Below are 230,686 nucleotides of genomic sequence, written 5' to 3' on the forward strand. Positions count from 1 at the left end.
ACTTCGCACTGAGCTCGGAATCCGACTCTAAGCGCAAAACCCCACTCACGCCATTCTCAACTTGACAGACATGATTATAAGATGGAGCTGGTCGCATAATACGCGCCATTAGTGTCGAGCGGCACTTCGGCACACCAACTTCCTCGTTGACATCACATCACTTAAGAGATATACCGGACTAAATCGGTGGGCATAGTCATACTAACCGATCGAACATTCAATTGATAATTGACAAAATAGTATCTATTTCGTATTATTAATTAGTATACCTACCCCGCACCACCCGGGGATAGTCATCTGAAGTAGTACCTCGTATTGGAAACCCTGTGCTTCAATGTACATACGCAGGCTCCGGAGATTCTTTCTGATCTGACAATTTGTCATAAAAATAATTACAGTTCCGCAAGGAATAAGTTGGGAACCAATTTACTCTTGAAAGGAGCCATGAATGTTTAGGAGATTCACAACAATTGCCGTTGTCTCCGCCTTGATGATTGCATTCCTGGCGGCGCTAACCTTTGCCGCCCAAAACAAAGGTGATGTCAACAAGGCCTCACGCCTCGGCCAGACTGACTATATGGCCCAGGCCTACTCTTTTGGCGAACAAAAAAAAACCGGCCTTGAAGCTACCGGCAAAAAAGGCGTGATATCGCTGGGCGATGTTTCTTACTCCGCTTCCAGCGCCTCACCCGGACAAACGGTCGGCACCAGCTACTATGACTACCAGCACAACTGCTCCATGGGCCGCATGATCGAAACCGGCCCGCACTCGGGTGTCACCGGCCCGGCGGTGGTCCATTTCAGCTGGATGTACATGGCTTCTGCCGACGACCTCGGCCAGGCGCGATCCTACGCCTACAACGCCTATAGCACGGCTACCCACCAATACGCCGGTGCACACATTCTCCACGACGACGAATACTCCGGCTACGTCAACATCGACGTCACTCCGGACAACCGCGGTATCGTCGGCGGTCACACCGATGTTCACGGCCCGGTAAAATACCAGGCCCAGATGCACTTCGATGACTGCTCGACATGCGAAGACTTCGCGGCCTTCTCCCGCATCCCCGACAGTCTGGCTGCCTACGATCAGGAAGGCGACCTGGAAGCCATGTGGCCCAAGTTCCTCTTCCAGTTCGGTACCGACACCGTACTTCACGTCATTACCCACAACTGGGATTACTACGGCGCTCAGATGTATTTCCGATGCGTAGGCTACGAAGGTCAGGGCGTGTGGGATTACCCGCCGTATGTCGTGGATACCAACCAGTGTATGGCCCACGACCTCACCGGCCCGCGCGTCGGTGACAAGGTCGGCCTGGCCTGGCTGGCCAGTCCCCCTTATCAGGAACCATGGTGTGATACCTGCTCCGGACTGACCGTCTACGATGGTCTCCTCGCCGGTCAGTATGACAACGATGTCTACATCCAGATATCCGACGACCAGGGTGTTACCTGGCAACCCAAGAAAAATCTCACACAGCTGCAAATCGGAGAACCCGGATACAGAGCCTACTGCGATCTCTCAGTCGTGTTTGACAGCGACGAAAACCTGCACGTCGTCTGGAACGGCACCCCCTGGCCCGCCGACACCTGTATCGACGCCGGCGGCCTGTGCTTCACCGAAGACTGGTGGCTGGATCCGGCAAGAATCTTCCACTGGTCCGAGAATATGCCCTACGTCCGCACCGTGCACGATGCCACTTGGCTGCCAAGCGATAGTTGCGGCCCACCGCACTTCTGGTCGGTCCAGGTTGCCAAAATGTCCATCTCCGAATGTAATGGCCGTCTCTACTGCCTCTTCACTCAGTTCAACGATGTCCCTGGCGGCGTCGATGACGACTGCGCCCAGTGGGGATATGACCAGAATAGATGGCCCGGTCCGGCTAACGGCGACTTGTGGATGTGCATCTCGGCCGATGGCGGCATGACTTGGGACGCCGCCCGTAACCTGACCAACTCCTACACCCCACACTGCGACCCGCTCCTCGGCGAAGTCTGTCAGAGCGATTACTGGGCCTCCATGACACGCTGGGGACGGCAGGTACAAACCGGTGAAGATTGGTCCGCCGCTGAAATCGTCGACCCCTCGGGCGGTACCTCCCCCACCGATTACTACCTCGACGTCCAATACGTCAATGACCTCGACGCCGGCACACCCATCTGGGGTGACCCTGACGCCGAAGGCTCATGGACCAACAATCCCATCAAGTGGTTCCGCGTACCATGCGTCGAAGAAATCCGCCTCTGTAACCCGGTCTTCTCCCCGCGTCAAATTGATGATCCGGCCTGGACCAAACCCGGCGTGCAATTCGATACCGCTATCGTAGTTGAGAACATCGGTAACGCCGACTATACCTACTCCATCAGCGTCGAAGAAGACAACGGTACTCCCGGATGGCTGGGCGTGGGCAGTTATTCCGGAAGCATCCCCTCCGGACTCGGCAACACCGAAACCGTGGAGATATCTCTCAACAACGGCGGTGTTCAAACCGAACAGATCGAGTTGATCGGAAGAGTTCTCTTCAACGGTAATCATCCCAGTTCACCGCATATCATCCCTATCAACTTCTTCGTCGTCGACACCATGATCTGGCCGAGTTTCGACACCGTCCACACCAACTGTCTCGCGTTGATCTGCGGCAACAACGGCAATATCGGTCACGATGGCACCCCCGGTGTCACCATGGATTACATCCGTTCGGCTGACTGTGATCCCGAGGCGGTCAACTATATGTATGATGGCTCAGCCCTGGTCGGCTGGATTGACGGTACCGACACCATCTTCAATTATGCCATCTGGGGCGCTTTCTTCACTTCTGATGACTGCTTCCGTCCTCAGGGCGGCCGCATCAACACCACCGAGTGTCTACCCCTGAACGCCGAGGTCTACCACTCCGGCGTTTTCAGCACTCAGGACTCGACCATTGCCCTTGAGAAGGTAGTCGTGGCTCCTCTGGATAATTGCCCGTTCATCATCGAGTACCTGCGGGTTTATTCTTTCGACGGTCTGGCCCACACCGGTCTCATGATCGGAGAAGCCATCGACTGGGATATTCCGTATGACTACCGAGATGACGACACAGCCGCAGCCACCTGGGATGTCTGCAACTACGGTGGAGCCGACCCCGTCAGGGCTCTGCTTTACCAGCAGGGCTACGAGGCTACCTGGGATGATGGAGTCGAGGGTGAGGATTGTCAGGAGAACTCGGATCGCTTCGGCGGCAGTGCCTTTATCGAGTCCTATTTCAACGGCAGTTTCGCTGCCGGCGGACCTTACAGCGGCTTCGTCGGTGAAAACGATTCTCTTCAGACGGCGACCGGATTCTACGCCGGCAGGCTGTATTATGATCTGGCCCAGTCCGGTTTCACGGCCACCGACTCAATCGAGGACTTGCACACGGCCATGTGTTTCACCCCCTCGCTCGATCTCGGCGCCACCGATTACTACGAGGTGGTGACGGTCCTGGCTACGGTTCACGAGGGTACCCTGGCTGACCTGCAGGCAAACATCGATGCCGGCAAGGCCTGGTACACCGCCAACGGCGGCATGACCATATTTGCCGATGTCAACCGCGACGGCGGTATTGACCTTTGCGAAAGCTGCTGTCAGATTATGGGTGACCTCAATGACGACGGCTACCTTGACCCGCTGGATATCACCTTCTTCGTGAACTGGCTGTGGAAGGGTGGTCCGTCACCGATATGCGAAGACGTAGTTGATGTCAACTGTGATCTGGCTGCTGATCCGCTGGATCTGACTTATCTGGTCAACTATGTCTGGAAGGGCGGCCCGCCACCTTGCGGCTGCCATTGACCATAAACATCGTTTGAACGAAAATCCCGGGTGTCTGACACCCGGGATCCAAATACACAGCAGAAAGCCACCCAAAAATCTAATCAGGAGTGGCTTTCTCTCTCTTCGCCATCACAAAAAAATCATGATATCGTAAAGAAACTTTTCTATTTAATAGCACCTTAATTGTCCACTTTGTCCCCTCTTCGAAACTCAACCATCCACACCACAATGATTTAACACACATTATCGCAAATTAACCGGCCGCAAAAAATTTTAACTCTTTTCTGCGAGGTGCGATTGCTCTCTTCACAAATTCTGATTTCATGCGTTCATGTAATATACCTTTCTCGCACCGCGTTCAATTCGGGGAAATAGTAAGAAGCAGTTCTTTGCTCTTTGCGCTTTGACCTTCCTATCGCTTCTACACCAACCGCCACCCCTAGAGAGTTCTTTTATTCTGGCACTCGCTTGCCATTAATATAAACAGTTCCGCGAGGAGCTCGTTGCGAACACTTTTACTCTCGAAAGGAGCGATGAATGTTAGGTAGAGTTACAACCATCCTGGTTGTCTCCGTGCTCGTAGTTGCCGTTATGGCAATGACAGCATTTGCGGCCCAGACAGCGGCCAAAGGCAAAGCATTCAAGAAAATGAGAGGCGCTCAGGCTTATTCCTTCGACGATGGTCATGGGATGAGCCAACCTAACGGCGAACAGAGAGGTCATAGTACCCTCGGAACAGTCCAGTATTTCTCCTCGTCCGCATCGCCAGGGAGAATCGTTGGCGGTACCGTCTATGAGTACCAGCACAACTGTTCCATGGGACGAATGATCGAGACCGGACCGCATTCCGGAATCACCGGCCCGGCAACAGTGCACTTCGGCTGGATGTACATGGCTACAGCCGAAGACTTCAACCACTACCGATCCTACGCCTACAACGCCTACAGCACCGCCAACCACCAGTACGCCGGGGAATATGTCCTACATGAAGACCCCTATTCAGGCTACGTCAACGTGGATGTAACGCCCGATAACCGTGGTATCGTCGGTGGCCATACCGATCTCCACAGTTCCATACCGTATCAGCCGCAGATTCACTTTGACGCCTGTTCGGCTTGCGAAGACTTCGCCGCCTTCGTGCGTGTCCCCGATTCTGTCGCGGGTTACCCGGCAGAAGCAGCTGAAACCTCCTGGCCGAAATTCTTCTTCCAGTTCGGATCCGATACCGTACTTCACATAGCTGCTATGGAAGACGCCGGACGCCTCTATATGAAGTATTTCAGGTGCGTTGGCTATGAGGGCGTGGGCACATGGGACTATCCCCCCTATGTCATCGACACGGTCGAAGATATCGCTCAAGATATCACCGGTGAGAGACTCGGTGACCGCGTCTGTATGTCGTGGTTCGCCTGCCCGCCATATCAAGAACCATGGTGCGATACCTGCTCCGGACTGCCTACCCCCGGATACGATGGTACCGGATGGGCTCAGATGGACAACGATATATACATCCAGACTTCCGATGATCAGGGCGTAACGTGGAATCCCCGACAGAACATAACCAACGTGGGGCCCTATGGCGAACCCGCCTGGAAAGCCTATTGTGATGCTTCCATCCTGTTTGACCAATCCGGTTATCTCCACCTCATTTGGCACGGATGCCCGTGGCCGGCTGACCCGGAACTCGACGCCATATTCGAGGAAGATTGGGACCAGGTCGAAGCCCGTCTGTTCCACTGGTCCGAAAACGTACCGTACATCCGTACTATCGCGGACCACAACTACTCGTCCGGCGATAGCTGCGGACCTCCGATCTGGGGTATTAACGTCGCCAAGATGACTCTATCTGAATGTGACGGTAAACTCTATGCCCTCTTCACCCAATTTAACGACATCCCGAACAATGTCGAAAACGACTGCGCCGAATGGGGTTATCCCGATGTCTACTGGGGCGCCGCTAATGGCGACCTCTGGGTGTCCATATCCTCCGACGGCGGTATGACGTGGGATGCCCAACGTAACCTGACCAACTCCTACAGCCCCCATTGCGACCCCGTAGCTGGCGAAGACTGCCAGAACGACTACTGGGCCTCAATGGTACGCTGGGGACGTCAGGTGCAAACCGGTGAGGACTGGTCCGCCGCCGAAATCGTCGACCCGTCCGGCGGGGCATCTCCGACCGACTTTTACCTCGACATCCAGTATGTAAACGATATCGACGCTGGCGGTGCCGTACAGGACGAAGGCACCTGGCAGTACTGCCCGATCAAATGGTTCCGCATGCCGTGTGTTGAGCCCGTCGCCGCGCCGCTGGCTATTTTCACTCCTACCAGGTACGGCGATCCGGCCTGGGGTCACCCCGGTGAGCAGGTCGACTCGTTCATCACAATCGAAAACGCCGGTAACATGGAACTCAACTGGACCGCCACGGTCGAAGAATACAACGGCGCTGCCGGTTGGCTGCGAATGGGAAGCTACGCCGGCACCATCCCCTCGGGCATGGGCAACGTTGCCACGGCCGAAGTCATCTTCAACTATGGTGGCGCCCAGACCGAACACATCGTGCTCGAAGGTGCTCTGGTTTTCAACGGTAACGATCCGAAATTACCTAAGACCATACCGGTTAGTTTCATAGTCACCGACACCGTCCAACCTCCCGTTTTCGACACCGTTCACACCGATTGTCTGGCCCTGATGGTGTCGTCGACCGGGAATATGGGTAACAGCGGCCGGGCCGGAGTTACAATGGACTACATCAGATCCGGTGACTGCGATCCCAACGCTACCAATTACCTGTACGACGGTTCTCCCGTCATTGGGTGGATTAACGATGGCGACACGGCCTTCAACTGGGCCATTTGGGACGCCACCTGGCTTAACGACAAAGGCTTCCGCCCACAGTACGGCGAACTGCCGACCAAAACTTGTGAGCCCCTCAATGCCGAGGTGTTCCACTCCGGTATATTCACAACACACGACACCACGATCGCATTCGAGAAAATCTCCGTCGCTCCGCTGGATGACTGTCCATTCGTCCTGCAGTATATGAAAGTATACTCGTTTGACGGCAATGCTCATTCCGGCCTCATGATCGGCGAAGGAATCGACTGGGATATCCCGTGGGATTACCACGACGATGATCCCGAAGGCGATGTCTGGACCGTGTGCAACTATGGCGGCTTTGATGTCACCAGAAGCCTCGTGTACCAACAGGGATATGAGGCATCCTGGGATAACGGCGATCCTGATGCCGACTGTCAGAGAAACGATGCTCGCTTTGGCGGCAACGCCTTTGTTGAATCATACTTCAACGGCGCTCACGCCGCCAGCGTCCCCTACAGCGGTTTTGTCCAGGAAAACGAACTGCTGCAGAGTGTCGATGGCTTCATAGCTGGTCTCTTTTACCAGGAGATGATGAATCCGGGCTTGTCCGCCACCGACTCTATTGAAGACCTGCACTCGGCCATGTGCTTCACACCCTCGCTGGACCTCGGCGCCACCGACTACTACGAGGTTGTGACGGTTCTGGCCACAGTACATGAAGGCGATCTTGGGGATCTGCTGGCCGCCGTTGACGCCGGCAAGGCCTGGTACACCGCCAACGGCGGCATGACCATGTTTGCCGATGTCGATGGCGAAAACGGAATCGACGTATGCGGGTTCTGCTGCGAAATCATGGGCGACCTCAACGACGATAAGTATCTCGACCCGCTGGATATCACCTTCTTCGTGAACTGGCTGTGGAAGGGTGGCCCGCCACCGCCTTGCGAAGACCAGGTCGATGTTAACGGCGATGGAGCCGATGACCCGCTCGATCTTACCCATCTTGTAAACTATGTTTGGAAAGGCGGCCCACCACCGGTGCCATGTCAATGATCTTGGCGCCTGGGCAAACGACTTTATTGGAGTAAAAACACAGAAATAGCGCGATTGCTTGAGCAGGCCTTACCAAAAAGGCCTGCTCAATTCAAAACCTCGGGATTTGGACGGTCCTGAGATTTAGAAAAAACAACAAAGCCACTTCGACACAAACCGAAGTGGCTTTCTTTTTACTGAACATTCTATTCCACTGAATTTCTTGTTCTACTGGACTTTCTACCTCACTGGATTCATTTCCCTGCTGGACTTACCCCCTCATCGTATCCACTGCCCGCTGAACTTACTTCCTCGGCTGGTCTACAGCAGCCGCAGGGCAGAACCCTCTTCCACAAAAGATCATAATCGTAAGCGGTTCTGCCAATCTCGGATATTAACGCTTTCAACACCTCGATACGATTGAAGGGTCTTTTCACCACTTATGAATCGTCTACTTGACAGGGAAGTTCATGCGCCCTCCAGCCAAGTTCCATCGCCCGTCCAGGAGAATTCCACGTAGGCTCCAGTAGTGTCGCCTGACCCGGCCAGCGGTTTTCCGCACTAAATCATTCGCCTAATGGCTTTTTGGGCGTAAATTTACGTCGAACAGCTATAACTAGAAAAGAGAGCAGTACGACATTTGTAGCTGTTTCAAAGATGAGAACTACCTTCTGCAAGCTGTCTGACGCTGGCGACAACTCATGCTTTCGGTCGATTGTTGAAAGAGATAGGTTGGACCCAACCGTTGACCAATAATCACTCCAGAAGTGAGAAGGGTAGCCGCTCAAAGTAATATCGTAATTCACGTGCTTTATCACTTCCTGTCCGTTCACTTCCCTATGCACGTTAATACCCAGACTGAGCAACCAGAGCGGAAAAAGCGCCCATACAATACATAACCATAAAACGGGGCGCCAGACCGATGCACCGAAGTTGGATACCAATTGATAACATCTGCTTAGGAATCTTGATACCCGACCATAATCAGAAACTCTGCGTCTTAATACAAGCTGCCCGACATAGAAGTGATTCGCCAGGTCGAAATCCGAATGGTCATAGAAATACTTTTCGAGATATCGATAACAGTCGATTACCTTGATCGGATCACTTTTGTGCTGGATCTCGTCTCTTATCATTTTTCTTGGCCAGGGTCGCCACCACTTTTTATCTTCGTACCACTTTTGGATATTGGAGAACTCTATTCTAACCTGGTCTCTGGGGAGACTAGATATCTTCAGTCCCTGGAGATTGGCCGCGCTAAGTCGCATTCCCGCAATCTCTCCGGCGAATCGAAACTCAAGATTGGCTAGTCCGTGAAATTCGCATTGGTGAAAGTTGAGCCACTCATTAGGTGAATCGAATGCCAGAGTAGCCCAGGCGAAAATCGCTACATCTTTAAACTTCGTTGCAATGAACTCCGGCATGGCGTGAAAGTGGCAGGCCCGAAATCTCACTTCCTTGTGAAAAATCGCACTCGTGAAAATCACTCTATCTTGAAAGTGTACCTGCTTCTGCCGGTCATAGGGGTTGTTGTCGTCGCTAAAATCAGCCGTTCCCAGGAACTCCGACCCGAAAAAGGTCGTATAGCTCGGAAAGTGAATACCACGAAACGAGACATCCCCGTAGAATTTGCATTGCGGCGCATAGAAAGGCTTGCGTACAGCTGCCGGATACTTGAATTCCACCTTTGGAAACACAAATCCCGCGAGATCAATATCTTTGCACTCTTGAGCGGAACTCTGGCGTCTGATCTCCTCTAAAATTGGCTCTAGAGGTTTGTCAGGATCATCCAGGTGAAAGATGCAATACCCATCCTTGACGGCCTCCCGCCCGCACCGACGATCCAATGGGCTGAAGTTGACGCCCTGCCGTATTGCTATCTGATATCTTATACTACAGGTTTCTGGCATTCATTCCTCTCTAGGCGACAACTATTCGTCCTAAATATAATCCAGCAGCCGTAGGGCAGAACCCTCTTCCACAAAAGATCATAATCGTCAGCGGTTCTGCCAAGAGCCTTGCCTGAACTAGGAATCGGCATTATTCGACCTCCCTCACACTAACGGTATTTCAGGGTAATAAACAGGTGCCTTCTTGCTCAGTCTACCTTGTTATCTCCGCTACCAATTATTCTATCCCAGGCTTCACAATACTCGTCTGAATCGTAAAACTTCGCACTCAGCCACCAAGACACTTGACCGTCTTTTTCATTGTGGACCGCATTGCTTCGGACTTCCTGGGCGGTCAAAACAAACGCGCTGGGTTCATCGTGGACGTTGTACAAGACCACCCAAAAGTCTCCCATGATCTTCTCAACCGAATTACCCAAGGGCACGTCCATTCGCCGACTGAGAGATTTCACCTGCACTCCAACATAATTGGAGCCGGTAGAGTCATAAGCGACCAAGTCAATACCTCGCGCATTCCTGGCTGTTGGCATGACATTCCAACCCAACTGCGACAGCCTAAAACAGACGTAGTGCAATCCGACGTTTCCCGTAATTTGGGGACTTCTCTTGGTTTTCTCTGGCACCCTATTATCTCCCCTTCTTGCCGCGCAACTTATCCAACTTCACCCATTCACCGTTCATGTCTTTGTACGTCCAAAATCGCCAGCCATTGGTTATACCTTAATGCCATAATTCCAGCTTCTGTGGTTTCTTGAGGTACCACCGAATTTAAGCTCGTCGGCAACCAACTTATCGACTGCGCTGTTTACTAAACCTTACGATAGCAGTTGATTCCAGAATGCCTGGTTGACTGAGAAGTAGTGCCGGTTCCGACTTGATCCGGTCGCAGGGTTCAGACCTGCGAAAAGTGTCAAGACCCGTTCTCAAGAACGGCACTAGATTCGACTCTTCCATTGGAGGATCCTCCCAGATTATATGTCACAATCCCGTCACATGGTCGTTTTAAGTAGGATACTGAAGTTGTAAGTGATTTTCAAGTAAAAGGATAAATAATAGCGGTGCAGGGACTTGAACCCCGGACACGCGGATTATGATTCCGCTGCTCTAACCAGCTGAGCTACACCGCCATTATCAACCAAACTCGTAGCCAGTCAATTTATCAAAAATCGCGGCTTAGTCAAGAAATTACTACCAACACAAAAAAAATCCACACCGCATCTCACATCGACTCACAGCGTGGATATAGCCTATCAAAAAAGGGCCGGAACAAGCTCTACTCAATCGAAAAAGGAGTTCCCCCTCACTAGGAACTCCTTTCTCTCCACCTCTTAAATACCCTTCACCGCCATACTAATATTTAAGAGCAACTAACTTCGTCCCAATATGAAACAACTTGCGTGCCAAAAGAACAATCAGGACTCAAAAGGACCGTAACTCGTTAGAACATACGAATCTTCCGGCACGAACCTTGCCTCGATATTCACACCATTAACGACAAAACGCACCTAATGCGCCATCCCGGTACGTCCCATACGGTACGGCGACTACGTATCCCATTGAATTACATGCGAATAGCTGCCCAAAAATTAGACAGACAAACACGATTGGCCGAAAAGCAGATTTTCCCACCCCGTTAAGTTCTGCGCCCTATTTCTTCTTCGCCAGATGTACCGACATCCCATGAAGGTCGTGTGATGCCTCCATTATCGACTCCGAAATCACGGGATGACCAAAGATCAATGATCCAAGCTCCGTGACCGTTAAACCCCGATTAATGGCAAGCGCCGCCGCGTGTATAATCTCCGTAGCGTGAACTCCCACTATATGCACACCTAATAGCTTGTCAGTCTTGCGATCACCTATCACCTTCACCTCCCCGGCAATTTCATTCTCAGCATGCGCTTTGCCCAATACCCTGAGCGGAAAACGACCAACCGCCACCTCATATTTCTCAGCCGCCTCGGCCTCACGCATACCCACCGAGGCTACCTCGGGATGAGTGAAGATCACCGATGGCACCCCCAGATAATTCACCTCCGCCTTCTCCCCCAGCGCATTATCAACCGCCACCGACCCATCGTGTACCGCCGTATAAGCCAGAAGTATCTTGCCCCGCACGTCACCAATGGCAAATATGTTGTCGACGCTCGTCCGCATGTCAGCCGATGTCTTGATCGAACGGTTCTTCTCCAATTCCACCCCGACTTCCTCAAGACCGAGACCTTCAGTATTAAACGACCGGCCAACAGCCACCAGCACCTGGTTACAGTCGACAGATTTACCATTAGATAGAACAGCGAGAACCCCGGCCTCACCGGGCTTAACAGACTCCACCTTGGTCGAGGTGTGCACCGCAACCTTCATCTTCTTAAGTTCCCGCTCCATGACCTTCGAGGTATCCGCATCCTCCATCGGGAGCACCCGCTCCAGCATCTCCACCACCGTCACCTCGACATCCAGAAGCGATAGCATGCACGCCCACTCGCAACCAATGACGCCCGCGCCTATTATCAGCATGGACTTCGGAAGGTTCCCCAGCTCCAGAAGATGATCCGATGTTAAAATACGTTTGCCGTCCACCGGAAACCCGGGAATGTTCGCGCTGCGAGAACCGGTCGCTATTATGATGTTATCCGTCTGAAGCTCGGTTTCCCTATCGTTCTCGTCAGTGACAATCACCGAATTTTTTCCGCCGATTCTGCCATAACCGGCGAAATGCTCCACTCCATGCGATTTGAAAAGCTGCCCGATCCCCCCAACCAGCATGCCCACAATCTTGTCTTTGCGAGCGCGCATGGCCACCCAGTCGTAAACCGGCGGCGAAGAAAGCGTTATACCGAATGTCGATGCTTCCTTCATCCGCTTATACTGCTCGGCCGATGCTATCAGGGCCTTCGACGGAATACACCCCTTATTCAGACACACTCCGCCCAGCTTGTCCCCCTCCACCACCGCAACTTTAGCTCCCTTCAAGGCAGCCCTGATTCCAGCCGTGTAACCACCCGGGCCGCCGCCAATAATTACTATATTGTACTTGTCTATCGCTAAACTCCTTTTTCAGTATCGCCTCTGTCTGCCACTAAACTTACTACGATTCCACCGCGCAGGCAAGCTGTGAGATAATAAAAAAGCCGGCCTCTTTTCATTCGAAGCCGGCTCAATACTGTATTCTGGCGTAATTACGATGAAGCGCTGACCATCAACCAGATAATTACCCGGCCCGAGTCAACACTGAAATTCACCGAGGATCCTCCGGTGCTCACGCCATAAAAATTGAACTGGCCGGTCAGCGCCAGAGCCTTCATTACATCAATATTCTCGATATAATCAAAAGACTCACCCACGGTAATGTGCCGCGACGACCCGGCCGGTATCGTTATATCCTTCAAAATCCGCGTCGGTGTCGTGAGAGCATCAAAACACGCCCTGGTCGGGCAAATACCCAGGTCGTCATACTCATCAACATACCCGTCAAAAGTAACAGCCGTTTCTTCATTGTTGGTCAGATAGATATCAAAGGCCACCAGTTCGACAAACTCAATATCGTCCTGATGATCCTCCCAATCGGGATTCGTGGTCACGTCAATTGCCCGATAATAAAAATCACCCGCGCCCGATACATCAAAATCCTCGTCGATCATGTACGTTATCGAGACAATCCCGCATCCGGCGAGTAGGATGAGGACCGTCAGGCTGAGAACGAAGTATTTGCTTAAAGACTTCATCATGACCTCCTCCTACATTCCGAAGTTATAGTTTACGCCAATAGTGGCCGTGACTGACTTCTTGGAGCCGCCGTCGTCATATGGTATGACATGAGCAACTCCCCTGACATCAGCTGAAATCAACGGTGTGAAACCGATGTTGAACCCCAGGCCGGCCGACCAGCCGAGATTGGTTTCATCCTGATCCGTCTGGTCGCGCTTGACATTATAAAACCCGGCGCCGACCACCGCGAACATCGAAAAGCCCTTGCCGCCAAATGGCGCGCCCAACGTCGCGTCGATTCCATAAGCCGTGACCTTGGAACCATCCAGATTGAGCGTCAGAATGTCACTCTCCGGCTCCCCAAAACTGGTGAACGCAATCTTCGGCTCGAGCGTGATGATCGGCAAGGCCTTTAACCTTCCCCTGAAACCAAAAACCGTCCCCTGCGCCTGGTCGTCCTGACCTACCGGTGCGTCAAGACCACCAAACACGCCGACTCCGAGCTTAACGCCCGTTTGCGCTGTCGCCAATGGACATACCAGCAACAGCAGGACAATCAACACTACCGCTTTCTTCATTAACCCTCCTTGTGGAGTTATGTTGAGCGAAATTACCCGGCGAGTCAGACACTGTTGACATTGATTCCCGCCACACCCCGACAGCCCTGCAAATGCGCGTCAGGATAGCTAATAGAAAATACGACAATTGTTTGTCACTGTGAACAAAAAAAATAAAGACAACCGTTAAAAATTGCTTGACATCTCCCGCTGATCAGTTATTTTTGGTCGCTTTTACTAAACAAAATGGACGCTTATATTAAACCATTTTGAGGATACGTATAAAGGTTATAGAAGCCAAAGATTCGAAATGGAACTGAACATCGGAAGTAAAATCAAGGCGCTCCGGCTGGCCTCGGACCTGACCCAGGAAGAACTGGCCAACCGCGCCGGGCTGACCAAAGGGTTCATCTCCCAGCTGGAGAATGAGAAGTTTCAGACTTCCATCTCCCTGGATTCGCTGGCCGATATTCTCGAGGCCCTCGGCATCGGCCTGGCAGAGTTCTTTGGCGAGGAAACCGAAGAACAGGCCATCTTCAGAGTCGAAGATCGTGTCCAGGTCGAGGGTACCGGCGCCAGCTCGTTCGAGCTTTTGATACCCGGGTCCACTAACAACCTGATGGACCCCATTCTGGTGACCCTGGGCGCCGGCGAGAAGCTCGAAAAGCGCGACCCGCACCCGGGCGAGCAGTTCGGTTTTGTTTTGAAAGGCACCATAACGCTGATTCTGAGCAAGAAGAGCTACAAGGTTGGCCGCAACAATTGCTTTTACTTCACCTCGAATCAGCCGCACCAGATAGTGAATAAGAGCGATGGCGAGGCATCATTTTTGTGGATTACCTCGCCACCGCAGATGTAGTATATAATCGTTAACACGCAACTCTAACCGTATGGAAGGAGGGATCGAAAAATGAAGATTCTCGGACGTCATTTAATCGCCGAGCTTGCCGAGTGCGACCATCAGGTCCTCGACAATCTACCTCAACTCGAACAGTACCTGAACGAATCCGTTCGCCGCTCGGGCGCAACCATAGTTAAGTCCGTGTTTCACAGATACAATCCCCAGGGTGTCTCCGGTGTGGTAGTCATCGCCGAGTCTCACATTTCGATCCACACCTGGCCGGAATACGGATACGCCGCGGTGGATTTCTTCACCTGCGGCGACTCAGTCGACCCCTACAAGGCCTACGACTATCTGAAAGGCATGCTGCGCTCGAAAAGCGGCTCGCTGACCGAACTCAACCGTGGCTTACCATCGGCAAGCGATGAAGTAATCAGCCACAAGCCAACCGGTCACCTGAAAACCGCCGCGGCGGTCAAATAGACAGGGGGTCAATCATGACTCACTCGGTACAATTCTCTGTCATTGAACAGAGCGCCCGCTCGCGTGGTGTCAACACCGACCCGATGCGGGAGATGCTCTCCAGAACCGACCTGGATACGCCGGTTCTGCTGATGTCGCGTTCGCAGATTGCCCGCAACTTCGACCGCCTCCAGATGGCCATGCCGCGCGTAAAACTCCATTACGCCGTCAAGCCCAACAGCCACGAGGCTATCGTCAGCGAGGTTTACAACCGGGGCGGGAATTTCGATGTCTGCTCGGCGGGCGAAATCAAAACCGTCGGCAAAACCGGCATCGACCCGGCGTCACTGATACATTCGCACCCGATCAAATCCATCCCCGAGTTCGACTATGCCGTCAACAGCGGGCTGGAGATGTTCGTGGTGGACAACCCCGATGAAGTCAAAAAGCTGGCGCGTTACGAAAAGAAACTGAAAATACTGGTCCGCTTCCGGATCAACACCAATACCAGCGCGGTGGTCAACCTGCAGTACAAGTACGGCTGCCACGTGAAGGAAGTCCTGCCGCTGGCCCGCATGATCAAAGACGCCGGGCACGAATTCTACGGCCTGTGCTTTCACATCGGCTCGCAGTGCGTCTACAGCGAAAACTACACCAAAGCCATCCGGGCCGCGCACAGCCTTATCCAGCAGCTCGACATGGAAGGTTTCGACACCCGCCTTCTGGATATCGGCGGCGGTTTTCCGGTTGAATACGACGAACCCGTGCCCGAAATCGAGGACTTCTGCAAACCGATAGTCCGCGCCCTCGACAAGCACATCCGCCCCGGCATCAAAGTCATCAGCGAACCGGGACGATACATCGCCGCCACACCCACAACCCTGATCTGCTCCGTTATCGGCAAATCGGTCCGCGACGGTAAAATCTGGTACTATATGGACGATGGTCTCTACTCCACTTTCTCCGGCATCCTCTACGACCATTGCCAGTACCCAGTCGTGACCGACAAGGAAGGCGAGCACAAACTGTCCGTTCTCGCCGGACCAACCTGCGACTCGTTCGATGTCATGTACGATGGCCTGATGATCCCCGAGCACAATGTCGGTGACCGGCTGATGTTCATGGCGACCGGCGCGTATTGCGAGGTTTCCGGCTCGAATTTCAACGCCCTGCGCCGTCCGGAGTACCTCGTCTTAGAATAAGGAGTTCTTATATGACTAAAGGAAAAGACACTGGCGAAACATACATCACCGAAACCGGCATGGCCGACCTGTGGAATGTCTGGTATAAAGAGCTTCACGATGGTCAGTCCGGCCTGACGCTGAAGATCGATCGGATTATCGAGTCGAAAAAATCGCCGTTCCAGCGTATCGATGTTATCGAAAATAAAGATTTCGGCAAACTCCTCGTGCTGTATGGTTCGCTGATGGTCTGTGACAACGACAACAACGCCTACAACGAGATGATCTCCCATGTCCCGCTGTTCGTGCATCCCTCGCCGAAGGAAGTCCTGATTATCGGCGGCGGCGACTGCGGCGCGCTCACCGAAGTGCTCAAACACCCGGAGGTCGGCAGATGCACCATGTGCGAGATCGACAAAATGGTTGTAGAGATCTCCGAGAAACATTTCCCTTACCTGACCCGCGGCATCACCGATGGCCGCGCGAAACTGGTTTTCGAGGACGGTAAGAGCTATATCGAGCGCGGACGCAACCAGTACGATATTATCATGCTCGATCTTTCGGACCCGGTCGGGCCGGCCGCCGATCTTTTCCAGAAGTCGTTCCATCAGAAGGTGTACAATCAACTTCACGATGACGGCATTTTGATTGCGCAGTCCGAATCGCCGTTTTACAACAAAGCCACGGTGAAGCAGATGTACAAGAATCTGCGCGAGATTTTCCCGATTGTTAAGATGTACACCTGTTTCATGCCGATATATCCATCGACTTACTGGTCGTTCGCGTTTTGTTCGAAGAAGTATGATCCGCTGGAGAATTTCGACCAGGCGCGTTATGACAAAATCAAGGCGAAGCTGAAGACGAAGTATTACAACGACGATGTTCATCGTGCTTCGTTCGCATTGCCGCAGTTTGTCCGCGCGCTGATCGGGTAATCGCGACACAAATTCTTCCGTGTTCTTCGCAGGGGTTCAAAATTTTGAACCCCTACAGCGACGGGTGCCCCATAGCTTGCTATGGGAATTGATTATCCGGGTGCCCCATCCGCATGCGGTGGGTTGAGATTCTCCTGTAGGTCAAAACCCCCGCCCGACAGGGTTCATCGTCAGATGAAGGTTTTGACATATTTCTCCTGTCATTTCGGGCATAATAGCCAGAAATGACAATTCGGCGATACCGTTGTCAATGGCGGGTTCGAAGACGGACCCGCCCTACGAAAAAATCCTCCTCATACACCCCTCACAATCCCTCCCCGCCTTATCGTTACACTGATTTGGCTTCGTTTCGATATTTTCATCATCCCCCTCACCCCAACCCTCCCCCGAAGGGCGAGGGAGAAAGAGGCGTGATGTCGCGTTTCGTGCTGTCAGGTGTCCCCACCTGACAGCCGCAGGGAGAAAGAGGTGTGATGTTGCGTTTGATGAATCAAACGCCTACCATCCACGCAACGATTCTTGTAGGGAAGGATCCCTGCCCGGCAAAAGCCGGGGCGCTGTTTAGCTGCGCGATCCTGCCATCTTCTCCCCGGTGCCCCATCCGCTTGCGGTGGGAATTGACTCCTCAAAACACCCCTCACAATCCCCTCCCACCGTTATCGTTACACGCATTTGGCTTAGTTTCGATATTTTCATCATCCCCCTCACCCCAACCCTCTCCCGAAGGGCGAGGGAGGAAGAGGTGTTTCGTGCTGTCAGGTGCCTGCCCGCCGATGGAGGGTCCCCACCTGACGGCTACCTCTCGTTTGATAGTACAATTGGCTTTGTTTTGTTATTTTTATGGGTTCCCGAAAACGCGCTTTTCCCTTCCAACTGATTTTGATTTAACCGCTTGACGCTCTTTTTTGGTGCAATTTAGTGTCATCATTTTCGTGCTGTCAGACGTCCTCGTCTGACGGCTACCTTTCACCCGTGCGCGGGGTGCCCCGCAGCTTGCTGTGGGAACGGTGGCTCCACCTGCAACCTTCGATTTCGTGCTGTCGGGTGTCCCCACCTGACAGCTACCTTTGGTTTGTGCGCGGTCCCGCGCTTCGCGGGATCCCCCATCTGCCCGTCCTGACGTTTTCTTTTTAGAAGACATAATCCCTCCTGTAATGTGACGTTCCACCGGGCACCTCGTCATTCCTCCTCCTAGCCACCCCCGCCTTTTACAGTCCCCCCGCCCTCTTAGTCACCCCCGCGAAAGCGGGGGCCCAGTCAGACGCGGACCACAGGTCGCGTCATTCCGTCGAAGGACGGAATCCAGAAACCCGACGGACCACACAAACTCGTTCCGTTGGGTCTTGATTTCCGCTTGCGGAAATTGTGACCCGACGGACCACCTTTGTTATGATTGCTCTATTACAGGAAGCCCGGATGCATTTTGCTATGATGTTGTAGGGAAAATGTGGGGGGGAATAGATTTTGTCCTCTCATGGTGTGGCTAGGGAACCAGGCACAAGCATCGAGGAACTGAAATCACATCGGTGGTATGCGCAATGGAGTAATCACAAGCTCACGGGCTCTTCTCTGCGCATTTGAATTGACCGAGTATGGCATTGAGACATTGACTTTCACACAGTTGCCAGTATACATCCGCCTAATCTGCGGGGCATCATCGTAGCTTAGCAGCCAAGGATGTTTAAGTTTACTTACGGCCTTGTACAACGCTCTGTGCTCCTGCTCCCGAAACCAGAAACGGTACAAGCTCTCGGCTTTGTCAAAGAACGGAGGGTCCAAATAGAAGAACATGGACTCTGCCTTCTTCTTCGCCTTACATAATGACAAGACGTAACTCAATGTGTCTCTCCAACCCAATGGGAGCACTGTTACCTTCTCTGATAGCGCAGCTACTGTCTTGATCCGAGAGATCAATTTTTCGCGATTAAAGCGGCAGTCTATTTTGTACTCACTTTTTTGTTCCTTGCCGCCAATAGGGCCTGCTTTGTCTGTAAGTAGGCCGGAGAAGCTCGTCCTATTCAGGAACAGGCAGGCTTTCGCCAATTCAACTTCGCAGACATCACCGGTGCTCCGGGCAATCTCTTTGAATCTGTAAAAGTTATCTTCGTCTATCCTGACACGCCCAATAAACCGTGTCAGTTTTTGGTGTTGAGTGAAAACGACATTCCAGAAAGAGTAAATTAGCGGGTCAATATCTGCAAGAATTACACGGCTGACGGCCTTGTTTGCTAGAAGGTGCAATGATACGTTCGCGCTTCCTGCAAACGGTTCGACTAACACCGGTCGCAACAGCCCGTTGTGCGACAGCAGCCGATAAACAAAGGGCACAAGGCTCTTCTTTGATCCTGGATATCTTAGCGGGCTCAGGTCCGTAAGCTTAATCGCGCGTTCCATTTAACCTATGCCGACAACTCGAGCGGAATAATAAATGTAACACCGTTCATCTCGAAGAAAGATAAGGCACCGCTCAATTCTTTCAAAAGTCTTTTTTTGACCGAAGCGCTGAGCCCTTGATCGGAGAGTTGGGCGCGGATACCACCATCGCTTACCACAACACCAGCAAAAATGTCGGGTCTATCGAATATGGCGGATTTCGTACGCCTGTCCTCTTGAATGATGTCCACATATGTTAACAGAAGCGAGAAACCGAAATGCTGTGCCTTGACCGGATTGATTTGATTCTCTATCATGTGCGACCTAACCTGGTAATCGTGCAGCAAGATCGATACCCCGGCCAGCAGTACATGTCGGTAAAGAAATTCGCGGTCATCGTCCTCATCGATTTGTTTCAATAGATGTCTGACAAGTTGTGCCATCTTGATGGCCCCCGCTGCGCCATGTGAGCCGAGTTCAACAAACGCTGTCTTCAACGTCGCTCTGAAAGGCGTCAAACCATCCGGACTAGAGTATTTCTCAAGCTTGAATGCATCCCAACGCCATCGACCGGTCTTGCCACTATAAAGGTGACCAAACAAGTCCTCTATCACAGTAGTAGCGAGGCCGGTCGTCTCCTCTTCCCAAAAATACTGCCTTAGCGCTTTGGTTTGTTGGGCGAGGGTATCGCTGACGTCTTCTTGCGCCATCGCGAATACTTTTTCGGTTATCTTCTCAAAGTTGGCCACAGGATATCCGATGTCGTGATATAGGGAAATTAGTAGCCACAAGAATTCGATGTCGATATCCTCACCGAGAGTCCCGCCCAACGATAGAAAGCGATCATACGCACTATCAATAACTAAATAGCCGATAAGCATTGTGTTGAAGGCATGGTAGTAGTGATCTCTTATTTCGATACCAGACCCACTTAGAAGAGACTCAATTTCTCCCATAAAATCAATCGGACTGCACTGCAGCTGAAATCGGGGGTCACAATTCAACAGATCCTTGATGAATTGCTTGATAGTTTTATCCTCCTCCTGTTTGTCCAAGTGTTCCAAATACTCTGTGCAGAACTTGCGAATCAAGTCCCCGATGGGGCCGCGCAAGCGCTTCGCTTCACTCAGAGCAAGAACGACGGCCGGCAACAATCTTCGATCCTTGTTAAGTGCCTCAGCAACCGTTGAAAAGACCCTAGCAGAACCGCCGTCCAATCGATGCAGAACTCCGGACTTCGCAGTCTCCGGATGACTTTTAAGGAACTCCAAATCTTCATCTGCATCTGTAAGAAAGTACAGAATGGGCTGCTTTTTCCCTTTTTTCAGAATCTCTATAGTGGCTGTGATTCTTTCCGCCAACTCATTCAGCTCGGAGAGATCAGCATAATCCTCCCTGCGGAACCGCTCGAAGATAAACACGTGTTTGTCGGATTCGGCCGCATATGTGGGACACCACGCCAGAGTTGGTTTACTATGCATGCCCGAGAGTGTGTCGCGCAGGTATGAATAGGCATCTGCCTCCAGCATAGCTCCGTCGAACTCGACACCAGACATGGCCTGTATAATTTCTCTAAATGATTTCATATTTCTCACTTCTCAAGCAACGGGCGGAGCTCTCTTTCAAGTCTTTGAAGTACCTCAAGTAGCTGGCTGAAAGCCGCGATAAATTCCTTCTTTTCAGCTGCCGTTGTAGACTCGAATAACGAGAAGTCGTAGTCGCCCAAAGCAACGGAGGTACGAAGCATTCTGTTTATGAGGCTTTTTCGGGTATGTCTTGGACTCTTTTCGGCTTCTGGAAAACGCGCCAAGAATTCGTCCCTCGCATCGTCAAAGGAGTACGTCTTCTCTTTCACCAATTTTTCCAAGACCTGTCGAGCGAATTTGTATTGTCTGGGGTCATCATCGGTGGTGTTCACAATAGCCTTCATCTTTCTGGCATCTGTACCGGCGTGCACTACACCCTCCTGGTATTTTTCAAAGAGAAACTCTCTGACAGCGTCGCTTGACACCTTATCGAAGTAGTCCGGAAAGTTCTTGGAGGCTGGCTGTATTATGCCCTTTTCAATTTCAACTATTGTCCAGTAGAAATCCTGATTACCATCATATACATGCTTCTTTATGTCCTTTGGCCATTTGAGAAAGAGCAATCGATCATTCATAGTTCGGATGTGTGTGCCTGTAAGTTCGGCAAGTCTCTTAGCAATTGCTTTGTAATCGCCCCCAAGCTCTCGGTTCAAGTCTTCATACGCTTCTTCAACGGCATGGCACTGTTGAACAGCTCCCCATTGGACGCGATTTGTATGAATGTGGAACATAAGATTTTTCGCCTCTGCCAAACTCGATTCGTGTGGCAATACGTGAGCGGGAGCTTCATTTACTCCGGCTCGCTTGAGAGCCCAGTATCGGCGCTCGCCATCCAAGAGCACGAACTTGATTCTTCCTTTAGGCTTGGGTTTTTTCATGACGATAAGTGGAACCAAAAGTCCGTACTTCCTAATCGACTTTTCCAACTGTGATAAATCGGGGTCATCTTCTAGGATATTGATCCCACGCGGGTTTTCGGGATTAGGTTCTATCGAAGAGACTTCAATAACGCTGAGGCTTTTGGGTTCTTTCATATACCACTCCCCTGCAGATTATTCGGCGGAGTTTTCGGTTGAGTCCAGTTAAATGACCCAGAAAAAGAGTCACTCAACAAATGCGACTACTAACATGTTATCAGCCGAGAAGCCGTAACTGTTTTCTTCACCCAGCTACTGATGTCACCATGTCCACATCGGAAGCAATAATAGCAGCCGGGCTATTCATTTGCTTAAGCGCTAAAGATACCAATCTGCCAAGTACTTGTCAAAGACAATATGGACGACAGTGTCTACTGGCGGTTTTCATACAAGATCAATGGTGATTGGTTGGGGGTGGGGGGAAGAGAGGCCCCCGCTTTCGCGGGGGTGACTAATAAAAGGGGGGTGACTAAGAAAGGGGTCCTTCCCTACAAAAGAGGAGTCCGTCAGGTCACAATTCCGCGCTGCGAAATCAAGACCCGACGGAACATTGTGTGAAAATATCGAAACGAAGCCAAATCCTGGTAAGGGGATGAAGGGTATGGGGTTGGGGGGATTTTTTACGGGCAGACGAGGGCGTCTGCCGCGCACAAAGTCAAATCCCACCGCAAGCGGATGGGGCACCGAAGAGGAATCAATGACAGGAAAAACTACTCGAACAGTTCGAAGACATCAGGCAGGGCGTCGATGAGGTCGCTGGCAATCAAAGCGCGGTCGGTGAGAGACCAGGCGGCGATATCACCGGCAAAACCATGAACATAAACACCACACAAGGCCGCATCCAAAGGCTCCAGCCCCTGCGCCATAAAAGACCCTATCAGCCCCGAAAGAACATCACCCGACCCGCCCGTAGCCATCCCGTTGTTGCCGGTCTGGTTCACGTAGCAGATCCCCTCCTCATCGGCCACAATCGTAGGACTCCCCTTGAGCACCAGCACCGCCTTGTACTCCGTGGCGAACTCGCGTGCGACAGCAATGCGCATGTGAATATCATCGGGCACAGCGATACCGGTCAATCTCTTAAACTCGCCCGGATGCGGCGTGAGCACGATCGGCCCGCCCGCCTCGTGGAAAAGGTCCAGATGCCCCTCCAGCGCATTGACACCATCAGCATCGATAATCATCGGCCTCTCCACAGACACCACCAGCCTTCGCACCAGCTCGAAAGTCTCCCGGTGCCGTCCGATACCGGGGCCGATAATGACAGCATCGTGCTCGACGGCCGCCTGGCGAATCTCCCCCAGTCCGCGAAGAGCCAGCGCGCCCTTCTTGGCGACATCGGGAAGCGGCATGGTGGTAGCCTCGATAACCGACGACGCTATAATCGGAAGGACAGTCCGCGGGCAGCCAACCCTGGCGAGTCCACATCCACCCCTCAGGGCGCTCTTAGCGGCCAGCGCTGCCGCGCCGGTCAATCCTGTCGATCCGGCGATTATGAACACCGTGCCGAAATCCCCCTTGTGGCCATCGGGCTTGCGATACGGCAGAGCCTCGGTAACATACTCGTGGGTGATAAGCTCGTTTTGGATATCGAATTTTTCGACAACGTTATCGGGCACGCCAATCGGCACGACTTGCACCTGTCCGGCCAGTTCGCGCCCCGGCGAGACATAAAGCCCGTACTTGGGCAGCGCCAGCGTGTAAGTGAAATCGGCCACGACCGCCGCCCCCTCGCAGCTTCCGTTGTCGGCGTTGAGGCCCGACGGCAAATCGACCGCGATAATGGGATGCTCCTGATAGTTCATGTACTCGATAACATCCGACGCGATCCCCTTCGGCGCTCCCTCGAAACCGGTGCCGAAGACAGCATCGACTATATAATCGCACTCGAGTTCATCGGGAAAGTCCTCGGTGGTCTTCAGCTCCACAAACTCCAGCTTGAGTTTGCGGGCGCGTTCGTAGTTGAGTTTGGCGTCGTCCGAAAGTTTTTCGACAGGCCCGAGGAAATAAAAAGCAACATCGTGCCCGGCTTCGTGAAGATACCGCCCGACCACGTAGCCATCGCCGCCGTTGTTGCCTTTGCCGCAGAAGATGGCGAAGCTGAGTTTGGCGTCATCATCGTGCTGGGAGGCGATGTCGGTGAGAATGCCGAAGGCGATGCCGCGGCCGGCGTTTTCCATCAGGTCAGGGCCCGCGATGCCGACAATATCGATCGTTTCGCGGTCGATAGAACGCATCAGGTCGGAGGTGACCAGTTTCACGGTGTGAACCTCCAGTTGCTACGATTTACGTCGCGCGGTCGTTTTGCCTGTGGTTTTGGTTTTCCTGCTGTTGCCATCTAAAGCGAATTTAACAGCCGGTAAAACTTCGGAAAAGAATTTTAATTTTATATTTTTTTTGATTTCCAGCGGCAACTCGACCGAATCCTTGCGGTTTTCCTCGGGCAGAATGACGGTGTCGATGCCCGCCCGGTAGGCCGCCAGCAGCTTCTCTTTGAGGCCGCCGATAGGCAAAAGCTGGCCGCGCAGGGTGATTTCGCCGGTCATGGCCAGGCACGATTGAGGCGGACGCTGCGTGAGAAGCGACGCCAGCGCGACCACCATAGTGATACCGGCCGAGGGACCATCTTTGGGCGTCGCGCCCGATGGTACATGGATGTGGATATCGGTGTTTTCGAATTTGTCGGGGTCGATTTTCAGTTCGGCCGCGTTCGAGCGAATGAACGACAACGCCGCCTGGGCGGATTCTTTCATGATATCGCCCAGATGGCCGGTGAGCATCAGGTTGTTCTTGCCCTTCATCGTGGTTGCCTCGATGAACAAAATTTCGCCGCCGACCGCGGTGTAGGCCAGTCCCGGCACGACGCCGATACTCGCCTGGCGGCTGAGACCTTCGCGGATAAATTTGGTCGGACCGAGCATCTTGGGAATCTCTTTGGCGCCGATAGTGAGCTTTTTCTTGTAGCCCGATGCCACTTTCCGCGCCGCTTTGCGGATGACCGAGGCTATCTCGCGCTCGAGATTGCGAAGCCCCGCCTCGCGGGTGTAGCCATCGATGATCACCTTCACGGCGCTGTCTTCGATAGCGATGTTGGTGGTGCTCAGGCCGTGATTCTCGAGCTGTTTGGGAATCAAATGACGGCGCGCGATGGCCATCTTCTCGATATCGGTGTAGCCGGGAAGATTGATGATCTCCATGCGGTCGCGAAGCACCGCCGGGATGGGTTCCATCCAGTTGGCCGTGGTAATAAACATGACTTTGGACAAATCGAACGGCACCTCGAGATAGTGATCGGAGAACGAATCGTTCTGCTCCGGATCGAGGACCTCGAGTAGGGCCGCCGATGGATCGCCGCGGAAATCGGAGCCGAGTTTATCGACCTCATCGAGCATGATAACCGGGTTATTCGAGCCGCATCGTTTCATGGATTGGATGATGCGCCCCGGCATGGCGCCTATGTAGGTGCGGCGATGGCCGCGGATTTCGGCTTCATCGCGCATGCCGCCCAGCGACACGCGGGCGAACTCGCGCCCCATCGCGCGGGCGATAGATTTGCCCAGCGAGGTCTTCCCCACTCCGGGAGGGCCGACAAAACAAAGGATAGGGCCTTTGATATCGGATTTGAGTTTGCGCACGGCAAGATATTCTAAAATGCGGTCTTTGACTTTTTCGAGATTGTAGTGGTCCTCATCGAGCACTTTCTTGGCGCGCTTGAGATCGAGCTTGTCCTGCGTGGTGACGCTCCACGGCAGCGAGACGAGCCAGTCGAGATAGGTGCGCGTGACGGTGTATTCGGCCGATGATGGCGACATGTGCGACATGCGGTCAAGCTCTTTGTAGGCCGCCTGCTCGACCGTTTCGGGCATTTTGGCCTGTTCGATTTTGGCCTCGAACTCGTCGACATCGGACTTGTCGTCAGCGTCGCCAAGCTCTTTCTTGATCGCCTTGAGTTGTTCGCGAAGAATATAATCGCGCTGCGATTTGCCCAACTCGCTGGCCGCTTTGGCCTGTATCTGCTGCGACAACTCGAGCACCTCGATCTCTTTCTTGAGCAGGTGGAACAGCCTGTCCATCCGCTTGTAAACGTTGGTCTCTTCGAGCAGCCGCTGCTTGTGCTCGATAGGGACATTGAGACTCGAGGCGATATAGTCGGTGAGTTTCGATGGGGTGTCCTGGTTGTGGGCCGAGACTTGAAATTCTTCTGAGAGATAGGGCGCCAGTTCGACCAGCTTGCGCACGGCTTCCATGAGGCTGCGCTGAAGCGCCTCCATTTTGACGGCCTCAGCGGTGGTCTCGCGAACTTCCTCCACCTCGGCCGACATATACGGCGCGCTGGTGATGATTTTCTTGATGCGGATTCGGGCCAGCCCCTGGATGAGAAAACGGACGGATCCATCGGGGAAACGAAGCATCTTGAGGATATTGCCCGAGGCGCCGATTTCGTAAAGGTCCTCGGGTTTGGGATGTTCCACGGCGGTATCGCGCTGCAAAAACAGCCCGATACGTGAGCCGCGCATGAGGGCGTCATCGACCAGCCTCGTCTGCTCGGCATCCTGGATCATCAGCGGCACTATCAGGTAGGGGTATACGATTGTCCCTTTGAGCGGGAGAATCGGCAGCACCGGGGGTGTACCGTTGGAGTTATCTATTTCGTTATCAGCTACTTTGTCTTTAACTTCGGACACTTTTACCTCATGAGATTAAGCACGTTGCTATTGTCGATATATCGGCAGTTGTGCTCACTTTTTGAACAGTTAAATAGCCCCATTTTTCTATGTCTATCGTCTTATACACCTTAGACATTGAATCGAAACAGGATCACGTCGCCATCCCCGACTATATACTCCTTGCCCTCCAGATGGGCTTTGCCCGCCGACCGCGCGTTGGCCAGGGTCTCATACTGGATATAGTCATCGTATTTGACCACTTCGGCGCGAATAAACCCGCGCTCCATATCGGTGTGGACCGCGCCGGCGGCTTTCTGGGCGTTGGTGCCTTTGCGGATTGTCCACGCGCGAACATCGGGCGGCCCGGCCGTAATAAAGGAGATCAGCCCCAGAAGATCATAGGACATTTGAATCACTTTTTCCACCGCGGGGCTTTTTATCCCGAGTTCTTCCATAAACATCCGCCGTTCCTCGCTATCGAGCGGCACGAGCTCCATCTCGATTTTGCCGCACAGCGCGGCGATATCGCGCTTGCCTGCCGACACAAACTCCGACAACTCCTGTCTGAACTGCTGCCCTTTGCCGATATCCGCTTCACTCACGTTAAGAACAATCAAAAGCGGCTTTTGTGTCAGAAAGGTGTACCCGCGGAGCATTTTTTCATCATCGCCCGCCAGATCCAGATCAATAAGCAGTTTGCCCTCATCGAGCGCGGCGCGGCATTGCTCGAGAAGCTCGATTTCTCTTTGTCCGGCCTTGTCACCGGTGAGTCTTATTTTGCGGGATTTTTTATCGATGTTGTTCTCGACGACAACCTGGTCGGCGAGAATCATTTCATCGAGCAAATCTCTTATATCGCGTATCGGATCACTGTCATTGGAGAATTTATCGATAACGAGAATCAGCGCGTCCATAAGCCGCAATTCGGAGCTTATTTCCGGCGCTCCGGATTCTTTGCCTTTGCCGGTGAACCCGGGAGCATCGAGAAACTCTATCTCGGCGTAAGTTTTCTTTTGCGGCTTGATTATAGCGGCGATTTTGTCTATGCGTTCGTCGGGAACTTTTATAACGGCGCGGTGAAGCGCCTGGCTGAAATCGCCGACTGTTTCCTGATGTCCCGAGGCGGCGTTGAACACGGTCGTCTTGCCGCTTTGTGGTTTTCCTATAATGCCCAGTTTCATATTTCGTAAGTGTAAGCCAAAGTCCTATTCATGGCAAGGGAATGTTGAGTGATTTGAGAGGCTTTGTATCGTAAAGAGTGTAAATGAAAAAGCAGGCTAATCGCTTAGCCTGCTTTCTATCCTTAAAGCAGCTTCGGTCAATCGACCGCAAGGCTACTCTTGTGTCTCTTTTGATTCGCCTTTCGAAGCTTTTCCTTCAGCAGTCTCCGCTGAAGCTTTTATAGGCTGGGTGTCTTCGGCCGAATAGCCTTCTTCCACGCGCGCCTGCTTCAGTTCATCGGGCATGGCATCGGCCAAGGCCGTGCTGCTGCCCACCGGATGCTTCGTAAGGAACTCATCGAGCTCAGCCCGTTCCCGCTTGCGGTAGTAAGCCGACACCGAGAGCACGATTTTGTGCTGATGGCGTTCGAACTCGATCACCTGAAGCGGAATCTGCTCGCCTTCTTTGAACACGCCGGTCGGGTCGGTCATGTCCTTGTTGCCCAGCTGGGCGGTCGGGACAAAACCTTCGACCGTGTTGTCGAGATCCACCACCACGCCGCGATCCATCACTTTAGTAATGGTACCGAGACATTCGGTGCCGACAGCGTATTTGCGGGCAATCTCGTTCCACGGGTCTTCGCTGAGCTGTTTCAGACCGAGCGAGATGCGACGGTTTTCGTGGTCAATCTTGATAACCTTGACGTCGACCCGGTCACCCTTCTTCATGACTTCCGAAGGATGCTGGATGCGTTTGGTCCAGGACATATCGGAGATATGAACCAGTCCGTCGATCCCCTCTTCGAGCTCAACGAAGGCGCCGAAGGCGGTCAGGTTGCGGACTTTTCCGGAGATGATTTTGCCGATCGGGTATTTGTGGTCGATGGTTTCCCACGGATCGGGCTCCATCTGTTTGATACCCAGCGAAATCTTCTCGTTTTCCTTGTCGACAGACAGCACCACCGCCTCGACAGCATCATTGACATTCATGATCTTCGACGGGTGTTTGATGTGCTGGGTCCAGGACATTTCGGAAATATGAATCAATCCCTCGATGCCTTTTTCGAGTTCGACAAAGGCGCCGTAATCGGTGATAGAGACTACCCGTCCGGTCACCTTGGTGCCAATGGGATATTTCTCGGTGATGTTTTCCCACGGGTACGGCGTCATCTGTTTGAGACCGAGCGAAATTCGGGAGGTCTTATCATCGATATCCAGAATCTTAACATCGATCTTGTCGCCCAGGTTGACCATCTCGGAAGGATGGCGGATGCGGCCCCATGACATATCGGTGATATGGAGAAGGCCGTCGACACCGCCCAGATCGATAAAGACGCCGAAATCGGTGATATTTTTGACGATACCCTGGCGAACCTGATCGACCGCGATTTCATCGAGAAGCCTTTCGCGCATGCTGTCGCGTTCCTCTTCGAGGACAACGCGGCGGGAGACGACGATATTGCGGCGGGCCTTGTTGATTTTGATGATCTTGAGAGTCATTTCCGCGTTGATAAGAGCGTCAAAATCCGGCACCTGCCGCAGGGCCACCTGTGAACCGGGCAGGAAGGCATCGACGCCCATGACATCGACAACGAGTCCGCCCTTGATGCGACGCATGACCGTTCCGGTAACTTCTTCACCGGAGTCATGGATGTCGCGAATTCTATCCCACACGCGCATGAAGTCGGCCTTCTGCTTGGACAGGATGAGCTGACCGTTGCTGTCCTCGATCTGCTCGAGATAGACATCGATAGGATCGCCTACCTTGATGTTGAGAGGCATGGGGAATTCGTTGATCGGGATAATCCCCTCGGACTTGAACCCGACATCGACGATGACGTCATCGCGGTTCACACCGAGAATGGTTCCGGACACGATTTCACCTTCGCGGATAGCCTTTATGGTCGAGTCGTACATATCGACCATCTTCTTGTATTCGGGGTCATCATAGATGACGCCGGATACATCGGTAATCCGCATTCTCTGAACTTCGGGTTCACCGGTTTCCGGTACCTCCGAGCGCTCTTTGGCTTTCTCGGCAACGCGCCGGTGACGATCGGTAACAACGCGTTCGTCTTGCCGATCCCGTTCGACTACAGCGGTAACCTGTTCGTTCTGGGAGTCGGTCTTGGTGATTTTGGTTTTGGTTTTTTTGGTTTTTCGAGCTGTGCCGGCTTTGCGTTTTGAAACTTTAGCAGACGCAGCTGTGGGTCTGGTTTTTTTGGCTTCTGCCATTAACGGTAGAGAACCTCCTTAAGACTTTCCCCGATGGTTTTGGATTTTTCCTTTCGGAAAACCATCGGAGCCGCCAGAGCCTGGAGATATGACCCGTAGCGGTTTTGCTATATAACAAAATCTCAGCAATTTACAAGCGCTTTTTTAGCCCGTATGCTAAAATCTATCATCGGCTTGTCGGACGGATTACTTAGCGGGGCGCATTTGGCTCTGGATCTCTTTGATCCGGCTCATGACCAGCTCGGCCAGTTGAAAATAGCCTTCTTTGTTGGCGGGAAAAGAAGCCACCTGTTCCGCGGGAATGGGCGGACCGATAAACATCCCCATGCGTTCCCGCAAGCCCAGGAAACAACTCTTAAGTCTGTTGGAGCCATGGATATAGGCCGGCACAATGGGAACTTTGGTCTGGGTGGCTATGATGCCGATACCGGGTTTAGGCGACAGGAAGTCGACCCCCCGGGCCCGGGTTCCTTCGGGAAAAACCGTCAGTCCGTAACCCTTCTCTATCACCTCGACACACAGCTTAACGGCATTTCGGTCTATCGTGCCGCGTTTTACCGGCAAAGCGTTGGTGCGAGTGATAACCCAGCCGAAGAGCTTATTCTTGAACAGCTCGGCCTTGCCCAGAAAATATACCTGGCGGCGCAGCCAACTTCCGGCGAGAAGAGGATCGAAATATGATCGGTGATTGGTGGCTATTATGAAGCCTCCCGTGGGCGGGATATTTTCCGTACCGGTAATCTCGATGCGAAAAAGCAATTTGGACACCAGCCGGGTCAATGACCAGCCGGCATAGTAGAGAATCTTCATGACTTATTTGAGTACCTGACGGATAAGCGAGATTATGTAATCGACCTGTCCCTCGACAGTCATATCGGTGGTATCGACCGTGAAGGCATCGCGGGCCTTCGTAAGCGGCGAGTGTTTGCGACTAGAGTCGTAATCGTCGCGTCTCTGGATATCGGCCATCTGCTCTTCAAGCGTGGTGCTGACGCCCATCTTGGTCAAATCGATCAATCGGCGGCTGGCGCGTTCTTTCACCGAGGCTGACAGATATACTTTGAGGTCGGCGCGCGGGAAAACCACCGTTGTGGTATCGCGACCTTCGGCCACAATGGAACCATTCTCGGCCAGTTTCTGCTGAAGCGCCACCATCGCCTTCCGGACACCTTTGTGGGCGGAGACTTCGGAGACGTGTCTGGTCACCTCCGGGGAGCGAATTTCCTCGGTAACATCCTGCCCGTTTATGAACACCTTGTTGACCTCCTCGCCGGTCTCAAACTCAATCGGGACTTTCTCGGCCAGGGCGGTAAGTTTGGCGCAGTCGGAGGGAGAAATGTTCGTTTGCAGGGCAAAGTAAGTCAGCGCCCGGTACATGGCGCCGGTATCAAGGTAAGTGAAGCCGAGGCGGGCCGCCAGTTTGCGCGCGGTGGTGGATTTGCCGGAGCCGGCGGGACCATCAATGGCGATTATTTTTCCTTTGAGCCTCGGAAGGTTAAGCTTCAGGTCGTTCATCGTGATTAACTCTACAAAAAGGTGTTCTATCGGCCACCGGCAGAACTCACTGTGACTCGCCACCCGACAGTGTATCGAGCGACAGCCCATCAGGCGGAGGCACCCCGAACCATTTCACATGAAGCTCCGCGTAGCCATCCCCGGCCTTGAATTCCTCAAGAGCCTTGTTCAACTGACCGAGTAATTCGTTATCGGATTTTCTCACGGCTATACCGTAGTATTCTGTCGAGAGTTTTTCACCCACCGTTTTGGCGGTACCGTGTTTGGAAATATAAGCCTGTGTGGTAGGAAAGTCATTCAGTACGGCATCGAGATTACCGTTGGACATGTCGATGAAGGCGGCGCCGATGTTGTCATAGGAAAAAACCTGCAGACCATCGATCCGCTTCGCCATCAACTCGCCCGTGGTGCCGAGTTGGACGCCTACTCTTTTGCTAACCAAGTTTTCCACGCCGAGAATCACGGTATCGTCGAGGGGAACCGCTATAGTTTGACCGGCCAGATAGTACGGGTTGGTGAAATCGACCACCGCGGCGCGTTCGGGAGTTATGGTCACAGCTGAAATGACGGCATCGTACTTCTTGCTCCGCAGTCCGGGGATAATGCCGTCGAATGGCGTGACGATGAACTCCGGTTTCCATCCGTTCAGTTCACACAAGGCGGTCATCAGGTCTATATCAAATCCGGCTGGTTGCCCGGTTTCGGTGTCGACAGATTCGAAGGGTGGATAGGTGGCATCGGTGCCAACCCGCAGTACCTCTCTTTCGGAAGTTTCTGTTTTGTCGCCGGAGCAACTGAGAGTGATTGCCAGCCCGATAATCAGGACCAGTGTCCGTTTCATGTTTATCCCCTGCTTTTGTTTAAGTAATAACTTCTGTGACCTGATGACTGAAAGTAACAAATTTGCGTCGCTCATACAATTAAAAAAGCGACGTTGCCGCCGCTTTTGAATCAGCTATCAGTGACCCGGGATTTTAGAAATAGTCAAGAACGAACGACTGAAGACGCTCGTCGACATTGATTTCCACTTTCGTGGCGACCGTGTCGTACCCCGCCGAAATGAAGGAACCGTCATCGGCCTCGATCATACCGATCGTTGTGAGATACGACTCATAATTACGTCCCAGAATTTTCAGTCCGACATCCTCGGGAACGCGCAATTTGAGCTCGGAATCCGCGCCGCTGATATTAACCGTGACCAGCGGCTCGAGGGTACCGATTTTGACATATATCCTGGCGTCATCGGCCTCGACCTTAAGTCTCTCCAGGCGCGAGGTTGACATATTCAGGTGCATATCGGACTCGTCGCCGATACACTCCAGATCAAGCGGGACATTGTCGGCAAAGCGAAGGTACCAATCCTGCGGATCGCCGGTATCGAATTCGACCGATCCGATGAGGAATTTGCCGGAGCGTCCTCTCAATTCGACCTGAGCGATATCATCAACAACTTCGAAGTTTATCTTCGGTTTTTGCGTGAACCGGTCGAAACGTCCATATACCATGTCTGTGCCGGCATCGCGAATAGTAAGATCGGTGCCATCGCAGTCGAGAACGGCCCTGATTTTCTTCACCTGTGGATCAAAATCCGCGCGGTACGTGGTTTCTGACAGATAGCTCCCTGACTGGCCGCCATAGCTGCTGTTGAACGCCAACGCCAGCCCGACCACGAAAATTCCGACCGAAGTCAGGTAGGATATGAGCTGCAGTTTGGTTTTGGTGAAGATTTTCTCGATACCGACGAAGATCAGAACGATGGCGAAGAAGACGAGAAAATCGAACAGGAAGTTGAAGTTAATCACATCCAGATTCGCCAGCATAATCAACACGCCAATCTGGATAAGGAGAATTCCCCATCTGAAGCGCGCCGGACTCATGAGATCGACCCTCCGTTTTCTGTTTTAGGCTCGTGATTGTTGGCAAATGACGTCATATTGGAGTTATCCACCTGCTTCCTCTTGCGATTGCGCCGAAGGATAAGATACAGTCCTGCTCCTATGAGAATTATGGGCCACAGTTCGTCCCAGTGAAACCAGTACCAGGTTTCTCTCATGACGAGCAGCAAGCCAATGCTGATGAGAATAATTCCCGGCCAGAATCCTTTCCACGAAGATATCGAGTTGGATTGGTTGGAGACGGGTTGGTCGGACGTAGCCTGATGGAGCATCGATTCCTCCTCCGCTTTGGGTACTATGAGCCAGGCGATAAAATAGACCAGAATGGCCACTCCGCCGGTGGCAAAGATAAGTATTACGGAAATCAATCGGAGTATTACCGGATCGATGTCCATGTATTGGCCGAGACCGCCGCAGAGACCGGCGATGATCTTATTGGTCGATGACCTGTAAAGCCGCTTTTCCATTGAAGCCTCCGTTTCTACCACGCACTGTTGAGTTCTGGTATAGTATACGAAAGCCGAAGCGGAAAGTTTTCGAAAGGTGGAATGGCTGCGTCGTGACCGGCGCCGTGGTCTGAGGATAATCTACTCATTGGCAATCGGTTAGTAGTGATCGCTGGCCTCCTACCACTTTCTTTGCTCTAGTTGCTGAATATACCAGGCGGCGTTTAACTTATACACCGAATCATCTTTATCCAGATACTCCCGCAGGGCATCGATAGAGCGCTCATACTCTTTCTTGTCGTCTGTCAACAGACCCACCTGATAGTGGCTTTCCAGCAGAAGGAACTGCGGGTCGTGTTGGGCGAATTCCGTTGAGAGAGAATCGACCAGAGCCGCTTGAGCTTTTTTGTCGAGGTCTTTGGCTTTGGCCGTCAACAGCATTTCGTTCTCCATGAGTATCCCTATGTCGGTAGAGGACACCACCGCCGCGAGCGAGTCCCGTTTGGCTCGCCACTCTTCGAGAGTTGGCTGTGAGGTATCGGTTTCGGCTATTTTCGACGCGGCAGCAGCCTTGCGGCCGGCATCAGTTTTCGAAACATACCCGGAGACAGCATCGGAGTCCATTATGCTAACCGCCGGAGGCGGAGTCTTGGTTTCGCTCTCCTTCTTGAGGATATCGTGAGAAGTGGCTATCCTGCCGGCCTCTTTTGTCGCCAGATTTCCGGGACTCTGGGTATATGGAAACGGTTCAGCAGGAGATTCATCGGGCACTTCGAGTACTTTCAAATCGTCCTTGGCCTCGACCTTCACAACCGTTTTTTCTTTCGATACGACAGCAGAGGGTTCATCGGCGATCGCTCCGGTTTCGTCATAGGGTTGCTCATGTCTCATCTGCAAAAGTTCTTCCCTGGTGGCAACGAGGGTATCGGCGCCAAGGTCGGCCTCGAGTTCCGGCTGGGTTTGAGCCGCCTCGGTATCACCCATCACTACCGAGGAATCGCCCAGAGGGGCCAGTTCTATGCTCTGAGACCTGGCTCGCGGCTTGATTTCTATGTTCACGTTGTCGGTGATATCGGTCTCGTAGAGGGCAATGAAGGCGATAATAGCAACAGTGGCGGCCACGCTCGCGAGTTTCCATCCAAGCCCGTACCACGACGACTTTTTCACATCCACAACTTCGGTCTTCACCTGCTGCGCTCCGAGAGCCTGTTCGATCTTCCGCGCGGAACGTTCCCAGTAGTCATCGTCTTTGAGACCCGAATGTTTTTCCACCATCCGATCGAAAGCCTCGAGTTCGCGCAGGAGCTGCTGGCATTCTTCGCAGGTCTTGATATGCTCGGCAATCAGGTGCTCTTCTTCGTGCTTTAGTTCACCATCGTGGTACGCCGAGATTTTATCTTTGAAATATGAGTGTTCCATATATTAAACCTACTGATCCAATAAATCCTTTAGCTTCTCCATAAGCAACATCCTTGCTCGATAAAGGCGCGAATCCACCGTTCCGGGAGGTATTTTCAGGTAGCTGGCGATAGCGGCATAATCCATCTGCTCGAAATGCCTCAGCACGAACACCGAGCGGAATTTTACCGGCAGAGTCATCAGAGCCTGGTAAAACCGCTTGTGCCCTTCGTCGTTAAGCAGCTTCTCCAGCGGGCCGAGTTCGGTGCTTTCGGGGTTGAAGCCTTTGTCGCTGAGTTCATCGAGCGACTCTTTCTTCTCTTCGCGGTGAATCTGGTTGTAGGCCAGATTGCGAGCGATAGTGGACAGCCAGGGGTAGAACGCGTATTCGGTGCGGAATGTCTTTATGTTATCAAAAGCTTTCACAAATGCTTCCTGTACTATGTCTTCGGTAGCGTCGAAAGACTTGAGCAAACCATAGATATACCTGAAAAGCCGTTTCTGGTGGAGCCTTATAAGTTGACCGTAAGCCTTCTTGTCGCCATTCTGGGCCGCCTCGACCAGTTTCTTTTCAGAAACCTTGCCTCCTTCTGTATTTACAGAAGTGATGTCGCTTTCTTCCCGAATAATATCACCCGTTTTGCGGTTTATTTTCGCCAGCCAGCGTCATGGCCAGCATTTCCAGCGTGGTTTCCGGCTTGATGCCCTTGTGGCGGAGCATTTTATCGGCGTCGGCGATTTCGATTATGATATCCTCAAGGCGCTCATTGGAGTAGCGATCGGCCTGACGCTTCAGTTTGTAGACGATGCGGTCGCGATTTCCAATAGGGTTTTTGCCGTGCTTGACAAGGTATAGCGAGCTGAAATGCTGCTGCATCAGGGTAGTCAGCGTGGCCGGGGAGTTGCCCTCGGAAAGAAGCGTACGCACCATCTGGAGGACTTTTCTGGTATTTCCGGCGACGACATAATCGGCCAGATCGAAGATACCGAAAACCTCGTAGCCGGCGGAGATCTTTTTGATATCTTCGATTTCGACCGTCTCGCCGCTTGATTTGAAATTTATCAGCTTGCCGATCTCCACTTCCATAGCTCCGCGACTTCCGCCGAGAAGCTCGGCCAGCATTCGCAGGGCATCGGGGTTGATGGCTATCCCTTCCTTCTGGAGCCTGCCGCGGATCTGGCCGGCGGTATCCTCGAAGGTGAGTCGCTTGAATTCGATAACCTCGGCCACTTTTGACATCGAATTGAGGAAAGCGGAATTTCGTTTGGGGGTGCGGGTCGATGGGCTGGAGAATATTATAATCCGGTTCGGGTCGGGCGGCGACAGCAGTTCGAGCACGCGGGTGATTTCGGTGGGTTTGTAGCTCTGGAAATCGCGCACGAAAAAGACCTGCTTCTCCCCCAGCATGGGCAGGTTGGCAAGCTTCGCCATCAAATCCGGCGCTTTGGTCTGACGTCCGTCGATTTTGTAAAGATTGGTGGCTGCCTGGCGGTCGGGAAGAAACTGCGAGGCCACGAATTTTTCCGCCTCGCGCATGCGATAGTCCTCTTCACCAAAAAAGTAATAAGCCTGCTTAAAGCGGCCGGCGGTGATATCTTTGTGTAATGTCAGGGGAGTCGGCATACACCCATTATACGGTCATGCCGAAGGGAGCGTCAATCAAAAAGCGAGCGGTAGACCGGGTTGTCATCCGGCTTGATCCACGACAGCGAAAAGCGGTATTTCTTGCGGTAGTCCTTGGCTTTCTGCATCAGGGGAGTAAAGATCAGCGGAGGTTGTTCGTGATTGTTGACCTGGTTGATGATCTTTTTGTTGTTGCCAAAAATCTGGTAGGTGTGGTTCGCGAAATATTTCTGGTTGCTGTCGATAAACTCCAGCAGGGCCAAAAGCGACGCGAAATCGTTGTGATCGTTATTGACGCCATCGAACGGCGCCTTGAACTTTATGCCAAGGTCCGGGATGGAGAAAATGACCACGGCTGATTTATCGAGCTGGTTGCCCTCGGGCAGTTCGTATGAGCCGAAATAACAGTCCATACCGGCAGTAAATGCAACGGCTGTGCCGGACAGAAAGCTAATGCTTCGTTGTTGTATTTCAATAGGTTACGGAAGCGCGGGCGTAAAGAAGGGAGCGATAAATGCAAACGGGTTCATAAAAATTCTTACTAGAGTGCACTTCGGAATTACTCGGCGACACGGTCGATGTTGCGTTTTACAGTAATAGACCTTATCTTATCCCAGTTCGCAAAAACCACAGGGAGGAATTTGTATGAGATGCACGTTATTGGGAGTTTTTTCGATATGTCTGTTGGTTTGTGCGGCCTGCGGGGATAAATCTGTCGACCCGGACACCTTTACGCTTCCACTAACCGCTTTTCCACATTCAATCGGAACCTCGTGGACGTACGAATTGACTGATTCAACTTCTGATGGTTCGGTAGCCCGCTGCACTGTCGTAGTTATGATTGCAGATAGTGTAGCCTATGACTGCGGACAGGAGGACTGTACCGGAACCTTTCAGCAAATATGGGAGCTGCAATGCGACGACATGCTCGACACAGTAACAGTGTTATACCAACACGACTCTCTGCACCTGCGGTATCCATTTGTTGCGATTTCTTTGTTTTTCCCGCTCGAACTAGGTAAGACTTGGACCGCGCTCTATCCGACTGGCACCACTGAAACGAGGGCAGGCGTGGTAGAGATTACAACACTTGAGCTTAACAATGACGCGACCCCCAAATGTATGATAGTCGCCGGCACGGTTTCATACGACAGCGGTATGGGCTACCTTTCCATAGTAAAGGTGGCTCCCAATATTGGAATCGCTGGCATGGATTTTATGCTATGGATCGACTCTACGATCTACGAGATAGGGGCCATTGATATACACCAAAAATGGGAATTAATTGACTGGGATGTGGACTGACGGGCAGGGTACTTCTCAGCACAGCTCTTCGTACATTTTGATGGCGAAGCGGTCGGTCATGCCGGCGATATAATCCGCGATGACAATCTCGGCGTCCTCGGTGAGAAGCATCTCCTGAAAACGCGGCGGCATAAGCGTTGTCTCCCCTTTGATTCTCGCGAAAATGCACTCGATTATCTTGCGCGCCCACTCGGACATCCCCACCAGATTGGAGTGCTTGTACAAACTGCGATTGAGAAAATCTTTCAGTTCGGACACGGTCCTTGCGGTCGACTCAGAGTAGGCGCACAACTTCTCTTTGGCCGAACGAACATCGGACAAACTGCCAATGCTGTTGCGATCAATGCGCCGCTGCGTCTCATTGGCGACATCGGTGACCATCAAATCCAGAAGTCTCCGGACCAGCGCATAGCGGCTCTTGTCATCGGATGGTGATGCTTTCGCGAGCGTTTGTTTCAGGCCGAGCTGGTCCATAAACACGGTACGATCGAGGTCCTCGAACGTGAGAATCCCCGATGACAACCCGTCATCGATATCGTGCGCGTTGTAGGCGATTTCATCGGCGATATCCACCAGCGATGCCTCCAGCGTGGGCTTCTCCTGCGGGTTGAATTCGGGGAGCCTTATCTGCACTTTGGTCTCGTGCTTGACAATCCCCTCGCGGACCTCATAAGTAAGATTCAGTCCGGGATGTTCATCGTAGCGTTGTTCGAGAATATCGACTACTCGAAGCGACTGACGGTTGTGGTTGAACCCGCCGTTGTCTTTCAGCAGGTCATTGAGGACATCCTCGCCCGAATGCCCGAAAGGGGTGTGCCCCAGATCGTGCACCAGCGCGATAGCCTCGGCGAGGTCTTCGTTCAAACGAAGAATGCGCGCCATCGTGCGGCTAATCTGCGCGACCTCGATAGTGTGTGTCAGGCGGGTGCGGAAATGATCCCGGTCGTGCGGAATAAACACCTGCGTTTTGTATTCCATGCGGCGGAAGGCGGAGGAATGGATAATCCGGTCGCGGTCGCGCTGGAATGCCGTGCGCAGGGGGTGTTCGTCGAGCGGATAGGCCCGCCCGCGTGAACGCGATGACAACGCGGCGTAGGGAGCCAGCATCTGCTGCTCTCTGGTTTCGATATCTTTTCTGGTCAGGCCGGCCATGCGCACGCCTTGCTAAGGTTGTTCTGAGTCCTCTCTGCCAAAGGCAAAGGATAGCGACAGGGTGTGTGAAAACCCGAGAGTCGGATGATACGATGTCGCGTAGGTAATAAAACTTCTTTTATAGATTAATTCAAGCCCGGCGCCGTAAATAAACGGCTCGGTCGAAAGCCCCCAGAAAACGGCGGCGATCGATGAAATATCGATCTTCTGCCCCGCCCCCAACTGCGGTTTCTCGCGCTTCTGAGCACTGATTCGCCCGGTGATAGAATATGAACCGGGGCCGATCAATTCGGTGTACAGCGTGTACCTCGGAAGAATACTCTCGCTGTGGTCATACAGTCCGGGGGAGTTGATGTCTTCCGCTACAAACGCCGCAAAAACTTTCTTCGTTCGATAAGATGCTCCCAGTCCGACTGAGAAAGCGTTCAGGTCCGGATAGTGCCCGCCGAAGCCGACTTGCATATACGAGCAATTTACGCCGACACTCACCGAATCATATTGGTAGGCTACCGACAATCTGCCTGTCCTCTCGGCATAGAGATCATCGTCGCCGAACGATATAAACCCGCCGGCGCAGGTAACCGACCCGCGGCGATAGGCGGCGGACATGAACGCCCGATCAAGCTCTTTTAGATCGAATGTTCGGATAGCTCCGAGATCGACTTTCCACTGACGGTCGATAAGTCCGCCGGAGGGAGCCAGAAGGAGTGTCGATGCCGATGAGTTCGAAAGGATGACAGTCTGACCCATACCGTTGCCATCGGCAGTGACAAAATCGAAAGCTCCCGCCGGATGCCCAAGCGACAGCAAAATAACCGCGATTGTGATGGTTGCTCTTTTCATAGCTCACCTCGCCACCACTATCGGTTTCTTGACCGCGCCCACTCCGGCTGCCTCAACATAGATGATGTACATCCCGATCGGTAATCTCTGTCCGGCATCGGAGAGACCATCCCATTGGATTGGCGGCGGAAGATATCTCTCCTTCACGCACAGCCATTTTACCAGTCTCCCCTGACGGTCATAAATCCTCGCGGTGTAGTATTCCGCTTCAGGACCTTCTATGGTGATATCAACCACATCTTCAAAACCGTCGCCGTCGGGCGAAATATACGATGATGACAGCTCGACTTTCACGGATGACCCGACTGCATTAATCACCACCTCGTTGGGCGCACCCGGTGTGCCTCCTGCCGCAAGAGACCTTCCCCATCCTCCGGTATCGGCCCCCTCAATCATCCTGCTCCATGTGAAATTGTTTTCGAAGGCGGTGGTATATTGGAAACGGTCAGCTTCGACGCCATAGCTGTCGACGAGCCTGACTATATCACCTTCGTTATTGAGCGATGCCCAGCTTGATGGCTCCACGCACGTACCATCGAAATCCGGGTTGTAAAGGCGGAAGTACTCTTCGGACTCGACGAGAACGACATACTCGCCCGGCCCGATACCGAGGCAGTCATCGCACAGGCCGTGCACACTTACGGAGTCCCCGATCTGCCAGCCGCTCATATCTACTGTCTCATTCGAATGATTATATATTTCCACCCATTCGTAGTAGATGTTAACTTGCGGGTTGGGCAGAAACTCGCTCAAGACGATCGGCGGATAATCACCTCCCACCGCTACGAACGCACGGCTGTTGTTGCGATCGCGATCGTCGGGCGACAGGGCGGCGGCGAGCGGAGTGTATATCCGATCAAATAAGTACTCCCCTGTCAGGTCAAACGTATCCTCAGGTTTCAGCGTCTCGACTGGTATGACATCGATTGTATCCACTCCATTTGTGTCGGTAACACACAACTGTGCTCCGCTGACCTCATTGAGGCCCATGTTGGCAATCGTGAAAGTTACTATCGACCCGCCATCGTGCGGAGTAACATGTATGTCCGCGATGGCCAGGTCGTGTCCGGCGGGTGTCAATGAATTCAGAAGGCCGGGAGTACTTCCTGTCGGATGAACCGATTGGCCCGTACTATCCGATAGCGGAAACACTCTTTCCCACGAAACACCATCGCCACCGGAGCGGCTCCACGAGAGCGATGAAACCTCCGAAAAGTTGTGCCAGAGCGACACGCTGCCGGACTCGTTCGTCAGCGAGAACGATGCCTCAAGGGGAGTCTGAGAGGCGCTTTCATATTCGGTATCCCCCCAGACGCCGGAGCTGTCGCCCCAGAATGACTCGAAACCCTGCGATGCAGCCGTGGCAAAAAGTCTTCTGCAGATGATGAAGTACTCGCCCTGTCCGAGTGTTACATCGGACGGAAAGGTTATAATATCATCATCGCTGTGAAGCTCGTAGCCATCGAGCGATACCGCCTCGCCGAAATTATACAGCTCGATCCACTCCAGCGAGGTGATCGAACCCGGCTCGTTGGCCAGAACCTCGTTGACAATTATCTGAGCCGACACCGGCGCGGCTACAAGTATCGCCGCAGCAACAAAGACGGCTGCTATCAGCCCCAGAGATAAACCAGGTCGAGCAATATCTGCGTTCGATGTCGGTCGAGGTAGTTTCGGTAGTATCGGTGCATCACTTTCGCTCCGACCGACAACCCCCCCGCGACCCGAAAACTGTTTTTTACATATGCGTACCAATTATTCGTTCTCCCCTCACTGAGATCGATTCTGGTAAGATTGGTCCAGAGTTCAACCCGGATGTATGATTTAAATTCGTATTTCAACATAGTGAAAAGTGACACGTAGCCGGGCTCGCCGGTCTCGGTGTCGTAGCCAATGTGCGACCTGAAATATAACCGGTCTGTCTTGTACCGGGCCACAAGTCTCGTCTGCCTGTGGGTGACATCCGTGCCGCTCGACGAACCGACCCGGTGTTGTGTCTTGGTCAGAAAGTTGCCGCTCAAGGTGAGCCGGTTGAGCTTGAGATTCAGCTCACTCAGCCACTGGGTATTGATCGTGTCGCTGTTAAACGACGCATACAGGGCGGAGTTGGCGAATTCCAGTCTGCTGCTCAAGTCAACAACTGTCTTAACCATCGCGCCTTCCTGACCCGAGCGTTTCGTATTGTATTGGAAAGCGACCTCGTCGAGAGTATCCCTGTGCCGCAAACCTGCGGCCTTGCTACCGGACGAGAGATCGATAAACTCATCGCTGTACGCCCAGAGCGCGTATTTGATTTCCGCCTGATGCAACCTGTGGCGACCCTCTATCACGAACGCTCCCGGTGATGACCGCGCACCATCCTGCCACACGAATTCGGCGCCGACTCTCCCCCGCTTGTATCTGTGCGCAACATTCAGGCCATACTTGAGGTCGTCTATCGACTCCCCGGTTTCCCGATTCTTGAGATTGTTGACTCCGAACAGCAACGATGGTTTCAGTGGCAGTTGTTCGAATTGAACAATCGATGCTCCACTGCTCAGGCGGAACAAATCGTCACGGACGACCGATGCTACTGTTTGAACGTCCACTCCTCCGGCTGCAACACGCACCAGGCCGCCGTTGGAGCCGCCGTAGTCGGGGAACATCAAAGACTCCCTGTCGATCCCATCGGAGGACGAAAGCAGTCTGCCGCGATAGCCATACACGGTACCCATGCCAAACCGTCTCGAGAAGGATCCTACGAGAATTTCCCTGACCGTACTTTTTGGATTACGGTAAGAGAGTGAGCGCGACAGCAATATCTCTTCTTCGTCGTAATAGTCGCGACGGAAGGCCAAATCCGCGTATATGCGGTCGCGCAATCGCAGGTCAAGTTTCGTTTGAGAATTATAGCCGCTGAATTCCTCGATATAGCGGTAGTAGGAGTGCCGGAGTCTGCCGATGACGATGCCCGGTTCTCGGGCGGTTGAAGCGCTGTCGGTCGCGAAGGCGATCTGCTGTTCCTGTTCTAATTGCGACGCGAGTGAATTGGAGTCGAGGCCGAAGAAGCCGAGGTTGGGGATTTGATCGAGCAGGTGGATATTCGACGAGTCCAGCCCGTTGACGGCTATTTCCAGAAGGATTACATATTGCTCGTAGGTGATTTCGCCTGAGCGAAGGGCCTGGATGATTTCGTCTTCGGACGGCAGAATCGTGGTTGAGAGGTCTTGTGTCCGAAGGCTCCCTCCCCCCAGCAATACCACCAGCGCCATTGCTGTCAGTAGTGCCGTTTTCACGCTGGTTAATTATAGACAAATCCGTCGCTGAAGGCAAGCGGGGAATTTTGTATCTATGTTCCGTCAGGTCCTGATTTCGCGTAGCGGAATTGTGACCTGACGGCTCGCAATTCTGTGCGCGGCAGATGTCCCCATCTGCCCGATTCTGTGCGCGGCAGATGTCCCCATCTGCCCGATTCCGGGTGGCAGGCTCAAACTTGCTTTGGGCCTGATGAAAGCAACGGAATTGGTAGGCTCACGCCGCGGCGTGAGCCTACCAACGTGCCTGCATCCGATAGAAGATAGTCTGAGTAGCGATTTTGACAGGATTTGTGCGGAAAATGTAGACCCACCTGACGCTGACGCTTTAGGTGGGGTACCGTACCGGTGCTGTTTTCACGCTGGTTAATTATAGACAAATCCGTCGCTGAAGGCAAGTGGGGATTTGGGGGGCTGTTGGAGCTGGATCACATGGTCGGCGTCGTTGTTGGTCGTAAGCGCATGATATTTCACGCGATACAGGGGCGGGAATCGCCCGGATCACGCAAGGCGGTATTGCCACGGTACTGAAACCTCGAACATCTGCCGATAGAACATTAATGGGAGGATTTGTGGTCCGACCGCATCTGGGAGCAAGCAGCAATTCACATAATTTTCGATTATTTACACTGGAGTTGAGATGAAATACAAAGATGAAGTAACCACGCTGCCGGCGATACTCTGCGCGGTCGGCATCGTGCTCACCCTGGCTATCGGGCGGTTTCCAAGTGCCATGACAGGTTTTGTGAATTCCGCTATCCTGTGGATACTCGGCATAGTCTGGGGCGCGGCGGCCGTTCTGACCTGCGTCAGATGTTTCCGGCAGAAGTGGCCGTTTAAGAAAGCATTCCTCGGTTCGTTTCTCTATCTGGTGGTGCCGGTGTTCTGGTTCTGGTTCACCTATGCCTATTTCTGGAAAACGCCGCCGACAACGATCGGTGAATTTGGAGAGATCGTGCTGGTAGCCCTCGCGTGGACGCTCACCATGACCCTGCCGGCGTCGCTGTTTCTATCATTGTCTTATGTCTTGATTCGCAAAGACTCAACCGGCGAGGTTGAATCGGCCTGAGATAATATGGGAATCGGCAGATGGGGACATCTGCCGGGCACGGATTGGCGGGCGGACATCTGCCGGCCACGGAATCGGCTTGAGACAAATATGGCGGGTTCTAAGAAGGACCCGCCCTACGAACGCGGTACGATAATATCTAGCTCAGCCCGTACTTCTTCAACTTGCGATACAATGTTCGCTCGCCGATACCGAGGCGGCGGGCGGTCTCCTTGCGGTTGCCCTTGGTCTCGTCGAGGATCTGCTCAATCATCATCTTCTCCATCTGCTCCATGTTCATCCCCCTGGTGGCCTCGGCGGCATCGGAAGAATAATCCCCGGGCGGCGTTTCCGACGGAAGATGCGATGTGATCAAATCGCGGAGCATCCGGATTTCGTTGCCCATAGACAGGATGGCGTGATAGATAAGCTCGTGACCGGCCTCTTCGACAGTCTTGCCGGTGGTAACTGGTAGATTCAGCGCGGTGCTGTACTGCTCTTCGATAAAGCGCTCAACATCCTCAACCTCGACCATCCCGCCTTTCTTGAGCGCGCCCATCCGGTCGGCGAAATTTTTGAGCTGGCGAACATTGCCCGGCCAGTCATACTTGACCAGCAGTTCGATAGCGGCATCGGAATAACTCAGCTTAGGGTAGCCGCGCGAGAAATGCTGAAGCAGCGGATAGATATCGCAGGTGCGCTCGAACAGCGGCGGCAGGACAACTTTGACCACGCCGATTCGGAAATATAAGTCTTCGCGGAAGGCCCGCTCGCTGATAGCCTCGGTGAGATCGCGGTTGGTGGCGGAGACGACGCGAACATCGGCGCGCTGCGCTGCCGACGATCCGACCGGGTAGTAAGTGCCGTCTTCGAGCACCCGAAGCAGCTTGACTTGCATGTCGGGTTTGGTTTCGCCGATTTCATCGAGGAAAATCGTGCCGCCATCGGCCTTGTGAAACAGCCCCTCACGTTTGGATACCGAACCGGTGAAAGCCCCTTTTTCGTGGCCGAACAGTTCGGACTCGAGCACTCCTTCGGCGATAGCTCCGCAGTTGATAGCGACAAACGGTTTTTCGCTGCGTTCGGAGTTATCGTGGATAGCGCGCGCCACCAGTTCCTTGCCGGAGCCTGATGGTCCGACAATCATCACGGGAACATCGGTGGGCGCGATACGGTCGATAGTTTCGGCGACGATTTTCATCTTGGCCGACCGGCCGATGATTTTGAAATTGCTCAGCAACTCTTTCTGATAGAGGATCTGCTTTACTTTCTTGATTATGCCTTCCTGGCCGAGGTCCGCCGAGATGTGACCATCGATAAAATCATCCTCCGGTTCGATATCATGGCTGTCCGCCACGACATGCCAGATTTCGGTCAGGCCGTTGTAACGCCGTATGCGAGCCGCCACGGGGTACTTGAAAGTGCCGCGGGCGTCATCGACAAGTACGATATCGATCTGTTTCTCCCTGACGGTCTGATACAGTTCGGGGATTTCGTGAACGACGATGCCGATTTGTTGCCAGTCGATTTGTTGACTGACCGATGACTGGGAATCTGCTAAAACAACAACTCTGGATAACATGGCTCAGATGCTTTTATTGTTTTCTTTTCTTTTTTATCTGCTTCTGTTTGGGCTGACGTTCTTTTTCTTTTTTGTTTTTCTTTTGGCCGGTCTTTTTAGCCGCTTTCTTTGGCTCTTCTATCACGAAGAGGTCCATCTCCTGCGCCACGGTATCGACTCTCGTCACGCCAACCTTGACGCGCCCGCCGAGACGGAAAGTCCGGCCGGTGCGACGGCCGACCATGCGGTAGTTCTTCTCGTCGAAATGGTAGTAATCGTCATCGATAGTCGACACCCGGACCATGCCTTCGACGGCGACGTTATCGAGACGCACGAAGAAGCCGTAGGAGGTTACGCCGGAGATGGTGCCTTCGAAATGGTCGCCGACGTGTTTGCTCATGAACTGCATCTGTTTGACCTTGACAGCATCGCGCTCGGCCGATTCGGCGGTGCGTTCGGTATCGGAGCAGTGGCGTCCGACGCTGTCGATGAAAGTGGTCACTTTACGCGCATAGGCGACCGGATATTTTCCGCCAGCAAGTTTGCGAAGCAGGCGGTGCACGACGAGATCCGGGTAGCGCCGGATCGGCGACGTGAAGTGGGTGTAGTGGGTAAAGGCCAGTCCGAAATGCCCTATATTCTCGCGCTGGTAGACCGCTTTTTTCATCGAACGCAGCATCAGTTCGTTTATGAAGTCTTCCTCGGGGGCATCTTTGATGTTATCCAGAAAGCGCGCGAAAGCCAACGGTTTCATATCCGGCGAAACCGGGAAATTGTACCCGAGGCGTTTCATCAGGTGCGAGAATTCGTTGATGCGTTCAAGGTCCGGTTTATCGTGGACGCGATAAAGAAACGGCTGAGCCTTTCGAAAGACTTCGAGCGCGACCGCCCTGTTGGCGGCCAGCATAAATTCCTCGACAAGGCGATGCGACTCAAGGCGTATTTTGTGGCCGAGTTCGATAACCTCGCCTTTCTTATTGAGGATGATTTTGGTTTCGGGCAAATCGAAATCGAGGGAGCCTTCGGCAAACCGCCATTTATTCAAAAGCAGCGCCAGTTGCCGGGCGGTTTTGAGGTTGGAGGCTACTTTTTTGACGGCGGGAGTTTCTTCGCCGGTGTCAAAAAACTGCTGAACATCTTCATAACTCAACTTGGCTTGCGATTTTATGATGGTATCGGCGAAGGTCCACCGGAGCATCTTGCCATTCTTATCGAAGTCGATAAAGACCGAATGCGCCAGTCTCTTGCGGTTAACCTTGAGCGAGCAGACATCGTTGGACAATATCTCCGGCAGCATGGGGATCACCATGCCGGGCAGGTAAACCGAGTTGCCGCGCAGGAAAGCTTCTTTGTCGAGCGCGGTACCTTCTTCGACAAAGTGGGAGACATCGGCGATGTGAACCGATAGACGGTAGCCATCGACCGTCTTCTCTACACTGACAGCGTCGTCGTGGTCTTTCGCGTCAGCCGGGTCTATCGTGTAAACGCAGTGTTGGGTGCAATCAAGGCGGTGGGACAGATCATCATCGGTGAGTCTTGCCGAGGCCAGTTCCGCCTGCGAGAGGACTTCATCGGGGAATGTTTCCGGGAAGTCGTAATTCTTGATCACGGTGAGCATGTCGACACCCGGCTGGCCGGGAAATCCGATCCGCTCGGTGATTTTGCCTTCGGGATTAAGATGGGGATCGTCCCAGGCTGTGAGAACCGCCACCACCTTCTCCCCTTCTTTGGCGCTCTTCGTTTCATTGGAGGGGATGTACAAATCGCGATGGAAACGTTTGTTATCGGGAGTCACGAATGAGAAATTGCGTCCCCGGTGGAAGACGCCGACGATGTTGCGCTTGGCGCGCTGGACTATTTTTATCACCGTGCCGGCCTGGCGGCCGCTGATTATTCCGGCGAGACGGACCATCACCGTGTCGCCATCGAGAGCCGTACCCAGCCTGACGGCGGGAATGAAGATGTCTTCATCTTGTCCCTCGACCACCAGAAAGCCCGCTCCGCCGCGGGTGACCACGATAGTCCCGACGCGGACATCAAGCTCGGAGGCAAGACCGAGGCGGTTGCGTTTTAGTTTGACCAGTTCACCGGAGTCGATCAGGTCTTTGATTGTCTTCCTGAAGGCGTTGTATTCGGACGATGGTATCGCGAGGGCTTTGGCCAGTTCTTTGGTCTTCATCGGGTGCGCCGATTTCTGCCTGATGAAGTCGATTATTTTTCGGGTATCTTGTTTCATATTATAGAAATATCGACTTATCATCATGCCGAGTCAAGCAATTTTGGCAGAAATCGGCCAATTTGGCAGCACACTACGTGTGTTTTAGCGCATTTTGGAAGGGTTGGCAGTATTCGGGGGCACCCCGGAGGGATGGTGTGCTCGGGGCAATAAAAGAAGCCCGCCGGTGCGGGCTTTCTTAGAGTAGTGAGAATAGAAGGAGGAACTGAAGTTAGGTTCAGTCGTGCTCTTTATATAAGGGGTCAACCACCCTGCGGGCCGAAACCCATGCCTTGGCCGGGGCCCTGGCCCTGTCCGGGTCCGGGACAGTTCGGGTTTTGGCCGCGCATGCGGGCGGTTTTTTTGCGGAATTGTTTAAGCTGATCGACCTGCTCGGCGGTCAAAACTCCCTTGGCCTGTTGGAAGTGCGTGTAGTGCATTTTCTTCATGTCGGCTTTGAGTTTTGCCACCTGGTCGATAGCGGCGAAGATCTGGCCCTGGTCGGCATCATCACGCATGAGGGCGCGCAGATTGATCTCGGCTTTTTCGAGGGCGGCTTTTTTGTCGACGCGCTCGGTCTGGAAAGTGGTCATCATCTTTTCCAGTTTATCCTGTTGCTCGTCGGTGAGTTTGAGTTCATCGGCGTGAGCCAGGATAGCGCGCAGGCCGGGCATACCGTCATGTTGCCCCATGTGTTTGCCCATACCGCGGTGCATTCCCTGCGGGCCGAATCCGGGTCCGTCGCAATCGCCGCCGCCCTGGCCGGGCTGCGCCATGGCCACAGGTGCGGCCAGCGCCAGAATCAGGGTTAGTACGAGTAGTTTCTTCATTGGTGTCTCCTTTCAGTTATTACTTACAGTGAATCTTCATCGTCAATGCTGTCGGGGTCGAAAGGCTCCATACCGGGAGGACCCGGATGAGGTCCCATGCCCCGTCCACGACGCTGCATCATACGCTCGAATACTTCTTTTTCGAATCGTTGTTCGAACACCAGCAGCAGGGCATACTGTTTAAGAGTGAGAAGATCGCGGGCCTGCTGGTGAAAAGTCGCGATCGAATTCGCCCGTTCGGATTCCATATCTTCGAGCCTGCTTACGAGTCTTTCTATTTCAGCATCTGAGAGATTTTTCTCCCGAAGGCCGGTGGCGAGAGTATCCTGAATGGCGGTCAGCTCGCGCACGGAGGTCATCATTCGGAAGCGAAAGTCTTTCGCTATTTCACGAAGGCGCTCTTGTTTATCGTCGTCGAGCTGAAGCAGTTCAAACAGTTTTTTCATGCGAAGGCGCTCGAACTCCTGCGGTACGGGTCCGAAACCGGGGGCGCCCTGACGATGCATCCCCTGGTGCATCGGCTGACCGGACATCATCATGGAAGAATCATCAGGTTTGGCCTGCGCCTTGATTTCTACGGCCGTGAGACCGATAGCCAGGGCGGCTACCAGGGAGATTGTAAATATCAGACGCTTCATAATATGTCCTTCACGTCAAAGTTTTCATCGAGATATTTGAGGTCTTCCTCGGTCATTTCTTCCACGAGCATGTTACTGGTGGTTTGGTAATCACCGGCAGTGGAGCCGTAGAAGAGGTAATCCGTATCTTCATCGCCGGCCTCAGCAATCAACTGGGGGCTGACGTCTACAATAGTCGAGTCGGGGTGGATCCAGGCGGTCTGTTGGCCGTTGCCGCTGAACCAACCCAGCATGTATGCCATGAATGACATGCCGACTACAAGTATGACTGCGGCGGCGGCCGGGACGTATGACGCAAAAATGGAGCTGACGTTGGTGACTCTGGTCAGTTCGAGCTGATCGATCCGCTCGTCGACACGCTCTACCATCCGCTGCACAGTGACTTCATCAGCGTAGAAGTCCCGGTCGGTTCCGAGTTGTCCCACCGCAGAAAGCAGCTCGCTGTAGAAAGCGCCGCATTCAGCGCACTCATGGAGATGTTTTTGAAGTTCATCGGGAATCTGTTCTACGCCGACATATAAAAGCAATTCATCTTGTATTTGCTGGCAGTTCATTGACTCCATCCTTCGCTAACGGCCACCTGGCGAAGCTTTTTGACAGCCTCGCGATAGAGTGTTTTAACGGTTCCCACGGCGCGGCCGCTGACGTTTGCGACCTCGTCAAAGGGAAGTTCTTTATAAAACCGAAGTTCGAATATTTTTCTTTGTTGCGCCGGCAGTTGTCCCATGAAAGCCAGGATTCGTTCGCGGAGTTCTTTGCGCTGCAGATCGCGTCCGGGGTCATCGACCGCCGAGATCGCCTGCAGAGCTTCATCGCCCGCCGACCGACTCTCTCTTTTAACGAAGTTGATTGCTTTGTTAGTGGCGATGCGGTAGATCCAGCTTTCGAATTTGGAGTCGCCCTTGAAGCTGTCGAGGTTCTGCCAGGCGGCGACAAAAGTGTCCTGGGCAAGATCCATGGCGCTGTCTTTGTCGCGAGTCATCTTGTATGTCAGAGCAATCACGGGATTCATCATAATCCTTACAATTTCGGAGAAGGCCTTGCGTTCACCGAGCCGGGCCAGCTCCACCAGTCTGCTTATTCGTTCGGTGTCTATCTTGTTCATCCGTTTTTTTTCTGCTTTTAAGACAATCAGGCTCAGAAAAGGATTAATGGCTATTTCTGACAAGCAAAAAAAAGCCGGGAGTGTTCCCGGCTTTGTAAGCTCATGTTTCGTAGCGGTTTAATCCTTGCGGCTCTTCTCTAAAACCTTGGCGTATGAGGTGAAATCGGTCAGGACTTTACCGGTCCCCCTGACCACGCAGGTCAGCGGATCTTCGGCCACGTTTACCGGCAGATTGGTTTCCTGACGGAGGCGTTTGTCAAGGCCGCGCAGCAGCGCGCCGCCGCCGGTCAGGATTATTCCGCGCTCGAGGATATCGGAAGCGAGTTCAGGCGGGGTTCTTTCGAGCGCCTGCCTCACCGCTTCGACAATTATATCAATCGTCTCGGACAACGCTTCCCTGACCTGCACCGATGAGAGTTTGAGATTCTTCGGCACGCCGGCGACGAGATCGCGTCCTTTGATTTCCATCGAGAGTTCTTTATCGAGAGGAAACGCCGAGCCGATTCTTATTTTGATCTCTTCGGCGGTGAGTTCACCGATGAGCAGATTATAATTCTTTTTCAGATACATGATGATAGCGTCGTTGAGTTCATCACCGGCGACGCGAATCGAGGTATCGTTGACGATGCCATTGAGGGCGATGACAGCGATTTCCGAGGTCCCGCCGCCAATGTCGATGATCATGCTGCCGGAAGGTTGTTCGACGGGCAGGCCGACACCGATTGCGGCCGCCATTGGTTCCTGAATCAGGTAAACTTCGCGCGCGCCGGCGTTTTCGGCGGAGTCGCGAACGGCCCTTTTTTCGACCTCGGTAATACCGGATGGTACTGACACGACCACTCGCGGTTTCATGAGGAATTTGTGTTTAACGACTCGCCTGATAAAGTCGGCGATGAGTTTTTCGGAGATTTCGAAATCAGCGATGACGCCATCTTTGAGCGGTCGGATGGCAGCGATTCCGCCGGGAGTGCGTCCGGTCATCTCTTTCGCGGCTGAGCCAATGGCGAGAACTCTGCCGCTGGTTTTTTCGACCGCGACGACAGAGGGTTCATTCAGGACGATTCCCTGTCCTCGAACATAAACCAGAGTGTTGGCGGTTCCGAGATCGATTCCGATGTCATTGGAAAGTGAGTCGAAGACTCCCAAGGTAAAATCCCTTTATTGTTTATCCCTGTTTCGTAAGCCGTTGGGTTGTTGCTTCTTTTATCGATTATCGATACAAATTGCCAATAGTTTATCGCCTAAAGTCAAAAAGAGCAATAAAAAAGTGGCTTCGCGGCACTTTTGAATGTGACAGCTGATGCTCCGGTCTATCCGGCCAGCAGGGTCAAAAACACGCCCGCGGCCACTGCCGAACCGATAACCCCGGCCACATTTGGTCCCATCGCCGGCATCAGGGGGTTGACCTTGTTGTCGGTGCTATCGGCCACAAACCGCTGTACGACGCGGGCGGACATTGGGACCGCAGAAACGCCGGCTGCGCCAATACACGGATTAATCTTTTTGCCTTCCGGTAGAATCAGATTAAGGACTTTGGCGAATAGCACCCCGCCGGCCGTGCTGAACGAGAAGGCCACCGCTCCGAGAATCAGAATCAGGATGGTCCGGTAAGTCAGGAAATGGGGGCCATCCATGGTAGCGCCCACCGCCAGACCGAGGAACATGGTGACGATGTCGATGAGCGAGCCGCCGGCGGTTTTGCGCAGACGTTCGGTCACGCCGCACTCCCGCAGCAGGTTGCCGAACATGAGCATCCCGATAAGCGGGGCGCTGGACGGTATGGCCAGAGAGGCCAGGATACCGGTCACAATCGGGAACAGGATGGCTGCCGTTTTGGAGACCGGCAGGGCCTGAGGCATATCAATCGCCCGTTCGTTGTGGGTGGTGAGCAGCCGCATGATGGGCGGCTGGATAATCGGAACCAGCGACATGTAACTGTACGCCGCGACCGCGATTGGTCCGAGAAGTTCCGGCGCCAGTTTGCTTGTCAGAAATATCGATGTGGGCCCATCGGCGCCACCGATAATGCCGATACAGGCTGCTTCTTTGGGATCGAATCCGAGCAGGTAAGCCGCTCCGAGAGCGGCCACGAAGATGCCCAACTGGGCGGCCGCACCGAGCAAGAAAGTAAGCGGCCTTGCCAGAAGGGGCCTGAAATCAATCAGCACGCCGATACCGAGGAAGATGACCGGCGGAAGGAGTTCGGTTCTGATGCCGCTGTTGTAAATGAGAGCCATTATACCTTCGCCATAAGAACCCATATCGGCCAGCGGAAGATTGGCCAAGATGGTGCCGAAACCAATGGGAATGAGAAGCAGCGGTTCATAGTATTTGACGATGGCAAGGTAGATCAAGGTGCCGGCGACGGCAAACATGACCCAGTTGCTCCAGCTAAGGTGCGCGAAGCCGGACTGTTGTGCCAGTTCAAGAATCGCATTCATAATGTCCGGCCCTTTATGAAATTGTCATTATCGGTTTCGACGCATCGATTTCATCGCCAATTCTAACGTATATGGCGGAGATTCTTCCATCGCACGGGGCTTTGATTTCGTGCTTGGCTTTCATCGCCTCGACAGCGGCGATCACATGTCCTTTTACTACCGATTCACCTTCCTTCACGAGAATGTCGACGACCTCGACAAATCCGGCAAAGGTGGAGTACACCTTAATACCGCCCGAGGCTGCCGGCGCCGGGGCTGCCGCCGGAGCCGGAGCGACAGCGGCAGTGGCAGCGCCGCTGGCGGGCTCGACCGTTATCATAAAACTGCGCCGGACGCCATCTTCTTCCACCGTGCACCGCGTGGTGACCGGGCCGGTAATGCCGGCAGGTGCGGACGACGGCACGGCGGATGGGGCAGCAGCAGGAGCCGCTTCAGCTTTCTTTTTCAGCGGGAGATCAATCTTGCCGTTGCCGGTAAGCAGACGGATACCCTCGTTAAGCTCCATCTTCTTGCCCGGAACCATAGCCGCCAGGACCAGGAAAATATTGTGGTCGTTGACCGGCAGACCGCGCTCTTCGAGAGCTTTGCGAGCCGGCTCGATGTTTTTCGGCGCGGCTTCCAGCGGGTCGCCGTCAAACACCGGGAGTTCACGTTGCTCGGACGCAGCCTTGACAACCTGAGGATCGGGCGGAAGAGGAGTTTTTCCGAAGTAGCCGAGAACGGCTTTTCCGTATCCGGCATCGATTTTTTTCCAGCGGCCGTAGAGAACGTTGTTAAACGCCTGCAGCCAGTACTGCTGGCTTCCGGGGGTAACGCTTGTCCACGCGCCACCGGCTTCGACCACCACCGGGAACTCGGCCAGCACATCGCTGTACTTGTCGAGAATGCCTGCCTTAACCATCATGTGGACGTTCGGGCCGATAGCTCCACCGGGCATCGGGAAGCCCAGGACGCGAGCGTCGGCGGTGGTGGTGGCAGGATTGAAGTCGTATTCTTTCAGAGCTTCATCGAGCATCTTTTCGAGCTCGTTCATTTTGGAAACATCGATATCCAGCGAATATCCGGTTCCCTTGAGGCCGTGCGCGAGCGAGCGAACATCGGGCTGCACCGTCCCCGAGGCCATCGGCCGCAAAGACAGGTCAACACCATCGACACCCGCGGCGATACCGGCCATATAACAAGCGACAGCCGTGCTGGCGGTATCGTGAGTATGAAGCCAGAGAATCATTTCCGGCGGCATGAGTTTTTTGAGACCTTTGGCGGTTTCGTAGATCGTCTTGGGATCGGTGGTGCCGCTGGCGTCTTTGAGACAGATCGAGTCGATCTTCATACCGCTGTCGAGAAGGCGTTTGCCGATATTTATATAAAATTCCGGAGTGTGGACTTTGTCGGACTCAAATGGGAGCCCCATGAGAGCGATACAGACCTGGTGGTGCATGCCCGCGTCGATAATGGGCTTGCCGGTTTTTATCAGATTGTCGACATCGTTCATGTAGTCGAAATTGCGGTCCCAGGTGGTGCCGTATTCTTTCATCAGTTTGGCCTGAAGCGTGAGGCCTTCAAGCGACTGGGTGGTGAGCGTCACACCTGAGACAGAGCGGGTGAGAATCTGCAAGTCGACCTTTGGACCCACAGCCTCGCGCATCTTTTTCATATCGTCGAAAGGATCCTCACCGAGATAGAAATATGGAGCCTGGTAACGAGCGCCGCCTCCGAATTCGAAATGTTTTATTCCCATTTCGGCGCTGGCCTGCATCACGGGTAGAATATCATTGAGACGGACCTTGCCGCCGAAGGAGCTTTGAAGACCGTCGCGGAACGGGGTGAACATCACCCTGATTTCCTTAGGTGTACTGGTGAAAATCATTTTATCTCCTCAACCTTGGTAATTTTTGTTCCAGGGTAAATGGTCGAAATGACCGAGGCAATGGCCGCCAGATAGGCGCTGTCGGTTTTGAGTTTGACGACTTTCTCCGGAAATACGGCCATGATGGTCCGCATGACCAACGCCAAAAAAGTCAGGACCAGAAATACCACAAAAAAGGCAGAAATGCAGATGACCAGCAGATCCGTCGATCCCATAAGGTATTCTCCTGTTTCACAGGTTTCGAGCTAACGATGTATTCAAAAAGAACCGCAATTACGAACGATGGGTTTTCCCGCGACCGCATGCAGCGGAAAAACAATAAAACAGTATATATAAATGCCATTTCAGATTCAAGAGGCAAAATCAACGAATTCTTGTACCAACGGATGATATTGTATTTGTTGCTAGTACAGCCGCCCTATTTTGGAGTATTTTGTCGACATCGGCCGAAAAACCCGCCGTCGGCCGGTTGTCTGTAAGGCGTTCGGGCGGGAATGCTTTGTGACAACGGATTTAGTTGTCATTGTTGCTTGTACCACGACTCACGAGCGAGACAGTAACCATCATAACTCATTTGGAAAACGGGCGGCATGGTGCCGTAAACCAGCCTGCAAAAAGAAGGGCCGGGACAGAGCCCCGGCCTCCTTATAGCGAAATATAAGAGAACCTACTTCTGAGCATCAACCACGGCAATGGCTGCCATGTCAACAATATCGTTGACGTCCAGAGTAGGATGGAGGACATGTACAGGTTTGGCCAAACCCATGAGGATCGGCCCAACAGCCTCGAGACCACCCATGCGCTGGGCAATCTTGTAGGCGATGTTTCCGGAGTTCAGATCCGGGAAGATAAATACGTTGGCCGTATCTTTGAGTGTGGAGAACGGATAACGCTGTTTCAGGTACTCGGGCATGAGAGCCGCGTCGGCCTGCATCTCACCATCGACAATGAGTTCCGGAGCCATCTTTTTGACCAGTTCCGTAGCCTTCGCGACTTTCATCGATTCCGGTGAACGGGCCGAGCCGAAGTTGGAAAATGACAGCATCGCGACTCTGGGCACGAGGTTGAACCGTTTGGCCACCCGTGAAGCGCAGATAGCGATTTCGGCGAGTTCTTCGGCCGATGGGTTGATGTTGACGGTGGTGTCGGCGAAGATGTAGATCTTGCCCTTCTGAATCATGACGAACATACCGGAGACGCGACTGATACCATCGGCGAGATCGATAATCTCGAGGGCGGGTCGGATCGTGGTCGGGTAGTCGACCGTCACGCCGGCCAATACGGCATCGCATTCTCCCATTTCGAGCATCATGTAACCGAAATAGGTTCTGTCGCGCATGAGCCAGACCGCTTTTTCCATGGTCATGCCTTTACGACGGCGCTTTTCGTAGTAGTATCGAGCGTATTCCTGGCGTCTTTCCGAGGCGACATGATTGACGACTTTGATGCCGGTCAGGTCGATTTCATGTTCGGCGGCAAGTTTCTTGATCGATTCGGGATTACCCAGGACAATCGGTTCGGCGATGCCATCCTGCTGGGCGATGTGGGCGGCGCGGAGAATCTTGACCGAGTCGCCTTCGGGAAAGACCACTTTTTTCGGGTTGCGCTTGGCCTTGTCGCCGATAACACGCATGATAGTGCGGCCGTGTCCGATGCGTTCATCCAGTTCGAGCCGATATTTCTCGATGTCGACCGGGCTTTGAGCGACGCCGGTTTCGATGGCGGCCTGCGCGACAGCGGAGGCTTCCCACACGAGGATACGGTGGTCGAACGGTTTGGGAATCAGATAACCGCGGCCGAACTTGAAGTGATCGACGCCGTAGGCTTTCGCGACTTCTTCAGGGACATCCTGCTTCGCGAGATTAGCCAGGGCGTTCACGGCGGCGATTTTCATTTGTTCGTTGATGGCGGTAGCGTGAACGTCAAGAGCTCCGCGGAAAATGAACGGGAACCCCAGCACGTTGTTAACCTGGTTGGGGTAGTCCGAGCGTCCGGTCGCCATGATAACATCCTTGCGGGCATCGATAGCGTCGGGATAGGTGATTTCCGGATCCGGGTTGGCCATGGCGAAAATGATGGGATCCTTGGCCATCGATTTGACCATTTCTTTGGTGACCATGTCTTTGACCGAGACTCCAACGAAAACGTCGGCATCTTTCATGGCATCAGCCAGAGTGTGGGCATCGGTCTTGCGGACGAATTCCTGTTTGTACTTATTAAAGGAGTCACCGCGTCCTTCGTACATAACGCCCTTGGAGTCAACCATCAGCAGATTTTCATGCTTCACGCCAAGCGAGCAGTACAATTTGGCGCAGGCGATTCCGGCGGCGCCGGCTCCGGAAAATACCACGCGGATTTTACCGATGTCTTTCTTGACGATTTCGAGGGCGTTAAGCAGGGCGGCGGCGGATATGATCGCGGTGCCGTGCTGGTCATCGTGAAAGACCGGGATGTTCATTGTCTTTTTGAGAGTTTCTTCGATGTAGAAGCATTCCGGGGCCTTGATATCTTCTAGATTGATGCCGCCGAAGGTCGGTTCGAGAAGTTGGCAGCACTTGATTATTTCATCGGGGTCCTCGGTGTTCAATTCGATGTCGAAGACATCGATATCGGCGAAGCGTTTAAAGAGTACACCCTTCCCTTCCATCACCGGTTTGCCGGCCGCGGCGCCGATATTCCCCAGACCGAGTACGGCGGTACCGTTGCTGACGACAGCGACGAGATTGCCCTTGGTGGTATATTTGTAAACATCAGCCGGATTCTTTTCGATTTCAAGACACGGGATAGCCACACCGGGAGTGTAAGCCAGTGACAGGTCGAGTTGGGTGCGGCACGGTTTAGTGGACGAAACTTCAATTTTACCACGCCTTCCTCGGGAGTGATAATCCAGAGCTTCCTGTTTGGTAATCATCTTTACTTAGCTCCTAACAATTATTAAAACTAGCGCGGCCAGCCTGCCCTATGCGGGTGGACAGAGGGTCGAGATAGTTATTTTTTTCACAAGCGATATATAAGAGTTACTGCGAAAATGTCAAGTGCTTTTGGTCGAAATACGGGTTTTTCTGGCCAAAACGCAACCAAATCCCTCCGGCTTATTTCGTTTGATGATATCGCAAATATCCGGGGGCGGGCTTGCTGACCCGATTGACCGGGCTGCTTTTGGACTTGGGATGGGGCCAACGCTGTTTGGGGTTTCGACGTAGTTTTTAATAGAGAGCCGAACTCTATAGTAGTCGAGCGCCTAAGTTTTGTGGATGGTTGCTCTGGCAGGGGGCTAACAGGAATTTCCTGGCTTCAACAGCTAAACACTAGGCAAACTTCCCTATTGATGCTCGTCGAGTTCGGCTCGTGTTTTTGGGGCAATTTTTACCAGTCCATTTTGAAGACGCGTTGTCCGTCCGAGGGAGGGCTGATTCCCCGGTTTTTCGCAAATAACCTCAGGAGAAGATAACCGAAAGCGAAGCCTCCAACGTGGGCCATCCAGGCCACTCCCCCGCCCGTGGAACTTCCCATGAACGACATCAAAAGCTGGTATGCGAACCAGATTCCGAGAACAACTTTCGCGGGAAGAACCATAAATTGGATAAAGACGAATATCATCAGGACAGTGATTCTTGCCCTTGGGTGGAGTACCATGTAGCCTCCCATCACGCCCGCGATAGCTCCGGATGCGCCCACGAGAGGAATTTCGCTGTTGGGTCCAAAAAGCGTATAGAGGCCTATTGCGGCCAGCCCGGATAGCAGATAGAAAAAGATGAATTTTATCGGCCCGAAATAATCTTCGATATTGTTGCCGTAAATCCACAGAAAGAGCATGTTGCCGATGAGGTGCATCCACCCGCCGTGCATGAACATGGAAGTGAAAGCGGTCAGGTAAACCGGAGCGGGAAGTTGCGGGGTCAATTCGGTGGCATGGATCAGCTCGAAGGGAATATAGCCGAACTGGTACGTAATCATCTGGAAGCCCCTTGCTCCCTGGACGATTGAGAACAGGAAGATCAGCGTGTTTGCCGCGATGAGAGACACCGTTATGACCGGTTTTCGCCTAATCGGAGCATCATCTTTTATCGGTATAAACATTATTTAAGTGTATGATCCTTAATTATTTTGCGCCTTCACGAAAAAATGCAGCGTTTTTTCAGTTTTATTGCCGGCTTTGTCGGTGACTGATATTTTCAGGTCGTGACGACCATCCGCCAGTGTCTCCAACGGTCTTGTTTTACATACTTTGGTAAACGGATCATATTCAGGTATCATCCACTGGCCATCGAGTTCAATAAGGATATGGCGGTCATCGGCAAATTTAGACAGATTATCGCTGAGCAGGAAATCGATGCTCAGCTGGGGATTGAAATAGGTCAGGCCGTTTTTCACGCTGAGCCTGCTGATCACCGGTGGCTGGTTATCGGTAAGAAGGGCATAGAGACCGCCTCCGGTGGCGGATGTTTTGAGCCGGTTGGCATCGAGAATGTTGTCGAGCCATACCCATTCGTTTTCTTTTTTATCCCACCAGCAGATACCATCGCTGGTTGCCTCGGACGATGATTTTTGGGGCGGCATCAGAACGGCAAAATCGCTCCGGCAGGCGAAGGCCTCCGGTTCGATGGTATACCGGTTGGGGTTGTTCTTGTCCGCGCCCACATCGATAAACCGCGGGGCAAAGAAATTCTGTCGTCCGGTCGAAACGGCGAAATTACCATCAACTTCAATTGTTTCTTTATCTTCAAGGCCAACCAAATAGATATTGGCCGGTATGAGACGCTCGGCTGGAATGCTTTCTGACAGAGTGTAACCGATGCGTCTGATGCGGCGGTATTTTTGCTGTGGGGGGATGAAGCACGCGTAACGGCCGGCGGCTATAAGGCGGGAGCTCTCCACGCCGAGCAGGGAGTCGCCATCGTAAAGTTCAACGCGCGGCGCGAGTTCTGAACCAACATTAGTGTTGATGTACACGATGAGACCATCATCGACGACAGTATACGCCAAAGGACCATCACTGACAGCCCTCTGAACCACAACACCGGAGTCGGGAGGTAGAATCACTTCCGGTGATTCCCAGACGAAATCGAAAGTGAGGCGGGAGATATTACCGGCTATATCCTCGGCAACGACCAGTCCGCGGTGAGGTCCGGGCAACGTCCAGGCATCAAATCCGAATAAGCCACGGTCATTGTTGGCGGGTTTGCTTCCGGAGAATTCGTTGCCGGTGTGGTGGAAAAGTCGTCTTACCCGCTTCTCCCCTTCCGCGGCTTCGACAAGATCGTATTCAAGATTAACCGAGCGCTGAATGTCGAAATCGAGCGTGTCCATTGTGACCTGATAGTAGAGGGTATCATCGATATACAGCGATAGTCTGCGCGGTGTGTGTCTCATGCCGCCGACTCGGTTCTGGTCGTAGCAGTCGACCAGCACACCGAAGGGGCTGTTGAAGTGCAGAACTTTTTCGACAACGTAATCGGTGCCGGTCTTTTGCCTGACGGCATCGAGGATGAGTTTCCTCGAGCCATTATCGAAAAGAGAATGGTCGTCGGTAAGTTTGAATCCGATTCGGTTGAACACCGGTCTGACGGCATCGTGCAAGCTGAAGCCGTGGTTCAGCGGGTTTATCGGATAGTTGTCGGGGGTACGGATCTCGAAATGGAGATGCGGAGCGTTGGAGCCGGTGCGGCCGGAGAACGCTATCAACTCGCCTTGCTTGATTGGAATCTCCGCTTTCTCGAAGGTGAGGTCGAGGTAATACCGTCGAGATTTGAGTTGGGCCTGCTTGACGAATTTGTCTATTTTTGATGAGAAGTTGTCGAGATGCCCGTAGACATAGATGTGGCCGTCGTCGCCGATGACGTACAGTCCTTTTCCGTAACCCAAGTAAGACATTTTTATGCGCCACACGTAGCCGTTGACGGGTGAATAGATTTTCGTGCCGATTTGTCCGCCGGTGCGGATATCTACACCGGCGTGAAAGCGATTGGGACGCAGGTCGCCGAAACCGCTGGAGAGGTCGATTTCTCTTTTGACGGGCCAGGGTCGCTGTTTTTGGTCTGCCGCTGTAACATTAAGAGCGACAATTAGAAACAAAGGCCACAGGATATTCAGTGATCTATGCATAAAGTATATTCCGTGCTGTCACAAAGTTTTAACAATGTAGATATGCAATTGATTCAAAAAAGCAATCTTTTTGTAAAATTGTAAATAAAGGTTTGTTGCCAAATTGTCATTTTGGGTTATATTCATAGCTCATCTAACCCGCGGAAAACGGGTTAGTCGAAGTCGGAATGATTCTTTTTAATACTTTAGGAGAGACAAAGCATGTTTCAGTTCTTACGTAGAATGATTTTTCCCATAATCATCATAGCTCTGGTGGGATTTCTGGCGACGATTGTTTTTCAGTGGGGTATGGATATCAGCAGTCGGAGCGAATACCTGAGCGCCAACACGGCTGCCCGCATTAACGGTGAGGATATCAGTTGGCAGGATTTCAATGTCATCTACGACCGTCTTTACCAAAACGAGTTGGGCAACGAGGACCTCGATCTCTCCGAGTACCAGAAGAAGGAATTGCGCACGGCAGCCTGGCAGCAACTTCTTCATGACAAGCTGGTGATGCAGGAAGTCGCCAAGCATGAGCTCACTGTTTCCGATGAGGAGCTTTACGCTTATTTGAGGTTTTCTCCGCCTGCGGATCTTCAGCGCATGGAGCCGTTCCAGACAAACGGGCAGTTCGATTATCAGAAATACATGTCGGCGATGGCCGACCCCAATGCCGCGTCTTTCTGGTCGTCGATCGAGCCGTTTGTGAGGCAGGAGATCCAAAAGCAGAAACTCCAGGCGATGGTCATTCAGACGGCGCAGGTGACGGATGATGAGCTTAAGAGAACGTATATTTCTGATAACGAGAAGGTGAAGCTCGGGGTGGTCAATGTACCGTTCGGACGTTTTAGCGGAACGGTACAGCCGGCGGAAGAAGAGCTTCTCGCCTATTATAATCAGCACGCCACGGATTACACGGTCGACGAGCGGGTGGTGCTGAACATGGTAATGATTCCCAAGCAGCCGACCGCTTATGACTGGGAGGTCGACAGCACCCGGGCGGCGTGGCTTTACGATTCGCTTCAGACGGGAGCCAATTTCGCGGAACTGGCTCAGTATTATTCCGAGGATGTTACGGCACAGAGCGGCGGTGACCTGGGATGGTTCAGGCAGGGACAGATGGTGGGGCCGTTCGACTCAACCGTCTTCAGTATGAAACGGGGAGAGATTTCCAAACCGGTCAAGACTGAGTTTGGCTGGCACATCATCAAGTTGCTCGAAACCAGAGACACGGGTACGGGGAAAGACAAGGTCAAAGAGGCGCATGCCGCGCATATTCTCGTGAAGGTGACGCCGTCGGCTGAGACGCTCGATGCGATCCACAAGCGTTTGAGCGATTTCCGGACGGCTGCCGTTGAGCGTGGGTTTGAACAGGCCGCCAGTGACTTCAATCTCGAAATAATAAAGACGAAACCTTTCGCCAAAGGGCAGGCGATAGATAACCTCGGTGCTGACCGTGTCGCCAACGATTTCGCTTTCGCGGCTGAGCTCAATGATATGTCGCTGGTACAGGAGAACCGCGATGAGGCTTATATTCTGCAGCTGGCCGAGAAGCTTCCCGCCGGACAGGCCTCTTTCGATGAGGTCCGTGACCAGGTGAGAATAGCCTATGAAGATCAAGTGCTGCGGACAATGTGTCGGGACACAGCTTCAGCCATTTACGCGGAAACTCAGCAAGGGACCGACCTGAATAAGGCTGCCGAGAAACATGGCGCCGAGTATAAGATCTCCGATAACATTACGAGGAATTCTTACATCAGCGGTCTCGGTGTCGGCAATGAAGCGGTGGGCGTGGCTTTCGCCATGACAGAAAAGGGACAGATTTCCGAGCCGGTGGATTACTCCCGCGGCAGCGCGGTGCTGCAGCTTCTGGAACGCACCTATGCCGACATGACCCAGTTCGAAGCCAAGCGTGATTCGCTTTATCAGGTTGTGCTGCAAAACAAGCAGCGGGAGCTGTACAGTCGCTGGTTCGATCATCTGGTGGAGACATCGGATATCGTCAATAATATCGAAGAAGCTTTCGAGCAGCAGACCGAGTCGTAAGCGAAAGATATATCGCAGATACGAGGGCTCTCCCCTATGCCGGAGAGCCCTTTTTTATGACGATAAGCAGGCGCACGAGCGCGGTGGTCGCCCACACGAGTTCCAGAATCACAAACGGTATTATGCCTCCGTCCAGGGCGTACCAGGCAGCCATCAGCGCTCCAACGCCGTTCATGGCGAGATAAACGGGGCTGGACTCGGACAGCTTTCTAAGAAGGTTTAATCCGAACGCCACCAAAAGCAGCCCGACGCCAATCGAACCAATCAACATTGCCGACACATCTTCCCTCTATCTCAAATAAGTTTCGTGTTCCAATCAAGCCATGTGGCAAACCCACAGGCGGCGGCAGTCACAAAAAAAGGAGGATGAATTTTTCCTCCTGAGATAAATGGCGCTGATCGATAGGTTAGAGATTCTCGTAGTTCGGTCCTTCCCCGCCCTGCGGTGTGACCCATCTTATTACCTGGTACGGGTCGGCGATATCGCACGTTTTGCAGTGAACGCAGTTGGACGGTGTGAGCTGGAGTTTCGTTTTGCCCGGACGCGACGGATCATCGACCATCTCATAGACCTGAGCCGGACAGAAATGCTGGCAGGGGTTGCCGTATTCTTCGGTGCACCGGTTGTTACAAATATCGTAGTCGGAGATAACCAGGTGGGCCGGCTGCTCTTCTTCGTGCATCGTGCCCGACTTGTATACATCGGTCAATTTATCGTAACTGTATTCGTTGTTGAATTTGATTTTCTCTTTTTCGGGAGCATTGCCAAAACGCTTTCTGTAGTTTTCGATGGTAAGCATGTATTCGTGGTCGGGCTTTTTCTCCCGACGGTCAAACAGGCCGCGTCCGCCGGTAATCATCTGCATCACGCCGTTAAACATACCGGCCATCAGGCCGCCGTGGGACCCGGCGTGGAAATTACGGGTTTTGTAGAGTTCCTGTTTCGCCCAACTGTTATCGAAGCGGTTCTGGTAGCCCTTGAGGGTCGCGGCGGAGAAATCATCGGCTTTGAGGCAATCGACGACAGTTTCGGCCGCCATGATACCGGATTTGATAGCCAGATGGATTCCCTTGAGTTTTTGGGGGTTGAGAAATCCGGCCGAATCGCCGCACAGCATGAGACCATCGTGATATAATTTCGGCAATGAATAGTAGCCGTTGTCCGGAATGGTTTTGGCGCCGTAGTGAAGCATCTTGCCGCCCTCGAGAATTTTCTTCACCAGCGGATGCGCTTTATAGCGCTGGAATTTCATATGGGGGTCATTGGTCGGATCGGGGGAGTTCAGCCCTACGGCATATCCCACCGAAACCATGGTGTCACTCATGCCATATATCCATCCACCGCCATACTCGTTGTTCGGCTGGGGATATCCGATAGTGTGGATGACCTGTCCGGCTTTGATTCGTCCCGGCGGCACTTCCCAGACTTCTTTAACTCCGGTCAGATAGGCCTGCGGGATTGTATTTTCGACCAGTTGCGGGATTTTCTCGAAGGCGTGGCGCGTGAGCGAGCCGTGAACGCCCTCGCAAAGAATCGTCACGCGTGCTTTAACGATTGAGCCGGGTTCGAAATTCGATCTCGGGTGACCTTCCTTGTCCAACCCCATATCAACCGTCTGAACGCCGGTGACTTTTCCATCTTCAACAATCAGCTCATACCCGGCCAGTCCGGCATAGGTGTCGATGCCGGCGGCTTCAACCTGTTCACCCAGCCAGGTGGTAAACTTGTTGAGCGAGATTACGTAGTTGCCGTGGTTATTGAGCGACGGTGGGATAAAGGGGAATTTGATAGAGCCGTCGCGGCTGAGATAATACATCGCGTCGGCGGAGACTTCAGCGGAGAGCGGACATCCTTTTTCTTTAAAGTCGGGAATGAGTTCAGCTATGCCGCGCGGATCCATGACCGCGCCCGACAGGGCGTGGGCGCCGACATAGGAGCCTTTCTCCATCAGCAGGACTTCGGGCATATCCAACTGGGAGTCCTGCTCGACGAGCCGGGCCAGTTTATAAGCGAGCGCCAACCCGGCCGGACCGGCGCCAACGATCAGGATATCGGTTTCGAGAATTTCGCGCTGAACATCCATAGTCGGTTAGTCAGGATTTTACTCTGCCGAAAAAATAGCGAGTATGCTCTGAGAACGCAACAAAGAAAAGTACTGTTTACTTGCCCGCTGTCGAGGCAGCTTCCTGATTGTTGCGATGCTGCCGGTTGCCGACGTTGGTGGGCTCTTCTTTTGAGCCGGCGCCGTTCAGGCTGATCTGCAGCATCTCGGAAATCTTTTTTCGGTCGCAACCGACTGTCAGCAGACGCGAGGCCTGAATGATGGGCCTGCGAATCAGGGTATGATCCTGCGCCATCAATTCGATGACCTTTTCACGCGGGGGCATGACATGGTCGAGCCGGTACTTGCTGTAGGCCTCCGAAAAGGTGTTCAGGAAGTGCTTGATGTTGATAAATCTGAACAGGTGGTTCAATTCGTCCAATGTCAGCGGGTTTTTTTCGATATCGCGTACTTCAAGAATCACTCCGGCATTCTCGATGAATTCTTGTGTTTCTACGCATACAGCGTCCTCACCATAGGTGTAGAATTTCGCGCGCTTGGGAGCCATATATCCTCCGAAAAATCACAAGGTTTTCAAAAATCGCATACTAAAGACGCGTTAGAACAAATTATACTTTCCGAGAATTCTTAATCGACGGGCCCTGGGTGATTAGCCGGTATGGCCTCACGCCGGCCCATTCTCAGACATCAAAAAACGAAATTTGAAGCAACCTTTTAAAATAAATTTGTACCGATTTGTCAATAATAAATTTTTTGTGTTTCAAGAAATCTCAAATCTCATTCGATTACCAACCCCTCCCGCAGCCGAATCGAAACCGATGAGCACTGTGTGACCGCGGAATATCAACCTTGTCGAGATAAAGACTTAAGATAGACCTAAAACGTTTATCGGTACAACGCACCGGTTGCTTTATAGGCCGTTCGCATATTTAACGCACACGGGCGGTTTTTTGTTTCATGCTTTCGTAAACAAAATTCACGCCACAGCTTTTGCGCTCGTAAGCTATTGACCTGACTCTACATTTCTCCTCTAAGTGACCTGCGTTACCGACGGACACGTGTAATAAGTCGTCACATTTCAACTCACCGATTAGCCCTCTCCCCCGAGGCCGGCGGTCAACTTCGACGCACTTCACGGTCGAAGTACAGTTCAACGTTGAGCACAAACTTGAACTATTACAAGGGAAGCGTGCTGCTATGTCTACCGATCGGGAGCCGATTTACCGGCGCAGCAGCTGGACACTTCTGGTAAAGCCGGATGATGTTATCAGCCCGCTTGAGTAATTAAGATAATAAAAAAAACGGAAAAATCAATTTTTTTTAAGAGGCGACACTTTTTTTCTGCCGGCTTAAGGCGACCTCCTGGGCCGCGACAACAAACTGTTTTGCTTTTCTGCGCTTTCGCATCGAAAGGGCTCCCGAAAGAAAACAGATGGTTGTCCCGAGCCAAAAGAGATTGATAAGCGGTTTCTTCGAGATTTCGATCACCAGCGACGCCCCGGATGGCTCAGAAGCGGGCACGAAACCACCCTGGACGTGGAGCATAACGGCACCCTCTTCGGGTTGAATGCCCGCAATCGAAATACTTCCCCGTCCGTTGGCGAAAGTGGCCGGAAGGGCCACCACGGATGTCGAGTCCACACTGAGAGACGGCGCCAACTGTTCGGAGTAATCATCATATCTGACGGTGAGGGTGGCAGCTACCGACGCGGGACCGGCATTCCCGTGACTGTCCAGCTCGAAGTCGTGGAAGGTAATTTCGTATTCGTCTATCCGCGCCGATTGGTCTTTGTGCAGTGTGAGGACAGACCGGTCAATCGCGGTCGAGGGTTCAAATGCCACGGGAGAAATGTAGACATCGAGAAGCAGAAACTTCTCGACGTGCGGTCTGCGCATGACGCCCTGGGCGTTTCGAGGAAATTCGTGGGGCAGGATCGCCGTAAACTGGCTGCCTTCGGCATCGACCTGAACATGGCAATCGAAGCCGTCCTGTTTATCCACAACCCGGGCAAACCGCAGGTTATAGCCCATTTCGTTTACGTCGTGATTTTCCAACAGGGTAACAGTCTTTTTGGATTCAAAACCGGCAGAGACAGCCGCTCCCACCAGCGCCACAGCCAGTCCGACATGCGCCAGATATCCGGGCGCGAATTTTCCCTCTCGCCACGAGACAGCCAGCACCCAGCTGTTGCTGACAAAAGCCATTGCGGCGGCGGCGAAAAAGAGCAGGTAAATAATTTGATGCGTGAAACCGGTAAACAGCAGAGCGGCGATGGTGACGGCTGCCGCGATTAATCCCGCGCCCAAGAGACGCGGTTTCGAGAGACCTTTGTTCCAGCGAAAAGCCGGAAACAATCCGATAAGAACAAGCACCGCCACCGCCACCGGTGTCATGGTGGTGAAATAGTAGTTCAATCCGACATTGGAAGGGTTATCGGTCACACGCGTAAGCAGCGGCGCCGAGGTGCCGAGCAGAGTCAGCATGCCTCCCATAAAGAGCATGACAACACCGAGGGCGACTATATAGGCGCGCGAGTTGACGGCGGAGAAAGATGGGTTGGGCTTGATATCCTGCCATCGCCAGACTATCAGGAAGAGACCGGCGCCAATGAAGAAAAACAGGCTTGAAATCAAAAACCCGTTAATACCGAGATCGACAAAAGAGTGCACGGAGAAATCGGCCAGCACACCGGAGCGGGTCAGAAATGTTCCGTATAGAACCGACCAGAATGACAGACAGACCATCAGCAGCGAGAATCGCATCAAGCCTCTGCGCTTGCGCTGGATGAATAAAACGTGTATCTGGGTGGTGAGAAAGATCCACGGGATGAACGACGAATTCTCAACCGGGTCCCAGGCCCAGAAGCCGCCCCAGCCCAACGTGACATAAGCCCAGTAGCCGCCCATAACCAGCGATGTCCCGAGCGAAGCCCAGGCAAACACGGTCCAACGTCGGGCCGATTCGGCCCATGTGTCGTATTTGCGTTGAATCAGACCGGTGACGGCAAACGCGAAAGGAAACAGCGTGGCGGCGAAACCGACGAACATTATGGGCGGATGAATCTGCATCCAGAAATTCTGCAGCAGCGGATTCAGACCGGCGCCTTCAACCTGCGCAACCGAAAGCAGCTCGAACGGTGATTTCTTTACCAGAATCATCAGTAACGATAACACAAACAGGTTCACCACTACCATGTTGCCCTCCTCGAACTTCCCCGCTGTCTTTATCATCACCAACCCCATCAACGTCACATAGGTCAACCACAAAAGGAAAGTGCCTTCCTGTCCCGCCCAGAGGGTGGAAATCAGGTATCCGAGGGGAAGGTCGGAGGAGGAATAAGCGAAGACGTAAGCCACTGAGAAATCGTGCGCGAGGATGAGATAAAGCAGGACAAGCGCGGCGGCGATGACCAGAGCGGCGGTGCTCTTGAACAGCATGCGCCCTGCGATCAGATTGGCGTCTTTGCCGCGAAGTGTCAAAAGATAGAACGCCAGAGAGCCGAGCGCACAGGCCGTCGCGGCATAGATGAGAAAATCACCGAAGTGAGGCATATAGTTCTCCCGTTATCCCGCCCCCGTGGATTCAGGTTACTTTGCCTGACGCTGGATCTTTCGGATTCTGTTTTTTCTTTCCGGAAAAATGACCTCGGCCGTCCCGCCCGAGATTTCCACCAGTTTTTCGATGACTTGCTCGACGAGGAAATCAGGGGTGGAAGCTCCGGCGGAGATGCCGACTGATTGTACATTCTGGTCTTCGGCGAACCATTCTTCATCGATATCCACGGCGGACCCGATGAGAATGCCCCTGCCGCAAATTGCTTCGGAGATGCGCGCCAGACGCCGGGAGTTGGCCGATGATTCGGAGCCCACTACGAGCACCATGTTGACTTTCGGAGCCAGATCCATTATTGCGTTCTGACGCTGGGTGGTAGCGTTACAAATGGTATTGAATACTTCTATGTGAGGCCATTTCTCTTTGGCCAGTTTTTCAACTTCGGCGAAATGCTCCAGATGGGCGGTTGTCTGGACTGTCAGACCCAGTTTACGATCCGTCCAGTCGGGAAGACTCAACAGTTCCTCGCGGCTCGACACTACCGTGATATGCTCCGGCGCGTGCCCGACAATGCCGTGGGTTTCGTCGTGGTTGGGGTCACCATAGTGAATGACATAGAAACCGCGTTCGACGATCTTGTTTATGATCTCATAGATTCTCGACACCAGCGGACAGGTGGCATCGACAACCTTCAGGCCCTTATTCCGCGCGGCCCGGATAACCGACGGCGCGATACCGTGCGCCGAGATGATGAGCGTGCCTTCATCGACATCATCAACCGAGAACGCCTGTCCGACACCCTGCCGGTTGAATTTTTCGACGACAGCCTCGTTGTGAACGATCTCGTTCAGAATAGTAACCCTGCCGGTTTCCTTTTCAGCCGTTTCTTCGGCAATACTGATAGCGCGCTTCACACCCATGCAGAACCCGTGATGATCGGCGATGATAATCTTTTTCAGCATGCCTTCTCCAGCAGTCTGTTTGACTGATTGAAAGCTCTATATGAGCTTCGAACCAAAGGACCGGCCTCGACATAGCCGAATCCAATCTCCCGCCCGACTTCGGCCAGGTATTTGAACTCATCGGGATGATAATATCTTTCTACCGGTAAATGCAACGGTGAAGGCCGTAAATATTGACCGATGGTCAAAATATCGCAGCCGGTAGAGCGAATCTGACGCATTAATTCGATAAGTTCGTCGATCGTCTCCCCAAGACCGACCATAAAGCCGGTTTTGACGATGGGCCGGAGATCATATTGAGACGCCCGGCGAAGCAGTTCCAATGAGCGGTCGAGTTTGGCCACACCGCGCACCCGTTTGTGGAGGCGGCCGACTGTCTCGACATTATGACCGAGGACATCGACACCGGAATCGAGGACTATTTTGAGAGAATCGAACGAGCCACCGAGGTCGGGGATCAGAAATTCGACTTTGACGTCCTTATCCTGCCTTCGGAGGAGCTCTATAGTCCGGGCAAAAATAGAAGCTCCCCCATCCGGCAGGTCATCTCGCGTGACCGAGGTGATCACGACTTGTCTCAATTTCAGCTCGGCGACGACATCGGCAACCCGCTTGGGTTCATCCTCGTCGAGGCCGAGCGGTTGACCGTGCAGTACGTCGCAGAAGTTGCAATCGCGGGTGCAGTATTTGCCGAGGATCATGAAGGTCGCTGTGCCCTCGTCCCAACACTCTCTGATATTCGGACAGGCCGCTTCCTGACAAACGGTATGGAGGTGGTGTTCTCCCAGGATTGACCTGATACGGGCGTAATTGGGACCGTGTTTTACGGTGGTTTTCATCCACGGCGGCAAAATCGCGCCGGGTACCTGCGCCCGCTCACTTTTTTTGGGCGCCCGGGGACGCACTCCGTGCGCCGAGTTTTCACCCACGGATTGTGTATATAGGACTTTATACATCCAATTTCTATACGATTGTAACGGCTCAGAGTTGAAAAAACTTTTGCAGAAAATACCGAAGAAGGGTGGTGTCATCATCGAGTTCCGTATGGAACGAGCTGGCCATGAGGTTTTTCTCAGTCACCAAAACCGGTACGCCGTCGTACTCGGCGAGTGTCTTAACGCTGTGGCCGACACGGGTAATCATGGGGGCGCGAATGAAGGTTGCTTTAAGGTTAGCAACAGTACCGTTAAGGTTGGCCTTGAGGTTATCCTCGAATGAAAACACCTGTCTGCCGTAGCCCATCCGGACGACATCGATATCCATCAGGCCCAGCGGCTCTACCCCGGCCTGGTTGTCTTTTATGTCCTTCGCCAGCATGATCATACCGGCGCAGGTTCCCCAGACAGGTTTAGCCTTTCCGAAATCGGTCAGAGGAGTTCTCAAATTGAACCGGTCGATGAGGTTATCCATGGTAGTCGATTCGCCGCCGGGGATTATCAGGCCGTGGATGTGTTCTAAATCTATCGGCAGGCGTACGAGGGTGACATCAACGCCCAGCGAAACCAGCTGATGGTGGTGGCGCTCGAAATCACCCTGGAGGGCGAGAACACCGATTTTGATGTTGGCGTAGTTTTTCATCGCAGTCGGGAAAATACACAAAAAATGGCGGGAAGTATATGGGAAATTCCGTTTGTGAGCGATTATAGCGATGTAACCGGCCGGTGCACCGAAGGTGCTACGGACACCTCATTTGCCTAGGCAACATTTGTCACGTTACGATTTTCTCTCTGCCAGTCTTCGCGGGAAAGCTCGTGTTGCGCGGCCAGCCAGTTTTTGGCTTCCTGATAGCCGGTAAAGATTCTCAGCCTGGGAGCCAGCTCGTTGAAGGCGGTATCGAACCAGGAGTATGTCTCGCTGTGAGATTGGACGACGAGAGCCAGCTTGTAGAATCCCGATTCGCAGATGTGCTCGAGGGCTGCCGGAAGACAGCCTGCCAGTGGAGCCGAGGCAGGAGGCGTTGCCTCGCGCAGATCGATCAGAAGTCCTCTTGAGTGATATATTCCCGCAAGCGCCAGCGTCTTACAAAAGACGTATGGCCACGATTTTTGTTCCAGTATCCCTTTGATGCCCGCGTGGACGATTCCTTCGTCGCAATAGTAGCATTCCCGTGTCACAACCAACGGCTCCTTCCTTGAAGCATTCAAAGGGGGCGGCGGCAAATGGTCCTTCACTTGCCAGCCCCCTTTGCTAACAGGCGTTAATTCGCGGCATGGCAACCGCCTGTCTGCTTTAAAAATCGGCAGTTAAAGCATTTTAGTCAATGATAACAAAATGCGAGTTTATTGCGTATATGTGTGATTTCACCTACTGAATTCAGGCGCCGATAGCCGTTTTCGAGGATTTCTATATGATTTAACGGGTTGTGTCGGTCGGAAAATGATGTTGCGGGCTTAAAAAAGCGATACCTGGCCTGATTGGAACTGGGGGCAATCTGGCATTTCTTCGTATAGTCTGCCCTGGAGTCTGCGTCCTGTTTTCTTCTTGTTCACGCCTCCCCACTGCTTGAAGAAAAAGGCTGTGCCGGCTTTCCGGCACTGGTCTTTGATATCGAGCGCCCATTCTTCGCGCATCGGCCTGGCACCGGAGCCGGATTCGCCGCCCACCACGATCCAGGCTATATCTTCGAGGTTCGGGTTTGGCAGGGGGCTTAACAGAGGCTCGCAGGATAGCCATTTTATGTAGGCATCGGTGGCGCGGAGGTCATCGATACGGTGCTTGTATCTTTCGCTTTCGACCGTGACGCCCATCCAGATATTGTTCGGCCAGGGGAGTTCGTTGCGGAGTCTTTTGAGACGGTCGGAGCGCTTGGTCAGCACTTGAAAGATGTGGTGCTGACATCTTTGCATTACTTCGAAGACCTGTTTTATATAGGCGGTTGGTACTTTTTCGTGGAAAAGATCGCCCATGGAGTTTGTGAAAATGATGTGCGGTTTCCTGAGCCGTACGGGGATATCGAGGGTCCGGGGGTGAAGCGTGACTTCAAACCCGTTTTCGTATTTGGCCACGCCCATGGCTTGCAGTCTGTGAGCCATACGGGCGGCGTAACAATGGTCACAGGCGGCGCTGATTTTGTTGCACCCTGTGACCGGGTTCCAGGTGGCGCAGGTCCACTCTATTTCGGAGCGCGAGGACATATCTCTTATGGAAGTTATACTTCAATAATCCTCCCAACAAATCACAAAGTTGTAGACAAAGGGGGCAGAATCTACGGCGAAACAGCGGTAATTGTCTTTTGGAGCCCTTCAGTACGAACCGCAGTTAATCTATTGTCAGGCTGCTAGTTTAGAGTCTGAAGCTATAGATTTTCAGGATATTCGGTGAACAAAGGTATTGACAAAAATGTTGACAATTTAGCTTATTGTCCGATAATTATGATAGCTCATCTGCCATGTGTAGAAAGAGTAACGAGGCCGTCCTTCTAGTAAGGGCGGCCTCAGCTATTTTGTCGCCTCTTCAAACTCTTTTTGAAATTTCCTTTTTTGGTGGTCACGAGTGACTTGATATGCGGTCCAAAGCAAGACGTAGTTTCGCCGCTTGGCAAGGATTACAGCATATTCGCAGCATTCCAACCAGATCACGACTCGGCGCTCTCCGCTGCGTTTATTTTCCCAAATCTTCAGACTGGTCGATTTTTCGTTGTCTATGACAGCCCGAGGCCATCTGATTCTCTCGCACCGCCTCAGATCAGGAAGCCGTTCCAACTCGCAGTCCCCTTCGCTAATGAGGTGCCAAAATGTAGCCTCCTTTCCCTTGAGCATAGGTAACCGCTTTGGCGATACGCGCTGACCTCTAAAGTTGGGGCGATTATATATAAAGTCTCGTTTGAAGTAGCGGTAAATCTCTTCAAGATACTTCTTCCAATCACCACCGTAGTCCGACAATGGGACGAGATCGGGTAACCAATCGGGATTATTCGTCATCTGGATTCGAGGGGGTCCATTTAAATAGGTTGACTTTGTTTTCTCGGAGAAGCGTCTTTTGCACTAAACTGAATCCCGACCGCTCCCTCATCCTATTCACCACCGCGATCTTTGACTTGCTCTCAGTCAATTTTCTATTGGCATAAGCTACAGCACCAATCAGCAAGTCCGCAAGCTGTAGCATCTCAACCTCGTTTGATCTAATTATCTGAAGACGTTGGACTATACGTCGGTCGAAGTCGTAAAGTGAATTTGAAAGCACGTCGTGTAACTTGGCAACTTTGGCCGAGCCTCTTGTATCCTTGATATCCAAATAAATGTAAAAAATGTCGTTTTGCCCCAGTATGGCTTTCAGCATACTAAAATACATTTTATAATACCATGTGTCGTGATCCTGAGCGAAACGCGGGTGATCAAGTTTGTTTTTGCCATCAGCTATAATTGCACGAAAATGCAGGTCATCGTCATCAAAGAAGTAGTCTAATAAATCGAGATAGAATCTTTCCTTCCCTGACGAAACTTTTGTCCATTTTATCTCAAACGAACTCGGTAGATTGTGTTTCAATTTGATTTCACGTATCCGAACCGAGATCTCTCGTGATTTCTCGGCAGGACACCAAACTGCTCCCAAAACCATTATGGGCTGGCCATCGTTTTCCAGATGACAGCTCTCATCACAATAAACATTGTATTCCATGCTGTACGATTACGCTATCGAGAGTCACTTGTCAATCATATTAAATAAGAAGCCCACTTCGTTATGGAAGTGGGCCGTAAATCTGAACAGAGAAGATGGTGACTACCGCGTGTGCAGTATCTCATCCTCGGGGATGTCGGTCACCTGGATGCCTTTCATGGCCTGTCCCAACCCGCGGGAGGCATCGGCAATGATGCCGGCGTCCATGTAGTGCGTGGTAGCGGCGACAATTGCCTTGGCGCGTTTTGCGGGGTTGTCGGACTTGAAAATACCCGACCCGACAAAGACCGCCTCGGCACCCAGCTGCATGCACAGCGAAGCATCGGCCGGAGTGGCAATACCGCCGGCGGCGAAATTCGGAACGGGAAGTTTACCCGTCTTGGCCACCATGCGGACAATATCGATCGGCACGCGGTGTTCTTTGGCGACGCCGTAGAGTTCTTCATCGCTCATCACGGTAAGCTGTTTCATCACGAGGCCTATCTCGCGCAGATGTTTCACCGCTTCGGATACATCGCCCGTGCCGGCCTCACCCTTGGTGCGGATCATCGCGGCGCCTTCGGAAATGCGCCTGAGCGCCTCGCCCAGATTACGGCAACCGCACACGAACGGGACTTTGAACGGCCACTTGTTGATGTGATACATGTTGTCCGCCGGAGTGAGCACTTCGGACTCATCGATAAAGTCTATCTCCAGAGACTGGAGCACCTGTGCTTCGGCAAAATGCCCGATGCGGCACTTGGCCATGACCGGAATGGTCACGATGCGTTTGATGCCTTCGATAATATCGGGGTCGGCCATCCGGGCCACACCGCCTTCGGCTCTGATATCGGATGGAACCCTTTCGAGAGCCATTACGGCGGCGGCGCCGGCATCTTCGGCGATTTTCGCCTGCTCGGGAGTGGTGACGTCCATAATAACGCCGCCTTTAAGCATCTCGGCCAGGCCGACTTTGATTTTGTGCTGTTTATCGTTAAAATCTATCACTGTATGGCTCCTTTGAATCGCTTCCATTAACTTGAACGCCGCCGGTGTCAGGAAGTTTCGCTTTCGCGGGCGGTCTTTCGCGCCCGAGGCCAACCACAATCACCTGGCGTCAATTAGCCAGCCAAATATAATAAAAAATGGGGCTCTGGCACAAGCCCCAAAATGTCACTTAGACGGCCAACCACAATGGATGGTGAACCGAACCGTCGGTTGTGGGCCGAGATGCTAAACGATCCTGTCTCCAACTCGACTGCGGTCAGCCATTATAACATTGTCCTATGACTATTATTTCTTGGTCTTTTTGTATTTGGCGAAGTGTTCCTTGCTCAGAGCTTTCTTGAAGATCTTTTCATGGGCCAGCCAGAATTCTTTCATCTGGCACTTGCTGTACTGCTCGCAACGGCAGTTGGGTGTCTCCGTACACAGATTCAGGTGAATCGGACCATCGATAGCCTCAATAACATCAAGAAACGTAATGTCCTTCGGCATACGCGAAAGGCGATAGCCGCCGGTAACTCCCTGATACGAAACCAGTATGCCGCTGCGCGTGAGATCCTTGAGGATCTTGGCCAGAAATTCTCTCGGTATATTCTCGGCCTCGCTGACCGAGTTGATCGACCCCAACTTCCCCTTGGGCAGTGAGGATATATGTCGCACAGCCCTCAATGCATAGTCTGATTTACGTGACAGTCTCATGATGCAATCCCTATTTTAGACTTTTTGGGTTTATGATTATTTCCTTGTCAATCCATTCTCTCCCCATTTATATACGAAAAAAGATTTTCTTAGTCCATAAAAATATTGACTTAAAGGTAATTTTTTGTCGGTATTTTTTCTCTCGCAGAAATCTCCTTATTACCGCGCCAAAAGCGCAAGAACCGGCCCGTATTATAAGAGGTGAAAACCAAATGTCAAAAAGATTTTGCGACCCCGGAACCAAAGCCTTTCTGACCTGTTAAGGGAATGCAACCGGGTGATTGCGGTATCGAAATTGACAGCAAGGAGATACTAAATAATGGACCATTTGATTTCTTCGGATAAAAACCAGACTGTAACCATTACCCCTGCCGCTATCGCGGAGATAAAGAGACTGATTGAGCAGGAAAAAGCCCAGGACCTTTTTCTTCGCATAGGCGTCGCCGCCGGAGGTTGTTCCGGGATGTCTTATATGATGGCCTTTGACAATCAGCTTGGCGAGCACGACCGCCAGTTCGACTTTGACAATCTCAAGGTAGTCATGGATTCACGGGCGATGCCCTACCTGGCCGGTTCGGTGCTGGACTACAAAGGCGGCATGCTGGGCGGCGGTTTCCAGTTCGAAAATCCCAACGCCAAGCGCTCCTGCGGCTGCGGCAGTTCATTTACCTGCTGACGGCCATGGCTTTTGCGGTAGTTGATCCGTCGGAATTCCTTTCCGGTAGCGTCTTCAAGGAGGATATCTTCCTCAGCAAAGCCAACGCTACGGATTGGAGTTTGTTTAAGCAAAAAAAAGTGCTGATTCGCGGATGCAGCGGCACGGTCATACCCCCGTGGGCTTTTATGTTCCTCACCGGAAAGCTGGCGCCGCACGCGAAAACAGTCCTGTACGGCAACGAGCACGACAACGTCGTGGTCTATCGTCAGGGGGAATCTTCTTGAAATTATGGATGGCGACTTCTATCTTATGAAAGAACAATTGACACCGGTTAGCGAGGTTGGCCTGATGCCGAAAGTAAGATTCCTGCCGTCGGACAGAGAGGTTGTTGTAGAAGAGGGGAAAATTCTTCTCGATGCCGCTTTAGACAACAATATCAAGATAAACCACAACTGCGGCGGCAACTGTGCCTGTTCCACCTGCCATGTCTTCATTGAGGAGGGCTACGATACCTTAAATGAGATGTCAGAGGATGAGGCGGATATGCTCGAGGACGCCGAGAATTTACAGGAAAACTCACGTCTTGCCTGCCAGTGTAAGGTAACTTCGGACCTGATTGTCCGAATTCCGGAGAAGACGGATATTTTCGGCGACGACGATATATAGCCGTAACTTACGGTCTGCCAACCCTCTTTTCATATTTCCCCCGGCGCCCTATCCAAAAGGGGCGTTTTTTGTTTTAGCCCAAAGACTTAAGGCCGGTAAAGAACCTGCCGATAATCCCCAATAATGGTAATTTCCGAGGTAAAATGCGCTACCGCAGGTTGATACACGGTTACGGGTACTCCCTGTTTGAGCTTCTGGCGGTAATCATCATAGTGGGGATTATCGCGACTGTCTCAATGAGGTCGATGAGAAACACGGTTGATGTTTCCAAGGCGGAGGAGACCAAGCAGGAGATGAATCAACTGGCCTGGGCTATCTGCGGAAACCCGAATCTGGTGTCGGGCGGAGTACGGACCGACTTTGGGTACGTGGGTGATATCGGGGCACTGCCGGCGTCGCTTGATAACCTGGTTACCAACCCGGGTTATGGCACCTGGGATGGACCGTATATTCGCGACGATTTTTACTCGTCGACCGGCGGCTCGGAATCCGAGTTTAAGTATGACGGTTGGGGAGCGGCTTATACTTACACCGGTGACAGCATCATATCCACCGGCGGCGGGACGACACTGGCGCGAGAAATCGCCTACGCAACTTCGGACCTGCTCGCCAACACCGTCGAGGTGCTGGTAACGGATATAAACAACACGCCTCCGGGGGCAAGGCGTACGGATGTTTCGCTGGAGCTGATTTATCCCGATGGCGCGGGATCGACAACCACGACCGTTGCCAACCCGCGCGCCAACGGGTTGGCGTCTTTCAGTTCCATACCGATCGGGCATCACGACCTGATTGTCGTGTATGCCTATGATACGGTAAGCGACACGCTCTACCGTAAGGTAGTGGTGTATCCGGGCGAGTCATTTTATACAGAGATGGCCTTTGCGCAAAATTACTGGTAAGAGCTTTGATGGGATAACAGCAGGAGTGGCATCGATCGCTTATCGAAGCAGTATTAGGAGGCTGCCGGCGTGGGCTGGCCGGCGGGTAACAATAACGTGGAGCAATAACTGAGATGCAAAAAGCAGTGATGCATCAGGGGGTTATGTATGGTGGGGCTGCGCGTGTTAAGTCGCGTCGGGGGCGATCGAGGCATTAGTTTAATTGAAGTAGTGGCATTGATTGTCATCGTCGCCATAGTGGCGGCGACAGCACTTAAGTCGATGAGACCGGGTATGGAAAATGCCCGCAAAAGAAAAACCGAGCGCGAGATGGAAATGATCATGAAAGGCATTATCGGCGATCCTTCGGTGATGTCCGTAGCCGGAGGCGTACGCTCCGACTTCGGGTACGTGGGCGACGTGGGCGCGTTCCCGCCCAATCTTGACGCGCTTGTTGAGAACCCCGGCGGCTATACCACCTGGAACGGGCCTTATATCCCGTCTCAATATATGGACGGGTACAAAATCGACGAGTGGGGTCAAGAGTATATCTACGATGGTGCACTAAGCCTGACCACCGGCGGTTCGAGCAGTCAATTTCGCAGGCACGGCAGTCTGGACACAACCGACATTCTGCATAACACCTTGGCCGGGTTCGTAGTTGACGCCAACGATAACCCGCCCGGATCCGATTATGCCGATTCTATCGAAGTGACGATAACGTATCCGAACGGCAGCGGCGGACTGGCCGCAAATACTGCCAACCCCGATTCCACCGGACACTTCAGTTTCAGCTCCATTGTCATGGGGCAACATCTCGTCGAAGCGGTCTACCTTCCGGAGGTTGATACGCTCGTGCGCTATGTAACCGTACTGCCGAGGCATAATGAGGATGAACATATAAGGATGAATTTCGGTTCGGTGTATTTTGCTGAGGATACCTCGGGGGGCGGCGGCGAAGGTCATCTGACGCTGGTTGATGGAACTCCGCTGGCGAGTGGTACCGGTTGCCGGGATGTATCGTTCGACATTATCAACAATACCGGCAGTGATGTCACCGTTACCACCATTTACGCGGCATGGAGCGGATCGGCGGCCTATTATGAGATAATTCGATGGAACTCCACTCAGGTGTTTTCGAGCGGCTCAACCAGAATCGGCACCGAGCAAACGGTCGATATAAGCGATCAGACAATCGCCAACGGAGCGACAGCCACCGTGACGATCCAGGGATTTAAAGACCGCGCCACCGGTAGCGGCAATAGCGTAAACATGGGCGGAAAAGAATTTCAAATCGCGTTCTCCGACGGCTCCCAGGTGGAGTTTACGACGCCGAGTTGCCCGTAACGATGGGAAGTGCTAAGCAGGTATGAAACACAGGCTCCTTAACAGTAGATTCGTCGATGCGCGGGGCATGAGCCTTATTGAGGTGGTCATAATCATTGTCGTTATCGGCGTGCTGACATCGCTGGCGATGCAATCCATGACTGCCCTTATGGGGGATGCCAGAGCACGAGAAACCGAGCGCGAGATGGACCTTCTGGCAAAGGCCATCGCCGGGGATCCATCGATCATGTGCGTCGCCGGCGGAGTACGTTCGAGTTTCGGCTACGTTGGCGATATTGGGGCGCTACCGGAAGATCTTGAAGATCTCGTGACCGATCCGGGATTGGGTACATGGAACGGACCTTACCTGATACCAAGTTTCAACCGCCAGCAGGATGATTTCAAGAAAGATGGTTGGGGAGTAGCATATGCTTATACCGGTGGGGTTACGATAACCTCCACCGGCTCCGGCGAAGATATCGTCAAGCGAATAGCTGACAGCGAAAACGACCTGCTGTTAAACCAGGTGGCCGGGGTTGTCAGAGATTGCCTGGACTCGCTACCGACCGCCGATGACACCGGCGATGTTGATATCGTGGTGATCATCCCCAACGGCAGCGGTTCGACCGTTACGAAATATTACGACATCGACGTTGGCGGTGAATTCCTGCTGGATTCCATACCAATCGGCCGGCATCCGGTCAAAGCGATATATACGCCCGAAAGCGATACTTTGATGCGGTATGTGACCGTGATGCCCCGCAACAGTATTGGCGAGGCTGTGCCCTTCAATTTCGACTCGTCGTATTTCTCCACTTTGGATACTTCCGGCGGTTCAGAACCCACCGGATTAACACTCGTTGCGGGTAGCCAAACCGTATACGGAGCGTCCCCGGGAGACTGCAACTATGTCAGCTTTGACGTGGAGAATCTGACCGGCTCTCCGGTTCAGGTGAATAGCATCACGGTTTCATATGCCGTGACGGCCTATTATCAGATATTGACATTCGAGGGCACTGAATATTTTGACAGCAATTCTCCCCGTAACGGATCCGGCGCCACCGTTTCTTTCGGTTTACCTCAGACCATTCCCGTGAGTGGTTCGGCTACCGTCACGATTGAGAATTTTCGAAGCACCGCCACTGGGGTGGGTGTCAAGGTGGATATGTCGTTCTCGACTCTGAGCATAGAGTTTTCTGATGGCTCGGCCTTTGATGTGGAGTTTAGCGCCTGTGAATAGCTGTTTCCAACATCTTGCTGCCCGAAGGGGTATCACCATGATAGAAGTGGTGATGGTGATTGTGATCACGGCTATCATTTTGACTGTGGCTATGAGATCTGTCGTGACGGTGACCGAGACCGGGCGGATCGAAGAAACCAAGCAGGAGATGGAACAACTGGCGATGGCGATTGTCGGCAATCCGGAACTCGAGAACAACGGCGTCCGCACGGACTTTGGTTATGTCGGTGACGTCGGCTCGCTCCCGGCCGGCCTCGATAGTCTATACAACCGACCTTCGGGATACACCACATGGAACGGCCCGTATATTCAGCGACGGTTCGCGCAGATAACGAACGATTTCAAAGAAGATGCCTGGGGTGAGGCCTACACATACGCCGGCGGCGTGGATATTGTTTCATCCGGCTCGGGCTCAGACATCGTGCGCAAGCTGGCCAATGCTACCGATGACCTGGTATCCAATGAGGTGACCGGGATCATCCTGGACCGCAACGGAGCGCCGCCGGGACCCATAGAAGTCGATTCGGTGGAGCTCCATCTGGTTATACCCGACGGCACCGGCGGCACGACCACGCTGTCGATGCACCCGGAGGCATCGGGCTATTTCAGTTTCAGCGGCATTCCGATCGGCAATCACGATCTGGAAATTATCTACGAACCCTTGCACGATACGCTCAAGCGATTCGTTTCCGTGCTGCCCAATTCGGTGCTTTATCAGGAGTATTTCCTGACATTCAGTCCGTGGTCGGAGATTCCTCCCTCGGAAGACTGTTTCGAGTATATCGAGGGCAGTGCGTCGCTGATAATGGGCAGTAGTGTATGTGACCGTATCGAGTTCGATATTATCAACAACTGCAGCGAGTATATTTCCATTACAAGCATCATGCTGGAGTGGGACAGTCCGGAGGCGTATTTCCAGAACGTTCAGTGGGACAACCAGGCCGCCTACAACCAGTCCACTAACGGCGTTGGCTCTGGCGAGGTAGCCGAATTTCAGGCACCAAATGATACGAAATGGGCAGCGAGCGGGGAAACAATTACAGTCCACGTGGAGATCTTTAAGACCGGCAGACAACCGTCAAGCACCAGTGTTGACATGAGCAATGTTGATATTACCATAACGCTTTCGGACGGCACCACTTTCTCATTCAATACCGGCCCGTGCCTGTAGGAGTTCTAATGAGAATTGTCACATCAAAAAGCGGTTTTACGCTGGTTGAGCTGGCGATTGTGATAGTGATTATCGGGATCATAGCGGCGGTAGCGACAAAGAACATGTCGAGCGCTATCGATACGGCCAAGTACGAGCACACCAAGAAGGAACTCGATCAGCTCGCGTATGCTATCGTGGGAAACCCCGATGTCTATGCCAACGGCACCAGGACGGATTTCGGCTATGTGGGGGATGTGGGCGCGCTGCCGGCGAATCTCGATGCTCTTGTCAGCAACCCGGGTGGGCTGGCGACCTGGGACGGCCCCTATATGGGTAGCGGGCTCAATGCCGACGATTTCAAAAAGGATGGTTGGGGAGTCGAATATGCTCTCACTGGCACGCAGATAACCTCGACCGGTTCCGGGTCGGACATAGACAAAGTGTTCGCGAGCAGCAGCGACGAATTGTTGTCGAACGCAGTGCGGGGGGTTGTGGTGGACGCGAACCACGATGTCCCCGGCGCTATCGATACAACATCGATTGTGATATCGCTGACATATCCGGACGGCGCGGGAAGCAGTACGACTGCCGAAACTTATCCGGGGCCGAGCGGCAATTTCGCTTTTACGGGAGTACCTATTGGAGCTCACCAGTTGCGGGTGGTCTACACCGCCCAGCACGATACAGCGACCTACAACATATCGGTCGAACCGAACACCACGGTCAAGCTGAGCATCACCTTTCCCGCCGACCTCTGGTAGGACGTTCTAAGATTCTTTTACGACCAGATTTATCCCGCGCTTTTTCAGTTGCGGCAGAAACAGCGATGGTTTAACAGCTATTTCCTGCGGTTTACATCCGCGCTCACTGATTTGCCCCGCCGCGGCCATCCAGGTGATTATCGCCGCCGGGAACGAGGTGGTCCGCATCATGGCCGTAAGCCCGGTTTTGGTGTCCTGGCGATCGACTATTTCGTAGACGATGGTCTTATCCTGACCATCTTTCTCACCTTCCAGTGTCAGCCTCACCAAAACGAGATCCAGCCCGCCGAGGGTAAGGTTTTTGTCGAGAACAGCCTTGAAAACCGCTCTTGGCTCGACCATCTGGCCATCAACCTCGATTTTCTGACGGGAGGCCAGCCCTATTTCAAGCATAGTCTTGAAGAGTTTGCAGTGGCCGGGATAGCGGATAGTCTTGTAGTCGAGAAAATCGATTTTGCCTTTGTAGGTTTCGGGCAGAGTTGAGGTTCCGCCCGAAGTATAGAAAGCCTCAAGCTCGCCGATGCCGTCAAACTCCAGCGACTCGACAGCGGTCATGGGATTAACCGTCTTCTTCTTGCCGTCTTCGAGAATCACGCACGGTTCCCAGTACTCGTTAATCAAACCCTCGGCGGAGAAAACCATCTGGTAATTAAGCGGCGGACGGGGTGATTGCGGCAAGCCGCCTACTCTTATTTTCAGGGAGCGGACATGGTCCAGTTTTGAGATACCGTCAGCGGCGATAACAGCGACCATACCGGGCGCGAGTCCGCAGTCGGGGATGATTATTACGCCGGCCTTTTCGGCCTCATCGTTCATATCAAGCTGGGTATTGACAGCATCGTTGTTGCCGCCAAGGTCGACCATGTGACATCCGGCGGCAATGGCGGCCCGGGTTAGACCGGGGTTGTATTTGTAAGTGACGCACGATACGGCTGCGTCGTATTGTTTCAGACATTCCAGGGCGGCCTTTTCATCGCCGGCATCCAAAAACCCTGATTCGGCTTTGCCGTCTCCATATCCATCGGCTATTTCCTTCGCGAGCCGGGCGTCGATATCGTACACCCCGACCTTTTCGACTCCCTCGGCCCGGGCCAAATCATAAACCGCCGCCCTTCCCATCAAACCAGCGCCAATTACCGCTATTTTCATAGATGAAATCTCCCTGCGTATAAAATTTCTGGAAATATACAGCAGAAGACGCTACGAGCAACTTAAATCTTTTTGATGTGATATGTCAGAGCAGCTGGTGGATTTTTCGCAGCAGCCATTCGACTGACAGCGCCGCCAGAAAGATTATCAGCAGCCAGAATTTGTTAAAGATGGCTATGTCGCCGGATGAACTGACTGTCACCGGTGCCATGTTGATCGCGTCGATGGCTTTATCGAAACTGTCGAACCGGAAATACTGTCCGCCCGTCAGGCTTGCCATTGCCGCAAGGGTTGCGGGGTCGCCGGACTGATTGGCCTGCTCGAGAGAAAACGGCTCCACCAGAATCTTACCTTCGGCCCGCTTCAGTTGCCTCCCCTCCGCCTCGAATCGGGCGATGAACCGGTATTGGCCGGGGACGACATCATAAAGCTCGGCCGTGTGTTTACCCTCTCCCCTGTCTATCAAATCCGCCTCGTAACTCAGGTTTTGCGAGGGGTCTTCGAGCCTGACAGTTCCGGTGACGCCGGGAATGGGACGAAAACCGAGATCGAACGCGAAGCCCTCGAAGCGGATAGTCTCGCCACGGTGGTAAACATCTTTGTCCGGTTTGATACGCACCGGATCGAGGTCATCGCTGACAGTCAGCCAGCTGATAGTTCCTTCGACAAACTTCCGGTAGCTCGCGTCGTCCTCGCCGAAACCGAGATTGACGAATCCCCAGGTCCAGAATGGTGATGCCGCCGAAGCCATCAATTTGCCGGGGCCGAATCTCCGGTAGCCGAGTATCGGCAACCGGTTTTCATCGCGGCCGGTCAGGGCTGCCCACGCCAGAACGGTTGACTGAGGGTTTATGCTGTCACAAGGGGCTATTGCCTGAAACGGCGGAAGGTCGGCCCAGAGCTTGCGGATTTCGGTCTGGGTGTCCGCGAGTCTCACCGAAGGATGAAAGAGCTGGCCTTCAGATGGTGAGCCGTGGAAAGAACGGTACTCGATCGGTTGACGTTGCGATTGTGAGAATGGCAGAAGCCGGTTGAACCAGTCGACCGGACCGCGCGCGCAAAACTGCTCGCCCATCAGCGCCAAGATTGAACCGCCCTTCTCGGAGAGATATGAACTCAGCAGGTCTTGCCTGCTTTCCAATTTGCGCGGGTCAGGGTCGTGGAGGACGACAAGGTCGTACCGGTTAAGCTCGCTCTGGGTTGCGGGGAACTGTCCCGCCAGGTTGCCGGCTTTGGAACCGGTAGCGATGAGATCAACTTCGTACTTGTCCGATTGTTCGAGCAGTCTTTTAAGAAAACCAACTTCGTAGTCCGGACGCTCGGTAGCTATCAGGACCATCAAACGGCTCTTCAGGACTTTTACCGAGAATGATTTCTGGTTATTGGCGCTGTTTTGCTCGGCGCCGGAAGCGCTGACGGAGACTTTCAATATTTTTTGCCCCGGCTCCATCGGCGTGTACTTGAGGGTTGTTTCTCCGAGACCATCGGGCTGGTCGGGATTGAATTCGGTCTGGAAAACCACTCTGTTTGAGTCGAGAAGTCTTATGGCGAAGTTTTTGTCATCGGCTCCCTGCCAGCTGAGTTTCAGTTTCATCTCGGCCGGTTGACCCGCGAACAGGATCGGGTTGTACTCGATATCATCGATGCCGACATCAAAGCTCCCCACCTCCGATGCCAGGTCAACCGCAATCACCGGATCGCCGATACCAGCCGCCGCTTTGCGCGGGTCGACGCCTGAGTTCGAGCGACCATCGGTAAGCACGAGCCAGTAGTCGTAGGGCTGGGCTGTTTCAGTCTGTCTGACAGCGTCGAGAGCATCGCCAAGAGCAGTCCGATCCGGCTGGATTTTGTCCGACTCGCTGGTGAGGTTGCCGGCAAAATAGAAACTGTGGATATCGGCAGAGCTTTGAAGACGGTCGAAATCGTTCGATGACAGCAACGAATCGCGGCGGGCGTTTCGGGAGAGGTTGGATTCTACTTTATCCATGCTTCCGGATTCATCGAGAAGCAGCGCCACCGATGGCTTTCGCTGGTAGTCGCGGGTGTAGCTGATAACCGGCTCCAACAGCACCGTTATGAGGGCGAGGATGGCTATCGCGCGAAGTGCTCCGAGGATTATTCTGAGATAACGCGGCAGCGGCGGGTTGGTGCGAAGGTAGAGATAGACGGCCAGCGCCAGAAGAATGACCAGCGACGACCAGACGAAAAACCCTGACCCGGTCTGAAAATCTATCGAAATGTTTTCCAGCCCAAACATGTGTTACCTTATACTCTCTGGCGATAAGTAAGTTTGAAAGGTCAAAGCAGCCAACTTAAAAAGCAACCGGGCGGTCTTACGACTGACGGGCTGTGGTGAAATTGACCATGTCCTGCAGACGCTCAAAATAAATCGAATCGCTCACCGAAGATATCGATTCCAGGCCGCGCTGGCTCAGGTCGTGCGCCTTGCGGTAGGTGTAGTCGATCCCGCCGGTTTCGGTCACGAACTTGAAAATCTTTTCGAACGAATTATCCCCCCGGTCTTTCAGGTGCTTGAGAACTTCGTTGCGACTGGCCTTCCCCGCTTTCTTCAGCGAATAAATAAGCGGCAGGGTTACTTTGCCGGTGAGAACATCGTTGCCCGGTTGTTTGCCGGTCGTCTCGGCGTCGCCAACGAAATCCAAAAGGTCATCGGCCATCTGAAAGGCGGTGCCTATTTTTTCACCGAAATCGGCGAATCTCGCGCGCTCTTTGGAGACGCGGTTTTTCAGGATCGGCCCGGTCTCGCAGGAGACTGAAAACAGCGAGGCGGTTTTGTCGGCGATGATCGATATATATTCATCTTCGGATAAATCGTAATTCCCGGTTTCTTCGATCTGGCGAAGCTCCCCAACTGCCACGCGTTCGGTGGCGGTCGAGATCGCCTTCATAAGATCCAGCGAGTCAGCATCGACCATAATCTTGAATGCCTTGGCGAACAGATAGTCACCCATCAGCACCGATATCAGGTTGGTCCACTGGGCGTTGACAGTCTGGCGACCGCGACGAAGTTCCGACTCATCGACTACATCATCGTGAAGCAAAGTTGCCGTGTGAATCAGTTCAATCGCCAGCGAGGCATCGACCGAGTGATCCGTGAAATTGTCCGAGGCCCGCGAGGATAGAAACAGAAAGACGGGGCGGATGCGTTTGCCTCGGGTTTTTAAAAGATGCCGCGCTATTGAGGTTATAAGCGGGGAATCCCCCTGAAGGTGGTCGTTGAGTTTGGTTTCGAACTGGTCCAGATCGCTTTGGATGGGACCGGTGTATTCGTTCATTTTACTTAAGTCGAGCATTTGTAACCATATAGACTTGTCTGGAACGAAAAAATATGCTGTTTTGGCCCGGATGTCAACCGAATTAAACCCGGCGTTTTGGGTGCGTCAATTGTCTCTCTGGCCTAATTAACAGCGGGAGAAGGCTTTTGTTCCGGCATACGACTCCTACTCCTTCGTGTTCTTTCAGAATGAGAGCCAAAGTTGCCCGCGCAAAATCATTGCGCCTGACCAAAATTTGTGATATAGTATTTTCGATGTTCGGCGGGGAAAGCATCACAGGATCTCAAGACATCGAGGGGCTGGATATCAGGCGTGCACCAGTAGCACCACTTTATTTCGTCAGGATCGAATAGCAGGCTCACAAGGTGGGGCGCTGAGTCGCATCGACGAAATTATGGGAGATTCCAGTCGTGGGCCAGATGTTGCTTACAGTGACTGACCATAAATCCTTACAAAAGATACAGTCAATAAATGCTCTCAATTCAATCGTGTCGAAAGGAGACAAGCGATGAAGCAGTATGGAGCTGAGTTCATCGGTACCTTCTGGCTGGTGTTTGGCGGTTGCGGCAGCGCTGTTTTGGCGGCCGCGTTTCCGGATGTTGGCATCGGGCTGTTGGGTGTTTCTCTGGCATTTGGCCTGACTCTTCTGACGATGGCTTTCGCGATCGGTCATATTTCCGGATGCCACATAAATCCGGCCGTGTCGGTCGGGCTGTGGGCCGGCGGGCGCTTTCCGGCCAACAAGTTACTGCCCTACATAATAGCCCAGGTCCTCGGCGGAATAGTCGCCGGCGCGATACTTTATCTTATAGCTTCGGGAAAAGCGGGCTTCGATCTCTCCGCCGGTTTCGCGTCGAACGGTTATGGCGCCCATTCGCCCGGCGGTTACTCATTGTTGGCCGCCCTGATAACAGAGGTGGTTATGACCATGATGTTCATCCTCGTCATTCTCGGCGCCACCGATAAACGAGCACCTCAGGGTTTTGCTCCCATAGCTATCGGCCTGTGCCTGACTCTCATCCATCTGGTCAGCATACCGGTCACCAACACCTCGGTTAACCCGGCTCGAAGCACCGGCGTGGCTCTGTTTTCGGGCGGCTGGGCAATCGGACAGTTGTGGCTGTTCTGGGTGGCTCCTATAGTCGGCGGTATACTGGGAGCTTTAGTCTATCGCGTCATCGGCAAAAACAATACGTAGTCCCGAAGTTTGGGACAAAAAGAAAGGATGCATTCTTGGCTCGGTCATGGAAGACGGATGGGTGTTCGGCAGGACAATCCCGGTGTGTCTTTCAATTTCAAATAGTAACATTCAACTAACTTTAACACAACCCGGAAGGAGTGTTTCTTATGTGCTCAAAGAGAATGCTTGTTGTGCTGCTGCTGCTCCTTGTCGCTGCATCGGGGTCTGCAGCGGACCTGAAGGGAAAGACCAGTGTGGGGGTCAGATTCCCGGTTTTCATGCCGCTTTTCAACGGCGATAATTTCACCAGTTCAACCGGTTCCCGGCAGCCTTTCATGATGGGCTGGGACTTCGGCATCGAAGTCAAACGCGGGTTTTCGGATCAGTGGATGCTCGGATTCACCGCGAATTATCTCACGACGTATGACGATACAACCAGCATAGACAATTCGGGCGATGAGCTTAACAACAGTGACAATGCCACCGCCAAACTGACCGGCATGGTGTTTGGCGCGCAGGCGTATTGGTTCTACGAACCCGACTGGCGATTCCAACCATATCTTCTGGCCGGAGTGGGAGCTGATCTCTGGAAGGTCAAGGACGTTGTAACCGACGATTCGTACGGTTCAACCGATCTCAATGTCAAGATAGGAACCGGCCTTCTGTTTCCGGTGAACGAGAATTTCACCATCGACGCGCAGGTGAAGCTTACGCGCGATTTCGCCAATTTATCTGAAGACTTTCCGGCCGGATTCTACGGACCGGATACATGGGAAAAATACAGCGACCGGCCGTTTAAGGGATACCTTGAGGTGTCGGTCGGCCTCGCCTACTTGTTCGGCGGCGAGCCTGACACTGATGGCGACGGGGTGCCGGATAAGAAAGATCAGTGCCCCGGCACTCCCGAGGGCGTGACGGTGGACGCGTCAGGTTGTCCGATAGACACCGATGGCGACGGGGTAGCCGATTATCTGGATAAGTGCCCCGACACTCCCAAGGCCGCGCCGGTAGACGCCCAGGGATGCCCGCTCGATAGCGATGGCGACGGCGTCTTTGATTATCTCGATAACTGTCCGAACACTCCGAAGGGATGGAAGGTCGACGCCGCCGGATGCCCGTTCGACGACGACGGTGACGGTGTTGTCAACGAATCCGATAAGTGTCCGGATACTCCCGATGGCGCCGAGGTAGATGCCAACGGCTGTCCGCTGGATTCCGATAAAGACGGCGTGCTGGACTATCTCGACAAATGCCCCGGTACTCCGGCTGGTATCGAGGTGGATGAGACCGGTTGTCCCAAGATCCTGAAGAAGGGCGAGAAGATAACGCTGCACATCAACTTCCCGTCCAACTCTTACGAGATTGACGATGAGTCAAAGGTTATTCTCGACGGGGTCGCGCAGACTATGCAGTCGTTCCCGGAAATCAAGATTCGGGTAAGCGGCTTCACCGACAACACCGGCAGCGCCGGTCATAATCAGCAGTTGTCTGAAAACCGCGCTAAGGCCGTGGTTACATACCTTGAGAGCAAAGGCGTCGAAGGAAGTCGGATGTCATCGGTGGGTTACGGCGAGACGCCGGAATATTTTGTCGGAGACAACACTACCGAGGAAGGCCGGGCGTTAAATCGCCGCGTCGAGCTTGAATCGGTTGAATAACTTTTGGTCCGAGTAACTCAAATCGGGGGTGATCGTGTGATCACCCCTGTTTTATATTTGGACAACGATCACTGCGTTGTTTGAAATAGTAGGTAATTGCGCGGGCAGATGGAGACATCTGCCGTTCACAACAGGATCCCACCGCAAGCGGATGGGTTACCGGATTTTTGACTTGGCTTTTTTTGATTTTCTTGCTTTGAAAGATCGCTGCTTTGGCCCGAGGCGCTTCATGGCGAATTTCCCAAAACCACCCTTTTTGAAATTCCGGCGTTCTGATGAACGCTTGCTTGAAGACGACTGGCTCAAATTCGATTGATCGGCCACTTTTGAAAGAAGCGTTTCCGATGGCAACGTCGGCAAAGCGGAAATTGCCATCTTGGTCTTCATGAATCTTTCAAGACTCCTGATTGACCCTCTTTGCTCGGTGGTGGCGAAAGAAACAGCGTGACCGGTCTTTCCGGCACGACCGGTGCGCCCGATACGGTGTACGTAATCTTCCGAATTAGCCGGCATGTCATAGTTGATCACCAGCTCGATGCCGCAGACATCGATTCCACGCGCCGCTATATCGGTGGCTATGAGAACCCGATACCTGCCCCGTTTGAATCCCTCCAGAGCGTTTTGCCTCTGTCCCAGGCTCCGGTTGGAATGAATTTCGGCCGCGGCAAATCCCATACTATTCATCTTATCGGTCAATTTGCTCGCCATCCGTTTTGTGCGGGTGAAGACCAGCACCGGACCGGTACAGCGCTGAAGCTGCAGAGCCAAAAGCCGACTCTTGTCCTGATTGCGGATGAAGAACGTTTCGTGACTGACCTCCGATGGTGTCGCACCGGAACGATCGACCTCGATACGGACCGGATTTTCCATCAACTTTTCGGCAATAACCTCAATCTCTTTCGGCATGGTCGCGGAGAACAACATCGTCTGGCGTTTATCGGGAATTGACTTCATTATTTTCTTGATAGCCGGCAGAAATCCCATGTCCAGCATCCGGTCAGCCTCATCCAATATGAAAACCGCGATGTCGGCGAGATTGACGGTCTTTCTTTCAATGTGATCCATCAGCCGTCCGGGCGTAGCGATAATAATGCGAGGATTCTTCCTGAGCGCATTCAACTGCGCGGACATCGAGGCTCCCCCGATCAAAACCACCGACCGCAGATGCGTGGTGCGTCCGATAGACTGAAGCGCCTGTTCCACCTGAACCGCAAGTTCACGGGTCGGGACCAAAACAAGCCCGGTGCTTCTTTTCATCTTTGACAAACGCTGAAGCATCGGAATGCCGAATGCCAGGGTCTTGCCCGATCCGGTCTGGGCCAGGGCTATAATATCCGTGCCCGTAATACCCGCCGGTATGGCTTCTTTTTGAATCGGCGTAGGCTTCGTAAAGCCAAGCCGTTTTATTTCCTTTATCAGGTTCGGGGTAATATCCAGATCATAGAATCCGTCAACGGATTGTCCGGTTATATCATCATTGCTTTTGTTGTAGTCTTCCAGGGAAGTATCATGTAATCGTTGGTTCAAACTCAAGTAATCCTCTTTCGAAAATAGTAATAGGGCGCTCAGGCGGACAGCCTCGATGGCAGCACACCGGAGCTTTCATCCAGGGCGAGCTGCTTTTTCTCGGCCCGTCTGCGCTCTTCAACATCCAATATCGTTTTTCTGACCCGGATGGATTTGGGAGTCACCTCGACCAGTTCATCATCGCGAATCCATTCCATCGCCTGTTCCAGCGTCATCTTGCGGGGAACATCGAGTTTGACAGCGATGTCTTTCGTTGATGACCGATGGTTGGTCAGGTTTTTCCGTTTGGTCGGATTGCAGGTCATGTCCATATTTCTTGAATTTTCCCCGACAATCTGACCCCGGTAGATTTTATCCGTCGGCTCGATAAAAATAACCGACCGCTCCTGAAGTCCTTCCAGAGCATAAGCTGTGGCCGTGCCCGTTTCGATACTCACCACAGAACCCTTGCTTCTCGATACAATCTCGCCGCGCCACAAGCCATAACCGATAAAGCGGGAAGCCATCACTCCCAGACCACGGGTGTCGGTCAAAAATTCCGACCGGTATCCGATCAAGCCGCGGGTGGGGATTTCGAGTTCGATGCGGACAGTGTTGGTACCGGCATTCTCAACCGATAACAACTCTCCCTTGCGCCGGGCGAGTTTTTCGATGATGATCCCCTGATATTCTTCCGGTACATCGATTATAAGCTGTTCGACCGGCTCCAAAACATTGCCGTTTTCATCAAGACGCGTGATTACTTCCGGCCGGGAAATACAGAACTCAAGCCCCTCGCGCCTCATTTCTTCTATCAGGATAGCCAGGTGAAGCTCGCCGCGCCCCGATACTTTCACGCCATCCGGACGACCGATATCTTCCATCCTCAGCGCGACATTCACGCGAAGTTCCCTTTCGAGACGCTCTTTTAGCTGACGGAGCATAATCGCGGTGCCATCCTGTCCCGAGAACGGCCCATTGTTGACGATGAAAAACATCGAAAGAGTCGGCTCTTCGATCTCAAGCGGTTTGAGGGCTTCTTTCGTATCCTCATTTTTGGAAAAAGTGTCGCCGATGCCGATTTCGGGAGGTCCCGCTATCCAAACAATATCGCCGGCCGAGACTTCATCGGTCTCCACCCGGGTCAGACCCCGGGTAATCCACATGTGGACACCTTTGGTTTTCGAACAAGAATGCAAAAACCAATCCTTGTCTCGCGACGACGGATCTTTCAGCCTGGTGACCATGCGGGTAAAACTGTCACCTTTTTTCAGCGTACCTCTCAGAACCCGCCCGCAACCGATTTGGCCGATATAATCACTCCAGTCAAGAGAACTGACCTGCATAAGAAAATCACCATCCTGATTGACCTGCGGCGGGGGAACCTCGTCAATGATTGTCTGGAAAAGGGCGTCCATCCCCTCATGCTCTTCGGTGTCCAGATCCCTGACAAACCATCCATCAAGGCCGCTGCCATACAGGACCGGAAAATGAGCCTGTTCGTCGGTAGCGCCCAATTCTATGAAAAGATCAAATGTCTTGTTCAGGGTATGACCCGCCCGGGCGTTGGGACGGTCGACTTTATTGACAATCACAATCGGCCTGAGTCCGAGCTTGAGGGCGCGCATAAGTACATAGCGGGTTTGCGGCATCGGTCCCTCGTTGGCGTCGACCAACAGCAGCACCGAGTCAACCATTGAAAGCACCCGCTCCACCTCGCCGGAGAAATCGGCGTGACCGGGAGTATCGATGATATTTATCAGGTAATGATTCCATGACACGGTGCAGTGCTTTGAGCGAATGGTGATGCCCCGTTCGCGTTCCAGCGGGTTGTTGTCCATGAGCCGCTCTGCTACTTCCTGGTTTTCACGGAATGTCCTTGTAGCCTTGAATACCGAGTCTATGAGTGTCGTTTTGCCGTGGTCGATATGAGCAACGATAGCAAGGTTTCGAATGTGAGCGATATCAGCCATAAATCAATTCATCTTTCGTCAGCAGAAACATCTGCCAGGTAACACTTTCCAAATAATCTACAGATTAGACTTTATGGGAATAATCACGCAGAAAAAAACCGAACAGCTTCTTAACTGTCCGGGTAGACATAAAGACCCGACAATTATACCGTTTATTCCTGTTTTGTCAACAAAAAGTTACGCGTCGCAGGCGGTTATCAAATTCAATAGACTACAACAGCCTTTGCGGTTTTAAGTTCCCTGATCCGCCCGGCCCGCCTCAGCCGGGAGTATTTTCAGTACTTTTTGTCGCCGGGCAATGGCTATCGGCTGTCGGATTTGTTCCGGCTGCAGGCGGCAATTCGGTATTGACCGGCAGCTTCGGTACAGCTATAATGCTTGTGCAGATGGGAGGATATTATATTCCTTGAGTATAGTGCAAGACGTGGAAGAAAAGTAGGTCGAAACTCCTGCCCGTCAGGGTCTCCGCCATCGGCGGAGAAGTTTCGACAACTGAGAAATTTTGGGATAGTCCAAGTAGGTCGGCGTTCCGACGGGCACACCGCGAGCAACGCGAGGGGACGTGAACCAAGCAACCCGACATGGTGAAAAAGCCGAAATCAAATGTCGGGTTTCTCACGATTATATTTTTTGGAATCCCGCGAAGCGCGGGACAGGTCGGAACCCGACCTAATTTGGCTGTGACACAGGATGTCGTAAGGATATCCGGGCAAGAGCCACGAAGAGGAGAGTCAAGGATATAAAATAGAGAGGCCCACCAAAGCCGTTGCCCAGATAGAAAAAGATGAAGAAACCGGTCAGCAGCATCCCGCCCGGCAAGACGGAATGGCTGCGGTCGTAAAGTAGTCTGACCAACAAAGCTGACGCTGCCGGAATCAGATAGGCCAGATGATGTTTTTCGGAGAGCGGAGTTATAAACAATATCGCCAGAAGGTAGAGGCTAAAGACCCACACGTCCGATCTCCGGTTGTCCTTGCGCCGAGAGACTACATCGATAATGCCGACCGTCAGTACCACAATAAGTGCGGAGATGACCTTAAGGCCCGACCAACCCTGCAACGCCGGTACAAGGTTTCCAACCACACCGCTGAGTGTAAAGTATATCTGCCCGGAGTCGTGTGCTCCTCCACCGGAGAATTTGCCAAAAACAAAGCCGCGGATGTACTCGCCATAAATGGTGAAGGTGTCGCCACCGAGGGTGACAACCGGCAGAATGAAGAAGGCGGAAAATAAAAGAGCCGACAGGATCAACGTTTTGAACCGGCGTCGCAAGAGCAGAAACACGAAGAATATGAGTGGCACGAGCTTAATGGCGGCCGCCAGAGCAAGGAATACTGATGCCGCCAGAGGTTTGTCCTCGGAGTCGTATTTCAAAAACAGGACGCAAAACAGCAGCACAACGAAATTGACCTGCCCGTTGAGAAAGTGGTTCTGAAGAATGGAAGTGAGAAGCATTAGAACCAGTACAACAGGCGCAAACAGATGACGCCCCCACGAGGTCGAGCTGTCCTGCAATGATAGTCGCAGTAGAATGATTATCGAACCGAGCATTGCTGCTACATTGATCAGATACCAGACGAAGTTGCTTAGCCAGTAGGGCAGAAGACTGAGCGGAATTAAGACAAAGGCAAAGAACATTGGATAGCTGTATGTAAAGGGAGTGTCGGTTTCAAACGGATTCTCTCCGTGCATCACCGCCTTTGCCGAGAGAAGATAGCTCGTGAAGTCATATCCGACATCGCGATAAGCACGGTGGTAAGTTTGAATCAAAAAGACGATCAACAGCAGGACCAGAATGGACAGAGCGACAAGCCTTACGCTACGTCTTGATAGAAAATTGCGAGTTGTTTCTGCGTTCACGCTGACCGCCTCAGAGTACGTGGCCCACGATGAAGACTCGGAGTGGTCAAGGTTCTCACTATCATACATACTCCTCTACTATCGGAATCCATACTATTGCGTTGTCGCGAACAATCTCTTGAAAGCCTCAACATACGGCGGGGAGTTGATATAGCCCCGGTCGTTGTGGCCGCCGAAAAGCTCCACGAACTCTTTCGGTTCGTTGGCCCTCTCAAACAAAGCTCTCCCCATCTCGAACGGCACCAGATCATCATCGGGTGAATGCGTCACCAGCAAAGGGCAGTTAACCCTGTCGATTTTGTCTATCGAGCGGAATTCGTATTTCAAAAGAAGTCTCGTCGGTAAAATCGGGAAAATCTTGTCAGCCATCTCGGCTGCTGTCGTAAACGATGATTCCACAATCAAAGCAGCGCACGGCACTTTCGTGGCAAGCTCAATAGCCACCGCGCCGCCCAAAGACCGTCCGAAAATATAAATACTATCAGGCGAAAAACCTCTGCCTTGCTTTAGCCATTCATAGCAAGCCGTAGCATCGGCATAGAGACCATCCTCATCCGGCTCGCCGGTCGAGCGACCATACCCGCGGTAATCGAATATCAGAACATTGACACCCCGATTGTACAGAAACTCGACTGTCTCCAGACGATGCGAGATGTTTCCGGCGTTCCCGTGGCAGAACAGCACGACTTTTTTCGATTCTGTCTGCGGTTGGACATACCAAGCGTGAAGTCGCGCGCGATCGGACGTATCGATAAAAACATCTTCGAAGGCGATATTGATATCGCCGGGCGTGACCGCCAAATCCTTCGTCGGGTAGAACATCATGTTCTTCTGATTGAAATACAGATAGATCGAAACTACCGCGAAAACGCCAACTATGACTAAAACAAGCCCCAGAAACATTCTCAGAACCTTCATGACCGACTAAATTCCAAAAGTCGGGTTAACGGGATCGCGCTCCCGGCGAATTGGCCGGAAGAAATTGACTTTACTCCCACTCTATCGTGGCCGGCGGCTTGGAGGAGATATCGTAGGTGACGCGATTGACACCCTTCACCTGCCGGATAATGCGGTTGGAAATGTGGGCGAGAATATCGTTGTCGATTCGCGCCCAGTCGGCGGTCATACCATCGACCGATGTAACCGCCCTGAGCGCCACGACATTCTCATACGTACGTTCATCGCCCATCACGCCCACAGCGCTGACCGGCAGAAGCACCGCGAAAGCCTGCCAGATATCATCATAGATGCCGTTTTTGTGCAGCTCCTCGATGAAGATAGCGTCGACCTCGCGAAGCAAATCACACCGCTTTTTATTGACCTCGCCAAGAATGCGCACGGCTAAACCCGGACCGGGAAATGGGTGTCTTCCGATAAACGAAGCCGGAAGGCCCAGACTTTTTCCCAGCACACGGACTTCATCTTTGAAAAGCTCCCTTAGCGGCTCTACGAGTTTCAGGCTCATGCGCTCTTTGAGGCCACCGACATTGTGATGCGACTTGATTGTCACCGATGGGCCCTTGAAAGAAACCGACTCGATGACATCGGGGTACAATGTCCCCTGCGCCAGATAATCGATACCGCCGATCTTCTCGGCCTGCTCTTCGAAAATATCTATGAATGTCGAACCGATAAGTTTTCTTTTCTTCTCCGGGTCGGACACGCCGTTCAAGCGATCCAAAAACAAATCGGAAGCATCGACCGGATGTAAATTGATTTCGAGACTGGAGAGCATCTTGACGACATCCTCGAACTCGTTTTTGCGAAGCAACCCGTTGTTGACAAATACAGCGTGCAGATTGCCACCGATCGCTTTCGACAGAAGGAGCGCCGCTACGGTAGAGTCGACGCCGCCGGAGATACCCAGCACCACCTTGCCTTTGCCAACTTTCTGGCGGATATCGGCCACGGTGCTCTCGATGAACGATTCCGTGGTCCAATCGCCGGCCATCCCGCAAATCTCGAACAGGAAATTGTGGATGATGTTTTTGCCTTCGGTGGTGTGATGGACCTCCGGATGAAACTGAAGGCCATAGAAATGCCGCGTGGTATCGGCGATAGCGGCCACTTCGAGGCCATCGGTAGACCCGATTATCTTGAAGCCCTTCGGCAGCTCTAAAATCGAGTCGCCGTGCGACATCCACACCTGGCTGCGGTGGGGAATGCCGGAGAGCAGGCTGTTTTCTTCGACAACATCAAAGTGAGCGCGGCCGTATTCGCGCAGTTCGGAGCGTACCAGCATGCCGCCGAAAATATCGGCCATGAGCTGCATGCCGTAACAAAGACCGAGGACCGGTTTGTCGGTTTTGTAGAAAGATTTGTCGAGACGTGGCGAGTCGGGTTCTTTGACCGAGGCCGGACCGCCGGAAAGAATATATCCCCTCACATTCTTGTCGGAATACTGGCTGAGGTCGACATTAAATGGTACAATCTCGCAATACACTTTCGCCTCACGGACGCGTCGGGCTATAAGCTGCGTATATTGCGAACCAAAATCTAGAATAAGTATCATCTCATGATGCGCGGACACTGGTATCCCCTTCCAATCACGGCAGGCCTTTTATGATAGTATCGTGTTCAAATTCTTTTTTGGTTTCGAGGCAATCTTCGAGATAGTGCAGTCCTCTCGACTCAAACCTCATCAGGGCCGACTTGACAATCAGTTCGGCAACAGTGGCCATATTGCGAAGCTCCACCACCGCGTAGGTGGCCGGAGTCGCCAGGTAATACTGTTCAATGGCGGCGTTTATCTGCTGCACTTTTTCCAGCGCGAGATTCAGTCTCTCCTGCGACCTGACAATACCGACAAAGTCGGACATCACCCGTGTTAATACGCGGCGGTCGTGCGCGACGAGAATTTTCTCGCGAGGATATTTGAGCGATGAATACAAAGTGTTGTCGACCGAGACATTCTGTGGTGTTTCGGCGTGTTTGTAATAGTCGGTCGATTTCTTCGAGGCATACTCAGCCATCACCAGCGCTTCGAGAAGCGAGTTCGATGCCAATCTGTTGGCGCCGTGCATGCCGGTCATGGCTATTTCGCCCGCGGTGTAGAGTCCGGCGATTTCGGTTTCGCCGTGGATGTTCGCGACGACGCCGCCACAGGAGTAGTGCGCCGCCGGTACGACCGGGATATCGCGCTGGGTGATATCGAATCCCCGCCGCAGGCACTCTTTGTAGATGTTCGGGAATCGGTCCTTTATGAAGGCGGCATCGCGGTGGCTGATATCCAGCATGACATATTCTTCGCCGCTCTCCTTGAGTTCTTTATCGATAGCTCTCGCGACAACATCGCGGGGCGCCAGGTCGCGAAGTTCGTGAGCGTCTTCCATGATATACTTTCCGTAGACCGATTTGAGCCTCCCCCCTTCGCCGCGTACCGCCTCGGAAATCAAAAACGGCCATCTTCCGGGACTGTACAGAAGCGTGGGATGGAACTGAATAAACTCCAGATTACCCACCGAACACCCCGCCCGGTAGGCTATCGCCACACCATCACCGGTGGCGATTCTCGGGTTGGAGTTGTGGTAGTACACCTGGCACAGGCCGCCCGTGGCCAGCATGGTAATGGGCGCGTAGAAAGTGTCAAAAGTGCGGTCTTCCTCGGTGAAGACAAACACCCCGGCGCATACTTCTTTTCCCGCGGTTCTGAATGTCAGCAGGTCCAGCACGATATGGTCGCGGAATATCTGGATATTGTTCGGCTTGGAGCGGCAGGCGGTTAGAAGGGCACGTTCGATTTCGCGTCCGGTGAAATCTGAGGCGTGCACAACGCGGTTGTGGGAGTGTCCGCCCTCGCGTCCGAGATCAAACCTGCCGTTGACTTTGGTGAACTTGACGCCGTAATCGATCAGCTCCTGGATAAGCCCCGGCCCGGCCTCGACTATCTGCTCGACTATCTCGCGGTGACATAGCCCCTGACCGGTTTTCAGGGTATCCTGTATGTGTGATTCGAACGAGTCGGTACCGGCCAGCACGCTGGCTATTCCGCCCTGGGCGCGGTTGGTGCTGGTATCGGACTCACCTTTCTTGGTGATAATGGCAATTTTGGCTTTGGGGTTCAGTTCGGCAACCTTGAGCGAATAAAACAATCCGGCGATACCGCTGCCGACAACTATGAAATCGTAATTGCGTTCCATCACTGAACCATCTTTTCGAGTTTCAATTTTTCCTCGATATAAGCCACCAGCTTTTCTTCTCCCGGATCGAGGTCGACAGTCTGGTTAAGATAATAAATTTCGCGGTCAAAATCAAAATCCTGAAGTTTCACCCAATCCTTTCCGGTGGTGAGAATCAAATCGGAATCGTATTTGTCGGCCAGGGTTTTGATGCGCTCGAGCAGCTCTTCGTCGTACACCTGATGATCCGACAGCTCCATAGCGAAATCCAGATCGGCGCACAGGGCGCTTACCTGGCGACGGAGACTTCCAAAATTTCCCACTCCCGCGAACAAAAATACCGACTTGTCTTCGAGATATTTCACCGAGAGCGTTTGCTCTTTACCGATAATATTGGTGGCGGTAAACTGGGCGTGGTAATGCTCGGCGCTTTTGTTAATTCGCAGCAGGCGTTTTTGGAGGCCATGAAGGTTTTTGGCGAATTTGGCGCGGGTAATTATTATGACATCGGCTCGCTTTAGAGAAGACACCGGCTCGCGAAGGAAACCGTAAGGGAACGGTTTGAGCTGCTTGCGCTTTATGGCGGCGTCGTAGGTGACGATGTCGATATCGCGGGCGAGCTGAAAGTGCTGGAAACCATCATCGACAATCACCAGATCGACCTTGCCGCTGTCGGCGGCTCTTTGGGCGGCGATGGCTTTGACCTTGTCGACAGAAAAGACAGCGTCAGGAAGCAGACCGGCGAGGTGTTTCATTTCGTCGCCGGTGATATCGGGGTCCAGATCGCGAATTTCGTAACCTTCGCCGAGCACCGGTTCTTCGGATGACCGCCCGTAGCCGCTCGATACGATACCTATCCGGTATCCTTCATCGAGCATAAAGCGCGAAAGCACCGCGACCAGCGGGGTTTTTCCGGTGCCGCCGACGGAGATATTCCCGATAGAAATCACCGGGATATTGAGTTTCACCATCGGTTTGGTTGTCTTTTTCCTGATGTAGAAACCGAGGCGATAAACAAGCGAGACCAGCCACAGAAAGAACGCCGGGATGGCCAGAAGCGACATCCCGGGCCGCCTGACTATTTTTTTCCACCATCGTTCAAGCATTTTTCATCTTTTCCAAGATAAAGTCCCCCGCCGTGGCGGTGGCTGACTGCTTTAGGTCACCGCTGCGTTTGGTCGAGTAAATTATATCACCTGACAGGCACTTTTTCAATACCGAAAGCAAATCTTCTTCAGAACGCACCAGACCGCCATAATTGCGCCTTCTGATATACTCCGCCGCTTCATTGACGTTGTAAAGCGAAGGCCCGAAAAGGACCGGGCAGCCGGCCCAAACCGGCTCGAGAATATTGTGGCCGCCAATGTCAACCAGAGTGCCGCCGACAAAAGCGAGATTGGCCGCCAGATACAGCTCGTTGAGCAGTCCCAGACGGTCGACAAGAATCATGGTCGCGCCGTTTTGGTCGGCGCCATATATTCGAAAAGGAATCCATTTGCTGTCGAGAAGTTGCTTGATCTCGTCGGCGCGTTCGATGTGCCTGGGCGCGATTATCGTAACCAAATTCTTGTGCTCGAAAGAAAGCTCCTTGTGCACGTTGGCGATTATGGCTTCCTCACCCGGCCTGGTTGACCCGGCCACGAACAGAAAAGCGTCGCCGGGAACTCCGGCGCGAGAGCGCACGTCGCTTATGATACTTTCGGTCCTTTCCAGAAGGGGCGCATCGAATTTCATATCCCCCACAACTTCTCCTCGCGAAGCGTCAACCCCGAGTTCAAGGTAGCGCTTGCTGTCGTCTTCGGTCTTGTAGAAAAAGCGTTCATATTTATTCAGGAGCTTTTTCATCACGGGTCGGATCCACTTGTACTTGCCGAGCGCTTTCTCTGTCATACGGGCGTTGACAAGCACTACCGGGATGCCCCGTTTTGACAGTTCGCAAATAAAATTCGGCCAGATCTCCGTCTCCGTAATAACTACGATGCCGGGACTGAGGCTGTTAACGGTTCGCTCGAGGGCGGCGGGAGTATCGATGGGGAAAAACGAGAACGATGTGTTCTTGTTTGTGTAAAGCTCAACAGCCGTATCATAACCGGTCTGGGTCATGGTCGTGATGTGTATTCTGAGGTCCGCATTTTTCTTCAGGAGGTAGTCAATAAGATAGCCGGCCACTTTAACTTCGCCCACCGAAGCGGCGTGGAGCCAGACATCCGCTTTCGAGTTTCCCGGCAAAATCCCGAGCCGTCCTTTCCACAGCTTACTGCCTCCATCGGCGCGTCCTTTGGCATAAAGATAGCACGACCAGTATATCAGGCGGGAGAATGTCTTGTAAAACCAGAGCATGTTTTTATTATCATCCTACTACTTCAAATAACGGTCGGCAATCAGTCGGGCGGCCCGCTGTGAAGCCCCTTCTCCGCCGAGAAGTTGCGGCACGTGGTTCAACATGGCTTTAACCGACTGATAGTACGCCGAGTCGGTGTACAGCTTTTCGAGGGCATCGGCAATCCGACGCGGCGAGGCCTGCCGTTGTATCAGTTCGGGCACCACTTTTTGGTCGAGCACCAGATTAACGAGCGCAATTTTATCGAGCTTCACCAGTCGCCGCGCTATCTGGTATGTCAGAAACCCGGTCTTGTAAATCACGACCATTGGTCGGCCGATGATGGCTGTCTCAAGCGTAGCCGTACCGGACGCCGTGAGCACGAGCGTACTATCGAACACGACCCGCCGCGAATTATCGTATGAAAGGGTGACGTCCATATCAGCGTAGCCACCCAAATAGCTTTCGTAATCGACAACGTCCTTGATCGCGGCCACGACGACTTTCATTTGATACTTCTTGCCGAAAATCCGCGCCGCCTCGAGCATGGGCGCGAACATCCGCTCAATTTCCTGCGGCCGCGACCCCGGCAGAAGCGCGAGCGACGGCGGCGTGGAATCAGGAACCGGCGAGGCAATATATTCATTCGGGATGTCTTCCACGAGGTAGTGACCGACGAACTCGGTGTTGATGTCGTGACTTTCGAAGAACGGTTTTTCGAAGGGGAGAATCACCAGCGACAGATCCACCAGCTTTCGGATGTCCTTAACTCTCTTTCTTCCCCACGCCCATACCTGTGGGGTGATATAATAAATGATCGGGATCGAGAGGTGTTTAATCTTTTTGGCGAGGCGAAGGTTGAAGCCGGGGTAATCGACGAGGATAATCGCGGCCGGACGTTTTTGTTCAATCTCACGAGCGCACGATGACAAAAGGCCGGTAAAAAAGCGGGCTCGTTTGGCGACCTCCCAGAACCCAAGGACGGCCAGGTCCTGCGGTCTGGCCAGTTGATGCTGTCCGAGTTTGCGAAGGCGATTGCCGCCCAGTCCGAAAATTTGACATTCGGGTTTTATCTGCCTGAGGCTTTCAACCAGTCTGGCCGCGGCATTGTCGCCGGAGGGATCTCCGGCCGATAAGAATATGTCGGTGGTATCCATTTATGTCGGGTTCGCGGTCAACATCCGCGCCAGCGACTCCTTGCCAATCCTTTCAATCTCCAGAGCGACCCTGAGCGCTTCGGTGGCGCGTTCCAGCGTCACGACCACCGGCCTGTTACCCGCGACAGCATCCAGGAAAGCCCCAAGCTCGGCCGCGAGCATATCCTGACCATCATCTTCTTTCTTCACGTAGATGATATCCTTGCCCGATTTGCCGAGCGGCAACCTGAGGCCCTCGGCTGGTTCATTCGGACGGGCCATTCGATATACATCAGCCTGTTTTTTCGCCAGGTCGAGCGAGAAATAACCCGACTGCTGGAAGATGCGGAGTTTGCGCATAGGGTTGAGCGAGATTCGCGAGGCGGTCAGGTTGGCCACCGCGCCGTTATCAAATGTCAGCCGGGCGTTGGCGATATCGACGGTTTCAGAGGCAACCGCGACCGCCGAGGCCTGGATATCAACGATGTTGGCTTTGATAAACCAGAGCACGAGATCGATATCATGAATCATCAGGTCCAGCACAACCGCGACATCGGTCCCGCGGGGATCGAAGGCTGCCAGACGGTGGGCTTCGATGAACGCCGGATGGATATCGAACGTGCTCAGCGCTCGCACGGCCGGATTGAAACTCTCGATTTGCCCGACAGTAACTTTGACATTTTTCCTGCGTGCCGCCTCGGCCAATTCGGCGGCCTGCTCGACCGAAAGAGTCACCGGCTTTTCTATCAGGCAGTGGATACCGCGGTCGATCAGCAGGGCGGCGATATCATGATGGTGCGTGGTGGGGACGACAATGGAGACCGCCTCGACCCGCCCGGCAAGCTTCTCCAGAGAAGTAAAAGCCTCGACTTTGTACTCCTCGGCATACCTGGCGGCCTTATCGGTATCGGTGTCATACAGACCGACAAGATCGGATTGTTCCAGTTGCGAGAGCCATCTGAGGTGATGGCGTCCGAGTGCTCCAACCCCGACTACCGCTGTTTTGATTTTGGGCATCTATACAAACCTCTTGTATGCGGAGAATTCCGTAAGTCTTCCTGACCCTGAAAATAATGCGCCGGAGCCTCGTAATAAAGGATTATCTAAAGTCATTCGCCGCGCGCGCTCATTTCACGATCTGGATTATCTGTTTGAACAAGTCCCCTTCGGCCACAGTGAGCATCTCAAAAAGCGACATTTCGACACTCGTCATAATCGCGCCGGCGTCTTTCATCCGCTCGAGGCCGAGTTGGTAATTATCTTCGATTCGAGACGACACCGCGTCGCGCACGACATAAACCTCGTAGCCGTCCTTGCGCAGATCCATGGCCGTCTGATAGACACAGATGTGCGTTTCTATGCCGGTGAGCAGAAGCTGTTTGCGCTTGAGCGTTTTCAGTTGCGCCAGAAAGTTCCTGTCGCCGCAGCAACTGAAAGTCTTTTTTACCAGAGGAGCGATTCCTTCGAGAGCCGCTGTGATTTCGGGGGCGGTCCTGCCGAGTTTGTCGGGAAGTTGCTCGGTCCATATGACGGGAACCCCGAGCACACCTGCCCCTTTTATCATCCGGATCACATTGGCGAATAGCGCCTCCTGCCGTTGCATCAGAGTGGCCAGCCTGCCCTGAATATCGATAACAACTAAAACAGCATCTTCTTTTCTAAGCATATTTCAATTTCCTGATTTTCGGGACTACTTTAGTCCATATAGAAAAGTTTGGTCTTACTTGACGATACCCCGGTCGGACTTGCTGATAAAGTCGAGTATCGATTGAACCTCCAAAGTGATCTCGACTTCGCTGCGTATTCGCTCCAGAGCCTGCGAGGTGTTGAGTTTGCTGAAGAATAGAATTTTGAAGGTCTGGTCGATAGCCTTGATTACTTCGGGCTTGAAGCCACGCCGTTTGAGACCAATGGCGTTTATGCCGACCACCTTCAGGGGGTAGCCGCCCACCAACGCGTAGGGGCAGATATCCTGCTGCACCCTGAAACCGCCGCCGACCATGGCGTGAGCGCCAATCTTCACGAACTGGTGCACAGGAAGAACTCCGCCGAGAATGGCCCAGTCGCCGATTTCAATGTGCCCGGCCAGATTCACGGAGTTGGCCATGATAACGTGATTGCCCACAATACAATCGTGGGCGACGTGAGAATACGCCATGAGCAGACAATCTTCGCCAATCGAGGTCTCTCCGTGAGCGACCGTGCCTCGATTGATAGTGACATACTCACGAATCTGCGTGCGATCGCCAATTTTCACCAGGGTCTTCTCTCCGCCGAACTTGAGATCCTGAGGCTCGGTGGCAATCACAGCCCCGTGCGATATTTTCACGTTCTGCCCGATACGGGCGCCGGAAGCAATGAGGGCCGACGATGCGATAGAACTCCCCTCGCCAATTTGAACATCATCTTCTATGACGGTGTACGGGCCGACTGTAACCGATCCGGCCAGCTCGGCTCCGGGAGAAACGGTTGCGGTAGAGTGTATATTGTTCATCGATCCATCACCATAGCCATGAAATCGGCGCCGGCAACGAGGTCCTCGCCGACAAAGGCTTTGCCCGACATTTTGCACGTGTTACGTCGGAAGGCGTGCATTTCGAGCTCGAAACGAAGTTGATCGCCGGGAGTTACCGGCTTGCGGAATTTGGCGTTATCTATTGACATGAAATAGACCACTTTCGTTTGAGGATCCTCGATAGCGTTCAAAAGCAGCACCCCGCCCGCCTGAGCCATCGCCTCGAGAATCAACACCCCCGGCATAACCGGATGTCCGGGGAAATGTCCCTGGAAGAACGGCTCGTTTATGGTGACATTCTTGATCGCTACCACACTCTTATCCGGCTCCAGATCCAGAACGCGATCGATTAGCAAAAACGGATAACGATGGGGCATGATTTCGAGAATCGATTCGATATTGAAAAAAGCTTCGCTTTTCTTTTTCGTAAACCGGCCCGCGATTTTCTTTTTCTGGTAGAGCTGGCGCATCCGTTTGGCGAGCTCAACATTGGCCTTGTGGCCCGATCTCGCCGCCAGAACGTGGCCTTTGAAGGGAACGCCAATCAGCATGAGGTCGCCGAGCAGGTCGAGTGTCTTGTGACGTACCGGTTCGTTGTAGAAGCGCAGGGGAACATCGTTGATTATCCCGGTCTCCCCCACGAAGGCTTTTTCTTTCAGGTTGAGAGCTTTGCGAATACGGTCCACTTCGATCTGCCCGAGATCGGAGTCGTAAATAACTACGGCGTTATCCAGCCCGCCGCCCCTTATCAGGCCGGCTTTTTTGAGCATCTCCACTTCCGAAAGGAAACAAAAAGTGCGCGCGGGCGCGAACTCCTCGACAAACTCTTTTTCGAGATCGACCAGCGAAGTGTACTGCGTCCCGAGAGCCGGGCTTTTGTAATCGATCATGAAGGTTATGCGGAGGTCATCGGACGGCGCCACCACCAGATCGACCCCGCGGTCTTTCTCACTGTAAGCCATCGGGGCGTCGATTTCCAGATACACCTTGTCGGCATCCTGATTCTCAATGCCGGCCTCGAGCAGCTTATCGACATACGGCTTGGCCGATCCATCGCCAACCGGCGGTTCGTGACTGTCCAGTTCGACAATCATGTTATCAAGTTGAAGACCCGCGAAAGCGGCAAGGACGTGTTCGACAGTATGAACCCTCGCTTCTCCATGCTGCAAGGTGGTGCCGCGGGAGATATCGACCACGTGATCGATATCGGCAATGACCCAGGGTTGCTCCGGCAGGTCGGCCCTGACGAACCTTATGCCGGTATCGGGCGGCGCCGGCTTGAAAGTCATCCGGCAATTAGTGCCGGTGTGAAGTCCCACACCGGACAGGGAAATCTCTTGTTTAATCGTGCGTTGTTTTTCGTACATAAGTATAAACCGTAAAACAGGTTGGCTTGAGTATACGCATAGATGGTCTTGGACTCAAGCATTTTTTTGCCGCGGCGCTCAGGCCTATATATCTTTTAATGACTTGACCTGCCGTAACTTACGAAAAAGCTGCACGTATTCACGAACCATTATTTCTTCGGCCTGTGTCATACCCTCCATCATAGGTATCCCAACTCGAAGCACCGCCCGGACCATATCGGAGACAGTTCGGTCGTATTTTTCGGCCAAGGCATTGAGTCTCTGTTTAAGCTCCTGTGACACAAAAACGTTAACACAGTGCTCGCCTCTGGTCTTGCGTACCGGGGGTTTACTCGCACTCATTTCAGTTCTCCCTCTTTACTGTATAGTTCTATCGATGATATTTTTCATGGCCGATTAAAAGTTGTGGGCTGACGATCTTAATCGAATACCGCAATTTCAGCTCGGCAATTACCGGGCTCCAGTTTCGACCCCTGTCCCGCCCGGCGATAACAGCATCGATCTCGCCGCGAAAAGGGGAAGCGCATATCGGGCAGGATGGATGCGGGGTCGGCCTGATATCGTAACGCTGCGCCACAAACCGGGTCAGGCGCTTTTTGATGGCTCTAAGGGTGCGACGGTGCATGCCCCGCAATTTGAAAATCGACCTGCCGGACCGTCTTGCGATTTCGGCTATACTCTCCCCCATAAAATCGACGCGGATCACAAGCTCTCTCTCGGCTTCGCTCAGCGAGCCGAGCGCCTGCCGGACGGCTACGACACACGGGCGGGAGTCATCATCTGCACCGTCGTCTTTATCCAGCATCGAGCGGTCGGCCCGAAACCACGCCGGCCCTCTTTGCGGGTCATAGCCCAGTTGGACTATCCAATCCTGATAAATTACTCTCGGCAAACAATTGTCCTTTCTTTTTTGCCACGATAACCGCGCAAGCGGCGTTTGTCGACCACAAGTGCTTCACTTACAGTTCGTTAGAGACAGTGGAGGGATTATCACGTGATTCACATAATGCCAACGGTGCCCGGCGTAAGGGACGGCAAAAGATGGAGAAATTTTTAAGGGAGCAATATTGGGGCCGACAATGTATATTAACCGCTGAGACAAAAGCGAAGGGAAAGTGTCGGTGCACCAAGACCAGTTCGAGCGCATAGAAATTTACGAACCATCAATACCCCAGCCCGACGATAATCAAAGGTTCAAAGAGCGGTTCGGCAATGACGGTTTCCGGATCTCTACCATGACCTGGCTGTCGCTTTTGTTCCTCGTAGTCGGCTATCCCCTGATGACCTGGGGTTTCGAAGAAGACCCCACGGCGCTGCTCAAGCAGCTTAACGAAGGGCTCAGAATCATTGTCCTGGTAGCCACGATAATATTCCAGTGGTGCATTTTCTTTATGCTCTGGATAGCTACCTACCGCGAGAAAACCGACCTCAAAGGAATCGGCCTAAAGAAGATTCGGGGGATCGATTTCGCGTGGGCGGGGGCGTTCCTGCCCGCGTCGTTCGCAATAATCGCCGGAGTGGAATGGCTGTTGGCCCAGATGGGGATGCCCATGCCCGGCGAGATCGGACTGCTCATCCCGGAGGACACCTTTGGGCGAATTATATGGGTGGCGGTATCGTTTACAGCCGGCTTCTGCGAAGAGACCGCCTTCCGCGGCTACCTCATGACCCGTTTGCGCATGGTGTTCAACCTGCAAAACTGGGTTATCCCTGCCATAGTATCATCGCTTCTTTTCGGCGCCTGCCATTCCTATCAGGGCTGGCCGGGTTTTATCGCCATCAGCATTTACGGGCTTTTGTTTGCCCTGCTTTACATCCGCACCGCTTCAATCTGGCCGTGTGTCATAGCTCACTCCTTGATTGACATCGGGGCTCTGTTTTTCCCGCAGTAATAACTTCACCGAAAAAACACAACCAATTTCGTATTTTTTGGTTCATCTGGAATTCCCCTGCGTCTCGAATTAAGCGATTGATTGACAACGCGATAACCTATTCGCGAGAACATCGATTTGATCTAGTCGAGGCCCTGAAAAGGCCGAAACCGAAACTAAAAGCCGCAAAAAACGTATTAAAAACCAGGAGTCAGGCTGCTGTAAAACCAATGAATCCCGCTGCCTGAAAAGTATATGTTGATTTTTTGGAAAATTGTTACGTTAATTGGCGAAAGCTTAATTGCGCCAGTGATTTATCGAAATCGTCGCCTCGCGACTGTCTCGGTGTCGAAACCTCGCACTGAAGAGCGACAAAATACACGGTCGACAGACTGTTTTGGACGGTGAGTGAAGATGAGCAAACGCTTGTTTGGCATATTCGGCTTTTTGATGGTTACCCTGCTTTTTGCGCAGGGCGCAACCAGTCAGGTAATCCTGCCTCCCACCGATGAGGACCGGCAGCCAAGGATCTTCATTGACATGTCCCGGGCTAATCTGATGGCAGCCGAAGACTATCAGGACCTGATAGCCCGTCTGGAACAAACCGCCTACGATTACCAGACCTACTTCTCCGAATACTCCAGCCTTTATGCCAAAAAGTACCAGATGATGCTTCAGAAGCTGATATTCAAGATCAGCGAGGGGAAATACTCCGAAGACATGGAAATGCTCTCCGATGATATCACGGATATGATAGAGACTTTTGCCGAAGATGAATCGGATTTGCAGGAGGTTGCCAAGGATCGCAAGCTTTACAGGCTGTCGAGAGGACTTCAGCATGAGCTCGAAATGCTCAATGAGGAGCTAGTGGAAGATATCATCGACAGGGTGCAAGACGAAGAAATCTCGTTAGAGCTGATTCAGGAGTACATCGACGCCCACCGCGAAGAGCTTGAGCAGGCAAAAGAAATCATAGCGGAGACAGCCAAGGAATATGAAGCGCTGACCAGGGAGCTCGCTGAGCTTCGCGCCGAAGATTCCGAGGCGCGAACCGAACTCAGCTTTGAACAGCAAAAAGCCCTTGAAGAAATCACAAAGCTGAGTATGGAGCTGGCCAAAATGGCGATACTCAGCATTGACTCGACGGGTATATACATACACGAACTGCCGGAGATTTCCGAATTGCCGGCTCCGCCGGTTCCGCCGGCTCCACCGAATATCGTGATTGGGCCAAAGGACAGGTGGTTTCCGCTCGAATCGGGTGGGGCGGGCGCTACCAAAGAGTTTGCCGACAGCCTCAAGGTGACATCAAAATCGACACCAATCTTTATCAACAGCGAGACCGGCGAACTGCGTGTGACCGGCTGGGACAGACCGATGGTGGCGGTAAATTTCGATGTCGAGATCGTGGCCGAAGATGAAAAAACGGCCAGGGCTTTCACCGACGAAATCGAAGTCAAACTGTTCTCCAACAAGGAAGGCGTATACCTGACATCGCACTTCCCCAGTCTCAGCGACCCCAAAAGAAAGATCGTCCGGAGCGCTCTGAATATCAGGGTGCCTTATGCCAACAGTCTCGTCTGCGAAAACTCGTTCGGAAAGATTGACCTGGTACGGGTGGAAGGTGGCGTCAAGATGAGTACCGATTACTGTGACGTGAGTCTGGAGAACTCGGCCGGGCGTATCGATGTGGTTAACTCATACGGCAAAGTCACGGTGGCGGATTGCGAATCCGATATCACCATAGTCAATTCCCAGGGGCCGATTATGGTCTACGGATGCCGCGGGAAGTTCGACATCGATAATTCATATGCCGAAGTTGAAGCCACGGAGAATACCGGACCAATGGTTATCCGCAATTCGGGTAAAGTGATGGTGACCGACCATGAAGGCAAAGTCGACGTGAACAACAGCAACGGCTTGGTGACTATATCGGATGTTGTCGGCGATGTAGTCGTGGAAAATTCCTTCAAACCCCTCAACGTTACGGATGTAGAGGGCTCCGTCGATATCCGCGCCTCGAGTTCACCGCTCGATCTGCACGACATCAGGGGAGCCTCACGCGTCTTCAGTCAGTATGGTCTGATCAGGTGTTCCGATTTGTCCGGCCCCATAGATTTCACGTCGGAGAACGGAAAGATCGAGCTTCTGGCCGAAGAGCGGTTGCGCGGTCCGTCATCGATCAAAACCCAACTGGGCAGGGTCGAGTTGACTTTTTCACAGGAGGCCGATGTGCTGGTAACGGCCTCAATCGAGGGCGGCGTCGTTGAGGTCCCCCGTTATGCTAACACGCGAAGGGATGGCGGGACAACCTCGGTGGAGCTCAAGTTCGGCAAAGGCTCCAATAAACTCGATATTACCGGCGATTACACCGCCATCGTCATCGCGGATTCTCATTAACAGACACAACTACCGGCGCGATTCCGCACCGGTTACTACCTGACCAAATTCAAGGGAAACTCGCTGATCAGCTTGCGGATTGTGCCTGGGCTGTTTTCTGAAGACTCTGAAGCTGCTGCTTGATTTTGTTCTCGATGTCTATAATACGGGTATCGTCGTGATAGACGGCCGTATCAAAGCTGGTGAGGTTGCGCAACTCTTCGAGCACAAGCTGGATGGTATTTACGCCGTTGATAATTACGTCGATAGCCAGCGGAGTGCGATTTTTGTTGTCGATAATCTCACCGCGTTTGACGCCGAGTTCCAGAAGCTGCGCTCTTCCGAGGATGGTGGCCGCGGCGTTGTTGATATAGTGATTGAACGTGGCGGTGATGGTTTTCAGAGACTCGAGGGCCGCTTTTTCGAGATTCGTCTGGGCCATATCCTTTTGCATCTGCGTGTTTTCTTTGAGCAATGTCTCGACCGTGTGGTAATGCTGGTAAAGCATCCGGTTGGCCTCGGTCAGAATGTCTTCGGGCGAACCGATATCAATTTCGAGAAATTGAGCCTGCTCGACAGTATGGCTGAAAAGTTGTTCCTCGATGGGACGCAGACGGTCGGCCGGTAGATTGAGATTCTTGCGCAGGATATCGATATGGTCTAGTTCGTGGGGGAGTTGCTGGCTTGTCCTGGAGACCTTGAAACGCGAGATTTTATTGGCGAGCACAACGATTTGAGGCAGACGATACTCGGGTTCATTTACATCCGGGGGGAACTGGTTGTGGTGTTTGCCCACGGCTTCGCAGATTGAAGCCGGTATTTTCCACTGCTCCAGAAGAAACTGACCTATGCGGGCGTGATTTGTCCCCCAGGAGTTTTCTTCCATAGCCAGAAGCTCCTCGCCGCTGGAAGCCTGCCGCCACACGGAGGCGAACTTATCCCCGAAAGACTTCTCGAGCACCAGCAGGCCCAGATCGTGAAGCAGGCCGGAAACGAAAGCTTCTTCGGGGCTCGGATAACGTACCGCTTCGGCAATCAGGCGCGACGCAATAGCCACTTCGAGCGAGTGCCGCCAGAACCTTATCCGGTCGATACTTGACTGCCACTTACCGGTTACATCATATACCGAAGTAGACAGGGCCAGGGCCGAAACGGCTCTTGTCCCCAGCGTTACTACCGCCTGAGTGAGAGTCGTAATCTCGCGAGACATGCCGTAAAACGGCGAGTTCACGACCCGCAGCAGCTTGGCCGTCAGGGCCGGATCGCGCATGAGCACCTCGGCCAAATCCTGGGCCGACGCGCCGTCATCTTTGGTGACTCTTAGTACCTCCGACAGAGTCTGAGGCAGCGAGGATAATTCCTTGTGGTCTTCAATAATCCGGGTGTAAATCTCTTGGTTCATTATTACCTCGTTAAGGGTATTATCGGAAAATGCGGCTGTAAATTAAGCGCTAATGAGCGGTGTTTTGGCGGCTACTTTTTGAGCTTGGCGGCCAGCCGTGTAAGTCGCTTTGTCAACTGAATCTGCCGGGAGCCTGTGTAGGGGCAAATCTTCTGCGCCCGCCTGGTATATCGGTAAGCCAGTTCCGGCTTCTGCTCAAAATGTTCGTAATATTTGGCCAACTCGATATTGGCCCAGTAGGCCTCTCTCGAGGAGGACTCGCTCAACGCCTGCCACATCGGGACAGCGTTCAAATAATCGCGGCTGCGCTTGAAATTAAGCGAGTGAAACAAAACGATATCATCCGCCAGAGCAGGTCCACCCCGGTCGGCAAGACGCTCGAATACTTCACTGACCAATTCGGGCTGCCCCCGACGGGCATATACTCTGGAGAGGCTGTGAAGATCATCAACGGAATCCAGCACTTCTCCCCTCTCCAAATGTATTCGCCCGACATGACCGAGAAGATAAAAGAGCGAAACAATATCGAGACGGTTGTGCTGGAGTACCAGCGGCATCATATCGAGGTTTTCCCCCCCCAGCCATTCGAAATAAATCGATGGAATCAGGTAGCCCGGTATATCATCGACTCTCTCGAAACCGAACACCTGACTCTCCACATTGACCAGACGGCAGTCCTGAAGGCGGCGCTTGAAAAGTCTCCTCGCGCAGTGAAGCAGGTCTATGTGGTGCTCATGTTCAACCTGTCTGGCGACACGATTGATTATCATCCTGTCGCGAATCAGGGGTACATCGAAGGCGGCGCCGTTGTAAGTAACGATCGTAGTGTCAGGGCCGAATTCCACAAGCAGATCTTCGAGCATGGCGGCTTCATCGGAGTAATCAGGAAGCAGATACTGACGCACCTCGAAACCGTCCTTGACCACCGACCCGCAGCCGACCAGGAAGGCGACCGCCCCGGCGCCGCCCAGGCCGGTTGTCTCCGTATCCAGAAACAGCGTCTTCGAGATATCCACTTCCCCCTGTTGTTCCAGAGCCGTGAAGGCAGACAGCGGCAGGGGTTCACGCAACGGGAAATCCGACAACACGAAATTGCCGTGGATGTAGTCGAGAGGATAGGTAGTCGTTGACAGGCAGTACGCTCCGGCCTGCCCGACAACCATCTCACCGCCGACAGCCCGACAGAGCCGATAATAACGATCAGGAATTTTGGGCTCCGTGTCAGCTGAAGACGGAGTTTTTATGGCCGATGCAAAACGGTCGAGTTTCTTGTGCAGGCTGTTATCGCCCATTTAGTGTGTACTTAAATAGCGGACTTTATTTTCAACAGGGTCAGCCGATCGGTCTCATTTTCGAGGATCCGGCCGCGATAGCCGCAGTTATCATCGGGGTCAGCCTTGATGATTGCCACTGCCGCGTGGGCGCGCCTTGACGGGTCCTCCGAGCGTGTCTGGCGCATGAGAACCTCAATGGCGTCATCCGAGCCGATCTGCCCCAAGACATAACACCCAAGATTACCTACGAAACTGTTCGGGGAAATCATTGAATCGGCGAGAACCTCGACAACCAGGGTGGTATCCAGCCTCAGGAGGGCATCGGCGGCCGACAACCGGGCGCCATAGAAATCATCGCCGAGCATATGAACAAGCGGCCGAATCGCCTCGCTTAGCCCCGTCTTACCGGCTGCCACCACAGCGGCCTTTCTGACGAGGCCAATCGAGTCTTCGAGCGAAAAGACTATTGGGTCCGCGGCTCCGGAAGAGGCAATATTACCGAGCGCGCCCAGCGCCTGCTCGCGCACCTGCCACTCTTTGTGAGATGTAACTTGCATGAGCGGCTCGACGGCGGAGCTGTCGCGGATATCACCGAGAGCCGCGCAGACACGCTGGACAATGAGATAATCGGGATTTTTCAATGACCTTATGAGATACGGAACTGCCGGTGAACCGATTTTCTTGAGAATCTCGATAATTGTCGTTCGCTCCCGCGCCGACTTGGTCGTGAACTTCTCGACCAGAAACGGCACCGCGTCGGCGCCCATTGCGGCAATCGAATCCTTTGCCGGTTCGACCATATCCCGAAACATTACTTCACCCGATGACGCTTTTACGAAAAGCTCATCCACCTTCTTCTTCAGCCCCTGCTGGGCATTCACCTGCTCAACCCCTCCACCAACAATGAAGAACCCTAGAAGAAGGATTAAAATCACATTTTTAGAAGTGAAGCTCACTTATTTCCTTCTGCGCTTGCCGGTGGATAAAGTTCGATATCCATACCACCGCCCCATTTGGAGTCGGTTTGCCAGTAACAGTTATCACCACCATTACCCTGATACTGGTCGGTGCCACCCAGGTCTATAAACATGCCGATTGACCCGAAATCGCGCCGTGGATTGCCGTAGCCCTGAGTATTTCTATTTTCCCTGACCAAATAGCGGTCGTCACCTTCATTATCAACAAGGACTCCGACACCATTGGCCGATCCCGCTCCCTGGGAAAGATCGTAGGCGGTGTAGGTGTCATTGCCGTGACGGTCGAGTATCATGCCGCAGGAGTAGTCATGACCGCAGCCCTGCATCAGCCCCTTGCCGAAATAAACATCATCACCGTAATCATCGACCAGCAGCCCCAAAGTCATGTGTGTGGCGGCTCCCTGGCCATACTGATAGCACTGGTAGGAGTCGTTGCCGCTGGAATCATATATCAAGCCCATCGACCACCAGTAGCTGGCCGCCTGGGCGAAAATATCGGAGTAATAATTGTCGTGACCTTCGAGATCAATCATGGCGCCAATCCCGCCGGACATCCAGGGCCGGAGGCCGTAGCCGAATCCCTGCGAGAGCGACAGGTAATGATTGTCGTAGCGAAGCACATCGGTATACTTGCCGCCCGCGTAATAGGAATCGGAACCGGTGAGGTCGTACACGACGCCGATGCCCTCAACGAAACCGAAGCCCTGGGAATAGATGGCGCTATTGTAGATATCGCGGCCGCCTTCATCGATGAGCAGGCCTATCCCGAAAGAACCCGCCCCCTGAACGTGCTGATCGCCATCATAGCGATCATTCCCCTCGGCATCGTAGAGAATTCCCAGACCGAAATAACCGGAGCCCAAAGCGAAAGAGCGGCTGTCATAGCGGTCATCGCCGGCAAAATCCAAAAGCAGCCCGACCGAAAAACACCCTGAGCCGAGGGTGAAGTCGGATTGGGAACGGTAGCAATCGTCACCGGAGAGGTCGATAATGATAACCCCATGCGGGTTGGCCGGGTCATAGGAGAGGTCATAGACGTCATCGCCGCCGAAATCAAATATGAATCGGTAGTCGCCTTTATAGTAATCGTTGCCGGTGCCGCCGACTCTCCATCCGGTTTGCAGCCCGAGGTAGGCGTCGCGGTCGGCGTTGTCCGGCAGATACCCGGTTCCTTCCATGATTTGTCCGGCCGAAACCGCCCCGGTCTTGAGCCGGGCGCGAAGGTTGTTGATTTCCAGAAGCAGCTCCCGAAGGCAATTAATGCCGGCGTCGAGAACAGGGTCTTTGTTGAATTTATATCCGAACTGGACAAACTGGTCGCAGTAAGCTTCTTCTATTTTATCCAGCGAGTCCAGGGTCTCCACTGACAGGCCTTCGTCGTCATCTCGCTCCATAAGAATCTGCTTGAATTCGTTTCTGAGGAACTTTCGCTGGTCGCGGGTTAAGAGCGCCAGTGATTTCTCGGTCGATCTGGGAAAGATTACATCGAGATATCCGGCCGACCGGGTCAAGACCTGGTTGAAGGTTATATCATTATAGTAGAGATTGTAAGTCCCCTGAAGCTCTTCGGCGCTGGCCCGGTAAGCATCGTCGCGGTATGGTTGTCTTTCAGTAGCGGCTTGTTTGAAAAGATACCGGGCCAAAATCTCCGGCTGACCGTTGAGGTGGCCGTTTTTCAGGTTCGTGGAGAACTCGACCATCTGGAGCGGCGAAGTCATCAGGTTAGCCACGACGGCCATTCTGAACGAGTCGGGGTCGGTATAGTCCGAACGAAAACTGATATCATCGGGCTTCATGCCGAGGTATTCCGTCAGATGAGCAATTCCGAATGATTCCGGCGCGGCCTGACCGCTATCCTGGGCTGCGGCGCTTGCGGGAACGATTAATGTCAGCAGGAAAATTACCCTCAACATAGCCCAATAATAGTGTTTGATGGATGTTCGAATCAACAATTTTAATATGTCCTTTGTGGCATTATGGTGCTTTAAGCAGCGACTGGAGCCCATGGGGGCCATCCTCTAAGTATATCGGGAAGTTGGCAGACAAATCTTTAGTACAATGTTTCGTTGTCGAATTGACTGCTCTAACGCTTATTAGGCGTCTATTGGACTGTCACAACCTGTCCTGTACTGTTGACAAAGCGGCCAAACACGGATAATTTAAGCAAGTTGCCTATGAGACCGCGGAGGAGGGAACAGTGGCTCCATCGTCAAATAAATCCGTGCCAGTAGCTGGTCGTAAAGACCCCTCACCCCGGCCCTCTCCCAAAGGGAGAGGGGGAGATAAAACCACCTCATATTCAACCGGGAACAGTGGTTCGAATCCACAATCCACAGACAGCGCCAGAGCCAACTTTTCTTCCTCTCCCAAAGGGAAAACGGGAGATAAAACCGCCTCCTATTCAACCGGGAACAGTGGCTCGAATCCACAATCCGCAGACAACGCCAAAGCCAACTTTTCTTCCCCTCCCAAAGGGAAAACGGGAGATAAAACCGCCTCCTATTCAACCGGGAACAGTGGCTCGAATCCACAATCCACAGACAACGCCAGAGCCAACTTTTCTTCCTCTCCCAAAGGGAAAACGGGAAATGAGAGGGCCTCTGATTCACTTAGCAGCAATGGCTCGAGCTCACAAACCACGGTTACTATCAAAGCCAATTTCCTTCCCTCTCCCTCTGGGAGAGGGATTAAGGGTGAGGGCAAAAGAAAGATCGACCTCGAGCTTTTGAACCTCGCGCGTTGCTTAAGAAAGAGTCAAACAACCGCCGAGGGGTACTTCTGGTCTCTGGTGCGAAATCGACGTCTTGCGGGCTTCAAATTTCGCCGCCAGTATGTTGTGTCGCCTTATGTGCTCGATTTCTACTGTCACCAAGCCAGGCTGGCAATAGAGCTCGATGGAGGCCGGCACAACGATCCTGTTGGTATAGAGAGTGATCAAAATCGGTCGGCTTTCCTCTCGCAACGAGGGATCAGGGTTTTGCGATTTTGGAACGATGAGGTTTTTGAGAATATTGAAGGTGTGTTACTGGTGGTTTTGGAGGCCCTTTATTATGCAAAGCCCTCAGTCCGACCCTCGCCCAGAAGGTAACGGCAAAGATCTCTATCAACACAAAAAAAAAGGCGCCCCGCGAGCGGGGCGCCTCGATAAACATAACCAGGAGTGAAAGTCTTATGTGGTCACGTCGTTGATGGTGTTGGTAAGCGTACCGTCCTGGTCAATGGTCCAGGTATCAACGGCAGCATCGTCATCAAGATCCTCGACAGTAGCCGCGGCCGTAGCCAGGAACTCGGCGGTGAGATCGTTGCTGGTGATGACATAGGCATAACGGGCGTCAGCCATGATTTCTACGCCTATCTGGTTCAGGTTTAACGAATACGAGCCGGTTTCCTGACGGAAAGCGCGCTCCATCGTGTAAATCTGCTTGAGAATCTGCTTGGCTTCAGACTGCTTCGACTTGGTAGTGGCCTGCATGAAGCGCGGAATAGCCAACGCGGCCAAAATACCAATGATAACGACCACGATCATCAACTCGATGAGGGTGAAGCCCTTGCGATTGTGAAGTCTTGAGAACATTTTAACCTCCTACAGGTTTGCTTGTGTTCCAGTTAAATGGTTTGTGTTTCCACAGAGGATATTGGCAAACCCTATGCCTTTGTCCTGACTTTTTTTGAACATGCTCCGGGTGTCGTAAGTTGCTGCCGTCCAATGACCATATCGACGATCTTTTGGAGTGTGGAGACATCCCCACAATCTTGGCGAGCCGCTTGGCAAAGTGCTTGGCGCAAAATGCCACGAGTGTGGCAAAACGCAATAGTGCCAGAGGTGTTCTCGACCACCATCGAACCGCCTCTACATTAGGTGCGAAAGAGAAGGCTAAAAAAAGCCCCGCTTGGCGGGGCTTTAACAGTTCTTCAACGAGCGTATTACCCGGTTACGTCGCTGGCGGGCTCCAGCCATAATTTACACGACTTAATAACTTAGTATTACTATTGCCAGACAGGAATGCGGCTGCCGAAGAGGCTCGGTGACGATCCTGTCCGATCCGAGTCTACAAGATATGGAGTAATTGAAATGCATCACTTTTCATCAGAAACACCCGGGGGATTATGACGCAAAATGCCAAAACTGCCGCAAAACGCCACACCGGCAAACGAAAAAGGCCCCTTGAAAGGGGCCTCGGCAATCTTCGTTGATCAGGCAAATTTACTATAGCACAGCATCATTAGAGGTGTTCACCATAGTACCGCCGTCGTTGATGGTCCAGATATCTTCAGCGGCATCGTCATCTATATTCCCGGTGGCGGTGGCGGTGAACGTGTTGGCCGTAGCATTTATGGTATAGCTGTATTTAGCCGGTGTCATCACCTGAACCCAAATCTCCGCGAAAGCATCAGGATTTCCGTTTGACGCTGTCGCGGCTGTAATGTAATACGAACCCGTTTGCTGCTTGTACGCCTGCTGGTTGACATATATCTGCTTGAGAATCAGCCTCGCCTCCGACTGCTTTGTCTTCGTGGTGGCTTTCATAAAGCGCGGTATGGCCATGGCGGCCAGAATACCTATAATGACCACAACGATCATCAACTCGATCAAGGTGAAGCCCCTATTGTCGCGATGTCGTCTGAACATATATCCCTCTCTCTAATTTCTCTTTTCCCGTCTTCCAATCGTTCAATAAGGGCAATTTCCGTTCCGACGAGTTGTTTAAATGATGAACACTAATCCGAAGAATCGTCATCCGGTGAATTTTTCTGGCCCGGACTCTCTTTCAAATCATAACGTTCCAGTTTTCGATACAGGGTCGAGGTGTCAATTCCAAGAATTTTGGCGGCCTGCGTCTTCTTGCCGCCGGTTCGACTCATAACATAATGGATATACGCCTTTTCGATCGATTCCAGGGTCGGGTTGGCCGGCTGAGCATCGCTGACCGCGGCAATACTCTCGACTTTGGAGAGTCTCTCCGGCAGATCCGAAACCTCGATTATATCGGTGCGATTAAGAAGAACGGCGCGCTCGATGGTATTTTCGAGTTCCCTGACGTTACCCGGCCAGTGGAAATTGATCAGCAGAGCCATTGCCTCCGACGATATTATCTTGGCCGGCATATTGACTTTGTGACAATATTTCTCGATAAAGTGTTTTACCAGAATGGAGACATCTTCCTTGCGCTCCCTCAGCGGCGGGATATAAATCGGGATCACGTTGAGACGGTAAAACAAATCGGCGCGGAAACGTCCCATCTTGACATCGTTTTCCAGATCGGAATTGGTGGCGGCTATCAAACGCACATCGACATCAATCGGTTTGGTATCGCCCACCGGGATAATCTTTTTCTCTTCCAAAACTCTCAACAGCTTGACCTGGATTGCCACCGAAGTGTTGCCTACCTCATCAAGGAAGAACGTGCCGCCATCGGCCACTTTAAAAAGTCCGTCTTTATCTTTGATGGCGCCGGTAAACGAACCCTTCCTGTGTCCGAACAGTTCCGACTCCAGAAGGCTCTCCGGCAGGGCGGCGCAGTTGATGGTCACGAAGGGACCGCCACAACGAGGAGAGTGGTGATGGATAGCTTTGGCGATAAGGTCCTTGCCGGTGCCCGACTCGCCGCGAATAAGGACAGTGGAATCCGAGGTGGCTACTCGCTGGGCGATCTTTTTCATCTTTGCGACAACCTCGGAGTTGCCGATGAAGTTGTCGAAGGAGTTATCGCCCTGAAGTTGCTTTTTGAGGGTAACGTTTTCTTTTATGAGACGCTTGCGGCTGATAGATTTTTCTATAACGAGCTTTATTTCATCCACCTTAAAAGGCTTGGTGATATAGTCGACAGCGCCGTGCTTCATGGCTTCGATAGCCGTGTCCACCGACGCATAGGCTGTCATCATAATCAGGTCCTGTTCGATATTCATCGAACGGACTTCCTTGAGCACCTCGATGCCGCTCATTTCAGGCATGTTCAAATCGGCTATGACGAGGTCGTAGTTGTTTTCTTTTATGAGATTGACACCTTCGATGCCGGAGTGCGCGGTGTCGACAGAGTAACCTTCCTTGGCCAGCATTATCTCCATGAAGTTACACATCGAATCTTCGTCGTCTATCACCAAGATTCTGGCCGGCATTGAGCCTCCTGCAAGTTGCGGTTTTTTAGCGAGTAACAACAGTATATTTGTCGGCAAACCATCGCCGCGCTGAACGAGCTAAAGCTATATTGCTCATAGATTAAACAGGGATCCTCCCCATACTTTCGGAAAGGTATTTTTGCTTGTCATCCGTTGCTGATTGGAACATATTGGCCATGAACTGTGGAGCTTCACCTATTGTTTGTGCAATAGATGAATAAAACCTCGAACGAATCACGGAAACCCTAAGCGATGGACAAACTCTCCCACAGGGAAAGACTCGATTTAATATTCGCCGGAGAAAAGCCGGACCGCTTCGCTGCCTCGTTCTGGAGACATTTTTTTCACAAGGAACATAATGCCCGGGGCACGGCCGAGGCTATGCTCGACTTCCAGAAAAAATTCGATTGGGACTTCATGAAGATAAACCCCCGGGCGGACTACCACATCGAAGGCTGGGGATTCAGGCAGAAGTACTCCCACGATGAATTCGCCAAGCACAAAAAAGAGAACTTTCCGGTCAAAAGACTGGAGGATTGGCGGGATATCGAACCATTGAAACTTTCGACGCCCGCCCTCGACGAGCACCTGAAGGTCGTTTCCGTGATTCGTAAGAAATCGCCTAAAGATTTGCCCATATTAATGACGGTTTTTACGCCGCTGGCTATCGCCGGCAGGATGGTCGAAGACGACCAGCTCCTGGCCGGGCACATTCACGAACATCCCGACAAGGTGCTTCCGGCCATCGAGGCCATCACCCAGACATTCGAAGCCTTCGCGGTGGAACTCAGAAACGCCGGCGCCGATGGACTTTTCTATGCCACCACCCAGTGGGGCTCCAGCAACCTGATAAGCTGGGATGAGTATGAAAAATTCGGCGTACCTTTCGATCTCCGGGTAATCAACGCCGCCGGGTCCGATGCCCTCAATCTCTTCCATGTCTGTTCATCGAATAATTTTCTAAAGGAACTGGTCAACCTGGACTATCCCTGCGCGATGTACAACTGGGACAGCGACGACCCGACCAACCTGCCCATAGACAAAGGTATCGGTTATATACCCGGGAAAGCCATAGTGGGCGGGGTTGACCACAACGGCTGGCTGCTTCACGGAACCCCCGACGAGATGCGCGGCAAGATTGACCGGATGAAGACTGACTTCGATCCGGCCCGGCTCATAATCGGCCCGGGTTGTTCGATTCCGCCGGAAGTCCCAATGGAGAACCTCAAGGCTATTAGGGAGAGACTATGATGGATGACAAACGGCAGCGACTGATATCCAATGTTAAGGCCGCCATCGCGGATAAAAAGAACGAAACGGAAGTGCTGACTGTGGCGGTAGTGTTGATTGACGCCTTTTCCGAAGGCTTTGATTGGACCGGTTTTTACATGATGCGCGGCGGTATCCTCGAAGTCGGCCCGTATGTCGGCCCGGAAACCCCGCATACTAAAATAGAACTCAACAGCGGCATCTGCGGCGCGGCGGCTTCATCGAAACAGTCCGTTGTCGTCGATGACGTCAACGCCGACCCGCGCTTTCTGGCCTGTTCCATTACCACCAGGTCCGAGATTGTGGTCCCTCTTATGGATGGTGACACCTGCCTGGGGGAAATCGATATCGATTCCAACCGGCCCGCTTTCTTTACCGATGATGACCGGATTATGCTGGAAGAGATCGCGCGAATCATCGTTAGAAAACTGAAAGCGTTGCCGCGGTCGGACTAAACAAAAAACTTGCGCCGGACCATCCTTTCGGCGCACTATTACGTCAGCACCTTTAACCGCGGAGGATTCAAAGTCATGTTTCTCGGTATCCTGCTTCTTTTGCTGGGCGTCCTGATGTTTCTGGACAACCTGGGGATTATCTATATCCGTATCGAGGATTACATTCTTCCCATAGCCCTGGTCGCCCTGGGAGTCTCTTTTATAGCGGGCCACAAAAAGAAAAAGTCATGACCCGCAGGGCCGGATAATAATTATTACGATTGACCCAGATTCGGCCGATAATCTTATTATGACCAAATTCCGCTTAATCTCAGCACTCAGCCTTGTTCTGTCCGTGAGCGTCACCGCCAACACCTTCGTAGAGTTTGGCGGTGAAGCCCAGACGGCGGTCCCCGAAAGCTGGTTTGTCAGCAGCGAAGGGGATGAATACCCTTACCAGATAGTCAATGACGATCTCTCGGCGGAACTACTCATCTTCAAATCGACCATCGACGAAAGCGAGACTATCACCAACGAGGAAGAGCTCAAGTTATCGGTCGAAAAGGTTATCAATGAGGTCATCCTGACCCTTCCGCAGGCGCAGCTTTTGACCAATACCGGCGTTCTCGAACGCAAGCGGGTCTGGTTCGCGCTCGATTTTACGTCGTTTGACGAAGAACGCGGTATTGAACTGATTCACCGGCTCAAGGGGGTGATGTACCGTCATCCCGACGGTCACCAGATTCTCTTCTCCTTGTGGGGCAAGGCGGCTGTAAACGCGCCGCCGCAGGTGATGGATCAGATCCGTCTGATGCAGGAAGAATTCAGCTATTCGGGCGATTCGGAATCAGAGTTTTTCGCACAGGAAAACTCAAGTGAATGGCTGGCTATCGGCGTGATGATGGTTATGCTGGTGGTGATGATTATGATCCTGCGCAGGAGGCGGGCTCAGAAGATAAACTTTTCCGATGAAGCCAATTTCTGGCGTTGCGAGTGCGGGCGGTTGAATCACAACGACCATCAGACCTGCCGGCGCTGCGGGCAGCCCAATACAACCGGCGCCCTTACTTAGGCTTTTCTTCCAGCTCTATAAGAACCCCGTTCATTGACGACGGATGTACAAAGGCAATGAGATTGCCTTCGGCGCCGCGTCGCGGCTTTTCGTCGATGAGCCTGACTCCTTCCGCCCTGAGTTCGGACAACGTAGCGTGGATATCATCAACGAAGATGCAGATATGGTGGAGCCCTTCCCCGCGTTTTTCTATGAATTTCGCGACCGGGCTATCGGGCGATGACGGCGCCACCAATTCAATGCGGCCACCCTCAACCCCAGCCGAGGCGAATATGGCGACTTTGACTTTCTGATCCGCAACCTCGTGAACATCAGGCGCCTTCTGCCCCGTAATAAGCCCGAAATTCCTCGCGGCGGCCTCCAAATCCGAGACCGCTATCCCTATGTGTGAAATCAACGGTTTACTCATCAGCGATAAGTCCGGCTATTTGCCGCCCTTGGTCTTTTCCCACTTGAGCTGTTCCTCTATCTTTGACATCGTGGGTTTCAGCCAGCGACCGTCGTGATAATAAACAACGATAGTGTCACGGTCCTGGTGGTGGTCTCCCAGCGGTCCCTCATAATGAATGTACAGATCGACCGTGGCCGAATCATGCTCATGAAGTTTCGCCTCGATTACCTCGAGGAAGGTCAGGGTATCAGCCTGGGCGAATTCCATCTGGCGAGTGTTGAGATACTGGTCGAAATCGTTCTGCGCCCTGTAGTATTCGAACTCGTTGTCATACAGACCGCTCTTGTCTTTATAGCGCAGACGCGTCATGGCTTCGTTGAGCACGTATGAAATCGTATCCGTGACAGTTACCGGATCTTTGATCGCGTATGTCTGCGTTGTTGTATCTGTTTCAAACTCTCCCACATCCTGCGGCGTCTCAGCATCTTTCGAACAGTTGACGACGAAAATACCAATCGACACAGTCAGCAATAAAATGATCGCGCTATAACTTCTTTTCATGATATTCACCCCAGACCTCTCTGAATACATCTGAAATTTCACCCACGGTTGCATAGTTCTCGACAGCGTCTATGACCGGATAAACCACGTTGCCATCCGATCGAGCGACTTCACCAAGAGCCGCCAGACGCTTTTTAACTATATCGTTATTTCGTTTTTCTTTCAAGTTATTCAGCCGCTTTACCTGCTGTTTTTCCAGCGTCGGATCAACTTTCAGAACGTGCGGTATCTCGGCATTCTGTGATTTGAACTTGTTGACGCCGACCACCGTGATTTCCTTTTTTTCGACAGCCTTCTGGTAAGCATAAGCCGAGCGGGCTATTTCATCACGAAAATACCCCGAATCCACGCAACTTACCGCGCCGCCCATCTTCTCTATCTCATCCATGGTCGCGCTGATCCGTTTATCGAGTTCATCGCACAGGTATTCCATATAGTACGAACCGGCCAGCGGATCCACCGTATCGGTAACGCCGGATTCATAGCCGATTATCTGCTGCGTGCGCAGGGCAATCTCAGCCGACTTCTCGGTCGGCAGTCCAAGCGCTTCATCGAAGGCGTTCGTGTGAAGCGACTGTGTCCCGCCGAGGACCGCCGCCAGGGCCTGCATAGCCGTGCGGACGATATTGTTTTCCGGCTGCTGAGCGGTGAGTGTTGACCCGCCCGTCTGAGTGTGGAACCGCAGCAGCATCGCTTTATCACTGCCGGCGCCGAATTTTTCTTTCATGAGCACCGCCCATATCTTGCGCGCCACCCTGAACTTGGCGACTTCCTCAAGAAGGTTGTTGTGCGACGCGAAGAAAAACGACAGGCGCGGCGCAAAATCATTGATATCCATGCCCGCGTCAAGAGCGGCTTTCACGTAGGCAATGCCGTTGGAAAGCGTGAAAGCGACCTCCTGCGCCGCGGTCGCGCCCGCTTCACGGATATGATAACCCGATATTGAGATAGTGTTGTATTTCGGAAGGTGTTTGCCGGCATAGGCGAAGATATCGGTGATAATGCGCATCGACGGCTTCGGCGGAAAAATGTAGGTCCCCCGAGCAATGAATTCCTTCAAAATATCATTCTGAACCGTCCCCATCAACTTTTCCGGCGGTACCCCCTGCTTCTTGCCAACCACAATATAGAGCGCCAGTAAAATGACAGCCGTCGAATTGATTGTCATCGATGTCGATACTTTGTCCAGCGGGATACCATCGAACAACAGTTCCATGTCCTCGAGTGAGTCTATCGCCACCCCGGTGCGCCCTACTTCGCCGCGGGCCATTGGATGATCCGAATCATAGCCAATCTGAGTGGCCAGGTCGAACGCCACCGAAAGCCCGGTCTGCCCCTGCTCGAGAAGATATTTGAATCGCTTATTTGTTTCCGAGGCGGTGCCGAAACCGGCATACTGACGCATCGTCCACAACCGCCCGCGATACATGTCGGGATATACGCCACGTGTATAAGGATATTCTCCGGCCGCTTCGGGAGTCCCCGGCTTCGGCTTGACATCGGACGGGCGCACTATTGCCGGAATATCGATATCCGATGTAGTTTTTCTTTTTTCGTCCGCCATCATTCGAACTCCACCAGGATATCGCCCTTTTCGACGGACTTTCCCTTATCAATGCGTACTTCTTTTATAATGCCGTCGTTGGGCGCTTTGATGACATTTTCCATTTTCATGGCCTCGACAATCAGCAGGGCATTGCCTTTGGCAACCCTGTCACCCGGTTTCACTTTTATATCGAGCACCAGTCCTGGCATGGGCGCTCTTACAGATTTCTCGACCTTGCCGCCCGATGTCATCCCCGCCGCTTTTCTGAGCCGCGCGAGATTGTAATCCTCGATCTCAACCGGAATGTCCCGTCCTTTCAAGAAAACGGTCTTTTTGGCGTCGTAACCGTTCGAGCGGACATCGATCTCCAGCGATTGACCATCGACAATCAGAATCGAGCGGCTTTCGCCGAGCTGAAAACTGGATATCTCGATCTCCTTGCCGTTGACCCTGGCATAATACTTCTCGGAGCGATACTCCAGATCAATATCGAACTCCTTGCCGGACACATGTACCATATAGCGCGGCATCAGCGGCTCCCTCCAAAATCGCGCAGACCGCCGCGACGATAGTAGCTGACCCAGCCTGACTGAGTGGCAGTCGATTTATCGTTACTTATCGTAATCTTGCGTTCCTTGACGAATTTATCAACCGCCACCGCCAGCGCGGCCTGAAGTTTCAGATTGTCATCGACCACACCGTATGAATGCTCAGGGTATTCTTCCTGAAGAAACCGGGTCGAAAGCTTTCCCTCGACAAAGCGGCCGTTATCCATCACCGACCGGCAAAATCCGATGGTGGTCTTAACACCCGACACACGGTACTCTTCGAGAGCGCGTTTGGTGCGATTGATAGCTTCCTGGCGATCCTTGCCCCACACTATCAACTTGGCAATCAGCGGGTCATAGTAGATGGGGACCTCGGAGAAAATCACCACGCCCGAATCAACGCGCACTCCCGGACCGGCGGGGATACGGTAATTTTTGAGTTTGCCGGTCGATGGCATGAAATCCTGCTCGGGGTCTTCGGCGCAGACGCGGCACTCGATAGCGTGACCATTGAGCTTGATATCCTCCTGCCGATACCGCAGTGTCTCACCCTCGGCGATAGCGATCTGTTCCTTGACGAGATCGACGCCGGTGATAAGCTCTGTGACCGGGTGTTCAACCTGAAGACGCGTATTCACCTCGAGGAAATAGAACGAGTTGTCGCGGTCATCGACCATGAACTCGACCGTACCCGCGCCAACATAACCGGTTTGTTTCGCAATGTTCACGGCGGCGGCGCCCATCTTTTCACGAAGGTCGGGTGTCATCATCGCCGATGGCGACTCTTCGATTACCTTCTGGTGGCGGCGCTGGATGGAACACTCTCTTTCTCCGAGATAGATACCGTTACCGTGCGTGTCGCAGAGTATTTGAATTTCTATGTGCCGGGGGCGCTCAAGATATTTTTCGGTATAGACGCGGCCATCACCGAAAGCGGACAATGCCTCACTTGAAGCGCGTTTGAGCGACTCCTCGAAGTCACCTGCGCTCAGTACGACGCGCATACCTTTACCGCCGCCGCCAGCGGCCGCTTTGATGAGCACCGGATAACCGATTTCATCCGCTTTCTTAAGTGCATCTTCGAGATTCCCCCTGGCGAACTCTCCCCCGGGTACCACCGGCAGATTGGCCTTGAGAGCCGCCGCGCGGGCCTGAAGTTTATCGCCGAGAAGGTCAATTGTACCGGACTTCGGCCCTATAAAGATTATCCCCTCGTCTTCGCATCGTCTGGCGAAAGCGCCATTCTCGGCAAGGAAACCATAGCCGGGATGGATAGCATCGGCTCCCGACTTGCGGGCCACGGATATTATCTTATCGAAGACGAGATAGCTCTCCGACGATGGCGGGGGGCCGATATGATAGGCCTCGTCGGCCATACGCACGTGGTACGCCGTCTTGTCCGCCTCGGAGAAAACCGCTACTGATGTAATCCCCATGTCGCGACAGGCCCGTATCACTCTGACGGCTATTTCGCCGCGGTTGGCGATTAGTATCTTTTTGATCTTCTTACCCATGTTATCTGCGGTTCGGTCCTTAAAGCGGAATGTTGCCGTGTTTCTTCGGCGGGTTCGAGTCTTTTTTCGTCTCAAGCATTTCAAAAGCGCGTATCAACCGCGGACGGGTCGTCTTCGGCTCGATTACATCATCAACATACCCCCGCGATGCCGCGATATACGGATTGGCAAATTTCTCGCGGTAATCGTCGGTCAAACGCTGGGCTTCGGCCTCGGGGTCTTTTGCTTCGGCGATATTCTTCTTGAATATGATTTCCACCGCTCCCTTGGGACCCATCACGGCGATCTCCGCCGTCGGCCAGGCGTAATTCATATCCCCGCGCACATGCTTGCTGTTCATAACATCGTAAGCACCGCCATAAGCCTTGCGCGTTATGACCGTCACTTTCGGAACGGTGGCCTCACAGTAGGCATACAGAAGCTTCGCGCCGTTCTTAATGATGCCGCCATGTTCCTGATCCACACCGGGTAGAAATCCGGGGACATCCTCGAACGTCAGGATGGGGATATTGAAAGCGTCGCAGAAGCGAATGAACCGCGCGCCTTTTATGGACGAATTGATATCCAGCACACCCGCCAGAACAGCAGGCTGGTTGGCAATAATACCGATTGACCGTCCGCCAAGATGGGCGAAGCCTACGACGATGTTCTGGGCGAACTCTTCGTGCACCTCGTGAAACGATCCCTTATCGACAACGCGTTCGATAACTTCTTTAATATCGTAGGGCTGGTTGGGATTATCCGGGATGATGCGGTTTAGCTGTTCGTCTTCCCGGTCATAAGGATCGGTGCATTCGACAAAAGGCGGATCTTCGAGATTGTTCTGCGGCAGGTATGCCAAAAGCCTTTTCAGGCATGAAATCGTGTCGGCCTCGTTTTCGCAGGCGAAGTGCGCCACGCCCGATTTAGAGGCGTGCACCATAGCGCCGCCAAGCTCTTCGGAAGTCACGACCTCGTGCGTCACGGTTTTGACCACGTTGGGACCGGTGACGAACATGTAAGACGTTCCCTTGGTCATCAGCGTGAAATCGGTAATGGCGGGACTGTACACGGCGCCGCCGGCACAGGGTCCGAGAATGACCGATATCTGGGGTACCACTCCCGAGGCGAGCGTGTTGCGCAGGAAGATATCTGCATAGCCGCCCAGCGATACCACCCCTTCCTGAATGCGGGCGCCGCCGGAGTCGTTGAGCCCGATAACCGGCGCGCCGACTTTCATGGCCATATCCATTATCTTGCAAATCTTCTCGGCATGAGCCTCGGAAAGGGAACCGCCGAAAACGGTGAAATCCTGCGAGAAGATGTAGACTTTGCGGCCGTTAATTTTGCCGCATCCGGTCACGACACCATCGCCGAGCACTCTCTGCTCTTCCATCCCGAAACCCGATGTGCGGTGGGTCATGAACATGTCGAACTCTTCGAAAGAGTTCGGGTCAACCAGCAGTTCTATTCGTTCCCGTGCTGTCAGCTTTCCCTTTTTGTGCTGGGACTCAATGCGCTTTTCACCGCCGCCGAGTTTGGCCTCGGCGCGCATCTTCTCCAATTGGTTCAGCTTTTCTTCAAGTGACATCGATAACACTCGCTTTCAACTTGCGTTGGTCAACCTCGCTTATGACCGTTTTATTCGAACCGCCTCTACTCGACTTTGTCCACCACAATCCGTTTGCCGTCCTGCCGCACCCTGCCGAGCGGGATACTTATGTCGTGATCAAAGGCCATCACCACGTCATCAGCCAGAATCTCCGGTAGTTTCTTTCGTTTGACTTCCATAGATTGATCAGGAAACAGATCCACCGCCGGGATGTATGCCACCGGCATATGATTTGACGTGCAAAACAGGTCGGCATAGTAAAATACTTTTTGTCCACCGGACTGCATCTCAAGAGCGAAATGCCCCAACGTATGACCACCGGTGAACACCGCTTTGACGCCGGGAAGAATCTCCGTGTCGGCCTCGATCAAATTCACCCGCCTCGATTTTGCGAGCGCTTCATATCTTTGCGGCACATACACCGCGCCGGTGCGTTCGTTGGGGTTAAGCGCCGCCTGCCATTCGTCCTTGGAAGCTACATAGCGGGCATTTTCGAACCGCGGGACAAACTGCCCATCCTCAAGTTTCACCGCGCCCCCGGCGTGATCGGTATGAAGGTGCGTCAGAATCACATAATCGATATCCGCTGTCGTCAAGCCAAGAGATGCCAGGCCGCTTTCCATCTGCGACTCCCCGGTCGTACCGTAGATTTTCTTTTCCCTGTCGCTGAGAGTGTCCCCCAGCCCGGTATCGAAGATGAGATTCTTGCCGTGCGCGCCCAGAACGAACAGGTTGGTTTTCATTTCGATAAGGTTGTTGTCGTCGGGGGGAATCATCTTTTCCCACATCGAACGTGGGATAACACCAAACATGGAACCTCCGTCGAGCTTGAAAGTCTGCTCGACGAAGGTTCTTATTTCGAAATCACCGAATCGCATTAGCGTCCTATGATATTGCCGGCGATAACGAGGCGCTGCACCTCGGAGGTACCTTCGTAGATCTCCAGCACGCGCTGGTCGCGATAAAGCTTCTCGATCGGCGAGAATTCACCGATGAAGCCGTATCCGGCGTGAATCTGCATGGCGCGGTCGACGCAGAAATTGGCCGTCTCGGTCGCGTACAGCTTGGCCATGGAAGCTTCCAGCGAGAATTTCTCACCGGCATCCTGAAGCAGCACGGCCTTGTGCATCAGACCCCGGGCCGCTTCGAGGCGAGTCGCCATATCGGCGATCATCCACTGGATAGCCTGAAGCTTCGCGATCGGCTGGCCGAAGGCCATGCGCTTTTTGGCGTAGGCGACCGATTCATCGAGCGCGCGCTGCGCCACCCCAACACCCTGCGCGGCCACACCGATACGGGCGCTGTCGAGCGTGGTCATGGCATAGCGGAAGCCCTTGCCGTATTCACCGAGAAGATTCTCTTTCGGAACTTTCACGTCTTTTAGTATAATCCCACCGGTGGTCGCGGCCCGCATGCCCATCTTGTTCTTCAGCGTGCGCGCCTGCCATCCGGGCTGCTTGGTGTCATCAACAATCAGAGCCGACAGTTTCGGCTTACCTTCGATCTTGCAAAAGAGCACGCCGATCTCGGCAACATCGCCGTGCATGATGAAAATCTTCTCGCCGTTGACGAGATAATGGTCGCCCTTGTCTACCGCCACCGTGCTCTGGTTGGCGGCATCAGAGCCGGCTTCAGGTTCGGTCAATACGAAAGCCGGTATCCTCTTGCCCGAAGCACAATCGGGGACATATTTCTTTTTCTGCTCTTCACTGGCGAAATTGATAATCGGGAATGTCGCCAGCTCCGCCACCGCGCACAGCAGTCCGATAGCGGCATCGTGATAACACAGTTCTTCCACCAGCGTGACATATTCCAGATGGGTCTTGTTCTGGCCGCCGTATTCCTTGGGCATGTTGAATCCTATGAACCCGGCCGCACCGATTTTCTTGTACAGTTCGGTGGGAAACTTGCGCGGCTCCGGCATCTGGTCGAGTTGTTTCGAGACCGGATACATTTCCTTTTCCGCAAACTCCTTGACCATGTCTCTGACCGCCTGCTGGCGTGGATCGATATTTTTTGACATAATGCCTCCCAAAACCGTTCGGTTTGGTTATGAAAGTTAATAAATAGTTTACATTATCTTTTCATCAGGCTTTTTATCCGCCACTGCCTGACGGATAAAATTGATGGCTTCTTCGGTGGGCGCTCCCGGCGTGAATATTCTCGCTACGCCCATTTTCTCCAGCTCAACCTTGTCGTCATCGGGAATGATGCCGCCGCCGAAGAGAATTATATCATCGGCGCCCCGTGTCTTCATCTCTTCCAGTACCGCCGGAAAAAGTGTCATGTGCGCTCCCGACAAGATAGATAACCCGATCGCGTGAACATCTTCCTGAATAGCGGCATCGACAATCATCGCCGGCGTTTGACGCAACCCCGAGTAGATGACCTCCATGCCGGCGTCGCGAAACGCCGCCGCGATCACCTTGATTCCCCGGTCGTGACCATCGAGACCGGGCTTGGCCAACAGAATTCTGATTTTTTGACTCATATGTTCGTTTATATTTCCTGAGGTAATGTTTCTCTTATATTTCGCATCCAAGGCCGGGAGAGCTTTTTACGAGGCCTGAAGGGCGGCCTGGTTCTCCACGTACTCTCCCCACTCCTCGCGCAGAACATCACACATTTCCCCGACACTCACGTACACCCGGGCGCAGTCGAGAATCGCCTCGAAAGTATTGCCGTCGCCGGCGGCGACCTCTCTCAATTTCGCAAGGGTCCTTTTGACCGCCTCGTTGTCGCGCTCCGCCTTGATTTTCCGGACGAACGCCACCTGGTCTTTTTCAACCTGCGGATCTATCTTGAGAACGGGGATTTCAAGCTTTTCGTCTTCGAGGATATAGTCATTGATACCGACAATAACCCGCTCTTTGGTTTCAATTTCTCTCTGGAAACGATAGGCCGACTGCGCCAGTTCCTTCTGGAAGAAGCCTTCTTCGATACAGGCCAGCACACCGCCCCGACGGTCGATTTCTTCGAAATAGGCTTCCGCTTCAGCTTCCATTTTGTCGGTCAGTGCCTCGACAAACCACGAACCGCCGAGCGGATCGATGGTATTGGCCACACCCGTCTCATAGGCTATCACCTGCTGCGTACGAAGGGCAATCAGGGCGGCTTTCTCCGACGGCAGCGCCAGCGTTTCATCCATGGAATTGGTATGTAGCGACTGAGTGCCGCCAAGCACCGCCGAGAGCGCCTGGGTGGTCGTGCGGACGATATTGTTCTCCGGCTGCTGGGCGGTCAATGAACAGCCCGCTGTCTGAGTGTGGAAACGAAGCAACCAGCTCTTAGGGTTTTTGGCTTTGTATTTATCTCGCATCCGCTTGGCGTAAATTCGACGAGCCGCGCGGTATTTGGCTATCTCCTCGAAGAAATCCGAGTGGGCATTGAAAAAGAACGAGAGTCTCGGCGCGAAATCATCGACATCCTGCCCGGCCTCGATGGCCGACTCGATATAGCAGAAACCATCAGCCAGCGTAAAGGCCAACTCCTGCACCGCCGTGGCGCCCGCCTCGCGAATGTGATAGCCCGAGATCGAGATCGTATTCCACTGCGGCACGTGTTTGGTGCAGTACTCCATCATGTCGGTGATAAGTCTGATGGATGGTCTGGGCGGAAAGATGAACTCTTTCTGCGCGATGTATTCCTTGAGAATATCGTTCTGAAGGGTACCACGCACCTGATCAAACGATACCCCCTGCTTCTCGGCAACCGCGAGATACATGGCCAGCAGCATCGATGCCGGCGAGTTGATGGTCATCGATGTCGACACTTTGCCCAAATCGATATCACCGAAAATTATTTCCATATCCGCCAGCGTGTCCACGGCAACGCCGCATTTGCCAACCTCGCCCAGCGAGCGCGGATGATCCGAATCGTAGCCCATCAGAGTCGGCAGGTCAAACGCCGTTGAAAGACCGGTTCCACCCTGCTTGAGAATGTATTTGAATCGGTCGTGAGTCTGTTTGGGGGTGCCCATTCCGGCGAACTGGCGCATGGTCCACAGCTTGGTTCGATACAGAGTGTGATGAACGCCGCGCGTATACGGAAACTCTCCGGGGAGTCCAATATTTTTGTCGTAGTAGTTCTCGGACTCTGCCCCGTTTACGGACAGCGGGGTGTATAATTCGTCGATATCCTCGCCCGAGATGGTAAAGAAGCGCGGCATCGATTGTTTTTGACGGGTCTTAGCCGCCGTCTTATCCCAATTGGCCAGATTTGACTGCAACTTATCCAGAAACTTTTTATTAAACATCTTATTCTCCGAACTTGTAATGAATCTTTATAATACATAAAGCCCATTTGAAAATCAAGTTCCCAACTGTATTATTAATCGCATTCCCTCGGATGAAGCGTATGCTGTTCAACGGCTTGCTCAACAACCGAAAGAGCTTGCGAATGTCCCCCTCTATCGGGCGTCGCGACAGGCCCTCTAAACCCCCGTTCCAATCGGGAATACGGCTTTAATTGACTCCGCCAACAGCGGGGTCTATATTATCGCCCTGATGGCTTCCCGATTTCGGCAATCGTTTCCCGAAGTTGTCGCATCCCACTGGGCGGCAATTGTTGTTACGCTGATTGTAGCGACTCTGTCTTTCTTCTTGCATCTCAAATGGTGTGGTTCACTGATGCAGCTGGATGAGGCTGTCTTTGCCGGAATGCTGCGCCACCATCTGACCACCTATCCTCTGTCGATTCGCTTCTTTACATCCGACATCATCTTCGCGCTGACAACGGCGGGGCTGACCATAAAACAGGCCTACTTTCTTATCCAGTATTCACTTGTTGTCTTGCTGGCGTTCGTGTTTTACAAATACCTGCTCGCCCTCGGTTTCACGAAAAGAAATTCAAATTTCGGCCTTTTCTTGTTGCTGAGCGCTTACCCCATACTCGCCGCGCACATTGAGCCGGTTCACACCTGGGATGATATCTGGTGTCATTTGTTTCTTGCGCTGTCAATGACAGCCTTCATAAAAGATCGACCTGCCTCGGGCCTGGTGTGGTTCACTCTGGCCTGCTTCGCCCGCGAGCAGAGTCTCATATTTCTGCCAATCGCAGTTTACGCCTACCGGACATTCACGCGCGAGCGCTCCCGCTACTCGCTCATCGGCGTCATAGCCATGCCCATCATCTTTTACGGAGCCTACTATGCCTTCCATTGGCAGAGCCCCGGCGCCGACCGTTTCTCGTTGATCGCCTTCAATTTCGCCAATCCGCTCAGGACAAGCGACACTTTGTTTTCGCTGTTTATCTCGTTCGGCCTGCTCTGGGTGACAGCACTGATAGGTCTGTTTTGCCGGCGAACCTCGCCGGTGTTTCGTTTTCTGTTTGCAGGCACCTTGATTACTGTCCCGGCCACGTTGGTGATCGCCCTGTTTCTCGCCTGCGCCAGAGAAACGCGCCTTTTGTTCCCCCCGTTCCTTTTCATCATCCCCCTGAGTTTAATAGTCCTGAAGACCATTTATGACAGGATTTCAGACAGGCTGACGTCACGTGGCATGCTGGCGACAATGTTGATAATTGTGGTTCTCATGACGGTGGGCGTGATCCTCGGTAACATAGTCTTTCCCGCATTCGAGTATCGACGCTGCCCCAATTTCCAACGTCTCTGGGCCGGGATTCATTTCGGACTGATTTTGAGTCTTATCGCGTACGGAATTCGATGGGGATGGAAAGGGTTCTTCTCTGACAGACGGGACAACGAGAGTTATTTCGGAAGCAGAGAGTTGTAGAGGTTTTCGCTGGCTTCGAATGGGTCCAACTCGCCCTTACACACAATTTCAACAGCCTCATCCAACTGCAGACCGGCCTCGAGCTTCTCTATGAATTCCGTCCTGAATCGATTGGTAAGAATACTGAGGATCTTCTTCTTTATTTGCTGACGGCGGTGAGTTTCGAACTGGCCGCTGCTTTTGATGAAGGCCAGATGCTCCTCTATCTTATCATGAAGCTGATCGACATTCTTGCGGTCAACCGCAACCGTCTTCAGGATCGGTATCTTCCAGGCATTTTCTTTGACAGCTTTGGTCTGGAGCATTTGTTTGAGGTCCATGGCCAAACGCTCCGCACTCGGTCGATCGGCTTTGTTGACCACGAAGATATCGGCTATCTCCATCAGTCCGGCCTTCATCGTCTGAACAGCGTCACCCGACTCCGGCACGACCGCCACCACGACCGTATCGCAGGCGTCGATAATATCAAGCTCGACCTGCCCCACCCCGACTGTTTCCACCAGCGTGATATCGAATCCAAAAGCATCCAGCGCCACCGTGACATTGTTCGTGGCGGCTGAAAGCCCGCCCGTCGCGCCGCGCGTAGCCATCGAACGAAAATAGACACCACCTCCCGGTGGAAACTCATTCATGCGCACCCGGTCGCCCAGAAGCGCGCCGCCGGTGAATGGCGAGGTCGGGTCGACCGCTACGATCCCGATCTTCTTGCTTTGCTTGAGATACTCGTGAACCAGCCCGTTGACCAGTGTCGACTTACCTGCCCCCGGCGGGCCGGTGATGCCGATACGCACCGAGTTGCCGGACATCTTGTACAACTGCCCGAGCAACTCGCGGTATCCATCGGAGCGGTTTTCAATGTGAGATATGACCTTGGAGAGTGCCCTGATATCGCCTTGTGAGAACCTTTCCAGAATAGTCATATTTTACACATCAATAGGACGGGATACTCCCGACCGTCAACTTGATATCCTTCAGCCTAATTTGCTTGCGGGTGACATTGTTGTACGTATTGTACTCAATCACGTACACGACATCGACAAGACATCCCTTGGCTGAGATAACGCGGGCCATCTCGCCGAATCCGAACCCGATAACATCGAAAACGGCATCACCCTTTTTGATTTTCATCTTCAAATGGTTTCGGCCCACCACATACGGCTGCCCCAGCACCTCGCAATTGCGGGTGAGAAAAATCGGACGCATATTCTGGGGACCGAACGGAGAGAACGCCTCGATAGCGTTCATAAAGGCATCATCGATATCCGTCAATTCAATTTCCAGATCAATGAGGAGTTTTGGCAGAATATCGTCTTCGGACAGGTATTTGTTGGATACTTCGATGAATTTCTGCCTGAAAGCCGGGATGTTGTCCGCCTGAATCGACAATCCCGCCGCATATTTGTGGCCACCGTATTTCATCAGAAACGGCTCGCACTCTTTGAGAGCTTCGCACAGGTGGAACCCCGGAATGGACCTGGCGGACCCTTTACCCTCGCCGTTGGCGATCGAGATCATCACTGTCGGAAGGTGATACCGTTCGACGAGTCTGCTGGCCACGATGCCGATAACCCCCTGGTGCCAGCCTTCACCGGCCAGCACGATAGCGCGATCGTTGTCCAGATCCGTAACCTCTTCCATCTGCGCCAGCGCTTCGTTGAGGGTGGTCTCATCGATTTCCTTGCGGCGTTTGTTTTCCTGATCGAGTTTGCGCGCGATTTTGGCTCCGGCCCGCTCATCGCGGGTGGACAACAGACGGATCGCCTGACCGGCGTCGCCCAGACGACCCAGGGCATTGATTCGCGGGGCCAGTATGAAAACAACCTGACCGGTGCTGATATCTTTGCCCATGAGACCAGAGACAAAATTCAACGACTTGAGGCCCGGCTTGGTTGTTCGAGCAATCTGTTTTATGCCGTATTTTGTCAGAACCCGATTTTCACCAATGAGCGGAACGATATCGGCAGCCGTTCCCAGAGCCACCAAATCCAAATGATCCTCCAGTTCACGTTCATCCTGATTTAAAGCCCGGTAAAGGGCCTGCGTGAATTTGAACGCCACCCCCACTCCGGACAGTTCACCTCCATAGGTGCACCCGGGCTTTTTGGGATTGATGATGGCAACCGCCTCGGGGAGGGACTCGCCGGGTTCATGATGGTCGGTAACGATTACATCGAGCCCCTGCGAACGGGCATACGCGACTTCCTGAACCGCGGTTATCCCGGTGTCCACAGTAATTATGAGTGAGACACCTTTTGACTTTGCCTCGTCGATGCTTTCCTGGGATAATCCGTATCCCTCAAGCAAACGGTTCGGCAGATAAAAATCGACCTGGGCCCCCAGTTTGTTGAAAATCATATAGAGAAGGGCGGTGGCGGTGATACCGTCGACGTCGTAATCTCCATAGATAACGATTTTTTCGTTATCGAAGAGGGCTTTGGTGACCCGTTCGATTCCCTTGTCCATATCGGAGAGTTCGAAAGGGTCTTTCAGATCGGATAGCTTCGGATCCAGGAACTGTCTTATCGCGGCAGCGGTGTCGATATTTCGATTTACGAGGATCTTAACGACATTTACCGGCAAATCGGTTTCCGACGCGAGCCTGTAGACCAGTTCCGAGTCAGTTTCGGGAGCCGGCACCCACTTCAGTGGGGCCAACTTTTCAACCCAACTCATGCTTAGCCTCCATTATCTGAAGGCTTGGGAAAGCAGGAAATAAGCCGAGTTCTGTAATCCCGCCACAGCGGGACCAACAGCCATTTATCTGGATAACCGGTTGCCCGGCTATTCAAGCGGCCTACCCGGGAATGATAACGGGGCGAATCAACCCCTCTTCCCCTATTTGGCCTTGCTCCAAGCGGGGTTTGCCCGTCAAAGACATTGCTGCCCTTGACCGTGGTCTCTTACACCACGATTTCACCCTTACCCCGACGAGTCGGGGCGGTATAGTTTCTGTGGCACTTTCCGTCGGATCACTCCGCCCCGGTGTTACCGGGCGCCTTGATTCTCTGGAGCTCGGACTTTCCTCACTTTAAATATTCATATTTAAAGCGCGACTGTTCCTCCTACTTTCGCAAGCTTTCGTTATATATCAAAAACTACCAAAAATCTTCAAAATCAATACATGCGCCGGTAGTTCGGAGCCTCTTTCGTAATCGGCACCGAGTGCGGGTGCGATTCAAGCACGCCCGCCGATGTAATGCGTACCAGCTTGGCCTTGTCCTTGAGTTCAGCAAGATCAGCGGCTCCGCACAAACCCATCCCGGAGCGCAGTCCACCGATAAGCTGATTAACCGTATCAGCCAGCGGACCCTTGAACGGCACCCGGCCTTCGATTCCCTCGGGCACGAGCTTGGAGGCTTCTTCCTGGTGCTCCTGGAAATAGCGATCCTTGCTGCCTTCCTTCATGGCGCCAACCGAACCCATCCCCCGATACACTTTAAACGACCGGCCTTCGTACAACACCGTCTCACCGGGCGATTCTTCCGTGCCGGCGAACAACGATCCAATCATAACCGCCTCGGCGCCGCACGCTAATGCCTTTACGATATCACCCGAATATCTCAGGCCGCCATCGCCAATAACCGGCACTTTCGCCTTCCTGGCCGTTTCAGCGGCATTCATAATGGCGGTGATCTGCGGCACGCCGCCGCCGGTGACAACTCTCGTGGTGCAAATCGAGCCCGGCCCTATCCCCACTTTAATAGAATCGGCGCCGGCATCAATAAGTGCCCGGGTTCCTTCCGAGGTCGCCACATTGCCCGCCATTATCGGAACTTTGTCATATTTTCTCTTGAGCGATGTAACCGCATCCATCACACCCTGACTGTGACCGTGGGAGCTATCGACACAAAGTATATCCACCCCGGCTTCTATCAGAAGCTCCGCGCGTTTGTCGAGATCGTTGCCGACGCCAACCGCGGCGGCGACCCGGAGCCGTCCACCCTCGTCTTTACAGGCGTTGGGATACTGAATCTTCTTCATGATATCTTTAACCGTGATCATCCCCCTGAGCATATACTGGTCATCGACAATCAACAGCTTTTCGATGCGATGCTGATGCAGAATCTCTTTGGCGGTTTCCAGGTCGGTTCCTTCTTTGACCGTCACGAGATTCTTCGACGTCATCACTTCGGATATCAGCCGGCTGAGGTCTTTGTGAAAACGAAGGTCGCGGTTGGTGAGAATGCCGACCAGCCTACCTTCTTCGGTGATGGGAATTCCGGAAATGGCGAACTTTTTCATGACTTCGAGAGCGTCGCCGATAGTCTTCTCCGGTGGAAGGGTGATCGGGTTGACGATCATACCTGATTCGGAACGCTTCACTTTGTCAACCTCGCCAGCTTGACGTTCGGGCGACATATTTTTATGGATTACGCCCAGTCCGCCGAGTCGCGCCAGCGCTATCGCCAGTTGCGCTTCGGTAACCGTATCCATCGCCGCCGACAGCATGGGAATGTTCAACTCGATACCGGGAGCGATCCGGGTGGAGATGTTGACATCGCGCGGAAGAACCTTCGAATGATTCGGCACCAGAAGAACATCATCGAAAGTAAGCGCCGTGTGTTCCAGAATCTTTACCATCTACGTACCACTCAACTTTATTTAATTTGATTCGTTATCATCCCAGTACAAAAGCCGTCCGCAGTTGTCGCAGGTCAGGATGCTCTCCGCTTTGCGGATATCCTGAATCTTTTTCGGCGTAAGCGCCTTGTAGCAAGCTCCGCAGGCACGGTGTTTGATCGCCACTACGGCCGAGCCGCCTTTCCCCTTGCGAACGCGTTCGTACGACGACATGATCGGGCGCGGAATCATCGAAGCCACCTCTTTGCGCTCCCCTCTCTTGACCGAGGTCGTGTCGCCGATCGAGTCGATCTTCTGCTGAAGAATCTCGAGCTGTTTTGTGTTGTTCTCGGTCACCTGATCGAGCTTCTCTTTGAACTCGACTGCGTTTTTCTCGAGAGTCGTGATCAGTTCGATAGTCTCCAGAAGTTCGGTTTCTTTGGTAGAGATTTCGTTTTTCACCGAGTCGATTTCGGCGACCAGGGCATCGTATTCCTTGTTGGTCTTGATCGACATCATCTGCTGCTGGTATTTCTGAAGTTCCGCTTCCTTGGATGCTATCTCGAGTTCAAGGGTCTGTTGTTTGACCTTGGCGTCTTCGAGGCCCTGCGCGGTGCCCTCGTATCTGGCCTGGCTTTCCTGGATTTCCCGGTTGAGGTTCTCCATCATATCGGGAAGGTATTCTTTTGATCTCTCCAGTTCGCCGAGGTCGTAGTCTATTATTTGAAGTTTTAGAAGCTGTTCGATTTGGTTTTGCACCAGGGTCTCCTTGCCGGGGTCTGCCATAACACTCACTCCAAACTAAAAACGCATCCGTCCGGATATCAGGACGAATGCGTTCCTCAATTTCTCGTTATGCCGCGTTTTTCCCATTGGTACAACGGGGATTTTGACGGCTGCTCGCAAGATGCTTTTACAAAATTTACGGTTCATTTCTCAAAATGGGCAATACTGGATTCGAACCAGTGACCTCTCGGATGTGAACCGAACGCTCTAACCAACTGAGCTAATTGCCCTTTAAACTTCCTCCAAATCATGGGCCCTGCAGGACTTGAACCTGCGACCCGCTGATTATGAGTCAGCTGCTCTAACCAACTGAGCTAAGGGCCCAAACCAGCATAGTGTGGTATATTAATCCAAAACCGGCTGAGCGTCAAGCCCATTTACCCATTTACTTTACATATATAACCCTTAAAAACCGGGTATGTTTCCCCGCCCAATACAGTACTTGATAGGTATTATTTCGGCAGAAACGATGGATTTGTTAGCAATTGCGCCGATTTTGGCTGATCGTGGCTTCAAAAAAGCCGAGGTGGGCTGTGCTCCGGCGGACACGCCACGAGCAACGCGATGAGCCGTGTACCGACGAAGTCGGCATCTTCTCCCGATTGACAAACGACCCAATTTGACCGTCATTGTGGCAAATACAAAAATGCGGGAGGACCAGTTGCGACGTCTTAGTAGTTCCACTAAAACGAACGTAGGTCGAAACCCCTGCCCATCAGGGTCTGTCGTCAGACAGAGGTTTCGACAGACTCTTAAGAACGGAGAAACAACGGTAGGTCGAAACCCCTGCCCGTCAGGGTCTCCGCGTAGCGGAGAGGTTTCGACATCCGGGAACAAGAAATGACGAACATTCGAATCCGGTAACCCACCGCTTGCGTTGGGATCGCCCATACAGCACCGCAACGCAAACTTGACAACCGTCCCGTCATCTCCGTCATTATGGTAGAGCCTTAATTGCGGGAGGATAAAAATGCCATCTTTCTCCGGTACCCCACCGCTTGCGGTGGGATCGCTTCAAAAAAACAGAAAGCTACCTCTATGCCTAAACTGAAACATTATGATGACCTCGGCACCGCCCGCTTCGTGACATTCTGCTGTTATCGAATGGAGAAATCTCTGGCCGACCATCGCTCCAAGGAACTTCTGATCAAGCATCTTGACCTGGCTCGCACCAAACATGGTTTCAAAATCATCGGATACGTCATCATGCCGGAGCATGTTCATCTGGTGCTGATTCCGCCGGACAAAATGAAACTCGGTCTGGTGGTCGGCGAGATAAAGTCGCTAATGGCAAGAGAATTTTTCGTAACGGCTCACGGTGGTGATATCAGAAGACACGTGTTCTGGCAGAAGAGATGCTACGACCACAATTGTCGCACGACCGATGTGGCAAAAGAGAAAATCAGCTACTGGCATTACAATCCCGTCCGGCGGGGTTTGGTTTCGCAGCCAGCCGATTATCGCTGGTCGAATTATAACTGGTACGCGGGTTCGAGTGAATTTCCTTTGAAGATAGATGCTTATGAATTTAGGTGACAGCCAGAGCGTGAGGATCCCACCGCAAGCAGTGGGGTACCCAGATTCAGAGCGTTCAAATGAAACGAGAGGATCCCATAGCAAGCTATGGGTTACCGGTTTGATGCTGAAACCGGACTCCTTCTTTATTGGACTAGTTCACCTCACCCCGACCTCCCCAAGAAAGTGAGCGATTAGTCGCGAGCCGCGTAACCCAAGCTTGACAACCGGCCCTCCATGTCCGTCTTTATGGTAGTTACCACAACGCGGGAGGATGAAAATGCGCGCTTGCCAAATCTCTATTCTTGTGATTTTCGGGATGCTATGCACTTCAGGCACTGTAGCCCAAACCGATAGCACCAGCCACTCGGTAGACACCCCGCGAGAAGCGCTGGAAAGAGCCTTGCAGTACACCGGCTTCAATGAAATCCAAAACCTTCTTGAATCCGAAGACTATTATGGCGTTGAAGTAATAACATTCAAGGACTCGACTATCCCCTTTCTGACTGACCAAGTCTACAACAGGCGCGTATGGAGGATCAGCGTCGTGAATGTACACCTTGACGGCCCCAATTGGCTGCGTGAAACAGTGGAGGCACAGATTCCGAAGAACTTCAAGGTCATAATTGATTCAACAAAGGGTTTCTTTGTAAAAGCCTATTCGGAGTACGAGGGATTTGATCCTCAGCTTGCTCCCGAACCGCCTGCGGCTCATGCGGAGAAGCGTCTGAAACGCGACAAGTTCGCAGCATTTTGTGATACACCTCCGCCCGTGTCGCTTTTTGGTGCGCTTGGGCGCGCGGCGGGATCAGATCCACTTAGCGCCAAGGAACTAGTAGTCTATTTGGTTACAGACAAGGACCAGAACTTGACATGGCAGGTAATAGGCCGTGGCATAGCACCAAGCTACCCTTGGCTAGGCGGGCCTCATCCGGATCCCGAGAACGATCCCATGCTCTATATGTTTAATCGGGCTCGTTCGATCGTCGATGCCAGATCGGGTACGTTGGTTGGAGTGTCAAATCAGCCGCTACCTGAGCAGCGATGATGTGACAGCCATATCTGACAACCCCTTTTTGGCGATTCGGTGAATTCAGCCTAGTTTACATGCTTTATATGTGGGTTGTTTTGGCAGTCGGCCGAAAAACGCAGCCGTGCTAAAGGGCACTAAAAACATAATAAGAGTGGACCCAGTTGTCAAGTTAGTTGCTCAAAAATCTCTTGCTCCATTTTCAAGCCGTTTAAAAGAGATCCGCATCAGAAACACCAACCTCTCACAATATCACTACAACCTTGATGGTAAAAATATCTGCCGCGCCGAAAGTATGAACCAAAATGTTACCAGCGTAGGGCGGGTCCGTCTTCGAACCCGCCACCGCACCAGCGTTCCTTGCAGCGCAGGTGGTGATAATTTGTGCATCCAAATGGCTTTACTTAGAGGGGATAACCACATCCCTGAAAACAGGTTAGGAAGGAAAAACGCGTTTCGGGTCCCACTTAAAAATAACGAAACAAACCCAATTCTGGATTACCCGGTGAATCTGAAGATTCACCGGGCACAACAACAGAATCTGAAGATTCACCGGGGACAAAGTAAACGTAGGGCAGGAGCCTTCTTAGACTCCTGCCACCTCGCGACTCTGCTGTTAACCTGACCGCGTCCGGGTGGCAGGCTCAAACTCGTTTGGGCCTGACAGAAGAAAACATTTCGACCACATCCGTAGGCGTTTGATTTATCAAACGCGACCTGACACCACTCTGTTTCGAACACCCGCGTTGGTAGGCTCACGCCGCGGCGTGAGCCTACCATGAGCAAAAGACCATGAGACACGAAAACATAAAAACAACGAAACGAACCCAAATCGTGGTAACGGCATGAAATGTATTGGCATATGGGGATCTCCCCCGTTCCGTCAGGTGCTGTCCCCGAAAGTTTCGGGGATGTCACCTGACGGCGATCTAATCAAACGCGACATCACGCCTCTTTCCCCCTCGCCCTCCGGGAGAGGGTCGGGGTGAGGGGATTATACAAAAACAACAAAACGAACCCAAATCCGGGTAATGAAATGGATGATAGAGGATTGCGCTGAAAAATACGGACACACCATCATGGTAGAATCCTTGACGGTTCTAGCTTGCTGGATTCCGTTTTTCAACGGAATGACGCGATCTTGCCCATCGCATCTAACGGGTTCCGTCAGGTGCTGGGCTCGAAAGCCCGACACAACATTTCCGGGTGGCAGGCTCAAACTCGTGTGGGCCCGACATACATTTCGTAGGGGTTCAAAATTTTGAACCCCTACGGGACAATTAACAATTGACGATTAAAAATAACGAAACGAACCCAAATACGGGTAAATGCTATGCAGATACGCGATTACGACGAAAAAACGACAGCCTCAAATCGTAACATCCAACACTGTCTCCGAAGTCTCGTCGGCCTGAGCGAGCACCTGGCCATCAGGGTCAGCCACCATCGAGCTGCCCCCGAACTCATTGACGCCATCATCCCCCACAGCGTTGATCCCGACCACCCAAATACTGTTCTCGATAGCCCGCTGGACAATGAGTTCTTTGAAATCGCCCACTCGCACCCGGGGAAAGGCCGATGGTACGAAAATCATTTTCGCGCCGCGTATAGCCAAACGGTTAAAAAGCTCCGGAAAACGAAGGTCATAACACGTTGCCACACCCAGAACACCGAACACGGATTGGATGAGACCCGGCGCGCTGCCCGGTGTATAAACCGATGCTTCGTTCATTGGCTCAAAGAGATTTATCTTGTCGTAAATTTGATATTCGCCACCGTGAAAATACATGTAGGAATTATAAAGACGACCCTCATGCGACCGTGGAAACCCGATAAAAACCGCGAACGGATACTCCCGCAGAACGCGCGCCAATTCCTCGAAATCAACCCCCTGCCCGCCATCGTAGAGACATCCCGAGGTAGTCAACTCCGGAAAACAGACAATATCAGCGTGACTCCCCACCGCTTCATCGAGAAACCTTCGGTAATCCGGATTGCCGATATCTTTTTGAATCAACCTGATTTTCATAACACACTGCCCCCATTAATAACGTTACTTTACAAAATAAGAATTGGCGGTACACGAAGTCAAATGTCATATATAAAGGCTGGAATCTCACTCGGATGGCGGAATGCCAATTTATTAAGACCTCAAGGGCGGGTCCGTCCCTGTCCGCCTTCGGAGGATTCGAAACCGCCGTTGCAAAAAGGTAGGCGTTTGATTTATCAAACGCGTCGATGTATCCTAACGTCACGGTCAGATAATGACCCCGTGAAGAGCGGGGACAACGCAACGAACGGGCAGATGAGGACATCTGCCGCGCACAGAAAGACGCAGAGCTACTCTTTGTAGCCACACGCCGCGGCGTGCGGCTACGGAGTCTTACCTGCGTGGAGAACCAGAGGAGGCATTTCGACACCGGAAATCTCTTGTCAGAATTTGCTTTATATACGGGGCCGAATTCCCTATTATCCGGCTGTGCCACAACTCAATAAAATAGCTTATGATGGAGAACTTTGATATGCTCAGGCATCTAACTATGCTCGGTCTGCTGATTCTTGCCCTGACCGCGACGGTTTCCACCGCCGCCGAAACCAAACACTCTTTCAACCTCGGTTATTTCGAGGCCGGACCCAACCCCGAACACTCCCTGCTTCGGACCGAATTCTACAACCAGCTCAGTCAACTTTTACCCGATGGCTACCAGTATGTGCGAATACCGAACGGCTTCCGCTCGGCGGAATGGAATCGCGACGACTGTAAACGGATGGCGCGCGAGCTTGTGAGAGAGAAGGATGTCGATATCCTGATAGCGATGGGGCCGTGGGTGGTCAACGACCTAATCGAAGCTGGTTACGACCGTCCGATTCTGGCCATCCACCAGTTCAATCCGCGCTATGAGGGCTTGCTCGATGAAAACGGCCGTCCGGTGATCGACAACCTGACTGTCCACGAGCAGCCCGGGAAAATGTTCGATGACCTTCGGGTTCTGACAGGGCTGGTCGATGTTAAACGCCTGGGCTTTCTGTTTTTTCCGTCGGCAGGTGAACAGGAAAAAGTATTGGCCGAGCTGACCGCTATCGGCGAGAAGCTCGGGTTCGAAGTGATCACAGCCGATGAATACGACAATTATGGTGTCTTCGCATATTTTAAATCGTTTCATAGTCTGCCGAAAGATATCGATGCCATCTATATCGGACCATCGGCGAATCTGAAGACCGAGAATATCTCCAGTTTCCTTCAGTTGCCAATCAACGATGGTACCCCGCTGTTTGCTTACGAAGGTAAAGTGGTGCTTGAAAAAGGCGCTTTCGCGACGGCATCGTATTTCACGGCACTGTCCGAAGCTCGATTCAATGCTGACAAAGCGGTGCGCATCATGACAGGTGAAAAGCCGGCCGATCTTCCGGTGGCTTTCCGCGGCGCGATGGGACTGGCTGTCAACAACGAGGTCGCGCTCCAGTGCGGAATCCATCTGCCTGAGGCAGTATTGAGCGACTTTTTTGTTGTCGAAGCGAAGCCGGCTGAGGATGCTCCTTATTTCACTCTGGCCGATGCTGTTAATCGGGCCGCTATGCAAAACCCGGGTTATCTGGCGCAGTACGATGCTCTCGAAGCGGCGGTGCAGACAGCAGGGCAGGCGCGGGCCGAGTATATGCCGCAGATCTATGGCACAGCGGGACTTCTGTATGTCGACAATAACACCGCCGATAACTACCGCGACCTTATAAGTAATGACCAGTACTACGCGAGCCTGAATCTCGAACAGAAAATTGTTTCGCTGGAGACTCTCAAGTCAATCAAAGTCGCCGCACAAGAGCGCGAGCTTGAAAATATTAACCTGACCAAGGCACAGCTCGATCTTGAACTGGCCGTAAGCCTGGCTTATCTGGAATACTTGAGAGCACAGGAAACCTTCACCACCTGCGTCAATAATCGTACCTTGATAGAGCACAGCCTTGAACTGGCTACCTCGAAAAGCAGAATGGGTGATGGTGACTCGCTCGATGTTGTCCGCCTCGAGGACGAACGCTACCAGGCGACAATCAGGGTTGTCGATGCCCGCGCCGAAGTGCGCGTTGCCAGAGCGATTTTGAATTCCCTGTTCAATCTTCCGGGCGATCGCGACCTCGTGCTGGAAAGTGCCAGGTTTTCCGAAGAGGCGCTGTGGGCATATGAAGGCGAGTTTCAGGACCTTCTGAAAGATCTACCGTCGCAGGAGCAGTTCAAACAATCTATGGTAGCTCAAGCCCTGAGCGAGAATCCAGCCGTCAAAAGTTTTGACACGAGGATAAATATTCAGAAGCAACTGCTGTCGAAAAACTCGGCGCGGTTCTATCCCACGCTCGGTTTCAAAGCCAGCCTGAACTTCTCCGACTGGCTCGAAGATACCCCCTTATTTGAAGAAAACAACACCACCTGGAGTGTGGGCGGTTTTCTCAACATTCCGCTTTTTCTCGGGAAGGAACGTCTTCGAGAGCGCGGCAAACTCAAGGCGAACCTGAGCGAGATGGAGTACCGCCGCGATGATACCAGCCTGAAGATCATGCGCGACATTCACACACAGGTGAACAAACTGATCGCCGCCGACAATCACATGGTACCCGCCTACCAATCCAAAAAACGGGCCACGCAGCTTCTCAGCATAGTCGTGCCCGAATACAGCTCCGGCAAGAGAACCTTGTGGAATCTTCTCGACGCCCAGTCGAATTCGCTTCGCGCCGAACTGAATGCTATCAATGCCAGGTTCGCTTACTGGGAGGCTATCGCCAGACTGGTGCATGCGGCGGGATGGACTGCTCACGATGACTACACTGATTTTCAAGACCAGTTCGGCCTTCACCATTCGAACTAAGATATTGTTCAGCAGAACGTTACATTGATACAGCTTGGCCGGTAACATTCGGGCGCACCATTTACATTCCTCATTGTTATTAGCAGTAATGGATGTAAATAAGTCACCTCATCGGGTAGTGGTTATCGGCGGTGGATTCGGGGGGCTTCATGCCGCCAGGTCCCTGGGCAACACCGATTTGGATGTCGTTTTGGTTGATCGTCGGAATTTCCACCTGTTTCAGCCCCTCCTGTATCAGGTTGCCACAGGCGGACTCTCGCCGGCCGATATTGCTTCCCCGCTCCGGAGCCTTCTTAAACACTACCGGAATGTAAAGACGATAATGGCAGAGGTTCGCAATATCGACATGGCCGGCCGGGAGGTTCATCTCGACCACGGTGCTTTGAGTTATGATACCCTGATAGTCGCCGCCGGCGCCAGCCATGACTATTTCGGCAACGATGACTGGTCTGAGCATGCTACCGGACTGAAGACAATTGAAGACGCGATTGAAATACGCACAAAGATTCTTTCCGCCTTCGAAGCGGCGGAGATACAGACCGACCCGCAGAAGATAAAGAGTCTGCTGACATTTGTAGTTGTGGGAGCCGGGCCAACCGGTTTGGAATTGGCAGGCTCTATTTCGGAAATAGCCTTTCATACCTTGAAAAGGGATTTCCGCAGAATAGACCCGACTCAAGCCAGGATAATACTTGTCGAGGCAACCGACCGCATCGTCGGCAGCTTCCCCGAATCGTTATCGCGTAAGGCGGAGAATCAACTTAAACGACTCAACATCGATATCAAACTCAACGCGAGGGTAGTGAATATCGAAAAAGCCAGCCTTGAGGTTCAGTGTGGTTTTGGTATTGAGACCATCGCGAGTGAAACCATTCTCTGGGCGGCAGGCGTAAAAGCGTCGCCGCTGGGAAAAATTCTTACTGCCGATGATCCCGCCGCGCTGGACCGCCAGGGGAAAGTAAAGGTTGAACCACATCTGAACCTCCGCAAACATGAGGATATTTTCGTTATCGGCGACCTTGCTAATTACACTCATCAGACCGGCCAGCCCCTGCCCGGTCTGGCCCCGGTCGCCATGCAGCAAGGCAGGTATGTTGCCCGGCTGATACGCAAACGTCTGCGAGGCGACTCGCTCGCGCCGTTCAAGTATTTCGACAAAGGGAATCTTGCCACTATCGGGCGCAGGGCGGCTGTCGGGCAACTCGGCCGGTGGAAAGTCAGCGGTTTTCTGGCCTGGCTTGTTTGGCTTTTTGTGCACCTGATGTATCTGGTGGAATTCGAAAACCGTTTGCTTGTACTATTTCAGTGGGCATGGAACTATGTAACCAGAAACAGGGGAGCACGCCTCATTACCGGATATAGCGGTTTGAAACAGCAGAGTAGCCACAGCTTAAACCAATTCAGCGACGAGACGAAACAGGTACACACCAAGGGCAAAAGATGAAAGGCTGACTCGCAACACCTTGTACATTAATTTGTCCCTGAAAACGGGCGGCGCTTGCCCCCTTCGCACATGCCAGAACACCCTCGCGTAGATAAGCGTGGACAGAATTAGCAGGATAACAGTCACCCACGTCGTCAACCAGATACCGAACGGGAATCTGATAACGTAGCTTCCCAAAAGAAATGCCATCACGCCAAACGTATATTTGCCGGTGATATTGGATGGGATCACTACCTTCCTGCCTCTCAGAAGGATCGAGCCGGCAATAAGAATCAGCAGATCCCTTCCGACAATGGCTGCCGCCAGCCAGATGGGAAAGTCGCGGTAGAAAATCAGCAGGACAACGAGAACGCCGGCGAATATCTTATCGGCTATTGGATCCAAAGCGATGCCGAATTCGCTGACCTGCTTGAGGCGACGAGCGAGGTAACCATCGAGGCCATCGGTTATCCCCGCCAGTACCAGCAGCGCGGCGCAGATGAGAGTTGAGCGGCTGTCTCCCTGCGCCAAATAGTAACCGACAAACGGCGTGAGCAGTATCCTCGAGATACTGACTAGATTCGCAATTTGAAACCACTGGTTTGACATGGTAATATCCTTCGGTTACGTCTGGCGCGTGTGATCGAGAGTTAATATATCCGAACCCAAAACGGCCATCAAGCTCAAACGGGGCTGAAAAATTCTATTTTGCAGGAGCCAAGAGTTTAGATATTATTCAATGTTATGAGTGACAAACTGAACCACATCTCACAGGCGTACCTTCGCGACACCGACCTTGCCCATCGCAAGGCTCTCGGGCAGTATTTCACGCCTAAGGACGTCCGGGAGCACCTTCTCTCGCGTTTACCAAGAATGCGCGGAGCATCGGTTCTGGATCCCGCCTGCGGAAGCGGTGAGTTTTTGCTGTCCGCCGGAGAGTTCTTTGAAGACTGTGAACTGTTTGGATGGGAGATTGACCGAAAGCTGGTGAACCTGTGTCGCGAGGTTGTTCCCGAGGCGAAAGTCTCCCGCGTTGACTCCCTCAGGCGGACACTCGACGAGCAGTTCGACTTCGTGATCGGCAATCCGCCCTACTTTGAATTCAAACCCGATGCTGAAGTCAGGAACCGGTTCTCACGGGTAATCAGTGGCCGGGCGAACATTTTCAGTATGTTCGTCCAACTCGGACTCGAAGCTCTCAAACCGGGTGGTTTTCTCGCTTACGTGATCCCGCCGTCGATGAACAACGGAGCGTACTTTGCGGGACTACGCGACTACATTATCCGGCACGCCGACATAGAGTATCTGAAAATTCTGGATTCCTCCGCTCTGTTTGACCGGGCACAGCAGACGGTGATGATCATGGTTTTAAAAAAGGTAGACAACAAAGGTGATTACGTCTTCTCCAGAAGTGGTTTGACGTTGTTCTCACCTGACGCCGGTCGTCTGCGGGACGCTTTTGAGGGCAGAACAACGCTGGACGAACTTGGCTTTACGGTTCGAACCGGACGAGTCGTCTGGAATCAGCACCGGGAAAGTCTCAGCACAAAGCCCGACGGCGCGGTGCCGCTTCTCTGGGCGCACAACATAACTGATGACGGTCTCTCTCTTGGCAATACCGCGAAGCGTCCGCAATATATCAAGTATAACAGGCCCGACTGCGGCCCGGCTATCGTGGTCAACAGGGTTACCGGTGCGGCGACGCGAGTGCGTTTGAAAGCTGCTGTGGTGGAGCCGGGATTTCAGTTTGTGGCTGAAAACCATGTCAATGTCATCTATCCCCCGGCGGGAAAGAACCCATACAGCAGCGTTGGGACTTTGAAACGCATCTGTGAGCAGATAATGTCAGCAAGCACCATTGAGGTGATGAAGCTCATTACCGGCAACACGCAGGTGTCCCGAACGGAACTGGCGCATCTACTGCCGCTGGACTTATAGAAGGTACATCGCTGGACCGAAGACCCAGCGCTACATGCGTTTGTAACATCGAACCATTTTTATTAATGTTGACTATTGTACCGGTTGATGTTTTACTGATTTCATGTTTTCAGGCTCCAAGAGACTCATAGCCATAGCGGTGTTTATCATTGTCGTGATTGTACTGGTCAACGCGATATGGTGGCTTTATTATGATCGTACGCAGACGATGATGGATCGACAGCTTAGCCGACGACTGGCGGCGGTCGCTCACAGCGGAACTGTGGCTATCAAGCCTGAACAGGTCGAGGCCCTCGAACTGGGTGATTTCGACGCGTACGCGGATATATTGACCATCATCGACAAGCTTCGTCAGGCTGACTCCCTGGCCGAGGTCTTTGTTATAGCGCCGGATTACCGCATTCTCGCTTCGACTTCACTTGAGGCCGACTCGATCTATTTTCTGGCTGAGTTGAACGGACAGTATGTCGATTCGGTGCTCTATTCACTTCACGACGTTACCGTCGCGACACCATCGTATCGCACCGGCAGGGTGTATCTGAAATCCGCCTTCGCCCCTCTGGTTGGACCCGATGGTTTGATAGTCGCGGCGCTGGGGGTGGAAGCCAACGTAGATTATTTCGATGTACTCGATGACTTGAAAAACAATATCTACTACTCAAGTCTCCTGTCGATCATTGGCGGACTTGTTATCGGGCTGGTATTTTTATTGTTCCAGAGGCATGTCAACCGTGTCGAGCAGCAACTTTATCTCAATCAGACGCACTCTTATCTGGGCAGAATGGTGGCGGTTGTTTCTCATGAGATTAAAAACCCGCTGATGATTATTCGCGCTTCGGCTGAGAGGTTGCTCAAGAAATTTCAAACCGACGAGAGTCAGTTTATCGTTGAAGAAGTGGACCGTCTCAATCAGATTGTGACCGGTTATCTCGACTTTGCCGGAGCCAAAAGCCGTTTTCTTGAGAACGACAAGCCCCAGACCGTGAACCTGGCGGAGATGGTGGAAAACATAAAGAAACACTTCCAGAGCAAGTATCCGGATAACGAAATCCGGTGGCTGGATTACACTATCGACCCGGGACTGACTATCCAGAGCTATTCGCGTTCGCTACGCCAGATCATTCTCAATCTTCTCATAAACGGTGCGGACGCCTGTCTATCCGCGTCGAAATCGATTGAGATAGGTGTTTCCGCGGAGCAAAGAAACAGCCGGATTATCATAAAAGTTGTTGATCACGGTCCCGGAATCTCCAAAAAGGAATTGAAGAAGATATTCACTCCTTTCTACACCACCAAACAAACCGGTTCAGGGCTTGGACTGTATTTGACCAAGAAAATTGTTGAGGAAATGAAGGGAGTTGTAGATATTGCCAGTCGCAAGGGGGAAAAAACGGAGTTGATTATTAACCTTCCGAAAACACCGGATAAGAACCATGGCTAATATTCTCGTAGTTGATGACGAACCCAAGATGACCTCGCTGATCTGCGGACACCTCGAAGACTCCGGGCACAAGGTTGTGACCACCGTAAAACCGAAGGAGGCGCTGGAGCTTCTCAGAAAACATTCCTTCGATGTGGTTATCACAGATTTGTCGATGCCTGATATATCGGGGATGACCATACTGGAGGAGGCGCTGAAGAAAGAGGGCACGGACGTTATCATGATGACGGCTTACGGCTCGGTGGAATCGGCGGTTGAAGCTATGAAAAAAGGGGCGGCGGATTATCTTCTGAAGCCCTTCCCTCTCGACGAACTCGGACTGGCGGTTGACAAGCTTATCGAACGGCAAAAATTGACATCGCTCTCGGACCATTACAAAGACGTAATCGACCAGACAACTTATACCGAGTTCATAGGCGACTCCGCGGCGGCGATGCGGGTGAAGGAGCTTGTGACAAAGGTCGCGGGTTCGGATGCCACGGTGTTGTTGACCGGCAAATCCGGCACGGGTAAAGAGATCGCGGCACGGATGCTTCACGATCTCTCGCCGCGGGCGCAGAAACCTTTTATCGCCGTGAACTGCGCGGCGCTCACGGAAACGCTGCTGGAGTCGGAACTGTTCGGGCACGAGAAGGGCGCATTTACCGGCGCAGTGGCGAGAAAGAGAGGACGGTTCGAGTTGGCCGAAGGCGGGACTATCTTCCTCGACGAAATCGCGGAAACATCGACTGCCCTGCAATCTAAATTGCTCCGTGTTCTCGAAGAGCGAAAGCTGGTAAGAGTTGGAGGAGTCGATCTTATCGATATCGATGTTCGGGTGGTGGCCGCCACCAACCGAAATTTGAAAGAGGAGATGGAGTCCGGAGGATTCCGTGAGGATCTTTATTTCAGGCTGAACGTCTTCCCGATAAATATTCCCAATCTGGCTGATCGCCGCGATGATATCATACCTTTAGCGGAGCACTTTCTGCGAAAGCTCAACTACGCACACCGGACTATTTCCGCCGATGTGGCCGACATTTTGTTGCGATATGACTGGCCGGGCAACATTCGAGAGCTTAAAAACGTCATTGAGAGAGCAGTAATACTCGCCGGCGGTGAACCTCTGTCGAACGAGGATTTCTCGCTGGAACTGGATGACAGCCCGCTTGTTGGAGACTCTGGGGATCTGGTTAAAGTGTCCGGCGGTCTTGAAACCGCTGAAAAGAAGATGATTCTGGATGCCCTGGAGAAAACCGGTGGCAATAAAACAGAAGCCGCAAAAATGTTAAGGATAACCCGAAGAAGGCTTTATAGCCGGATGAAAGTCCACGGAATCAAGGCATAATGTGCCAATGGGGACAAAAAATGTACCTTAAAGTACGGCAAGGTACACCGATTAGTGTTCAAAACGTGATTCGGTTGTATTAAGATGTTGTCAGACAATATATTAAATAGGCACACACTCTCCGGCACGCTATTTGTAGGTAATGTTGCCAGAGTTGTAAGGAGAGTGATATAATATGAATAAGAAGTACTTTGGATATCTTGTTTTCGCTGGCCTGATCCTTTTGTTTGCCTCATCGGCGTTTAGCCAGGGGTCGGCAGATATGGGCAGGGCTCAAAGCGAACTGGAGCGGACCGACGAGATGCTGGCTATGGCCAGAGATGCTGTCCGAATCGCCAATGATGTACAGGCCCAGGTCGTGCTTGAAAAGCAGATTGAAGGCGCTGAGTCTCTGCAGGAGCAGGCTAAGGATTACTTTCAGCAGGGTGGGACAAACGGCTACAAGACTGCCATTGCTCTGACCCAGCAGGCTCGCGAATTGGCCAAGAAGGCCATGACCGCCGCGCGTTATACTCAGCAGAATCAGGACGCGGTGCAGCGTAAGATCGAACGTGCCGAGCAGCTTCTCGAGCGGGCCCAGGAAGAAGTTCGTCTCCAGCAGAATGAAGGCATGCTGGCGATTTATGAGTCGGCCGAAAATAATCTGAGGACGGCTCAGGAATTTTATCGCGACGGTGAGTACAAACCGGCGCTGAAGCTTGCCAATCAGGTGGAGAACGCGGTTCGTCGGATTATCAGTGCCTCCAACAGGCTCTTGCTTGGTCCGGCCAATCTTGATAGATACAAACAGGATGTCGAGGCGGTACTGGAAGGTACTCGTAAGCAGATTGCCACCTGTGACTCCGAAACAGCGTTAAAACTCTTGGAGCAGGCTCAGCAGTCGTATTCGCTTGCGCTGAACCTCGCGACCGACGATAATAAGCAGAAGATGGCAATGGAAGCTTTCCAGGCTGCCAAGAAACTCGCCACGAGGGCGAGATTGGAATGCAGCGGTTTCGATGGAACGCTTTCGGAGCGTTACGAAAAGCTGCTTAATGAAGCTGATCAGATTAGTGAACTGGTTCCTTCGGATAACGAAAACGCCCGTCAGCTTCTGGATCAGGTATACGAGCAACTGGATTTAGCTCGGGGTTACATCGACAATGGAGATACCGAGGCGGCCGCCGCCTCGTTGAAAGCGGCTCAACTGACGCTTAACCAGTTGATTAAGCTGCTCGATGTAGATACCGATTAAACACAAGACACAGCAATGAGGTAAGGTTGCGGTTATTCTGGAGAGTCGTTTTAACCACAACTTTCATGATAGCCGGTGGCTACCATACAAACGAAGCCGCCGGTTTTCAGTATAACGCAGGCATCGGCTACGATTTTCTCTCTCAGGAATATTTTCTTGATTCAGCGGCGCAGTCGGGGGTGGATTCTGTCCTGACAGACTGGTCGCTTCGCACCGATTACCTTGACGATGTCAAGGGCATACTATCTTTCACCGTCCTTCCCCTGAATGACCGTCGGCTCGCTTTCACTACCCGTTACGAGCAGACCTCGGATTTTTTCAGACTCAAGTTCATCGGTGATGCTCGTGCTAATCTTGGTGACAGCCGCCTTGACTTAAACGGAGAACTCGATTGGCGGCATCGCCATGATGGTGAGGCTAGTTTCGGCGATAGTTATGTCTATGGGTATTCGCGAGCAAAACTGGCGGTACCACTGAACGAATCCGTGAAAAGCATTTTCGAAGTACGGGGTGAGTTCGTGCAGTTCGATTCGGTGACGACCACCAGTTATAACTACTACAGGGTGGGCGGTAAGATCGGGCTGGAGAAGTTTTTCGAGAACTTTTCTTTTGGGGATATCAAGGCGAAATTTCAGACCAGACAGGCGCCGGACTCATCGGCGATGAACTATGTCAATTTTGGCGCGGAGGGCACATACTTCGGATTCTACACCGGCGGAGATATCGATCTCTACGCGAATGTTGAGCGCAAGGACTACAATCTTTTGGACGGTCGTAACGATTTCTGGCGGTTCGAACTCGAGGGACGCAACAAGGTTCGTTTGAAGGAGCGTTATTTCACGAGCCAGGAGATCGATTTCGAGTATATGGTTTATGATCCGAATGATCCGGTCAATCTGGACTATTATATTCTTGAACTTACGCTTCTGGCCGGTTTCGAGTCGCCGGCGTTCACTATCGGGGTGGGGCCTGAGGTTGAGGCGCTGCATGAGGCCAAAGACGATTTCATGGTGAGCGGCGACTACTTCGAGGTCGGCGGCAAGGTTGATGTCGATGTGGTCTCCGGCAGTCGGCTCTTCGTATCGGCCGAGTCGGTGCTGGGGTATCGTGACCTCAAGGACAACGACGATCTTATCACCGACTACACTTACGAGCGCGTCAATTTAATCGGCAACACCGAGATTTTCAAGGGCCTGAGGTTCAATGTTCTGTTCTCGGCTGAGTGGGAGTGGCACACGATAGCCACCAACGACAACAAGATCTTTCTCGTTTCAAGCAGCCTTACCTACGGGATGTGAAACGGGTCTCACGAACTCATAAGCGCTTTGTAAATCTCCACCAGTCGGGCGTAATATTTTTCCCACGTAAACGATTTTGAGCGAGCCATGCCGGCATCGATTGTCGAGGCGCGGTAATCGGCGTCTTGGATAAGACGTTCGATAGCTTTGCGGCTTTCATCGGGTGACCCAGGATCGACCAGGATGGCGCCGTCGCCGGCGATTTCGGCGTTGGCGGAGCGATTGGAAGTGATCACCGGACATCGGTTGGCCATTGCCTCGAGGATGGGCAGACCGAAGCCTTCTTCCCACGACGGTAAGATAGTGGCAATGGCGTTTTGATAGAGAAGGTTGAGGTCATTAGTCTCGACGATATCGAGATGGTGGAGGCGGTCAGAGGGAAATTTGGCGAGGCTGGGTTGGATCTTATCTTTGTAGCCAAAGCCGGGCTGGCCCGCGAGCACAAGATCGACCGACTTTAGCGGCAGGACAGCATCGATCACGTGCGGCAGGTTCTTACGATTTTCGAGGCAACCGACATACAGCACATATTTCTTTGCCAAAAGGGGAGCGATGGCCGGGTTCTGCGGAGATTGAGCCGGGGAGGAGTCGTGAGCGTAGCCGAGATGGACGGCGCGGCATTTGGATGGATCGATAAGGTTGAGCGCCAGAAGGTTTTTGCGGGTGGTCTCGGAGATTGTGATAACGAAATCGGCCTTGAGGATGTCGTCTCTCTGGCGGGCGCCAACTTTCTGCTGGAAGGCCGCGCTCTGATAACTGTTGGGGCTCAGTGACCATACATCGTGAACCATGTAGACGTTCTTGTGAGCTTTGGCACCGAGGGTACGGTGACAGAGTGAATGGGCGATGTCGAATCGCGGGCCGATCAGTCTGGTGAGCGGACCGCTGCGTCGCAGGAGGGTCTTCTCCAGCTTCAGACCTGAGATGTTTCCGGAGCGGTAGTAGCCGGTGGCCTGGATACCAGGGCTGCGGTCGGCCTGCGTGATAGTGTGGTAGCAGACGCGGGCGATGCCGCCGTGGGGCGCGACGGCGTACGAGGTTATGTCATAGGCTACATGGATCATGGTCTGAAGGCATATGCGGGCTACGGACCCTGTTTGCCCGGCGGGTGCGGCACGATCTGGTTGAGCATGCCGACGATTTTTTCGACGCGGAACGGTTTGGTCAAAAAGCCATCGGCGACAGCCTCGACCGATTGGGTGTCAGCATCATCGGGCGACAGGTAAGCGGTCATCATGATAACCGGCAAATCAGCGTAGCGTCCCTTTATCTCTTTTAGCAGCGTGATGCCATCCATGCCGGGCATTTTTATATCGCAGATGACAGCATCGATCTCTCCCCCTTCGAGCACGCGTAACGCCTCTTCCCCATTCGAGACAGCGTGCGGCACGTAATCGTCATAGCGGAGGGCATCGGTCAACATCTCGCGGAAGGTGTCATCGTCATCGACCACCATAACGTTGCGGATGCGATGGGCGACGGTTTCGGGACGGTTCTTGAGCGTATTTTCAATCAGCTCTTCGATGTGGTTTATGCGAAACGGTTTTGCAAGGAAACCATCGGATGAGACACGGCCGATAATTTCCGGCGAGGGAAAACCGGTGATGAACAGAATCGGTAGTTTCGGATAGAGTGAGCGCACTTCGCGGGCCAGCGCGATACCATCCATCTCGGGCATTTTAATGTCGCTGATGAGCATATCGAAGGTGTCGTGGGCGAGCTTGTCGAGAGCGTCCTGGCCTCCCGCGGCGCCGACAGCTTCATAGCCGATAGCGTCGAGAGTGTCGACCAGAAGCTCCAGCAGGTTGGCATCATCATCTACAACGAGGATCTTTGCTTTCGGAGTTGTCATAGCTTATGACCTGATTAAATCCAGAAGTTGTTTGGTTTTCTTGTCGAGGAGTTGTTTGCTGTTGGCTTCGACATTGAGTCGAAGGAGCGGCTCGGTGTTGGACGGGCGCAGGTTGAACCAAAAATCATCGTATTGAACCGTGAGGCCATCGATCCTATCCTGCTCACCATCGGGAAACGCCTTGCTGACCTGCTCGATTTTTTCCGAGGCGGAGTCGACGCGGCTGTTTATTTCGCCGGAGCGGAAGTAGGGGTTGATCTCTTTTATCATTTCATCGAGCGGGCGGTTTTCGACCGAGAGCAGTTCCAGGCAGACCAGGAAAGCGATGAGGCCGGAGTCGGCAAACCAGTTTTCGCGGAAGTAGAAATGGCCGGAGTGTTCCCCGCCGAAGATGGCGTTGTGCTTTTTCATGAGCGGTTTGATGAGGGCGTGGCCGACGCGGGTGCGGATGGCGGTGCCGCCCATGCGTTCGACCAGTTCCGGAACGGCTTTGGAGCAAATCAGATTGTAAAGGATGGCCTCCCCCGGCGATTTGGTGAGCAGCGATTTGGCGACTAACGCGGTGACCATGTCGCCGCCGACCTGATGACCGTTTTTGTCGACGAGGAACATCCGGTCAGCATCACCATCGAACGCCGCGCCGAAGTCGGCTTTGTTTTCGGCGATGGCTTTTTGCAGGTCGACGAGGTTTTCCAGTTCTATTGGTGAGGCCGGGTGATTCGGGAAGGAGCCATCGAGGTCGAAAAACAGCCGCACGGTTTCTATGGGGAGCTGGTCGAGCACCGGCGGGAGGGTTGCCCCCGCCATACCATTGCCGGCATCGAGAGCAATCTTGAACGGCTTGATTTTGGATACATCGACAAACGACAGACAATGCTTGGCGTAATCATCGGCGATGTCGCGCCGGATGATATTGCCGCGGGTGGGGGCTTTGCCGTTCTGGTCGGCCTGCTGGATAGCTTTGAGGATATCGCCGAGACCTTCCTGCCCCGACAGCGGCACAGCGTTTTTGCGGCAGATTTTGAAGCCGTTATATTGTTTGGGATTGTGGCTGGCGGTAATCATCACGCCGCCATCGTACTCGAATTTTCCGACCGCGAAATAGAGGCCATCGGTGGAAATTTTGCCCAGATCGATCACATCGACGCCGTAGTCGAGAATGCCTCGGGCGAGGTTTTCGAAGAGTTCATCGGATGACAGGCGCATGTCTCTTCCGACAGCGATGGTTTTGGGGTTTAGGTATCCGGCCAGGGCGTAGCCGATTTTGTAGGCAATTTCGCCGCTTAGCTGGTTGGGGTAGGTGCCTCGGATGTCGTAGGCTTTGAAGATGGTCGGGTCTATGGACATGGTATCTATTCCTTTTTTGGACAAAATAGGTCAGTTAAACGCATGGGTCAATTAGTTTTGTGGTGTCGGCGCGGGGTGTGGGGTCGGTTGTTTTTTTCATGTTCGTTTATTCTTTTATAACCGGTTTGTGTGGTTTGGGTTCGTTTCCCTATTTTTGATGTTCCTGTGTGTTTTGTTTTGTCGATCATGGTAGGCTCACGCCGCGGCGTGAGCCTACGGACGCGAGTATTCCGAACATAGCCATGTCAGGGCCAAAGCAAGTTTGACCCTGCCACCCGATGTGGCCGTCTCAAAAATCTCCAGTATTTCGTTATTCATCATATAATTGCGCCGATTTGGGTTCGTTTCCTCATTCTTGATGTTGCGTCGGGTCTTGGACTCCGTCAGGAGGTGGTGACCCGATGCGGATCAGGTATAGAGACCGTCAGGTCACACGACCTGACGGAACGATGCTGAGCTGAGTGCGGAATCCTCTGTATTTCGATATTCATCATTTAATTACAGCAGTTTGGGTTCGTTTCATCATTTTATGTAACCCCTCACCCCGGCCCTCTCCCGGAGGGCGAGGGGGAAAGAGGTGTGGCTATGCATTTGATAAATCAAATGCCTACGGGCATGCGTCCGATATCGTAGGGGTTCAAAATTTTGAACCCCTACGAGGGGTGTATCAGGGCCTAAGCAAGTTTGAGCCTGCCACCCGGATGCGGTCTGTGCGTTGAAAAAGAAAATCAGTCCTCCACTTTTCTCTGTATTTCATTCTTCCTCATAATCTTGGAGCAGTTTGGCTTCGTTTCGTTGTTTTGTGTTAATCGCGATCAATTTCCCACCTGCCGCTGACGCTTTAGGTTGGGGTACCGATCGTCTTGTATACATGCAGGTAAGGGGTTATTTAGTACGGTTTTGTAGTGAAATTGCGCGTGGTTCAGGGTCTTCGCTGTTGCGGCAGGTCTTGAAGCCTAGAGGGGTTTGTGACCTGCCGGCCAACGAGTTGGGGTGGGTGAAATATTGGTTTCTTGGGGGCGAATATTTCTTGCCTTTTTGTCATTTTTAGGTATAATTGAGGCCTGCTGAGAGGGCCGCGACGGCATTTTGGCGGATGTTATTTGAAAGCTTGATGATGATCTCTTGGGCGGTTAGCTCAGCTGGTTAGAGCACCTGCCTTACACGCAGGGGGTCACTAGTTCAAATCTAGTACCGCCCATTTTGTACTGCGTGTAGCGAGCGGGTTGAAATCCCTTGTGGTTTCGACATCATCGGTTCGTAGGGCGGGTCCTTCTTAGAACCCGCCGATGTGAGCACGACATGACGGTCGCGTGACGGCGACCTGACATATAGATCAGACACCGGGGTTGTAGTTCAGTTGGTTAGAACGTCTGCCTGTCACGCAGAAGGCCGCGAGTTCGAGTCTCGTCAACCCCGCTTTTTATTTGCAGCACGTTATCAAAATAGCGTGGAGGGAATTGCCAAAATGAGACGATCCCACGGCAAGCGGATGGGTCACCGGGTTTGGGCGCGTATAAAAGACCACCAATTTAAGGTGTGGATTAACGGTTTTTAAGGAGTGGCAGAAAAGATTCAAGTAATAACATCCCGTCAGGAGGACAGAGCGATGGCAAAGAAAAGAGTATTTATCAGTTTCGACTATGATCACGACCTAGACTTGAAGAACCTTTTGGTTGGCCAATCTAAGAATGAGGATTCCCCCTTTGAAGTATACGATTTATCAATAAAGGAAGAACTCTCAGAAGACTGGAAGAAGAAGGCTCGCACAAGGATAAAGGGATGCGACGTAGTTGTCGTCATCTGTGGCGAACATACTGACACGGCGTCCGGCGTCAGCGCGGAATTGAAGATAGCACAAGAAAGAGAAGTGGATGTCGACTATTTTCTCCTATGGGGACGTAAGGACAAGACCTGCAAGAAACCGAAAGCAGCGACCGCTGCGGACAAAATCTACAAGTGGACATGGGATAACCTTCAAGCCCTTATTGGCGGTACAAGATAGTGAGAAGGGCCCTTATAATAGGTGTTGACAAATATCCTACCAACCCTCTTCGCGGATGTGTCAACGATGCTCAGCGGCTAAGCCGCGTCTTGTCCCGGCATCACGATCAAAACGTCAACTTCCAATGTGAGGTTGTAACCGCTCCATCTGACACCGTGACGAGACCAGTTCTACGTCGAAAGATATCAGAATTGTTCGGACAGCCAGCTGACGTAGCCTTCCTGCACTTTTCCGGACATGGTACTGTGAATGGGCTTGGTGGCTACCTCGTCACGCCGGACTATTGCCAATATGACGTAGGAATTGCCATGGCGGAGGTGCTGGCCTTAGCAAACCAGTCACCTGTAACAGACATATTTATCACGCTGGATTGCTGCCACAGTGGTGCCTTCGGTACTTTGCCAGCCGTTAGTGACGATAAAATTGTACTGGCCGACGGGGTATCAGTAATCACCGCAACACGAACTAACCAAGAAGCTCTAGAGGAAGAAGGTGGTGGTGTATTTACGTCGCTTCTAGTTGAGGCACTCGAGGGAGGGGCGGCCGGACTTTGCGGCGAGGTGTCGGCGGCGAGCATTTATGCTTACATTGACAATGCTCTTGGTGCATGGGATCAACGTCCCTTGTTCAAGGCAAATGTGTCTCGTTTCGTAAAGCTTCGTCAGGCGGAGCCCCGCTTACATCCTAGTCTTATCCGAATAATACCTGAATGTTTTCCGCTCCCAGCAGAACTACTGCCACTATCGCCGGAATATGAACCAGAAGCAAATCCTCACGACGAATGTAAAGAGAAGATATTCGGATACTTACAGAAATTCCGAGACGCCGGTCTTGTCAAGCCAGTCGGGGCGGAGCACTTATACCACGCAGCGATGCAAAACAAAGCGTGCCAACTGACGACCTTAGGCAGATACTACTGGCGCCTAGTGCATGAAAAGAAGATCTAGTCAGCGAAATCTGGCAGTTCTTGGGTAGTCTATTCATTAGGGCTTGTTGAAAAAGCGTTGATTTTCGGTAATGCGGATGAAAGCGGTAAGACTCTTTCAAGTAGGCAACCTTAATGGTATTCAGTTGACGAACTTGGCGGTCAACCTGCGGGCTATTCAAGATCATTTCACTTTTGAAGTGCATCCGGAGATTCTGGAGCCGCCCTCTGACGGGCAATTAGCTTCGGGAGCCTACTCAGAAGAGTTGCTATTGGAGTTCATCAAGGATCGAATGAGATCCGCCACCAGCACAGGATACCCTATCGGGATATGCGAACTTGCTCTTGGCAATGAGGAGCTTTTTCAATGCTCTGACGCAGACGGTGCAATCATCTCTATCCACAACTGGAGGCAGAAAGTCACTGGGGATGTCGATCGCTGCCTACAGTTCATTATCGCAGCTTGTCTTCTGGATTTATATAAGGAGATGCCGGTTCATGCCATTGCCGACGTTCGGGCGTGCCCTAGCGATTATTGTGACGATCTTGCGGATCTAAAAATCGGATTTCGGCAATCAATGTTCTGTTCGGAATGTCGGCGGCTCATCATATCGAAACTTGGCATGGATATTCCGCTGGCCGCTTGGGTGGCTGTGCAACGGATTCTGGACAATGCTGCGAACAGGCCGTACTGCTGTATCCTAAGTCCTTTTGGGGATGAACTCAAGGAGATTAATGCCTGCATAAGACAGGTCGCGGCCGAAAAGAACTATCTTTGCGAACGAGCCGATGATATCCCTGGGTCTCGTGATATACTGGAAGTAGTGAAGGAAATGGTTGGAAGGGCTGAGCTCATTATTGCAGTATTGACAAAGGCCAATCCTAATGTTCTGTTTGAAGTAGGCTATATCTACGGCATAAAAAAAGAAGAGCGAGTAGTCTTACTGTTGCAGAGGGGTGACGAAATTCCGCTCTATTTCAAGGCGCGTCAAGTGCTGCTTTATGACCCGGTCGTTGATGTATGTGAGCGACTGGGAGGTGCACTGCGGTCATATTTCTGAGAGCATAGTACCTGTGTTGAGGTTTAGGCCGAAATGCCCCTACGCGGAATCGTTTAACGACGCAGTAATCCAATGTCCCATTTCAATGAATGGAGGTTATATGTCATTGCTGAAATTTAGGGCCTTTATGAGTTGCAGTCGCGCTCCGGAAGACAAGTCCATAGTCGAGTTTTTTCGATCTTACTGTGAGTCTTTTGGCTTCGAAGTGCTTATTTACGACTGGCAGGAGCCTGTCCCGCTTGACGACGGGGTCAAGAGTCAGATCACCAGTGCAGACTGCGTTATAGCAGTTGCAACCCGCAAGGACCGTTTGGATTCTGGTGAGTGGTTCTGCTCGGATTGGATTCAGCATGAGGTTGTCTTTGCCAGTGCGATTTGCAAGCCGGTTGTAATCTTTGCCGAACAGGGAGTAAAGGTCGGAGGCCTCTTAGACCGACACGAAAGATATCAGCCTTTCTCCAGAGAACCTATGGAATTGCTTAAACAGACGCCCTACTTCAACAAGTTTCTTATGGCTCTGACTAGACAACTTGAAAGCCAGGCCGTGTATGTCGACGACCCGTCACCTAGCGTTTACCTTAAATCGATCAAGAGTCGGGATGAGTTGGTCTCCCGTGATATATGGACAACTACGTGCGAAATTGAGTTGCAGTCACTGGTCAACGGCCTGAGCCAGTCCGATGAAGGATTTGGAGATGTGGATTGGCTGCGCTTCCCCTATGAGGCGATACGCGACATTGAGTTTTCGGTCCTACAGGCACCACAAGGGACCAACATGAGGCTTGACCACGAGCGTAGTAAGGAGGATCCCAATGTTTGGCGGGTATTGTATGAACCGCCGCTTCAAATCGGCCAGCAGGTGCAGTATGCCTATCGCTATGTAGCAGAGCGCATTCGGCCTTACACTCTTGAAGAGGCACAGGCCGCCATGGAGGCGAAAGAGTCTTGGTGCGATTCGCCCCAGTGCACTGTGAACTGGGATATGCTCGTTTCCACAGGACACCTCATTTCCGAGGTGGTCTTCCCGCCGAAATACAAAATTCACAACCCAGAATGTCTGGTGGAAACTCTTGATACACATCAACCTGTGATAAGCGAACTGGACAGGATCCGAGAGGTTGATGGGTTCAAGATTCAACGATTTTATGACAAGTACACTCTTGTGTTATCGGTCCCGAAGCCGCGGATAGGGTTGAGGTACATGTTGACTTGGCGACCACCTTCCGAGGCCGAATTGGAACGCTAACGATCGCTTTTGCGTTCCCACCCACGGCACCCGGCAGAATAGGCGAAGATCAACGCCAACGATGCTCTTGGGTTCCCCACTCGCTTGGGGTCTGTTAAAAGAAAGTGCATCTCTGGTATTTGTTCCGGTGGGCGCGCCCTTCGGGTGGGTTTCAAGTTGGTGATGATGTTTGACCCCAAATAGACCAAAGATTCCACTTAAAAGGCGGGGCACAGGAGCGACGGCGGCATCAGGGCAATTAAACCTCCAAGGCAGGACCGCGCACAATTGTAGTTTCGTCGAATCGGGTCCTTCCCTACGAGGAATCTTGCCGGGGGGCTCGCAATTGTATTTTTGAACGCCAACCTACTGAGACTGGATTCCTGCCTGCGCAGGAATGACTCAACGTCGGACCGTTGAGTTCACGAAGACTTTCGCGGGAATGGCTCAACGTTGGTTCGTTAGATCGGGGGGCGGGGCAAATAGAGCCGGGTATTTGAAACAAGGTCGCGTTTCCTGCGTATTGCAGTGGTAGCAATGACGAATTCACTATATACATCTGATCTCAACAGAAAAGCCCGACTTGCGGGTGTACTTTACTTACTGGTAGTGCTTACAGGTATATTTTGCCTCATCTATGTTCCCGGCAAAACGATCGTTCAGGGAAATCCCACTGAGACAGCGACACGCATCCTTGCCAACGAGACTCTCTATCGAATTGACCTGGTGGTAGGGCTTATTTCGATAATCCTCTTCATGTTCCTTGGACTGGCACTATATCGCTTGCTTAAGGACGTGAACCGCTGGCAGGCTGTCATCATGGTTGTGCTGGTTCTGGTGCAGATTCCACAGGCGTTTGCGAGTCAATTACTGCAGCTGGGTTCGCTGGAGCTCGTCCGAGGTGCGGACTTCGTTTCAGTGCTCGATAAATCACAGCGCGATGTTCTGGCCATGCTGTGTATTCACGTAAACTCTCTGGGGACTCATCTGGCTGAGATGTTTTGGGGGATTTGGCTTTTTCCGTTGGGATTGCTGGTGATCCGGTCCGGCTTCCTCCCCCGTTTCCTCGGACTGTGGTTGATCATCAACGGCGTCGCCTATGTAGTCATGAGTATTACAGGCTTGATAGTGCCGCAGTATTACGAGACAGTTTCGAAATTTGCGCTTCCGGCCTTAACTGGAGAAGTGGCGTTTATGCTGTGGCTGTTAATCGGCGGTGCCAAACCAATCAGAGGCGCTACAAAAAGCGTAATCGAATCCGAAAGCTGAACACCACACAAGTCTGCGGCGAGTAATATTGGGGCCGCTTTTTAATTGCAGCATATTATCAAAGTAGCGTGGAGGGAATTGCCAATTTGGTATGGATCCCAACGCAAGCATTGGGTTACCCAGACCGTGGCATGGTGCGAGTATTTAAGAGAACCAATATAGGGAGTGGGTTACCGGGTTTGTTTCGTGAGCCCATGATTCCCTCCCCTTAAATTTGATTGCCGTGCGGTCGGGTGCATATTAGAGTACATCACAGCAATGCCCAATCTCATTCGGGTCACATTTTGTAGGGAGAGCTTGTCGGGCTTCTTCTTCGCGAGGCTCATTCGGAACCCTACCTGCTGGGAGTGCGATTTAAAACTTGAAATCCCACTTCGCTCTCCTTATCAAGAACTGTCACTGTGCTTGCATTCTCTGATCACGTATAACCTGAAATCTTGGGGGTGCTGTCTATGTTCAAAAAAATCGCGCTCACTGTAGTCGTTCTCGCAATTGTCGTGCTGGTAGTTGCATACTTCGGCCGCAATATACTGGTGGAAAAGGCAATTGAAGAAGGCTCCACTTACGCCCTCGGCGTGGAAACCGACCTCGGATCGGCCTCTCTCGAAATCGGAGGCGGCAGCCTGGAATTGAAAAACCTTGAGGTCAGCAACCCCGAGGGTTTTAAGACCGAGAACTTTTTGTCGCTCAAACGCGGCATGTTCGATGTTGATGCCGGGTCGGTGCTGGATGATGAGGTTGTGGTCGACTCATTTGTCATTGAAGGTGTCACTCTCAATTTGGAGCAGGTTGACAAGAAGGGGAACTACCAGGTGCTGCTCGACAACATCAAGCAGATGGATAGGTCATCATCGGGAGAATCCCAGAAATGTCGTATCGGCTTGATCGCACTTCGCGATATAAATGTCAATGGTTCGCTCAGCGTACTTGGCAGGAATGTGGAGAAGTCATTTACTCTCGATGATTTCTCGCTACGCGATGTTGGCAGTGACGGAGGGGCCACTGTGAGCGAAGTGACCGCAAGGGTTGTGAAGGCCCTGATCTCGAAGGCGCTGGCTTCAGGGAGCGGGATGCTTCCGGAGGGCTTCGGTCAGAATCTGAGTGATCTGAAAGACCAAGCAGTCGACGAGATTAAGACTGAAGCCGAGGACAAGCTCAAAGACCTGGGCAAATCACTGACACCTGACAAAAAGTGAAGTGAACGGCCGATTAATGGCCGCCACAGATTTTGAAAGCCCCCGGCGGGCGTGTTTTTTCTTTGCCAGGATACAACGCGGATAGTATATTCCATTATGGGTTAAGTCTGCCTGACACGTGGGCCATTCAGCCGTGCTTTTTCAGTAACGATTAGCAGAAGGGGTAGTTGTATGAGGCAAATCCGCCCTGGCCTGTTGACAGTTTTGCGGCGCGGCGCAGCCCTGGCAGCCATGGTTTGCGTTGGGTTACCGGGTATTCAAAACGCTCGGGCCGAGACGCTTAAGGTTTCTTTGCCCGAACTGCTCGGGGCATACGGTGTTTTCACAAGCAAGGTTGCCGCATTCGACGTTGGAGCACCTATCGATAGTGTTCTTTGGGTCAGTATAAGCTTGTCGGGAACCATTACTCCGGGACTTGGAGTGGGAGACGGAGTCGAACTGCCCGCAGATCTCTTTCCCTATCCGGCTCAGTTGGTTGCGGAGATGGATCCTGATGAGACGTTGGGGGCCTGGCACGCGACGTTTTATTACAGCGGTGAATTCAATGATACCGTAGTGTTCCACGCTTTTATCAAGGCCACATGGGACTTCCTTCTTGACGGTCGGGGTGAAGTTGAGGTCTACCTCGAACCTTTGATAGTAATCGGCGGCGTGATGCTCACACCGCCGTCAGCGGAGGTTTATTCCGCCGAGCTTACTATCGAGACGGCCGGATCGCCGACCCGGGTGGGCGAAGCTGATGACGTCGCACCCGGTAATTATTCGCTCTCGCAAAACTATCCCAATCCGTTCAATCCGACGACTGAGATCGCGTTTGAGATTCCCACTGCGGGCTTTGTCGAGATCCGCGTTTATAACATGCTGGGGCAACCGATACGAACCCTGGTGAGTGAACGACTTTCGGCGGGCTGGAAGGTGGTGACATGGGACGGGACCGACGACAGAGGTGTACCGGTTGCGACCGGGATATACCTCTACCGGATCAGCACGGATGGCTATGCTGAGGCCAAGAAGATGCTGTTTTTGAAGTAGAGGGGCGATGCCACGCTGGAATCGGGTGAGGGTAACCGACTCGAGAGGCGAGACACCAGTTCATTCGGAATCCGACCTGCCAAGAAACTCACCTGATAGGTGGGTCACTCTGCCTGGCGCACAGGTGTCTTCACGTCAGTTTTTCTATTATCAGCAAAAAGTCTATCTTGGCGGTGCCGCCCATGCCTTGGAAGGTCGGACGGACATTGGGAATAATCGATACTACCTCGCCCTTCAAACCATTGAGAAACTGTTCAAGTTTGTCTTGCTCTTTTTCCAGTTTAATGTTCAGTCGGTGGACTTTGTAGCTCATCTTGTGTCTCCTTGTTACATTTCTATCTGAGATACTCACCCCGGGGGACAAAATTCAGAATTTATTAGATGCTTTTGAGAAAGGATTGCGGGGGTTATCCTGATAGTGTTTTATGGAATTCCGCCAAGGGCTGATTGGGAAACGCTCGCGGGAATGGCTAAAGGGGACGGGAATGAATCGACGTTGAAACGTCGGCCCCTCACGGCAGGACCGCGCACAATTGTAGTTTCCTCGAATCGGGTCCTTCCCTACGCGGGATATCGTCGGGTTTCTGCTTCGCAGCGGTCGTCCGGAACTCGACAAAGAAGACGGTATTTAATGAGGCTGGTCGACAGATGTGTTCGTGGGGAAAAAGCCGTCGCACACAGCCTGAGCTGTTTGCGATCGAGCAGGATTTTTTCAGAAGGACGACTCAACGCGATATCGTTGAGTCGTCCTTTATTGGTTACTGCAATCCGTTTCTTTCGAGGAATGGGTCGATGACAGGTTCACGACCACGGAAGCGCTTATATAACTTCATGGCGTCATCGGTGCCCAGCTTCTCCAGAATATTCTCGCGGAAAGCGGCCGCTGTTTGTCTGTCGAACAGCGATGTTTCTTTGAAGGCCGCGAAAGCATCGGCATCGAGCACCCCCGACCAGTAATAAGCGTAGTAGCCGGCGCTATAGCCACCGTGGATGTGAGTGAAATAAGTTGACCGGTAACGGGGCAGCATTTCGGGAATCAGCCCGATGGCGGCTATGACGCTATCCTCGAAAGCGTTTACATCGACATTTTCCGCGTTCTCCAGTCCGTGCCAGGCCATATCAAGAAAACAGGCGGCGAGGTATTCGGTGGCCTCGAAGCCTTTGTTGAATAGGTAGCTGTTTTTGATTCTTTCGACCAGCGACGCGGGGATGATCTCACCGGTTTGGTAATGCCGGGCGTATATGTTCAGCAGTTCCGGTTCAAGCGCCCAGTTTTCCATGATCTGCGAGGGCAACTCTGTTATATCCAGAGGGGCGTATCCGGAGCGATAGTTGCCGGAGTACAAAAGTCCGTTGAGGGCGTGACCGAACTCGTGAAAAATCGTCTCGACTTCATCGAAACTCAACAGTGACGGCATATCAGCGGTAGGTCTGGGGAAGTTGCAGACGATTGTGCCAAGAGGGAGAACACGCTGGCCGTCCTGCATGAAAGCTCCGCGAAATCCGCCGGACCACGCGCCACCGTGTTTGGAGTCACGCACGAAGTAATCCATGTAGAGGATTCCCAGCAGGGAATCCGCTGCTTGCCACACTTCAAATACTCTGACGGATGGATGGTAAATGGGGATGTCGTTTCTTTCGACAAACTTCAGACCAAAGAGTGTATCCGCGAGAATGAACATTCCATCCTGGACATTTTCGAGTACGAAGTACGGACGGAGCTCGGCGTCATCGAGAAGATACTTGGCTTTGCGGAGCTTTTCGGCGTAGTACCACCAGTCCCAGGGTTCGAGTTTGGCACCTTTCAGTTCAGTATCCATGATGGTTTGCATCTGTGCGAGTTCGGTTTTGGCTCGGTTCAGGGCCGGCTGCCACAGGAGCTGAAGAAACGAAGCGACCGCTTCGCGAGTGGCGGCCATGCGCGGTTCCATGTAGAAATCGGCCGGTGACGGGTAACCAAGGATGCGGCAGCGTTCTTCTCTCAGGGTGAACATTTGTTTCAGTATTTCTTTGTTGTCGTATTCGTTGTTACGATCGCCACGCATGGAGTATTTGGTGAGGAGTTCCTTTCGCAAGTCCCGCATGTCGGAGTGCTGCATGAAAGGTGTGAAGCTCGCCCTCTGGGTGGTGTACACCCAATTGCCCGGCATATTCATCGATTCGGCAGCCTCTTTCCCCATCGCAATGATAGCGTCGGGCAAACCCGCGAGATCGGACTCGTTTTCGACCACGATGTACGAATTATTGGTTTCGGCAAGCACGTTGTCACCGAATTTCAGGTCGAGCAGAGAGTGTTCGCGGTTGATATCGCGCAGACGGGCTTTCTGCTCCTCGGTCAGAAGCGCTCCGCGCCGCACGAACCTTAGGTAGAAATAATCCAGCAGGTGAGCTTCCTCGGTGGTCAACTGCAGGCCGTCACGCTGATCGTAGACGGTTTTGATCCGTTCGAACAGTTTCTGGTTGAGCCAGACGTTATCGTAGTAGGCGGACATAAGCGGCGAAATCTCATTGGCTATATCCTGCAGCTGCGGGCTTGAGACGGTACCGGTCAGTGAATAGAAGATGGAGGTTGTCCAGTCCAGGAGCTGCCCCGACATATCGAAAGCGGCCACAGTGTTTTCGAAGGTGGCCGGCTGCGGATTGTTGACTATGGCATCGACCTCGGCCTCAGCCTGGCGGATTGCCTCCTTTATGGCCGGGACGAAATGTTCGTTGCGGATATTATCGAATGGCGGTGTCTGAAACGGTGTGTTCGGGGTAGTCAAAAGGGGGTTATCCTGGGCGGCCGCGGGCACGCCGGAAAGGGCTGGCAGCAGAGCCAGCGCAAAAAGGCAAAGAGTCTTCGTTATGGTCAAGGTACTGTCTCCTATGAACTCTGGGTTTGGGGCCTAATATAAGGGCAAATGCGAGTTGGTGCACTAATTTTCATACCGGCCGCAAACCGCGAAGGCAGGCCTTCTGCGGTGCTCCTGCAGGCGGAAATGTGTAAGTCGTTGATTATCAATGTGGGTTTGGGTTGATTCTGGATGGTCTAAGTAACTATGGCGGGGATGTCCGGGCTGCGCTTGAAGCACACAATCCCAACGACACGGTAGAATTGTATTAACACATTTGGCAAAATTTCATTACCTTTCCAGCTAATTGTGGAGTTAATACACCCCTCTCGGCCTTTGCCGAATAACTCGAAAGGAGATCAAGCGGATGTCGATGGACCAGGAGGCGCAGCGTGTAGCAGAGCGCAGCGAAGCATCGGGACCTCACGATGCTTATGAAAATTACGAGCTCCCCGTTGAAGGGTTTAAGGGAACGGCGGAGGAGGTCGAGCGTCAATGGTATGAGAAGTGTTATGTGGGCCGCGGCGACACTATCAAGCAGCTCACCTGGCGCGCCGTCATAATGGGTTCGTTACTCGGGGGAGTTTTATCCCTGACGAACATCTATATCGGTTTGAAAGCCGGATGGGGTTTTGGCGTGGCAATTACGGCGTGTATTCTTTCGTACGCCATCTGGACGATGCTTTATAAGATAAAGATCGCTCGGACGCCGATGACGATTCTTGAGAACAACTGCATGCAGTCGACAGCGAGCGCGGCGGGTTATTCTACAGGAGGAACGCTGGTTTCGGCCTTTGCCGCTTATATATTGCTTTATAATCAAACTCTTCCGCTGTCAATCATGCTGGGCTGGGTATTTTTTCTGGCGGTTCTCGGTGTGACGATGGCGGTTCCGATGAAGCGCCAGATGATTAATACCGAACAGCTTCGTTTCCCCAGTGGTATCGCGGCGGCGGAGACGCTGAAGGCGCTGCATGCCACCGGGCAGAAAGGGATGCGCGCTGCGCGCGCACTCGGTATCGCCGGTTTTCTGGCGATGCTCAGCACGCTTTTATCCGACGGTCTCAGGCTTATCAGCGGCCGCTTTGAAGCCTGGCAGATTTCGACACTGGTTAACCGCGTGAATCTGGCAACGGTTGGTGAAGCCTGGATGGGTCGAACGGTAATGTTTATCTGGGATCCGATCTTTATCGCCGCCGGTATGTTCGTCGGAATGCGGGTGGCTACGAGTATTTTGGTGGGTTCGATTACCTGCTGGATGATTTTCGTTCCCTGGCTGCAGGCCTCCATACCGGAGGCTGCGGGGATTTCCGGTTTCAGAGATCTGGTTCAGTGGTCACTGTGGGGTGGCACGGCGTGTATGGTTACCTCTGGTATTATCTCGGTATTTTTCCAGTGGCGAAGCGCTCTTCGGGCATTCAAGGGCCTGGGTGATATGTTCAGCAAGCGCGGCGGCAAACAGCAGGATAAGATTACGGCCATCGAGACTCCGGGTTCATGGTTCCTTCTCGGTCAGCTTCTATCACTAATCGCTCTCGCCTGGTTGGCGAAAGTCACCTTCGATATGCCTTACTGGCAGAGTGCGGTAGCTGTCATTTTAAGTTTTGCTCTGGCTCTGGTCGCTTGCCGTGTAACCGGTGAGACCGACACCACGCCGGTAGGCGCGATGGGGAAAATAACGCAGCTTACATTCGGCGCGATCTCACCCGGAAATCCGAGCATCAATTTGATGGCGGCCAATATCACGGCCGGTGCGGCAACGTCATCAGCGGATCTTCTCACCGACCTCAAGAGCGGGTATCTTCTGGGGGCTCATCCGCGCAAGCAGTTCCTCGCGCAGTTTTCGGGAATCTTCATCGGAACGCTCGTGACGGTATTCGCCTTCCGTATACTGGTTCCCGACGCCAGCGTACTTGGCACGGATCAGTTCCCGGCTCCGGCGGCGCAAACCTGGAAAGGTGTTGCTGAAGCCATGGCTCTGGGCTTGAGCACGATGCACCCGGTGAAGGTGTGGAGTATGATAATCGGCGGTTTGCTCGGATTAATTTTGCCGGTGCTTTCGCGCACGTTCCCGAAGGCGAAGTGGATTCCGTCGCCGGCCGGTCTGGGATTGGCCTGGGTGTTCCACTGGTTCTACGGCCTGCTGTTCTTCCTCGGCGCCTTGATTGGGTGGGGCTGGCAGAAGAAGAACGCGAAGAACGCGGAAGAATTCCTCTTCCCCGTCGCCTCTGGTATTGTCGCCGGTGGCGCTCTCATGGGTGTTGTTTTGATTTTCTGGGAGAGCGGTTGGGAAATTCTTAAGCAGTTTATGGGCTGGTAATCACTTAAGCTCAAGCTGATTTTGTATTATATGAACGGGCGGGTCCGAGTTCGGACCCGCTTTTTTATTTTGTTTGCTCGTTGTTCATGACCGGGAATAGTATTTCCCGCTTTGCGCGCAGTCGGGCCGCCGCCAAAAGCCACCTCATATTGGTCTTTGCTCAGGGCGTTGAGGATACCTTTTGCCACGGCCTCAGCGGACATTACATGGTCGTTTTCCTTCAATTTGCTGCGCATTTTGGACAGTTCTGTTATGGCCATTGGAGGCGCAATCTCGAATACGCGGACGGAAGTATTGCGAAGCTGGTGTCTGAGCGAAAGGGACCATGGGAGCGGCGAGGTTGATAGCGATCTCATCGTTAGAGTCTAGGATACTGTATCCTTCAATACCCACGGGGTCGGTCATAATTTCGGTTTGGGCGGGCGTTGTTATCAGAAAACATGCTTGGCCGTAGTGGGTGAAGGCGACGATTTCGGTTCGTCGGCGGCGCAGATCGAACAGGTCAGCGACAGAGCAAGCACACACACGAGTCGCACGTATCGAACCATCGGACCTCCTTTGTTACGTGCCTGAATGCGACTTATTACAGAGTATCCCTCTATTGAGCGTGATGAGACATAAGTTCTTCAAGGTCTTCGGGCGAGAACTTGTTGAGTTTTACTACCCGTGCCTGCGCGCGATAGGCTCTGGGTACGATCATTTTGGCATCGCTTTTATCATCTACATCAACGATAATCCACGCCTTGTGCTCACCATCAAGGCACCCGTACTCCGCATTTGTCAGAAAGTGGGAGCCGGTTTCATGGAGCACCTTGATGGCGCGAATGCACGCTGTCCTTTCGGCTTCGTGTTGAATTTCAATCAAGAATCTTGGCATATCAGACTGCCTCCTTTTCACAATACGGTTAGGTCATCTTCAGCTCAAATTCCGGCATCACCGTCATGCCAATGATTTAGCCGAAAAACTTCGTATGGCCGGCCAAACCGGCTTTAAGATTCTCCTGATTGCCTGGTGTCGAGCAGGGTTGAATTAGATCCGTGCGTTGTCTGCAGGAGGATACGCCCGCATTTATAGAGATGTTTGACGTAAGATTTGCTGTTCTCGATAGACGGTTATCAACCCGGCCGGGAATTATCGCGACGGGAATGTCAGGTGATAAACCGTATCCCAGTCTTTGTACACCGAGAAGTATAACTCTTTCGATTTCAGGCAGTAAACAACGGACCAGGCGGTGCCAATCTGACTGACATCCTGCAGTATATTCAACGCGCCTTTCCAGTCAGTCTTCCCGGCCGTTTTGTCAAAAGTCTCAGCGATACTCTGGTAGCGCCAGCAATTTTCCCGAAGCTCCATGTCCGGTACCTTGAAAATGGGTTTGGTGGTCATTATCTGCCAGGTGGTGTCCTTGTAGATGGACTTCCATTGATTGTCGTTGTACTCGAGGATCACCGATTGCCCGGAGGCATCGGCAACCATCAGGTGGCTGCTCAGCGAGTTCTGATCGATATCGAAGGGAACGTAGTCCATAACCAGCTTGATCGCTTCATCGACAGTTTTTGTACCATCGAGGATTTTGCGTATCAGGTAGGTGAGGTATACGCATTGTTTTCCTTCGGCAGGCGTGACCGTCGTATACGAGTTGCCGGCCACAGCGACCATGAGACCGTGTTCGTTGATGCCGTCGGTTGCGTAAAACGGCGCCAGGAGGAATTTATCTTTGAACATGCTTGACGCAAGCGGCAGAAGGTCTTTGTGACCGAAACCGATGTCGATGGAACGGGAGAAGGCGATTGACGCGTAGCCGTTGGTCGGGTAGCACAGGCTGACGATGATTGACCCGACGGTCTGGTTGTCCCAGTTTCTTCCCGCGAAGGTCTCGTTTTCGGTGAATGTCGAGAAAACGCTGCAGTGACGCCATGTTTTGTCTATCAGCGGACGGTCTATCATTTCCCGGTTTTCTTTGTCATACAACTGCTGATATTCACCATAGTGAGTCATCAGATATAGACCATCCTGGGCAAAAGCGCCGGTCCCCTGTATTTTGAGCATGCTTTGAAGTGTTCGGGAGGTATCGGAGTCGGGTTGAGGCGATACTGTGAAGTTCAGGTCCTTGATTTCCTCCGCGGCCGCCGACAGACCCAAAATTGTGAGCGTCATGATGATCAAATAGTAAAGGTACGTCTTATTCATACGGTTTGCCACGTTATGTCCCTTCATTTGATGTTTCCCAAGTATACGTCGGGGAGTGCTTAATGTTGCAGGCTGGAAGAAATAGCGCGCGGCGGGCAAGGCTCATTGTCCAACCATTGACAACGGAACGGTTAAATTGTATTCTCGACGTAATGTAACGCGGACAACAGCGATGCAGGCTACTTTGAATAGGATGGAAAAGACGTCTAATCAAAACACTAAATCCGGTATAGGCTTTATTCTCAGGGCGTTAGGTTCACGCAACTACCGGCTTTATTTTGCCGGTCAGGGGCTATCGCTCGTAGGAACATGGATTCAGCGAATAGCTCAAGCCTGGCTGGTATATCGATTGACTGACTCGGTGTTTTTGCTGGGAATTGTCGGATTCAGTACGCAGATACCCACGTTTCTGGCGGCGCCTTTTTCAGGCGTCATTGTTGACCGGAAGAATCGCTATCACATCCTGATCGTTTCTCAAATACTCGCGGCTACTCAGGCGCTGATTCTGGCCGTGCTGGTGTTGACCGACTTGATTCAGGTCTGGCACATTGTGGTTCTGGGGCTTTTCCTCGGAGTGATAAACGCGTTCGAGATGCCGTCGAGGCAGTCGCTTCTGGTGGAGATGATCGAGCATCGTGATGATCTGAGCAACGCCATCGCTCTCAACTCAACCATGGTCAACGGAGCCCGTCTCATAGGGCCGACTATAGCCGGGTTTTTGATTGCGGCGGCTGGAGAAGGCGTGTGCTTTTTGCTCAATGCTCTGAGCTTCGTGGCGGTTATCGCCGCGCTTCTGGCGATGAAACTGCGGTTGGAAAAAACGAAAAGCAACGGGGGAAGCATTCTGGCTAATTTCGTAGAGGGGTTCAAGTACGCTTTTGGTTTTCCGCCCATCAGCGCGATTCTGCTTCTGCTGGCGCTGGTCAGTATAATGGGCATGCCCTATACCGTGCTGATGCCGGTCTTTGCCAGGGATATTCTTCACGGCGGACCGGACACGCTGGGGATACTGATGGGTTCCGTTGGCACGGGCGCCCTCGTTGGGGCGATATATCTGGCTTCGAGACGGACAGTGGTTGGTCTCGGGAAAGTGATCACGTTCGCGGCGATCACGTTCGGCGCCGGGCTCATTCTGTTTTCGCTTTCGAGGCATTTGTGGATATCGATAGCGCTGTTGTTCTTTGTGGGGATGGGCATGATGTTGCAGATGGCGGCCAGCAACACGGTTTTGCAGACCATTGTCGATGATGACAAGCGCGGGAGGGTTATGAGTCTTTATGCTATGGCGTTTTTCGGGACGGTTCCGGTGGGAAGTCTCATGGCGGGCAGTCTGGGGGCAAGAATAGGCACACCGGCAACAGTGGCGATTGGCGGGGTGTGTTGTGTTATCGCGGGAATTCTGTTCTGGCTCAAACTTCCCGCCCTGAGGAAGCTGGTGCGTCCGATATATATCAAGAAGGGTATTCTTCCCGAAGTGGCCACCGGAATTCAGGAAGCGAGTTCGATCAACGAACGTCGGTAGGTTAATTGCTCTGCCTCATGGTTATCATCTATCCAACGCGTCCCGGCATATCATTAGTCCTTCCTTAATATAAGCCACGCAAAATCAAGTACTTCGGCCAACTGTTTCCCGCTGGGGTTAACCGGCACGACGGTTGCGATTATGACTTGCAGAAATGGAGGTGAAGCATGATTGCCGAGTTTATGAAACGGGTCATCGCTGTGCTCATGGTTGTGAGTCTGGTAGTCAGTGACGCTGTCGCCAGAAAAGCAGCGCCTCGTGAGAAGCATGGCTGGGAATTGACGATAAACGGCGGATACCGTTTCAGCGGATCCGCGAGCGATCTCGAGAGCGCCATGATAGTGGGACGGCTTAATGGAAGTCCGTGCGGGGACCTCGGGCAGATATTCTGTTATTCGGTCGATCTGCCGTACACCGACCAGAATCGTCTTGGCTACACCGTAACATTGAGTCGTGAAATCAAGCCCCGGCTTGGACTGCAGGCTGTTTATGGTTCAACGCAGATCGGTTCGACATCCGGTTATTACGATGGTGGCGATTTGGGGACGCAGTCAACCGATGCGGCGCTGGAAATCAATGGAATGAAGGTGACCACTTACGGGCTCGTTGCCCGGTTCAATCCAACCCGATTGATTTATTTCAGTTTGGGTCCGGCCGTGTACTCTTTAAAGTTTAAGGTGTCAACCGGAGGATCAGGATATTCTCCCGGAGTACAACATCACTCGGAAAGGCTGGGGTTGCTCGCCGGCGCCGGACTAACAGTTCCTGCAAGATCCGCTGTATTCGTACACCTGGGCGTTCAGTACAGACTCACCGGAGCGTTTGACGTTGGCCCAATCGACGCGAAAAATCGACAGGGAGAGGTTCTGACGAAGTTGCCGCTCAGCAACGTTTCCCTGAATCATCTGATATTCCTCATCGGGTTAGGAATCAGAATCTGAGCAGGGAGGCAGGATAGCAATTTCTCTTCTTTGTTAGATTCTATCCACCGGGCGTTGGCCATACGGATATTTGGGCCACTGCGAATTTCTTCAATGTCAACCACTTGCGGTTAGATTGCCCGCCAGGATTTTTCAGGCACGGTAGTTGTGATATACTGATATGAGATTAAGAAAGGAGGCCATTGAATGATAAAGGTTCTACTGCTGGTTTGCGCTGTCGCATTCGTCATCGGTTGCTCGAGTTCAACCGGACCGGGCGAGACAGAGACTTTCGACCTCGGATATGGAGAGTCGGTGGCCAATTGCGATCAGAAAGCTGCTGATGCCGTGTGTCGGGGACTTGGCTGGGACAAGGCGACCGGTTACGATTGCCGGACAGTCCCGGTGAACAGTCCGCTCGGTTATTGGGAGCAGGATGTGATGTTCAAGGTGACTTGCTGGAGGCCGTTGTAGTGGGCAACCGGCGACGAGAAGGAAATCATTTTAGGAAAGGGGGATATTATGTTCAGGAGTTTGCGTGGATTGAAGCTGCCGGTGGTGTGCGTGATCACGTCGGTTATGCTCGCTGGAGTGTGTAACGCCCAAGCAACTGGCTCATCGCTGAAAGTGAATCAGAAAGTTCGTGTCACGGATGTGAAAGGCGGGGGATCGGAACTCGTGGGGTATATAGCCGGGTTGGACAAAGATACTCTGCGGTTGCGGACAAAGAGCGATGTAACGCTCAACCGGGTGGTTACCAACGACAGCGTGTCTTACGAGTTCCCGTACCTGGGCGCGCGGTATGAGGTAAATTCGAAGTCTATTGTAGGTGTATCGAACGACGGAAGCAGTGTCATAGTGCCGATTTCGCAGGTGAGTTATGCCGAGGTAACGCTGTTTGTCCAGGACCGGGCTGTCCCGGTGAGATTCAGCCGCGGCGATATCGAAAGGCGTCTTCCCATATACACTATTTACCCCCTGCCTCTGGGTGCACTACCGGTTGATTCCATTGCGAGTATCAAAGTATGGCACCCTGCCAACTCGACCGGGATTGTCCTGTTCGCCATGGCGGGAGGGGCGCTCGGATTGACTCTGGGGTTATCACAAGAGTCGAGATCCGAATCGGGAGATATTTACTCATCGGATTATCTAAGCGGATTGGGAACTGCCATAGCTGTGGCAGGAGGATTCGTCGTCGGAGCTCTGGTTGGATCAGGGATCTGCGGTGGCAGGTGGCAGACAGTACCGCTTGACAGGCTCAAGGCCGGTCCGACGGTGTCGGCCACCAACGGCCCCGGTTTAGCTTGTTCGCTCAGGTTCTAAATGAGGCGCCAGAGGCCAAGTGATCGATTACTTCCCTGATTCCGTGTGGTTGAGGGGGGGCGACACAAAAAAAGTGTGGGAAGCCGTTGCTTCCCACACCGGCGTGTTATACCATCATTGTTGTAGACAGTCCCTCAGCCGGAGAGCACTGTTTATACCGTTACGGAGTGCAAGGTTTCGTGCTGACTTCGCACGTTATCTTGCTGCCGTTCGGCGTAAACTTCTCGCAACAAACCACCCAGTAGTATCCACAATACATGAGACCAAGGCAAATAATGTGCCCGATATTGTGTCAAACCGATTCAGTCGATAGCTTATAGTGTTTGTATTTCGGATGTAGATTAAACAGCGTAAACCACAGAACAACAACAACTAAACCAGAGAGATAGGCGGCGGTGGGAATCGGAACCTGAGACATTGACCGAGTACCGAATTAATACGATTTGCCAAGCGTTATTAAGTCAGCATCTTTTGGCACAAATTTGGAAAAGACAGTACAACGACAGTGTGTCTACAACAATCTTTTTGACGCCATATCGGCGTTTAGCTTTCGGAGGAGCCGAGAATTCTATGTTTTTCGCGGTTGCCGGCTTGCTGGTGTTCGAGAAACCAGACAATTTCTTCTAAAGGTGGACGTTTACGTTGTTTCGAACTCCAGCCTGCCATCAACCGCGACAGCATAATCCTGAGAATTTTTAGGAAATCTTGCCGTATGGCTGGACAACGGGCGTAGTATTTGAGAAGAATCTTGGCGGGGGGACATTGATAGGAGGATAGATTGGCATACGCAAAACGAATGGCAGTGATAGTCCTGGCGGCCCTTGCTTCAGGGATGCAGCCGGACGGCGCGCGAGGCGCGGGTGCAGCGTTTGATGACACCGACTGGGTTGTCCGGTATCAAGAAACGTTCGATGGGGATTATACGGCGATGGACAGCCAGCAGTTCGGGACGGACGGCTGGTTAACATATCAGCTGATAAACGGCGGTGCGATATATGTTGCCAACGGTTATGCCTGGCTCAATGCGCCGGATTTCTGGAACGCGGCACTGATACACAGCACGGATATTTTGCCGGAAGAATACAAAATTCGAACGAAAATAGGCTATATAAATTACGACTTGATGAATTATGAGCCAGCCGATTATGTCGACCCAGATTTCAACACCCACGGCGGTCTGTATGAGAACGGCGTTTATTTTTTGACAATCACCAACGGTCTTTGCTCCGGTAACGAATGCGCCGAACTGTGGTGGCATTATCATCGGAAGATGGTTATTGATGTGGATAACCACCTCGATTATGGCGGTGGCGAGACATTTCACCCGGTGTACATGGTTTACATGGCGCCGGAGACGAATGCGGGAGGTAATCTTCTCAGAACCTGGGACGGAGACTCCTGGGACGACTCTCCCTGGAATTGGAATGTGGCTTACACGTATGAATACGACACCTGGTATTACGCCGAGCTGGAAAAAACCGGAGGATTCATAATCCTGAGGCTCTATGATGGGAACCAGAATATTCTCGAAGAGACCACGCCGGTGCCGCTGTCCAATGTCTTTGCGATGGACGAACCGGATTACTTTTATGTCGGCGAGCCGCACACGGATGACTATGAGGGGGACGTAAGAATCGACGAGATCACCCTGTTGGAACCGGAGGATCCAGCGGACGTAAGCGGCGACACCGCGGGTGATGAACTCCCGGCTGAATTCAATGTATCACAGAACTATCCAAATCCGTTCAATCCCGAGACGACGATTGAATATAATCTGCCTGTTCGCAGTCATATCAAGATCGAGGTATACAACATTTCCGGGCAACTGGTGAAGAGTCTTGTGAACGCCGAGTTTCCGGCCGGGTCATATACGGTTAGCTGGGACGGAAGATCTGCGGATGGTAGATTGGTGGCCTCGGGAGTGTATTTATATCGCTTCGAGACTGACAACCACGTACAGACCAAGAAGATGATGCTGCTTCGATAGTCCAATCGCGGCAAGAATTGCTTACGAGGCTATTTTTCATCGCAAGCCACACCAGATGAAAAGGTGGGCTGGATCTGCGTTAGAACGGCCCCGTCGGCCCGACCTTTGTCACTTCCCCGCTACCGTAATACCTTGACCCATTTGCCGTGAACGCTTATTTTGGGTCTTGACTTTCCGTATTATTCCGAGCGTGAAGGCACTTCGGGAGGAAGACTTTATTTTAGGGCGGCAATTATTTTGCCCATTGATAGACGCAAGTTCCTGAAACTCCGTATAAACAGAGAATTGAGTGACGCCAGTGGATAAACGACGAACATATTTCTTGATATTGTTAGCAGTTCCCTCGCTCTTATTGTCGGGGTGCTCCGGCGGATCGGGCGAAGCCCGAAACGGGCGTGATAAGCTTATTCCCGCTGTTGAAGCCGTGCAGGCCCAGCAGGGGTCTCTTCCTTTAATCGAAAGACTCAGCGGCGTAGTCAAGGCGAAGAATCAGGTGGAGTTGTTCGCTGAGGTTAGCGCGATTGTTAAGGCCGTGCACGTGCAGAACGGCGACGAGGTTGACAGGGGACAGCCGCTGGTGAGTTTGCGGGACACGGAATTTCAGGAGAGGTTAAAGCAGGCGCAGGCGGCCTACCAGATAGCGCTGGCCCAGGCTCGTCAAGCCGAGGCCAGGCTGACCGAGGCTCAGTCGGAATTTCGACGAATGCAGGCGCTGGCGGAGAAAAACTTGACCAGCGACGCGGAATTTGAGACGGCACAGACACAGGCAGTTTCAGCCGAGGCCGATGTGGCTCTTGCACGGGCGCGAGTCGATCAGGCGGCTGCCACCGTTGCCGAAAGAGAAGAAGCGGTGGCGCAGACCGTGATAAGGGCGCCGGTGGCCGGCACAGTCGGCAACCGCAACGCCGAAGTTGGAATGACGGTTGGGCCGGGTTCGCGTCTGATTACGCTGGGACAACTCGACACGGTTCGAGTGGATATCGTGCTCAGTGACCGCATGCTTACTTATATCGAAACCGGCCAGCGCACGGAAATACGTTCGGCGAGCATACCATCGGGGCTGCTTACCTCCAAATTAAAGCGTATCTCCCCTTTCCTTCATCCGGTCACGCACAGCACCGAGGCGGAAATAGAGTTGGCCAATCCGGGCCATGCTCTAAAGTCGGGCATGTTCGTGACGGTTGATGTTTACTACGGTGAGAGCGAGCGGGCAACGCTGGTTCCCCTGTCCGCCCTTTATGAAAACCCGCTCACAGGCTCTACCGGTGTCTATGTTTGCCGCGATACCCTGAATCGTGTTCCGATTGAGGGTGTCGAAGTGGGAAAATCGAGCAGTCTGACCGAACCGGTGCCGTTTGAATTCATTCCGGTTGACATTGTCGCCAAGGGTCGGATGAGCGCCGGTGTGGCTGGAGTCGAATCCGGCAGCTGGGTGATAACTCTCGGTCAGGATTTGCTGGGAGGAGAGCCGGGCGACGCGCGGGTTCGCGCGGTCAATTGGAACTGGGTGGAGCATCTTCAGAATCTTCAACGTGAAGACCTTTTAGACGAACTTGTGCAAAAACAGCAGGCTACCGGCAGTGACTCCGGCGGCATCTAAAACAACCATTCCGGGTAGCGGCTGAAGCCATGAATATAACCAGATTAGCGGTTCATCGTCCCATTGCCACCACGATGGCGTTTTCGATTATCATCATCCTGGGGATAATGGGATTTCGTTTTCTTCCGGTGGATCTTCTCCCTCCGATAGAGTATCCCCTGCTGAGCATTGTTACCAGCTATCCGAATGTGGGGCCTGAAGAGGTTGAGACGATCATAACCGACCGGGTGGAAAACGCTATTGCCAGCGTGCCGAATATCGAGGAAGTTCGTTCGCAATCCGAAGAGGGGCGCAGCAGGGTTACGCTGGAATTCTCGCAGGGAACGAATATCGATGAGGCGGCCAATGATGTTCGGGCGGCGCTGGACCGGATAAGGGATGATCTCCCGCCTGAGGTTGAATCGCCGCAGTTGTGGAAATTCGATCCGGACAATTTCCCGGTTGTGATTATGGGGGCGCAGTCGGATCGCAGCATGGAAGAGCTTACGCGCCTGCTGGAGCGCGAAATATCGCAAAGGTTCGAGCAGATTCCAGGAGTGGGTTCGATAGATGTCTGGGGCGGGGTGTACCGGGAGATTCAGGTCCGCCTGAAACGCGACCGTCTGGCATCGAGCAGACTCTCCGCCACCGACGTTGAGCAGGCCCTGGCTCGGGAAAACATAACGCTTCCGGGCGGAGACATGCGGGAGGGCATCAGTGATACTTATGTTCGCACACTGGGTGAATTTCAGTCGCTGGAGCAGATTGCCGCTACGATTATAACGGTCGTGGACGGCAGACCCATCAGGGTTGGCGATGTAGCCGAGGTTGTCGACGGTTATGAGGATATCAACCGGGTGGTTCAGATTGATGGCCGTCCGATGGTGCGGTTGGGGGTTCGCAAGCAGTCCGGAGCCAACACGGTGGCGGTGGCTGAGGCGGCGCGGGCGGTCATGGAGCAGATCAATCGCGAGCGCGATGATATTGATTTGATCATGGTGATCGACCAGAGTGATTTCATTAAAAGTTCTATCGACAACGTAAAACAGTCGGCTTTATTCGGTGGTCTTCTGGCTATTCTGGTCCTGTACCTGTTTCTAAGGAATGGTTCCACGACTATCATTATCGCTCTGTCAATTCCGATTTCGATGATCGCCACTTTCGGTTTGTTATTTTTCAATGGGATTTCTCTCAATCAGATGAGTTTCGGCGGGTTGGCGCTGGGGATAGGCCTTATCGTCGATAATTCGATCGTGGTCCTGGACAATATTGTCAGACGGCGCGAGGAGGGCAAGTCGCCTGAAGAAGGCGCGCTGGTAGGCACCCGTCAGGTGACGGGCGCGATCGTGGCATCGACCCTGACCACCTCGGTAATCTTCCTGCCGGTGGTGTTCATGCAGACCATCTCAGGTATGTTGTTCAAAGAGCTGGCAATGGTTGTGGTTTTCTCGCTGCTTTGTTCTCTTTTTGTCGCGCTTACGCTGGTGCCGATGTTGAGCAGCCGCTATCTGAAAATGAACAATAACGGCAAATCCGGCCGTTCGCGAATCACGACATGGACTCAGAGGCTGGAGGTTTCCTATTCTCATCTAATCGGTCGGGTGCTCAGTCACAAGAAGGTTGTATTCGGTTCGGCTGGCACGCTTCTGGTAATAACGCTACTGCTGTGGCAGCTGTTACCCGTAGAACTCGCTCCGCAGACCGACGCCAACGAGATCAGCATTGAGCTGGAGATGGCACAGGGGACCAACATTGCGGTCGTGAACAATTACCTTCATGAGATGGAGGCAATAGTTCGAGAAATTGTTCCGATGGACCAGGTTCAGCACATATCGATTCAGATCCGTCCGGGGGACGCCGAGATAGAGATAGCGCTTCATGACAGCGACACGCGCACGGTGAACAGCTTTGACCTAGCCGACAAAATTCGTCGGAGTATTTCCGGGTTGGTCCCGGGAACAAATGTCAGGGTGAGCGCGCAATCAGGACTGTGGATGCTTCGGAGGTTGTTCGGCTCCGGAGGGTCGGAAGCGGTTCAGATAGAGCTGAGAGGTTATGACCTGGCCATGGCGGATCGTCTCGCACAGGATATCCGCGCGATCATAGAAGACGTTGACAAGGTTGCCGATGTACGAATTAGCCGCCGCGAAGGGCGTCCGGAGCAGAACCTTATAATCGATCGGGAGAAAATCGCCGACCTGGGGTTGTCGGTCAGCGAAATTGCCCGCATAATTCAGACTAACGTAGGTGGAGGTCGAGCCGGTGTGTTCAGGGAGAAGGGTGAGGAGTTTCCCATTACCGTGCGACTTCAACCGCAGGACCGTCTGAGTACGCTGGACCTGAGCAATGTATCGGTGCGCAGCGCCGGCGGTCAGGTGATTCCGGTTTCGGCGGTGGTATCGGTGGACCGTCGTCGCAGTCCCACCGAGATTGAGCGGGTCGATGGGCAGCGCGTCACATATATCACGGCCAACCTCGAGAGCGGGGCGGCGCTCGGTGATGTGGTGGAGAAACTCCAGGACAGGCTCTACAGTGTGCCCTTGCCGGAAGGGTTTTCGTTGATTTTCAGCGGCGAGTACGAAGAGCAGCAGGAGGCACAGTATGATTTCTTCCTTTCGGTGGTGATGGCTCTAATTCTGATCTATATGGTCATGGCGGCGCAGTTCGAACGGTTTTTAGATCCTTTGATCGTGATGGTGGCGGTGCCGATGGCGATCATCGGCGTGGTGCCGACTCTGCTGTTGACCGGTACATCATTGAATATGCAGAGCCTGATGGGAATCATCATGTTGATTGGAATAGTGGTGAACAACGCCATAGTACTGGTTGATTACATAAATTTGATGCGTCGTGAGTATGGTCTGGAGATTCGCGAGGCGGTGGTTCAGGCGGGTAAACTCAGGCTTCGACCGATCATGATGACCACCGGCACAACCGTTCTGGGTATGCTTCCTTTAGCTTTTGGCGCCGGCTCCGGCGGTGAGATTCAGGCGGCACTGGCCCGTGCGGTTATCGGCGGACTATTTGTATCGACACTGATAACGCTGGTGCTTATTCCTGTCGCTTATATCAGTTTTTATAACCTCGTTGAGAAGTTGAAATCATCATCGGATAAAGCACCAGAACTGGTAGTTTAAACGCCTTTGCCCCAAACAAACCTTTCCCCTATTGACCACTGCTACTTTCACTCGAACAGTTCATCGAAGAATAGTCTCATGTGCTGCCAGGAGCGGCGGTCGGCAGAGGCGTTGTAGGCAGCGCCTTTTGAGGGATCGTTGCCGGAATTCGCGTTGGTGAAAGCGTGTACCGCCCCCGAATAGGCAATGAACTGGAAATCGACCTTGGCCGGGCGCATCTCGTTGAAGAAGTTAATTACCTGATCGTCAGGCACGTACGGATCATCGGCGCCGTGGCAGACGAGGATTTTGCATCGTATGTTATCAGCGTCGGACGGGTCGGGTGTGTCGAGATTGCCGTGGAAGCTGACGACACCGTCGATATCGGCTCCCGAGCGGGCCAGCTCGAGCACCGTGCCGCCACCAAAGCAATACCCGATAGCAGCAACGCGGGAGGTGTCGCACATTTCATTGGTAAGCAGGACACGGAGCCCGGCAGCCGCGCGGTCGCGCATGAGTTGCCGGTCGCTTCGATAGATGCCGGCCTGTTTGGCGGCTTCTTGCGTGGTTTGAGGCCGGATACCCTTGCCATACATATCCACCGCGAAGGCTAAATAACCCATCTCGGCCAGTTGGCGGCAGCGCATTTTGGCGTAATCGTTCAGTCCGGTCCATTCGTGCACGACCAGGACTCCGGGGCGGACGCCTTCAAGACTGTTGTCCCAGGCGAGCAAACCCTCCAGTTCCACATCGCCGTGGTAATATGTAACGGGTTGAGTCATTATTTCTCCCTTGACGGCAACGGCGAACGTCAACAATAGTACCAGAAGCATTGATGGTTTCACAGTATCTCCTTTTTTGAGCGAGGCGCATGTTTAGTGTAAGAGGGTTCTACGGTTGTGCTCTCATAATTCACATACGTTGGACGGTAAAGGTATTATGGACACAATTGAGAATAACGGGGCGGGGCGCTGTACTGAGATTATACCGGGCACTTTTTTGGCGGTGTAATTGTTTAACAGCAAAATCCACAAAGGTATTACAGGGCTGTGAATAGCGACGTACTTTTATTCATAATCGGGCTTATAGTACTGGTCGGCGGTGGGGAGTTGCTGGTGAGAAGCGCTTCACGCCTGGCTGTAGCGGCCGGGCTGTCATCGCTGGTTATCGGGCTGACCATTGTGGCTGTCGGCACGAGCGCTCCGGAGTTGGCGGTTGGAGCGGCGGGCGCGTATGTCGGCAAGGTCGATGCCGGTTTCGGAAATGTCATCGGCAGCAATATATTCAACATTCTCTGTGTATTGGGGTTGGTGGCTCTGTTTTCCTCCCCTGCCGTAGAGAAGAGGTCTCTTCGCTTTGACATCCCGTTTATGATCGCGGCATCGGTGGCCACGTGGATTTTCGTTTCGGACTATCGTATCAGCCACTTCGAAGCCGCTCTGCTTTTCGCGGCGGCTGTCGCATTTCTGATTGTGAATTTCCTGCTTGTCAGGCGCGAAGCGGCAACCAACAGGACCAATCGACGCAGAAGTGAATCGAGTCATAAAGAGCGGAGCGCAAAATATATCACCGTTGAGGTGGCGCTTCTTTTGGCGGGAGTGATTGCCCTCGGCTTGGGCGCGCATTGGGTTGTTAAGGGGGCGACCGGGCTGGCGCGTGCTTTTGGCATGAGCGAGTTATTGATTGGCCTGACGCTTATAGCTGGGGGAACTTCGCTTCCGGAACTGGTCACTTCGCTGGTAGCTGTGCGCCGGGGAGAGAAGGATATCGCCGTCGGGAATATTTTTGGAAGCTGCATATTCAATGTGTTAGTGGTCCTGCCGGTAATGGCGGCCCTTACAACGGGAGACATGGAATTTTCTTCGGGGGCGGCGCTGTTCGATGTACCGGTTATGGTAGCGGCGGCGGTAGCGTGTATACCTCTGGCGATATCGGGAAGGCGCGTGTCAAAAGCGGAGGGCGCCGGGCTTTTGGTTTTTTATATTGGCTACATTGCCGTAATTTTTGCAAAATACAACATACCTGATAGTGCTCTATCCTCGGGCTAATGGAGGGAGTTGCGATGCGTAAAGTCTTTATATTTTCGATTCTTCTTGTTGCGGGATTACTGGCATCACAGTACCTGGATATATTCGGCTCATACGCCCCCGCCACACGGGAGACGATTCGTGTCCTGACTATGTGGATCCTGGGATTTATCATGATCCACGTCGGTTACGAGTTCGAGATCGACAAGACGCGTCTCAAAGATTATGCTGTTGATTACGGTGTTGCGGCTACGGCCGCGGCTTTTCCGTGGATTTTCTGCACGCTTTATTTCCTGATTTTCATGTACCCGGCCGGGTCGTTGAGTGATTTTGACGCATGGAAGGAGGCGCTTCTGGCCGGGCGGTTCGCCGCGCCGACATCAGCGGGTGTACTGTTTTCCATGCTCGCGGCAGCCGGGCTCTCGGCGACGTGGTATTTCCGCAAGATTCGTATACTCGCCATATTTGATGACCTCGATACGGTTCTTCTGATGATACCGCTCAAGATGCTCATCGTGGGACTGCGGTGGCAGCTTGGCGTTATCGTGCTGGTGATGGTGGTGCTTCTGTGGTTGGCGTGGAAATATCTCCACAAATTCCGCATACCGGTCACCTGGCGGTGGGTGCTGGGTTATGCCGCCGCAATCACGATCGTATCAGAGGTAATATACCGGTTGTCTAAGACGTTCGATGATGTGGTGCCGATCCATATCGAGGTGCTGCTTCCGGCCTTCGTTCTCGGGTGTATGATGGCTCACCCGAGAGGACAGGATCCGCATCTCGACGATACCCGTGACGGACATCAGGAGGGCCCGGAGAGTCCGCAGGAACAGAAGGTATCGACGATAATATCGGGTGCTTTTATGGTACTGGTGGGGCTGGCGATGCCGCCGATCGTGGTTGCCGGCGGTAGCTGGCTGTGGATCGCGGCACACGTTGTGTTTATCACCACGCTGGCAAATATCGGCAAGATGTTTCCTCTGTTTGTTTACCGCAGGGAGGCGCACTGGAAGGAGCGCCTGGCGTTGTGTGTGGGTATGTGGCCGCGCGGGGAGGTCGGCGCCGGGGTGTTGATCATTTCGCTGAGCTACGGTATCGGTGGTGAGATGGTGACGGTAGCCGCTCTTTCGCTGGCGTTGAATCTTCTTTTGACCGGAGTGTTTATTTACATAGTCAAGCGTCTTCTGGCATCGGCCCCCCCGAAGCTTCGGAACGTTTGAAGATTAACACTTCAGGGGACCAGATAGAAAGCATCGTAGGTGCCCGACGCAGTGTATCCCAATTTTTCCGCCAGAGTGCATGATTCAACATTGGCAGCATCCCAGTGCGGCTCACGATTGTTCTCGAGACACTCTTTAATCAGGGCGCAGGCCAGAGCCGTGGCCACTCCTTTTGTTCGGTAATCCGGCACAACATAGATGCTCACTTCAATGGCAGCATGGCTGATCAGAGAAGCGTATGCTACGCCGCACAAAGTGTTCCCGTCGGTTAGACAATAGCCCATGCCTCTGTTTAGAAAGTCGTCTATGGAGTCGTAGGTCGAGATATCGAGGAAATGGTCCGGTTCTGTGGAGATCCTTACCAGAAGATCTCTATCGATACTGACAATCCGCGACCGGAACGGTGACTTGTCCAGCAAGCCCTTTATGTGTCTCATAGTGAGAGTACAAGATGAAAAACTGTAGCGAGGGAAACGTCGAAGTTTGCTCCCGTGAATCTTCATAGCGGTTTCAACCCAATCAGAAGGGCAGGTCATGATCAGCGAATGCACCGGCAGATTCCTGATCATAGCCTCTCCCCCCTCTCCGTGAACAGAACCCGCAAAATAGCAGAACGGGCCGATTCTCAGCATAAAGACGGTCGGGTTGATGAGATTATCGGTAAAGGCTTCGCCCATCTGACCATCGATTACACTATCGATGGCGATATCGACCCGGGTCACATTTTTGAAAGCCCGGGCGAGTAGGTCGCGATTGGATTTACTGAGTTCGAAAGGATGCATAGAGTTACCTGTCACCTTTCGAAACCACGGCTTCGACCAGTTTCGCGATTGCCCAACTCATCACCTCCCGGCTCTGCCGTTTCGTGAGCTGACAGACATCGCGAAGAGCAACATAGGATTCTATACTTGTCATGGCGGCGAGAGCGAAGCCGAGTTTCTTAAATTCGTCATCAGAAATCTTTCCCTGTATTGGGCGCAAGGCTTCATCGATTAGTTCCAGTCTCTGGTCGCCTCGGAGAACGAAGCGGTCCTTGTGAGTCATCCACTCTTCCTGACAGGCGCGCAGCAGAGAACGATACAGCGTTTCATTCTTGATGATCTGGTCGTAGATGTATTGCTGCGCGCGGACGGAGCGTTCGGACGGCGAGTTCGGATTGGTTTGTGCGAGCACTTTTTCGGCCGGGACCGATTCGCGGCTCAGCACGGCTTCAATCAGCAATCGTTCACGATTGGGGAAATAGCGATACGCCGTAGCCCGCGAGATCATGGCGGCATCGGCCACTTCATCGATAGTCGGTTGTTTGCCTTCGCGCAGCAGTTGCCAGGCGGCGGCAACCAGAGCGTTGCGGGTGCGAAGCTTCTGGTTGGCCCTGCCGGTCTTCATGTTGACTTGTGATACCATATGCCTATTATAAGACATATGTCTCATAAAGTCAAGAGGTTTTTACAGCCGGTTTTGGGGTTAATAATTCTCTGTCGCCGGGGCCGGTTCAGACCACGCTGGACAGGCCCGGAGGGGGCAACATTTGTGACCGGCGTGCGTAGACTAAGACAGTAAATGTAGGTTTAAAAGGAGCATTTGTATGTATCGCCGTATGGTAGCCATTATTATGGGCATTTTGATTGTCACTTCGGGTATCACTTCCCCGGCACAGGAGTTAACTGATCCTTATGAAATTCTGACGGGTTACTTCGAAGCCACAGGGGGACTGGAGCGACTATTGGCCGAGAAGATGTCCTACAGCGAGGGTAGCGTATCCCTCGGTGGGATGGAAGGTGTTGTCAAATCGTGGACTCAAGTTCCCGGATTGAGTCGCCTTGAGGTAACTTTGGACCCGTTGAACATAATACAGGGTGACAATGGTGAGTACCCCTGGGTGGTGGATCAGAATGGAAAGTTACAGCTGATAACGAATCTTAACGACGCGACCCTGAAAAGGCGCAAGGTGCGAAACCTCATTCAGCAGTATGCTTACGCTGACCGAAACTCGGAGATATTTGATGTCAGCTTTCAGGGGGTGGAGCAGGTGGACGGCAGGAGTTGCTATGTCGTCAGGGTCGCGAACAATATCAATGTTGACAGCTATACCTGCCATATTAACACCACGACTTTCCTCTTGGAAAAAGCCGTTTTTATTGAGGACGAGGAAAGCCGCGATGTTCTTTACGGCGACTATCGCGAGATTGACGGCATCGTGGTGCCATTCCGGGTGACTCAGGTCGACCATTCTACCCGTGAGCCCCAGGAAATCATCGTCACACAATACGTGTCCAACCCCGATATCGATCCTTCGACTTTCGAACCTCCCACTGAAAGTGACCGGGATTGGGAGTTTGTCAACGGCGATGCTGCCGAGAATATTCACTTTGAATTTATCGAGGGGCATATTTTTGTCCCTGTGAACGTACGCGGTAAAGAGCGGTTGTGGGTTCTCGACACCGGCGCGGGAATGACAGTGCTGAACAGGGCGTTTGCCGATGAGCTTGGCCTTGAGGTCGGGGGCGGCATGAAGGGAAAGGGCGCCGGCGGCACCGTCGATGTCGCTTTCACCACGCTTCCAGCTTTCAGCGTCGAGGGCATTCGATTCAACGAGCAGACTGCGGCCGTAATTGATATGAGTGAGCTGATGCGATGGGTCGGTGTGGACGCGGTCGGGATTCTAGGCTGGGATTTTCTCTCTCGTTTCGTGACCAGGGTCGATTACGCCAATGAGTTGTTATCGTTTTACGACCCCGAAAAGTTTCAGTATACCGGTGACGGACATGTGGTCGATATGCATGTCAAGAACAGCCTCTTTTCGGCCACGGCGACGCTTGATGGAGTCCATACCAAACCATGGGTACTGGATCTCGGGGCGTCCGTCACCCATCTTGACGGCAGCTATGCTTTGCGGGAGGGCTATACGGAGCGAGATGGCGTTCTCAGCCTGGGACACGGCGCCGCGAATGAGTACCGGAAAAAGTCTATAATCTGTGACAGCCTGACATTTGCGGGATTCACCGTGTATAAACCGGAAGTCTGTTTTTCATGGGGCGGGACTGATACCGCATTCACAGCCGACGATTTAGGTGAGCTTGGCAATTCCCTGTTTCGTAATTTCGTGCTGTATTGCGACTATCTGGGCGAGCGGCTCATTGTAGAAACGGGCGCCAAGTTCAATCAACCCTGGCCGGTGGATAATTCCGGTTTGCAGATCGTCTATAACGAGGCAAATGAGATTGAGGTGATTTATGTCTCCCCCGGCACTCCGGCGGAGAAAGCCGGCTTTGCTAAAGGCGACATTCTGAGGTCGGTCAATGGAGTCGGTGTGGAGTTTTTTGACGGATTACTCGCTCTGCGGGAGCTTCTTCGCTCCACCCCCGGCACGGCGTACACTCTCAAAGTTGATAGGACCGGAGAGAGCAAGGAAATGAAGCTCGTGCTGGCCAGTCTTCTGTAATTTGCCTACCAGTGGATTTTATGCGGCTGGCAGGGTGCTGCCAGCCGCATCCCCAGACCCGTATCTCTCTATTTAACAACACGTTATCACATTTGTTGCCGGTGTGGCCGGAAGCGGGCAAAGCCAAGTGTTCTGGTTGACTTTCGACCACCCACAATGCATGGTTATAGCAGGCAGGGGGATTATGAAGGTCGCGGATGCCCAAATGACTTTTCATCCGACAGGATCGTCCTGGATTTCCGACGTCCTATTCATTTCACACCGCACTGATGGGGCTGTCCGCAGTAATCTGATAGAAGCCAATTTCGTTAAAACCGGCTATCATTGATCTTTTCGTGATCGGTGACCCTTGTTTGTTGGAGAAAGCAAAGGAGAGTAGAAATTGCGAGCGTGGATTGGAAAGAACAGAGAGGTTAGCCTTTACCTGGCTTTGACCGTAGCTTCGGTAATCATTATCGGGGCGATGTTGTTTGCTCTTCGCTCGGCTACGGAGCTGCATGACACGCTGTATCCGCTGGCCGACGCGTCCATGGAGCTCGCGATTGAAGCTTCCCTTGCCCACATGTACCTTGAGCAGGGTGTAACGAAAGACGATTCCGTCGAGCTGGAGAAGTCCTGGTATCATCTTGACCGCCTGGACAAATACGCGCTGGCTATGCTGGAAGGCGGAACGGTTGACAATCTCTATTTCAGACCGGTGGGCAGCGCCGAGCTTCGTCATCGGATAACGTATCTGCGCACGGTGATTATGCAGTACCGGACAGCGGCTCTGGCGCGACTGGATTCGGATCCACAGTCGCAGGCCGGCCTGGCGAACCGCGCGGTGCACGAGGACGTATTCCGGGAACTTATGGAGCGGACCGCCGAGGCTGAAGCTGAATTCCGTCGTCAGATGACAAACGACATCACCAATTTCAGACACGCAAAAATAGCGATAATTGCGGTAACCCTGATCTTCTCTCTGCTGGCGGCGTTCGCGTTCCATAAATACATGGTTGAGCGCAAGCGGGACGAACAGCGGATTTTGCACCTCAACCTGGTACTTCGGGCCGTCCGCAATGTTAGCCACCTTATAACCGTCGAGAAAGACAAGAGCGCTCTTTTGAAAAGGACCTGTGACCTTCTCGTTGAAACTCGCGGTTTTCACAATGCGTGGATCACGCTCGTGGATGAGCACGGCAAACCGAAATTGTATGCCGAGGCGGGCCTGAAGGAGCAGTTCAGCCGCGCCCGGGAATATCTGGACCGAGGCAGGTTACTCCCCTGCTGCGTGAGAGTCAAGGATCTGCAGGGCCTTCTTGCGATCGAAAATCCCATTGCAGAGTGTGCCGAGTGTCCTCTGGCGCAGCAGTATACCGGAAGGGGAGGAATGGCGGTGCGTCTGGAGCACAACAATATCCTGTACGGTTTTCTGGTCGTTTCCACACCCCGCGTTTATGTGACCAGCATCGAGGAGCGCTCTCTGCTTCAGGAGATCGCCGATGATATCGCACTAACGGTGCACCTGTTGGCGGTGGAAGACAAGCGTCTGGAAACAGAAAAGGCTCTCAGGGAGAGTGAAACTCGCTATCGTAACCTTTTCGAGTTGGCCGGTGACGCGATTTTTCTGATGGACGAAGAACGATTCATCGACTGCAATGCCAGGGCGCTGCAGCTGTGCGGCTGCTCAAAGGAAATGATGCTCGGCTCTTCACTGTTGGGGTGTTCTCCCGAGCGGCAACCTGACGGCAGCGCTTCTTCGGCAATTCTGCGGGAGCGGACAGAAAGAGCTTGGAAGGGCGAATCGGTATTCATGGAATGGCGACTGACTAAAAGAGACGGAGGGGTAATCGACGCTGAGATCAATCTGAGCAGGATTGATATGGGCAGGACGCACTGTCTGCTGGCGACAGTGCGCGATGTTACGGAGCGGAGAAAGGCCGAAAAGGCCCTCGCTGCCTCCGAGGAGAAATACCGCAACCTTGCCGAGGGCCTGGATCAGGTAATCTACCGTGCTGATCCGGTGAATTTTACCGACCAATATGTAAACAAAGCCATCGAAAAGATATATGGATACACCGCCGAGGAATGGTATGAAAATCCCCAGTTGTGGTTCGAACGCGTATATCCTGAGGACAAAGAGTGGGTAAAGGATGGTTATAGCAAGCTTTACGCGGAGGGAAAATCGAACACGGCCGAGTACCGAATTGTGCGCAAGGATGGGACGGTTCGGTGGGTTGAAGACCGGGTTGGTTTTGAAAAGGACGAAAACGGAAAAGCCATAGCGGTTTGCGGAGTCCTGACGGATATAACGGAGCGCAAGAGGGCGCAGGAGATTCTTCGCGCCTCTGAGCAGCGCTTTCAGGATATTGCCTTGAGTTCGGCCGACTGGATCTGGGAGATGGATATGGAAGACAGGTACGTGTTCGCTTCGGGGCGAGTCAAACAGCTCTTGGGGTACGAACCGGAAGAGTTGATCGGAAAGACACCCTATGACTTCATGCCTGACCACGAAAGGCAGCGTGTGGCAACTGTGCTGAGCGACGCCAAAAGATCCAGGTCGCCCATTGTCAATCTGGAGCGCCCGATCACGACCAAGGACGGGTCCGAAGTCTGCGTGTTGAGCAATGCCGTTCCGATATTTGACCCAAGTGACAACCTGATCGGATACCGGGGGGTGACAAGAGATATCACCAAGCAGAAGCGGGCTGAAAAGGAGATTGCTCAATACACCGCGCAGCTTGAAAAAGCCAATATCGAGCTGAAGAAAAGCAAGGGGGAACTCGAGGAGTTTATATATACCGTTTCGCATGATTTGAAAGCGCCGGTGGTATCGATATCGGGATTTACGGGTCTGATCAGTCAGCAGGCGCATGAGAAATTAGACAAGACTTCGAGTAAGTACCTTCAACGAATAGCCGCCAACGCCGAGGTGATGGAGCGCCTGATTGCCGACCTGCTGGAGCTTTCGCGCATCGGCAGGATGGACGGGGAAATGAGCCGGGTGAACACAAACGATCTGCTTACCGAGGTCTTCGATGCATTTTCCGTGGCGGCGCAGGGGCGAAAGATAGTCCTGTCTAAGAACGGGGCGTTGCCCGACATCTACGGGTGGCGTGACCGCGTAAGACAGATGTTGTCGAACCTGATTGACAACGCCATAAAGTATATGCCCATACGCGAGGATGCTCAAGTGCGAGTCGGTTTCGATTCGAATATTCAATGTCCGAACGGCTGTTCGGGCGCTTTTTACGTTAGTGACAACGGCAGCGGCGTACCGACGGAATTCAGGCACAAGCTGTTCCAGGCTTTTCAGAGGATTCAGCAAGATGGCGTAGAGGTCGAAGGCAATGGTGTCGGCCTGAGTATCGTCAAGCGCATTGCCGAGGCGCACGGAGGGCAGGTTTGGTTTGACGCGGGGGGCGACGGGGGCGCAACGTTCTATATCAATTTGCCGCTGGCGGACGAGAGAAGTGAATTGACCGGCACCGAGGCCGATGCTTTGCCGGGTGAAAAATCTCACAGAAACCTGTAATCGACTGCCGACCGCGAACCCTGCCGGGTTGGAATACTTTAGAATAAACAAGCCATAGAGAAGTATACTTAGCAGCAGAGGAATTTGGGAGGTTCGCTGACTCATGGTCAGGAGCATTTGTATAAACATGAACTTGACATTCCGGCTCGGTGTGCGCAAGTTTATTGACAGCTTACCCACTCGTTGGCAGGAAAGAGATGAGTATTCGCAGCAAATTGGTTGATTTCATTACGAATGATCATATTCAGACCGCCACTGTCAGCGGACTGTGTATCATAGCGCTGGCTTTTGTTTTCAAAAGAGTGCTTCACGTTGAGGGCACTAATTTCGAATCGGCTCTTCCCGGTTTCGTTTTTACGGCATTCGCGGTGGCGAAGGTTAAGTCAAAAAAGCCAATTCTGACACGTCCTCTTCTGTGGAACATAATTGCCATCGCGGTGACCGGACTGGTAATTCTGAGACGGGTCTATTTTTAAGAACGCATCAACTATCACTGCAGAAGCGGCTCCGTGTCGGCAAGTAACGGCTTATGCCAGACAGCAATTACGACAAGAGACTAATCGAGGAGATGAATCGGTACTACGATGCCCGGGCTCCCTGGCATGATGAGTACATGAGTTATGCTTCCAACGCGGAGATGAAGAGGGCTCTCTCCCCGATAATCAAAACATTCGAAGAGGTTATTGTTGGCCGAAAGGTGCTCGAGATTGCGTGCGGAACCGGCAACTGGACTCAGGTGCTGGCCAAGAGAGCCAGGTCGGTAACCGCGATAGACATCAGTCCGAGAGTTTTGGAGATAGCTGCCGGTAAGTTGGCGGGCTGCAAAAACGTATCTTTGGTGCAAGCAGACGCCTACGATCTGGGTAATGTTAAGGGGAGCTTCGATGTCGCGTTTTCGGCAGACTGGTGGTCCCATATCCCAAGACAGACTATCCCGCTGTTTATGGACGCCTTGACGGCTAAGCTTCACGACAAGTCGAAGATCATATTCATTGATATGACGATGATAGACTATTTCCGGCAGGAACCCAGCGTCGAGGATGAGCACGGCAACCGGGTGAGCCTGCGCGTCTTACCCGATGGGTCGGAATACAGGGTTATAAAGAACTTCCCGGACGAGACGGAGTTGAGGCATGCTCTCGAACCATACGGGAAAAGGATTGTCTATTATGATTTTCCGCAGCTCGTGAGATGGATGGCGGTTATTGTCAGGCCCTGAGGTCGGAGACATTTATCCGGGAATTCCGGCAAGACACTCACCAACAGGGCCGGAAGTTCTTATCCGGTAACTAGTTGGGGACGCATTTATGACGGCATCAAGTATGTCGAACCGGACGCTGCCAGGTGTGAATTACAGTTGATTAAATCCACCCTTGATAATATCTTTGGCTGATTTTCACGAGGATAAGATTCCAAAAATCAGCAGGACACCAAAGCACAAGATTCACTCAAGGTTCGAGAAGATTCGATATGTTCAAGAGATGGTTACCGAAGACTGGCGCCTTTTTCGAGTTTTTTGAGCAACACAGTCATCTGTCGAAAGAGGCCTGCGCCGAACTCCATGCACTGGCAACCAATCCCGACGGGTTGGAGAGCCGGGTGAAACGGATCAAAGAGATCGAACACCGGGCGGACGAAATAGCCCACCTTTGTATCGACACGCTTCACAACACTTTCATAACGCCGATTGACCGCTCGGATATTCATCGCCTGATTCGTCGTCTGGATGACATTATCGACGCGGTTGACTCCGTAGCCGCGCGCATGCTGATGTACCGCATGACGGAGATTCGTCCCGAGATGCGGGACCTGACACAAACGCTGGTTGAGGCGGTGGATGAGATCGCGCAGGCAATTGAGGATCTGCCGTTTTTGAGCAAAAGGGCGGATAGTATTCAGGAGTCCTGCTGGGAGGTGTACGAGGCCGAATCCCGGGGAGACGCGCATCTTAGAACCGCCCTGGTATCTTTGTTTGACACCCAGACGGATCCGATGGTGGTTATCAAATGGAAGGAGATTTTTGAGGGTCTCGAGAGAGCCACGGACCGTTGCCAGGAGGCGGCACACATAATATCCGGCATTGTGATTGAGGCTTCGTAGGTATGACTCCATTGCTCTGGGTTGTATTCGGGGCTGTCGGGGTCGCCCTTATTTTCGACGTCATCAATGGTTTTCACGACGCCGCCAATTCTATTGCCACGGTTGTTTCGACACGAGTCCTCAGCCCCACGGTAGCGGTGTTTTGGGCGGCATTTTTCAATTTCGTGGCCATGTTCATATTCGCGCCGAGGGTGGCCGACACGGTGGCGAAAATCGTGCGAATTGACGGATCCGACAGTGTATATGTTTATGTGGTTTTGTGCGGCCTGTTGGGAGCTATCATCTGGGACCTTATTACCTGGTGGCTGGGACTGCCCACATCATCATCACACGCGCTTATCGGCGGTGTGGCCGGGGCGGGGCTGGCTTACAAGGGACCGGACGTTATTCGCTGGGATAATATCTGGAAAACGGTAAAATTCATCCCGCTGGCCCCGGTGATTGGGTTGATACTGGCATTCATCATAATGATAGCGGTTTTTTGGCTATTTCGGCGATGGCGACCGACGGCGGTCGATCGCCTCTTTCGCAGGGGGCAGCTTATCTCGGCGGCTCTGTATTCACTCGGACACGGAGGCAATGACGCTCAGAAGACGATGGGCATAATCATGGCGCTGCTTATCGCGGGTGGCATTATGAGCCCTGACACCGAACTATCACTGACAAACTGGGATACGGCCTGGATTATCCTGTCCTGCCATCTGGCTATGGGTATTGGCACGGCCTTTGGTGGTTGGCGAATCGTGAAGACGATGGGTATGAAAATCGCGAAGCTGCGGCCGGTGGGCGGTTTCTGCGCGGAGACATCGGGCGCGGCCACTCTATTCATGGCCACTCATATGGGCGTTCCGGTCTCCACCACGCACACCATCACGGGCGCTATCGTTGGTGTCGGCGCGACCACCAAGTTGTCGGGAATCAAGTGGGGGGTCGCGCAGCGAATCGTGTGGGCATGGGTTCTCACCATTCCGGCTGCCGGATTGATTGCCGCGGGATGTTTTCTGCTGCTGCACTATTTGCTGACGTCCGTATAATTGACGTCGACACTTCATCAGTATGGAAGGCCGATCTATTCGAAACGAAGAAAATGATGTCGTGTAAATAGACAATACGGGTCTTGGGAGGGTCAATCAGTCAGTAAGGAGGGTATGTTATGAAGGTCTTCGTTACCGGCGCGACGGGATTCATCGGGGGCCATCTCCTGCGGCGATTAGCGCAAACCGATCATCAGATAAGCTGCCTTGTTCGAAGCACCAGCAACACAGCGTCGCTTGAAAGACAGAACATAACCCGCGTTATCGGCGACGTAACCGACCGGGAATCATTTCAGGTGGCCCTGCGCGGTCATGACTGCGTGATCAATCTGGCCAATGTTTACTCGTTCTGGGAACCGGATCCGTCTGTTTACCGCAAGGTGAATATCGCTGGCACGCTGAACGTCATGGAGGCCGCTTTGGAGGCGAGGGTATCCAAGATTGTTCATGTCAGCACGGGTGGTATCTATGGCAGGCCGAAGGACGTGCCATTTACCGAAGACAGCGAGGTGGGTCCGAAACGGTTCAGCGAGTATTTCGAGACAAAATTCCTTTCGGACGAGATGGTCTGGAAGATGTACAGGGAACGGGGGCTTCCTCTGGTAATGGTATACCCGATGGCAGTTTTGGGTCCGGGCGACCCCAAGGCGACAGGAGAGTATATCCTTCGGTTGATACAAAGGCGTCTCCCGGCCCGGGTGTTCGAGAATAAGGTGTTTACTTTTGTACATGTCAGGGATGTAGCGGAGATTATCTACCGGGCAGCAACAAAGGAAAACAATATCGGAGAAAAGTATATCGCCGGACTATTTCAGCACTCGTTTGGAGATATTAATCGCATGATCAGTGAGATTTCCGGAGTGCCTCTTCCCCGCCTGGTCATGCCCGATTTTCTGGTAATGCCGAACGCGTGGTCATTGACCATGATAGCGGATATCATCAAGCGGCCGCCGTTGTGGGGCATGGCGATCGACCAGATGCGGGTGATGAAGTGCGAGTTTCGCGGCGACGGCAGCAAGGCGGAACGGGAGCTCGGTATTGAATACACGCCCGTTCGTGACGCCTTGGCGGAGGCGATCGCGTCGTACCGCCAATAGTCGCAGTTCATGTCGTATCTAATTCGGTTAGACAGAGCACCGGGGCGTAAGAAATGGATGGAATTATGGATGACGCATGTAAAGAAATAATCTGGCAGCAGTTCGGAGCGGCTATTGGCGCGCTGGAGAAGGCCATCGAAGCCTGTCCCGATGAACTCTGGAGCGATCGTTCAAAACAGCCGGAGTTCTGGTATCTGGCCTTTCATACGCTGTTCTGGCTGGATTTCTATTTGTCGCAGCCGGTTGATGAATTCGCTCCCCCTTCTCCGTTTGGTCTGGAAGAGCTGGACCCAGCGGGAAAACTGCCGCCAAGAGCTTACACCAAAGATGAACTCCTGATTTATCTCGCCTACGCACGTGACAAGTGCAGGGCAACGATTCAGAACATGACCGACGCACGGACCGAGACACGGTACAAGTTCGGACGGGTTGACATGACAACAGCCGAGCTGCTCTTGTACAATATGCGCCACGTGCAGCATCATGCGGCGCAATTGAACCTGATACTTCGTCAGACCATAGACTCGGCTCCCGGGTGGGTTTTCAGGGCGAAGAACTGACTGCGGCCGTCAATTTTGTATTGGATTAATCTTGACGGCTGACACTCGGTCGCGTATTATCCTGCGCTGATGGATACTATTACGCTTCTGGGATTGGTGGCGGGGACACTGACCACCGCGTCTTTCGTGCCGCAGCTGGCGAAGGTACTTCGCACGCGGTCGACCGGGGACATCTCCCTGGCCATGTATATTGTCATCAGTCTCGGCATCTTTCTGTGGCTGCTGTACGGATTGTTGATCGCATCATACCCGGTGATTCTGGCCAATGCTTTCACTCTGATTATTGCGGGAACTATCCTGATTCTCAAAATCAGATACCGGTAAAGCGGGCGGCAAAGCTCCGCAGTCATCGCGCATCGAAAATTTTCGCCATAAAAAGTTTTATAAGAAAAAGGGCTGTCCGTCTTTTACATTGAATCGATCCTGTTGTTCGATCGGCAGACAACATCGCCCACGACACCAGTGAATAATAGAATAGAAAAGAGGTGGCAAATGACACGCATTTGGGGGGTTCTAAGTGTAATCCCGTTGCTTATCGTAATCGGATGCGGTCGGGCAGATCAGCAAAGTGTTCCGGCTGAGCTGTCGGCCGCTATTGATGCTTTTTATCGGGCAATCGAGGCCGGCGACATTGAGGCCCGGATCGCGATGTTTGACGACAGCGCTATTATGATGCCCAGTCACTGGACAATGTACAAGGGTAAGGACGCGATTGTGGAGATGATGCGCGCCGGCGAAGGCTGGGTTTTCAAGATCCGTGACAGAAAGATTGTGGATATTGATGTTGACGGTCATATTGCTTATACGGTCAACTCATATTATTATACCTGGCACGCCGAAGACGCGGAGCCACAGTGGCACAAGACCAAGAATATACATATCTGGAAGAAAGACGCCTTCGGCCAGTGGAAACTTCATGCCGATATCTGGAACAGCGATGTACCCATGGACAAGTTTTCGCAGGAGTAGGTGAATGACGGAGTTTTCGAGTACAATATGAAACTGACCGTGCTGGTGGATAACAACACGTTCATTGACAAGTATTTTGTCGGTGAACCGGCGGTGTCGTACTTCATCGAGTGTGAGGGCAAAAAGATACTTTTCGACGCCGGTTATTCCAATATACTGATTACAAACGCACAACGGCTTGGAATCGATCTGGCGAGTATCGACTATCTCACTTTCTCCCACGGTCACTCTGACCACATCGGCGGACTCCCGCACCTTTTGCAGTTATTCACCGAAGACCGTTCAATGTCGACCGGTCAAAGCGAACCGATACTTCTGACGCACCCCGATACCTTGCTGCGAGCGGCCTTCGAGCAGACAGAATCAGCGGCTGTGGTGCTCCGCGAAGATGATCTGACGAAATATTGTCAGATCCGGACAACGAGAAAACCATACTGGATTACGGACAGACTTGTTTTTCTCGGCGAGATTCCCAGGGCGAACGACTTTGAGGCGAGAGTCCCGTTCGGGAAAATTGTCAAAAACAACATCGAAGAAGATGATTTCATCATCGAGGATTCGGCGCTGGCCTATAAATCGGATGACGGCCTGTTTATAATCACCGGTTGTTCGCATTCGGGAATCTGCAATATAGTTGAGTATGCCAGAGACGTGTGCGGTGAAAAAAGGGTGGTTGACATTATCGGGGGCTTCCATCTGCTCAGCCCTTCAAACGAGACTCTCCGGCGCACGGGGGAATATATGGGAAGGCTGAAACCCCGGAAAGTGCACGTCTGTCATTGTACCGATCTTAAGTCGAAGCTGGCTTTAGCTAAAGTTGTGGATGTCGAAGAGGTAGGTGTCGGGCTGGTTTTGGAGCACTGAACGGCCGTTACATTCTATCTTTCGTCGCGGATCACGACACCATCGTGGATTACCATCAGAATATCAGCCAGGTTGTTGATGTCTTCGAGCGGGTTGCTGTTAACAACAAGGATATCGGCAATCTTGCCGATTTCCAGTGTTCCAATCTCATCCTCTAAGTTGCAAACCCTGGCGGCGTTCTTGGTGCCGGCAACTATGATGTCCATCTCCGACATCCCCGAGCGCCGCATAAGGTTCATTTCATCCAGCGGCATACCAATCTGGAAAACAGCATCGTAGCCGTCGTAATCGGTGCCAAGCGCAACCTCTCCCCCGGCCTGAACGAATTTGCGAAGGTTGATAATAGCCGCGTCGACCGTACCATATCCCACTTTCTGCCAGAGTTCGAGTGTGGGGACCCAGTAGATAGTGTCGGTGATCATCTGGTCTACAGTGCTATCGGGGAGAAAATCTGTAATCATGTGGGCCATATCATCGGCGCCGGCCTCGAGCGCGCGCCCGAGGTCATACGAAACGAGAACATGAGCCGACACCAGAGTGCCGTGTTCATGGGCGACTTCGACGATGGCCGAAGCTTCATCGTGTGAAAGTGAGGGTATTTCCATACCGAAGCTCTCGCCTGATTCCATGCTTATCTTTATGATATCAGCGCCCTCGGCAAGCAGTTGAGCGGTTTTCTGCCGGGCGTCATCGACGGAATATACCGGAAGCATACATGATGCCCCCCAGGGCACATAGGGGTAGCCGTTCGGAACGCTGATCATCGGGCCGGCCGCAACCAGTCGGGCGCAGGCGGGATTCTCACGGACACTGTCGCGCCAGACAAAGAGGGTTGGGCCGCAGAGGTCGCGAACGGTGGTGACGCCGCCGCGCGCCCATGCTTCGAGGTTGGTTCGATTGAAGCCGCTGTGAATGTGAGCGTTGAAAAACCCCGGAAGGACATAAGCTCCTGAGAGGTCGATTATTGGCAGACTGGCAGGAATCGGTGTTGAGCCGACCGAGCCGACAGCGGTTATGCGGCCGTTTTCGACCACCAGAGCGGCATCGGAAACCGGAGCACTGCCGGTACCATCGATGAGGGTAAAGTTGATAAAAGCGAACCTGTCGCCGATTTCATCGGGCGAGGTCGCGTTGTTGCAGGATCCGAAGATGACAAAGGCCAGCAGGAGTATCAGCCCGCTGTTTTTCATGTCGATTGCTCCTCGGAAAAGGGTCCGGTTTGAATAGCCGATAGATAAACGTTCGATATGAGTCATTTGTTTACACGGGACCCATAGCGTAGTTTCTGCCTTCAGAGGAGGTGGTCGAATAACGACATGATCGAAGAGTAGCCGGATTATAAACTTGACTGCCGACGGCGCGATGCGGATAATGAATTCAGTTTCTCCCATGAAGAAGAAGGGTAATTTCATGTCAATCAACCAGGCATCACGGGTTCTCTCGGCGCTTTCAATCGCGGTGGCGATTTTCCTGGTCGCTATTGTCCTGCCGAGGATGATTTTCGAGTCGGGTCCGGCTCGCTTAGCGACTACCCAGGGACTGGAGTTGATACTGTCGCTTGTCGCAATCGCGGTTTTGGGCAAAGGGAAATTCAGCGAGTACGGTTTTTGTTTGCCGAAAGGCGGGTATCAGTGGATGTTGATAGCCGCGACGGCTCCGCTTCTGGGGATAGCGGCAACGATCGCCGTTCTGGGGCTGGGAGGATCCGGCAGCCCGGTGGCAAAAAGCCTCACTTTTCCTCAGATTGTATTGTTCGTGTGGATCCTGTCAAGCACGATAGAAGAAGTATTTACGCGGGGGTTTCTCCAGGGCCATCTGGCGCCTCTATCCGGCAGGTATTTGGAGTTTCCTTTATTCAAGATTGAAATTCCTGTTTTGGTCAGCGCGGTGTTTTTCTCGGCGATGCACTTGGTGCTGGCGTTCAGTGGCGCTGACGCAGTCACGACGGTTGTGACCCTGTTGTTTACGTTCGCGATAGGTCTCATAGCCGGGCATCTGAGGTCGCTCACGGGTAGTCTTATTCCGGCAATAGTGGTGCATATGCTGGCCAATATTGGCGGGATGATCGGCGGGATCTTGTACGCCGTGTTCTGCATGCTCACCGGGCGGCCGTTGCCGGGGGTGTAGGGCCTGGTACCGCCAGCGCACAGTTCAATTCGACTTTTGAGGTTTCCCATCCGATAAAAAAAAGCCTCCCCTGTTCGGGGAGGCTTCATCATAAAGCGTAATGACACTACTTGATTTCGAGTGTCATAGGATCGCGAAGCGGGATGATCGTAATCTCGCCGAAGTCCGAGAAGTGTTCGGAGTGTTTGTCCGAACCTTGTTCGGCAGCTTCGGGGTCGCCGACAACGAGATAGACAAGTTTGTCGGGATGCAGATATTTTTGCGCCGCCGCCAGAACATCATCGGGGGTTACCGCCTCGAAGTTCTTTTCGTAATCCTGCCAATAATTATCGGGTCTTCCCGTGTAATCATCCGAGGCAAAAGTGTTGACAATGAGGTTCTTGCCGCTAAACGGGTTGACGAGATTTCCGATAAATGAGGCTTTAGAGTTCTCGACAATTTCAGGATCGCACTTTTCCTCTCGGATACGTTTGATTTCCTTCACCATGAGGCCCGTGCCAAAGGCGGCCGTTTCGTGCTTGGTTTGAAACCAGGCCCGGAAGGTACCGGGATACAGAACCGGGCGGTCGAATCGGCTGCCCACACTGTAGGATAATCCCTCATCGGAACGTACACGTCGGACTATACGCGAAGTGAATCCGCCGCCTCCAAGGATATCGTTCATGACTGCCAGCGCGAATTCATCCGGGATATCTCTCGTCACTCCCAAATGACCAATAAGAACACGCGATTGGTTGACATCCTCTTTCTTGAGCATGTAGACGCCCGGTTTCGGCTCGGGAATGTTTTCAGTGATTTCCGGAAGGGTGAGTTCGTGATCGCCCCATCCTTCGAGCATGCTGTCCAGTTTGGCCAGGATTTCATCGGTCTTGAAGTCACCGGAGACGGCGAAGATGAAATTGCCGGGGAAGAAATATTTCTGGTGAAATTCTATCATATCCTCGCGGGTGATGGAATTGACTGAACCTTCGGTTTGCCGAAGTGGTGTCGTGCACGGGTGATTACCGTACATGAGAAATTCCCATTCGCGTCTTTCTATATCCGAAGTCGAAGCATTGCGCTGTTCCAGTTCGGACAGGATGTCGGTGCGGTAACGATCCAGGGCCTGCTGGTCGAACACCGGGGTACGGATGACTTTGGAGAGCAGGCCGAGGCCTTCATCGATATCTTTCGACAGGCAGAAAAGGCTGGCCTCTCCCCTGTCATCTTCCATACGTATGGAGATTTCGCCGGCAAGGTAAGCCAGACGTTCATCGAGAGCGCTTGCGGTCATACCTTCGACCCCGCCGTTTCGCATGAGATACGCCGTCATATTGGCCAGACCGGCTTTTTCGACCGGATCATACATGGAGCCGGTTTTCACGATGATAGCAAGATCGAAGGTGGGCATTTCCGGATTTTCGATAACGTAGGCAGTCGCGCCGCACTTCAGGGTATGGCGAAAGTCCTGGGGTTTGGGTGGTTGATATTGCAGTTTTTCGTATTTCAGTTTTTCGGGGTGGTCGACGATATCGGCCGCAGTCACACTGGCGACGAAGGCCAGCAGAATGGTCATCGCCAGGATGGCTGCCACTGCCGCCAGTCGACCTGATGACATATAGTATGATTTATTCATAATTTTGTCTCCTGTGGCAGATGCCTTAGTTTCCTTCGGCGGCTTTCAATTCGGCCAGTTTCTTGTTGGCGACGCCGAGCAGTTTCTCCGTCATTTCCTTTTCTTTCGGGTCTTCGATTTTGTCGAGCTGCATCGAAACCATAGCTATCATCTGCTGAAGTTTGGTAGCATCAGTCATGGAATTGATCATGGTAACCTTCTGGTTAAACTGATCATCCTCACCAGCCTCCTGCATCTCCTGACCGCCGGCTGTCTCTTTGCTGTTTATTATCAGGACGTTTCGCTGGTCGTCGGCGAAATACTTGTTGGCGACGCGCATGATGTCATCGGCTGTCACCAGTTCCATTTTCTTGAGCCCGTTGTTGGCTTCGGTCCAGTCGCCATAGGCGGCGTTCTGACCAAGATAGAACAGAATGCCTATTCCGGACATGATATCCATGAATCGGATTTTCTGTACCATCAGTTGGTTTTTGACTTTCTGGAGTTCTTCTTCGGCAACCGGGTTGGTTTTCAGGTCTTCAATCATCTCATACATGGCCTCTTCGAGTTGTTCGGCCCTGACGCCCGATACCGCCTCGGCTGACATCTGGAAAGCTCCCGCGTATTTTCTGGAGTCCTGATTGGCGCCGACCGCGAGATCATCACCCGGCATCATGCGGCCACCGCCGCCACCGGAGCTTTTAGCGATACCTTTTTCATCGACGAGCTTTTTGTAAAGACGTCCCGTTTTGCCGCTCATGATTCCGGCCAGAACCTCAAGCGGGTAGCTGTCGGGATGTTTCCACGCCACGGTGTGATACCAGATCTCGGCTTTGGGACTGGACTCCGCTTCGGCAAGCAACCGCTTTTCCCCGTATTGTTTCTCTTCAAGAGTGGTAACATCAGGCGGATCCACTTTGCCGCGCGGGATACGCTCGAAATACTCCTTTACCATCTTGATCATCTTGTCCGGCTCGAGATCGCCGACCAGGATCATGACCAGATTATTCGGGGCGTAGTAGGTTTCAAAGTATTGATCGGCCTGAGCGCGGGTGATACTACCCAGATCAGACGGCCAGCCTATTACGTCCCAGTGGTACGACGATGATTTCCAGAACATGGAAAGAAAATCTTCTTCGATGAGTCCGGTCGGGGTTGACTCGACCCCGAGGCGTCGTTCTTCGCGGACAACATCGCGCTCCGAGTAGAATTCTCTGAAGACGGGGTTATTGAAACGGTCCGATTCGAGCCACATATAGAGTTCGATTTTGTTTTTCGGCAAGCGAACAAGATATCCGGTCATATCTTCGCTGGTGAAGGCGTTGAGAAAGAAGCCGCCGTTTTTGGAGTAGAGTTCATCGAGCTGGTCTTTGATGATGAGTTGTCTTTGTTCGAGGATGAGGCTGTCGAAGACCTTTTCGATTTCGCGGTAGCGGGGAGTCTTGGAAACGGGGTCGTAGAGGTCGTCGATCTCGCCCCGCCGCAGTTGTTCGCGCATGATTCGTTCTTCGGTTCTCATCAGAGCGCGCAGGGAATCAAGCTGCGCCATTATTTCACGGTCGCGAACGATGTCTTTGGTTCCTATTGTTTCCGTGCCTTTGAACATCATGTGTTCGAACAGGTGGGATATACCGGTGATACCGGTAATTTCGTTGGCCGAGCCGACCTTGGCGAATATGGAGGCCATTATCGTTGGTGATTCGTGGCGCTCGACCATAAGGACCTGCATGCCGTTATCGAGCCGGTATTCTTTGGCGTCGATATTCTGGGCGGTCGCCGTGGAGATACTGAAAACCAGCATCAGCACGGTAATCAGGACCGCAGATACAAAGCATTTTCGCATGAACCTCTCCTGGGTGATTATGTATTTTGTTTGCTGCTAACACTTTCTCGAATAAAGTGATTTGGCATTATAAGAGAAATCGCACAGGAAATCAAGAGCAGGTTAATCCAGTGCCGTTTATCGACTTCACAAGACTGTCGCATACTTCATTGACCGGCGAAACAGAACAAAAACAGGGTCGTAGACAATACCACAGGCTGGTTCGTCATTGAGTTAAAGGAGCTATTTGAGGAGGTGTGTGTGGAAGGTGACAGACGCACCGAGAGAAGGATATTACTTATCTGCGTGATGTTGTTCGCGGTCGGCGCGGTCGGGTGGGTTGGCTTTCGTGGTCAAATGGCCGGTTACATCTTTGCGCACGTAGGTGCGGTTGGTGTTGTGGGGCTTCTGGGGGTGGCAATGGGATTCATTGCGAAAAAGAAGGGGCGCGATTTCATCACAGCGTTTCTGCTCGGTTGGTTGGTTCCGATAGTTCTTGGAGTGGCCGCCGTGTTCGCGGTGTGTCTGGTCGGTGGACCGGGCACGCCAATTTATTGTGGCGGATCAGTGAGCCTGGCGGTGTCAGTTTTGATGATCGTTGTTTACTCGCTTCTTCGCAGGAAGACCGGCCAGCCGGCGTAAGGGTTATTGATAACGGGCCGGGGTGTTCAGAATTCATACAAAATGGCTGCCGGAGTCTATTATTCTTTCCGAGGGCTTGATTATTTCCTTGTTCGAGCTTATCTTTCAGGTAGTCATCGGAGGGACATCACTGCCAAAGCTCCTCGCATTTGATTTCATGGATTTTGCCACTCCTCAGGGATGAGAAGGCTGATTGATGGTCTGTATTCGGCAGGTGGATGCCGTACAAGTTCTGAGAGGCGTCGCCGGTGAGATGAATATGACAGAGGTATGAAGACGTGAACTCGCGAAAGTACATTGGCAGATGTTTGGAATCTTCGCGAAGATTCATGGTGAGGTATGTTTTACGGTCAGTGTTTTTTCTGATGCTGCTATCATTTGCCTGGCAGGGCTGCGCCACCAATTATCATGCCCCCTATCGGTTCATTGGATCATCGTCCGAAGACTCTCGAGAAGGGATTGACCCTGAGTTGCATGCGGGCGTGCAGTCACCTGCTGAGGATTCTGTTGAAGTGTCCGGGCCGGCGGTTCTCTCGTCCGCCGAGCAGACTCCGCTGGCGTCTTATCCTTCGGAGAGTCAAGGCCAGCCGGATGAAGAATTATCCACTCGGTGTGCTCTCAGCCGTGCGCTCGAGGGAAAGATCGAGGCCGGTTTGGCGCTGGCTATCTTCTTGTTGGTCCCCAATCGCTATTTCAAAGCGGTCGCAATGGCGGCGGCTCCGTTTATCGAGGATTGGATTCTAAATGGGGTGGACTGGCTCTTTGAGACGCCATCGCCCTGAGTTTTGTATTCTCACCAATTTCAGAGACCATAAGAAGCTGGCGGGGAAGGTTATGCTATTGTCGTCCAGTTGGTTGGAGCTGCAGCCGTTTTTCCGGGAAGCCTCGCCGATTTTTCGGCACCATTTTGGTTGTCATCTGTTGTATAAATCACGTAACACTTTTTGAGATCTTATGAGACTACTTGAAGGCAGCATGACAATTCTGGCCGGACTGATACTGGCTCTCAGCCCGATTCTCCAGATACAGACAGCCTCAGCATCAATTCCGGCAGTGTCCGGCAAGGCTTGCGATACATCGGCCTGCTGTTGTTGCTCGATGGAATCTCCCGGTGTGGACGATCGGCCAGTTGAAAGCGGTTGCCAGTGCAGCATTTCGGATTCGCAAGAACCGTTTGATGTCGATACTAATGCCAAGGATAGCCGTGTCAGTCGTGACGTTCAGTATAGATACGAATCCTTGTTGCTTGATCGGTTTGTCCCCCTCTACAGACCGGGTGTTGTTTACTCGGCAGTTACATATGACGCCGGCAAGTCTCCGCCGGCTTACATCCTTGCCTGTTCATTTCTGATTTAGTCATCAGCATAGGCACCGGCCTGCAACTGCAGAGTTGAAGTGCGTCTTTTCGTTTTTCACTGATAAGCAACATTAACGAAGGAGTAATTTATCATGACCAGACCGTGGATAGCGGCGCTGGTGCTGCTGATGTTTGTAATAACAGGCGGTTCGGCGAGGGGCAATCAGGCAGTTCTCGATTCATTGATAGCGGAGGCACTGGCCAATAATCCATCTTTGAAGGCGGCGGCTTTCGAAGCCAATGGATCGAGGTTCAGCGCGAACGCGGCCGGGACGCTACCGGACCCCGAGTTTTCGATCGGCCTGATGAATCTTCCCCGTACTTCGCTGGCCCTCGATGAAGTGCCGATGTCGGGTGTTTCGCTCGGGTTTTCACAAATGGTGCCCTGGCCGGGCAAGCTGAAGGCCGCGTCCCGAATTGCCCGGATCGACCAGCAGCGCGACGAGGTATCGATAGCGGCTGTGCGCAACCGGGTGATTCGCGAAGTGACCGATGCCTACTACGATTATTCGTACTGGAAACTCGGCGAAGGTTTAATTGACGACAATCTTGAACTGACAAAAGCGACCGTCGCCGTAACCGAGGAGCGCTACGCCAACGGTGACGCCACGGCTCATGATGTTCTAATGGCGCAGACGACCGCTTCGCGCCTCGAAATACGTCTTCTGACCGCCCGTCAGATGCAGCAGTCGGCAATACTTGAATTATGCCGCGTTGTTGGGGATTCCTCGGACGCGGAGGATCTTTCTCCCTATTTACCGGTGCCGGCAGTCGTTTTCGATGATACATCGACAATATCAAGCAATCCGTACCTTCTGGACGCTGATCTTGCCACAGACCGGGCGAGAGTGAAGCGCAGTTTGTCGCGCTCGCAGTATTGGCCCGACATTATGCTGGGTGTGGATTATCTCGCGCGCAAGGCAGTGCCAGGAGATATGTCGCCCGGTACGGACTGGGTTTCGGTGCATGTCGGCCTCAGCGTACCGTTGTGGTTTTTCAGCAAGCAGAAAAACAACGTGCGGGCATCGGAGCAAATGATACTCTCATCGCAACAGCAGCAAAGGGCGGTGTCCGACAGGCTCCGTGAGCAGGTCGAAGACGGCCGGTTGAATGTGAGGGTTTTGATGGAAAGCTTGCAGAAGTATGACAATGCCATTGTGCCTCAGGCAAAGGCCGGCTACGATGCCGCGGAAATTGCCTATGAGGTAGGAAAAATAGATTTCAACGCCCTCTTAGCGGCGCAGGTGCAGCTTCTCGATGTTCAACTGGAACGTCTGGATCTGGTTCGGCGGATCAACCGGGCCAAAGCGATGCTGAGTGAGTTGTACGGGAACGAAAGTGAAAGGTAATACCATGAAAACGATAATATTAGCAGTAGCGTGCTTGGTAATTGGTTTCGCCGCGGCATATTTCTGGCGAGAAGGAAGTCGTCCGGTTGAGGCGGCGGTCAACGATAGTGAATCAGTGCTTTACACTTGCGGGATGCACCCGGAGGTGATATCGACCGAGCCGGGTACGTGCCCTATCTGCGGCATGGATCTGGTGGTGAAGAAGGGTGATGCCAAGGCAAGTGGGTTGGTACAAATCGACCCCACGACCCGGCAAAACATGGGTCTAGTTACGACGGAAGCGTCTCTCCAATCGCTGTCGAAGAGAGTGAGGGCGTTCGGGAAAGTGATGATCGCTGACCCGAACCATTATGATGTCAACCTGAAGGTCGGTGGATGGGTGGAGAAGCTTTTCGTCAATGAGACCGGTGAACGGGTCTTCAAAGGTCAACCGCTTCTTGAGATTTATTCTCCGCAGCTGGTGACCGCCCAGCGTGAGTACCTGACAGCCCTGGCGAGTTCAAAGTCGGCTGATAATCTGAAGTCGCTTCTCGAACTATCGGAAAGCCGTCTGAAAAACTGGGATATCACCGAAGACCAGCTTAACGACCTCAGGGAAGCCGGCAAGGTGAGTCGCACGATGACAATCCGGGCGCCATCGGACGGCTTCGTTATCAAAAAGTTCGTTAACGAAGGTATGGAGGTTGCGCCCGGCGCGACCTTGTACGAAATAGCCGATCTATCCACTGTCTGGGTCTCGGCTTATGTCTACGAGCAGGATCTCCCCTATGTGGCTTTGAAGCAGGATGCTGAAGTCACTACTCCGGGACTTCCAGGGCGGATCTTCGATTCGCGGGTTATCTATGTCTCCCCCTCCCTCAACCCCAAAGGGCAGGTACAGATACGGCTGGAAATGGCCAATCCGCACTTTGAGTTGAGACCCGAGATGTACGCCGAAGTGGAGCTGCAGCATCGGTCACGGCATGCCGCTCTGGTTGTACCGCGTTCGGCAGTCATCAATTCAGGGAAACGTCAGGTTGTTTATGTAGCCTCGACGGATGACACGTTCGAGCCACGGACGGTTACTACCGGTGCCGTTGATGAGAACGACATGATTGAGATCGTCAGCGGCATAGGGGCCGGGGAAAAAGTGGTAACATCGGGGCAGTTCCTTCTGGACTCCGAATCGCGCCTCAGTGAAGCTGTCGGGCAGATGGGCGGTCACCAGCACGGTTCTCAGGCGACTGTCGGGGACAATACAGTTGCGATGACATCGGATGACCAGAGCACGATGGACCAATCTATGGAAGGCCATGATCACGCTCAGCAGACATCGGATCCACACAATATCCATACCTGCCCCATGCCGCAGGATTACGATGTTCTCCATTATGGTCCGGGCAAGTGTCCGAAGTGCGGCATGGCGCTGGTTCCGGTCAGTGAAACGGATATCGGTGATGTTTGGGTTTGCCCGATGCCCCAGGACAGCGTGGCTCAGAGGGAGCCGGGAGTCTGTCCGGTCTGTGGCATGAAGCTGATCAAGTATGAACCGGGAGCAAGCCATGATCACTAAGCTGATAGAGTCATCGATTCAGCATCGGTGGCTGGTGCTGGCAGTGGCGGTCGCCATACTTGCTCTCGGGGCCTGGGCGGCCAATGTGATTACGGTAGATGCCATCCCCGACCTTTCGGATACGCAGGTGATTATTCAGACGGAGTATTCCGGTCAGCCGCCGCGCGTTGTCGAAGACCAGGTGACCTATCCTTTGTCGACGGCGATGCTATCGGTGCCGGGGGCTACATTCGTACGCGGTTTTTCGCATTTCGGCATGTCGTACGTTTATGTGATTTTCGAGGATGGTACGGACATCTACTGGGCGCGCAGCCGCGTGCTGGAATATCTCTCGCAGATGGCAGGGCGACTTCCGGCCGGTGTATTGCCGCAACTCGGTCCGGATGCAACCGGGATAGGCTGGGTGTATCAGTACGCGCTGGTGGACACAACTGACACCCATGATTTGTCGCAGCTTCGCTCAATTCAGGACTGGTACCTTAAGTACGAGTTGAGTTCGCTCGATGGAGTCGCCGAGGTTGCTTCAGTCGGAGGGTTTGTCAGGCAGTACCAGGTGGAAGTGGACCCAGCCAAGCTGGAGCACTATGGCATCGCGCTGGGTCACGTGATAAACGCCGTGAAGCGCTCGACAGGCGCTGTCGGAGGTCGGCTGCTGGAGCTTGGAGAGACCGAGTTTGTTGTCCGTTCCCAGGCCTATATCGGTGACCTCGATGATTTGAGGCAAACGCCGGTTCATATTCCGCCGGACGGTCCGCCGGTCTTTCTTTCGTCGGTGGCCCAGGTACACATGGGTCCGGAAATCCGACGGGGGGTGGCGGAACTCGATGGTAAGGGCGAGACAGTGGGCGGCATTGTCGTGATTCGTTACGGCGAGAACGCCCGCGATGTCATTAACCGGGTCAAGGAGCGACTCGAAGACCTCAAGGGTGGGCTGCCGCCGGGGGTTGAAGTCGTGCCGGTATATGACAGGTCAGCCCTGATCGACAGGGCTACCGGCAATCTCACCGATACGCTGATCAAAGAGATTCTAATAGTGGTGCTGGTGACGCTTCTGTTTCTGCTCCACGTGCGCTCGACACTAATCGCTGTCGTTACTTTGCCCGCCGGCGTCGGACTGTCTCTTCTGCTGATGCATTGGCTCGGCATCAACGCCAACATCATGTCGCTGGGCGGCATAGCGATCGCTATTGGCGTGATGGTGGATGCATCGCTGGTAACGGTGGAAAACGCCCACAAACATCTTGAGCGCTTCGGCGAGAGCAAACCTCGCGACAAAATTATACTGGATGCGGTGAAAGAGGTCGGCCCGGCGCTATTTTTTTCACTTCTTATTATCACGGTATCCTTTCTGCCCATTCTGGCGCTGGAAGGTCAATCGGGAAGGTTGTTCAAACCGCTGGCGTACACGAAAACATTCGCCATGGCGGCATCGGCCCTTATATCGATTACGATAATCCCCGCGCTGGTGGCTATATTTCTCAAAGGGAGGATACAGTCCGAGTCGCGTAATAGACTGTCACAGTTCTTTATAAGAATCTACCGGCCGGTCATCAACTTCGCGCTCAGAAGGCGATGGTGGGTAATTGGTGTATCGGTCGTGATCCTCGTGGCCACGATATTTCCGATGATGAGGCTCGGATCGGAGTTTATGCCTGCCCTTTACGAGGGAGACATGTTGTATATGCCCACCACGCTTCCGGGAATATCCATAACCAAGGCGCGGGAACTTCTGCAGCAGACCGACCGCATAATCGCATCGTTTCCCGAGGTGGAGCGGGTGTTCGGCAAGGTCGGACGGGCAGAGACCGCAACTGATCCGGCGCCGCTTACGATGCTGGAGACAACAATCACGCTCAGGCCCCTCGATGAATGGCGGCCCGGGATGACGCCGCAGAAGTTGATTGATTCTCTCGATGCGGCTGTTCAGTTCCCCGGCTTGACCAATGCCTGGACGATGCCGATCCGCGCCCGCATCGACATGCTGGCGACAGGCATCAAGACTCCCATCGGAATCAAGGTTATGGGGCCGAATCTGGATAGTCTCAACGCCATCGCCCAACGTATTGAGGCGGTGGTTAAGCCGCTTGCAGGAACACGTTCGGTTTACGCGGAAAGAATCACCGGCGGCAATTATCTCGATATCGATATTGATCGCTTCAAGACGGCGGCTTACGGCATTAGTATCGAGGATGTCAATCAGACTATCGCGTCGGCGGTCGGTGGCATGAATGTCGCCTATAATATCGAAGGGCGTGAACGTTACCCTATCAACGTACGGTACCTTCGATCGCTGCGAGACGATCCCGAAGCGATTTCAAGAGTGCTCATCGGAACAAAGGACGGCCGGAATGTGCCGCTCGGGCAGATCGCACAGCTCAGGTTCTCCAAGGGTGCGGTCATGATCAAGTCGGAAAACGCCCGACCAACCAACTGGATTTTCGTTGATCTCGAGGGTACCGATGTCGGCTCGTATGTAGAGATGGCACGTACCGAGGTGGCGCAGAAAGTGAGTCTTCCCCAGGGCTACTCGCTGGTCTGGTCAGGACAGTACGAGAACATTCAGCAGGTTGCCGCAAGACTGAAGGTCATCGTGCCGATGGTACTCTTCGTGATTCTCCTTCTGCTGTACTTGCACTTCAAGAACTTCGCCGACACGCTCATTGTCATGCTGTCACTTCCTTTCGCGCTGGTGGGCGGAATCTGGCTGATCTATCTATACGGCTACAATACATCGATCGCCGTCTGGGCTGGTTTTATCGCGCTTGCGGGACTGGCGGCTGAGACGGGTATTGTGATGCTGGTATATCTGGAAGAAGCGGTCGCGCGTTACCGATCCGAAGGACGATTGAACAGCTATGTGGATTTGAAGAAGGCGACGATTGAGGGCGCGGTCGAAAGAGTACGGCCCAAGTTAATGACAGTTGGTACGACGCTTCTGGCGCTGATTCCCATCATGGTCGGACACGGTACCGGTTCGGAAGTAATGCAGCGGATAGCGGCCCCGATGGTGGGCGGATTGATTTCATCGACGGTCTTAACGTTAATCGTGGTCCCGATTCTGTTTCTGATCGTGAACCGGGTGAAGCTTAATTTTGCGGAGGAATCGCGAGAGAGTTAGTTTCCACCGAGGAGGTATGCCGGCCGCGACGCGTTTTCGACGAGAAGCGAAATCTCGCGGGTGGACATATCGTAAATGAATATGCCTTCTCCCCTGCTTAAGAGCAGGCGGTTGTCGGTAAGCCAGCAGAACTCGTTGCCCGATATTTCGTGAATATCGACCGGGTTGTCTCTCGCGAGCACATACCCGTTGGGAGGGTAGCCCGGCATGTAGAATATACCGATACAACTGTCGCCCGGGCTCCACTGAACCCGGCAGCCGCTCTTGGGCTTCGCCGGTAACGAGGCGAGCTTCGCAGGTGAGCCGTCGGCAAGACTATAAAGCATGAGATTGTCTATGGATTGGCTGTCGACAGTCTCTACCGTAAGAAACGCGATGAACTCGTCGTCAGTGGAGAAACATGGATCGAAAAGCCAGCGGGCGTTGGCGATAATCCTGTCCTCGCCCGTTTCAGCATTCGACAGGTGCAAGCGCTGCTCGAATGTCTTGCCCAGCCCGATGTCATCGATATAGGCTACCAGTCTGCCACCGGATGAAATACCCGCCTCCATAAGCCGGGTTCCCAGCATATAATCCAGTTCAACTTTTGTCCGGCTGGCGATATCGTACTCGAAGAACCTCGAAACATCATAGCCAGAAGACCAGTAGTATAGAAGCTTATGCGCAGAGGTCCACCTGACGGGATTGAGCCATTCGCCTTCGGGCTCGATCTGCGCGATAGTATCCAAGGTCGTGAGATCGACAAACACTATGGAGTAAATCTCAGTCTGCGGTATTTCTTCATCATCTTCGTAATAACCCGGCGATTCAACCATGCCGGCCACCCGTGTGTAGGCGAGATATTTAAGGTCAGGCGAGAAGGTGAATTCAGCGATCTGGCCACCGGTGCCGGTAATTTTCTCGATATTGCTGCCGTTAAGGTCGGCGGTGTAAATATCTCCGTTTTGCAGATAGGCGATTCTGTTGCGGAAATTGCCGCTCCCTTGGTCGGCGGCTGTAACCGGGATGGAACCGAACAACAGAAAAATCGACAGCGTGGCTATTGATATTGACCTGAACATAAAATTGGCCTCCCTTTCTTGCGTATTCTTGCCAGGAGGATTACGTATACATGATATCCTACAGCGACGGCATTTCACAGACAACTATTATTTGCGGTGGTGAATTTCGGGGTCTTGCCGGCGTCGACCTAAGCGCAAGTATTATTACAAGTTATGGCATTTGACCTGCCTCGGCGGCACAGGCCAGGCAAAATGGATGATTCGGGATTTGATACAGCATAAAACGCGATTTAGTATAAGCGGCTTGTGAGATTAATCAGTGAACGCGTTTTTATCGTTTTTATTATGGAGATAATTTTTGCATGGTTAGTGAAGCGGTGAATCTGCCGGCAAAAAAACGAAACAAATCGAGGCTATTCGACGAAAACAGAGGTGGGTGACTATGAGCAAGCGTCAGAACTGTCAATCATTGAAAGTCGCACTATCCGCTTTCACGGTCGTAGCTATCTTCAGCCTGTTCGCAATCGGGTGTGATGACTATTCGCACAACTCAATCACAAACACTCCCCCCGCGAATTATGTTACACTGCTGGCCTACCGGACATTCGGCGGCCTCGGGTATGACTGGGGGGCTGCTATCACGACAACCGCCGAAGGCGATTATGTCATCACCGGTTCCACTAATTCCAATGGCTACGGTGACAACACGGTCTATCTTGCCAAAGTCAATTCATCGGGCAGCCTGGTCTGGTACAACTGGGCTGGCGGCTGGGGTGACGACAACGGTATGGCGGTGGCAATGGCCCCCGATGGGAATATAATCGTAGCCGGTTATACGACATCCTACGATGTGATTGAGGGTACCAAGATCGATCCGAATTCGGGCAAACCGGTCGATGATTACAGTTTCTTTCTGGCGAAGGTTCTTCCCGATGACGGCGAGAAGGCGTGGGAGAGCGCCTTTGGCGATACGGCCTATGTTGAGAGAGGTTATGCGCTGGCGCTGTCGTCTGACGCGTACTATGTGGCGGGCTATCAGCATAGAGGTGAATCGTTGGAAGACGTATATATCGTCAAGGCGGACCTCAATGGCGATTCGGTATGGCAGAAGGCTTTCGGTACTGATAATCTCGATCGCGCGCTCTCGATGGTTCGCACGACCGACGACAATTTTGTTGTCGGTGGATACACCAAGCCGACCGGTACGAACAAGTCCAGCGCTTATCTCTTGAAGATCAATCCCGATGGTGACCAGTTGTGGGAAAGGATTCACACCGACAGCGATTATGGCCTGACTGTCTATTCCGTTGTGGGGACTTCCGATGGCGGTCTGGTGGCGGCCTGCGCCGCAATGCCGGTTTCGACAGAGGTGGGGACGAGCAATGCTCTCTATGTGATAAGAATGCATGCCGACGGCACGGTAGTCTGGAAGCAAGGTTATCCCCAATCCGGCATCAACGAGCCCAGAACGATAATCGAAAGCGCGGACGGCGGTTTTCTGGTTATGGGTCAGTATTATGCCGGACACAAACCTCTCATCGCGAAAATCGACGCCGAGGGAAAATTCGTTTGGAGCGATGATGCCGGCGGCGTGGTGGGATACGGGATGTCCATGGCGTCATTCCCAGGCGGATATGTGGTGACCGGTTCGACCACATATCCGAATCATGAGATCCTGAATGATGTAATGTTTTTCATCTTCGAAGAGGATTTGACAAATCTCTAATAATCACACGATACGCTCCCGGTGGGCGGGAGTCGCCGTTTCATAACCTGATTAGGGGAAAATCATGCGCGAAGGACAGATAAAGTATCTATTAGCATCACTGATAATAATCGGTCTGACCGCGATACCTGCGGGTCTGCTGGGAGCTTCGGCAGCGGCTCAGCAAAACACCATCACCGGCAGGGTGGTGGATATCGACGATGGCGAGCCTCTTACCGGAGTGAGCCTGAAGATTCTTGACCGGCCACTGGGGACTATCACCGATACGCTGGGCTATTTTACAATCGGCGGCCTCGAAGACGGTGTTTATCGTCTCCGGGTCAGTCATGTCGGCTATGAGACGAAAGTTCTCGACAGTATTCACTTAAGCGGCGCAAGAGCCATTACGCTGAATATAGAGCTGGTGAAGAAACCGGTATCGATTAAAGGTGTCACGGTGACTCCGGGCCAGTTTTCGATACTGAGTGATGAACCGGCAGCCACGCAACTTCTCCCGCGCGAGGTTATTGAAACGCGGCCCCAGCTCGCGGAAGACCTCTTTAGGGCGGTGCAGAGACTTCCCGGCATAGCCTACAACGATTTTTCGGCGAAGTTCAATGTCCGGGGCGGCGAGCAGGACGAGGTGTTGATAAATCTCGATGGTATGGAGCTGTACGAACCGTTTCATTTGAAGGATGTCGATGGCGGGGTTATCAGTGTGATTGATGTCGCCGCGATGGAAGGCGTGGATTTGATGGCGGGAGGTTACCCGGCCAACTATGGTGACCGGATGAGCGGCGTTTTCAATATCAAGTCGAAAAACACCGCTGCCGACACGAAACGCATTTCGCTTGGTTTGAGCCTCATGAACGCGCGTTTCTTGAGCGAAGGGACCTTTTCCGACAACAAAGGCTCGTGGCTGGTGTCGGCGCGACGGGGATATCTCGACCTGCTTCTTGATCTGTCTGGCGCCGATGATCAGCTTCGCCCGCAATACTATGACATCTTTTCCAAGCTGCGATACAAACTGAATCAACAGCAAATTCTCACATTGAATTTCCTGAGGGCCGATGATAATCTGGAGTATCTCGGCACGAAGGTTGACGACGAAAACAACGAGGGCGATACTCTTTATTCTTCGTACGGCAGCACGTATCTGTGGCTCACCCTTGATTCATACATGTCGTCCAAACTGGCAGGCAAGACCATAACCTCGTTCGGATCCGTCAGTCAGAACCGCGAGGGTCAGGTGTACGACGAGGTAGCATCGATGCCTGAAATGCAGGTTGATGATAACCGCAGTTTCGATGTCTTCGGCGCCAGGACCGACTGGGAATTTGAGGCTCACCGGAACCTTCTGTTCAAGGCGGGTCTCGACCTGAGGCATGTCTCGGCGGATTACGATTATTCGAGCTACCTGTATGACTACCGTTATAATCCCGGAGGTTATCCTTTATATATTGTCGAGGGAATCGACTCCAACAAGGTGTCCATTAATCCTTCGGGCGACAGATTCAGCGGGTATTTCGCCACCAGGGTGCGTCCGGTCGGTTTTGCCACAGCCGAGGTCGGGGTGCGCTACGACCGGGCATCGTACTCCGATGACGAGCATTTTTCGCCGCGCGCCAATCTCGCTCTCAATTTGTCACAGAAAACCACTCTCAGGTGCGGCTGGGGACATTTTTACCAGATGGAAAGGATCGATGAGATCAGCGTTCAGGATGGTCAGACCGATTTTCACAAGGCTGAAAAAGCCAGGCACATAGTGCTGGGGCTCGATCACAATTTCGCGACCGGTGAAAATCTGAGACTGAATGTCTTCTACAAAAAGTACTCCGCTCTGGCTCCCGCCTATCGAAACACTTTCGGCGAACTGGTAACTTTCCCGGAACTGGAGGAGGACCGGGTTGAAGTGACGTTCAATGGCAAGACCGCCAAGGGGGTGGAGCTGTATGTGAAGAAGGACGTTGGTGAAAAGCTGAGCTGGTGGTTCAGTTATTCGCTTTCGGAGGTACGTGACGACATAAAGAGTCTCTATTATTTCAGCGAGGGCGTGACGGTCAATTACAACGAGGAGTTTTATTTCCCTTATGACCAGCTTCACACGATGTACCTCGACCTGAATTATCGCTTCAACACCAAATGGCAGTTCAATGTGGCCTGGCAATATCATACCGGCTGGCCATTTACCGGTGTTTCACTGGTTCAGCGCGATATTGGAGACCAGACGGTATTCTACCTGGAGGCGGACGATCCGTGGCGGTCCAAGCACGATCCGTTCAAGCGGCTGGATTTGAGACTGAACCGCAAGTTTTTCATGTCAAAGGGGACGATTACCGCTTTCATCGAAGTGATAAATGTCACGGGCGCGGAGAATATCCGCAATTACGAGTATGTTCTCGTGGATAATGACGGTGTTCTTTCGATTGAGAAGCATACCGAGAAGTGGTTCGGTACCCTGCCGTCGTTCGGCATCGCTTATGACTACACGTTCTAGGGTTTAGCTTCGCCGCCAGCCTACAAGCGCTCAAGGATTTTGGCGGGTATTCGATCGAGAGGTTCGACTGAATCGACGGCTCCCAGTTTCACTGCTTCATGCGGCATACCGTAGACAACGCAGGTTTCCTCGTTCTGGGCGATCGTGTACGCGCCGTTCTGTTTCATTTCCAGCATCCCTTCGGCTCCATCAGCTCCCATACCGGTTAGGATGACACCCACGGCATTTGCCCCGGCGTAGCGTGCGACCGATTTAAAGAGCACGGTCACGGAAGGTCGGTGCCGGTTGACAAGCGGGCCGCGTTTGACGCGGACGAAATAATTCGCACCGGAACGTTCCAGGGTCATGTGCTGATTGCCCGGGGCAATGAGGGCTTTTCCGGGTATTACGGAGTCACCGTTTTCGGCCTCTTTGACGCGCAGGTCGCAATTCTGGTTGAGTCTTTCGGCGAACGCCCGCGTGAAGTTTTCCGGCATGTGTTGTACGATGACTATTCCGGCGGTGTTGACGGGCAGGGTACCGAGGACCATCTCCAGGGCGCGGGTTCCTCCTGTGGAAGCGCCGATTGCCACGACTTTGTTGGTCGTTCGGGTAAGAGATAGTTTTGTCGGTTTTGATTCTCCAGTTGGAGTTTGCTGCAGCTTTTTCTCCAGGTTCACGTAGGCGGCAGCTTTTATTTTCTGAATCAGTTCAATGGACATCTCTCCCACCGTGTAGGCGCTGCCCGGTTTGCTCATTACCTCGACCGCGCCGGCATCGAGCGCCTCCATCGCCAGTTCTCCGCCGCGGGGTGTAAGTGACGATACAACTACGGCCGGAACGGGGTGGTATTTCATAAGCTTTCGCAGAAAGGTAATACCGTCCATGCGCGGCATCTCTACATCGAGAGTAATAACGTCGGGTTGAAGCTGAAGGATTTTATCTCTCGCGACGTATGGATCCGGGGCGGTTCCGACGACCTGTATTTCAGGATCGCGCGACAGCTCTTCGCGAAAGATCTGTCGCACAATGGCCGAATCATCGACGATCAATACTTTGATACTCACGTCAACTGCCCTTAACCGTAAACCGCGAGACGATTGGATAACTGTCAACCATACTGCACGACGAGTCCGATTTCCCGGCCAGTTCGCGGACCTTCGCGACTGACACGGATTCGGCCCGAGGGGCAGAAAGGTTAAAGATCGCCTTATCACTGAAGCATTGTGTCAGAAGCTGGCCGGTGACGATATTGAGCACTTCCTTTAGTGCATCGCAATGCTTTTCCTTAGGGTTGGCGGGGTCGATTTCCTCCCCGAGCATATTGGCTGACAGCTCGACGCAAAACGGCATTGGAGCTATCATGAGCGACTCACCTTCGCAGTCGCCGCTGAAACTCACGCTGGCGGCCACGAACTCGAATTCGTCCCACGCGATTTCATCGGCACCTCCGGCCGGTTCCGGGAACATAAAGGCCATCTGTTCGAGAACCTCGCAGACGACCGTCTCAATAGTCTCTTTAACTGTTTGTATCTCCATCATCGACTCCCAAGACCCGGGTAATGGTTTCGCTGATTGATTCCGGGGTGAACGGTTTGCGCAGGTATTCCCTGACGCCTTTTTGCTTCAATTCTTCGATTCTGGCGGAGCTTCCGTCGGTTGAGATAACGACTACAGGAATGTCCTTGAGCAGACCGTCTTCCGCCATCGTATTGAGCAGTTCAATTCCTGTCATGACGGGCATGTTTAAGTCGCTGAATACGATGTCAACCCAGTTGTCTGCCAGGCAGTCCAACGCTTCCTTGCCGTTGGCGGCTTCGAAAATCTCGTTGATTTCCAGTTTCGTGAGCCGTAATGTCTTGGCTACGATCGAGCGGATCGTTTTGGAATCATCCACCACGAGAATATTATAAGCCATGGTATTATCTCCTTGCCACTGCAGGGGACGCAGTCGCCCCTGAAAACATATTCTCGGCATTTTTTATTGACAGTAGAAGCTGGCTGCAGGCCGCCTCCATCACCTGACTGGTCAATTTAAGTCTAAGAATAGATTTATAGCACATCCGATACTGAAGGCCGTCACGTCCCAGGCCGAATCCCTCCATCAGACACATGGCATCCGAGATGTGTACGATATCGATGCCTTCCTGGGGCTCAGGAGCGCCCTCCGGATTGTGATGCCACCTGATATCATCCACAATCGACTGCGGGAATCTCCACTTTTCGGCAATTAGCGCCCCCACCTCGGCGTGATCGGTTCCGAGCAGTTTACTTTCAGCCTCCTCGAAAGCGATGTCATCACCTTCGGCCAGATGCTGAAGCTCCTCGAAGTAATCATCGACAAAACCCTGCATGGCTATTTTACCGATATCATGGATGAGTCCGCTGGTGAAGATGGCGCCGGAGTCTTTGATATTGAGAAGCCGACAGAGGTTTTCCGCCATCAGAGCAACGGCAATAGAGTGGCGCCAGAGATCTTCGGCGGACAGATCGTAACCGCGCGCCGGGGTTTTGAGGCTCGAAAATACGAGCGACGACAGTGCGATCTGAAACATCCATTTCGTACCTATTCGAAAGTCGGCCTCTGTCACGGTTGTCACCGGTCTGGTAAAGCCAAGGAAGGCTGAATTGGCCGCCTTGAGGACATTCGCAGTAAGGGCGGGGTCGAGCTGGATAATTTTAGCCATCTCGGCCGGGTCCGCCTCGGGATCATCGAGCAGTGACATCAGTTTATGCGCCACGGCTGGTAAGGTCGTAAAAGACGTTACTCTGGCTACTATTCTGTCTCTTATACTCACAGTTCCTGAATTCCCTTCGACGTTTTCACGGTTACTTTGCCTGTATCGACGTTGAAGTGCACCGTCCTGGAGATGCTTCCCCCAACATCTTCACTCTTAATCAGGATATTGTTTTTCCACAGAATTTTGCGCAGGATTAGATAGTTTCTTTCGCCGATGTTGAATATTTTTTTTTGATCCATCAAAGAGGATCCGCCGGCCGCCTTGACAATCAGGCGGTCTTTGACGGCGCCGAGATCGAACACCAATCGCAGCAGTTCGGTCACACCCGTATCAGCAAACATAGCCGGCGTCTTCTTGGCTTTTTCCGGCGACACTTTCGAAAGCGGAAGCATATAGTGAATCATCCCTGCGACTTTAGCTATCGGATCGTACACCGTAACACAAATACACGACCCCAGTGAATAAGTTACCAGTTCATCGTTAGCATCATCAGAAACATAAATCTCGGAAATCCCAACCACTTTTTGCGGCATGGCGTCAGACCCTTACATATATCGATGGCTTGATACATTTAAGGTGCTTTGCAAATGAGGAAACGCTTTCAGCGTGGCCCACGATAAGGTATCCTCCGGGTCTGAGAAGTCGTTCGAACTCGGAGACGAGTTTCGAGCGCATCTCTGGTCCGAAATAGATCATGACGTTGCGGCACATGATCAAATCGACGTTCGGTTTTATCGGATAAGGTGAGCGTGAGAGATTGAACTGTCGATACAGTATCATCTTTTTCAATCTCTCGTTCACGGTGTAAACACAGTCATCCTCCGGTCCCTGCCGCGTGAAATATCTGGTTCTGAGCTCTTTCGGTACCGGCTGCACCGTCTGGCCGGGATAGACACCCCGCCGTGCGGTCTTGAGTACTTCGGTATTGATGTCAGTGGCCAGTATTCTGACTTCGACGGGTCTGCTCTCGAGCGTCTCACTCAATTCAATCGCCAGGGTGTACGGTTCTTCACCGGTGGATGCGGCGGTGGACCAGATTCGAAGCAGACGGGCACCATCGCGAGCCCACTGATCCACGACGCCTCTAATAAAGTTGAAGTGATCGGGCTCCCGGTAGAAGCTGGTCGTATTGGTTGAGATAGCGTCAACCAGCCGCTGCAGTTCGACCCCGGTCCGGTCCTCGAGAACGTACACGAGGTAGTCTTCGACGTCTCTCAGTTCAAGCATCCGCATTCTTTTGGCAATCCGGGACCTGACAAGCGTCTCCTTGCCGCTGTTAAGGGAGATCCCCCATCTCTCGAGCACAAGTTGGCAAATCTTCGCGAAGGTTCGGGGCTTTAATGTTATGGCAGTGGTTGACACGGTATCCATAATCGCGACTAACTCCCGGCCGGCAGGAATTTCTCCAGCTTAGCCGTAATATCTTTTGGCGTAAAAGGCTTGATCAGAAAGTCGTTGGCGCCCGCTTTGATGGCTTCGATTACTTTCTGCTTCTCGCCTTCGGTGGTGACCATTACGATAGGCGCCGACACGTTGTCGGCGCGCAGCTTCTTGAGAGCATCGATACCCGACATCCGCGGCATATTCCAGTCCATAAGAATGAGACCGATATCGGTGTTCGCTGCGACGGCCTCGATGGCCTCCTGGCCGTCGGCTGCCTCAACAATCTCTTTTATGTTGAGGCGTTTGAGCACTCCGATGATGATCTTCCGCATGATCTGCGAGTCATCTACTACCAACACTTGCATTAGCAACCTCCTGTTCGTGCGAAGGTGTCCGCTTGAGCGTTATGGCCAGGGAAAAGTTGCCCAGTTCTGTTTCGAAAGGCACTTCGAAAAAGACGGAACTCTTGGAGCTGACGTTGTTCAGGATGCTTCCTCTTACCACGCTCGGCAGGCTGAGGGTGATGGAGTGTCCCTCGATTTTTGTCTTGGCGGAACCGGCCACGATGTTCACCAGTTCGCCCACTCCATCAATTATCGAGGCATCGACGGTTCTGAATTCCGCGCCGACCATTCTGCCGACCACCTTCAATGCCGTCTGCACGGGAAACTTGACCGCCACCACTCCCTTTACCGTTCCCGATAGACCGATAACGCCTATGATGTCCGGCGGACCGGAATCATCGCGAATAACACATGGTTCGCCTGGCTTGACCGCACAGCCAAGCATACTTTCAAAAAGCTCATTTACCGATTGAATGAACGGGTTAACATCTTCAGCCTTCATTAGTCACCTCTTCCTTTTCTTCGATTTCAGACATCAACGCAACTTCATTTTTCAATTTGTCAAAATGGGCTATGAACGGCCCGGCCAGAGTATGCTTCACCTGGTATTGGGAGTCACAAATCCTGATAATCAATCCCGGGTAGGCGATCTTGAGGATTTTGACCTGTACCGAGTGGCTTTGACGAATTTTGTCCAGTAGGTCCTTTTTCTGCGAATCCAGATTCTCGAGTTCCTCCTGCCCTTCGACGATCTTGAATTGAATTGTCGTCATGGACTCCCTCTGGGCGGCCGTCAATAAACGCAGGTTCTGATTGAGTCGGCGGTAGCCCTGTTCGAGTTTCTTTATGGCCTCTTTAATTCTGGTGACTTCGACGCTGTTGGCACGTAGCGCAGCCTGCAACTCAGGATCCACACCTGCTACGAGCAGGGTGGTCGCTCCTTCCTTTGACCCCGCCTCGCCGACAGTGATACCTCGAGTTCCCCACAATTCGCTGCCGATTACTCTGCCTTCGCAGCAATGTATCTCGCCTTTGCTTATGACGATGCTCTGCACAATTTCTCTGTTCACTACCGTATTTTCGCCGGATTCAAGCACGGCGTTTTGTACGTACTTGGCGTAGATATTTCGTCCGGCCTTTATTTTATTGGAAGATTTGCCTATGATTCCTTCCTTCGCTGTCACATCCCCTCCTGCCAGTATATCTGAAGCGTAGGTGATGCCCCGGATTTCGATATCACCGGTAGCTTCGACCTTAAAATCAGAATCAACATCTCCGTTAACAACAACGTGTCCGTTGTGCTGGACATTGCCGCTCTCGGTTCCAACACCGTGCTTGACAGTAAATACCTGGTCAACATTGAGGGTCTGACTGACGAGTGTGACGCGTCCTGAGGATCGTGCTCGGTATCCCCCGACTTCGCCGTCCCAGCACACGTTTGGACCGCCGCGCAAAGTGATCTGCTTTGGCTTTGGGACGGTAATTGTCTTGCCGTAGACATCTTTTCCGTCCTTGCCCGGTATCGGTGAGTGGACCTTCACCAGTAGCTGGCCCTCATCGACGGATGGATTTTCGATCTTCTGATGAAAGTCGATCCGTTTGGTTTCGGGGTCTATGTAATAGCCCTCTTTGAAATAGTCTTCCGTCCATTCCAATTTGGCGTCCATCGGCATTACGGGCGGCTTTCCTGCCACCACCGGCAGGTTGGTGATTCCTTCATTCGCTGATCGAGCCTCGTTAAGAGCTTCTTCCAGTAATAGCATATCCGGTTCGGCCGTTACATTCATCTGCTTGAGACGGACCTGTATTCTGTCCATTGACTGGGTGCTGGCGGCGAATTCTGCCGAACAGGATAGATAGACAGTCATCTTGTCTTCGGTCACGGTCAGTTCGTATTCGACCGGCGCGGCTTCAGCTTGCTGCGAGCCATTTTCTGTAGCTTCTTCCATTGTTGCCCCGTTCAGCCGTCAGGGTGCGGGTGTGTCGTCCGCACCCCGATCGGCGCATGATGTCTGCGCGTGAAGCTTTATCAATTCCTTCACGCCCGTCGGGAATTAGAACTCAACGAGTTCTTCTTCCAGCGGTATCACCTCCTCCGGTGAGCGTCCGGCTTTCGGTGGCACTGTTGTTCTGGTCATCCCTTTTGCCGGTCTACCCGGATCCCTCTGTTCCAGTCTCGGGCGAGCAGCCTTTTGGAGGGCGCTCTTGTCAACTTGCTGCGGTCGGGCATGTCCGGAGGAACCATCGCTGATCTTGAAAGCGTTGACTGTTTTCAGCAACTGGTCGGCCTGTTCGTTGAGTTCCTGCGAAGCGCTGGCGGACTCCTCCGCGTTGGCGGCGTTCTGTTGGGTTACGGAATCGAGTTGGCCCACGGCGACGTTCACCTGTTCGATTCCCTGTGCCTGCTCTCCGGAAGCGGCGGCGATCTCAGCCACGAGGTCATTTACCTTGGTGGATCCATCGGTAATTTCATCGAGAGATTTCGCAACCTCGGCGCTAATGGCCACACCGTTGTTAGCGTTGCTGACCGACTCTTCGATCATATTGGCGGTATTCTTCGAGGCTTCGGCTGATCTCTGGGCCAGATTTCGAACTTCCTCAGCCACCACGGCAAAGCCTTTGCCTGCCTCTCCGGCGCGAGCGGCCTCGACGGCGGCATTGAGAGCAAGCAGGTTGGTCTGGAAGGCTATCTCATCGATAGTCTTGAGAATCTTTGCCGTCTGGTCGGACGACACCTTGATTTTTTCGACGGCCTCTTTCATTCTCACCATGGCCTTGTTGCCCTGAAGGGCAGCCTCGCGAGCCGAAGTAGCCAACACTTTGGCCTGATTGGCATTTTCGGCGTTCTGCTTGGTCATGCTCGACATCTGTTCCAGGCTGCTGGAGATTTCCTGCAGCGAGCCGGCCTGCTCGGAAGCACCTTGCGCCAGGCTCTGGCTGCCGGAACTGATCTGCGCGCTGGCCGAAGCTACTTGCTCCGCGATCTGCGCAGTCATGCGGAGTGGATCGACGATTAACTGGAGGGTATTGTTCATGCCCTGTACGATCTTGGTGAAATCCCCGCGATGCTTTGATTCGTCGGCACGCAACATGAGGTCGCCATCGGCGGCGGCGTCCGCCAGCATGTTGGCGTCATTTACCAACAGATTGACCGCATCAATACAAGCGTTCAGGTTGTTCTTTATATCATTGAAGTCGCCCTTATATTCATCGGTAATCTTTTCCGGAATATCTCCCTGGGCGATCTTATCGACATAGTCAGCAGCCACCTTCAAAGGGTTCACCACTGCGTCGAGTAGCGCGTTCACTCCCTCGCGCAGTTTTTTATAGTCACCTGTGGAGTGGCCAATCTCGGCGCGATCATCGAGTCTGCCGTCGATGGCGCTATCGATGAGGCGACCTACTTCGGCGAGCGTTTCCTTCTGTTCGGCCTGACTCAGGATAACCTCGATACCTCCGAGAGGGTTGCCGTCTTCGTCGAAGACAGCGGAGCAACTGGCGGCAATCGGAATCTTCTTACCATCACGGGTCTCCATCACGGTTTCACCGATGATGGCTTCTCCGGTCCGCATGCAGTTCTTAATGGTACAGTTGCTGGTTCCACACAGCGGTGTTTTGGCCAGCTCGGCGCAGGTCATTCTACCGACCACCTCTTCCCTCGACCAGCCTGAGGCCTTCAAGGCCGCGTCGTTGATGCGCTGGATGATGAGATTCGGATC

189 protein-coding genes, 5 tRNA genes and 1 other RNA gene (2 of these 195 running past the window's edge) are annotated in these 230,686 nt (G+C 52.8%); 76 read left to right on the forward strand and 119 right to left on the reverse strand.

The window, feature by feature from the left end; genetic code table 11:
• The 3 genes from AB1483_04595 to AB1483_04605 all read left to right on the forward strand — a co-directional run.
• Positions 1–31, forward strand: partial view of a hypothetical protein gene (locus tag AB1483_04595; protein ID MEW6411738.1) — the end only. 1,580 nt of this gene lie to the left of the window's left edge; the window shows 31 of its 1,611 coding nt (coding positions 1,581–1,611); its start codon lies beyond the left edge, outside the window; the stop codon is at positions 29–31.
• Positions 32–448: 417 nt separating this feature from the next.
• Entirely contained in the window at positions 449–3,820 is a 3,372-nt protein-coding gene (locus AB1483_04600) for a dockerin type I domain-containing protein (GenBank protein ID MEW6411739.1), read from the forward strand.
• Between the two features lie 519 nt (positions 3,821–4,339).
• Positions 4,340–7,678, forward strand: a complete 3,339-nt coding sequence (locus AB1483_04605) for a dockerin type I domain-containing protein (GenBank protein ID MEW6411740.1) — start codon at positions 4,340–4,342, stop codon at positions 7,676–7,678.
• A gap of 545 nt (positions 7,679–8,223) precedes the next feature.
• On the opposite strand, the gene AB1483_04610 is transcribed toward AB1483_04605, so the two are convergent.
• The 6 genes from AB1483_04610 to AB1483_04635 form a co-directional block, all read right to left on the reverse strand.
• Positions 8,224–9,567: a hypothetical protein gene (locus tag AB1483_04610; protein ID MEW6411741.1), complete on the reverse strand. Its 1,344-nt coding sequence runs from the start codon at positions 9,565–9,567 to the stop codon at positions 8,224–8,226.
• Positions 9,568–9,755: 188 nt separating this feature from the next.
• The gene (locus AB1483_04615) at positions 9,756–10,097 is read right to left on the reverse strand and encodes a hypothetical protein (protein ID MEW6411742.1); all 342 of its coding nucleotides are present in this window, start codon (positions 10,095–10,097) and stop codon (positions 9,756–9,758) included.
• A gap of 523 nt (positions 10,098–10,620) precedes the next feature.
• Positions 10,621–10,694, reverse strand: a tRNA-Met gene (locus AB1483_04620).
• Between the two features lie 520 nt (positions 10,695–11,214).
• Positions 11,215–12,609: a dihydrolipoyl dehydrogenase gene (lpdA, locus tag AB1483_04625; protein ID MEW6411743.1), complete on the reverse strand. Its 1,395-nt coding sequence runs from the start codon at positions 12,607–12,609 to the stop codon at positions 11,215–11,217.
• Positions 12,610–12,746: 137 nt separating this feature from the next.
• Positions 12,747–13,295 (reverse strand): hypothetical protein, encoded by a 549-nt coding sequence (locus tag AB1483_04630; GenBank protein MEW6411744.1) that lies wholly within the window; start codon positions 13,293–13,295, stop codon positions 12,747–12,749.
• Positions 13,296–13,304: 9 nt separating this feature from the next.
• Positions 13,305–13,853: an outer membrane beta-barrel protein gene (locus tag AB1483_04635; GenBank protein ID MEW6411745.1), complete on the reverse strand. Its 549-nt coding sequence runs from the start codon at positions 13,851–13,853 to the stop codon at positions 13,305–13,307.
• A 289-nt stretch (positions 13,854–14,142) separates the two neighbouring features.
• Here AB1483_04635 and AB1483_04640 point away from each other — a divergent pair, with 289 nt between their 5' ends.
• From AB1483_04640 to speE, 4 genes are read left to right on the forward strand one after another with little or no spacing between them, the layout of a single operon-like run.
• Positions 14,143–14,691, forward strand: coding sequence for a cupin domain-containing protein (locus AB1483_04640; GenBank protein MEW6411746.1), 549 nt, complete (start codon positions 14,143–14,145; stop codon positions 14,689–14,691).
• A gap of 51 nt (positions 14,692–14,742) precedes the next feature.
• Positions 14,743–15,156, forward strand: coding sequence for an adenosylmethionine decarboxylase (gene speD, locus AB1483_04645; protein MEW6411747.1), 414 nt, complete (start codon positions 14,743–14,745; stop codon positions 15,154–15,156).
• Between the two features lie 14 nt (positions 15,157–15,170).
• On the forward strand, positions 15,171–16,337 hold the full coding sequence (locus AB1483_04650) for a type III PLP-dependent enzyme (protein MEW6411748.1): 1,167 nt from the start codon (positions 15,171–15,173) through the stop codon (positions 16,335–16,337).
• A gap of 11 nt (positions 16,338–16,348) precedes the next feature.
• A complete protein-coding gene (speE, locus tag AB1483_04655; GenBank protein MEW6411749.1) occupies positions 16,349–17,251 on the forward strand; it encodes a polyamine aminopropyltransferase in 903 nt (300 codons plus the stop codon).
• A gap of 1,518 nt (positions 17,252–18,769) precedes the next feature.
• Here speE and AB1483_04660 read toward each other — a convergent pair.
• The 16 genes from AB1483_04660 to AB1483_04735 all read right to left on the reverse strand — a co-directional run bounded on the left by AB1483_04660 (position 18,770) and on the right by AB1483_04735 (position 37,480).
• Positions 18,770–19,645 (reverse strand): DNA adenine methylase, encoded by an 876-nt coding sequence (locus AB1483_04660; GenBank protein MEW6411750.1) that lies wholly within the window; start codon positions 19,643–19,645, stop codon positions 18,770–18,772.
• 5 nt (positions 19,646–19,650) lie between these two features.
• Positions 19,651–21,210 carry a hypothetical protein gene (locus AB1483_04665; GenBank protein MEW6411751.1) on the reverse strand — a complete coding sequence of 520 codons (1,560 nt, stop codon included), beginning with the start codon at positions 21,208–21,210 and terminating at the stop codon, positions 19,651–19,653.
• A gap of 5 nt (positions 21,211–21,215) precedes the next feature.
• Complete coding sequence (locus tag AB1483_04670; GenBank protein ID MEW6411752.1) at positions 21,216–22,244, reverse strand: ParB N-terminal domain-containing protein; 1,029 nt, start codon at positions 22,242–22,244, stop codon at positions 21,216–21,218.
• A gap of 593 nt (positions 22,245–22,837) precedes the next feature.
• Positions 22,838–24,388, reverse strand: a complete 1,551-nt coding sequence (locus tag AB1483_04675) for an NAD(P)H-hydrate dehydratase (protein MEW6411753.1) — start codon at positions 24,386–24,388, stop codon at positions 22,838–22,840.
• An 18-nt stretch (positions 24,389–24,406) separates the two neighbouring features.
• Complete coding sequence (gene lon / locus AB1483_04680) at positions 24,407–26,812, reverse strand: endopeptidase La (protein MEW6411754.1); 2,406 nt, start codon at positions 26,810–26,812, stop codon at positions 24,407–24,409.
• 110 nt (positions 26,813–26,922) lie between these two features.
• On the reverse strand, positions 26,923–27,975 hold the full coding sequence (locus tag AB1483_04685; GenBank protein MEW6411755.1) for a DUF933 domain-containing protein: 1,053 nt from the start codon (positions 27,973–27,975) through the stop codon (positions 26,923–26,925).
• A 153-nt stretch (positions 27,976–28,128) separates the two neighbouring features.
• Entirely contained in the window at positions 28,129–30,189 is a 2,061-nt protein-coding gene (gene rpsA / locus AB1483_04690; protein ID MEW6411756.1) for a 30S ribosomal protein S1, read from the reverse strand.
• A gap of 186 nt (positions 30,190–30,375) precedes the next feature.
• Complete coding sequence (locus AB1483_04695) at positions 30,376–30,999, reverse strand: lysophospholipid acyltransferase family protein (protein ID MEW6411757.1); 624 nt, start codon at positions 30,997–30,999, stop codon at positions 30,376–30,378.
• A 3-nt stretch (positions 31,000–31,002) separates the two neighbouring features.
• Positions 31,003–31,704 (reverse strand): (d)CMP kinase, encoded by a 702-nt coding sequence (gene cmk / locus AB1483_04700; protein MEW6411758.1) that lies wholly within the window; start codon positions 31,702–31,704, stop codon positions 31,003–31,005.
• A gap of 46 nt (positions 31,705–31,750) precedes the next feature.
• Entirely contained in the window at positions 31,751–32,545 is a 795-nt protein-coding gene (locus tag AB1483_04705; GenBank protein MEW6411759.1) for a basic amino acid ABC transporter substrate-binding protein, read from the reverse strand.
• 133 nt (positions 32,546–32,678) lie between these two features.
• Complete coding sequence (locus AB1483_04710) at positions 32,679–33,581, reverse strand: hypothetical protein (protein ID MEW6411760.1); 903 nt, start codon at positions 33,579–33,581, stop codon at positions 32,679–32,681.
• Positions 33,578–34,066 (reverse strand): PspC domain-containing protein, encoded by a 489-nt coding sequence (locus AB1483_04715; GenBank protein ID MEW6411761.1) that lies wholly within the window; start codon positions 34,064–34,066, stop codon positions 33,578–33,580. Before AB1483_04715 ends, AB1483_04710 begins: the two co-directional genes overlap by 4 nt.
• A 159-nt stretch (positions 34,067–34,225) precedes the next feature.
• The gene (locus AB1483_04720) at positions 34,226–35,464 is read right to left on the reverse strand and encodes a zf-HC2 domain-containing protein (GenBank protein ID MEW6411762.1); all 1,239 of its coding nucleotides are present in this window, start codon (positions 35,462–35,464) and stop codon (positions 34,226–34,228) included.
• A gap of 9 nt (positions 35,465–35,473) precedes the next feature.
• Positions 35,474–36,103, reverse strand: a complete 630-nt coding sequence (locus AB1483_04725) for a sigma-70 family RNA polymerase sigma factor (protein ID MEW6411763.1) — start codon at positions 36,101–36,103, stop codon at positions 35,474–35,476.
• Positions 36,075–37,067, reverse strand: coding sequence for a DNA polymerase III subunit delta (gene holA, locus AB1483_04730; GenBank protein MEW6411764.1), 993 nt, complete (start codon positions 37,065–37,067; stop codon positions 36,075–36,077). The genes AB1483_04725 and holA overlap by 29 nt, the downstream gene beginning before the upstream one ends.
• A gap of 32 nt (positions 37,068–37,099) precedes the next feature.
• A complete protein-coding gene (locus AB1483_04735) occupies positions 37,100–37,480 on the reverse strand; it encodes a hypothetical protein (GenBank protein ID MEW6411765.1) in 381 nt (126 codons plus the stop codon).
• 232 nt (positions 37,481–37,712) lie between these two features.
• Here AB1483_04735 and AB1483_04740 point away from each other — a divergent pair, with 232 nt between their 5' ends.
• Entirely contained in the window at positions 37,713–38,372 is a 660-nt protein-coding gene (locus AB1483_04740; GenBank protein MEW6411766.1) for a hypothetical protein, read from the forward strand.
• 15 nt (positions 38,373–38,387) lie between these two features.
• On the opposite strand, the gene AB1483_04745 is transcribed toward AB1483_04740, so the two are convergent.
• The 4 genes from AB1483_04745 to AB1483_04760 are packed head-to-tail and all read right to left on the reverse strand — an operon-like array spanning position 38,388 to position 43,642.
• A complete protein-coding gene (locus AB1483_04745; GenBank protein MEW6411767.1) occupies positions 38,388–39,524 on the reverse strand; it encodes a deoxyguanosinetriphosphate triphosphohydrolase in 1,137 nt (378 codons plus the stop codon).
• Positions 39,525–39,536: 12 nt separating this feature from the next.
• On the reverse strand, positions 39,537–40,367 hold the full coding sequence (locus tag AB1483_04750; protein ID MEW6411768.1) for a hypothetical protein: 831 nt from the start codon (positions 40,365–40,367) through the stop codon (positions 39,537–39,539).
• 3 nt (positions 40,368–40,370) lie between these two features.
• Positions 40,371–41,936, reverse strand: a complete 1,566-nt coding sequence (locus tag AB1483_04755; GenBank protein MEW6411769.1) for a lamin tail domain-containing protein — start codon at positions 41,934–41,936, stop codon at positions 40,371–40,373.
• Positions 41,937–41,980: 44 nt separating this feature from the next.
• Positions 41,981–43,642 carry a hypothetical protein gene (locus tag AB1483_04760; protein MEW6411770.1) on the reverse strand — a complete coding sequence of 554 codons (1,662 nt, stop codon included), beginning with the start codon at positions 43,640–43,642 and terminating at the stop codon, positions 41,981–41,983.
• Positions 43,643–44,300: 658 nt separating this feature from the next.
• On the opposite strand from AB1483_04760, the gene AB1483_04765 reads away from it, so the two are divergent.
• The gene (locus tag AB1483_04765; GenBank protein ID MEW6411771.1) at positions 44,301–44,729 is read left to right on the forward strand and encodes a hypothetical protein; all 429 of its coding nucleotides are present in this window, start codon (positions 44,301–44,303) and stop codon (positions 44,727–44,729) included.
• 139 nt (positions 44,730–44,868) lie between these two features.
• Here the strand turns inward: AB1483_04765 and AB1483_04770 are convergent, their stop codons facing one another.
• The 13 genes from AB1483_04770 to AB1483_04830 form a co-directional block, all read right to left on the reverse strand.
• Complete coding sequence (locus tag AB1483_04770) at positions 44,869–46,290, reverse strand: sigma-54 dependent transcriptional regulator (GenBank protein MEW6411772.1); 1,422 nt, start codon at positions 46,288–46,290, stop codon at positions 44,869–44,871.
• A gap of 13 nt (positions 46,291–46,303) precedes the next feature.
• Positions 46,304–48,505, reverse strand: a complete 2,202-nt coding sequence (rnr, locus tag AB1483_04775) for a ribonuclease R (GenBank protein ID MEW6411773.1) — start codon at positions 48,503–48,505, stop codon at positions 46,304–46,306.
• 242 nt (positions 48,506–48,747) lie between these two features.
• Positions 48,748–49,314, reverse strand: a complete 567-nt coding sequence (locus AB1483_04780; GenBank protein ID MEW6411774.1) for a hypothetical protein — start codon at positions 49,312–49,314, stop codon at positions 48,748–48,750.
• A 23-nt stretch (positions 49,315–49,337) separates the two neighbouring features.
• Positions 49,338–49,952 carry a hypothetical protein gene (locus AB1483_04785; GenBank protein MEW6411775.1) on the reverse strand — a complete coding sequence of 205 codons (615 nt, stop codon included), beginning with the start codon at positions 49,950–49,952 and terminating at the stop codon, positions 49,338–49,340.
• Complete coding sequence (locus AB1483_04790) at positions 49,949–50,506, reverse strand: hypothetical protein (protein MEW6411776.1); 558 nt, start codon at positions 50,504–50,506, stop codon at positions 49,949–49,951. The genes AB1483_04785 and AB1483_04790 overlap by 4 nt, the downstream gene beginning before the upstream one ends.
• Positions 50,503–51,057 carry a sigma-70 family RNA polymerase sigma factor gene (locus tag AB1483_04795; GenBank protein ID MEW6411777.1) on the reverse strand — a complete coding sequence of 185 codons (555 nt, stop codon included), beginning with the start codon at positions 51,055–51,057 and terminating at the stop codon, positions 50,503–50,505. Before AB1483_04795 ends, AB1483_04790 begins: the two co-directional genes overlap by 4 nt.
• Before the next feature lie 117 nt (positions 51,058–51,174).
• Positions 51,175–52,203 carry a rod shape-determining protein gene (locus AB1483_04800; protein ID MEW6411778.1) on the reverse strand — a complete coding sequence of 343 codons (1,029 nt, stop codon included), beginning with the start codon at positions 52,201–52,203 and terminating at the stop codon, positions 51,175–51,177.
• Between the two features lie 164 nt (positions 52,204–52,367).
• Entirely contained in the window at positions 52,368–53,498 is a 1,131-nt protein-coding gene (locus tag AB1483_04805) for a sodium ion-translocating decarboxylase subunit beta (GenBank protein ID MEW6411779.1), read from the reverse strand.
• Positions 53,499–53,511: 13 nt separating this feature from the next.
• Positions 53,512–55,365, reverse strand: a complete 1,854-nt coding sequence (locus AB1483_04810) for a biotin/lipoyl-containing protein (protein ID MEW6411780.1) — start codon at positions 55,363–55,365, stop codon at positions 53,512–53,514.
• Entirely contained in the window at positions 55,362–55,580 is a 219-nt protein-coding gene (locus tag AB1483_04815; protein ID MEW6411781.1) for a hypothetical protein, read from the reverse strand. Before AB1483_04815 ends, AB1483_04810 begins: the two co-directional genes overlap by 4 nt.
• A 452-nt stretch (positions 55,581–56,032) precedes the next feature.
• A complete protein-coding gene (locus AB1483_04820; GenBank protein MEW6411782.1) occupies positions 56,033–58,276 on the reverse strand; it encodes an NADP-dependent malic enzyme in 2,244 nt (747 codons plus the stop codon).
• Between the two features lie 455 nt (positions 58,277–58,731).
• The gene (locus AB1483_04825; GenBank protein ID MEW6411783.1) at positions 58,732–59,445 is read right to left on the reverse strand and encodes a rhomboid family intramembrane serine protease; all 714 of its coding nucleotides are present in this window, start codon (positions 59,443–59,445) and stop codon (positions 58,732–58,734) included.
• Positions 59,446–59,463: 18 nt separating this feature from the next.
• The gene (locus tag AB1483_04830) at positions 59,464–61,470 is read right to left on the reverse strand and encodes a M23 family metallopeptidase (GenBank protein ID MEW6411784.1); all 2,007 of its coding nucleotides are present in this window, start codon (positions 61,468–61,470) and stop codon (positions 59,464–59,466) included.
• A 201-nt stretch (positions 61,471–61,671) separates the two neighbouring features.
• Between AB1483_04830 and AB1483_04835 the strand changes: the two genes are divergently transcribed.
• On the forward strand, positions 61,672–63,498 hold the full coding sequence (locus AB1483_04835) for a peptidylprolyl isomerase (protein ID MEW6411785.1): 1,827 nt from the start codon (positions 61,672–61,674) through the stop codon (positions 63,496–63,498).
• Between the two features lie 34 nt (positions 63,499–63,532).
• Here the strand turns inward: AB1483_04835 and AB1483_04840 are convergent, their stop codons facing one another.
• The 12 genes from AB1483_04840 to AB1483_04895 form a co-directional block, all read right to left on the reverse strand.
• Positions 63,533–63,778, reverse strand: coding sequence for a hypothetical protein (locus AB1483_04840; protein ID MEW6411786.1), 246 nt, complete (start codon positions 63,776–63,778; stop codon positions 63,533–63,535).
• 127 nt (positions 63,779–63,905) lie between these two features.
• On the reverse strand, positions 63,906–65,582 hold the full coding sequence (locus AB1483_04845) for an electron transfer flavoprotein-ubiquinone oxidoreductase (protein ID MEW6411787.1): 1,677 nt from the start codon (positions 65,580–65,582) through the stop codon (positions 63,906–63,908).
• Positions 65,583–65,658: 76 nt separating this feature from the next.
• Positions 65,659–66,108 (reverse strand): ArsC/Spx/MgsR family protein, encoded by a 450-nt coding sequence (locus AB1483_04850; GenBank protein ID MEW6411788.1) that lies wholly within the window; start codon positions 66,106–66,108, stop codon positions 65,659–65,661.
• 773 nt (positions 66,109–66,881) lie between these two features.
• A complete protein-coding gene (gene ccsA / locus AB1483_04855) occupies positions 66,882–69,113 on the reverse strand; it encodes a cytochrome c biogenesis protein CcsA (GenBank protein MEW6411789.1) in 2,232 nt (743 codons plus the stop codon).
• Between the two features lie 36 nt (positions 69,114–69,149).
• The gene (ispH, locus tag AB1483_04860) at positions 69,150–70,076 is read right to left on the reverse strand and encodes a 4-hydroxy-3-methylbut-2-enyl diphosphate reductase (protein ID MEW6411790.1); all 927 of its coding nucleotides are present in this window, start codon (positions 70,074–70,076) and stop codon (positions 69,150–69,152) included.
• Positions 70,070–71,032 carry a lipoyl synthase gene (gene lipA / locus AB1483_04865; protein ID MEW6411791.1) on the reverse strand — a complete coding sequence of 321 codons (963 nt, stop codon included), beginning with the start codon at positions 71,030–71,032 and terminating at the stop codon, positions 70,070–70,072. The genes ispH and lipA overlap by 7 nt, the downstream gene beginning before the upstream one ends.
• A 25-nt stretch (positions 71,033–71,057) precedes the next feature.
• A complete protein-coding gene (pdxT, locus tag AB1483_04870) occupies positions 71,058–71,654 on the reverse strand; it encodes a pyridoxal 5'-phosphate synthase glutaminase subunit PdxT (protein MEW6411792.1) in 597 nt (198 codons plus the stop codon).
• Between the two features lie 116 nt (positions 71,655–71,770).
• Positions 71,771–72,190: a hypothetical protein gene (locus AB1483_04875; GenBank protein MEW6411793.1), complete on the reverse strand. Its 420-nt coding sequence runs from the start codon at positions 72,188–72,190 to the stop codon at positions 71,771–71,773.
• 276 nt (positions 72,191–72,466) lie between these two features.
• Positions 72,467–73,210: a phage Gp37/Gp68 family protein gene (locus tag AB1483_04880; protein MEW6411794.1), complete on the reverse strand. Its 744-nt coding sequence runs from the start codon at positions 73,208–73,210 to the stop codon at positions 72,467–72,469.
• Between the two features lie 775 nt (positions 73,211–73,985).
• Positions 73,986–74,693, reverse strand: a complete 708-nt coding sequence (locus AB1483_04885; protein ID MEW6411795.1) for a DUF3800 domain-containing protein — start codon at positions 74,691–74,693, stop codon at positions 73,986–73,988.
• A 102-nt stretch (positions 74,694–74,795) separates the two neighbouring features.
• On the reverse strand, positions 74,796–75,677 hold the full coding sequence (gene pdxS / locus AB1483_04890; protein MEW6411796.1) for a pyridoxal 5'-phosphate synthase lyase subunit PdxS: 882 nt from the start codon (positions 75,675–75,677) through the stop codon (positions 74,796–74,798).
• A 288-nt stretch (positions 75,678–75,965) separates the two neighbouring features.
• On the reverse strand, positions 75,966–76,376 hold the full coding sequence (locus AB1483_04895; GenBank protein MEW6411797.1) for an Rrf2 family transcriptional regulator: 411 nt from the start codon (positions 76,374–76,376) through the stop codon (positions 75,966–75,968).
• 319 nt (positions 76,377–76,695) lie between these two features.
• On the opposite strand from AB1483_04895, the gene AB1483_04900 reads away from it, so the two are divergent.
• The 8 genes from AB1483_04900 (at position 76,696) to AB1483_04935 (ending at position 83,061) form a co-directional block, all read left to right on the forward strand.
• Positions 76,696–77,052, forward strand: a complete 357-nt coding sequence (locus tag AB1483_04900; GenBank protein MEW6411798.1) for an iron-sulfur cluster assembly accessory protein — start codon at positions 76,696–76,698, stop codon at positions 77,050–77,052.
• A 5-nt stretch (positions 77,053–77,057) separates the two neighbouring features.
• Positions 77,058–77,318 (forward strand): DUF2480 family protein, encoded by a 261-nt coding sequence (locus AB1483_04905; GenBank protein ID MEW6411799.1) that lies wholly within the window; start codon positions 77,058–77,060, stop codon positions 77,316–77,318.
• A 64-nt stretch (positions 77,319–77,382) separates the two neighbouring features.
• Complete coding sequence (locus tag AB1483_04910; protein MEW6411800.1) at positions 77,383–77,700, forward strand: 2Fe-2S iron-sulfur cluster-binding protein; 318 nt, start codon at positions 77,383–77,385, stop codon at positions 77,698–77,700.
• A gap of 143 nt (positions 77,701–77,843) precedes the next feature.
• Positions 77,844–78,602, forward strand: coding sequence for a prepilin-type N-terminal cleavage/methylation domain-containing protein (locus AB1483_04915; protein MEW6411801.1), 759 nt, complete (start codon positions 77,844–77,846; stop codon positions 78,600–78,602).
• Positions 78,603–78,749: 147 nt separating this feature from the next.
• A complete protein-coding gene (locus AB1483_04920) occupies positions 78,750–79,928 on the forward strand; it encodes a hypothetical protein (GenBank protein ID MEW6411802.1) in 1,179 nt (392 codons plus the stop codon).
• A 22-nt stretch (positions 79,929–79,950) separates the two neighbouring features.
• Entirely contained in the window at positions 79,951–81,147 is a 1,197-nt protein-coding gene (locus AB1483_04925; protein ID MEW6411803.1) for a hypothetical protein, read from the forward strand.
• Entirely contained in the window at positions 81,140–82,318 is a 1,179-nt protein-coding gene (locus AB1483_04930; protein ID MEW6411804.1) for a type II secretion system protein GspG, read from the forward strand. Before AB1483_04925 ends, AB1483_04930 begins: the two co-directional genes overlap by 8 nt.
• An 8-nt stretch (positions 82,319–82,326) precedes the next feature.
• Positions 82,327–83,061, forward strand: a complete 735-nt coding sequence (locus AB1483_04935) for a prepilin-type N-terminal cleavage/methylation domain-containing protein (GenBank protein MEW6411805.1) — start codon at positions 82,327–82,329, stop codon at positions 83,059–83,061.
• 6 nt (positions 83,062–83,067) lie between these two features.
• Here the strand turns inward: AB1483_04935 and AB1483_04940 are convergent, their stop codons facing one another.
• The 3 genes from AB1483_04940 to AB1483_04950 form a co-directional block, all read right to left on the reverse strand.
• Positions 83,068–84,210: a saccharopine dehydrogenase C-terminal domain-containing protein gene (locus tag AB1483_04940; protein ID MEW6411806.1), complete on the reverse strand. Its 1,143-nt coding sequence runs from the start codon at positions 84,208–84,210 to the stop codon at positions 83,068–83,070.
• Between the two features lie 85 nt (positions 84,211–84,295).
• Positions 84,296–86,467 carry a hypothetical protein gene (locus tag AB1483_04945; GenBank protein ID MEW6411807.1) on the reverse strand — a complete coding sequence of 724 codons (2,172 nt, stop codon included), beginning with the start codon at positions 86,465–86,467 and terminating at the stop codon, positions 84,296–84,298.
• A 76-nt stretch (positions 86,468–86,543) separates the two neighbouring features.
• Positions 86,544–87,524, reverse strand: a complete 981-nt coding sequence (locus AB1483_04950) for a polyprenyl synthetase family protein (protein ID MEW6411808.1) — start codon at positions 87,522–87,524, stop codon at positions 86,544–86,546.
• 490 nt (positions 87,525–88,014) lie between these two features.
• Between AB1483_04950 and aqpZ the strand changes: the two genes are divergently transcribed.
• Both aqpZ and AB1483_04960 read left to right on the forward strand, forming a co-directional pair.
• The gene (gene aqpZ / locus AB1483_04955) at positions 88,015–88,704 is read left to right on the forward strand and encodes an aquaporin Z (protein MEW6411809.1); all 690 of its coding nucleotides are present in this window, start codon (positions 88,015–88,017) and stop codon (positions 88,702–88,704) included.
• 149 nt (positions 88,705–88,853) lie between these two features.
• Complete coding sequence (locus AB1483_04960; GenBank protein ID MEW6411810.1) at positions 88,854–90,344, forward strand: OmpA family protein; 1,491 nt, start codon at positions 88,854–88,856, stop codon at positions 90,342–90,344.
• A 156-nt stretch (positions 90,345–90,500) separates the two neighbouring features.
• Here the strand turns inward: AB1483_04960 and AB1483_04965 are convergent, their stop codons facing one another.
• From AB1483_04965 to AB1483_05035, 15 genes are all read right to left on the reverse strand, one after another.
• Positions 90,501–91,871, reverse strand: coding sequence for a DEAD/DEAH box helicase (locus AB1483_04965; protein ID MEW6411811.1), 1,371 nt, complete (start codon positions 91,869–91,871; stop codon positions 90,501–90,503).
• Between the two features lie 38 nt (positions 91,872–91,909).
• Positions 91,910–93,823, reverse strand: a complete 1,914-nt coding sequence (gene typA / locus AB1483_04970; protein MEW6411812.1) for a translational GTPase TypA — start codon at positions 93,821–93,823, stop codon at positions 91,910–91,912.
• A 669-nt stretch (positions 93,824–94,492) separates the two neighbouring features.
• Positions 94,493–95,752 (reverse strand): glycosyltransferase family 87 protein, encoded by a 1,260-nt coding sequence (locus AB1483_04975; protein ID MEW6411813.1) that lies wholly within the window; start codon positions 95,750–95,752, stop codon positions 94,493–94,495.
• 24 nt (positions 95,753–95,776) lie between these two features.
• The gene (locus AB1483_04980) at positions 95,777–96,601 is read right to left on the reverse strand and encodes an alpha/beta hydrolase (protein ID MEW6411814.1); all 825 of its coding nucleotides are present in this window, start codon (positions 96,599–96,601) and stop codon (positions 95,777–95,779) included.
• A 70-nt stretch (positions 96,602–96,671) separates the two neighbouring features.
• The gene (guaA, locus tag AB1483_04985; GenBank protein ID MEW6411815.1) at positions 96,672–98,195 is read right to left on the reverse strand and encodes a glutamine-hydrolyzing GMP synthase; all 1,524 of its coding nucleotides are present in this window, start codon (positions 98,193–98,195) and stop codon (positions 96,672–96,674) included.
• A 34-nt stretch (positions 98,196–98,229) separates the two neighbouring features.
• On the reverse strand, positions 98,230–99,822 hold the full coding sequence (nadB, locus tag AB1483_04990) for an L-aspartate oxidase (GenBank protein MEW6411816.1): 1,593 nt from the start codon (positions 99,820–99,822) through the stop codon (positions 98,230–98,232).
• On the reverse strand, positions 99,822–100,907 hold the full coding sequence (lpxK, locus tag AB1483_04995; GenBank protein MEW6411817.1) for a tetraacyldisaccharide 4'-kinase: 1,086 nt from the start codon (positions 100,905–100,907) through the stop codon (positions 99,822–99,824). The genes nadB and lpxK overlap by 1 nt, the downstream gene beginning before the upstream one ends.
• Positions 100,900–102,141 (reverse strand): glycosyltransferase N-terminal domain-containing protein, encoded by a 1,242-nt coding sequence (locus tag AB1483_05000; GenBank protein MEW6411818.1) that lies wholly within the window; start codon positions 102,139–102,141, stop codon positions 100,900–100,902. Before AB1483_05000 ends, lpxK begins: the two co-directional genes overlap by 8 nt.
• Positions 102,142–102,159: 18 nt before the next feature.
• Entirely contained in the window at positions 102,160–103,278 is a 1,119-nt protein-coding gene (gene lpxB / locus AB1483_05005) for a lipid-A-disaccharide synthase (GenBank protein ID MEW6411819.1), read from the reverse strand.
• Positions 103,279–104,274, reverse strand: coding sequence for a Gfo/Idh/MocA family oxidoreductase (locus tag AB1483_05010; protein ID MEW6411820.1), 996 nt, complete (start codon positions 104,272–104,274; stop codon positions 103,279–103,281).
• 109 nt (positions 104,275–104,383) lie between these two features.
• Complete coding sequence (locus AB1483_05015; GenBank protein ID MEW6411821.1) at positions 104,384–104,923, reverse strand: hydrolase; 540 nt, start codon at positions 104,921–104,923, stop codon at positions 104,384–104,386.
• Between the two features lie 54 nt (positions 104,924–104,977).
• Entirely contained in the window at positions 104,978–105,751 is a 774-nt protein-coding gene (gene lpxA / locus AB1483_05020) for an acyl-ACP--UDP-N-acetylglucosamine O-acyltransferase (protein ID MEW6411822.1), read from the reverse strand.
• The gene (locus tag AB1483_05025; GenBank protein ID MEW6411823.1) at positions 105,748–107,139 is read right to left on the reverse strand and encodes a bifunctional UDP-3-O-[3-hydroxymyristoyl] N-acetylglucosamine deacetylase/3-hydroxyacyl-ACP dehydratase; all 1,392 of its coding nucleotides are present in this window, start codon (positions 107,137–107,139) and stop codon (positions 105,748–105,750) included. Before AB1483_05025 ends, lpxA begins: the two co-directional genes overlap by 4 nt.
• Before the next feature lie 84 nt (positions 107,140–107,223).
• Complete coding sequence (locus AB1483_05030; protein MEW6411824.1) at positions 107,224–107,481, reverse strand: hypothetical protein; 258 nt, start codon at positions 107,479–107,481, stop codon at positions 107,224–107,226.
• A gap of 28 nt (positions 107,482–107,509) precedes the next feature.
• Positions 107,510–108,031 (reverse strand): hypothetical protein, encoded by a 522-nt coding sequence (locus tag AB1483_05035; protein ID MEW6411825.1) that lies wholly within the window; start codon positions 108,029–108,031, stop codon positions 107,510–107,512.
• A gap of 229 nt (positions 108,032–108,260) precedes the next feature.
• Between AB1483_05035 and AB1483_05040 the strand changes: the two genes are divergently transcribed.
• Both AB1483_05040 and AB1483_05045 read left to right on the forward strand, forming a co-directional pair.
• Positions 108,261–109,031: a type II CAAX endopeptidase family protein gene (locus AB1483_05040; GenBank protein MEW6411826.1), complete on the forward strand. Its 771-nt coding sequence runs from the start codon at positions 108,261–108,263 to the stop codon at positions 109,029–109,031.
• A gap of 393 nt (positions 109,032–109,424) precedes the next feature.
• Positions 109,425–111,410, forward strand: coding sequence for a DUF4097 family beta strand repeat-containing protein (locus AB1483_05045; protein MEW6411827.1), 1,986 nt, complete (start codon positions 109,425–109,427; stop codon positions 111,408–111,410).
• A gap of 67 nt (positions 111,411–111,477) precedes the next feature.
• On the opposite strand, the gene AB1483_05050 is transcribed toward AB1483_05045, so the two are convergent.
• From AB1483_05050 to AB1483_05065, 4 genes are all read right to left on the reverse strand, one after another.
• Entirely contained in the window at positions 111,478–112,791 is a 1,314-nt protein-coding gene (locus AB1483_05050; GenBank protein ID MEW6411828.1) for an HDOD domain-containing protein, read from the reverse strand.
• 71 nt (positions 112,792–112,862) lie between these two features.
• A complete protein-coding gene (locus tag AB1483_05055; protein ID MEW6411829.1) occupies positions 112,863–114,083 on the reverse strand; it encodes a ribonuclease H-like domain-containing protein in 1,221 nt (406 codons plus the stop codon).
• Between the two features lie 11 nt (positions 114,084–114,094).
• Positions 114,095–114,946, reverse strand: a complete 852-nt coding sequence (locus tag AB1483_05060) for a HEAT repeat domain-containing protein (protein ID MEW6411830.1) — start codon at positions 114,944–114,946, stop codon at positions 114,095–114,097.
• A 71-nt stretch (positions 114,947–115,017) separates the two neighbouring features.
• On the reverse strand, positions 115,018–116,955 hold the full coding sequence (locus tag AB1483_05065) for a hypothetical protein (protein MEW6411831.1): 1,938 nt from the start codon (positions 116,953–116,955) through the stop codon (positions 115,018–115,020).
• Between the two features lie 308 nt (positions 116,956–117,263).
• Between AB1483_05065 and AB1483_05070 the strand changes: the two genes are divergently transcribed.
• Complete coding sequence (locus AB1483_05070) at positions 117,264–118,130, forward strand: endonuclease domain-containing protein (protein MEW6411832.1); 867 nt, start codon at positions 117,264–117,266, stop codon at positions 118,128–118,130.
• Between the two features lie 81 nt (positions 118,131–118,211).
• On the opposite strand, the gene AB1483_05075 is transcribed toward AB1483_05070, so the two are convergent.
• The 3 genes from AB1483_05075 to AB1483_05085 form a co-directional block, all read right to left on the reverse strand.
• Entirely contained in the window at positions 118,212–118,616 is a 405-nt protein-coding gene (locus AB1483_05075; GenBank protein ID MEW6411833.1) for a prepilin-type N-terminal cleavage/methylation domain-containing protein, read from the reverse strand.
• A gap of 633 nt (positions 118,617–119,249) precedes the next feature.
• The gene (locus AB1483_05080) at positions 119,250–119,672 is read right to left on the reverse strand and encodes a type II secretion system protein (GenBank protein ID MEW6411834.1); all 423 of its coding nucleotides are present in this window, start codon (positions 119,670–119,672) and stop codon (positions 119,250–119,252) included.
• 89 nt (positions 119,673–119,761) lie between these two features.
• Positions 119,762–121,159: a sigma-54 dependent transcriptional regulator gene (locus AB1483_05085; protein ID MEW6411835.1), complete on the reverse strand. Its 1,398-nt coding sequence runs from the start codon at positions 121,157–121,159 to the stop codon at positions 119,762–119,764.
• 252 nt (positions 121,160–121,411) lie between these two features.
• On the opposite strand from AB1483_05085, the gene AB1483_05090 reads away from it, so the two are divergent.
• The 4 genes from AB1483_05090 to AB1483_05105 all read left to right on the forward strand — a co-directional run bounded on the left by AB1483_05090 (position 121,412) and on the right by AB1483_05105 (position 123,934).
• Positions 121,412–122,410: a uroporphyrinogen decarboxylase family protein gene (locus AB1483_05090; protein MEW6411836.1), complete on the forward strand. Its 999-nt coding sequence runs from the start codon at positions 121,412–121,414 to the stop codon at positions 122,408–122,410.
• Complete coding sequence (locus tag AB1483_05095; GenBank protein ID MEW6411837.1) at positions 122,407–122,883, forward strand: GAF domain-containing protein; 477 nt, start codon at positions 122,407–122,409, stop codon at positions 122,881–122,883. Before AB1483_05090 ends, AB1483_05095 begins: the two co-directional genes overlap by 4 nt.
• Before the next feature lie 75 nt (positions 122,884–122,958).
• Positions 122,959–123,114, forward strand: a complete 156-nt coding sequence (locus AB1483_05100) for a DUF5668 domain-containing protein (protein MEW6411838.1) — start codon at positions 122,959–122,961, stop codon at positions 123,112–123,114.
• A gap of 58 nt (positions 123,115–123,172) precedes the next feature.
• Positions 123,173–123,934, forward strand: coding sequence for a hypothetical protein (locus tag AB1483_05105; GenBank protein MEW6411839.1), 762 nt, complete (start codon positions 123,173–123,175; stop codon positions 123,932–123,934).
• On the opposite strand, the gene mce is transcribed toward AB1483_05105, so the two are convergent.
• From mce to AB1483_05155, 10 genes are all read right to left on the reverse strand, one after another.
• Positions 123,927–124,343 carry a methylmalonyl-CoA epimerase gene (gene mce, locus AB1483_05110; GenBank protein ID MEW6411840.1) on the reverse strand — a complete coding sequence of 139 codons (417 nt, stop codon included), beginning with the start codon at positions 124,341–124,343 and terminating at the stop codon, positions 123,927–123,929. The two genes, AB1483_05105 and mce, sit on opposite strands and share 8 nt — an antisense overlap.
• 15 nt (positions 124,344–124,358) lie before the next feature.
• The gene (locus AB1483_05115) at positions 124,359–124,886 is read right to left on the reverse strand and encodes a hypothetical protein (protein MEW6411841.1); all 528 of its coding nucleotides are present in this window, start codon (positions 124,884–124,886) and stop codon (positions 124,359–124,361) included.
• Positions 124,870–126,453, reverse strand: a complete 1,584-nt coding sequence (locus AB1483_05120) for a methylmalonyl-CoA mutase family protein (protein ID MEW6411842.1) — start codon at positions 126,451–126,453, stop codon at positions 124,870–124,872. The genes AB1483_05115 and AB1483_05120 overlap by 17 nt, the downstream gene beginning before the upstream one ends.
• Positions 126,450–126,962 (reverse strand): biotin/lipoyl-containing protein, encoded by a 513-nt coding sequence (locus tag AB1483_05125; GenBank protein ID MEW6411843.1) that lies wholly within the window; start codon positions 126,960–126,962, stop codon positions 126,450–126,452. Before AB1483_05125 ends, AB1483_05120 begins: the two co-directional genes overlap by 4 nt.
• Positions 126,962–128,494: an acetyl-CoA carboxylase biotin carboxylase subunit gene (gene accC, locus AB1483_05130; protein MEW6411844.1), complete on the reverse strand. Its 1,533-nt coding sequence runs from the start codon at positions 128,492–128,494 to the stop codon at positions 126,962–126,964. Before accC ends, AB1483_05125 begins: the two co-directional genes overlap by 1 nt.
• A 19-nt stretch (positions 128,495–128,513) precedes the next feature.
• Complete coding sequence (locus AB1483_05135; GenBank protein ID MEW6411845.1) at positions 128,514–130,064, reverse strand: acyl-CoA carboxylase subunit beta; 1,551 nt, start codon at positions 130,062–130,064, stop codon at positions 128,514–128,516.
• A 65-nt stretch (positions 130,065–130,129) separates the two neighbouring features.
• Positions 130,130–130,963 carry an MBL fold metallo-hydrolase gene (locus AB1483_05140; protein ID MEW6411846.1) on the reverse strand — a complete coding sequence of 278 codons (834 nt, stop codon included), beginning with the start codon at positions 130,961–130,963 and terminating at the stop codon, positions 130,130–130,132.
• Positions 130,963–132,108 carry an acyl-CoA dehydrogenase family protein gene (locus AB1483_05145; GenBank protein MEW6411847.1) on the reverse strand — a complete coding sequence of 382 codons (1,146 nt, stop codon included), beginning with the start codon at positions 132,106–132,108 and terminating at the stop codon, positions 130,963–130,965. The genes AB1483_05140 and AB1483_05145 overlap by 1 nt, the downstream gene beginning before the upstream one ends.
• A gap of 48 nt (positions 132,109–132,156) precedes the next feature.
• Positions 132,157–132,576 (reverse strand): cobalamin B12-binding domain-containing protein, encoded by a 420-nt coding sequence (locus AB1483_05150; GenBank protein ID MEW6411848.1) that lies wholly within the window; start codon positions 132,574–132,576, stop codon positions 132,157–132,159.
• 66 nt (positions 132,577–132,642) lie between these two features.
• Positions 132,643–134,253: a methylmalonyl-CoA mutase family protein gene (locus AB1483_05155; GenBank protein ID MEW6411849.1), complete on the reverse strand. Its 1,611-nt coding sequence runs from the start codon at positions 134,251–134,253 to the stop codon at positions 132,643–132,645.
• A gap of 337 nt (positions 134,254–134,590) precedes the next feature.
• On the opposite strand from AB1483_05155, the gene AB1483_05160 reads away from it, so the two are divergent.
• On the forward strand, positions 134,591–135,817 hold the full coding sequence (locus tag AB1483_05160) for a hypothetical protein (GenBank protein MEW6411850.1): 1,227 nt from the start codon (positions 134,591–134,593) through the stop codon (positions 135,815–135,817).
• Here the strand turns inward: AB1483_05160 and meaB are convergent.
• The 7 genes from meaB to AB1483_05195 form a co-directional block, all read right to left on the reverse strand.
• A complete protein-coding gene (gene meaB, locus AB1483_05165; protein MEW6411851.1) occupies positions 135,793–136,737 on the reverse strand; it encodes a methylmalonyl Co-A mutase-associated GTPase MeaB in 945 nt (314 codons plus the stop codon). The two genes, AB1483_05160 and meaB, sit on opposite strands and share 25 nt — an antisense overlap.
• Before the next feature lie 10 nt (positions 136,738–136,747).
• Positions 136,748–138,490, reverse strand: a complete 1,743-nt coding sequence (gene recJ, locus AB1483_05170; protein MEW6411852.1) for a single-stranded-DNA-specific exonuclease RecJ — start codon at positions 138,488–138,490, stop codon at positions 136,748–136,750.
• A 25-nt stretch (positions 138,491–138,515) separates the two neighbouring features.
• An RNA gene (rnpB, locus tag AB1483_05175) (RNase P RNA component class A) lies at positions 138,516–138,886 on the reverse strand.
• Between the two features lie 45 nt (positions 138,887–138,931).
• Positions 138,932–140,398 (reverse strand): IMP dehydrogenase, encoded by a 1,467-nt coding sequence (gene guaB, locus AB1483_05180; protein ID MEW6411853.1) that lies wholly within the window; start codon positions 140,396–140,398, stop codon positions 138,932–138,934.
• A gap of 21 nt (positions 140,399–140,419) precedes the next feature.
• Positions 140,420–141,163, reverse strand: a complete 744-nt coding sequence (locus AB1483_05185) for a C4-type zinc ribbon domain-containing protein (GenBank protein ID MEW6411854.1) — start codon at positions 141,161–141,163, stop codon at positions 140,420–140,422.
• 156 nt (positions 141,164–141,319) lie between these two features.
• Positions 141,320–141,393: transfer RNA gene (locus AB1483_05190), tRNA-Val, on the reverse strand.
• Positions 141,394–141,413: 20 nt separating this feature from the next.
• A tRNA-Ile gene (locus tag AB1483_05195) sits at positions 141,414–141,487 on the reverse strand.
• Positions 141,488–142,201: 714 nt separating this feature from the next.
• Between AB1483_05195 and AB1483_05200 the strand changes: the two genes are divergently transcribed.
• The gene (locus AB1483_05200) at positions 142,202–142,699 is read left to right on the forward strand and encodes a transposase (protein ID MEW6411855.1); all 498 of its coding nucleotides are present in this window, start codon (positions 142,202–142,204) and stop codon (positions 142,697–142,699) included.
• 253 nt (positions 142,700–142,952) lie between these two features.
• The gene (locus AB1483_05205; protein ID MEW6411856.1) at positions 142,953–143,726 is read left to right on the forward strand and encodes a hypothetical protein; all 774 of its coding nucleotides are present in this window, start codon (positions 142,953–142,955) and stop codon (positions 143,724–143,726) included.
• Between the two features lie 1,351 nt (positions 143,727–145,077).
• Here the strand turns inward: AB1483_05205 and AB1483_05210 are convergent.
• Positions 145,078–145,737: a nitrilase-related carbon-nitrogen hydrolase gene (locus tag AB1483_05210; protein ID MEW6411857.1), complete on the reverse strand. Its 660-nt coding sequence runs from the start codon at positions 145,735–145,737 to the stop codon at positions 145,078–145,080.
• 493 nt (positions 145,738–146,230) lie between these two features.
• Between AB1483_05210 and AB1483_05215 the strand changes: the two genes are divergently transcribed.
• Together AB1483_05215 and AB1483_05220 are read left to right on the forward strand one after the other, a co-directional pair.
• Positions 146,231–148,564 carry an ABC transporter substrate binding protein gene (locus tag AB1483_05215; GenBank protein ID MEW6411858.1) on the forward strand — a complete coding sequence of 778 codons (2,334 nt, stop codon included), beginning with the start codon at positions 146,231–146,233 and terminating at the stop codon, positions 148,562–148,564.
• An 88-nt stretch (positions 148,565–148,652) separates the two neighbouring features.
• A complete protein-coding gene (locus tag AB1483_05220; GenBank protein ID MEW6411859.1) occupies positions 148,653–150,008 on the forward strand; it encodes an NAD(P)/FAD-dependent oxidoreductase in 1,356 nt (451 codons plus the stop codon).
• Here the strand turns inward: AB1483_05220 and AB1483_05225 are convergent.
• On the reverse strand, positions 149,955–150,596 hold the full coding sequence (locus AB1483_05225; protein MEW6411860.1) for a CDP-alcohol phosphatidyltransferase family protein: 642 nt from the start codon (positions 150,594–150,596) through the stop codon (positions 149,955–149,957). The genes AB1483_05220 and AB1483_05225 overlap by 54 nt on opposite strands.
• Positions 150,597–150,731: 135 nt before the next feature.
• Here AB1483_05225 and AB1483_05230 point away from each other — a divergent pair, with 135 nt between their 5' ends.
• The 5 genes from AB1483_05230 (at position 150,732) to AB1483_05250 (ending at position 157,225) form a co-directional block, all read left to right on the forward strand.
• Positions 150,732–151,925, forward strand: coding sequence for an N-6 DNA methylase (locus AB1483_05230; protein ID MEW6411861.1), 1,194 nt, complete (start codon positions 150,732–150,734; stop codon positions 151,923–151,925).
• Between the two features lie 103 nt (positions 151,926–152,028).
• On the forward strand, positions 152,029–153,366 hold the full coding sequence (locus tag AB1483_05235; GenBank protein ID MEW6411862.1) for a HAMP domain-containing sensor histidine kinase: 1,338 nt from the start codon (positions 152,029–152,031) through the stop codon (positions 153,364–153,366).
• The gene (locus tag AB1483_05240; GenBank protein ID MEW6411863.1) at positions 153,359–154,693 is read left to right on the forward strand and encodes a sigma-54 dependent transcriptional regulator; all 1,335 of its coding nucleotides are present in this window, start codon (positions 153,359–153,361) and stop codon (positions 154,691–154,693) included. The genes AB1483_05235 and AB1483_05240 overlap by 8 nt, the downstream gene beginning before the upstream one ends.
• A gap of 175 nt (positions 154,694–154,868) precedes the next feature.
• Positions 154,869–155,927 (forward strand): hypothetical protein, encoded by a 1,059-nt coding sequence (locus AB1483_05245; protein ID MEW6411864.1) that lies wholly within the window; start codon positions 154,869–154,871, stop codon positions 155,925–155,927.
• 26 nt (positions 155,928–155,953) lie between these two features.
• Positions 155,954–157,225 (forward strand): hypothetical protein, encoded by a 1,272-nt coding sequence (locus AB1483_05250; GenBank protein MEW6411865.1) that lies wholly within the window; start codon positions 155,954–155,956, stop codon positions 157,223–157,225.
• An 8-nt stretch (positions 157,226–157,233) separates the two neighbouring features.
• Here AB1483_05250 and AB1483_05255 read toward each other — a convergent pair whose 3' ends face one another.
• Genes AB1483_05255 through AB1483_05265 form a run of 3 tightly spaced genes read right to left on the reverse strand, consistent with a single transcriptional unit; the run spans position 157,234 to position 160,424 of the window.
• A complete protein-coding gene (locus AB1483_05255) occupies positions 157,234–158,289 on the reverse strand; it encodes a glycosyltransferase family 1 protein (protein ID MEW6411866.1) in 1,056 nt (351 codons plus the stop codon).
• A gap of 20 nt (positions 158,290–158,309) precedes the next feature.
• A complete protein-coding gene (locus tag AB1483_05260; GenBank protein ID MEW6411867.1) occupies positions 158,310–159,077 on the reverse strand; it encodes a response regulator in 768 nt (255 codons plus the stop codon).
• Positions 159,078–159,080: 3 nt separating this feature from the next.
• Positions 159,081–160,424, reverse strand: coding sequence for a phosphomannomutase/phosphoglucomutase (locus AB1483_05265; GenBank protein ID MEW6411868.1), 1,344 nt, complete (start codon positions 160,422–160,424; stop codon positions 159,081–159,083).
• 1,127 nt (positions 160,425–161,551) lie between these two features.
• Between AB1483_05265 and AB1483_05270 the strand changes: the two genes are divergently transcribed.
• The 9 genes from AB1483_05270 to AB1483_05310 all read left to right on the forward strand — a co-directional run bounded on the left by AB1483_05270 (position 161,552) and on the right by AB1483_05310 (position 169,137).
• Positions 161,552–161,625: transfer RNA gene (locus tag AB1483_05270), tRNA-Val, on the forward strand.
• A gap of 144 nt (positions 161,626–161,769) precedes the next feature.
• A tRNA-Asp gene (locus AB1483_05275) sits at positions 161,770–161,843 on the forward strand.
• 190 nt (positions 161,844–162,033) lie between these two features.
• Positions 162,034–162,429 (forward strand): TIR domain-containing protein, encoded by a 396-nt coding sequence (locus AB1483_05280; GenBank protein MEW6411869.1) that lies wholly within the window; start codon positions 162,034–162,036, stop codon positions 162,427–162,429.
• On the forward strand, positions 162,429–163,376 hold the full coding sequence (locus AB1483_05285; protein MEW6411870.1) for a caspase family protein: 948 nt from the start codon (positions 162,429–162,431) through the stop codon (positions 163,374–163,376). Before AB1483_05280 ends, AB1483_05285 begins: the two co-directional genes overlap by 1 nt.
• Before the next feature lie 76 nt (positions 163,377–163,452).
• Positions 163,453–164,415, forward strand: a complete 963-nt coding sequence (locus tag AB1483_05290) for a hypothetical protein (GenBank protein ID MEW6411871.1) — start codon at positions 163,453–163,455, stop codon at positions 164,413–164,415.
• A gap of 100 nt (positions 164,416–164,515) precedes the next feature.
• Positions 164,516–165,661 (forward strand): hypothetical protein, encoded by a 1,146-nt coding sequence (locus AB1483_05295; GenBank protein MEW6411872.1) that lies wholly within the window; start codon positions 164,516–164,518, stop codon positions 165,659–165,661.
• Between the two features lie 516 nt (positions 165,662–166,177).
• A complete protein-coding gene (locus tag AB1483_05300) occupies positions 166,178–166,909 on the forward strand; it encodes a DUF4386 domain-containing protein (GenBank protein MEW6411873.1) in 732 nt (243 codons plus the stop codon).
• Positions 166,910–167,361: 452 nt separating this feature from the next.
• Complete coding sequence (locus tag AB1483_05305; GenBank protein MEW6411874.1) at positions 167,362–168,105, forward strand: hypothetical protein; 744 nt, start codon at positions 167,362–167,364, stop codon at positions 168,103–168,105.
• Positions 168,106–168,276: 171 nt separating this feature from the next.
• Positions 168,277–169,137, forward strand: coding sequence for a T9SS type A sorting domain-containing protein (locus tag AB1483_05310; protein ID MEW6411875.1), 861 nt, complete (start codon positions 168,277–168,279; stop codon positions 169,135–169,137).
• A 130-nt stretch (positions 169,138–169,267) separates the two neighbouring features.
• Here the strand turns inward: AB1483_05310 and AB1483_05315 are convergent, their stop codons facing one another.
• Together AB1483_05315 and AB1483_05320 are read right to left on the reverse strand one after the other, a co-directional pair.
• Positions 169,268–169,450, reverse strand: coding sequence for a hypothetical protein (locus tag AB1483_05315; protein MEW6411876.1), 183 nt, complete (start codon positions 169,448–169,450; stop codon positions 169,268–169,270).
• A 445-nt stretch (positions 169,451–169,895) separates the two neighbouring features.
• Positions 169,896–171,992 carry a M3 family metallopeptidase gene (locus AB1483_05320; protein MEW6411877.1) on the reverse strand — a complete coding sequence of 699 codons (2,097 nt, stop codon included), beginning with the start codon at positions 171,990–171,992 and terminating at the stop codon, positions 169,896–169,898.
• Positions 171,993–172,338: 346 nt separating this feature from the next.
• Between AB1483_05320 and AB1483_05325 the strand changes: the two genes are divergently transcribed.
• Positions 172,339–174,291, forward strand: coding sequence for an OPT family oligopeptide transporter (locus tag AB1483_05325; protein MEW6411878.1), 1,953 nt, complete (start codon positions 172,339–172,341; stop codon positions 174,289–174,291).
• A gap of 598 nt (positions 174,292–174,889) precedes the next feature.
• Here AB1483_05325 and AB1483_05330 read toward each other — a convergent pair.
• Complete coding sequence (locus tag AB1483_05330) at positions 174,890–175,168, reverse strand: hypothetical protein (protein ID MEW6411879.1); 279 nt, start codon at positions 175,166–175,168, stop codon at positions 174,890–174,892.
• 255 nt (positions 175,169–175,423) lie between these two features.
• Positions 175,424–176,482 carry a linear amide C-N hydrolase gene (locus tag AB1483_05335; GenBank protein ID MEW6411880.1) on the reverse strand — a complete coding sequence of 353 codons (1,059 nt, stop codon included), beginning with the start codon at positions 176,480–176,482 and terminating at the stop codon, positions 175,424–175,426.
• A 193-nt stretch (positions 176,483–176,675) separates the two neighbouring features.
• Between AB1483_05335 and AB1483_05340 the strand changes: the two genes are divergently transcribed.
• The 7 genes from AB1483_05340 to AB1483_05370 all read left to right on the forward strand — a co-directional run bounded on the left by AB1483_05340 (position 176,676) and on the right by AB1483_05370 (position 186,950).
• A complete protein-coding gene (locus AB1483_05340; protein MEW6411881.1) occupies positions 176,676–178,004 on the forward strand; it encodes an MFS transporter in 1,329 nt (442 codons plus the stop codon).
• A gap of 167 nt (positions 178,005–178,171) precedes the next feature.
• On the forward strand, positions 178,172–178,945 hold the full coding sequence (locus tag AB1483_05345; protein MEW6411882.1) for a hypothetical protein: 774 nt from the start codon (positions 178,172–178,174) through the stop codon (positions 178,943–178,945).
• Between the two features lie 186 nt (positions 178,946–179,131).
• On the forward strand, positions 179,132–179,398 hold the full coding sequence (locus AB1483_05350; GenBank protein MEW6411883.1) for a hypothetical protein: 267 nt from the start codon (positions 179,132–179,134) through the stop codon (positions 179,396–179,398).
• A gap of 48 nt (positions 179,399–179,446) precedes the next feature.
• The gene (locus AB1483_05355; protein MEW6411884.1) at positions 179,447–180,247 is read left to right on the forward strand and encodes a hypothetical protein; all 801 of its coding nucleotides are present in this window, start codon (positions 179,447–179,449) and stop codon (positions 180,245–180,247) included.
• A 778-nt stretch (positions 180,248–181,025) separates the two neighbouring features.
• A complete protein-coding gene (locus AB1483_05360) occupies positions 181,026–182,234 on the forward strand; it encodes a T9SS type A sorting domain-containing protein (GenBank protein ID MEW6411885.1) in 1,209 nt (402 codons plus the stop codon).
• Between the two features lie 298 nt (positions 182,235–182,532).
• Positions 182,533–183,834 carry an efflux RND transporter periplasmic adaptor subunit gene (locus AB1483_05365; protein MEW6411886.1) on the forward strand — a complete coding sequence of 434 codons (1,302 nt, stop codon included), beginning with the start codon at positions 182,533–182,535 and terminating at the stop codon, positions 183,832–183,834.
• A gap of 29 nt (positions 183,835–183,863) precedes the next feature.
• Positions 183,864–186,950: an efflux RND transporter permease subunit gene (locus AB1483_05370; protein MEW6411887.1), complete on the forward strand. Its 3,087-nt coding sequence runs from the start codon at positions 183,864–183,866 to the stop codon at positions 186,948–186,950.
• 47 nt (positions 186,951–186,997) lie between these two features.
• Here AB1483_05370 and AB1483_05375 read toward each other — a convergent pair whose 3' ends face one another.
• Positions 186,998–187,762, reverse strand: a complete 765-nt coding sequence (locus AB1483_05375) for a dienelactone hydrolase family protein (protein ID MEW6411888.1) — start codon at positions 187,760–187,762, stop codon at positions 186,998–187,000.
• Between the two features lie 216 nt (positions 187,763–187,978).
• On the opposite strand from AB1483_05375, the gene AB1483_05380 reads away from it, so the two are divergent.
• Together AB1483_05380 and AB1483_05385 are read left to right on the forward strand one after the other, a co-directional pair.
• Entirely contained in the window at positions 187,979–188,977 is a 999-nt protein-coding gene (locus AB1483_05380) for a calcium/sodium antiporter (GenBank protein MEW6411889.1), read from the forward strand.
• A 14-nt stretch (positions 188,978–188,991) separates the two neighbouring features.
• Complete coding sequence (locus tag AB1483_05385; protein MEW6411890.1) at positions 188,992–190,176, forward strand: sodium:proton antiporter; 1,185 nt, start codon at positions 188,992–188,994, stop codon at positions 190,174–190,176.
• Between the two features lie 11 nt (positions 190,177–190,187).
• Here the strand turns inward: AB1483_05385 and AB1483_05390 are convergent, their stop codons facing one another.
• Together AB1483_05390 and AB1483_05395 are read right to left on the reverse strand one after the other, a co-directional pair.
• Positions 190,188–190,958, reverse strand: a complete 771-nt coding sequence (locus AB1483_05390; protein MEW6411891.1) for a GNAT family N-acetyltransferase — start codon at positions 190,956–190,958, stop codon at positions 190,188–190,190.
• Between the two features lie 4 nt (positions 190,959–190,962).
• Complete coding sequence (locus AB1483_05395; protein MEW6411892.1) at positions 190,963–191,580, reverse strand: TetR/AcrR family transcriptional regulator; 618 nt, start codon at positions 191,578–191,580, stop codon at positions 190,963–190,965.
• A 181-nt stretch (positions 191,581–191,761) separates the two neighbouring features.
• Here AB1483_05395 and AB1483_05400 point away from each other — a divergent pair, with 181 nt between their 5' ends.
• The 11 genes from AB1483_05400 to AB1483_05450 all read left to right on the forward strand — a co-directional run bounded on the left by AB1483_05400 (position 191,762) and on the right by AB1483_05450 (position 203,756).
• The gene (locus tag AB1483_05400; GenBank protein ID MEW6411893.1) at positions 191,762–193,618 is read left to right on the forward strand and encodes an aspartyl protease family protein; all 1,857 of its coding nucleotides are present in this window, start codon (positions 191,762–191,764) and stop codon (positions 193,616–193,618) included.
• A 382-nt stretch (positions 193,619–194,000) separates the two neighbouring features.
• A complete protein-coding gene (locus AB1483_05405; GenBank protein MEW6411894.1) occupies positions 194,001–197,132 on the forward strand; it encodes a PAS domain S-box protein in 3,132 nt (1,043 codons plus the stop codon).
• Between the two features lie 197 nt (positions 197,133–197,329).
• Positions 197,330–197,608: a hypothetical protein gene (locus AB1483_05410; protein MEW6411895.1), complete on the forward strand. Its 279-nt coding sequence runs from the start codon at positions 197,330–197,332 to the stop codon at positions 197,606–197,608.
• A gap of 53 nt (positions 197,609–197,661) precedes the next feature.
• Positions 197,662–198,351 carry a class I SAM-dependent methyltransferase gene (locus AB1483_05415; GenBank protein MEW6411896.1) on the forward strand — a complete coding sequence of 230 codons (690 nt, stop codon included), beginning with the start codon at positions 197,662–197,664 and terminating at the stop codon, positions 198,349–198,351.
• 251 nt (positions 198,352–198,602) lie between these two features.
• Entirely contained in the window at positions 198,603–199,232 is a 630-nt protein-coding gene (locus AB1483_05420; protein ID MEW6411897.1) for a DUF47 family protein, read from the forward strand.
• Positions 199,233–199,234: 2 nt separating this feature from the next.
• Positions 199,235–200,266 carry an inorganic phosphate transporter gene (locus AB1483_05425; protein MEW6411898.1) on the forward strand — a complete coding sequence of 344 codons (1,032 nt, stop codon included), beginning with the start codon at positions 199,235–199,237 and terminating at the stop codon, positions 200,264–200,266.
• 119 nt (positions 200,267–200,385) lie between these two features.
• The gene (locus AB1483_05430) at positions 200,386–201,363 is read left to right on the forward strand and encodes an NAD-dependent epimerase/dehydratase family protein (protein MEW6411899.1); all 978 of its coding nucleotides are present in this window, start codon (positions 200,386–200,388) and stop codon (positions 201,361–201,363) included.
• Positions 201,364–201,428: 65 nt separating this feature from the next.
• A complete protein-coding gene (locus AB1483_05435; GenBank protein ID MEW6411900.1) occupies positions 201,429–201,923 on the forward strand; it encodes a DinB family protein in 495 nt (164 codons plus the stop codon).
• Positions 201,924–201,992: 69 nt separating this feature from the next.
• Positions 201,993–202,247 carry a SemiSWEET transporter gene (locus AB1483_05440; GenBank protein MEW6411901.1) on the forward strand — a complete coding sequence of 85 codons (255 nt, stop codon included), beginning with the start codon at positions 201,993–201,995 and terminating at the stop codon, positions 202,245–202,247.
• A 168-nt stretch (positions 202,248–202,415) separates the two neighbouring features.
• Entirely contained in the window at positions 202,416–202,892 is a 477-nt protein-coding gene (locus AB1483_05445) for a DUF4440 domain-containing protein (protein ID MEW6411902.1), read from the forward strand.
• Positions 202,893–203,756, forward strand: coding sequence for an MBL fold metallo-hydrolase (locus tag AB1483_05450; protein ID MEW6411903.1), 864 nt, complete (start codon positions 202,893–202,895; stop codon positions 203,754–203,756).
• A 14-nt stretch (positions 203,757–203,770) separates the two neighbouring features.
• On the opposite strand, the gene AB1483_05455 is transcribed toward AB1483_05450, so the two are convergent.
• Positions 203,771–204,946 carry an amidohydrolase family protein gene (locus AB1483_05455; GenBank protein ID MEW6411904.1) on the reverse strand — a complete coding sequence of 392 codons (1,176 nt, stop codon included), beginning with the start codon at positions 204,944–204,946 and terminating at the stop codon, positions 203,771–203,773.
• A 181-nt stretch (positions 204,947–205,127) separates the two neighbouring features.
• On the opposite strand from AB1483_05455, the gene AB1483_05460 reads away from it, so the two are divergent.
• Positions 205,128–205,883 carry a CPBP family intramembrane glutamic endopeptidase gene (locus AB1483_05460; protein MEW6411905.1) on the forward strand — a complete coding sequence of 252 codons (756 nt, stop codon included), beginning with the start codon at positions 205,128–205,130 and terminating at the stop codon, positions 205,881–205,883.
• Positions 205,884–205,989: 106 nt separating this feature from the next.
• Here the strand turns inward: AB1483_05460 and AB1483_05465 are convergent, their stop codons facing one another.
• Positions 205,990–207,498 (reverse strand): pitrilysin family protein, encoded by a 1,509-nt coding sequence (locus AB1483_05465; GenBank protein ID MEW6411906.1) that lies wholly within the window; start codon positions 207,496–207,498, stop codon positions 205,990–205,992.
• A gap of 25 nt (positions 207,499–207,523) precedes the next feature.
• Positions 207,524–209,320, reverse strand: a complete 1,797-nt coding sequence (locus AB1483_05470; GenBank protein MEW6411907.1) for a pitrilysin family protein — start codon at positions 209,318–209,320, stop codon at positions 207,524–207,526.
• A gap of 240 nt (positions 209,321–209,560) precedes the next feature.
• Here AB1483_05470 and AB1483_05475 point away from each other — a divergent pair, with 240 nt between their 5' ends.
• The 6 genes from AB1483_05475 to AB1483_05500 all read left to right on the forward strand — a co-directional run bounded on the left by AB1483_05475 (position 209,561) and on the right by AB1483_05500 (position 217,317).
• Positions 209,561–209,941, forward strand: a complete 381-nt coding sequence (locus AB1483_05475; GenBank protein ID MEW6411908.1) for a hypothetical protein — start codon at positions 209,561–209,563, stop codon at positions 209,939–209,941.
• A gap of 365 nt (positions 209,942–210,306) precedes the next feature.
• The gene (locus AB1483_05480; protein ID MEW6411909.1) at positions 210,307–210,723 is read left to right on the forward strand and encodes a hypothetical protein; all 417 of its coding nucleotides are present in this window, start codon (positions 210,307–210,309) and stop codon (positions 210,721–210,723) included.
• A 172-nt stretch (positions 210,724–210,895) separates the two neighbouring features.
• The gene (locus tag AB1483_05485; protein MEW6411910.1) at positions 210,896–211,297 is read left to right on the forward strand and encodes a hypothetical protein; all 402 of its coding nucleotides are present in this window, start codon (positions 210,896–210,898) and stop codon (positions 211,295–211,297) included.
• A 93-nt stretch (positions 211,298–211,390) separates the two neighbouring features.
• Positions 211,391–212,647, forward strand: a complete 1,257-nt coding sequence (locus tag AB1483_05490) for a TolC family protein (GenBank protein ID MEW6411911.1) — start codon at positions 211,391–211,393, stop codon at positions 212,645–212,647.
• A gap of 4 nt (positions 212,648–212,651) precedes the next feature.
• A complete protein-coding gene (locus AB1483_05495) occupies positions 212,652–214,199 on the forward strand; it encodes an efflux RND transporter periplasmic adaptor subunit (GenBank protein ID MEW6411912.1) in 1,548 nt (515 codons plus the stop codon).
• A complete protein-coding gene (locus tag AB1483_05500; protein ID MEW6411913.1) occupies positions 214,189–217,317 on the forward strand; it encodes a CusA/CzcA family heavy metal efflux RND transporter in 3,129 nt (1,042 codons plus the stop codon). Before AB1483_05495 ends, AB1483_05500 begins: the two co-directional genes overlap by 11 nt.
• On the opposite strand, the gene AB1483_05505 is transcribed toward AB1483_05500, so the two are convergent.
• Positions 217,314–218,378: a hypothetical protein gene (locus AB1483_05505; protein ID MEW6411914.1), complete on the reverse strand. Its 1,065-nt coding sequence runs from the start codon at positions 218,376–218,378 to the stop codon at positions 217,314–217,316. The two genes, AB1483_05500 and AB1483_05505, sit on opposite strands and share 4 nt — an antisense overlap.
• A gap of 382 nt (positions 218,379–218,760) precedes the next feature.
• Here AB1483_05505 and AB1483_05510 point away from each other — a divergent pair, with 382 nt between their 5' ends.
• Positions 218,761–220,044 (forward strand): hypothetical protein, encoded by a 1,284-nt coding sequence (locus AB1483_05510; protein MEW6411915.1) that lies wholly within the window; start codon positions 218,761–218,763, stop codon positions 220,042–220,044.
• Positions 220,045–220,108: 64 nt separating this feature from the next.
• Positions 220,109–222,520, forward strand: a complete 2,412-nt coding sequence (locus AB1483_05515) for a TonB-dependent receptor (protein ID MEW6411916.1) — start codon at positions 220,109–220,111, stop codon at positions 222,518–222,520.
• A 20-nt stretch (positions 222,521–222,540) separates the two neighbouring features.
• Here AB1483_05515 and AB1483_05520 read toward each other — a convergent pair whose 3' ends face one another.
• From AB1483_05520 to AB1483_05565, 10 genes are all read right to left on the reverse strand, one after another.
• On the reverse strand, positions 222,541–223,566 hold the full coding sequence (locus AB1483_05520) for a chemotaxis response regulator protein-glutamate methylesterase (GenBank protein MEW6411917.1): 1,026 nt from the start codon (positions 223,564–223,566) through the stop codon (positions 222,541–222,543).
• 1 nt (position 223,567) lies between these two features.
• Positions 223,568–224,041, reverse strand: a complete 474-nt coding sequence (locus AB1483_05525) for a chemotaxis protein CheX (protein MEW6411918.1) — start codon at positions 224,039–224,041, stop codon at positions 223,568–223,570.
• Positions 224,019–224,417, reverse strand: a complete 399-nt coding sequence (locus AB1483_05530; protein MEW6411919.1) for a response regulator — start codon at positions 224,415–224,417, stop codon at positions 224,019–224,021. The genes AB1483_05525 and AB1483_05530 overlap by 23 nt, the downstream gene beginning before the upstream one ends.
• Positions 224,418–224,421: 4 nt before the next feature.
• Positions 224,422–225,297 (reverse strand): HDOD domain-containing protein, encoded by an 876-nt coding sequence (locus AB1483_05535; GenBank protein MEW6411920.1) that lies wholly within the window; start codon positions 225,295–225,297, stop codon positions 224,422–224,424.
• The gene (locus tag AB1483_05540; protein ID MEW6411921.1) at positions 225,294–225,773 is read right to left on the reverse strand and encodes a chemotaxis protein CheD; all 480 of its coding nucleotides are present in this window, start codon (positions 225,771–225,773) and stop codon (positions 225,294–225,296) included. The genes AB1483_05535 and AB1483_05540 overlap by 4 nt, the downstream gene beginning before the upstream one ends.
• Before the next feature lie 4 nt (positions 225,774–225,777).
• Positions 225,778–226,611: a protein-glutamate O-methyltransferase CheR gene (locus AB1483_05545; protein MEW6411922.1), complete on the reverse strand. Its 834-nt coding sequence runs from the start codon at positions 226,609–226,611 to the stop codon at positions 225,778–225,780.
• Between the two features lie 8 nt (positions 226,612–226,619).
• Positions 226,620–226,988 carry a response regulator gene (locus AB1483_05550; protein ID MEW6411923.1) on the reverse strand — a complete coding sequence of 123 codons (369 nt, stop codon included), beginning with the start codon at positions 226,986–226,988 and terminating at the stop codon, positions 226,620–226,622.
• The gene (locus AB1483_05555) at positions 226,966–227,469 is read right to left on the reverse strand and encodes a chemotaxis protein CheX (protein MEW6411924.1); all 504 of its coding nucleotides are present in this window, start codon (positions 227,467–227,469) and stop codon (positions 226,966–226,968) included. The genes AB1483_05550 and AB1483_05555 overlap by 23 nt, the downstream gene beginning before the upstream one ends.
• On the reverse strand, positions 227,459–228,916 hold the full coding sequence (locus AB1483_05560) for a FapA family protein (protein ID MEW6411925.1): 1,458 nt from the start codon (positions 228,914–228,916) through the stop codon (positions 227,459–227,461). Before AB1483_05560 ends, AB1483_05555 begins: the two co-directional genes overlap by 11 nt.
• Before the next feature lie 105 nt (positions 228,917–229,021).
• A protein-coding gene (locus AB1483_05565) for a methyl-accepting chemotaxis protein (protein MEW6411926.1) crosses the window boundary here: on the reverse strand, positions 229,022–230,686 show its 3' portion. Its footprint extends 138 nt past the window's final position; only the last 1,665 of its 1,803 coding nucleotides appear in the window; the start codon falls outside the window, past its right edge; its stop codon occupies positions 229,022–229,024.

Source organism: Candidatus Zixiibacteriota bacterium, from assembly GCA_040756055.1.
Lineage (GTDB): Bacteria > Zixibacteria > MSB-5A5 > GN15 > FEB-12.

Bases quoted from the DNA above. Each gene is read 5' to 3' on its own strand.
- AB1483_04600 (MEW6411739.1), top strand. From the start codon at position 449: ATGTTTAGGAGATTCACAACAATTGCCGTTGTCTCCGCCTTGATGATT.
- AB1483_04605 (MEW6411740.1), top strand. From the start codon at position 4,340: ATGTTAGGTAGAGTTACAACCATCCTGGTTGTCTCCGTGCTCGTAGTT.
- AB1483_04610 (MEW6411741.1), bottom strand. From the start codon at position 9,567: ATGCCAGAAACCTGTAGTATAAGATATCAGATAGCAATACGGCAGGGC.
- AB1483_04615 (MEW6411742.1), bottom strand. From the start codon at position 10,097: ATGCCAACAGCCAGGAATGCGCGAGGTATTGACTTGGTCGCTTATGAC.
- AB1483_04630 (MEW6411744.1), bottom strand. From the start codon at position 13,295: ATGATGAAGTCTTTAAGCAAATACTTCGTTCTCAGCCTGACGGTCCTC.
- AB1483_04635 (MEW6411745.1), bottom strand. From the start codon at position 13,853: ATGAAGAAAGCGGTAGTGTTGATTGTCCTGCTGTTGCTGGTATGTCCA.
- AB1483_04640 (MEW6411746.1), top strand. From the start codon at position 14,143: ATGGAACTGAACATCGGAAGTAAAATCAAGGCGCTCCGGCTGGCCTCG.
- speD (MEW6411747.1), top strand. From the start codon at position 14,743: ATGAAGATTCTCGGACGTCATTTAATCGCCGAGCTTGCCGAGTGCGAC.
- AB1483_04650 (MEW6411748.1), top strand. From the start codon at position 15,171: ATGACTCACTCGGTACAATTCTCTGTCATTGAACAGAGCGCCCGCTCG.
- speE (MEW6411749.1), top strand. From the start codon at position 16,349: ATGACTAAAGGAAAAGACACTGGCGAAACATACATCACCGAAACCGGC.
- AB1483_04660 (MEW6411750.1), bottom strand. From the start codon at position 19,645: ATGGAACGCGCGATTAAGCTTACGGACCTGAGCCCGCTAAGATATCCA.
- AB1483_04665 (MEW6411751.1), bottom strand. From the start codon at position 21,210: ATGAAATCATTTAGAGAAATTATACAGGCCATGTCTGGTGTCGAGTTC.
- AB1483_04670 (MEW6411752.1), bottom strand. From the start codon at position 22,244: ATGAAAGAACCCAAAAGCCTCAGCGTTATTGAAGTCTCTTCGATAGAA.
- AB1483_04685 (MEW6411755.1), bottom strand. From the start codon at position 27,975: ATGAAACTGGGCATTATAGGAAAACCACAAAGCGGCAAGACGACCGTG.
- rpsA (MEW6411756.1), bottom strand. From the start codon at position 30,189: ATGGCAGAAGCCAAAAAAACCAGACCCACAGCTGCGTCTGCTAAAGTT.
- AB1483_04695 (MEW6411757.1), bottom strand. From the start codon at position 30,999: ATGAAGATTCTCTACTATGCCGGCTGGTCATTGACCCGGCTGGTGTCC.
- cmk (MEW6411758.1), bottom strand. From the start codon at position 31,704: ATGAACGACCTGAAGCTTAACCTTCCGAGGCTCAAAGGAAAAATAATC.
- AB1483_04705 (MEW6411759.1), bottom strand. From the start codon at position 32,545: ATGAAACGGACACTGGTCCTGATTATCGGGCTGGCAATCACTCTCAGT.
- AB1483_04710 (MEW6411760.1), bottom strand. From the start codon at position 33,581: ATGAGTCCGGCGCGCTTCAGATGGGGAATTCTCCTTATCCAGATTGGC.
- AB1483_04715 (MEW6411761.1), bottom strand. From the start codon at position 34,066: ATGGAAAAGCGGCTTTACAGGTCATCGACCAATAAGATCATCGCCGGT.
- AB1483_04720 (MEW6411762.1), bottom strand. From the start codon at position 35,464: ATGGAACACTCATATTTCAAAGATAAAATCTCGGCGTACCACGATGGT.
- holA (MEW6411764.1), bottom strand. From the start codon at position 37,067: ATGCCGACTCCCCTGACATTACACAAAGATATCACCGCCGGCCGCTTT.
- AB1483_04735 (MEW6411765.1), bottom strand. From the start codon at position 37,480: ATGGACTGTTATTTCGGCTCATACGAACTGCCCGAGGGCAACCAGCTC.
- AB1483_04740 (MEW6411766.1), top strand. From the start codon at position 37,713: ATGAGATGCACGTTATTGGGAGTTTTTTCGATATGTCTGTTGGTTTGT.
- AB1483_04745 (MEW6411767.1), bottom strand. From the start codon at position 39,524: ATGGCCGGCCTGACCAGAAAAGATATCGAAACCAGAGAGCAGCAGATG.
- AB1483_04750 (MEW6411768.1), bottom strand. From the start codon at position 40,367: ATGAAAAGAGCAACCATCACAATCGCGGTTATTTTGCTGTCGCTTGGG.
- AB1483_04765 (MEW6411771.1), top strand. From the start codon at position 44,301: ATGAAATACAAAGATGAAGTAACCACGCTGCCGGCGATACTCTGCGCG.
- AB1483_04770 (MEW6411772.1), bottom strand. From the start codon at position 46,290: ATGTTATCCAGAGTTGTTGTTTTAGCAGATTCCCAGTCATCGGTCAGT.
- rnr (MEW6411773.1), bottom strand. From the start codon at position 48,505: ATGAAACAAGATACCCGAAAAATAATCGACTTCATCAGGCAGAAATCG.
- AB1483_04780 (MEW6411774.1), bottom strand. From the start codon at position 49,314: ATGAAGAAACTACTCGTACTAACCCTGATTCTGGCGCTGGCCGCACCT.
- AB1483_04785 (MEW6411775.1), bottom strand. From the start codon at position 49,952: ATGAAGCGTCTGATATTTACAATCTCCCTGGTAGCCGCCCTGGCTATC.
- AB1483_04790 (MEW6411776.1), bottom strand. From the start codon at position 50,506: ATGAACTGCCAGCAAATACAAGATGAATTGCTTTTATATGTCGGCGTA.
- AB1483_04795 (MEW6411777.1), bottom strand. From the start codon at position 51,057: ATGAACAAGATAGACACCGAACGAATAAGCAGACTGGTGGAGCTGGCC.
- AB1483_04805 (MEW6411779.1), bottom strand. From the start codon at position 53,498: ATGAATGCGATTCTTGAACTGGCACAACAGTCCGGCTTCGCGCACCTT.
- AB1483_04810 (MEW6411780.1), bottom strand. From the start codon at position 55,365: ATGATTTTCACCAGTACACCTAAGGAAATCAGGGTGATGTTCACCCCG.
- AB1483_04815 (MEW6411781.1), bottom strand. From the start codon at position 55,580: ATGGGATCGACGGATCTGCTGGTCATCTGCATTTCTGCCTTTTTTGTG.
- AB1483_04820 (MEW6411782.1), bottom strand. From the start codon at position 58,276: ATGATTACCAAACAGGAAGCTCTGGATTATCACTCCCGAGGAAGGCGT.
- AB1483_04825 (MEW6411783.1), bottom strand. From the start codon at position 59,445: ATGTTTATACCGATAAAAGATGATGCTCCGATTAGGCGAAAACCGGTC.
- AB1483_04830 (MEW6411784.1), bottom strand. From the start codon at position 61,470: ATGCATAGATCACTGAATATCCTGTGGCCTTTGTTTCTAATTGTCGCT.
- AB1483_04835 (MEW6411785.1), top strand. From the start codon at position 61,672: ATGTTTCAGTTCTTACGTAGAATGATTTTTCCCATAATCATCATAGCT.
- AB1483_04845 (MEW6411787.1), bottom strand. From the start codon at position 65,582: ATGGATGTTCAGCGCGAAATTCTCGAAACCGATATCCTGATCGTTGGC.
- AB1483_04850 (MEW6411788.1), bottom strand. From the start codon at position 66,108: ATGGCTCCCAAGCGCGCGAAATTCTACACCTATGGTGAGGACGCTGTA.
- ccsA (MEW6411789.1), bottom strand. From the start codon at position 69,113: ATGCCTCACTTCGGTGATTTTCTCATCTATGCCGCGACGGCCTGTGCG.
- ispH (MEW6411790.1), bottom strand. From the start codon at position 70,076: ATGCTGAAAAAGATTATCATCGCCGATCATCACGGGTTCTGCATGGGT.
- lipA (MEW6411791.1), bottom strand. From the start codon at position 71,032: ATGTATAAAGTCCTATATACACAATCCGTGGGTGAAAACTCGGCGCAC.
- pdxT (MEW6411792.1), bottom strand. From the start codon at position 71,654: ATGAAAAACTACGCCAACATCAAAATCGGTGTTCTCGCCCTCCAGGGT.
- AB1483_04880 (MEW6411794.1), bottom strand. From the start codon at position 73,210: ATGTCCTCGCGCTCCGAAATAGAGTGGACCTGCGCCACCTGGAACCCG.
- AB1483_04885 (MEW6411795.1), bottom strand. From the start codon at position 74,693: ATGGAATACAATGTTTATTGTGATGAGAGCTGTCATCTGGAAAACGAT.
- AB1483_04895 (MEW6411797.1), bottom strand. From the start codon at position 76,376: ATGAGACTGTCACGTAAATCAGACTATGCATTGAGGGCTGTGCGACAT.
- AB1483_04900 (MEW6411798.1), top strand. From the start codon at position 76,696: ATGGACCATTTGATTTCTTCGGATAAAAACCAGACTGTAACCATTACC.
- AB1483_04905 (MEW6411799.1), top strand. From the start codon at position 77,058: ATGGCTTTTGCGGTAGTTGATCCGTCGGAATTCCTTTCCGGTAGCGTC.
- AB1483_04910 (MEW6411800.1), top strand. From the start codon at position 77,383: ATGCCGAAAGTAAGATTCCTGCCGTCGGACAGAGAGGTTGTTGTAGAA.
- AB1483_04915 (MEW6411801.1), top strand. From the start codon at position 77,844: ATGCGCTACCGCAGGTTGATACACGGTTACGGGTACTCCCTGTTTGAG.
- AB1483_04920 (MEW6411802.1), top strand. From the start codon at position 78,750: ATGGTGGGGCTGCGCGTGTTAAGTCGCGTCGGGGGCGATCGAGGCATT.
- AB1483_04925 (MEW6411803.1), top strand. From the start codon at position 79,951: ATGAAACACAGGCTCCTTAACAGTAGATTCGTCGATGCGCGGGGCATG.
- AB1483_04935 (MEW6411805.1), top strand. From the start codon at position 82,327: ATGAGAATTGTCACATCAAAAAGCGGTTTTACGCTGGTTGAGCTGGCG.
- AB1483_04940 (MEW6411806.1), bottom strand. From the start codon at position 84,210: ATGAAAATAGCGGTAATTGGCGCTGGTTTGATGGGAAGGGCGGCGGTT.
- AB1483_04945 (MEW6411807.1), bottom strand. From the start codon at position 86,467: ATGTTTGGGCTGGAAAACATTTCGATAGATTTTCAGACCGGGTCAGGG.
- AB1483_04950 (MEW6411808.1), bottom strand. From the start codon at position 87,524: ATGCTCGACTTAAGTAAAATGAACGAATACACCGGTCCCATCCAAAGC.
- aqpZ (MEW6411809.1), top strand. From the start codon at position 88,015: ATGAAGCAGTATGGAGCTGAGTTCATCGGTACCTTCTGGCTGGTGTTT.
- AB1483_04960 (MEW6411810.1), top strand. From the start codon at position 88,854: ATGTGCTCAAAGAGAATGCTTGTTGTGCTGCTGCTGCTCCTTGTCGCT.
- typA (MEW6411812.1), bottom strand. From the start codon at position 93,823: ATGGCTGATATCGCTCACATTCGAAACCTTGCTATCGTTGCTCATATC.
- AB1483_04975 (MEW6411813.1), bottom strand. From the start codon at position 95,752: ATGTATGATAGTGAGAACCTTGACCACTCCGAGTCTTCATCGTGGGCC.
- AB1483_04980 (MEW6411814.1), bottom strand. From the start codon at position 96,601: ATGAAGGTTCTGAGAATGTTTCTGGGGCTTGTTTTAGTCATAGTTGGC.
- guaA (MEW6411815.1), bottom strand. From the start codon at position 98,195: ATGATACTTATTCTAGATTTTGGTTCGCAATATACGCAGCTTATAGCC.
- nadB (MEW6411816.1), bottom strand. From the start codon at position 99,822: ATGGAACGCAATTACGATTTCATAGTTGTCGGCAGCGGTATCGCCGGA.
- lpxK (MEW6411817.1), bottom strand. From the start codon at position 100,907: ATGCTTGAACGATGGTGGAAAAAAATAGTCAGGCGGCCCGGGATGTCG.
- AB1483_05000 (MEW6411818.1), bottom strand. From the start codon at position 102,141: ATGCTCTGGTTTTACAAGACATTCTCCCGCCTGATATACTGGTCGTGC.
- lpxB (MEW6411819.1), bottom strand. From the start codon at position 103,278: ATGGATACCACCGACATATTCTTATCGGCCGGAGATCCCTCCGGCGAC.
- AB1483_05010 (MEW6411820.1), bottom strand. From the start codon at position 104,274: ATGCCCAAAATCAAAACAGCGGTAGTCGGGGTTGGAGCACTCGGACGC.
- AB1483_05015 (MEW6411821.1), bottom strand. From the start codon at position 104,923: ATGCTTAGAAAAGAAGATGCTGTTTTAGTTGTTATCGATATTCAGGGC.
- lpxA (MEW6411822.1), bottom strand. From the start codon at position 105,751: ATGAACAATATACACTCTACCGCAACCGTTTCTCCCGGAGCCGAGCTG.
- AB1483_05025 (MEW6411823.1), bottom strand. From the start codon at position 107,139: ATGTACGAAAAACAACGCACGATTAAACAAGAGATTTCCCTGTCCGGT.
- AB1483_05030 (MEW6411824.1), bottom strand. From the start codon at position 107,481: ATGAGTGCGAGTAAACCCCCGGTACGCAAGACCAGAGGCGAGCACTGT.
- AB1483_05045 (MEW6411827.1), top strand. From the start codon at position 109,425: ATGAGCAAACGCTTGTTTGGCATATTCGGCTTTTTGATGGTTACCCTG.
- AB1483_05050 (MEW6411828.1), bottom strand. From the start codon at position 112,791: ATGAACCAAGAGATTTACACCCGGATTATTGAAGACCACAAGGAATTA.
- AB1483_05055 (MEW6411829.1), bottom strand. From the start codon at position 114,083: ATGGGCGATAACAGCCTGCACAAGAAACTCGACCGTTTTGCATCGGCC.
- AB1483_05065 (MEW6411831.1), bottom strand. From the start codon at position 116,955: ATGTTGAGGGTAATTTTCCTGCTGACATTAATCGTTCCCGCAAGCGCC.
- AB1483_05075 (MEW6411833.1), bottom strand. From the start codon at position 118,616: ATGTTCTCAAGACTTCACAATCGCAAGGGCTTCACCCTCATCGAGTTG.
- AB1483_05080 (MEW6411834.1), bottom strand. From the start codon at position 119,672: ATGTTCAGACGACATCGCGACAATAGGGGCTTCACCTTGATCGAGTTG.
- AB1483_05085 (MEW6411835.1), bottom strand. From the start codon at position 121,159: ATGCCGGCCAGAATCTTGGTGATAGACGACGAAGATTCGATGTGTAAC.
- AB1483_05090 (MEW6411836.1), top strand. From the start codon at position 121,412: ATGGACAAACTCTCCCACAGGGAAAGACTCGATTTAATATTCGCCGGA.
- AB1483_05095 (MEW6411837.1), top strand. From the start codon at position 122,407: ATGATGGATGACAAACGGCAGCGACTGATATCCAATGTTAAGGCCGCC.
- AB1483_05100 (MEW6411838.1), top strand. From the start codon at position 122,959: ATGTTTCTCGGTATCCTGCTTCTTTTGCTGGGCGTCCTGATGTTTCTG.
- AB1483_05105 (MEW6411839.1), top strand. From the start codon at position 123,173: ATGACCAAATTCCGCTTAATCTCAGCACTCAGCCTTGTTCTGTCCGTG.
- mce (MEW6411840.1), bottom strand. From the start codon at position 124,343: ATGAGTAAACCGTTGATTTCACACATAGGGATAGCGGTCTCGGATTTG.
- AB1483_05115 (MEW6411841.1), bottom strand. From the start codon at position 124,886: ATGAAAAGAAGTTATAGCGCGATCATTTTATTGCTGACTGTGTCGATT.
- AB1483_05120 (MEW6411842.1), bottom strand. From the start codon at position 126,453: ATGATGGCGGACGAAAAAAGAAAAACTACATCGGATATCGATATTCCG.
- AB1483_05125 (MEW6411843.1), bottom strand. From the start codon at position 126,962: ATGCCGCGCTATATGGTACATGTGTCCGGCAAGGAGTTCGATATTGAT.
- accC (MEW6411844.1), bottom strand. From the start codon at position 128,494: ATGGGTAAGAAGATCAAAAAGATACTAATCGCCAACCGCGGCGAAATA.
- AB1483_05135 (MEW6411845.1), bottom strand. From the start codon at position 130,064: ATGTCACTTGAAGAAAAGCTGAACCAATTGGAGAAGATGCGCGCCGAG.
- AB1483_05140 (MEW6411846.1), bottom strand. From the start codon at position 130,963: ATGCGATTCGGTGATTTCGAAATAAGAACCTTCGTCGAGCAGACTTTC.
- AB1483_05145 (MEW6411847.1), bottom strand. From the start codon at position 132,108: ATGTCAAAAAATATCGATCCACGCCAGCAGGCGGTCAGAGACATGGTC.
- AB1483_05150 (MEW6411848.1), bottom strand. From the start codon at position 132,576: ATGAGTCAAAAAATCAGAATTCTGTTGGCCAAGCCCGGTCTCGATGGT.
- AB1483_05155 (MEW6411849.1), bottom strand. From the start codon at position 134,253: ATGCCGCGCTTCTTTACCATCTCGGGCGAGGATATCGACGAATTATAC.
- AB1483_05160 (MEW6411850.1), top strand. From the start codon at position 134,591: ATGGCTTCCCGATTTCGGCAATCGTTTCCCGAAGTTGTCGCATCCCAC.
- meaB (MEW6411851.1), bottom strand. From the start codon at position 136,737: ATGACTATTCTGGAAAGGTTCTCACAAGGCGATATCAGGGCACTCTCC.
- recJ (MEW6411852.1), bottom strand. From the start codon at position 138,490: ATGAGTTGGGTTGAAAAGTTGGCCCCACTGAAGTGGGTGCCGGCTCCC.
- guaB (MEW6411853.1), bottom strand. From the start codon at position 140,398: ATGGTAAAGATTCTGGAACACACGGCGCTTACTTTCGATGATGTTCTT.
- AB1483_05185 (MEW6411854.1), bottom strand. From the start codon at position 141,163: ATGGCAGACCCCGGCAAGGAGACCCTGGTGCAAAACCAAATCGAACAG.
- AB1483_05200 (MEW6411855.1), top strand. From the start codon at position 142,202: ATGCCTAAACTGAAACATTATGATGACCTCGGCACCGCCCGCTTCGTG.
- AB1483_05205 (MEW6411856.1), top strand. From the start codon at position 142,953: ATGAAAATGCGCGCTTGCCAAATCTCTATTCTTGTGATTTTCGGGATG.
- AB1483_05210 (MEW6411857.1), bottom strand. From the start codon at position 145,737: ATGAAAATCAGGTTGATTCAAAAAGATATCGGCAATCCGGATTACCGA.
- AB1483_05215 (MEW6411858.1), top strand. From the start codon at position 146,231: ATGCTCAGGCATCTAACTATGCTCGGTCTGCTGATTCTTGCCCTGACC.
- AB1483_05220 (MEW6411859.1), top strand. From the start codon at position 148,653: ATGGATGTAAATAAGTCACCTCATCGGGTAGTGGTTATCGGCGGTGGA.
- AB1483_05225 (MEW6411860.1), bottom strand. From the start codon at position 150,596: ATGTCAAACCAGTGGTTTCAAATTGCGAATCTAGTCAGTATCTCGAGG.
- AB1483_05230 (MEW6411861.1), top strand. From the start codon at position 150,732: ATGAGTGACAAACTGAACCACATCTCACAGGCGTACCTTCGCGACACC.
- AB1483_05235 (MEW6411862.1), top strand. From the start codon at position 152,029: ATGTTTTCAGGCTCCAAGAGACTCATAGCCATAGCGGTGTTTATCATT.
- AB1483_05240 (MEW6411863.1), top strand. From the start codon at position 153,359: ATGGCTAATATTCTCGTAGTTGATGACGAACCCAAGATGACCTCGCTG.
- AB1483_05245 (MEW6411864.1), top strand. From the start codon at position 154,869: ATGAATAAGAAGTACTTTGGATATCTTGTTTTCGCTGGCCTGATCCTT.
- AB1483_05255 (MEW6411866.1), bottom strand. From the start codon at position 158,289: ATGATCCATGTAGCCTATGACATAACCTCGTACGCCGTCGCGCCCCAC.
- AB1483_05260 (MEW6411867.1), bottom strand. From the start codon at position 159,077: ATGACAACTCCGAAAGCAAAGATCCTCGTTGTAGATGATGATGCCAAC.
- AB1483_05265 (MEW6411868.1), bottom strand. From the start codon at position 160,424: ATGTCCATAGACCCGACCATCTTCAAAGCCTACGACATCCGAGGCACC.
- AB1483_05280 (MEW6411869.1), top strand. From the start codon at position 162,034: ATGGCAAAGAAAAGAGTATTTATCAGTTTCGACTATGATCACGACCTA.
- AB1483_05290 (MEW6411871.1), top strand. From the start codon at position 163,453: ATGAAAGCGGTAAGACTCTTTCAAGTAGGCAACCTTAATGGTATTCAG.
- AB1483_05295 (MEW6411872.1), top strand. From the start codon at position 164,516: ATGTCATTGCTGAAATTTAGGGCCTTTATGAGTTGCAGTCGCGCTCCG.
- AB1483_05300 (MEW6411873.1), top strand. From the start codon at position 166,178: ATGACGAATTCACTATATACATCTGATCTCAACAGAAAAGCCCGACTT.
- AB1483_05305 (MEW6411874.1), top strand. From the start codon at position 167,362: ATGTTCAAAAAAATCGCGCTCACTGTAGTCGTTCTCGCAATTGTCGTG.
- AB1483_05310 (MEW6411875.1), top strand. From the start codon at position 168,277: ATGAGGCAAATCCGCCCTGGCCTGTTGACAGTTTTGCGGCGCGGCGCA.
- AB1483_05315 (MEW6411876.1), bottom strand. From the start codon at position 169,450: ATGAGCTACAAAGTCCACCGACTGAACATTAAACTGGAAAAAGAGCAA.
- AB1483_05325 (MEW6411878.1), top strand. From the start codon at position 172,339: ATGTCGATGGACCAGGAGGCGCAGCGTGTAGCAGAGCGCAGCGAAGCA.
- AB1483_05330 (MEW6411879.1), bottom strand. From the start codon at position 175,168: ATGCCAAGATTCTTGATTGAAATTCAACACGAAGCCGAAAGGACAGCG.
- AB1483_05335 (MEW6411880.1), bottom strand. From the start codon at position 176,482: ATGAATAAGACGTACCTTTACTATTTGATCATCATGACGCTCACAATT.
- AB1483_05340 (MEW6411881.1), top strand. From the start codon at position 176,676: ATGGAAAAGACGTCTAATCAAAACACTAAATCCGGTATAGGCTTTATT.
- AB1483_05345 (MEW6411882.1), top strand. From the start codon at position 178,172: ATGATTGCCGAGTTTATGAAACGGGTCATCGCTGTGCTCATGGTTGTG.
- AB1483_05350 (MEW6411883.1), top strand. From the start codon at position 179,132: ATGATAAAGGTTCTACTGCTGGTTTGCGCTGTCGCATTCGTCATCGGT.
- AB1483_05355 (MEW6411884.1), top strand. From the start codon at position 179,447: ATGTTCAGGAGTTTGCGTGGATTGAAGCTGCCGGTGGTGTGCGTGATC.
- AB1483_05370 (MEW6411887.1), top strand. From the start codon at position 183,864: ATGAATATAACCAGATTAGCGGTTCATCGTCCCATTGCCACCACGATG.
- AB1483_05375 (MEW6411888.1), bottom strand. From the start codon at position 187,762: ATGCTTCTGGTACTATTGTTGACGTTCGCCGTTGCCGTCAAGGGAGAA.
- AB1483_05385 (MEW6411890.1), top strand. From the start codon at position 188,992: ATGCGTAAAGTCTTTATATTTTCGATTCTTCTTGTTGCGGGATTACTG.
- AB1483_05390 (MEW6411891.1), bottom strand. From the start codon at position 190,958: ATGCATCCTTTCGAACTCAGTAAATCCAATCGCGACCTACTCGCCCGG.
- AB1483_05395 (MEW6411892.1), bottom strand. From the start codon at position 191,580: ATGGTATCACAAGTCAACATGAAGACCGGCAGGGCCAACCAGAAGCTT.
- AB1483_05400 (MEW6411893.1), top strand. From the start codon at position 191,762: ATGTATCGCCGTATGGTAGCCATTATTATGGGCATTTTGATTGTCACT.
- AB1483_05410 (MEW6411895.1), top strand. From the start codon at position 197,330: ATGAGTATTCGCAGCAAATTGGTTGATTTCATTACGAATGATCATATT.
- AB1483_05415 (MEW6411896.1), top strand. From the start codon at position 197,662: ATGCCAGACAGCAATTACGACAAGAGACTAATCGAGGAGATGAATCGG.
- AB1483_05420 (MEW6411897.1), top strand. From the start codon at position 198,603: ATGTTCAAGAGATGGTTACCGAAGACTGGCGCCTTTTTCGAGTTTTTT.
- AB1483_05425 (MEW6411898.1), top strand. From the start codon at position 199,235: ATGACTCCATTGCTCTGGGTTGTATTCGGGGCTGTCGGGGTCGCCCTT.
- AB1483_05430 (MEW6411899.1), top strand. From the start codon at position 200,386: ATGAAGGTCTTCGTTACCGGCGCGACGGGATTCATCGGGGGCCATCTC.
- AB1483_05435 (MEW6411900.1), top strand. From the start codon at position 201,429: ATGGATGACGCATGTAAAGAAATAATCTGGCAGCAGTTCGGAGCGGCT.
- AB1483_05440 (MEW6411901.1), top strand. From the start codon at position 201,993: ATGGATACTATTACGCTTCTGGGATTGGTGGCGGGGACACTGACCACC.
- AB1483_05445 (MEW6411902.1), top strand. From the start codon at position 202,416: ATGACACGCATTTGGGGGGTTCTAAGTGTAATCCCGTTGCTTATCGTA.
- AB1483_05455 (MEW6411904.1), bottom strand. From the start codon at position 204,946: ATGAAAAACAGCGGGCTGATACTCCTGCTGGCCTTTGTCATCTTCGGA.
- AB1483_05460 (MEW6411905.1), top strand. From the start codon at position 205,128: ATGAATTCAGTTTCTCCCATGAAGAAGAAGGGTAATTTCATGTCAATC.
- AB1483_05465 (MEW6411906.1), bottom strand. From the start codon at position 207,498: ATGAATAAATCATACTATATGTCATCAGGTCGACTGGCGGCAGTGGCA.
- AB1483_05470 (MEW6411907.1), bottom strand. From the start codon at position 209,320: ATGCGAAAATGCTTTGTATCTGCGGTCCTGATTACCGTGCTGATGCTG.
- AB1483_05480 (MEW6411909.1), top strand. From the start codon at position 210,307: ATGCTGCTATCATTTGCCTGGCAGGGCTGCGCCACCAATTATCATGCC.
- AB1483_05485 (MEW6411910.1), top strand. From the start codon at position 210,896: ATGAGACTACTTGAAGGCAGCATGACAATTCTGGCCGGACTGATACTG.
- AB1483_05490 (MEW6411911.1), top strand. From the start codon at position 211,391: ATGACCAGACCGTGGATAGCGGCGCTGGTGCTGCTGATGTTTGTAATA.
- AB1483_05495 (MEW6411912.1), top strand. From the start codon at position 212,652: ATGAAAACGATAATATTAGCAGTAGCGTGCTTGGTAATTGGTTTCGCC.
- AB1483_05500 (MEW6411913.1), top strand. From the start codon at position 214,189: ATGATCACTAAGCTGATAGAGTCATCGATTCAGCATCGGTGGCTGGTG.
- AB1483_05505 (MEW6411914.1), bottom strand. From the start codon at position 218,378: ATGTTCAGGTCAATATCAATAGCCACGCTGTCGATTTTTCTGTTGTTC.
- AB1483_05510 (MEW6411915.1), top strand. From the start codon at position 218,761: ATGAGCAAGCGTCAGAACTGTCAATCATTGAAAGTCGCACTATCCGCT.
- AB1483_05515 (MEW6411916.1), top strand. From the start codon at position 220,109: ATGCGCGAAGGACAGATAAAGTATCTATTAGCATCACTGATAATAATC.
- AB1483_05525 (MEW6411918.1), bottom strand. From the start codon at position 224,041: ATGATGGAGATACAAACAGTTAAAGAGACTATTGAGACGGTCGTCTGC.
- AB1483_05530 (MEW6411919.1), bottom strand. From the start codon at position 224,417: ATGGCTTATAATATTCTCGTGGTGGATGATTCCAAAACGATCCGCTCG.
- AB1483_05540 (MEW6411921.1), bottom strand. From the start codon at position 225,773: ATGCCGCAAAAAGTGGTTGGGATTTCCGAGATTTATGTTTCTGATGAT.
- AB1483_05545 (MEW6411922.1), bottom strand. From the start codon at position 226,611: ATGGATACCGTGTCAACCACTGCCATAACATTAAAGCCCCGAACCTTC.
- AB1483_05550 (MEW6411923.1), bottom strand. From the start codon at position 226,988: ATGCAAGTGTTGGTAGTAGATGACTCGCAGATCATGCGGAAGATCATC.
- AB1483_05555 (MEW6411924.1), bottom strand. From the start codon at position 227,469: ATGAAGGCTGAAGATGTTAACCCGTTCATTCAATCGGTAAATGAGCTT.
- AB1483_05560 (MEW6411925.1), bottom strand. From the start codon at position 228,916: ATGGAAGAAGCTACAGAAAATGGCTCGCAGCAAGCTGAAGCCGCGCCG.